Here is a 220,541-nt window from a genome sequence, read left to right on the forward strand (position 1 = left end):
AGTCGCCGGAGGGGACCTCGAACTCCTCGGCGAGGCCGAGTTCCTCGAGTTCCTCGGCGCAGTGCTCCTGCACGGCCTCGTAGCCCGCCTTCGTCACCGCCTCGGCGACGTCCATCGCCTCGGTGTGGTCGCAGAAGGCGCCCTCGAAGTCGATGGAGGTGGCCTCGTTGAGGTGCCGCGGCGTGTTGTGCTCCTCGGCGCGGAAGATCGGGCCGATCTCGAAGACGCGCTCGAGGTTGGAACCGGCCAGCAGCTGCTTGAACAGCTGCGGGCTCTGGTTCATGAACGCCTCCTCGCCGAAGTAGGAGATGGGGAACAGCTCCGTGCCGCCCTCGGTTCCCGTGGCGACGATCTTCGGCGTGTTGATCTCGGTGGCGTCGTGGCTCCGGAAGGCGTCGCGGACGGCGCGCAGCAGCTCCGCGCGGATCTCGAAGACCGCCTGCACCTCGGCCTTGCGGAGGTCGAGCGTGCGGTTGTCCAGCCGGGTCGGAAGCTCGGCGTCGACCTTCCCCGAGGGGTCCAGCGGAAGCTCGGGGTCGGCCGGCGCGACGACCTCGATGTCGGTCGGGACGACCTCGACGCCGGTGGGCGCGCGGGGCTCTTCTTTCACATCGCCCTCGACCTTGAGGACGGACTCGCGGTGGGCGTCGAGGCCGGTCTCGACCATCGCCTCGTCCATCTCGTCCTTCTCGAGTTTGACCTGGATCTTCCCCGACTTGTCGCGGAGGATCAGGAACGCGATACCGCCGAGGTCGCGGGTCTCGTGGACCCAGCCGGCGACGGTGACCGCCTCGCCGGGGGTCGCGTCAGCCGTGTAGGTTCGACCGTGCATACGGATCGGTTCCGGCGCGAGGCTTTAAACTCGGTCGATCCCCGCGCTCATCCCTCGTGAAGGTGTATCACGGGGGAGCCGGCCGACAGGGAAGCGACCCCCGATTGCGCGCGATGATAGTGAGGAAGGTACGCTTATCATTGCGGACTCGAATCGACGCGCAGTGACAGACGCGGGCGGCCTCAGGGGGGAGCGTAGCCGCGGCGACAGCGACGCGACCGAGGGCGGCGCGACCGCCGACAGCGTCGGAGCGACCGCAACGGAGGGGGCGACCGACGGCGACGACGACGACACCGGCGGACCGGCGTGGTTCTCCCGAGCGTTGGCCGCCAGCGGGGCGTTCACCGGCGCGCTCGCCGTCGGGACCGTCGCGCTGGCGTTCACTTCGGCCGGGCGGAGTCCGGGATCGATCGTGTTGGGGCTCGTGGGGCCGCTGTGTGCCGTGGCAGCCTACGGAGTGGTGCTCGTGTGGGTCGAGCGAACGCGGCCGCCGATACGCCACCACTCCCGCCTCGCGGGCTGGCTCGTCGTCGGGGTTATCCCGTTGGTCGTGGGCGCGGTGGTGATGCAGGCGTACAGCGCCGCCGTCGGGGCGCTCGGCTCGTTCTCGCCGGCGGCCGCCGGCGGCTGGGCCTGCGGGGGCGTCGTGTTCGGCGCCGCCGTCGGTATCGGCGACGTGCGCGTCCGGATACGGACCGCCGAGGCCGAGGAGGCGACCGCCCGCTACGAGCGGCTCGTCGAGGTGCTCACGGTGCTCAACCGAGTGCTTCGCCACGACGTTCGCAACGACCTCACGGTGATCGCGGGATACCTCGACCGCGCGCGCCGCGAGGGCGACGCCGACATCGCCGAGTACCTCGACGGCATCGAGGCGCGCGCCGAGCGGATCGAACGGCTGAGCGACCACGCCCGCCTCGCGGAGAACGCGGTACTGGGGGACGACGCCGTCGAGGGGACCACCGACCTCATGCTGGTCGCCGAGCGCGTCGTCGGTACCATCGCCCGCGACTTCCCGGCGGCGTCGGTGTCGGTCCACGCGGAAGTCGACGACGCGCAGGCGCTCGTTCCGGGTCACGACCTCCTGGAGTCGGCGCTCCACAACGTCGTCGAGAACGCCGTCGAGCACGCCGGCCACGAGGCGCCGACCGTCGATGTGACTGTCCGTATGCGCCCCGCCGACGCCGTCGACGGCCCGCGCCCGCGACTAGCGGGCGGTATGGCAGCCGATTCGGTGGTCGAGGTCGTCGTCGCCGACGACGGACCGGGGTTCCCCGAGCGCGAGCGGGCCGTGTTGGAGGAGGGCGGCGAGGACGCCCTGGAATCGAGTTCGGGAATGGGGCTGTGGGTGGTCCACTGGATCGTCGACGCCGTCGGCGGGGTCACGACCGTCGAGGACCGTGCGGGCGGCGGCAGCGTCGTCACGCTCCGGTTCCCCCGCGTCGACGGGTGAGCCGCTGCCCCGGACGGGAACGCGGTCGCTCGCGGGGCGAGACGACGGGAGGAGTGAGATGGCGGAGGAGGGTGATCGCGCGGAGCGACGGCCGCGGTCGCGCGGGTCCGGTCGGTCCGTTCAGGCGTCGGCGACCTCGGCGTGCGCGTCCTTGACGCCCTCGACGGTCTCGCGGACGGCGTCGGCGCCCTCGTCGTGGAGCAGGTCGCCGACGACGACGGCGTCGGCCACCTTCCCCATCTCGTGGGCGTCGTCGTAGTCGTGGATGCCGCCGCCGTAGAAGAGGGTGGAGTCCTCGAGCGCGTCGTGGGCGGCCTGCACCGTCTCGCGGTCGCCGAGCATGCCCGAGTACTCGATGTAGACGATGTCCTGTCCGAACATCTTCTCGGCGACGCGGGCGTACGCGCCGACCTCGTCGGGGGTGAGGTCGCAGTCGGCGCCGGTGAGCTCCGCGGCGGACGCGTCGGGGTTGAGCACGATGTACGCCTCGGTGTGGGTACGGTCCCAGTCGAGGTCGTCGGCGATGCGCACCCACTCCTTGTGGGCGCCGGTGATCCAGAACGGGTCGTCGGCGTTGAACACGGTCGGGATGAGGTAGCCGTCGAGCGCCTCGTCGTCAACGACGACCGCCGGGTTCGACGGCTCCTGATACAGCGGGACGTTGTGTTCCTTGCACGCCTCGATGACGCGGGTGGCCTTCTCGGAGGTCACGTCCAGCGTGCCGCCGATCTCGATGGCGTCCGTGCCGGTCTCGCAGGCGTCCGCGAACGTCTCGTCGCCGTACAGTTCCTTGTCCGGGTCGATCTTCAGGATGTGATCCCACTCCGCCCAGGGGGTGCTCATGTTGGTGGGGATGGTGTACAGAGTGCTAAAAAGGGCGCGGATACGTGTAGTTCCGTGAGGACTCGGATCTCACACGGACATCCGCACCGCGATCGTGCACGTCCACGGACACCCCGACTCGTTCACCGACGTGGGAATACCCAAGTTGTAACCGTCGTCCGCGTCTCGTCGCAGACGACATGGGATTCTTAGACTCCTTCGGTGCGTTAGTCAGTAGTGTGATCGCGTCGCTCGTCCTGCTGGTGTTCGCCATCCTGAGCTTCTTCATCACGGTGTTCATCGTGCAGGTCGGCGCCAGCCTCGCGGGCTACTCGCCCAGCGGCGACTTCATCGTGCTGTCGGCCGCGATCCTCGCGACCGGCGCCATCGTCGCCGGCGCGACCCCGCTGTCGGGGCTCAGCGGCATCACCGAGTGACGGCTGTCGTTCGCGTTTCCGCCGTCAGTTCGCGGTAGTACGCCACCGAGAGCGTCCCGAAGAAGCCGCCGAACAGCGTCCCGAGCACGACCAGCACCGCGGAGGTCGCGACCGTCCCCAGCGACGGCAGCCCGACCGCGGACGGATCGACCGCGGCCTGCATCGACGGCGACGTGAGCACGGACCCGAGGCCGACGACCAGCCCGAACGCGCCCGCGAGCACGCCGACGAGGACGGTGTACCCGAGCACGCTCACCACGTTGCGGCGGACGACGCCGACGCTGTGTGTGACCGAGTCGATCGCGCCGTAGTCGTCGATCACGATCGCCTGCCCGTAGAACTGGATCAGGAACGCGACGACGAGGTACGCGAGCACCGCCGCGAGCACGACCAGCGCGACGACCGCCAGCAGCGCGGTGTTCGGCCCTCCGGTGCCGGCCGCGCCGCCGGGGTAGAGGCTCACGACGCCGACGATGCCCGCGATGAACGCGATCACGCCGAGCGCGATGTTCACCGCGAGGACGATCAGGTACACCACGAACACGGAGACGAAGTGCTCCTTTCCGGCGGCGACGAACGTCGCGAGCGACGTGGGGCCGTCGAACGCCTCGTCGGCCATGCCGATGAATCCCGCCTGAACGAACGGAACGAACACGAGATACAGCGCCGACAGCGCGAGCGAGACGAGACTCGCGAGGATCGGCGCACTCGATTGCAGGAGCAACTGGGGTACCTGCAGCAGAGTCAACACGAGAACGGGCACGAACAGGACGGGGTTGGACGCCAGCGCCGACGGCGTCCGGCGGAGGGCTGTCTGAAGGGCCACGACTGAACACTCGTTCAGCTACTGATAAATGTACTGACTGTTCCGCGGCGGTGAAGCTGTGGATGGCACTCCTCTCGGCCCATCCGCGAGAGAGCTTCGCCCTCTCGAACCACTAAAGGCGGATGTTAGTTCGCCTTCGCCTGCCAGTCGCGTACCCTATCCGCCCCGACGCCATCGACCTTCTCGGCGAGCGCGTCCGGCTCCATCTCCTTGAGCGAGGACACGTCGTCGACGCCGGCGTCCTTCAGCTTCTCGGCGGTCTTCTCGCCGATCCCGTCGATCGCCTCCAGCTCCGAGTCCGCCTGGCGGGACTGGTACTCTCGGTAGTTGCAGATCGGACAGCCCAACTCCCACGGCTCGTCGCCCGAGTGGACCACCAGATGCGGGAGGTCGTGCTCCTCGCAGCGCTCGTCGGTCACCTCGATCTCCCCTCTGCGCGGCAGCGGCAGCGAGTAGTCGCAGTCGGGGTATCGGGTGCAGCCGACGAGCCGCGAGCCGGAGCGGAGGCGCTTGATCGCGAGGTCGCCGTCGTGCTCCTCGCCGCATTCCGGACACACACCGATCACCTCATCCTCCTCCTCGTCGGCCTCGTCGGCCTGACACTGCGGACAGCCGTGGACGAACGTCTTGCGCCCGGCGAGCATCTTCACGTGGTTCAGGCCGTGGTCGTCACACACCTCGTCGAGGATGAGCGGCTTCCCCGTCGACGGCAGCGGAAGGGTGTACTCGCAGTCCGGGTAGCCGTCACAGCCCACGAAATACGAGCCGGCACGAGATTTCCTAACGAGCAGGGTGTCGCCGCACTCGGGGCACGGTCCGAGCTGTTTGTCCGCCTTCAGCGACTTCTGGAGGTGGTCGCCGACCTCCTCGCGCGACTCGACGAGTTCCTCGAACACCCGTGAGAGCATCTCCCGTGACTCGTCGGCGACCTCCTCGAACTCCTTTTCCCCCGAGGAGATCGCCTGCATGTCCGCCTCGAGTTGGGCGGTCATCTCGTCGCTCACGATCCGGTCGGCGAACTCCTCGGAGGCCTCGACGACCGCCTTCGCGAGCCCGGTCGGGCGCGGCGGGTCGCTCTCGATGTAGCCGCGGTCGTACAGCTTCTGGATCACGTCGTGGCGCGTCGCCTTCGTCCCGATGCCCATGTCCTCCATCGTCTCGATGAGCCGTGACTGGCCGTAGCGGCGGGGCGGCTGGGTCTGCTTGGCCTCCAGCGCGGTGTCCACGACCGCCAGCGCCTCGCCCTCCGACACGTCGGGAACGTAGCTCTCGTTGGTCGAGAAGTACGGGTACACCGCGTGGTAGCCCTCCTCGGTGAGCCGCTTGCCGTTGGACTTCAGCCGCAGGGGGCCGTCGTCGACGCCGACGGCGTCGTCGCCCTCCTCGATCTCGGTGACGACGCGGAGGTGCTCCCACTCGGCGTCGGGCGCGCACGTCGCGAGGAACCGGCGCACGACCAGCTCGTACACCTCCCACTCGTCGTCGGACAGCTCCGAGGCCGCCGGCAGCTCGCCCGTCGGGTGGATCGGCGGGTGGTCGGTGGTCTCCTCGTCGCCCTCGGTCGGCTCGATGTCGTCCAGTTCCAGCACCGACTCGGCGTCGTCGCCGAACTGCCGGCCCATCGAAAGATCCGCCAGCAACTCGCGCTCGTCGAGGTCCTCGGGGTAGACGGTGTTGTCCGTGCGCGGGTAGGTGATGAACCCGGCCGTGTACAGATCCTCGGCGATGCTCATCGAGCGCTGGGCCGAGTAGCCGATCGAGGAGGCCGCGCGAATGAACTGCGTCGTGTTGAACGGCGCGGGCGGCTCGTCGGTCCGCCGGCGGCGACGCACGGAGGAGACCGTCGCCGTCCCCGCCTCGCGTAGGCGGTCGTAGACGGCGTCTGCGGTCGCTTCGTCCCAGACGCGCTCGGCCTCGGTACCGTCGTCGTCCTCGTAGAAGTACTGCGCGTCGAACGCGTCGTCCTCGGCGTCCGACTCCTCGCCCTCTCGCTTCAGCAGGTCCGCGAACAGCTCCCAGTAGTCCTCGGGGTCGAACGCCTCGATCTCGCGCTCGCGGTCGACGATGAGCTTCAGCGTCGGCCCCTGCACCCGGCCCACCGAGATGAAGTCCTCGCCCAGTTGCCGGGCCGACAGCGAGAGGAACCGCGTCAGCGACGCCCCCCAGATGAGGTCGATGATCTGGCGGGCCTCGCCGGCCGCGGCCAGATCGAAGTCGATCTCGTCGCGGTCCTCGAACGCCTCGGTCACCTCGCGCTCGGTGATAGAGGAGAAGCGCACGCGGTCGACGGGCACGTCCTCGTTGACCTCGCGGATCAGCTCGTACGCCTCCTTGCCGATCAGTTCGCCCTCGCGGTCGTAGTCCGTCGCGATGACGACCCGGTCGGCCTCCCGCGACAGCAGGCGCACCGCGCGGACGATCCCCTCCTTCGTCGGCCGCTTGCGGACGGGTGCGTCGATGAGTTCGACGGGCTCCACGTCCCGCCAGTCGTCGTACTCCGGGGGGAAGTCCACCGCGACGACGTGGCCCGACAGCCCGATACAGCGGGTGCCGCCCCAGCGGTAGACGTTGACGCCGGCGCGCCGCTCGGTGTCGAAGTCCTCGTTCGAGAGGATCTCCGAGAGGCGCCGCGCGGCGTTGTCCTTCTCGGTGACGATCAGTTCCATCAGTTGCCGGAGAGTATGCCGAATCCCTTTGTAACCCTTTCGCGGGTCGCTGTCACACGGTCCGGCCGGCGGTCGGCGGCGCCGTGCGAGGGTCGACACCGCCCACGCGGTGGGAACGGGGGTACAACGGGCGGCTACTTCGGCACGTCAGGGGCGTCGGCGACCTTGTGGAGATGCCAGCGGTCGTACAGGAGATCGACGCCGAACTGACCCCTCGTCCCCTCGTTGCCTCCGTTGCCGTCGTCGACGCGGAACTCGACGGGCACCCGCTCGCCCGCCTCGTTAGGCGTGAAGAACGCGTAGGGGTCGTCGCCGTCGTCGGCTGTCAACGGCAGCGACTCGGTGCCGAGCGGGCCCGCCAACTCGAGCCGCAGGCCGCCGCCGTCGCGGGCGACGACCGCGCGTTTCACCCCCCGATACGAGGCGTACTCGCCGGTCAGGCGGTCGAAGCGCCGACGACGCGCGAAGAACGGCACCGCCTCCGACGGCACCTCCCCGAGCGCACACGCGAACACGCCCTCGCCGAGCCGGACCAGCGGGTACCCCGGCGTGGCGTTCGCGGCCACCGCGATCCCCAGCCCGGCCTCCGGACTGAAGCCGACGTACGCCGTGGAGACGGCGATAGAGCCGGAGTGACCGACCAGTTCCCGGCCGCACGATTCGCGGGTTCGCCACCCGAAGCCGTACGGCCCGCCGGGCGTGTCGACGCGCCCCTCGGTGAGCGTCGCGACCGATTCGGAGGAGACGACCTCGCGGCCGTCGAGGCTCCCGTCGTTCAACAGCAGGCGGGCGTACCGCGCGAGCTCCGAGACCGAGGCGAACAGCCCGCCCGCCGGCCGCGACAGTTCGCGGACTGGAACCGACGCCGCCACGAGGTCGTCCCGTCCCCCGGCGCCGTCCCGGTCGCGGGCGGGGTGCGGCCCGACTCCCCGGTCCTCGCGCAGGTACATGGTGGCGTGGTCGTCGTCCATCGCGAACGTCGCGTCGTCGAAGGTGGCGCGGTCCAGTCCCAACGGGTCGAGGACGTGCTCGGCGACGTAGCGATCGTACGGTCGACCGGTACACGCCTCGATCACGTCGCCGAGGAGGACGTACCCCTCGTTGCTGTAGGCGAACCGCTCGCCGGGGGCGCCGATCTGCTCGTTGCCCGCGGTCGCCGGCCCGCCGGCCGCGCCGCCGACTGTTCCGGGGCCGGAGCCACCGACGCCGTCAGCGCCGCCGGTGCGGTCGTCGACGCCATCGCCGCCGACGGCTCCCTCGACGTGCGCGCGGAAGTCCGCCGCCGTCGACAGCGGGAGCGTGTCCGTGTCGCGGCGGAGCCGGCGGCCGATGAGCGCCTCGCTCGTCGCCAGCGACGGGATCCCGGAGGCGTGCGACAGGAGGTGCCGCAGTCGGATCGGGTCGTCGGGGTCGCTTCCCAGATCCACGTCGAGGTGGTCCGACACCGGGTCGTCGAAGTCGAGCATCCCCGCCTCCGACAGTTGCGCGAGCGCCAGCGCCGTCACGGACTTGGTGACCGATCCGACGCCGTACAGCGTCTCGGGCGTCGCCGGCCGGTTCCCCGCCAGATCGCGGGCGCCGAAGCCCTCGGCGTAGCGGACGCCGTCGCGGTCGACGACGGCGACGCTGACGCCGGGGAGCCGGTCGCGCCGCATCGTCCGCCGGATCAGGTCGGCCGCCGCTGCGCGTGCCTCGTCGTTCATGCTCACGGATCGCGCCGGCGCGACTTCAAGCCGCAGGGCCTCGGGCACCGCCAGGGCCTCGCACGCCGTCACGGTCCTCGCGTGCCGGTTCCCGAAGGAGTAACATCCGGGCCGCCCGGCGGGACGGTATGCCCGAGACCGAACACGACCTCGCGACGATGACGTGGGAGGACGCCGGCGACGCCTTCCTGAGCGCCGACGCCGTCGTCGTCCCCACCGGGAGCACCGAACAGCACTCCGTCCACCTCCCGCTCTCCACCGACAGCCTCCGTGCCGAGCACCTCTCGGCGGAACTCGTCGAGGCGGCGCCCGACCACGACCTCGACCTGCTGCGCGCGCCGACGCTCCCGTACGGCTACAGCGAGCATCACATGCCGTTCCCCGGGACGATCACGCTCTCGCAGGACACGTACAAGCAGGCCCTGATCGACGTGGGCGCGTCGCTGGCGGAACACGGCGCCGAGCGCGTCCTCTTTCTCAACTGCCACGGCGGCAACAAGCAGGCGCTCGCGCTCGCCGCCGACCGCCTGAACCGCGACCACGACATCGGCGCCCACTTCGTCCACTGGACGGACTTCGGGCGCGACGAGTTGGAGGATCACTTCGGCGAGGGATGGGGCCACGCCGGCGACCACGAGACGAGTTTCGTCGAACTCGTCCGCGACGACCTCGTGAAGTCGGACCGGAAGGAGCCACAGGAGGCCGACGACCTCCCGGAGACGCGCTCGTGGACGTACTTCTCGGACGTAACCGAGTTGGGCGGGATGGGCGACCCGACGAACTCGGATCCCGAGTTCATGGAGCAGGTGGTCGCGAACACGACCGAGCGGATCCTGGAGGCGTTGGCGGAGGACATCGGGAACGGGTGGTAAGGACGGTCGGCGGTCAGGCCGTTGCGTCGCCGGTGCCGGCCCCCTCCGGCTCGGACGGCCCCTCCTCGCGGCGCCCGGTTCGACGGGCGTTGAGCGCGAGGACCACCGCGCCCGCGCCGACGACCGTGAGCGCGAGTCGGAACAGGCCGCCGCCCGGGACGAACTGCGAGAGGCCGACGAGGAGCACGCCGACCACGAGCGCGACCCACCGTGCGGCGGATCCCGCATCGCGGTCGAGCACCCGCAGCGCCGCCGTCCCGAGGACGTACGCGCCGAGCACCAATCCGATCCAGACGAACAGCCCGTAGCCGGCCGCTCCCAAGAGCGCGAGGGGGATGCCGACGATAGTGATCGCAAACAGGACCAGCAGGACGGGCACGAGCACGAGCGCCGCGATGCCGACGCCGCCGCTGTGAACGGCCCGTTCGATGCCCGCCGCCTCGACATCGCCCACGAACCGCGGCACGGCGAGCAGCAGGACCGCACCCAACGCGAGGTGCGCGAGCACGGCGTACAGGGCAGTGAGCCACGTGGGAACCGTGAACTGCAGGCCGGTGAACTCCGTGTTTCCGAGGTCGACCGCGCGCACCTCTCCGGCGACCTGGCCGTCGTTGACGAACGACTGGACGTCGTGCCGGAGGTCGCCCTCGATCGACGCCGACGAGCCCACGCGGAGCGTCTCCGCGGCGACCGTGGCGGTGCCGCCGACGACGCCGTCGAGCAGAACCTCCCCGGCGGCCACGTCGAGGTCACCGCCGACCTCGCCCGACTCGCGAAGCGTGAACGATCCGGTCGCGAGTTCGATCGCTCCCTCGACCGTACCCTCCACGGTCACCGCGCCGGCGCTCCCGGTGAGATCGCCGGTGACGACGCCCGACTCGGCGATCACGACCGTCCCGGCAACGGCGTTCACGTCGCCGTCGACGGTCCCGCGGACGATCACGGTGCCGCCGAACGCGTCGAGGTCGTCGCTGATCGTCTCGCCCTCGACGACGACGACGGTTCCACCGAACTGCGATTCCGCGGCCGCGACGGGCGCGCTCGCCGTCACGATGACCAGGAGCACAACCGCCAGCGACCGCACCGCCGCGCTGTTCATGATAGACCACTGTTTTAAATGTGAGCTCATAAACACGTATGGCGATTGCACAGCACGGCACACGCCGGGCGGGAGGAGAACGCCGACGGGATAGCGAGGGGCGACAGCCGATCAGACGTGTGCGTCGAGGAACTCGGCGATCGTCTCGAACTCCTCGATCAGGTTCTCGCGGCTCGTCGTGTGGTGTCCCTCGTCGTCGAAGATCAGCGTCTCGACGGGGACGCCCCGCTCGCGGACCGCCTCGGCCACCTGCTCGGCCTCGCCGACGGGCACTCGGGGGTCGTTGGCGCCGTGCTGGACGAACAGCGGGCACCGAACGTCGTCGATGTGCGACAGCGGCGAGATCGACTTCAGGAACTCGTAGTCGTCCGCGAGGCTACCGTACTCGGCCTCGCGGTGGCTGCGGCGCCACTCGCCGGTGTTCTCGAGGAAGGTCGTGAAGTCGGCGATGCCGACGAAATCGACAGCGGCCGCCCACAGGTCGGGGTACTCGGTGATCGCCGCCAGTACCATGAAGCCGCCGTAGGAGCGCCCGTACGCGACGATGCGGTCGTCGTCGACCGCGGGCCGTCCGTGGAGCCACTCGACGCCGGCGGCGACGTCCGCCACCGAGTCCATCCGCTTCTCCACGTCGTCGAGGTGTGAGTACGCCGTCCCGTACCCCGAGGAGCCGCGGACGTTCGGCTCCAGCACCGCGTAGCCGCGGTTCAGGAAGTACTGCTTCGTCGGGTAGAACCAGGGCCGGCGCTGGTGCTCGGGGCCGCCGTGGATGTCGACGATCGCGGGCACGGACTCGTCGGGGTCGGCGGCGTCCACGCCCGGCGGGAGGGTCCAGTAGGCCGGGATCTCGCGCCCGTCGAACGTCTCGTAGTGGACCGTCTCCGGCGCGTGGAACGCCGCGTCGGGGAGCCCGTTGCGGCCGACGGGGGTCCAGTCGGTGACCGAGTCGTCGCCGTCGCCGAACTCGCAGGCGCGAACCCCGTACGGCGTCGTCGGTGACGTAGACGTGTACGCGAGCCGCTCGGCGTGGGGGCCGAACGTGAGCCCCTGGACGATACCGTCGACCGCGGGCGTCTCGACCGGATCGAACTCCGGTTGATCCACGTCGCCGGCGAGCGTTCCCGCGTGCAACGACGAGTAGCCGCCCTCGTTAACCGCATACGCGAGGCGGCCGGTGTCGCGGTCGAACGCGAGCGCGTCCACGTCCCAGGCGTCCGTCCCGGGCTCCCCCGGCTCCTCGTCGTAGCCAGCGACGGGTGTCACGGCGCCTGAATCGAGCGAAAGGCGGCCGACGTAGGCGGTGTCGCTGTCGCGGTTCGTCACACAGAGCAGGCCCCCCTCGCCGTCGAAGTGGACGTGCGAGTACGTCGCCTCGTCGCCGTCGGAGAGCGTCCGCGTCTCCCCGGTGTCGAGGTCGAGGACGAACAGGTCCTCGTCGTAGCTGGAGTGGGGCTTCGAGAGGACGAGCCGGTCGCCCTCGGGACCGAACGCGGCGACGTTGAGCCAGCCGCCGGGGCCCTCGTACACCCGCTCGGGGTTGCCCGCCTGCTCTTCCGGGCCCCCGACCTCCTGCACAAACACGTCGAACCGGCCGTCGTCCTCACGGTTGGCCGTGTAGGCGACCCGGTCGCCGTCGGGCCCCCACGCACCCCACGCGTGCTTCGACTCGGGGTCGTCAGTGAGCGGGCGCTCGACGCCCGTGGCGAGGTCGTAGTGGATGAGTTGGTCGCGCTCGTCGCTCCCGCGGTCCATCGCGTACACGAACGACTCGTCGGCGGGCGAGGCCGCGAGCGCGGAGACGCGCTCCTCGTGCGGCGTGAGCCGCGACGGCCACGCGCCGGGGTCGTCGGCGGTCCACACCTGGGGCGTGCCGGACGTGTCCGCGAGAACGAGGAGGCGGCCCTCCGGGGTGAGCGTGGGCGAGTCGACGTGTTCGATCGCGAGGAAGCGGGCGACGCCGTAGCCGGCGGCGACTGTGTCGGGCATACGCTCACGGCGTGCGCCTCGCGGCTAAAGCGTTCGGCAGGCGGCGAGCGAGGCGGGCCGGCGCCGACTACAGATCCGCGTCCGCGACCCGCTCCAGGAACGCGGCGGTCGTCCGGATCCCGTTCTCGAAGCAGTTCAGGTCGAGATGCTCGTTCGGCGAGTGGTTCCCCTGGTCGGGGTTCGCGTACGGCACCACGAGCACCGGCACGTCCGCCAGCGCGTCGACGCGACGGAAGAAGGCCGCCGGGAGCGACCCGCCCAACACCGGCAGCTCCACCGGGTCCTCTCCCCACACGGCCGACAGCGCGTCGAGCACGGGCGGCGTGGCCGGCGACCCGACGGGCGTCTTCATCGGCGGGAAGCCGGTACCCTCGGTGACCTCCACGTCCGGGTGGACGCCGGCGACGTGCTCCTCGATACGCTCGAAGACGGTATCGGGATCCTGTCCGGGGACGAGCCGGGAGTCGAGCTTCGCGGTCGCGGTCCGCGGAACGATGGTCTTGCTGCCCGCTCCCTGATAGCCCGCATCGAGGCCGTTCACGGTGACCGTCGGCTCCAGCAGCAGGCGCTCGTAGTAGTCGCGCTCGGTCGCGAAGTGGGTGAGGTCCAACTCCTCGCGCACCTCGTCGGCGTCGTCCGGGAGCCGGTCGACCAGTTCGCGGTCGGCGTCGGTCACCTCGATGCCGTCGTGGAAGCCGTCGACCGCGACGCGGTCGCCGCCGCTGGGATAGCCGCGTTCGGGGTCCGTCCCCTCGCCATACTCGGTCAGCGACGCGACCACCTCCGCCAGTTCCGTTGCCGCGTTCGGAACCGGACCGCCGAAGTTGCCCGAGTGGAGGTCCGCGTTCGCGGTTTCGAGGTCCAACTGGAACGTGATGATGCCGCGGTTGCCGTAGATGAGCGTCGGCCGGCCCGAGCGGTGTTGCGGACCGTCCGCGACGTAGATGAGGTCCGCGTCGCGAATGGCAGCGGCGGGGGCGTCAGAGTCGATTCCGGGGTCCTCGATCCCGTCCGCTCCGTCCAAGTACGCCTTCAGCCCGAGACTCCCGCTCTCCTCGCCGCCCTCGACGAGCAGCTTGACCGTCACCTCCGGCATCGCGTCGGCGGCCGAGAGCGCGTCCAGCGCGAACGCGTGGACGACGAACTGGCCCTTGTTGTCGCCGGCGCCCCGGCAGTAGACGCTCCCGTCGCGCACCGTCGGCTCGAACGGCGGCGACTCCCACTGCTCGGGGTGCTCGGCCGGCTGCACGTCGTAGTGCCCGTAGAACACGACCGTCGGCGCGTCGGGGTCGTCGGCGACGCGCTCGCCGTAGACGAGGGGGTAGCGGTCCGTCTCGATCCGCCGGGCGTCGAGCCCGTGATCGGCGAGCAGGTCCCGGACGGCGTCGGCGCCGGCGTCCATCCCCTCGCCCGTGGCGCTCACCGTCGGGAGGCGCAGGAGGTCGAACAGCGACTCGCGGTAGTCGTCGAGGCGCTCCGCGATCGCCGGGTCGGCGGCGCTTGCGGGCGCATCTGTGCCGGACATACCCGCTACTGTGTGACCGGAGCCTTCGCCCTTTGCCCGCCGGCGCGGCGTGCCGGAATCCCGAATCGGGCGGCGTTTTACTAATTCAGGCACGCCCTCAATGCCAAAGTTAATATTATGGGCGTTCGATTTAACAATCAGAGATGGAACACACGCGACGAGCCGTCCTCGGATCCGTGGGTGCGGTCGGCGCGGGCGCAGTAGCCGGCTGTCTGGGTTCGCGCGCGGACGGCGGTGCGACCACCGGCGACGACGCGGGAGCGGGCGACGCGGCGGCACAGGCGACGTTCTTCGTCTTCGGCGACCTCGCGAGCGCGGTCGCCGGCGACGCGACGACAACGGATCTGTTGGTCCCGGTCGGACAGCACGGTCACGGCTGGGAGCCCGGACCGCGTATCCGCGAGTCGATCCGAGCGGCCGACCTCCTCGTCCACGGGATGGACGGGTTTCAGCCGTGGGTCGACGACATCGCCGGCGACCTCGCGGCCGACGACGCCGGCGTCCGGACCGTCGACGCTAGCGCCGACGTGGACCTGCTGGTGCCCGGCGAGGAGGGCGGGCACGCCGAGGACGACCACCACGGCGAACACGAGACCGAGACCGACGACCACCACGAGGAGAACGGGGGCGACGACGACCACGACCACGGGGCCGGAACGGATCCCCACTTCTGGATGGATCCGCTGCGCGTCCGCACCGCGGTCGGGACCGTCCGTGAGGCGCTCTCGTCGGTCGACCCCGACGGGGCCGACGCCCACGAGGCGAACGCCGCGACGTTCCGGGCGGAACTCGACGCGCTCCACGAGCGTCTCGACTCGACGATCGCCGAGGCCGACCGCGACGTGCTCCTCGTCGCGGGCCACAACTCCTTCCGATATCTGGGCGAGCGGTACGGCCTCCACGTCGAGACGCTGACAGGGCTGGCGCCGGACGACCGCCCGACGACGCGCGATATCGAGCGCGCGCAGGAAGTCATCGCCGAGCACGACCTCCGGCACGTCTGTGCGGACCCGATCGAGTCGCAGCGGGCGGCCGACCAGCTCGTCGCCGAGACGGACGCCGAGGCGGTGCTCCCGCTGACGGCGATGCCCGGCCTGACCGACGAGTGGGCCGAGAACGACCGGGGCTACCTCGACGTGATGCGGGAGGTGAACGTCCCGACGCTGGAGCGGGCGCTGCGGCGATGACGGCGGCCGTCGACGTGCGCGAGGCGACGTTCGCCTACGGCGACCGACCGGTGATCGAGGACGTGACGCTCGCGGTCGAGGCCGGCGAGTTCCTCGGCCTCGTGGGCCCGAACGGGTCGGGCAAGACGACCCTCCTCGAACTGCTGATCGGCCTGCGCCGTCCGGACAGCGGAACCGTCTCGCTGTTCGGCGAACCCCCCCACGAGTTCGCCGACGGCGAGCGCGTCGGCTACGTCCCGCAGGACGTCGGTGAGGCCGCCGGCGGGATGCCCGTCACCGTCGAGGAGGTCGTCCGAATGGGGCGGTACCCGCACAGGCTCTTCCGTCGGTTCCGCGGGGAGGACCGCCGGGCGGTCGCGGCCGCGCTGGAGCGCGTCGGGATCGCCGACATCGCCGACCGGCGGATCGGCCGCCTGTCGGGCGGCCAACGCCAGCGGGCGTTCATCGCGCGGGCGCTCGCCGCCGAGGCGGACCTCCTCGCGCTCGACGAGCCGACCGTCGGCGTCGACGCCGAGTCGCGGGAGGCGTTCTACGACCTCCTGCACGAACTGAACGACGAGGGGATGACGGTCGTGCTCATCGAGCACGACATCGGGGTCGTCACGACCCACGCCTCCGAGATCGCCTGTCTCAACCGGGAGCTGTTCTTTCACGGCGACCCCGAGACGTTCGTCGAGACGGACGCCCTCGCGGCGGCGTACGGGAACGCACAGCACGTCGTGGCCCACAACCACTGATGACGGCGACGACCATACCGCTCACGACCGTCGAAGGAAGTGTCGTCGACCGCGTGCTTGCGGTCCTGTTGGACGACCTGTGGGGCGGCCTCCTCGACGGTCTCGCGGGCGCGGCCGGCGTTGACCTGCTCTCGCTGCCGTTCATGCAGCGGGCGTACCTCGCGGCGGTGTGCGTCGCGATCGTCGGCCCGCTCGTCGGGAGCTTCCTCGTCCACCGCGAGATGGCGATGATCGGCGACACGCTGGCGCACGCCGCCTTCGCGGGCGTCGCCGCCGGCCTGTTCGTCAACGCGGTCTTCGCGGTCGCGGTGCCGCCGCTTGCGACCGCGCTGGTCGTCGCCGCCCTCGCCGCGCTGGTCGTGCAGACGCTCGTCGACTACGCCGGCGCCTACCGCGACACGTCGCTGGCGATCGTGCTCACCGGCTCGTTCGCGGTCGGGAGCGTGCTGATCACCGCCGCCGACGGCGGCATCGCCGTCGGGATCAACGCGTACCTGTTCGGGTCGCTGGCGACCGTCTCGCGCGCGAACGCCGGGATCCTGCTGGCGATGACGACCCTCGTCGGCCTCGCGGTCGGCGCCGCCTACCGCCCGCTGGTGTACGTCACCTTCGACGAGGTCGGCGCCCGCGCCGCCGGCATCGACGTGACGCGGTACAACCGCCTGCTGGCGGTGCTCACCGCGGTCGTCGTCGTCGGCGCGATGCAGATCATGGGCGTCATCCTCGTCGCCGCGATGCTCGTGATCCCCGTCGCCGCCGCGGCCCCGGTGACCGGCTTCAGGCGGTCGATCGCCGCGAGCGTCGCCGCCGGCCTGCTCGCCACGGTCGCGGGCGTCACGCTGTCGTACTGGTACGACGTCGCCGCCGGCGGGACGATCGTGCTCACCGCGATCGCCGTCTACGTCGCCGTTATCGCGGCGGCGCGCCTGCGCGGTCGCCTCGTGTCCAGTCGTCGCGAACGGGTCGCGCGGGCCAACGCGGACGCGACCGACGCCGACGCGGGGACCGGAGCCGGGACGGGTACGCCGGACGGCGGCGACGGCGCCGAGTGACCCGGTCGGGGGATCGCCCCTTTCATGTCGGTTCCGGAACTGGCCAGCGCTATGGACACCCGTTCGCGCGCCCGTCTCGCGCTCGCCCTCCTCCTCGTGACCGCGCCCCTGTGGGGGCCGCCGTTGGACCTCACCGGCACGGACTACGCCTACCGCACCGCCGAGATCGATGTCGACGGCGGCGAGGTCTCGATGTCGGAACGAGACTACTGGCGGGGACCGACCGATCGGATCGCCTGTTTCTCGACGCTCGCTGCCATCGATCGCGACCGCGGCTGCTATCTCGAGTCGCGCCTCCGCGACGGGAACGTCAGCGTCGACTATCCCGGAATGGGGAGTTACGGCGGTGACCCGCAGGTCTTCGGCCCGGACTACGTCGTCTTCGGGACCGCCGGCCCCGTCTACGAGCGGACCGTCTCCCACGACGCGGCGAACGGGTCGTTCGTGCTCGGAGTCGACCGGGTCGACCCCGAAGTGGCCCTCGGCGACGTGGCGAGCGATCCCGAGGGTGCGCCCCCTGTCGTCCGTGAGGCGCTCGACACGGGCGAGGCTCGCCGCAACGACCCGATCCGGGGACACGATCCCGGGCGGATCTATCGCGACGACGGCGGGTTCGTCGTCGTCTACGAGGAGGAGATCCACGACGGGTACTCGGAGCAGCCGGGCGTCGAGCGCGCGTTCGAGGCGATCGCGGTCCTGTTCGGCGCGCTCACCCTGTATCAGGTCGGGCGCGACAGCGTCCGGAAGTCGTAACGCCGGGTTCCGGCCGGAGGGGTCGACGGGCGCCGGCTCCCGGCCGCGACGACCGCCTCCACAATCCTTAGGCCGCGACGCCACGCCCGGACGGTAGAGACCCCTTTCATGCCGAACACCGACGCGCGCGTCGACATGACCGAGGGCGCGGTGGCCCCCCGGTTGTTCAGCCTCGCCTGGCCGCTCGTGCTCGGAAATCTCCTCCAGACCCTCTACAACCTCGCGGACCTGTTCTGGGTCGGCCGGGTCAGTCCCGAGGCCGTCGCGGCGGTGTCGCTCATGTTCCCGCTCTCGTGGATGTTCGTTTCCACCGCGATGGGGCTCACCGCCGCGACCATCGCGCTCGTCTCCCAGCACGTCGGCGCCGGCGAGGACCGCCGGGCCGACGAGGTCGTCGGCCAGACGACGCTGTTGGCGGTCGGTGTCTCGGTCGTACTGGCCGCCGTCGGGCTGCTCGCGCGCCGCCCGCTCCTGAACTGGATCGGCGCCGAGGGCGTCGTGTTCACCGAGGCGCTGGCGTACATCGAGGTGATCTTCCTCACCCTCCCGCTCACGTTCCTCTTTTTCGCCTTTCGCGCGTCGCTACAGGGCGCCGGCGACACCAGGACCGCGATGTGGCTCGTGGCCGCCTCCGCCGGCGTCAACATCGTCATCGACCCCGTGTTCATCCTCGGGTTCGGACCGATCCCCGCGATGGGGACGCGGGGAGCCGCGGTGGCGACGTTCATCTCCCGCGCGCTCGCCGCCGCGGCCGGGATCTACGTCCTCGTGAGGGGCGACTGGGGGATCCAACTCCACCTCGGCGACCTCCGGCCCAAGCCCGCGGTGCTGCGCAAACTCGTCGATATCGGGTATCCGGGCACGCTGGACGGCTGGGCCCGCTCCTTTGCTGCGGTGGCGATGGCCGCGCTCGTCGCCAGATTCGGCCCGGCCGCCACGGCCGCCTACGGTGTCGGCGTCCGCCTGATGTCCGTCTCCTGGACCGTCGCCGGCGCGGTCGGACAGGCGACGGCGACGGGCGTCGGACAGAACCTCGGCGCCGACACGCCCGACCGCGCGAGCCGGGTGGCGTGGACCGGCACCGGCGGCACGATGGTCGTCCTCGCGCTCGCGGGCGCCGTCGTCTGGTTCGTCCCCGCCCTCGCGATCCGTGTGTTCGTCAACGACGCCGCCGTCATCGAGGAGGGCGTCTCCTTCCTCCGGATCACCGCACCCGCGTGGGCCGCCTTCGGCGGGCTGATGGTGCTACAGGGAGCGTTCCGCGGCGCCGGCGACACCCGCACCGCGATGGGGCTGTCGCTTTTGTCGCGGTGGGGGCTGCGCATTCCCGCGGCCGTCGTGCTGGCGTACTCGTTCACCGTCGTCGTCCCGGGGATCGGCCCGGTGTCGGGGCTCGGCCTCGGCCCGGACGGGCTCTGGTGGGCGTGGACGTTCGGCGCGGTCGGGTCGCTGATCGTGGGGGCGCTGTGGTTCCTCCGCGGAACGTGGACCGAGGGCGTGGTCGAGCGCGACGAGGGTCCGGAACCCGGTCTCGACGCGTCAGGAGCATCCGACCGCGACGGCGAAACGAGATCCGACCGCGACGGCGACGACGGCGAGAGCGATCCCACGACCGACGACTGACTCGGTATCAACGTGGTCGCGGCCGGTGTATCCAAGCGGGTGGCACCCGAACCCGAGGACATGAACGGGTCGACGACGCGGCTGTACGGCGCGGCGATCGCGATCACATCCGGCGTGTACTCGCTGGTGTCCGCGACCGTCGGCGGGACGATGACGGGGGCCGGTGGAGCGATGGGATCGGGCGGGATGACGGGATCCGGCGGAATGGCGGGGACGACCGGACTCGGGCTCGCGGGCTGGGTGATGCTCGCGCTCGGCGTCGTCGTCGTGGTGCACGGCGTGGTCCTGCTGACGCCGGCGGTCGAGCGGCTCGGGAGCGCGAGCGGCCCCCTGATGATCGCCTACTCGCTCGTGATGCTGCTGCTTCAGGCGCTCGGGGGAGCCGGGATGACCGGCATGGGGATGACCGGCGGCACGAGCGGCGGAACGGGGACCATGGGCGGCATGGGCTCGACCGCGACCGCCGGGATGGGCTGGGACCTCGGCATGGTCGCGCTCGCGGTGCTGATGCTGTTCAGCGGGATCGTCATAACGACACGCGACGCCGACGACGGCGGAATGTAGTCGGAAGCTACTCGTCGCGAAGGACCGCCGCGCCGGGGGCGTTGCGCATCACGCTTTGCATCCCGCGGCGGGCGGCGCGGTCGGAGCTGTACCCCTCGCCGCTCGTGGCGACGATGTTGCCGTTGCGGTGGACGAGCCGCCAGCGCCACTCGTCGGCCCGGTCGCGGTACAGTTCGAAGCGCGCGAGCGAGACGGGCGCCGGGGCCTCCGGCGCCGGAACCGCCTCCGACGGGAGGTCGGTCGGGTCCGTCGCGGCGACCCCGGGCGCCCCACCGTCGTCGGTCGACTCGGATGCCTCCACGGGGGCGGCCTCGTCGCGCTCGTTCGTGGCGGTCGTCTCGCCGTCCGTCACGTCGCTTCCCGGCCACTCGAACTCGATCTCCAGTTCCGTCTCGTCCTCGTCTCCATCGACCTCGAGTTCCACCTCGACGCCGAGGGAGTCGGGGAGCGGGACGCTCGTGGCCTCGTCGCCCTCGCCGAGCCGGAGGTCGTCGCCGGCGGCGAGGTCGGCGGCGATCCCCCGCAGGAGCGCCGCGGCGGTCGCTCTGTCCATCCGTTCGTCCATCGAGTACACCGTGCGTTCGGACATACGGTCACAGTCGCGAGCCAGCGGCTTGAGTACGCGGGCGAGAAGGGGGAGGACGATCCTGAGCGGGACCGCGTCATCGAGACGGCGAACCCGTCGTCGGTTACCCGTCTAACTGCTCGCGCAACATCGCGTTCACGTCGTCCGGCGCCGCCGAGCCGCCGGTCTTGGCCATCACCTGCCCGACGAGGAAGTTGATCGCGCCGCCCTCGCCGGCGTGGTAGTCGTCGACCGCGTCGGGGTTCTCCTCGATCGCCTCCGCGACCGCCGTCGCGACCTCGTCGTCGTCGGCGGTACCGAGCCCCTCGCGTTCGATGACCTCGTCGGGGCCGAGTTCCTCATCGAGCATCGCGCGGAGGACGACTTCCTCGGCGTTCTTCGTCGTCACCTTGCCGGCGTCGACGAGTTCGATCAGACGCGTGAACTCGTCGAGGCGGTCGGTCACGTCCTCGATCGCCATGTCGCGGTAGTTCAGCTCCCCGAGGAGCGTGTCGGCGACCCATGCGGCCGCCAGGTCCGGGTCGAACTGTTCGGCGACGTCCTCGTAGAAGTCGGCGACCGCCTTGCGGGAGGTGAGCTTCGAGGCCGCCTCCGTGTCGAGGCCGTACTCCGCCCGGAAGCGCTCGCGGCGGGCGTCCGGAAGCTCCGGGATGGCGATGCGCTCCTTCCAGTCGGACACCTGCAGGGCGGGCAGGTCCGCCTCGCCGAAGTAGCGGTAGTCCTTCTCCTCCTCCTTCGAGCGCATCGAGACGGTGTTGCCGTGCGTCTCGTTGAAGTGGCGCGTCTCCTGTTCGACGGCCTTCCCGCGCTTGATGAGGTTCTCCTGGCGGTTTCGCTCGTAGCTCAGCGCCTGCTCGGCGCCCTTGTGGCTGGAGATGTTCTTGACCTCCGTGCGGTTGGCGGACTCGAGCACCGCCTCGTCGATGGCGCCGTCGTCGTCGACCTCGTTCGCCTCGATCATCGAGAGGTTCGCGTCGATGCGGAGGCTGCCGTCACGGCCGGCGTCGAACACGCCGAGGTATTCGAGGACTTCCTCCAGCTTCTCCAGGAAGGCGCGCACCTCCTTCGGGTCGCGGAAGTCGGGCTCGGTGACGACCTCCATCAGCGGCGTGCCCGCACGGTTGTAGTCGACCAGCGAGTAATCCGCGCGGTCGACCGACGTGGTGCGCACGTCGAGGTCCGCGGGGCCCTCGCGGACGTGGCGCAGGCTCCCGGGGTCCTCCTCGAGGTGGGCGCGGCGGACGCTGACGGTGCGACGCTCGCCCTCGTGGGAGAACTCCAGTTCCCCGTCGGCACACAGCGGCGCGTCGTACTGGGTGATCTGGAAGTTCTTGGGGAGGTCGGGGTAGTAGTAGTTCTTCCGGTGGAACCGGGTCTCCTCGGGGATGTCGGCGTCGAGCGCCTTCCCCACCTTGACGGCGGCCTCGACGGCCGCCTCGTTGAGCACCGGGAGGGCTCCGGGGAGCCCGAGACAGGTGGGACAGACGCGCGTGTTGGGCTCCTCCTCCTCGACGGGGTCGGTGGAACACCCGCAGAAGATCTTGGTGTCCGTCTCGAGCTGGACGTGGACCTCCAGCCCGATGACGGGCACTAACTCGGCCCGTTCGGCTGCTCGTGCCATCGTTGAACCGGGGTTTGCGACGCCGCAGGTAAAGCCTGACGGGACGGCCGCCGCGGATACCGGGTTCGGGGCCGCGGCGGGCGCGATCGCGACGCGTCGGGCGTGCCGGGACCGCGGTCACCACAGCGACGGGCCGCGGTCAGTCGCTGCGGTCGGCGCCCCCGCGCATGAGGTTCAACACCTCGTCGCTCACGTCGGGTTCGGCGGCGACAATGTACGATCGGCCGGGTTCGAGCACCATCTCCGAGCCGGCGATACGCTCGCCGTCGGCGTCGGAGACGACGAGGCTCCCGCGGGGCAGCGCCACGTCGGTCAGCGAGCGGCCCGAGACGGGCGCCCCGTCGACGACCTCGATCTCCATGATCTCGAGGTTCCCCGTGACGTCCTCCAGAGAACGGACGCCGTGCTCGAGGGAGTTGACCGCCGCGCGAGCGCCGGCGCGCTCGGGGAACACCACGGCGTCGACGAAGCGGTGGTACTCGTCTCCGAGCGCGTGGTCGGTGCGCATCACCGTCCACACCTCCGGCGCGAGTTGGGAGACGGCCATACACACCGCGAGGTTCGTCCCGGTGTTGCCGGTCAGCGCCGTGACGACGTCGATCCGGTCGAGTCCGACCTGTTCGAGGATGCTGGGGCGTGTCGCGTCGCCCTGGATGATGGTGGCGACGTACTCGTCGGAGAGTTCGTCCACGATGTCGGGGTCCCGCTCGATGACGACGATGTCGTGACCCCGATCGTCCAGCAGGCGGGCCACGTGAGCACCGACGCGGCCGCCGCCGACGACGAGGACGCGCAGTGGTCCTGCCATACTCACCCGTCCCTCTCGTCAGTGTTAGGCGCGTCGGCTGCGCCGGCGGCCGCACCCTCCGAGTCGGGAGTGGTGTCGGCCGACCGACCGCGGTACCGCTCCAGCGCGTAGTAGACGACGAGGCCGACGGCGATCCAGCCGGCGCTCAACGCGAGCGCGAGACGGTCGGTGCGGAGGAGGTACTCCACGAGCACCCCCGCCAGGATCGTGTTCAACGCGATCCCCAACAGCGGCGGGATCGGATAGTAGGGGATCTCGTAGGGGCGTGCCATGTCGGGACGGCGCCGGCGGAGCCGGATGACCGCGACGTTGACGACGATGAACGAGAGGAGGAAGAAGAGACTCGACATGTTGCCCGCGCTCGCGGTGGGCAGCGAGACGGACGCGAGCATCACGACCGCGCTGGCGAGGATGGCGACGAACGGCGTCCCGTAGCGGTGGTGGATGTCGCCGAAGGAGGGCAGCAGTTGCCCCTCCCGGCCCATCGAGAACGCCACGCGCGAGGAGGCGATGACGACGGCGTTCAGCGCCGTGACCGTGGAGAACACCGCGCCGAAGACGATGACCGCGCCGCCGTTGCGGATGATCGGCAGGTCCGTCGGCATGAACGAGGTGGCCGCACGGGCGATCCCGGCCTCCCCCGCCGCCGCCAGCCCCTCTGCGCCGAGCGTCCCGACGGCGACGGTGACGACCGCGAGGTAGACGACGACCGTCGCCGCGAGGCTGACGAAGATGGCCTTCGGAATGTTCTCGCGGGGGTTTTCGACCTCCTCGGTGACGGTCGTGATGAGGTCGTACCCCTCGAAGGCGATGAACGTCAGCCCCATCGCCGGGAGGATGCTCGCGGCCCCTGCCGCGTCCGGGAACAGCGGGTCGAAGTTCTGGAGCGTGAAGCTCGTCTCCCCGCCACCCCCGGCCGATGCCAGCCCGAAGGCGACGAACACGACCAAGATGGACACCTTCACGATCGTGAAGACGGTCTCGACGCTCCCGCTGGCGGCCGTCGACACCGCGTTGACGACGACGAGCAGGCCGACCGCGGTCATCGCGAGCGCGACTGCCGCGGGGATATCGACGGGAACGACCGGGAGCGCGACCGCGCCGACGGACTCGGGCGGGGGGACGAACCCGTAGACGTGGAGCAGTTCGAGAAAGTTCGGCGCGAACCCCAGCGCGTACAGGCCGCCCGCGATCATGTATGCGAACCACAGCATCCACCCCATCACGAACGAACCCACGTCGTCGAACACCTCCCGAACGAAGGCGTAGCCGCCCCCCGACTTCGGGATGGCGGCCGCGAGCTCGGCGTACGAGAGCCCGGTGAACGCGGTCACGACGCCGTTGAGTGCGAACACGAGTACCGCGGCGGGGCCGGATATCTCGGCGGCGAGACCGGTCAACACGAAGATCCCGGCACCGATCATCGCGCCCATACCGATCATGGTCGCGTCGAGAAGCCCCAGTTCGGCCGCCGGTTGGCGGGTGCCTTCTCCGGACATGTGTTGGCGTGAGAAGTCGATACCCATCCGGACGATAAAGTCCGGCGACTGCCGCGCGTCGGAGCGGCCGCCCCGACGCGGTCACCTCACCGCGCGTACAGCTTCGCGCCGAGCAGCCCGGTCAACCGCGAGCGGTCGGTCGGCGACACCGCGACGTAGGGGCGCTCGACCGGACCGAACACGTCGACGACGCGGCCGACCGTCGAGAGCGACTCGTCGACGACCTCGCTGCCGACGCGTGCGGGCTCGGCGTCCTCGGGGACGCGCACGACCGCGAGCCCCTGGGCGGTTCGAACGACCTCGCCGACGCGCTTCATGGGACCACCACGGCGCCGCGTCAGTCCCCGCGGATGACGCCGAGGTAGGCGCCCACCGCCTGCACGAGGTCGTTCTTCGCGGTCTCCTCGGTGCCCGTGGCGACCACGCGCCCGCGAGGCTCGTACTCTCGGCTGTACGTCGTGTCGCGCTCGATCTTCGCGTCGTAGCCGACCTGCTGGACGGCCTGCGCGATCTCGTCGACCGTCGGCTCCGCCACCGCGAGGTCCTCGGGGACGCGTCGCCCCTCGGCGCGGGTGAGCGCCGCATCGAAGTACGCGGGGTAGAGGACGTTCTCGACCATACGGGAGGGGCGGCGCCCGCGCGGAAAAAGGGTGCTATCGGCGGGCGGTGACCGCGGTCGCGGCCGCGACGGCCGCGCTACTCCCGTTCGACCTCGCGCCGCTCCCGATCGCTCGCCCGGCGCTCGCGCTCGAATCGGTCCTCCACGTCCTCCAGCGACTCCGACTCCAGCAGCCGCTCCAGTTTCCGCTCGAACTGCTCGTCGGTGAGTTCGCCGCGAGCGTACCGGTCGCGGAGGGTGTCGAGAGCGTCGCGCGTGTCGGGGTCGGTCGGCGGCTTCTCGTGGCGAGTGTCGGTCTCCCCGTCGGAGCTGTCGAGTCCCTCGATCCCCTTCACCTCCTCGTCCCACCACTTCTCGATGTCGTCCTCGTCGCCGAACAGCATCGCCGTGACCGGGACGACCACGATGTACCCGAACAACAGCGCCGCGAGCCACCAGTCCTGGCCGGTGAACATGGCTGCGAGCCACACGCCGGTGACGATAGTGCTCACGACGCCGGTGGCGTTCTCGCGGAGGCGCTCGGCGGGGCTCGCGCTCATGAGGGAGCGGTCCCGGTAAGACGAAATAAAACTCGTGGAGGGTTACCGCTCGCGCCGCGCGAGCAGGGCCGAGCCGAGCACGGCTAGCACCGCGAGCGCGACGCCGAACCCGGGTCCGGAGATTTCGGTCGCCCCGGCGCTGGTCGTACGCGTCTCGGGCGTCGTGTCGGTGATCGGCTGACTCTCGGTCGCGGTCGGGGTCTCGGTCTCCATGGCGGCGACCGCATCCGCACGCGTCGCGAAGTCGGCCTCGGCGGCCGCCTCGGGGTGGAACCCCTCGGCCAGCGTCCGCACGCCCATGACGACCGACCGCGGCGCGGGCTGGTTCATCCAGTTTCGGTTCACCCGAACCGTGTTGTTGTTCTGCACCGCGGGCGTGCTCGCGTACGGCTCCTCCCCGACGAGATACGACGAGTAACCCGTGACGACGAGGTACTCGGGCGCCAGTTCGAGGACGACCTCGTCGTTGATCTGCGGGTAGCCGGTGAGGTCGCGCTCGGCGGCGACGTTCGTGCCGCCGGCGGTGTCGATCATCGCGGAGATGAACGTCCCGCTGCCGGCGATGTAGCCGCCGCCGAGCGGGTACAGCACGCGCTTGTCCTCGGCGTCGGCGGTCGCCTCGGTCGCCGTCTCGACGTTCGCGTCCATCCACGCGTTCGCCTCGGCGGCGCCCTCGCAGTTGCCGGTGAGCCGGCCGGTGAGCGCCGTCTTCTCGCGCACGTCCTCGATCGTCGTCGACCCGGAGAAGTGGAACACCGTCAGTCCCGCATCGCGCAGCGACTGCACAGTGTCGGGGGAACTGGCGTTCGGCGCGAGCACGAGGTCGGGGTTCGTGCCCACGACCTTCTCCACGCTCACGCCGAAGCCGGCCGCCGAGACGTTCGTCCGGGAGTCGGCGCCATCGAGGTACAGCGCGAACTGGCTCACGCCGACGACCTGCGACTCGCCGCCGATCTCCCACATCGTCTGTGCCGCGCTGGGGTTCAGCGTCGTGATCCGCTCGGGGCGTTCGTCGATCGTCACGTCGGTCCCGGTCGCGTCCGTCACGGTGACCGGGAACTCGCAGGCCGCCCCCGTCTGTGCGCTCGCCGCGTCGTCCGCGCCGAGTGCGGCCGTCGACTCCCCGACGCCGGCGTATCCGTCGTCCGGTGCCGTCTGTGCGGCCGTCCCCGCGGCCCCGACCGCCGGGACCGCCGCGGCGACGACCAACAGCGTCGCGATCAACAGCGTCCGTGTCCGTCGTGTCACGTTCCCAGCGTCCCGATAAGACAATAAATATTTATCTAATGCAAGCGGCCTTGCAATCGTGACACGCGTCTGGCGCCGCACCGCCAGCTACTCGACCGCCCTGTTGGCGCTCCTCGTCGGCGTCGTGACGGTGAGCGCCGGCATCGGTCCGGTGTCGGTTCCCGCCGGAACCGTGGCGGCCGTCGTCGCCAACGCCGTCGCGGTCCCGGTGAGCGTCGAGTGGGCTGCAAACGCCGCCGGGGGCGGCGGACCGGTGACTGCCGGCCTCCCCCTCCGCGTCGAGTTCGCGCATCCGTTCGCGTTCCCGGTGTCGAGCACGCACGAGGCGATCGTCATGCGGGTGCGGCTCCCGCGGATCCTGCTGGCGGCGTTCGTCGGCGTCGGCCTCGCGTCCGCCGGCACGGTGATGCAGGGGTTCTTCCGCAACCCGATGGCCGATCCGGGGATCATCGGCGTCTCCTCGGGGGCGGCCGTCGGCGCCGTCTCGTGGATCGTCGCCCCCGCCGGGGTGCTGACGCTGCTCGGGCCGCTCCGGCCGCTCTTGGCCGACGGCGCCGGGCTCCAGATCGCCGCCTTCTGCGGCGCGCTCGGCGCCGGCTTCGGCGTGTACCTGATCGCCAGTCGTGACGGCCGCACGCCCGTGGCGACGCTGCTGCTCGCGGGCGTCGCCGTGCAGACGTTTCTCGGGGCCGTCGTCTCGTATCTCCTGCTCCACTCCGGGGAGTCGATCCGGCGGGTGACGTACTGGCTGATGGGCCACCTCAGCGGCGCGAGCTGGTCGGAGGTGACCGCCGCCGCCGTGGTGGTCCCCGCACTCACGCTCGTGTTGTTCGCGTACGCCCGGGACCTGAACGTGCTCCTGCTCGGCGAGACGGACGCCGTCGCGCTCGGCGTCGACGCCGAGCGGAGCAAGCGTGTCCTGCTGGCCGTCTCGTCGGTGTTGACCGGCGCCGCGGTCGCCGTCTCGGGCGTCATCGGCTTCGTCGGGCTCATCGTCCCCCACGGCGTCCGCCTGCTCGTCGGTCCGGACCACCGGGTGCTCCTGCCGACGAGCGCGCTCGCCGGCGGGAGCTTCCTCGTCGCCGCCGACACCTTCGCTCGCTCGGGCGTCGCGGAGCTGCCGGTCGGGATCGTCACCGCCGCCGTGGGCGCTCCCTTCTTCCTGTATCTGCTGCGGACCCGGGAGGTGTACGACCTGTGAGCGAGCGGCGCGACGAGGTCGCCGCCGGCGACGACGCCGATGAGACCCCGGGAGGAACCGACGGCGACACCGCCGGCGAGACCCCGATGATCGCCGTCCGCGACCTCGTCGTCTCCCGCGGCGGCGAGCGCGTCCTCGACGGCGTCTCGCTGTCGGTCGACCGCGGGGAGCTCGTGGGGCTCGTCGGGCCCAACGGCGCCGGCAAGACCACGCTCATCGCCGCCGTGAACGGCACGCTCGGGATCGACGGGGGCACCGTCGAACTCGACGGCCGCGACCGCCGGGAGCTGTCCCAACGCGAGGTCGCCCGTCACGTCGCCACCGTCCCACAGGAGACGAACACGGCGTTCGAGTTCCCCGTCGAGGCGATCGTCGAGATGGGACGCACCGCCTACGTCTCCCGGTTCGGGACGACGACCGAGGCCGACCGCGAGGCCGTCGAACGGGCGATGGAGCGTGCGGAGGTGACGGAGTTCGCCGACCGCTCGGTGACGACGCTGTCGGGCGGCGAGCGTCAGCGCGTGCTGTTCGCCCGGGCGCTGGCCGCCGAGACGCCCGCGCTCCTGCTCGACGAGCCGACCGCCAGCCTCGACATCAACCACCAGGTCCGAACGCTCGAACTCGTCCGGGAGAGCGTCGACGACGGCAAGGCCGCCCTCGCGGCGATCCACGACCTGAACCTCGCGGCGCGGGTGTGCGACCGGCTCGTGTTGCTCGCGGGCGGGTCGGTCCGCGCGACCGGAACCCCGCGGGAGGTCCTCTCCGACGACGCGCTCGCGGACGCGTTCGGCGTCCGCACGGTCGTCAACGACGACCCCGCGGTCGGCTCGCCGATGGTGACGGCGCTGCGAGAGAGCGACCGAGGCGCGGAAGAGCCGGAGCGACGGAGTCAATCGGATTTGTCCTAACACACTCATAATTGTTATACCGGGCGCCGTGTCTCCTACTGGCATGCAGAAGTCATCGGCGACCCAACACCGACCGGACTCACCCGAGCAGTCGGAGGTCCGGGTGTGAGGCTCGTCCTTGTCGGCGGGACGACCGAGACCGCGGCGGAACCGGGGATCAGCGCGGCCGGCGCCGACCCGGAACTGATGCGGCACACCCCCGGGGCCGACCTCGACGTGGTCGTTCACGGCGAGCCGACGCTCGCGCCGGTCGTGCCGGTGAGCCCGACGGGCTGCCCGACTCCCGCGGTGGTGACGCGCGCCGCGCGGGAGCTGCTCGGGTTCGACGTGATCGGCGTCGACGCCGGGATCGCCGGCCGGACGGGAGCGCCGACCATCGACGTGGGCGAGGGGCCCGGTGTGGACGTGCGGGAGCCGACGGCGGTCCCCGATGCCGAGAGGACGTACGAGCGGGCGCGCGAACTCGGAGCGGCGCTCCCCGACGACCGGCTCGTGATCGGGGAGACGATCCCGGGCGGCACGACCACCGCGCTCGGCGTGTTGGCCGCGCTGGGCGAGGAGCCGGCGGTGTCGTCGTCGTTGCCGGAGAACCCCCTCGAGTTGAAGCGGCGGGTCGTCGCCGAGGGACTCGACACCAGCGGACTCGCGCCCGGCGACGCCGCCGACGACCCGCTTCGGGCGGTTTCGGCCGTCGGCGACCCGGTGCTCGCGGCGGTCGCGGGACTGACGACGGGCGCCGTGGAGTCGGGCACGGAGGTGACGCTCGCCGGCGGGACGCAACTCGCCGCCGCCGCGGCGCTGGTCCGCCACGCGGGCGTCGACGCGCCGCTGACGCTCGCGACCACGTCGTTCGTCGCCGATGACGGCTCCGCCGGGATCGCCGGGCTCGCCGACTCGCTGGGCGTCGATCTGACCGTCACGGACCCCGAGTTCGACGGGGTCGAGCACCCCGCGATGGAGGCGTACGTCGCCGGCGAGGCGAAGGAGGGCGTCGGCATGGGTGGCGCGCTCCACCTCGTCGACGAGTCGGCCGCCTCGATGGCCGACCTCCGCGAGCGGATCGTCGACGTGTACGACCGGCTGCTCGCGGGAGCCGACGCCTCCGAGGAGGTCGTCGAGGGGCCGCCCGAAGACTCGGCGGCGGCGCCGGAGGGGGAGCCGTGAGGGGGTTCGTTCTCGGGGGAACCGCCTCAGGGGTGGGAAAGACCGTCGCGACGCTCGCGGCTATCCGGGCGCTCGACGCCGCCGGCTACGCGGTCCAGCCGGCGAAGGCCGGCCCGGACTTCATCGACCCGAGCCACCACGAGCGCGTCGCGGGCGTCCCCTCCCGGACGCTCGACATCTGGATGCAGGGTGAGGAGGGGCTCCGGCGAAACTACCACCGCGGCGGCTCCGACGGGTGCGACCCGTCTTCGCGGGGGACGTCGTCCCCCGCCCTCTGCGTCGTCGAGGGCGTGATGGGCCTGTACGACGGCGACGGGTCCAGCACGGCTCGGGTCGCCGAGGTGCTCGACCTCCCGGTCGTGCTCGTCGTCGACGCGAAGGCGGGGATGGAGAGCGTCGCCGCGACGGCGCTGGGGTTTCGCGAGTACGCCGCCCACGCCGGCCGCGAAATCGACGTTGCAGGCGTGATCGCCCAGCGCGCACACGGCGGCCGCCACGAACAGGGGATCCGCGACGCGCTGCCCGAGGGGATCGCCTACTTCGGACGGGTCCCCCCGGATCCGGATCTGGAGATCCCCGACCGGCACCTCGGCCTCCACATGGGCGAGGAATCGCCGCTTCCAGACGAGGCGCTCGATGCGGCCGCCGACCACCTCGACGCCGAGGCGCTTGCCGACCTCGCGCGCGAGCCGCCGCGACCGCCCGAGCGCGACCCGCGACTGCCGACCGAAAAACGCGTCGCCGTCGCCGACGACGCCGCCTTCGCGTTCCGCTACCCGGCGACGCTGGAGCGCCTCCGCGAGCGCGCCGAGGTCGCGACGTTCGCGCCGACCCGCGGCGACGCGCTCCCCGACTGCGACGCCGTCTACCTCCCCGGCGGCTACCCCGAACTCCACGCGCCCGCGCTCGCAGACAGCGACGCGCTCGACGACCTCGCGGACCGAGCGGCCGAGGGACTTCCGGTGCTCGGGGAGTGCGGCGGGCTGATGGCGCTCGCGGAGACGCTGACGACCGCCGACGGCGACACCCACGAAATGGCCGGCGTCCTCCCGGCGGACGTGCGGATGCACGACCGGTATCAGGCGCTCGATCACGTCGAGCTTCGCTCCCGCGGCGACACGCTCACCGCCCGGGCGGGCGAGACCCGTCGCGGCCACGAGTTCCACTACTCCTCGGCCGAGGTGGCCGAGGACGCCCGATTCGCCTTCGAGGTGGTCCGCGGCGACGGCATCGTCGACGGAATGGACGGCCTGACCGAGCACCGGACGCTCGGCACGTACGCGCACGTCCACCCCGAGAGCGGCGGGTTCGACTCGTTTTTGGAGGCGATCTGAAGTGGGGTCGGGCGGCGCCGTTGAGGACGACGCGGGCGACCACGGCGGCGTCGCCGCCGTCTCGTTCGACCTGTTCGGCACGCTCGTCGACGTGGACGCGCCCGCAGACCCCGCCGCGGCCGTCGCCGCCGAACTCCGCGAACGGGGCGTCACCGTCCCCGACGACTGGACCGACGCGTACGCCGAGCCACACCTGGAGTACGCGGCGGGCGTCGAACGACCGCTCCACCACCACGTCGCGGCGGCGCTGGCGAGCCGCGACCCGGAGTGCGAGCCACGTGCGTTCGTCGACGACGCCGCGGTGGCCGTCCGCGCGGCGTTCGACCGACCGATTGAGACCAGGTACGGCGCCGCCGAGGCGGTCGCGACGCTGGCCGAGGAGTACCCCGTCGGCGTCCTGTCGAACTGTAGCGTTCCCGGGCTCGTCGGGCGGGCGCTGGAGCGGTCGACCGTCGACGCCGAGGACCTCGACGCCGTAGTCGCCAGCGTCGAGTGCGGGTGGCGAAAGCCCGACGCGCGGGCGTTCGAGGCCGTCGCCACCGACATCGGTGTCCCGGTCGAGCGGCTCCTCCACGTCGGCGACGACCCGGAGACTGACGGCGGGGCCGCCGACGCGGGCGCGCGGTTCGTCCCGGTCGAGGAGGTGTCGCTTCCGGAACTGCCGTCGGTCGTTGCGGAGCGATGGGGCTGACCGCCCTCGCCGCCGTCGGGCTGGCGGCAGTGCTCGACGCGGCGTTCGCGGAGCCGCCGAGTCGCGCACACCCGATCCCGCTGTTCGGACGGGTCGTCGGCGCGGTCGACCGCGAGTGGACTCGCCCGCAGGTCGTCGGTGTCGCCGTCGCGGCCGTCCTCCCGCTGGCGTTCGCGGCAGTCGCGTGGGCCGTCGTCGCGGGCAGCGTAGGTACTGCCGTCCGGACCGGAAGCGTCGCCGCCGGATACGGGAGCACCATCGCTCCCGTCGTCACCACGGCCGTCGCGGGCCTCGCGTTGTTCTCGCTCACGAGCCTGCGGATGCTCGTCGCCGTCGCGGGCGAGGTGATCGAGGCGGCCGACCGCGACGCCGACGCCGCCCGCGAGTCGGCGATCGCGCTCGTCGGCCGGGACACGTCGTCGCTGTCGGCCGCGGGGATCCGGAGCGCCGCCGTCGAGAGCGCCGCCGAGAACCTCGCGGACGGGCTCGTCGCCCCCCTGCTGGCGTTCGCGCTCGGCGCGCAGGTCTCGGTCGCCGTCGGCGTCGCGGCCGCCGCCTGGGTGAAGGGCGTGAACACGCTCGACTCCATGCTCGGTTATCCGGACAAGCCGGTCGGCACCGCGAGCGCCCGCCTCGACGACGCGGTTATGTGGGTGCCCGCCCGCGTCTCGGCCGTGTTGCTCGCCGTCGCCGCCGGGTCGCCGCGATCGCTCGCCGACGCCCGACGCTGGGCGCGCGTCCCCGCCTCGCCCAACTCCGGGTGGCCGATGGCGACCGCGGCCGCCGCCCTCGGCGTCCGACTGGAGAAGCCCGACTCGTACACGCTGAACCCCGACGCCGCGCTTCCCTCGCTCGCCGAGGCGCGGCGAGGCGTCCGCGCGGTCGCGGTTGCGGGGGCGCTGGCGTTCCTGCTCGCCGGAGCGGCCGCGGCGATGGCGGGGGTGGGGTCGTGACTCCGACCCCCATCGCCGCCGTCGCCGGCGCGCTCGGGTTCCTGTCTCGCGTTCCGGTCGGGCACGGCGAGGCGAGCTGGGAGGCGTTCCGGCGAACGCCCGTGGCGATCCCGGCCGCCGGCTACCCCATCGGCGCGCTCGTCGCGCTCCCGATCGCGGCGGTCGCGCTGGCGGCCGGCGGGATCGGGGCCGTCCTCCCGACCGAGACGATCGCGGTGCTGTTCGTCGCGTGGCTGTACACGGTCACCGGGATCACCCACCTCGACGGCGTCGCGGACCTGGGCGACGCGGCGGTCGTCCACGGCGACGCCGACCGCCGACGCGAGGTGCTGAAGGACAGCTCTCTCGGCGTCGGCGGCGCGCTGGCGCTCGGACTGGTCGTCCTCGGGCTCGCGGCCGCGGCCGCGCTGCTCGCCGACCTCACACGGTTCGCCCCGCGGGCCGCCGTCGGTCTCGTGATCGGCGCGGAGGTCGCCGCGAAGGCGGCGACGGCGGCGCTCGTGTGCGTCGGTGAGGCGCCCCACGAAGGGCTCGGGTCGGCGCTGACGGCCGAGTCCGGGCCCCGATCGCTCGTGGGGGTCGCGCTCGTGGCCGGCCCCGTCGCGCTCGTCGGCTGGCCCGCGATCGCGCCTGGGGTCGCCGTCCTCGGCGCCGCCGCCGTCGTCGCCGCCGCGGCGCTGTGGTGGGCGAGGAGCCGACTCGGCGGCGTCAGCGGCGACGTGCTCGGCGCGACGAACGAGTTGGCCCGCGTCGTCGGGCTCCACGTGGGGGTGATCGCGTGGACGCTCTCGTGATGTGCGGCGGCCGAGGCACCCGCCTCGGGGCGGTCGGCGACGGGACCGAGAAGCCGCTGGTCGAGGTGGGCGGCGTTCCGATGGTCGACCGCGTGCTCGACGCGCTCGCCGGAAGCCAGGTCGAGGGCGTCCACGCGGTCGTCTCCCCACACACGCCCGCGACCGCGGCACATCTCGTCGTGCGCGGTGACCTGACGGTCATCGAGGCCCCCGGCGACGGCTACGTCGCCGACCTCGGATACGCGCTGGAGCGGGTCGACCGACCCGTGCTCACCGTCGCGAGCGACCTTCCGCTGCTCACGGCTGAGGCGGTCGACCGCGCGGTCGACGCCGCCGCCGGCGGCGGTGCTGGCGCTTCTGGATCCGACGGCGCGGGTGAATCGCTGGCGGTGTACGTCCCGGTCAGCCTGAAGCGCGAGGTCGGCGCCAGCGTCGACGAGGGGACGACGACAGTCGACGGCCGCGAGGGGGCGCCCACCGGACTGAACGTCGTCGGCGACGACGACCGAGCGGATGCGGAGGAGAACACGCTCGTCGTTGCCGACGAGCGCCTCGCGGTGAACGTGAACCGCCCGCGCGACCTGCGCGTCGCCGGGGCGCTCCTGCGTCACCGACGCGAGAGAACCGAGACGGTGCCCGACCACGACGACCATGGAGATCACGGAGACCACGCATGAACTTCGACACCGCACGCGACACGCCCCGAACTCCGCACGGCAGCAGCGACGACGCCGACGTGCTCGACTTCAGCGCGAACACGAACCCGCACGTCCCCGACGGCGCGGAGGGGGCCTACCGCGACGCCTTCGAGGCCGCGCGAACGTACCCGCGGGAGCCGCCGGTCGAGTACCGCCGCACGGCCGCCGAGTACGTCGACTGCGACGCCGAGGAGGTGATCCCGACCCCCGGCGGGCTGGCGGCGATCCGACTGACGATCGAACTCGCCGTGGAGCCGGGCGACTCGGTCGCGGTGCCGTTCCCGAGCTTCGGGGAGTACGCCCGCGAGGTGCGCCTGCAGGGCGGCGAGCCGTCGTTCGTTCCGCAGGCCGAAATACTGGAGATCGACCCCGCCGAGCACGCCCTCGCGATCGTGTGCACCCCGAACAACCCGACCGGGAACGCCTATCCCGACGACGACCTCCGGGCGTTCGCTGTGCGGTGTCGCGACGCCGAAACGCCGCTGCTGGTCGACGAGGCGTTCCTCGGGTTCACCGACCGCCCGTCGCTGTCGGGGATGGACGGCGTGATCGTCGCCCGCTCGCTGACGAAGCTGTTCGGCCTGCCCGGCATCCGCGCGGGGTTCGCCGTCGCGACCGGCGAGTGGGGGGAGGCGCTGGCGAACGCCCGCCGTACCTGGAACCTCGGGGCGCCAGCGCTCGCGACCGGCACCCACTGCATGCGCCAACCGGAGTTCGTCGAGCGTACCCGCGAGCGCGTCGCTGCCGAGCGCGAGCGGATGCGCGCGGCGCTTTCCGAGGCGGGGTACGGCGTCCACCCCTCGGACGCGCCGTATCTCCTGCTCGACGCCGGCGACCGCGGAGTCGACGCGGTCGTCGACGGCGCCGCCGAGGCCGGGATCGCGATCCGCGACGCGCGAACGTTCCGCGGGCTCGACAGCCACGTTCGAGTAGCGGTCCGGGCGTCCGCCGAGAACGACCGCCTGTTAGAGGTGCTTCGTGGGATTTGAGACCGCGGTCGCCGACGGCGTCCTCCGCCTGCGCCGCCCCGACACGCGCTGGCTCTCGACCGGCTGGGACGGCGGCTTCGCGGACGCCCCGGCGGCGTACAACGTCTCGGTCCCCGAGGGCTGGGAACGGACCGACCTCGACACGTACGCCGCCGACAGGCTCGCGGACGCCGGGTTCGCGGGCGGCGGACGAGCCCCGGTGCTCCTGACGGGCGTCGATATGCCACACGCGCGGGTCGCGCGCTCGGGTTCGGTCATCGCGGTCGCGACCGCGGGGGTGTCGAACCCCGCGGCGTTGCCGATGGAGGCGAACCCGGATGACGCCGCCGCTTCCGCGCCGGAGACGGACGCCGAACGCGACGGCGTCGGCCGAGGCACCGTGAACGTCCTCGTCGCGACGACCCGGCGCCTCGACGACGGCGCGCTCGCGAACCTCGTCGCCGTCACCGCGGAGGCGAAGGCCGCGACCCTGCTCGCGGCGACGGGCTTCCCGGGCACGACGACCGACGCGGTCGTCGTCGGCAGCGCGCGCGACGGCGAGCCCACGACGTTCTCGGGGAGCGCGACGCCGGTCGGGAGCGCCGCCCGGGCGTGCGTCCGCGACGCCGTCCGCGCGAGCCTCGAGTCGCGATACGCCGCCGGCGACGTGGCGCTTCCCGACTCCGTCGCCGACGCCGAGCACGGCGTCGTCACCGACCGCGAGACCGAGGTGACGCGACTGTGAGCCGCCGAAGGACCGACCCCCTCCGAATCGACCCGAGATCGTTTGCCGATCCACACCGTACGAAACACTCATGACCGACACGAATCCCGCAGTCGACGACGAGGAACGCACCGCCGACCGCTCCGAAGAACCCGCCGAGACCTCCCGCGCCCGGACGCCCGGAAAGGGGGTCACCCCCGCCGCACGCGACATCGACGCGAGCGCGCCCGAGGAGTTCGGCCTCGTGCAGACGTGGTGGGGCGACGGGAAGGGGAAGACGACGGCCGCGCTGGGGATGGCGTTCCGGGCGGCCGGCCACGGCTATCGCGTGCACCTCCTCCAGTTCATGAAGGGCGGCGCCGACAGCGTCGAGGACGTCCGCGGCGAGTACAACGCCATCGCCGCGATCCCGGGGATCACCTACGAGAACTCCGGCCACTACGGCTGGCATGCGATGGCCGACGGCACCGACGAGGACGACCACGCCGCCCGCGCGGCGGCGGGGTTCGAGCGCGCCCGCGAGCTGGTCGACGGGTGGGCCGACGCCGACCTGACCGCGCCGCTGGCGCTCGACGGCGACGCCGAGGCGGGCGCGCACATGCTCGTCCTCGACGAGGTGGTGTACGCCGCCAACCGCGGGCTGGTCGATGCGGACGATCTGCTCGAACTGGTCGAGTCGAAGCCCGACGCCCTCGAGCTCGTCCTCACGGGCGGTCACGAGGAGCCCGAGTACCTCGCCGACGCCTCGGACCTGATCACGAACGTCCGCAAGGTGAAACACCCCTTCGACGAGGGCCACCGCGCCCGCAAGGGTACCGAGTACTGATGGCCGAACGCGAGCGCGGGAGCGCGAGGGACGACGACGAGGTGTCCGCGCTCGCGGACGGTCGCCGCGACGGTGGCGACGATGACGCCGACGACGCCGCCACGCTCCTCGTCGCCGGCACGGCGAGCCACGTCGGCAAGAGCACCGTCGTGGCGGGACTGTGCCGCCGCCTCGCCGACGCCGGCGTGTCGGTCGCGCCGTTCAAGGCGCAGAACATGAGCAACAACGCCCGGGCGGCGCTCACGGCCGACGGCGACTGGGGGGAGATCGGCGTCTCGCAGTTCGTGCAGGCGCGTGCGGCGGGGATCACGCCGACGACGGACACCAATCCCGTCCTGCTCAAGCCCCGCGGCGAGGGCGAGAGCCAGTTCGTGATCGACGGCGAGGCGGTCGGTCACTACGAGGCCGGCACCTACTACGACGAGCACTGGGAGGCGGCGCGAACTGCCGCGCGCGAGGCGTACGAGCGACTCGCGGCCGAGCACGACGTGATCGTCGCAGAGGGCGCCGGCTCCATCGCGGAGATCAACCTCCACGACCGCGACCTCGCGAACGTCGAGACCGCCCGGTTCGGAGACGCGTCGATCCTCCTGTTGGGGGACATCGAGCGCGGCGGCGTGTTCGCCAGCCTCTACGGCACGCTCGAACTGATGCCCGACGACCTCGGCGGGCGCGTCGCGGCGACGGCGATCACGAAGTTTCGCGGCGACGCCTCCCTCCTCGATTCGGGGATCGAGGAGCTGGAGTCACGGACGGGCGTCCCCGTCGCGGCCGTACTCCCGTACGACGACCCCGGACTTCCGGAGGAGGACAGCGTCGCCCTCCCGGACGGGAACACCCGAGCGGTCGTCGGCGCCGACGACGGCGTCGCCGACGCGGCCGCGGTGACGGTCGTGGTGCCCCGGCTCCCCCGTGTGTCGAACTTCTCCGATCTGGATCCCCTTGCGCGCACACCCGGCGTGCGCGTCGCGTACGTCCCCCTCGACGCCGACCTCGCGGGCGCCGACGCGGTGGTGCTCCCGGGGACGAAGAACACCGTCGACGACCTGCTGGCGCTGCGGGATGCGGGCTTCGACGAGCGACTCCGGGCGTTTGAGGGCCCGGTCGTCGGGATCTGTGGCGGCTACCAGATGCTCGGCGAGCGTATCACGAACGCGGCCGTGGAGGGCACCGGCGACGCCGACGAGGTCGCCGGGATCGGGCTGCTCCCGGTCGAGACGCGCTTTCACGAGGACAAACGCGTTCGGGAGACGACCGTCACGGTCGACGGCGCCGGCCCGCTCGCGGGCGTAGCGGGGACGGTGTCGGGATACGAGATCCACATGGGACGGACTGAGCCAGTGGAGCCGGCGGACGAGGACGTGGTCGAGACGCCGCTGGAGCCGGGGAGCGCCGCCGTCGGCGACGTGCTCGGCACGTACCTCCACGACGTGTTCGCCGTCGAGGCCGTCCGGGGGGCGTTCGTCGACGCCGTCTTCGAGCACGCGGGGCGCGAGCGTCCCGCCGAACCCGGACCGGCGCGCGACCCGTACGAGGCGGCCGCGGCGCTCGTCGCCGACCTCGACGTGTCGGCCCTGCTCGGTGGCGACGTGCACACCGAATCGACGCCGAACGCGGACCGGTAGCCCTTTTCGCGCGGCCGGCCGAGGCCGGGTATGACCACGCCGTGCGTCCGCGCCCCCGTCCGCGAGGGCGAGGCGACGAGGGCAGCGCTCGCCGAGCGCGACCTGCTCGACGGCGACCGCGAGATCGACGTCGAGGACGGCGATATCTTCGTTCCCGTCGTCGACGCGGCCGCCGCGCGCGAGGCGGGCTACGAGGTCGTCGAACGCGAGACCGCCCAGCGCGACGGGCCGACGCCCCCCGCGGAGGTCCTCGGGTTCGAGCCCTCCTACGAGCGCCTCGGCGACATCGTGATCCTCGACGAGGACGACCCCGAGCGCGCACGGCAGATCGCAGACGCGATCATCGAGTCGGACGTGCCCTGCGAGACGGTGGTGAACCGCGCCTCGAAGGTCGCCGGCGAGTACCGCGTCCGCGAATGGGACGTGCTCCACGGCGACAGTACCGAGACGGTCCACCGCGAGTACGGCCACGAGTTCGCGCTCGACGTCGCAGAGGTGTACTTCTCGCCGCGGCTCGCCACCGAACGCCACCGCGTCACCGAGCAGGTCGAGTCGGGCGAGCACGTCGTCGACATGTTCGCGGGCGTCGGCCCGTTCGCGGTGCCGATGGCCGCCCGCGGCGCCGAGGTGCTCGCCTGTGACGTGAACCCCGCCGCGATCGAGTACCTCCGCGAGAACGTCGAGCGCAACGGCGTCGCCGACCGCGTCACCGCGCTGGAGGGCGACGTGCGCGAGACGACCGCCGACTACGAGGGATGGGCCGACCGGGTCGTGATGAACCTCCCGCACAGCGCCGACGAGTTCCTCGACACCGCGGTTCGGCTCGCGGGCGACGACTGCGTGCTCCACCTCTACGACATCGCCCACGAGGACGACCCCTTCGGCCCCGGCGAGCGCGCGATCCGGGCGGTCGCCGAGCCCGCGGGCTACGAGGTGGAGGTGCTGACGCGTCGAGAGGTGCGGTCGTACGCGCCCCACGAGGAGAACGTCTGTGTGGACGTGCGGATTCTTCGAAACTGAGGAGTAGTGAAGCTGAAACGAGAGTGGTCTGCTATCGGAATTCGTCGACAAGCGCAGCCACCGCCTCATCGACGAGGTCGTTGTCGAGCCGGCCCTGCCAGAAATCGATATCCTCGTGGTCGATCGATTGAACAGCCCACGGAGCGATTCGACTCTTCTCAGGAGTTCCGCCACGAAGCCAACTCTCCGCAGGGATATCGATGAGGCCGTCCATCCAAGGTTTCGACGTCAACGTCAGCGCGATGTACTGATCGCCATGGAACGGCCGTCCCTCGTGGTTCGAGAGAACGAGCCACGGTCGGGCATCCGCCTCTCCTTTGAACGGGTCGTCGCCGTAGATGACATCCCCTCGCTCGAAGATCGGCAGCGATCCCTCGCCCGTCACCGTTCGTTCTCCGCACTCGGGTGGGGGTCGCTGGGGGCGTGTTCGCGCCAGGATTCCTTCTCTTCTGCACCGAGTTGATCGTTGAACAGGGCAGTCGCTCGCTCGTAGCCACTGTATCGTTCGAGTCGCCCAGTGTCGTCAGTTACCGCCCAGTACGTCGCTTTGTGTTCGACTACGTCCCGATCCTTCAGCCGCGAGAGCGCGGTGCTGACTGCCCCCTCGTCGACACCGATCTGGGAGGCGATTTCACGGGCCTTGAACGCCCGTTCGTCATTAGCGGCGAGAAACCCGAGGACCTGCTCCGGGACCGAAAGGTCAGCGAGTTCTTCCTCGCTCGTGTTCTCGAAGGTGTCTCGGTCGATAGACATTGCTGGACGAGGGTATGGGTTCAACTGTGAAGAGCGTTATTAGTGAAACTTATGTAAATGATGAAATGTAGTCTCGACCAAGTAGTTCGGGAACGATACGCATCAAGACAACTAGTCTCAACTCCTGACCAAGTGAGTCCGGGACACGGCGACGCACATTCGCAACCCTTATTCCCATCATGGCAGTACGACTGATTGCACGCGCCGGTGTAGCTCAGCTGGCAGAGCGATTCCTTCGTAAGGAATAGGCCGAGGGTTCAAATCCCTCCACCGGCTTCCGGAATAAGGGTTCAAAGCTTCTAGACGCTTTTCTCGACGTTTCAGGAGCGACTGCTCGCTCAATATCGGCCGTATTAGGAGACCTGCTGACTTACCGCGTAGAGTGCGGCCAAAGTGAAGTGTAGTAATGAAACTATGACAACACCACCACTGAGAGTGAACACGCCGTCGCTTCTCACGACCTCAAGTCGCTCGTGACTGACTCTCTCAGTCACATAGACGAGGTTCCCAGCGGACAATGTGAACCAGATCCATGGAATACCGATGAGCAGAGCATAGAGGATGGTCTCATTCCCAGAGCTGCTGGCATCGTATTAAATTCGCCATCTAAGCATTGATGCGCTCCGAGAATCTCAGCACGATCTAGAGTCGCGTGAGGAAACTCAGGGCTGTGGCTGCTCTTGTTCATTCTCAATGTCAACGCTCGTCACTAGCAGCTCTGAGCAGCCCCATACGCTCCCATACCGTTATCTCATCAACGAGTGATCGGTCGATATTCCGCCGAATCGAAAGTTCTGTGGCGAGATCACCGTGGTCGTGAGCAGCATCTGCAAGTCGATGCAGGTGCTGGCGATTCCTTCGAATTTCTAGTATGCGAGAGGCTGCCTGGAACCGTAATTCGTCGTCAAGTGAATCGACCCACTGTGGAAGGCGACTGATGTCCGTCTCTATTGTAGATCGGGGGGTATCGAAAGTATCGGTGGTTTCGTTCACGGCGGTCGTATAGCGAGTTCCGTCCACAACCAATCGCTGGTAGACGTACTCCCTCCTGCTGGACAATGCAGCGTGGGCCATATAGGAACCCATGACGCGATTCCTGATAGTTGTTTAAACTACTGGAACCGCCGTCAGATCGATCGGTCCACTGTATGGTGATCCACATCGAGATTTGGGAGTAGATGGCTCTGTTGAAATCCTCAACTGCCAACAGATTCTGGGAGGGGCAGGGTAAGTACAGACGAACGACTTAGCATTTGGTTCCGTTTGTATCGGGTGGTTTACCTTGGAGAAATGGGGAAGTTCGCACAGATGAGAGTAGATGAGTTCGAGAATTGGTTCAATTTCTTCCCATTGAGGACCTTTCTGTATTGTCTTCTCGACTTCGTTCCACTTGATGTACCCAAATTTTTCTAGTTTGGGGAGGTGAGTGTGATAAAGTAATATACGTTTCTTCTCAGGACTGAGCGAATGTATTTCAGTGTAATTGATACGTTCTCCTTCTCCCGAGTTCAGTTCCTTATAGAGTGTGAACAGTAATCGGCGGCGACTTGCATGGGATAAGGTATTCAGCACACGGTCCGTCTCTTCTGCATCAAGCCTTTGGCCCAACATATCAATCATATAGTGTCATAGTACTTATCTGTAATTATCTGGCTAACAGGTGATAACTTCGCAGCCCTACTTATCGGCTGTTTCACCGAGAATAGTGCCTAACTAATAGGAGTTCAACACAGCCGGCATCCGGCAACGTCGCCAACCTCGCCGTGAGCTACCCACGGTTCCGGATTTTTGCGGTGCGACCAACCGGAATCAAGATCATCATCACAACGACACCGACCTGTCCTGCAATTCTCGCGCGCGCTATATCCCAGTGAATTGCGCCAAATTAAGGAGTGCTGATTTATCACCGCCAGACCTCGGTTTGATATATATGGTTGGGAAGTCAGAAATCTTTGGAATATTAGGCTATTTCCTGTCTATACTTTCTGTTTTGGGAGGCACACACATGCGACCAGAGTATACTATGTGTCCGAAAGACACGCAGAACTATCGATCGAAGAATCGCGCACTAACCAATTAGGCCAAGCAGCCGTTGCCAGAAGCCACCGCCTCGGTCACCTGGGGGTGCGAGTCTGATGTTCCGTCACTGTCCGGACTGCGGCAGTCGACTGACTCGGACAGTCTCCCGCGGCGGCATACCGTACGAGTACTGTCCCGAGTGTGCGGACACAAGTCCGTTCCACGCGACCGACGGAGGGTACGAACGAATCTCGAACCTCACAGACCTGCGGGAAGGCGACCGAGTTCTCTGGAATCGGCGCAAGATTCCGCTGACGGTGGTCCGAACCACCTTCGGGAGTCGGGTCGTAGTCGAGGGATTCGGCGATACGACCCACCATATCATTCCGGCTCCGGACGCGGGAGAGACGACGTTCCGCCTGCTGGGTGATGGTCGTATCGACGACCTCCGCCGGGTCGAATGGGCTCCGAAGACCGCTGCTAGCCGGTCGAGCTACGAGGCCGACTGGGGGGTCGACGGATGAGCGACGATGGATTGGATGTCGTCAGCGAGCGGCGAGAGGCGATCGAACGCGTCGCCAACAGCGACCTCCCGGCGGCATGGATAGCGGAGACACTCCTCGAAGTCGCTGACGCTGAGGGGGAGCGATGAGCCGGGCAGTCCACGCACCGAACGCGCTTGGCCGGGCCAGCGAATCCGCGTTTCGTTTTCGAGGAAACGAACACGAACGTCCCACCCAAGAGGGAACTGCCCCTTGGAAGCGACGGAACCGCACGACTTCACGGACCCAGCCGACAACGAATCGTGAGGTTCCTCAGGAAACGGAGACTGCTACTACTACTACTACTTGTACTTATAACAAGTATGTGTGTGGTGCGGTTACAGTTTCTTGTAAACTCGACGTGCAGCGGCTGGCGGGGTGGTCGCCGTGAGTGGCGTCCAACTGGGCTGGATCGTGGCCGAGGACGAGTGGGACGAGTTCAAACGCGAGGTCGAGGAGCGATGCTACACGGAGGATAGGGTTGGCCCAGAGCTAGAACGGGCGTGGCGCGAGTGGCGCGAGATACACTCGATGGAGGAGTACGTGAAACAGCTTCTCAGAGCAGTAGGGCTCCCACTCGCACATCCCGAGAAAACGAAAGGGACCCGCAAACAGCTCAGCGAGAAATCAACGACGCAGGCCTGGGTGACTGTCCACCCGCGTGTGAAACAGGAGATGAAACAGTACGCGAAGGGGAATGACGTGCAGGAGCACGAGGTTCTCCGGTCGGTCATTGCCCAGTACATCGATGGCGGCCTCGTCGGCTACGTGACGGAGAAACTGGAGCGTGCGGTGCCGGAAGTCGAAGCGGCCGTTGCAGAACTCGACGAGTCGCCTGCGAACTCTGATGAGGCTGACGCTGGGCTCAGCAAGGTCGAGAAGAAACGCCGGTGGCTGGCCCGCTACCTCATGGACGAGTCCGAGACGCCGAAACCATTCACAAGCGACGACTTCGGACAGGCGTTAGAGGCGATGCCGTACAGGGGTAGCGACTCAGAGCACATGCGAGAGACGCACCGCGAACCGGTCCTGGATCGGCTCGGGTTCATCGAGCACCCCAACAACTCGAACCTGTTCGTTCCGGTGGACAAGGCTCGCGAATACGCCGATGAACTAGAAATTCCTGGCCCTGACGCCCCCGCGTTTGAGCGGAAGGGGTTCGACGACCTCGATACCGACCAGCGGACGCGCGCCATCCGTGTGGCCGCCATCCGCGAAGCTCACCGCCGAGGTGGGAAAGGGCGGCTCACCGTGGGGGATGTCTGTGGGGATGGTGTGTTCCGTGAGGGCAGCCCTTCGGACAGCGGTGCCCGGAGTATGATGGAGCGCGCGGCTAGCACGAAGGGGTTCACATATAGGACAACGCGGGACACGATGCTCCTATGCAATCTCGACAACGTGGCAGACGACCTGCTCGCCGAAGCTGACGTATCTCCGACTGATGGTGCGACCAGTACGGAGGCGAAGTCGTGAGTACTACGGTCAGCTTTGGGACGGCAACGCTCCACGTCTGCGAGACGGTCTACACGTACGGAGACCGCAGAGTCGTCCACATGGTGCTCCCTCCACGGCAGCTCGGGGCAACTCCTGTCGCCGACTTACGCGACGCCGGTCACGACGTGGTAACGGTAGGTGTGCTCCCTGGGGAGCTTCCGGAGTGCCCTCATGCGGACGCCTATCCCGGCTGCGAGCACGTGATAGTCCGCTCTTCGGGTGTGAAATAATTGGAGCGCATACCCTCCGATGAGGTGAGGGTCGTGCAGTAGTACTACTCGACATGGACGACCACACCCGAGACGAATCCGTGGGGCCGCCGACTCACGGCGCGCCGACTGGGTGGATCGCCGAGCGTGCAGAGTCGGATGGGTGCTGGATGCGCTGTATGGTGCCCGCGAGCCGGAGGTGGATGTGGGCGCAGACGAACTCAGAGATGAGGATAGGGATGACTCCATGTCCGGGGAAAAGGCGGTGGCAGGCGTTTCAGGCCCACACACCGAGGATATGGAAATGAGCATCGACCCCACAGCAATGCCCACCTACGAGCGCGAGGACGGGACCACCGTCTCGACGTTCGGGCTCTACCGGATGGATGCGGCTGGGCTGTGGGATGTGAGCACCACCGGCGACGGTTCGGTGGTGCAGGTGACCGACACCCGCACGGGCGAGTCGTTCGTGCTGCGTCGTTCGGCAGAACCTACAACCCCCGAATAAGCCCCACATTGGGGCGAGACGTTTGCACAGGCCGCACAGAGCCATCCATCTTGGGGGGAGGGTCACACATCCGTCCATACCCCAACGTGGATGAATCTCAAAAGTACCCAACGAGGTGGTGGCGTCGGGGTCGTAACGCCGTCGTCCGGCTCATCGTCTCTGGGACCGACTTCGACTGATGGGGCGCGCGAAGACCGCCGCCTCGTTGACGTAGAGTCGCTACTGCACGCGCGCCTAACATCACTCAAGCCATACGACTCCATCTCATTCTCCGAGATTTTCTCGGAGATGGCGGACGAGTGGGAGGCCAGTTCGACTGGGAAGGGCGGATACCAGCCCGATTTGAGTGGGGATGGGGAATGAACTCCTCGCGGACCGAGGTCACTGAGAAGGTACGCGACAACCAGGACATCCTCGAAGCTCTCGCTGCGAGCGACCTTCGTTGTAGCAAGTACGCTGAGGAGCTGCTTGCACTGGCCGAAGACAACGGGGATGGTTACTGAGCGGAATTGGACGGCGTGGACGGGACGGGGAGATCCCACGGACGAGATACAGAGATACGCTGAGACGCGAAGTCTGCGTCGCCTGTGTTCTCGGTGGGTCCGCTTCCACGGTCCCGGTACCCCACGCCGATTCCGCATTGTCATGACCCCCTGTGCTTCCTTTGGAGGTGCGTCTGCGTGAACCTCCGATCTGCCCGAAGTGCGCTACACGCCTATCCCGAGGAGCGACCCGTGGCGGAATCCCGATAACCTACTGCCCGGAGTGCGGCGACGGCAGCCCGTACTTCGCTACCGACGGTGGTCACGAACCAGTCTCGGATCTGCTGGACCTCAACGAGGGTGACCGCGTATTGTGGGATGAACGCGATGAACCGCTGACCGTGGTGCGAACCACCTTTGGGTCTCACATCTTCGCTGAGGGGCCCGACGAAACACAGTACCAGGTCTTCCCCGATCACCGCGAGAACCGTCCAGAATACCGGCTCGCAGGAGTTGGCTCGATCTACCACTTCCGCCGGGTGGAACGCGCTCCATCGGGTGATGACGACCCCGAGTTCGGACGACCGGAGAGCTTCCTATGAATCGGCCGTGCTTCCTCGACCTTGCGCCGCACGAAGCTGAGGGGTGGTTGAACTACGAGACTGGCAATCTCAAAGCGTTCGTGACACTTGCGGAGTTGATATCTCGTGAAGGGGGCTGTGAGGTGACGACGGCCTTCGAGATAGATAGTCGAGTCTATCAGGCGTACATAACGCCGAAGCAGAGTGGGCTACAGCCGCCGAAGGGCAACGCACACGGGATCGATTCCGACGCCAGTACAGTTTCCGAGTACGTGCTGACTCTCCAGCCCGGGGACGGAGTTGGCGGCGAGGACGACGATACGCGGTCGTTCACCCTCCACCCTCGCTGGCCAAATATGGGGACGGCCTTCGATCCGGAGTATGTGGGCATAAGCGCGGAGTTCCACGGCGTAAACGAACATCTCGATGTCTACCTCGAGCTGTTGTTGCAGGCCCTCTCGACGTTCGGTGTCGAGGTCGAAAGGTTCGATCTTCGGTCGGGCGTTGTCACGACCTTCGAACAGTACGCGAGGGTCAATGCGGACTACAGCGCACCGCTCGTCCGCCGAGGTGGTGTACTGGATAGGGCCGACGGCGTGACGACAAGCGAGATGGGTACAGATCGCCCGATCCGTGATAACCGAGAAGTGGTCGGTCGTCACCGCGAGGTACACATTCCGACAGTGGATGCGAGCAATCTCTTCGACGGACACAGCGTGGGAGCGACGATCAAGCACTACTTCGGTAAGTTCCTGCGCTCGCCTGAGACGGCTCGGAAAGGCAAGGACCCATTGGCTCACCCGAAGCTCGGCGTTTGCTTCAAGAAGGGGCTGACTGATGGCGATAGTCCGATGCTCACTACAAACGGTGCGGTCCGCTGGAGTGAGCGAGACCAGCTCGTCCGCGAGCTGGAAGAACGAGTCCTCTCCATCCTTGGGTGGGCCGGGCTTCCAACACGGGCGAAAGACCATGCAGACGTGTTCGTGTCAGATCACTACTTCGAGGCTGCCGACAGCGAGAGAGACCGGACGCTCTTCGCAGACTCTACGGACTCGCTGACCGATGATCAGCGTGCGTGGGTAGACGCCGCACTCCTCGACCGTGAGGAACGTCCGACCGACAGTGAAGTGGCTGTCATCGACACCCTCGTCGAAAGCGGGTCGGCGTCAGTCGGAATCGTCGCTGAGCGAGCGGGTGTCTCCGAGCGAACGGTGTACCGTGCAGCCGATAATAACCCCCGTCTCTTCCAGATACACGACCGCGAAATAGGGTTCATCACCGATGTAGTACGACAAGCAATCGGGAGCATCCGCGAGCGAGCTGGCGGTGGCCTCACCCAACTGGATACTTCCGAGAGCGATAGTTCCGATGGGAAGAGCCCCGCTGACGAGAACTCCCGTCGACCCACGTTCATCGAGGAGATGAATGACTGGGGAGTGATGTGGAACGACAGTTACCCCAATAAGCCGAAGTTCGACCTCGGTCGCGTTCCCAAAGACGTGGACCCAGATTACATAATGGATGACCTCTACCGTGCGTGGTGTCGATCCGGACGGGACCGTGAGGTGTTCCACCGGGCATCATTCAAGTGGGAGAAGGACGACAGCGACTGTTACAAACCGACGTACAAACTCCCTCCGTGACAACCGAAGGCTGAGTGGCGCGATCTCCGGCGAGCGAGATCTCGACCACCAAGTGACGATCTACACGCTCGCCCACACCAGGATGCGGGCCGAGGAACTCGCGCGCCTTCGCGACGACTGGATCGACTGACAGCCGAACGGTTGCGAGTGCCGCCTGCCGAAGGCGACTGGTCGCCGAAGACCGAGCACTCCCGTCCCAAGTTGCACGGTCATGCCACCGACGAGCTTTCCGTATTTTCGTGATTTCGATTGATGTCCCCGAGTTGTGTTATTCTGCAAGAGCGGTGTTGTCAAACTCAGTACTCTGACGATAGTACGCGATCACCTGCGACGTGTCACCCTCGACGCCGGCCTCGCGAAGCGTTGACGGTGTGATCGTCGGCTCTAGGTCCTCGTACAGTTCCTGCAGCGGGCGGTTAACCCGCGCGACACCGTCACTCCGGCCGTTGGTCCGATAGCGCTGCCCGCCGCGAGAGATATACACGTCTTCCTCGAACACCCACGTCGTGCCATCGCGCCGGCGTTCGACGACCAGTTCGTCGGTCCACTCCAGTTCCCGCTCACCGTGTGCATCGAGAATGAGGTCGTAAATCGGACGCTCGGTCGATGTCTGGACGATGTTCGATTCCGAGAAATCCACTGCATCGAGAAGCTCGGCGTTTTCCTCGGCGAACAGGTGGGCGGCTGCCTGCTGGTCGCCCTCGAGGTAGACGACGTTCGTGAACTGCCCCGAGGAGTTCTTCCTAGACTGCCCCGGCGTACCGTGCACTTCGATCTTCCGAGCCATCGCTCGCAGTTCGAACGGTAGGGAGCCGATATCGATTCCAATCTCGGGACCGCCGCGCAGGCGATCTGCGTCGGACATGTCTAGCGCTACTGCTCGGAAGATGTGAATCGTCCGCCTTTGCCTAGCGTCGAGTGTGACAGCTGTCGCTGGTCGGCGTGAGCGCGTCGAAAGAATGGGTCCGCGTGAAGCGGACGTGACCGGGTTACGGCCGGTCAGTCGTGATTAGTTAGTTGTTGCGACGGGCTGCCAGCAGCGCAGCGCCCATGAGGGCGATGACTGCGAGCACGGCGCCGAAGCCGGGCGTAGACGTGGAGGTCTCCTCCGTCGGCGTGCCGTCGTCAGCCTCGGTGGCCGTCGCAGTAGCCGTCGCGGTTGCCGTGCCCTCGTCAGGCGTGGCCGTCGCGGTTGCCGTGCCCTCGTCAGGCGTGGCCGTCGCGGTGCCGGTGGCCGGCGTCTCCGTCGAGAGCGTCTCGACGACGACGCCGTCCTCGCTCAGCGAGAAGCCGGCCTGCCGGACGCTCGCGGTGAACTCGTCGCCCGCGGACTGGTCGCTCAGGTCGTAGGTCGCGTTGAAGCTCCCGTCAGCCTGAACGGTGACAGTCTGGGTCTCGAAGAACCGCGGCTCCGTGTCGCCGCTCGACTGGATGCGCACGGTGAACTCCGTTCCGGGCGCGATGTTCGTCGTGCCCGTGATTTCAGCGTCCTCAGATACCGTGACCGCAACGAGGTCGTCCTCGTTCAGGTCGAAGCTACCCTCGGCCTCCTCGACCGAGAAGTTCGCCGAAGCGGTCTGGTAGTAGTCCTCAGAGGCCTCGTCAGCATCGACATCACTCGTGTCGATGTTGAGCAGACGCGTGTCCTGCACCGAGACATCTGCGGTGACCTCGTCACCGTCCTCGAAGGTGATGTCCGAGTCCTCGTAGTCAGCGTCCTCGACCGAACTGTAGTCGACGAAGACGTAGTAGTTACCCTGGCCGTCAGCGATGACGGTCAGAGCGTCACTGACGGAGGCGGCGCTCAGGTCGAGCGTCGCGGGATCCTGGTTTGCACCAGGGTTCTCCTCCTCGAGCACGACGCTCAGGTTCGCGTCGCCGTAGGTGTTGCTCCCGTCGAGAGCATTTGCGAACTCAGTGGTGACTTCACCAGACTCGGGCGCACCCAGGATACCGGACAGACCGGGGGCGGTGAGCTGGTGGACCATCACGTCGTCCTGGGACCCGTCGGGGTCGAGGGCGAGCGTGTCGGTCTGCGTCACCTGGTCGTTCTCGACTGCGGTCGTGATAGCGGCCGCAGCGTCTTCGTCGTCGTCGCCAGCGGCGGTCTCAACATCGTCGAGCGTGTCCGTGCTCGTGCGCCAGAGCTGCTGCTCGGGCGTCTCGCGGTCGGTGATCACGAGCGTGCCGACGTTGTCCGGGCTGTCAAGCACATCAGCCGGGTCGGTGTCCGTTCCGACCGAGACGATGTAGTCGCCCGAGTCGAGGATGTCGCCCAGGTTGGACTGGCCGTCGAAGCTGATCTCGTCTTCGCCAGCACTGTCGCCGACGAGAGACACCATCTGCTCGTCGGTAGCGCTGATGTTTCCAGCCTTGTACGTGTTGAAGGCGAAGGTAACCTCGCCGTCGTCGTCGTCGTCAGTGACGGTGATGTTCGCCTGGTAGCCGTCCTCATCTTGGTCACCGATGAGAACCGTTGCGTCGCCGCCCTCTGCGGCGTCGTTCATCGTGACCGTGAAGGTACCGAAGTCGCCCTGCTGGACGGACGTGGTACTCTGCGAGAGGTCAGCCTCACCCTCGCCGACACTGTTGACGTTGATGGACGCGTCGTCTTCAACGCCGGTGTCAGCAACCGTGAAGGTGAAGTTGTACTCGCCCTCGTCGATGTCCGAGAAGTTCGTCGCGAAGTCGCCGTCGACGCCCTCAATAACGAACTCGTCGTCAGAGTTCTCGGTCGTCGTGACGCTCGAGTCCTCGCCGAAGATATCGTCAAGCTCCGAGTCGTCGTAGTCGAAGTCCTCAGACTCGACGATAACGTCGAAGTCGTTACGGTTGGAGTCGACGTTCAGGTCGACCGTGGTCGACCCCTCGTTGTCGACAGAGTTGTCGTCGAAGTCAGTCGCGAACGACTGCTCGATGATCTCGATGGTGTTGTTAGTCGTTGCGGTCACACCGTCGCCCGAGACGAAGTAATCGCCAGTCGGGAGGTCACTGGTGGAGATCCCAGTGATGTCACCGTTGGAGTCTGCCGTGAGCGGCTTCTCGAAGGTGCTGTCGGTGATCTGGTTACCGTCAGTCTCATCGACCGAGCGAAGCTGGTACTCCCTGCCCGGGTACAGCGTGGTCGCGTTGAAGTCCTGACCAGCGTAGATCAGGTCAACGTTGTTCTGGTCCTCGGTGTTGTATTCGACTGCATCGTCGCCGGCATTATTCGGAACGGTGATGTCGAACGTAGGCGTAAGCGCAGGCGAAGCGTCGGTCGCGCCACCAGCGTCGTCAATGGTGACGGTTACGCCCGTTGCGGCACTGGTCACACTCGAGAGGTCGTGAGTGACCTCAACCGTTACCGTACCGGTGTCACTAGGGGCAGTGCCGTTAACATCGAGATTGACAGTGGTCGCATCGGGGCTACTCGCGTTGTCGGCGGTGATAGGGCCCGAAGCGCTAACACTGTCAACGGAGTCAATGTTACCGCTGGCAAAGTCGATTGTAATCTGTTCGTCTGTTGCATTAGATGTCACGTCGAAGGTGATCGTCTGCGAGGCAGACGCGTCACCAGCCGCGACATTGGTTACGGACCCACCGGATAGGGCAGTAACCTCTGCGGCGGCTGCTCCGGAGAACGCGACAGTCCCAGCGAAGACGCTGAAGACCATCAGCGCTGTCAGGAACAGCGCGCGAATTGTGTTGTTGTTGTCTGTCATGGTTTGCTAGATCGCAACTGCATCGCACCGCACTGCAACCGACTGCCCATACAATCGACTCCTTTCGAGACGCGTGCCACGACCGATCCCGTACCGGCGTGACTCGGAGTGATTCGCATGTGCAGCCATGGGTAGGGGTACAGACATCCATTCCAACGGGGCTCATAAATACTTTGTGTGGATATAGGGTGTGTGTTACTCCTTCACAGCCCCCGTATCTGCCGAAATCAGCCGATTCGGGATCGCGGGGGTCTGAGTGAGATCCAATATAAACATCAGTCCGGGCGATCCAAACCGATAATTACCCCGATCGAGTATGTATTGACGGGCCCACACGGGCACGGCGTGGCCAGGGTAGGGCCCGCCGGCGCCCTCGTTTTGGTGGCTAACCACATACGATACGCGCACCGGCAGTGGAGTTACGGCTACGCGTCCTCGGTTGGCTCGTCGTCGAACGCGGCCGCCAGCGCCGCCGACCACGAGCCGAACCGTTGTTGGTACGTGCGGAGGGCGTGCTCACCGTGCTCGCGGAGGTCGGCGGCGACGGGGCGGTCGCCGATTTCGTCGGCGAGGCGGTGCAACTCGTCGATGAGTGCCTCGGTCGTCACCGTCTCGGTGCCGACCTCGGTGTTCGGCTCGAACCCGGCTGCTGTGACGGCGTCGTTCCACGAGCCGAAGCGCCGGATGTAGGTGTTCGGGCTGTGCTCACCGCGTTCTTCCATCGCGCGCGTGGTCGGCGTGCCGTCGACGCGCTCGGCGACACGTTCGAGTTCCTCGAGGAGCGCCTCGTCGGAGACAGGCTGGCGGTCCTGACTGGGCGAGGAGTCGATCCCTGCGGCCTCGAGAGCGTTGTTCCACGACCCGAACGCGCGACGGTACGTCGACGCCCAGTACGCGCCGTGGTCGTTCATGTCGGTGGCCGTCGGTCGCTCGCCCAGATCGTCGGCGACCCGGTCAAGTTCTTCGAGCAATTCCTCGTCGGTGACTGCCGAATCAGGCTCGCGCGGCTCGTAGCCCGCTGCGTCGAGCGCGTCCTGCCACGAGCCGAAGCGATCGTAGATTGTCGTCACCGCGGCGGTGCCGTGCTCGCGATAGTCGTTCAATGTCGGTTTCTCGCCGACTTCGGCGGCGACGGCGCGGATGTCCTCGATGAGGTCGGCGTCGCTGTAGGGCATACCGGAGTGATTGTCGGATGGTGGTTTGAGCGTTTGGACACTGAACTGTCGGGAGGACGAAGTGAGAGTCCCCGCGTACGCGACAGAGGCTGCCATGCAGTGACTGTGAGGCCGACTGGAAGCAACTGGAAGGTATGCGTGTTTAGATAACGATCCGGTGACTCTCATTCCTCGCCGAATGTCACGCCGAAAACCACACTCAACGCCGTCCCCGATCCCAGCCCCATGGAAATGCCCATCGCAATTCCGAGCGCGATATTGTCGAGTGCGACACCGAGCGCGATATTGTCGAGTGCGACACCGAGCGCGGATCCGAGGGCGATTCCGAACGCGATCCCCATTACGATCCATATTGCCAGTTAACCGGCACTAACTCCCATAGAATCCTCGCCAAACATTGCTGTCTGATCGTGTTCGTGTCGGAGATCTGCTTCTCCTGTACATACCAACCTTCGCCAGAATCTAGTAACTGCTGAGGATTTCAACAGAGCCACAGGATTGTATCTCTATCCCGTTTCCGCTCTTGGCGAGGGAACGTGTGGGCCCCACCCCCAACGTTCGGTCTTACGTACACTCCCTAAGGAGATATTGACAGGCGATGTCAGTAGCCCGGACTCGGAGTGACCGCTGGCGACAGTTGGACTGTGGTTACTCGGCCGTACTCATCCGTTCGAGAAGCGCGGTCTTGACCTCTGGATCATCGAGAAGGCTGTCGATAGCGTCGATCATCTCCTTGGTGCTGGCGTCCTCGGGATCCGTTTCGGCGTAGTCCTGCTTCACATCGTTCTCCGCCTCGGCCTCGAAATCGGCGGCCGACATACCCTTCAACGCGTAGCCACAGCGCATACAGTACGCTGCCTCCGGCTCATTGATCTCCTGACAGCGCCCGCATTTCCGAACCTGTGGCTCGTCGGTATCCTCCTCGGGATCCACCAGCCCGTGCATGGCGTCGTACGCGTTGTCGATGTCCCGCCCCGAGAGATGGACGTACCGTGCGGGTACATCCGATCCCTGGACCCATCCGAACCACGTATTGAGCTGTGCCTCTTTGAGGTGGTTCGCGAGATACGATGCCCGTGAGTGGCGGTAGTGGTGCGGGTTCGATGGCTTGTCGATACCAGCGTCTTCCATCGTCTTCTGGAGGATCTTGCCGCGCATGTAGCGGTAGCTAAGTTTGTCGTCGGGGCCGCCTTGCTGTATCTTGCACCACAGGGGGGCGTCCTTCGTGGGGTTCGGGTGCGCGTTCAACCACTTGTTTAGGTGTGGGACCGACTCTACCAGCGGTATACGGCGTGCACCTGTCTTGCCGTCAATGACAACCTTCTTGCCCTGCTTTCGGTCTTCGATGTCTCCGACGGTCAGGTCGATGAGTTCGCCGATACGAGCACCACTTTCGTACAACAGCCAGATAAATGCCTTGTCGCGAGGATTCTTCGCCGCATCGGCCTGCGCTTTGATATCCTCCATCGTGAGCAGATCCTTCGGGAGCTTGTCGCTCCCCGTGGAGTTGCTGAGCTTTATCCAAGAGACCGTCTCCGGTGCGTCCCCATCGTCGGCAGGGTCCATCCACTTCCAAAAGCCCCGAATGACGTTCTTGTAGGTATCGACGGTCTCGTCGCTATCGTACTTGTTCGTCACCCACTCAACGAGATCTTTCACGTCGGCCTTCTCCATCTCATCGAGGGGGTGGTCCTCGATGTGCTCCGCCACGATCTTCATGCGAGTCAGGTTCCGGAGGATCGTTGCCTCACTGAGACCGTCGAGAGTCTTATCGCGCTCGTACTCGCGGAGCAACGCCTTGTTCCGCTCGTTGATGACCTCGGAGTCCTGGATGTTCTCGGAGGTCTGCTTCCGACGTTTCTCGTAGTCGTCTGTGGGCATGTGCGATATATGACGTGAGGTACCAAAAAGGTTTGTAACCCTTTTTCTGTAAGCTCTCCACCGGCTTTCGCGTTACTTCGTTCCGCGAGGGTGTACAGTCACCCGATAGCGGCAGTGGTGCAGGCATTTTCGGGGTTTTTCGACACTCTCCACCGGCGGCATTCGGATCGGGTTCGGGGCCGCTAAACGGATCAGACCCCGTCCGCTTTCCGGAACTGGTCGGCGTGATCCTCGACGAACGTCCGTATGCTCCGCGGGCGTCGACCGAGGACCAGCTGACTGTCCTCGGTAACGCGAGCAGCCAGTCCGAGCCGTGCAGTGGTGTAGATGCCACACATGAGGGCGACGAACACGAGGGGCTCCCCGCGCCGGCGCATCCGTCTCCCGAACGTCAACAGGGACGGAGCCGGATACGAAATGGGCCGACCCAGAACGTCGCTGAAGACCGCGGCGACCTCCCCGTACTCCAGCGCCGCCGGTCCCGTGAGGTCGTACGCTCGATTCGCGTGGCCGGACTCGGTCAGCACGACCGCCGCCGCCTCGCCGATATCGCGCGCGTCCACGAAGCTGGTCCGCCCGCTCCCGGCCGGGACGAACACCTCGTCGCGTTCGACGATGTCGGGGCGGTGGACCTCGAGGAGGTTCTGCATGAAAAAGGACGCCCGCAACAGCGTGTCGTCGACGTCCGCCGCGGCGACGCGCTTCTCGATCCTGTGGTGGGGGATGAGCACGTTCTTCTCCGCGTCGAGTGTCGACAGGTAGGCGACGCGGTCGACGCCGACGCGGCCCGCGGCCTCGGCGAACGCTCCGACATCCGAGCCGTCCACGGTCGGCGGCCGGACGAGAAAGACGCCGTCGACGTCCGCCAGCGCGCGACCCCAGGTCTCTGGCTTCGTGAAGTCGAACGCGACCGGGTCGCCGGCGTCCGCGATCTGCCTCGGGACGGTTTCGGGATCGCGAACTCCGGCCCTGACGGCGACGTCGCGGTCCGCGAGCGCGGCGACCACGTGCCGACCGACGGTCCCGGTCGCCCCGGTGACGAGTATCGCCTCCGTCATCGGTCGGCCCTCCGAGGGGCGGGGACGACCGCGGATCCGGCCCGAACCGGGACTGAGCAGGACCCGGGACCGGCGTGTGCGAGACCGGTCATGCGTCCGCGATCTTCGGCATCTCGTGGACGTACAGGTCGTCCTCGAGACACTCGAGGACGAACTCGGCGACGTTCGCCCGCGCGGCGGCGTCGCGCATACCGAGCGCGAGGTCCGTCCCGTGGCGAAACTCGCCCGTGTGCGGGCCCTCGGTGAGCCGCGGACCGCGGACGACCGTCCACCGGGCGTCGCTGGCCCTGACGGACTCGACGTGGTCGACGGCGTCCTCGAGCGTCGATCGCGCCAGCAGCTTCAACAGCGACCCCATCACCTTCCCGCCGAGGCTCACCGACTCGCCCTCCTCGCGGACACCCGCGCCGACGAGCGTCACGAGCCGATCGACGCCGTGGCGATCCATGGCCGCGAGCACGTGTCGACCTGCCTCGGTCAGGAGGTCGTCCGGCCCATCGGAGCTCTGGCCGAGGACGCTGACGACGGCGTCGACCGGGTCGTCGCCGCCGATGGCGCGGTCGATGCCGTCGCCACGGTAGGCATCGCCCTCGATCACGCTGACCCGGTCATCGTCCCGGATCGCCGACGGGAGGCTCGTCGCGTCCCGGACGAAGGCGACAACCTCGTGGCCGCGGTCGAGCGCCTGGTCGACGAGCGGGCGGCCGGTTCGCCCGGTCGCGCCGAATACTGCGATTCGCATGCGCGCCATAGGTCCCCCGAGCGGTTATACTTGCAACTTCGAAGTTTCGAAGTATTGGATTGTTAGTCCGATTTCGACCAAAGATACAAATCGGCAAGTCACGATCCGAGTTCATGACCGAACCGAGCGACCCGCCGGAGGTGCCCGACCTGAGCGTGGGGCTGTCTCGCGAGGACGCCGTCGCGCTCCGCGAATCGTTCGACGCCGTGGAGCAGGACCGCATCAGTCGGACGGTCGCGGACCTCCTCGATCTCCTCGGGAAGACCCACACGATGGCGGTGCTGAGCGCGTTCGCGTTCGCCGAGGGGTCGCTCCGATTCAGCGACATAGAGGCCGAGCTCGACATCGCACCGAACACGCTGTCGACGCGACTGCGAGAACTGACGGACGCGGGGTTGCTCGACCGTCGGGCCTACGACGAGGTCCCGCCCCGCGTGGAGTACACGCCGACAGAGAAGGCCGAATCGCTGTTCCCCGTGTTCGCGCACCTTCACCACTGGGCGATCGAGCACGACCTCTGACGTCGAATTCTGTCGCGGCGTCCGGACTTCGAAGTCGGGAGTCTGCCGTGCCACTCCGGGATCGGTGTGCTCGCTGCCGTGTCCCGCACGGACAGCCGCGCCGGAGTCGACGCTCAGTCACCGGGTGTCGCGGTCGCTCAGCCCGAGCGTCCAGCCGTCGAGTGTCGAGAGGTCGGGAGTATCGAGCGCGTCGTCGAGCGGATACGCCACGAGCGTGCTCGGCGAAGAGACCCACGACAGCGGCGGCGCCGTATCCGGGAGGAATCCGAGCCGCAGGAGCGTCGAGCGCGCGAACGAGTCCTCGGCCGCCGCGAACACGTCCACGTCGTAGGCGGCGACGATCCGATCGAGCAGCGCACGCTCGGCCGCGAGTCGCGCGCGATCGGAGGCACCGTCCGTGTCGCCGCGGTCGTCCCCGGAGGTCCGCAACGGGAGCACGTCGACGACGGACGCGACCGCCGGGTCGGCTGCCTCGTCGTCGCCGACGACGGCTCCGAGCACCGTCCGCCCACCGCGGTCGACGGTGAAGGCGGTGTACTCCCACTGCGGGTTCCCGTATCGCCAGCCCAGGTACGCCTCGTCGCGGACGACGTGGAACTCGTCGGGGATCGAGCGCCGATACAGCTCCGAGAGCGTGTCGACGGGGATGTCGTGGTGGCGGCGAACAGTCAGATCTTCCGGCTCCCGGGAGATGAGCCCGGGGAGCCGGAGGAGCCCGTCGGTGACCGCCCGCCCGGCACGCGAGAGGGCTCCGTCGAGCCGGCCCGCGTCCACCCCGGCGAAGGCCACCGGGTCGGCGATCCGGTAACGGGTCGTGACACGACCGACCTCGCGCCAGCCGTGTTTGCGGCTCCCACGAAGGGTCGCGTGGTTAGGGTAGTTGAAGAACAGCGCCTGAGGTGCGTCGGCGTACGTCGACTTCATGTACTCGGTCATCCGCGAGAAGAGACCGCGGCGACGGTGGTCGGGGTGGACCATCGTGTCAGCCGGCTGGAGCGCCAAGAACCGCCGGCCGTTCCAACCGACCTCGAACGGCATCCCCGACTTCGTGCCCACGATGCGGTTCCCGTCGGTCGCGACGACGACCGCGACGTGGTCCGTGTAGGGGTCGTCCACGTACTTCCAGTCGAACCACGCTTCGCTTCCGCCATCGAGCACCTCACGGTGGAGCGCGAGATAGTCGTCGCGGTCGCCCGGCTCGAACAGCCGCACGGTGTACCCGTCGGAGTCGTGGCGAGCCGCGCGGGTCACGTGACGCTCCCCGATCCGGTGTCTTCGGTGATCGCGGACTCCCCCGTCGGCGGAGGCGGGCCCAGCCTCACTGTCGCCCGATCCGTCGGGTTCGGCGCGCGTGTCCGGTTCTGCGGCGACAGTCGCACTCTCTTCGTTAAACACCGCCTCCCGGTGTTCATCGAGCAGTGGGGCGCGCCCCCGCGGCTTCGTCGGGGTCGCCGTCATCTTGATCGGCGAGCCGGCGACGGTCGCGCGCTCGCCGCTCCCGGGATGTGGGAGATCGACGAGCATGTCCCGGCGGTCGGCGATTCCGCCCTCGAACACGTCAGCCACGTCCTGTACCGGGGCACACGGCACGACGGTGTCGAGCACGTCGAGCACCTCCTCGACGGTACGCTCGCGCGTCCACGCGGCGATCTCGGCGCGCAACCGCTCGCGGTTCGCGAGGCGGACCGACTGTTCGCGGTACTCGATCAAGTCCGGACGGTCGATAGCACGACACAACGCGTCCCACTGGCTCGGGCCGATGGCGGCGATGACGACGAGTCCGTCGTGCGCCTCGAAGGCGTCGTACGGGAACAGAACCGGATGGGCATTGCCGACGCGGCCGGGAACCTTGCCCGTGTAGGAGTACTGGTAGACGGTGCGCTCGCACATCGACAGCATGGCGTCGTACATCGAGGTGTCGACGAACTGTCCCTCGCCGGTGCGCTCACGGTGGTGGATCGCCGAAAGGATTCCCACGGCGCTGAGGACACCGGTGAACAGGTCGCCGATGCCGACGCCCACCTTCGTCGGCGGGTCGTCGGACTGGCCGTTGATCTGCATCACGCCGGCCATCGCCTGTACGATCAGGTCGTACGCCGGGCGAGCCTGTTCGGAGGTCGAGCCGGTTCGAGGGTCGCCGAACCCCCGGATGGCCGCGTACACGAGCCCCGGGTTGCGCTCGTGGAGGCGCTCGTACGAGAGGTCGAACCCCTCCATCGTCCCCGCGCGGTAGTTCTCGACGAGCACGTCCGCGCGGTCGACGAGCGTGAGGAAGTCTTCGCGGTCGTCGGAGTCCGTCAGATCGAGCTCGATGCTCGATTTCCCGCGGTTGACGCTTTGAAAGTAGCCGCCGTACGGCTCTTCCTCGCTGTCGAGGAACGGCGGCGTGCGGCGGACCCAGTCTCCGCCGGGCGGTTCGACTTTCAACACGTCCGCCCCCATGTCCGCGAGCAGCATCGTACAGTACGGCCCCCCGAGAACGCGTGTGAGATCGAGCACCGTGAGGTCGTCGAGGGAACCCATGGTACAGGTGATCCGGTCCCTGTGTATTGTTAGGAGGAACCCGATCAGGTCCGTGTCGCTTGTTAGGAGGGGAGGAACCCCGAGTACGTGGGTGATATCTCCCGCGGGCGTTCACGTGCGAACGAATCGTCCGGAACTGACGAGCGTGCCCTCACCGTTAGTCGACCGGTACGTGCCCGGAGAACCGGCCTGAATCGAGCCCACGCGGCACCGTTCTGGAGTCGGTCGCCGCGGAGCGAAACCCCGAAGCCGTCGACCCGTCAGATCCGGGTATGCTCACTTTCATCGGCCTGGGGCTGTGGGACGAACGCTCCGTCACCGTCGAGGGGCGGGAGGCGCTCCGAACGGCCGACCGCGTGTTCGCGGAGTTCTACACCAGCCGGCTCGCGGGCACCACCGTCGAGGATCTCGAAGCCCACCACGGCGTCGGCATCGAGGTCCGCGATCGCGCGGGCGTCGAGCAGGACCCGACGCCGATCCTCGATGCGGCCGCCGAGGGGGACGTCGCCTTCTGCACCGCCGGCGACACGATGATCTCGACGACGCACGTCGACCTCCGTGTCCGCGCGGCAGAACGCGGCATCGATACCCGGGTGATCCACGGGATCACCGCCCAATCGGCCGCCTCGTCGCTGACGGGGCTGCAGAACTACCGCTTCGGCAAGGCCGTAACTCTGCCGTTCGAGTACGCCCACGGCGCCGATGGAACCCCCCGGAGCGTGATCGATGGAATCGAGGCGAACCGCGAGCGCGGGCTTCACACGCTGGTGTATCTGGACATCAAGGTCGCCGGCTCCTCCCCTGCCGGGCCCGCGGAGGGCGAACCGGACGAGTACATGACCGCCGACCACGCCGCCGCCGCGCTGGCCCGCGACTGGGACGAGGACGTCGTCGGGGTGGCAGTCGCGCGAGCCGGGAGCCCCGAGCCGGTCGTCGCCGCCGACACGCTCGCGGCGCTGAGCGAGCGCGACTTCGGCGACCCGCTGCACATGCTCGTGATCCCGGGGGAGTTGCACCACCTGGAGGCGGAGGCGCTCGCGGAGTTGGCCGGGTGTCCGCGTGACGTGTTGCCCGGGTCGGAGTGAAGGCGAGTCAGCACCGCGGATTGTGGCTTAGTTTAGTAGGGTTCGACCGGAACGCCGAGCGCCTCGAAGTCATCGAGGTTGTCCGTGAGAACCGCTTCGTCGAGCACCTCCGCGATCGCAGCGATGTACGCGTCGTTCGGGCCCACACCGGCGTTCCCACCCGAGCGATCGTCGGCGGTTGCAAGTAGTTCCCCGGCCGTCCGAGCGATCTCTTCGTCGATATCGACACGAGGATACCCCAGAAGTCGGTTTCGGACCTCCTGTTCGGTCGTGTCACTTCCAGCGGTCTTGACACCGTAGTACGTCTCGGCGACGACCGGCGTCGGCAACCACTGCATCTCACCGTTCTCTGCGAGTTCCGCGCCCTTCTCGAAGGCGTCGGGGTCGTTCGCCATCAGGTCGAATAGGTACGACGAGTCGATGATCATTCCGGTGAGCCCTCGCGCTCGAACGCGTCTCGCGCGGCGTCGAGGCGGTCCCGGTCGTTACCCCGTAACCGGTCGACAGCCTTCTTTGCGTCCGCAGCCTCCGCTTCGGTCAGGAGCCCGGCGACATCGTCCGGGTTCGGACCGCGTGTCATTCGCCGTAGCGTCTCCTCCATCGTTTCGTCATCCCGCTTGTGGGCGTGCAGCCACTCGTGGTACTCCTCCGAGACACGGATCGTCTTCACCATGCAATATATTCGGATATATGCGTCTAAGAGCGTTTCGCCAGGGTCGACAACGGCCTTCATCCACGTACAGGCAAATCGAGATCTCATCGACGAGGTGCTCTCGGAGTTTCGGCGGTTTGTCCAGTGGGCCGGACGAATTCGTCGCTGAGGCCGTTACAGTTCGTCGGAGTCACTGCACCCGCCGTCAGTCTGCACCGGCTCTCTCGGCAGGTCCAGCGACTCCAGCAGGTCGTACTCCTCTTTGGTGACCATGTACAGCACGTCCTCGATCACGGTGACGAGTTCGGGCAGTTCGCGGACGACGAGGTAGGTGACGCCGACGAGCGCGACCACCGCGAGCACCTGCGAGATGACCCGGTCCGAGAGAAAGAACGAGACCATGTACGGGTCCGAGGAGCCGAACAGGAACAGCACCTCGTCGACGAACAGCTGGAGGTACTGGTTGCCGAAGGTTATCCCGATGAACGTGGTTCGAGCGATGTTGAGCAGCCAGATGATCGGGATGGAGACGGCCAACGCGCGGATCTTCCGTCCGAGGGGGGCACGCACCGCGGCGATGAGTCCCGCGAAAATAGCCATGCTCCCCAGCCCGGTGCACGCGAGGACGATCTCGAACAGGAGCCCGTGGCCGTCGGCGGTGACGAACCGGTAGGCGTTCTGATAGCCGAGGATCGGTCCCTCGACCAGCGCGGGTTCGTAGCCGAACTGCGCCATCGCCCAGCCGGTCTGGTCGGTGACGACAAGGATGAGGGTGCGCTTGAGCGGCTCGATCGACTCGAACGGGAAGTAGACGATCCCCATCGCGGCGACCGCCCGCGAGAGCACCAGCAGCGAGTCGCGGCCGTTCCACAGCAGCCAGCCGGCGTACAGACAGGCAGGGACCGCGAACAGGGAGAGCACGCCCTCGACGTAGCTCTTCTGCGTGAACGCGAAGTGCGGGAACAGCGCCAGCCAGAAGGCGGCGAACAGCACCCAACCGGCGGTCGCGAGCGTTCGCTCGGGGGGCGTCTCGAACGCGTCGAGGCGCTCGCGGAGGGTCGCGAACGCGCCCGTGTCGCCGCCGACGCGACGCCGACGGACGTACTCGACGCCCGCGCCGGCGAGGAACGTCGCGATCACCACCCACCCGAGCAGGTCGGTGTAGATGCTCGCCATTCGTTCGGAGAACGGTGCTGTCGGGTAAAGCCCTTGTCGTCTCGTGTGTCGCGGACGTGGAGGCGACGTGATCGACGGCACCGTCGCTGGTCGGTGTGAGCGCGTCGAAAGAATGGGTCCGCGTGAAGCGGAAGTGACCGGGTTACGGCCGGTCAGTCGTGGTTAGTTAGTTGTCGCGGCGGAGTGCCAGCAGCGCAGCGCCCATGAGGGCGATGACTGCGAGCACGGCGCCGAAGCCGGGCGTCGACGTGGACGTTTCCTCGTCGCCGCCGTCGTCAGCCTCGGTGGCCGTCGGCGTGCTGTCGTCAGCCTCGGTGGCCGTCGCAGTCGCCGTCGCCGTCGCGGTTGCCGTCTCCGTACCGTCGTCGGACGCGGTGGCCGTTGCGGTGCCGGTGGCCGGCGTCTCCGTCGAGATGCTCTCGACGAGCACACCGTCAGCCGACACGGAGACTGCTGCCTGCTGCGTGGACGCCTCGAACGTGTCGCCCGCAGCGTTGTCGCTCAGATCGTACGAGCCGTTGAACGTGCCGTCCGCCTGGACGGTCACGGTCTGCGTCTCGATGAAGCGCGGCTCGGTGTCACCAGTGGACTGGACGCGGAGCGTGAACTCCGTCCCGGGCGCGACGTTCGTCGTGCCCGAGACCGTGGCGTCCTCACCGGCGACAGCTTCGACCTCGTCGTCAGCGTTCGTGTCGAAGTCGAACTCAGCGTCCTCGACGCTGAAGTTCGCCGAGGCCGTCTGGAACTCGTCTGCGCGCTCGTCCGCATCAGCGTCCTCGTCGATGTCGAGGAGACGCTGGTCCTGGACGGAGATGTCGACGTTGACATCGTCACCGTCCTCGAAGCCGTTGGCTTCGAGCGCGGCCGTGTCGACGAAGACGAAGTACTGCTCACTCGACTCGTCGTAGACGACGGTCATGGAGTTCGCAGCATCACTGGCGTCAGTGAATGCTTCGGAGAGGTCGAGCGTGGTCGGATCCTGGTTCGCGCCAGGGTTCTCCTCCTCGAAGACGACGTTCAGTGCCTGCTCGTCGTCACCGAATCCGTTGTCCTGCTGGGTCGCCTCGTAGAAGGCAACCGTCGTCGAGTCGCCGGAAGCGCTGGCGTTCTCGATGAGACCCTGCAGGCCGCCTGCTGCGCTGACCTGGTGGACCAGGATGTCGTCGCGCGGTCCGTCGGCAATCGCGACGGAGTCAGTCTGCACAACCTGGTCGTTCTCGATGGCGTCGAGGATCGCCTGCTGCTCGTCGACGTCGTCGTCGGCGATGGCGTCCTCAACGTTATCATACGTGGTCTGGCTCGTGCGCCAGAGCGTCTGCTCGGGCGCGGTCCGCTCGTTCACGATGAGCGTGCCGACGTTGTCCGGGTTGTCGGCAACGGACTCGTTGTCACCGACACCCACAGACACGAGGTAGTCGCCCGTGTCGAGGATGTCGCCGAGGCGCTCGTAGTCCTCAGAGGCCGGGTTGGTCAGCTCGACCTCGTCGTCAGTGTCGTCGCTGTCACCAGCGAGCGTGACGACGGTCTTGTCGGTCGAGTTCAGACCAGCCGTGTAGGTGTTGAAGCTGAACGTAACTTCGCCGTCATCGTTACCGTCGGTGACGGAGACGTTGGCCTGGTAGCCGTCTTCTTCGATGTCACCAACGAGCACGGTTGCGTCGCCGCCCTCTGCGGCGTCGTTCATCGTGACGGTGAACGTCGCGATACCGCCCTGATTGGCGCTGACGGAGCTCTCGTCGAGGTCTGCCTCACCCTCGCCGACGTCCGCCACATTGATCGAGGCGTCACTCGTGACGCCCGTGTCGACAACCTCGAAGGTGAAGTTGTACTGACCCTCGTCGACGTCCGCGAAGTCAACCTCGAAGTCGCCGTCCTCGACACCCTCAATGATGAACTCCTCGTCGTCCTCGCGGACGGTGAAGGAGTCACCGAAGATGTCGTCAAGCTCGTCATCGTCGTAGTCGAGTTCCTCGGACTCGACGATGACTTCGTAGCCGTCGCGGTTCCCGTCGATTTCGAGGTCGGTCGTCGTCTCTCCCTCGTTATCGACCGAGTCGTCCGCGAACTCGGCGGAGAACTGCTGTTCGACGATCTCGAGGGTGTTGTTCGTCGTATCCGTGACGCCCGGACCGCTGATGAAGTAATCACCGGTCTCGAGGCCCTCGGAGCTGATCTCGACGAGCTCACCGTCCGCGTTCGTGGTGTAGTCGTTCTCGAACGTGCTGGAGGTGATGTCGTCACCGCTGGTCTCGTCGACCGAGCGCAGCTGGTACTCGGTGTTCGGCTGGAGCGTAGTCGCGTTGAACGCCTGGCCGGAGTAGATCAGCGAGACATCGGTCTCGCCGTCAGCCTCGTAGACGACCGCGTCGTCGTTGGCGTTAGCCGGAGAGGTGATGTCGAACGTCGGCGTGATGGCAGTGGCATCAGTGCCACCAGCGTCGTCAATGGTGACGGTTACGCCGTCATTGGGAGCGACGTTCTCGAGGTCGTGAGTGACCTCAACCGTGACCGTACCGGTGTCACCGGCAGTAGTACCGTTGACATCAAGCGTGACCGTGTCAGCGTCGACACGGGTCAAGTTGTCAGCGGTGAGGCTGGCATTAGCACTGACACTATCAACACTGTCAATGTTGCCGGTGGCAAAGTCAATCGTAATCTCTTCGTCTGTTCCGTCAGATGTCGCGTTGAACGTGATCGTCTGCGAAGCAGACGCGTCACCAGCCGCGACGTCGGTTACGTCGCCATTGGATAGGCTAGTAACATCTGCGGCGGCTGCTCCGGAGAACGCGACAGTGCCAGCGAAGACGCTGAACACCATCAGCGCTGTCAGGAACAGCGCGCGGATTGTATTGTTGTTGTCTGTCATGATTTGCTTAGGTCGCACCGCAAGCGGCGACAACACCGTTCGCCCACACCTGCCGCAGAACGCCCGCGACGCGGACTCGGCGAGGGATACTTCCTGCTGTCACCATGGGTAGGGGTACGGGCATAACCACCACCGGACCTTATAAATGTCTTGTGGTAAATACGGGAGCGCGTTAACTTCTCACACACCCGATTTCGGGGGGTAGCGGCCCGCTCGTCCAAACCGGCATAAGTACTTTGTGGAGGATCGTGTGAGGTGTCGCCACGGCGTTGCGGCGGATCCGGGCCGAGTTCGGCTCGCGCGCACCCCCGCAGGCTCCGAGAACCGACAGACACTCTGCGAGGAGGGTAGGATCAGGCAAAGTCAGTATCCCGAGACTGATCTCGCTGCTCTCTGTCGACACGATCCGGGCGAATCACGAACGGCCTGCCTACAGAGTCACAGTCACTCGCCTTCTAGCGCCCGCGCCACCGCGGCGCTGGCGTCGCCGACCGACCGCGCGACCGCCTCGATCCGGACGTAATCGCGCAGTTCCCAGTTCAGCCGCGAGAGCGCGACCTCATCGTCGCCATCGAAGTGCGACAGTTCGTCGTCGACGTACCCTAACACGGCCGCGAGGCGGTGCGTCTGCAGCCGGTCGAGCCGCGGATACTCCCCGTCGGCGTGGACCGCGACGATCGCCTCCCGGGCACGAGTACGGATCGTGTCGACGTCCTCGGCCGACGCGGGGTCGATCGCCTCCCCGGCGTCGATCCGCGCCCGGAGTGTCTCGACGGCGCCGATCGTCGCGAGCGCGTTGTGTGCCCCGACGATCGCCTGCGGGAACGCGCCGGCGTCCCGTGTCTCTCCGATGTCGCCGCGGCGGATGCCGTCGCGGAGATCCCGAAGTGCTCGTTCGGCCGGAAGCGCGTCGCCGTCGGCTTCGGCGGTGAACGCGCCCTCGTCGAGCCCCGCCGCGGCGCGGCGCTCGTCCACGCGGTCGACAAGCGCGTCGGCCGCAGTCGCGAGTGCATCCCGACGATCCCGTACCCCGTCGCGTCCGCGGAGGCGGTCGAAGATGTGGACCGCATCTCCCAGCTCTCCGCGGACGGACGCCAACTGCTCGTCGGCTTCGGCGACATCGAGTGCGGTCGTCGACTCGCGTTCGCGGGCCGACAACACGCGGTTCAAGTCCCCGATGCACGCCCGAACGAGTCCCGCGATCGCGGCGTTGACGACCGTCGCCTCGATCGCGTCCGTGCCGAGGTACGTCCACCTGCGGCGGAACGCGTCGAGTTCCCCGCGGAGCCTTTCCCCTCCCGCACGCACGTCGGCTATCGTCCGACCGTCGTCGACCGCCGCCCAGCCGCCGGCAACGTATCCCGTCTCCTGACGCGCACGGCGGAGGCTGCCGGCGCGTTCCCAGGGTGTCGACTCCTCGTCCGCACTGGCGAGCGTCTCGCGAGCGGTCTCCGACTCCCGGTTGAGCTGGTCACGGATCACGCCGTTGGGAACCTGCGCGGCGTCGAACGGCGCCGGAACCGACGCCAGCGCCGACTCCAGTTCGTTCGCGACCCCGTCGAGGTACGATCGACCCATCCCGACCGGAATTCGGTCGGGGATCGACGGCGGCGACTCCTCGATGACCCTCGAGAGTTGTTCGCCCGTGACCGTCGCCTCGTCGTCGCCGAACGGGAGCCCCGAACAGCCCGCGAGCGACGCCGCGACGGCCGCACCCGCGCCCGCGAGGATCCCACGACGCGTCCGCCCGGGCGACTCACGCATCGTCGCCCTCCGCGGTCGCGTTCGGCGCCGGGACCGCGTCGGCGGTGATCGGTTGCTCGCGCTCGGGCGGGCGGCGTCGCTCGCCACACGAGCTCCCGCTCACGCCCGAGCCGTAGCTCGTGATCCGGTCGGTATCGAGCGCCTCGGGGATGCGGACGAGCCACGCCGTCGAATCGCGGGCGTCGGGCTCGCAGGCGACGTCCGCGTCACGAAGCACCCGGCCGAACTGCGTATCGATGTCCGTCGCCGACCACGACACGTCGCACAACTGGAGCTCGTAGCAGCGCCGAACGGGAAACCGTTCGAGGAAGATCGTCTCCGAGTCGAACGCCGTTTCCTCGAGGAACGTTCGGGTAGCCTCAACGCTCTCGACGTCGGCAAATCGGAGGCGGTCGACTTGGTCGCGGGACGTGAGAAACGTCGGCCCGCGACGGCGCGGCTCCCCGTCCGTCCCGGTTTGCGTCTCGTCGGGCAGCCACACCAGCGGCCCGTCGATCGTCCCACGGAGGCGCCGGTGCGGAGGCACCGACTCGGGGTCGAACGGTCCGCGTGCAGGCTCGGTCGGCGTCACGCGGCCACCGCTGCTGTCGCTCCCGCTGCAGCCCGCAAGCGCCGCGAGCGCCCCGGCGGCGCCGAGGAGGGTTCGTCGTCGGGTGGGTTCGGAGGGGACCATCGCCCGGAACTGCACGCGAGCGTACCAAGTGTCTTGTTTTTCGGTAGCCCGCGTGCCCACCCCGGCGACAGTCGTTCGTGGCGGCTACCTGGTCGGGTCGGGATCGACACCGGCACCCTCGTCGACGTCTGCGCCGGCACCTTCATCCACGCGAGGTCCCGAATCATCGTCGCGCTCGCGGTCGCCCTCGGCGTCGTCGGACGCCGACAGCGTCGTCTGGGCGTCGTCGGCGCCGAGCAGCCGCGGGAGAGCGGTGTTCGCGAACGTGAGCCCGATCACGAGCACGATCGGCGCGAAGAACAGCCCGTAGAAGCCGAGCACGACCGGCCCGAGCGTGTACGCCAGCATCAGCAGGCCGACGTGGGTCTCGTCGCCGCTCAACAGCGGCCGGAGCACCAGATCCGGGACCGTGTCGACGACGACGACCGCGACGACGAGGAACCCGAGGACGTACCCCAGCTCCGCGAGCGACCCGCCGAGCAACGGCGGGACCGCCATCGCCGCGGTGACGGGGAGGTAGACGATCTTCATCCCGACGATCGGAACCAAGCTGGCGATCCCGGTGAGCGCACCCGCGAGCGCAGGGTACGGCACGCGGACGCCCGCGGGGACGAGCGCGTTGTACACGCTGAACGTCGCGATCGCGATGAGCGAGATGGCGACCACGTTGAGGAGGTTGCCGAACAACACCGCCTCGAGTTCGCGGTCGACCGCCTCCAGGTACTCGCGGACGATGGCGTCGTCGTCGAACCGGAGCAGCCAGTCGCTGATTCGGTCGCCGTCGACGAGGAGGTAGTAGGTGACGATGGTGACGACGAAGAGGTTGAGCAGGAACTCCGAGACGACCGTCGTGAGGAAGGCGGCGTTCTCGGTCGCGAACTCGACGAACGGCTCCAGGTCGCCCGAGCGATACGCCCCGTAGATCCCCTGCACGGTGAACTCGGGGATGCGCTCGATCGCGGCGAACCACGCGATGTTCGACGCCGCCGCGCTCACCAACGCGGTGTCGGCGACGAACTGCCGCGCCTCGACGACGAGCAGGACGCCCGCGTAGCTGATGAGCAAGATCAACGGGATCGCCAGCGACGCGAGGACGACTCCCGCCCGCACCCGCGGCGGGAGCCGGAACCGCGCCAGGAATCGGTGGTACCGCCGCGTCGAGTAGTAGAGGAACACCGAGACGGTGAACGCCGCGATGAACCGGTACGCGAGCGCCCCGATGACGACCGCGACCGCGAGCCCGAACAGCGCGACGACGAGCCGCTTCTCGTTCACGTCATACGAAGGTCAGCAATCTGACTTAACTGATCCGGAGGCGAGCGCGAAGACCACTACAGCGTCGCCGGGTCGAACCGCTCGACGAGTCCGTCGAAGTCGTCGTCGAAGCTCACCACACCGTCGAGGTCGTGGCGTTGTACAGCCGCGATCGTCGCCGCGTCGGTGAAGCTGAGCCCTTGGTCGTCGTACCGCTCGAACACGTCGACAGCCTCCTCGAAGGTCGACTCCGAGAGGTGAAGGAGTTCGTACGCCTGCGGGAACGGATCGACGCCGCGAAGTCGTTCGCCGAGTCGCTTCGCCGCCGAAAACGACCCCCGTCGAAGCGTGAGCGTGATCGCTTCGTCGTACACGTAATCGCTCACGTACGGCTGTCCGACCGTCCCGTCGTATACTGCCTCGAGGGCGTCAGCCGCGACTTCGTGTCTGGCGGCGTCGGTGTCGTGGTCGGCGTAGAGTACGCCGGTGTCCACGATCGCGCTCATCCGTAGAGGATCTCGTCGATATCGTCCTCGTCCGTCTCGACGCCCGAGGAGAACCGACCCTTCGTCATGGCCTCCTTCTCCGCCGCTGAAAGCGGGACGGTCGTGTCCCTGAACGAGTCGATCACCTCCTCTCGGGACCCGTACGCGTCGTCGATGATCCGCGAGAGCAGTTCCTGTTGGGTGACACGCGTTCCCGTTTCGAGTCTGATCTCCGCCTGTAACTCCTCCAGCCGCGATTTCGTGTCCTCGTCCACTTTGACCGCGGTCGTCATTACCGGTAGTATCGGTTGCAACCGAGTAAACGTTTCTACGGGAAGGACGGTCGACCCGGATCGCTATCGATCACGAACTGGCGGCGTCGGAAGTCGAACGGGACGCCGTCGTCCTACCGCTCCAGCAGTTCGATCTCGTGCCCGTCCGGGTCCTTCGTGAACCCGTAGGTGTAGTCACACGACTCGGGGTCGCGGTAGTCCGCAGTCTCGCGCGTCATCAGGGTCTCCCAGTCGTCCGCCAAGTCGTCCGCGCGTACGCACACGTGGCCCCACGCGTCGCCCATCGTGTACTCGCGGCCGTCGTAGTTGTACGTGAGCTCGATCGCCATCGCCTCCTCGGCGGCGTCCTCGGGCTTCATGAAGTAGTTCGCGAACGTGTCGGCCTCCCAGCGGCCGGTGTGTTCGTACTCGAAGGTGCGCATCCAGTAGCCCAGCGCCTCGGTGGCGTCCTCGACGCGAATCATCGTGTGGTCGATCGACCAGGGGGCGCCGTAGTCGCGCTCGACGATCTCGATCTCGTGGCCGTCGGGGTCCTTGACGAACGCGTAGCCGGGGTTCTCCTCGGGCGGGCGGTAGTCCTCGACGCCCTCGTCCATCAGCTCGTAGTAGGCCTCCTCGACGTCCTCGACGCGGACGGCGATATGCCCCCACGCGTCGCCCATCTCGTAGCTGTGGTCGCCGTGGTTGTAGGTGAGCTCCAGCAGCGCGCCGTCCTCGTGCACGTCCTCGGGCCCGAGGTAGTAGTTCGTAAAGTCGCCACCCTCCATCTCGCCTTTGATCTCGTAGTCGAGGTGCTCGGTGTACCAGTCGAGGGACTCCTCCTCGTCCTCGATCCGCATCATCACGTGGTCGAGCGTGTACGCCATACACGACACACCGGCCGCGCGCTCGAAAAGGATACCGACCGTGGATGCGGGTGTGTCACAGTCCCGATCGGCGTAGCGTTTCGTCGGGGCCTCGCAGGCGGCCTTGCTCGTGCCGTAGGATTGGTTCGGACATGTCGGCGCCGAGCTCGGATCTCGAACGGTGGGGGAGCGGTGAGGTCAGATCCCCGTCGGCGCCACGTCGCACACGTCGCGGAAGGCGCCCTGCACGACCTCCGAGAGCGCGGGGTGGACGTGAATCGTCTCCGCGATCGTCGTCGCGTCGGCGCCGGCCGCGACCGCCGTGCTCACCTCGTGGACCAGCGTCGACGCCTCCGGGCCGACGACGTGACAGCCCAGCACCTCGCCGTCCGGGGCGACGAGGACCTTCGCGAACCCGTCCTTGTGGTCGAGCGCCGAGCCGAGCGCCGTCTCGTCGTACGCGAAGGTTCCCACCTCGTAGGCGTCGTCCTCGAGTTCCTCCTCCCTCCTCCCGAGGCTCGCCACCTGCGGGGAGCCGAAGACCGCGTGGGCCATCCCGGGGTACTCGACCGGCGACTCGCCGCCCAGGACGGCGTTCTCGACGACGTACTTCGCCTCCGTGTCGCCGGAGTGTTTGAACATGTAGTTGCCCGCGATGTCGCCGATCGCGTACACCCCCTCCGCGGAGGTGCGCAGGTACTCGTCGGTCTCGACGAACCCCGCCTCCGTCGTCTCGATCCCGGCGGCCGAGACGTTCCACGTGTCCGAGTTGGGTCGTCGGCCGGTCGCCAGGAGGAGGCGGTCGCCGGACACCCGGATCTCCTCGCTGTCCTCGTCCTCGGCCGTGACCTGCTTGCGGCCGTCGACCTCCTCGATCGCCGTCGCGCTGTAGCCGAGTCGGAGGTCGTGGTCGCGCCGATACGCCTCGGTGAGCCGCTCCGCGACGGCACGGTCCTCGCGGTCGACGAGGACGTCCCTGCGGCCGACGATGACGACCTCGGTGCCCATCTGCGAGAAGAAGTGGCTCAGTTCCGCCGCGATGTAGCCGCCCCCGACGATCACGAGGCGGTCGGGACGCTCGGTCAGCCACAGGGCGTCGTCGCTCGTGAGGTACTCCGTCTCGTCGGTGCCGTCGATGGAGTCCGGGATCATCGGCCGGGAGCCGCCCGCGAGGACGACCGTCTCGGCCGTGAGACGGTCCCCACCGGGCCCCCCGCCGTCCGATCGCTCGTCGGTGTCGATCTCGACGGTCCGCTCGTCGACGAACCGACCCTCGCACTGGTAGAACGTGACGTTCTCTGATTCGCGTGCGCGCTCGGCCTTCGCCTCCGCGACCTCCCGTATCGTCGTCCGAACGTCGTCGACGATGCGCTCGAAGTCGATATCCTCGACCGAGGCCTCGATGCCGAGGGAGTCGGCCCCTCGGACCGTCTCGGCGACGTTCGCCCGGTGGATGAGCTTCTTCGAGGGGTTGCACCCGCGGTTGAGGCAGGTTCCGCCCAGTCGACCGCGCTCGACGAGCGCGACCTCCTTCCCCGCCTCGGCCGCCGCCGCGGCGACGATGTTGCCTGTGCCACCGCCCAGGACGACGATATCGAAGTCGGACATCTGCGGTCTCAACGGCTACGACGCGTGGTCGTTTGGCTGTTCCGCGCGTTCCCGGCCACCTGTTTTTCGCCTCGACGGTGGTTCGCGGAGGGACGCGAACTGCCCGGGCCGAGGCCGACGGGCGTCCGCCTCGGCGACCCGGTCGTGCCGGAGTGAGTCCTCTCCCTGAATACGCAAGCAGTCCGAATAAGCCCCGTCGGCGCGCCTCTTGTCACACATGGACACAGTAGTTCACCTGGTCTCCGGAGACGAGTCCGAGCACGAGACGGCGCTCAATATCGCCGAGAACCTGCTGGCCGACGAGAGCGGCAGCATCGACGACGTCGCGATCGTCGCCCAGGCGAAGGGGATCGAGGCCGTCTCCTCGGCCGGCGATCACACGGAGCAGGTGGCGTCGCTGCTCGACGACGGCGTCGCGATCAGCGGGTGCAGCAACACGCTGGAGGCGATGGGCATGGCGGAGTCCGACCTCATCGACGGGGTCGAGACCGTTCCGGAGGGTGCCGTCGAGGTGACTCGACTCGAGAGCGAGGAGGGGTACGCGTACCTTCGACCCTGACGACACACGGGGCCACACGGTCGGCGGACGGTCGAACACGGTCGCCAGCTGCCCGAAGCCGACTGGCGTCGAAGCGCCCTCAGAACCGCTTCTTGCGTTTCTCCGGCACGTACCCCGGATCGACTCGGTCCATGATCTCGGCTGCCGAGTCGTGAGTGAACGACGGCTCCTCGGTGAGCGAGAAGGTGTCCGCGCGCGTGCCCGTCTCGTACCGGAGCGCCGCGCCAGCGACGCCGGTCGAGAACGGCGTCAGCGACGCGCCGTATTCGTCGGCCAGCGCCTCGAGGAACTCCCCGCGCGTGGCCGCCACCTCGTCCGCGTACTCCGGCTCGGTCTCGTTGCGCGCGATCGCGGCGAACCGCTCGTCCGTTTCGCCGTGGCGGACGTGCCAGAGGTGGCTCGCGTACTGCCACCGGAGCCGGGCGGTGTCGCGCAACGCGAGCGTGAGCGACTCGTCCAGCGACCGAGCCCCGTCCTCGGGAGGCGCGTAGTCGAGAAACAGCAGATCGCGGTCGATACGCTTGAGCGCGCCGGTGTCGAGCAGATCCAGACACAGCACGCCGTCGCCGTCGCGGACGCGCATCGTCGGGTTGTCGCCGTCCGTATCAACGACGCCGGTCCGGGGACCGACCGCCAGCCGGTAGGCGGCCTGCAGCGCGAACAGGTGGAACCATTCGATCCGACCACCGGCGGCCGCCTCCCCGGACAGCGGCGGGTCGAACGCGTCGGCGTCGACGACGCGGGTCGGCGTCGCGTCGGAAACGGGAGCAAGTGTCGGGTCGGTTCCCTCGATGTCGCAGTCGCTCGCGGCGTACTCCCGGGTTCGAAGCCCCTCCGCGAGGACGGGCACGATCTCGATCGCCATCGGCACGACCAGCAGCGGTCGGACCGTCTTGTGGGTGACCACGAACACGTCGGGCGTCGAGAACGGGACGAACTTCTCCCCCAGATCCGCGAGGCGGCACTTCACCGCCGGGCCGTCACCCGTGTCGAACCAGTGGGGCGCCGTGACGGGGCCGTCGAAGTGCGTCCGACGGACGTACTCTTCCATGCGGTCGACGAAGCCGTCGGGGGAGTCGACGCCGACGCGGTACACCTTGTACCACCGCTCGCCGGTACCCCGGCGAGTCTGCTGGAAACACACGAGCGCGTCGGACTCCATTCGATCTGAGGGAGCCGGGCGGGCGGGGATAACGCTTCGGCGCTGAATATCAAGATCGATTCTCCGGGGACCGAAGTGACGCCGGCTTCAGCGTCTCCTGACCCGTCAAGACATCCAGCCGTCGACCGGAACATGTCGCGGACTCGATCGGAGATGTTGTTGCCCGATCGGCCCAAAAGGCCTTACTCGCGGGGCGAACAGCCGCGAACGAGATGGTCCCCAGACGAGTCCTCCTCCAAACGTTGGCTGCGTCGCCACCCGGATGCCGAGTTCGGGGCGGACATCGCCCTCGCCGGCGGCGCCGCACTCCTCGGCGCGCCCGTGTACGACGACGCGAGCGGCGCCTATCTGTATGACCTGACCTCCCTCCCGAACAGCGACAAATAGTCCGGTCCGAGGTCACGCAGACCGGTGGAACCCGACTGTTTTGTGGACCCGACCCGTCGCCATCGCCGTGTACTCCCGACACCACGCGGCGATCTCGGCCGTCGTCGCCGCCGGACTGGTCCTCGCGTTGCCGCTCGGGGCGACGCCCGCCGTCGCGGCTGGCTGGTGGGCGTTACTCACCGCCGCCGGCGTCGCGATCGACCTCGATCACTTCCTGATGGCGCGACTCGTCCGCGGCGACTGGGCGAACGCGCGACGAGCACTCACGAACCCTCGCGCGGCCGTCCTCGACCAGTCGGAGCTGTTCGATCCGGGCGACCTGTGGCCGCTCCACCGCCTGCTCAGCCACGCGGTGCTCGCCCCGATCGCGATGCTCGCTGCGTGGCTCCTCGGCGGCGCGCTCGGCGACGCCGGCTTCGGCGTGACCGCGACCGCGGCCGCCCTGTCGACGGCGGTGGTGCTGTACGTACACGTGCTCACGGACCTGATCTGGGACGTGTGGCGCCATGACCGGTACCACGAGAACGTTCGGTCGATGGCCGAATGAGACGGTTACTCCCGCGCCCAGGCCCGGTACCGCCACGCCGCGACCGCCCACAGCGCGAGCGTCCCCACGGGGTAGCCCGTCCGCAGCGGCTGGAGTCCAAAGCGGACGGCGACGGAGGCGTTCACCGTCCCCGCGAGCACGAGCAGGCCGACGGTGACCCGCGGGTCCTCGCGGTCGACGAATCCGAGTGCGGCCGACGCGACCGCGAGGAGCCAACACGCCGCGGCGACGACCCACGGAATCACCAGCGGCGACCCCGACAGCGCGAGGTACTCGGGGAGTGTCCGTGCGTACAGGACGGGCGTGAACGACAGACCGCCCCACACGAACCGGAGGAACGGAACGCCGCTATCGGCGAACGTCTGGACCGACCACGGGACGAATCCACACGACAGGACGGCCGCGAGGACACGCCACGGCGTCGCTCGCGGGAGCCGCGGAGCCGTGCCGGCCACGCTACTTGCGCGCGACGATCCGGAGCACGTCCTCGTCGGCGAGTTCGTGTCCCTGACCGACCTGCTGTTCGTCGTGTTTGGCGGAGGGGCCGGAGACGCGCGCGAACTTGAACCGCTCGTCGAAGCTCCCGCCGAGCTTCGCGCAGGCATCGCCGACGGTGTCGCCCTCGCGGAGCACGAGCGGCTCCTCGTAGTCGACGCCGCGGCTCGGCTTGTCCATGTAGATGCGGATGAGCCCCAGCGCGTCGAAGATGCGCTCTCGCAGCACGTCGAGGCCTTTCTCCTCCACCGCGGAGATGAAGATCGCGTCGTCGGGGTCGATGTCGTGCTCGCGGAGGTCCTCGTTGACCGTCGGGAGATAGTCCTCGTCGATGAGGTCCGCCTTGTTCACCGTGACGATGGAGGGGAGGTACTCGCGGTTGTCCATCACGCCGTCGATGAGTTCGTCGATGGTGAGGTCGTGCGGGATGGTCACGTCGGCGTTGACGAAGCCGTGGGCTCGGAGGACGTCCTTCACCGTCGCCTCGTCCAGCGAGACGGTGTCGCGCATCGTCACCTGGATACCGTCCTTGTGCGTTTTCCGGACGGAGATGTTCGGCGGGTCCGTGTCGAGGCGGACCTTGTTCTCGTACAGTTCGTGGCGGAGGCGCTCGTACTGGTCGATCTCGAACACCGAGAGGACGAATACGACGAGGTCTGCCGTGCGGACGACCGAGAGCACCTCCTTGCCGCCGCCGCGGCCGCCGGCGGCGCCCTCGATCAGCCCCGGAACGTCGAGGATCTGGATGTTCGCGCCTCGATACTTCAGCATCCCGGGGTTGACGTTCAGCGTGGTGAACTCGTACTCGCCGATCTCGCTGTCGGCGTTGGTGAGCGCGTTGATCAGCGTGGACTTGCCGACGGAGGGGAACCCGACGAGGGCGACGGTCGCATCGCCGGTCTTCTCGACGGCGTATCCCTGGCCGCCGCCCGAGGAGGACTGGTTCTCCAGTTTCTCCTTCTTCTGAGCGAGCTTCGACTTCAGCCGCCCGATGTGGGCCTCGGTGGACTTGTTGTACGGGGTTTCGGCGATCTCCTCGCGGAGTTCCTCGATCTCGTCCTCCAGTCCCATCACTAGCTGGTGGGCCGTCCGCGCGCCTAAACGCTTCCCTTCGACGGGCAACTGCCTTCGATAGGCGCCCCGTGACGGGGAGCACCCACCGACGGACACTCGACGGCTGGACGCGTCCGCTCGCGGCGGCGATGCCGGGACGGCCGGTCTAACAGGCGGACGGACACGGCCGCGAAACCCCTCCGTGGGAGGCCGCTCCGCCCGCGAGACGGACTTCGATACCACTATGTCGTGGCGGACGCGACACCGCTTCAAGGACGGCATGCCGGACCCCTCCAGCCTCCGAGACAGCACGCAGATCGTTCTCCCGAAGCAGGAACTGGACGGGATCCGGTCTACGATCGAGTCGGAGTTCACCGTCTCGGTGTTCACAACGGACGATCAGTACCGGATCATCGGCAGTCCTGTCGAGATCAAGGCGGTGTCGAAGTTCCTCGCCCGTCACGGCGTCACCATTCCCTGAGCGAGGCCATCGGGGGCGACCGACAGCCTTTGGACGTGCAGGCCCGTCGATGTGATATGGACGAGAATCCGGGGTTGAGCGAGGAGTACCGGATGGTCAGCCCGTGGCCGCTGTTCGTCGCGTTGGGGCTCCCGATCGCCGAGGTCGGGATCCTGTTCGGTCTGGTTCCGCTGGCCGTGGGCGGCCTGCTCCTGTTTTGCGGGTCGATCGCCGGGATCCTCCGCGAGAACGGATACGTGTCCTCGACCTGGCGCGGGCTCGCCGGGCTGTCGGTGCTCGTCATTGCCGGAGGGCTGGCGCTGTGGTACGCGGACATGACGACCGCCTCCGACCTGCTGATCCGGGCGTACTCGATGATCGGTACCGGCGTGTTGATGCTGCTCGCCGGGGTTGGCGGCGACCTGTTCGCCCGCGACGTCGAGCCGAGCGTGTGAACGCCTGCAGACCGACGCGAGCCGGCCGCCGCGAGCGCTGTCGCAACGGACCGACCGGGAGTCCCCCGCGAGCGCCGAAATGGGCAAGGTATTAGGTCGCGACGGTGTACGTTCCGCGCATGGCAGAGATCTTCGACAGGGACACCCTGCTGGATCTGACGGTCAACGTCATCCCGCTGGGCATCATCCTGTTCTTCGTCGCGGCGTTCGTCCTCATCGACCCGTTCGGCGGACTGGATTTCTACGGCCGCGTGCTCCAGATGGGGCTGTTGGCGTTCCCGTTCGTCGCGCTCGCCATCCTGACGTACGTCTCCGGGAAGGCGATCGCCGGCGACGAGAAGCGCTCGGCGGTGTTCTTTCAGGGACAGGCGACGCTCGGCGACGCGCCGGAGAAACACGAGGTCGAGGAGGCGATCGAAGCGGAGGCGACCGGCGAGGCCGACGTCGAGGACCCGTACGGCGGATCCGATGACGACGGGGCCGATGCTGGCGCCGAGGACGAAGGCGACGTTGACGCCGACGACGGAGCCGACGCGAACGTCGCCGACGAGACCAGCGCTGACGACGAAGGCGATATTGACGACGCCGACAAGACCGACGCTGACAACGACGCCGACGAGACCGACGCGAACGACGACGCCGACGAGACCGACGCGAACGACGACGAAGCGTAGTCGAATCTGACCTCCGAACGACCCCGGAACCGGGGGCCCGCGCCCGGGGGCGACCCGAATCTTTCTTGTGCATTCGCTGCTGAAGCGTGTCCATGGAGACTTCCGGCCAACTACTGCTGACGGTGCTCATGGGGGCGTTCCTCCTGGGCGTGGCCGCCTTCCTCGCGCGGGTCGAGGACTGGCGGTCCTACACGCCCCTGGGTGCCGGCGGCGGCGCAGTCGGTGAGTCCGGCTACGGGCACTCGGAGAAGCCCGCAGGGCTCATCCGCTGGTTCACGACGGTCGATCACAAGGACATCGGGCTGCTGTACGGCGCGTACGCGACGGTCGCGTTCGTCGTCGGCGGGCTGATGGTAGTGCTGATGCGCGCGGAGCTTACCACCCCGGACACGGCGGTGCTCGGCTCGGCGACGTTCTACAACTCGCTGCTCACCAGCCACGGCATCACGATGCTGTTCCTGTTCGGGACGCCGATCATCGCGGCGTTCTCGAACTACCTCATCCCGCTGGTCATCGGGGCCGACGACATGGCGTTCCCGCGGATCAACGCCATCGCGTTCTGGCTGCTGCCGCCGGGCGCGCTGCTCATCTGGGCCGGATTCTTCCCGCTGCCGGACGTCATCCCCGCCCAGACCGCCTGGACGATGTACACGCCGCTGTCGGCGGGCGTCGGCAACGGTAACCAGATGAACGTCGGGGTCGACTTGATGCTGCTGGGCCTGCACCTCACCGGCGTCTCGGCGACGATGGGGGCGATCAACTTCATCGCGACCATCTTCACCGAGCGCGCCGAGGAGGTCACCTGGGCCAACCTCGATATCTTCTCGTGGACGATCCTGACGCAGTCGGGGCTCATCCTCTTCGCGTTCCCCCTGCTGGGCTCGGCGCTCGTCATGCTCCTGCTCGACCGTAACTTCGCGACGACGTTCTTCGCCGTCGACGGCGGCGGCCCCATCCTGTGGCAGCACCTGTTCTGGTTCTTCGGCCACCCCGAAGTGTACATCCTCGTGCTCCCGCCGATGGGGATCGTGAGCTACGTGCTCCCGCGTTTTGCCGGGCGGAAGCTGTTCGGGTTCAAGTTCGTCGTCTACTCCACGCTCGCGATCGGCGTGCTCTCCTTCGGCGTCTGGGCACACCACATGTTCACGACCGGCATCGACCCACGCCTGCGCGCCTCGTTCATGGCGGTCTCATTGGCCATCGCGATACCCTCCGCGGTGAAGACGTTCAACTGGATCACGACGATGTGGAACGGGAAGATCCGCCTCACGACGCCGATGCTGTTCTGTATCGGCTTCGTGAGCAACTTCATCATCGGCGGCGTGACCGGCGTGTTCCTCGCGTCCATCCCCGTCGACCTCGTGCTCCACGACACCTACTACGTCGTCGGCCACTTCCACTACATCGTGATGGGCGCCATCACCTTCGCCGGGATGGCGGGCATCTACTACTGGTTCCCGCTGGTGACGGGCCGCTGGTACCAGCGCCGGCTCGCGAAGGCGCACTTCTGGCTGTGGATGATCGGCACCAACATCACGTTCTTCGCGATGGTGCTGCTCGGCTACGGCGGCATGCCGCGCCGGTACGCGACGTACCTCCCGCAGTTCGCGACGCTGCATCAGATCGCATCGCTCGGGGCGTTCCTGCTCCTCGTGGGCGGCGTCATCTGGGTGTACAACGTCTTCGTCTCGTGGATGGAGGGGCCGCGCGTCGAGTCGGGCGACCCGTGGAACCTCGACGAGACGAACCTCAACACCGCCGAGTGGGACTGGTTCGAGGCGAAACGTGAGACCTCGCTGGCGGCCACTGACGGCGGGGAGGAGGTCAAGGCCGACGGCGGGCAGGAGATCGACGGCGAGGACGACGACGCGGCGGAGTAACGCGGCGGTTCGGCGGTTTTTCAGCGTTTTTATCCACAACAAGCGACGCGTCCGTGCCGGCCGCGACGGCCGGGCTTTTGTTCGCGCGGCCCCGAGCGGGGGTATGAGCGACAAGGACCTCCTCGGACTCGTGCTCGGCGGCATCGCCCTGCTCATGTTCGTGACCGGCCTGATCCTCGTGCTACAGTGACCGCGTCCAGCGACTCCGCGGCCGAAGCCGACCGAAGCCGGAACGGGCGGTTCGACGGCCCGCGACTGGTGATCGCCCTCTATGTCCTCCTTACGGCAGTCGGCGGCGTCGCGGGCGTGCTCGTCGCCACCTTCGTCGACGGTCTCAGCGCGCCCGCGCTGTACGCGGTGATCCCGCTTCCCCCGACCCCGCTCGGGTTCGGCGTGTACGGTGCCGTCACGATCGCGACGGTTCTCGGGATCCCGCTCGCGCTCGTGGTGTACGTCTCCCGGCGGATCGACGACCCGGACGCGATCGACGAGTGAGGGGACCACACTCGAACGGCTGACGACGGACGCCGGCGACGCTGCGGGGCCCCGTCGCCGACGGCGAAAGGACTAATCCCTACCCGGGAGTGGTGCGGTGTATGTATCACGTAGTACTCGGCGTCGATGAAGACGAGGAGCACGCACGCGCCACCGCGAAGGAAGTCGCAAACCTGCCGGGCGACGGAAGCGAAACCGAGGTCACGATCGTCCACGTCTTTCAGGACAACCCCAGCGGCGCCTCCGCGACGCAGGTCGCGTCGGTCCGCGGGGCCAAGAAGGTGCTGGAGAACGCGGGGATCGCCGTCGACGTGACCGAGTCCAGCGGCGACCCCGCGGACGCGATCATCGAGACGAGCGAGGAGACGGACGCGGACCTGATCGTCGTCGGCGGGCGCAAGCGCTCGCCGGCGGGCAAGGCGCTGTTCGGCTCGGTGACCCAGACGGTCATCCTCAACGGCGGGCGTCCCGTGATGGTCACCGGCGTCGTCGACGACGAATAACGGGGGGAGACGCTCCAGTCGTGGTCGACGGGGCGTATCTACTACCCACCCGTACACGTATGGTCATGCACTCAGTAGCGACTGCTGTGCGATGCGGGCCAGGCTGATCGCGTTCGTCGCCATCGTCGTGTTCGCCCTCTTGGCCAGCGTCGCGGTCAATCCGTCGGCGCCCGGAACGGGACAGAATCCGGCCGCCGAACTCCTGTATGCGCCTGAAGGAACCGGGAACCACCTCTGGCCGTACACCAGTCGCACGCGGTCGATCGAGGGGCGAACGCTTGCGATCAACGTCGTCGTTCGGGCAGACCCCGAGGAGCTCGAGGCGGCGTTCCTCGATCGATCGGATCAAAACTGGACAACAGTCGAGAGCGACGACGAATTCGTGGCTGCGTCGTCGCCGTGGCAACCGGCACGCGGCGCGGCGCGGTACACGTACGTCGCGCCGGACCGGAACGCCACGGGAACGTGGGTCCGCGCGGAACACCAGCTCGGAACCGGCACGTACCTCGGGCGCCGCGTCCACATCCGGGTGTATCCGGCCCCGTCGGGGAACTGGAGCGCGATCCAGGCGCACGTGGAGTACTGGGACTGGTTCCGGATGCGTCACACGGTAACCGGGATCCGCCCCGGCGCGCGGTTCATCGAGCGCGATCTCAGGGACGAACCGTTCGTCGAGCGCGTCGCCCGCGAGTATCACGGCTTCCCCGGCGGCGGCAGCGACGGGTGGGTGACGACTATCGAGTTCGCCGCCCCCGTCGCCCTTGTGGGCGCAGTCGCCGTCGGGCACAGGCGCGAGTGGCTCGACGGGAACTGGTCGCCCGTCGACCTTGCGTTGCCGATCGCGCTCGCGGGCGTGTTGCTCGGCGTCCGTTCGCTCGGGCTGGCCGTCGAGAGCACCGTCCCCGCGGCAGACCCACGGATCTTCGCCGCCGGGCTGTATCCGGTGCTCGCGTTCGGGCCGCCGGCGCTCGTGGCGTGGCTCGCGGGCGATCGGCCGCCCGAGCGGACGGCGCTGCTCGCGGGCGGCGGGCTCGGCACCGGGGTCGTGCTCGATCTCGTCGGCGTCGGCGTCCGTGAGATCCCGATCCGACTGACGGTGCACCGGTTCGCGCTGTGTTGTGCGCTCGGGCTGTTCGCGCTGGGGATCGCCCGCGGCGACCGGCGGACCGCCGCTGCGGGCGCGCTCGCGTGGCTGCTCGCGCTCGCGACGCCGCTCGCGGGCTACGTGTGACTGGGGACCCGAATGCGCCCGCCTCCGGGCTGTCGCTGTTCCCGTCCGCCGACCCGTCCACGGACGCCGACCGGCCGTCACCGATCAGTCGGCCGTCGTCCGCACCGAGCGGTAGACGACGACGCCGTCGTTCTCGTAGACGCGCGTCCAGCCGTCGGCGGCCGCGAACGACCGGTCGAGTGTGCCGAAGGTAACGGTCGACTCCCCGCGGACGGTGTACTGCCCCTTCGGGAGGTACACGTGCGTCGGGGCCGCGCCGACGGTCGCGGCCGTCGACTCGACGCAAGCGGCGCTGTGACACGTAGACAGCGTCTCGAACGCCTCCAAGTGGCGCTCGTACTCGCCGGCGTCCCGCCACTCCACCCCCCACGGGCCGACCAGCAGCGTGCGGTCGGTCAACGCGGGGAGCCACTCGGCGGCGTCGCCGACGGCGACGAACGTCGCGTCGGGCGGCGTCTCGCTCGCGATCCACGTCATCGCCTCGCGGTCGTCGCCGTCGAGGAACTCCGGAGTCGACGGGTCGCTCACGAGCGTCATCTCCGCCGCGAGGGCGGCCCCGCCCGCGGCCGCGGTGGCGACGAGCAGCGCCGCCGCGAGCGCAGCACGTGCGCGCCGGCGGTCCGTCTCGCGCGCGGACCCGAGAGTCGACGGCCACAGCGACGACGGCAGCGACCGTCGGATCGACCGCTCCGGGACGCGACCCGCGAGGTCGACGGCGACCGCGGCGAGCGCGACGGCGCCGACTGCGTAGGCGAACCGCGGCTGTTTGAACAGGAGCTCGGAGACCACGACCCACGCCGGGAGCAGCCGGTCGCCTCGCGCGAGGAGATACGTAGCCGCGGCCAGCGGCACCAGCGTGAACGGGGACAGCTCCCCGGCCAGCAGCGCCGCGCCGCCGCCGACGCCGCCGTGGGTGCCCGCGGCCGCGGTGAACACCGCGGGGCCGTGGGTGGCGACCGCCCACGCCAGCCACGGCGCGGCGATCGCCGTCCCGCCGAGTCCGACGGCCAGCCCGCGGACGACCCCCGCCGGCGACGGGTCGAGCGTGGCCCACAGGACGACGTAGCTCGCGACGACGAACAGCGTGTACGTCGGATGCGACAGCGCCGTCAGTCCGAACAGGACCGCCCCGGCGACGAGCGCTCGACGCGATCCCGTCGCGTACGCCCGGTACCCGGCGTAGACCGAGGCGAGCGCGTACAGGAAGGCGAACGCGCGGACGACGCCACCGGCGGAGACGTGCCACTCCAGGATCTGCGGGTTCACGGCGATCAGCGTCGCCGCCGCGGCGCCCGCCGGCCGTGACCCCGTGATATCGCGTCCGAGGAGGTACGCGGGGACGGCGAGGGCGACGACCGCGACGCTCGGGAGGAACCGGGCGACCGTGACGGGGTCGACGCCCAGATCCAGCAGGACCGCGAACACATAGAACTGCAGCGGCGGATACGCGAACGGGACACCCTCGGCGGTGTAGCCGGGGATCGTCGCCGGCGGGTGGTACCCGTTGGCGACGATCTCGGCGGCGATCTGGGCGTACAGGCCGGCGCCGTACGCCGGGTACGGGTTCGTCGCGAGGTAGACCGCGACGGCGACACAGGCGGGGAGGAACGCCAGCGCGAGCCACGGGCGGTCGCGGGCGTCGACCGGAAGCGTGTCGAACGCGTCGAGTGCGACGGTTCTCGCCGTCATTTGCGCTCGAACGTGAGGGGCCATCGAAGCGACGCAGAGACGCCCAGACGGCGGTACTCGGTCCACGCGAGCGTGGGAAGCGACACGAGCAACGCGAGGATCGCCGCGCCCTCGACGAGTCCGACCCAGCGCGGCCGGACGTACGCGATCGCGTTGACGAGCGTCGGCGGCGCCGCGGCCGCGACCCGGTCGAGCGCGGAGCCCGTCTCGGGGTCGAACGTCCGTGAGTCGAGCCCCAACGACGCCGCGGACTCGCCGCCGGCGCTCTCGTCGCCCGTACCGAGGCGCTCGGACTCGTACGGGAAGCCGATATCGGCAGTCCAGACGACCTCCCCTTCGGTGTCGACCTCGACGACGCGGTCGCCGTTCGAGTCGGTGATCAACGTGTGGCCGTTCGGGAGGCGGTCGGCGTCGCGAGGCCACTGCACGCGCTCGTCGCTCCAGGTCCACGAGCGCTCCCACGCGCCGTCCTCGCGCTGGTATTCGACGACGCGACCGTTCTCGGAGTCGGCGACGAGGAGGGCGGGGCCGCCGCGTTCGGGCGGGATGTAGTCGGGGTTGTGCTGCTCGTACAGCGTGTCGTGGTCGCCGTCGCTCCCGAGCGACCAGTCCTCGCGGATTCCCCGTTCCACGTCGACGAACACGACCTGGTCGTGGTTGCGGACGCTCACCATGACCGTCTCGCGCCCGTCGATCTCGACGTACTCCACGTCGTTGATGTGCGTCCAGTCGTCGGGGAACGGGCCGCCGCTGTCGGTCGGGTCGAAGGCGGACTGGGCGTCCCACTCCCACCCGGTCAGTCCGGTGGTCGTGTTCACGATGAACGCGCGGTCGCGGTGGATGTCCGCGACGAGCAGGCGCTCGTCGTCGATCCGGTCCACGTCGTGCCAGCGGGTGGAGTGTTTCCCGGGCGTGATCCGACTGAAGACGTCGGTCGACTCGCCGGTGGTGAGGTTGACGCGCTCGACGCCGTTTCGCGTACAGACGCTCCCGCCGCACTCGTCGGCGTCGAGGTGGTCGGCGTACACGAACTCGACGGTCGCGTCGGTTCCCTCGACGGGGTCGACGTCCCAGTAGCGGGTGTGCTCGTTCTGGTGGTAGCGGATCGTGCCGTCGGGCGCGAACGCGATCAGCTCCGCCTGGGCTCTCGGGCCGTCGTTCTCGTCGGCGACGAACGCGTTCGAGTCGGTCGCGACGACGGTGATCTCGTCGCGGGGCCCGACGACCGCGGAGTCGTCGCCGGTACGCAGCGCCCGCTCGACGGCGGGGTCCCCGGTGACGTCCTCGCTCGCGCGCTCGGCCTCGACGTAGCCGACGACGAGCGTCGCTGCCGCGACGACGACGACCGCGACGAGGAGGACGCGGGCCGACGGTATCGACGGTCCCGGGGACATGTTCGACGCTCCGACTGGGTCCCACATATAGCCATCGTGACGCCTCCCCTCCGTGACGCGGCTCGGTCCCCCGACGCGTCGGGGACCGATCGTTCCCCGATCTTGGAAACTCCAAAGGCATATTCGACCAGGTATCCAAACAGACAGCAGATGGATCACCGTCCGTCCCCCGGGCTGCCGCGCCGGCGTGCGCTCGCGACGATCGCGAGCGGTGCCGCCGTCGCCGCGAGCGGGTGCGTCGGCCGGATTCGCGCGATGTCAGGATGGGAGTCACAGAACCAGGTAACGCTCACTATCAAGGCCGCCCCGGCGGACGAGGACCCGTACGCCCTCCGAATTGGACGGCAGATCGCCGAGTGGCTTCGAACCGCCGGGATCGACGCGCAGGTCACCCCGGTGTCCGAGCAGGAGCTGTTCAGACAGGTGCTGTTGAACCGAGAGTTCGACCTGTTCGTCGCGCAGACGCCGACGCGGTTCGAGCGACCGGACAGCCTCTACTCGCTGTTGCACTCCCGGTTCGTCGAGACGCCCGGGTGGCAGAACCCGTTCGGGTACAGCGACCTCAGTACCAACGAACACCTCGAGACGCAGCGCCGAGCGACCGGACGGGAGCGCGAGGAGGCGATCGAACGGCTCCAGTACGCGATCGCGCGGACCCAGCCGTTCACCGTCGTCGCGTTTCCCGACGACATCCGCGCGGCCCGTTCCGACAGGTTCGACGGCTGGCGGGAGGCGGACCTCCGGTCGTCGGCCGGCTACCTCTCGCTGGACCGGACGACAGCCGAGGAAGCCGAAGGGAGCCCGCGAACGACGACGACGGGGGCGGCCACGGAGTCCGACTCGGGGGACGACTCCTCGGCGTCGACGCTTCGGCTGGCCGTGACGGACCGGCGCGGAACGTCGAATCTGAATCCCCTCGCCGTCGAGTTCCGTCGCAGCGGCGTGTTGACCGGGCTCGTATACGACACCCTCGGGCACGTCGCCGACGACGGAACCGTCGAGCCGTGGCTCGCGGCGTCGTGGTCGTTCGACGACACAGAGCCGCCGGTCGCTCGCGTGACGCTGCGAGCGAACGCCACGTGGCACGACGGAACGCCACTCACGGCCGAGGACGTGGCGTTCACATACGACCTGCTCGCGGACACGTCGCTCGACTCCGACGACGATGACGACGGCGGGAACGGTGAGGGCGACAGAGGGACCACCGGCGACAGGTCCGAGGCCGACGACACGGAAGGGTTCCCGGACGACGAGGCGGTCCCGTCGCCGCGGTTCCAGGGACGGAGCAGTCTCGTCGACGAGGCGCGGGCGATCGACGACCGACGGGTCGAGATCCGGTTCGTGGAGTGCACCCCCGAGATCGCCGTGCACGCGTTCACGGTTCCCGTCCTCCCGAAACACGTCTGGCGCGACCGAACCGATCCCGCCGCGTTGGCGGGGATCGAGATCGGGTCGGTGACGGACGCGCTGGTGACGAACAACATCCCGCCGGTCGGGAGCGGACCGCTGCAGTTCGTCCGGAACACCCCGCGGGAGTCACTCACGCTCGAACGGTTCGACGACCACTTCCTGGTCGGCGCCGAGGGGACGACGCTGCCCGACGGTGTCGACGGTCCGCCCGCGTTCGACCGCCTCTCGGTGCGCGTCGTCGGCTCCGACGTGAGCGCCGTCGGCGTCGTCACCGACGGCGACGCCGACGTGACCGGTACCGCCGTCGGCGCCGACACGGTGCCGCGTATCGGCCGGTCCGACGAGACCGACCTGGTCGTCGACAGCCGCACGCCGCCGTACGTCGTCGGCTACAACGCGCTCGCGGCGCCGCTGTCCAATCCGCAGTTTCGCCACACGCTCGCGCGCCTGATCGACCGCTCGACGCTCGTCGCCGACGTGTTCGACGGCTACGCGCGAGCGGCGGTGACTCCGCTGGCGAACACCGAGTGGGTCCCCGACGAGCTCCGATGGGACGGCGTCGATCCCGTGGCGCCGTTCCTGGGCAGCGACGGCGAGGTCGACGCGACGAACGCGATGGAGGCGTTCACGACGGCGGGGTACAGCTACGACGAGGGACGGCTCGTCCGGACGGACTGACCGCCATGAGCCTGCTCGATGTCGTTCTCGAGGTCGTCGCCGTCGTCGGGGTACTTCACCTCGCGTCGGTCCTCGTGTTCGTCGGCCCCGACCGACTCCTGACGGCTCCGCGATCGGTGCGGTCGACCGTTCGCGCCGCGATCACGCCGCTGGCTGTACTGTTAGCGGTGTTGGCTGCCAACGGCATCGTCCGACGGATCGGCGTCGAGCTGTCGTGGCTGGTCGGCGTAAACATCACCGCCGCGATCTACGCGCTGGAGGGTACGTTCGTGGCCGTCGTCCAGTCGTACGCGACGCCCACCGCGACGGCGTACTTCGGGTTCGTCTACGTGTTCGGATACGTGTACCTCCTCACGTTCCCGGCGATCGCGTACGCGCTCCGGGAGGATGCCGGCGGGCTACGGACGCTCCTGATCGCGTACGGGGTCAACTACGGGATCGGATTGGGCTGTTACGTCCTCTTCGTCGCGTACGGGCCCCGTAACCTCATGCCCGAGCTGGTCGACTCGCTGCTGTTCGAGAGCTGGCCGCGGTCGCAGCTGCTCACCAGCCAGGTGAACGAGAACACCAACGTCTTCCCGTCGCTGCACACGTCGCTGGCGGTGACGGTCGCGCTCCTGACGTGGCGAGGGGATTCGTTGACCCGATGGACGCCGGTCGCGGTCGTGCTCGCGGCGTCGGTCGTCGTCTCGACGATGTATCTCGGCATTCACTGGGCGACCGACGTGGTCGCCGGGATCGCGCTGGCGGTCGTGAGTGTCGTCGCCGCAGAGCGGATCGAAGCCCAACGTGACCGCTCCGTCGAGGGCGGTGCCGACCGCCCCGACGGTGGCTGCGACTGTCCGGACGATCGGGACCCACGTGACGGACGGATGCCGGAGTGACCCGTCGTCCGCGTCGGGCGACTGACCTGCCGGCTCAGGCGACCGGTCCGCCGACGTCCGGACGGGTCGTTCCGTCGGCCTCGGTGCGAGCGTCGACGTAGCCGCCGGCCCACAGGCGCGCGGCCACGACCTGCGCGTAGAAGAACACGAACGCGCCGATGACCGCGCCGAGGATCGGGATACCGTTCAACACGCCGACCAACACGCTCGCCCCGATGAAGACGGCGACCGAGAACGCCCACGCGGTCGCGTACGCCCCGCTGAGGACGACCGGTTTGAGGACATCGAGGTCGAACGCCGCGCCGACGCGCTGTTCGTCGGCGAAGGCGACGACCGCGGCCACCGCCACATAGCCGAAGAGAAGCGAGAGAACGGCCGTGAGCAGTCCGCCGACGACAAGCCCGGCGATCCCCGTGGCGGCGCCACCTCTCGTGCCCGTCGCGATGGCAACCATCGAGCCGCCGACGGTCACCACACCCACGATCCCGGGAATCAGCATGTACACCGCGCCGACGAGAATCGCCTTCGCCCCGTCGACGACGAGCTCCTCCCAGTCGCCGAACGTCGGCGGCCGTGGATCGTCCTCCAGCGAGTGTCTGATGACGCGAACGACGTACCCGTACACCGGCAGCAACGGGAGCAGCAGGAATCCGAAGGTCGACAGGACCCCACCGATGAGAATCGTGGTCACCCAGTCGTCGTGCTCGGTCGGGTACGTGACCGCGTCGCTGATCTGTGGCATGATCGGCCGACAGATCGGCTTGAAAAGCCTTAGTAAGGCGTGAAATACGGGAAGTACGCGGGCGCGAACGCGCCCCGAACACGGCGACCGGGTCAGTCGTCGCCGAGCGCGCCCGCCACCAGATCGGCGACGGCGGCCGGCGACTGGTACCCGGTCTCGATCCCTACCTGCCGACCGTCGGCGACGCACACCACCGCGGGCGCCACGTCGATCTCGAACCGTTCGCGAACGGTCGGTGCTGCCTCGCCGTCGACGCCCGCGACGGCCACGTCGTCGGGGAGCAGATCGAGGGTTTCCTCGAGTTCGGCTTTCATCGAATCGCACGGGTCACACCGGAGGCGCCAGACGAACACGACCGCGCGGTCGTTCGCGTCGAGGAACGACTCGACCTCGTCGTCCTCGAGTGCGCGCATCCCCTGCGGAACGGGCGTCGCGGGCGCGATATCGACGACGAGGGATGCCATCGTCGCGCGTTCGAGGGAGTCGGGCACCGGCTCGTCCTCGTCCTCGAAGTGCGCGCGAAGCGAGAGGTACGCGACGAACTCCTCGCGAGTGACGCCCTCCTCGTCGATCCTGCGGACCGCCTCAGAGTAGTCGAGGCCGAACGCGTCGGCGACGGCCTCGGTGAAGTCCTGCTCGGACAGGTCACCGTAGCTTTGCTCGTACAGGTCGAGGATGTCGTGAAGCGCCGCGGAGATCCGGAGCGTGCCGTCGTCGTCCTCGCGGATCGCGCCGACCTCGATGAGCCGATCGAGCATGGCTTCGGGGTCGGGCTGGTCGACCGGCGGACCGGGATTGGAGTTGGCGTTCATTCTCAGACACCCAGATATCGCTCGCGTGTTTTCTCGTCGTCGCGCAGTTCCTCGGAACTGCCGGCGAACACGATGCTTCCCTGGTCGATGACGTACGCGCGGTCGGCGATGTTCATCGCCGCCACGGCGTTTTGCTCGACGAGCAGGATCGTCGTTCCGGCCTCGGCGATCCGCTCGATCGCCGCCGCGACCGTCTCGATGATCTGCGGGGCGAGCCCCTCGTACGGCTCGTCGAGCATTAACAGGTCCGTGTCCTGCTTCAGCGCGCGCGCGATCGCGAGCATCTGCTGTTCGCCGCCCGAGAGCGTTCCCGCCTTCTGTGATTCGCGCTCCTCCAACCGTGGGAACACCTCGAACACCTCCTCGGTGGTCATGCCCGGGTGGTCCATCGAGACGTCGCGCCCGAACGTGTTCGACCAGTTGCGCGCCACGTCGGACAGATGAAGGTTCTCTCCGACCGTGAGGTTCGGGAAGACGCGGCGCTCTTCGGGTACCAGCGAGATACCGAGCGAGGAGATGTCCTCGGTCGTTCGGTCGGTGATCTCGTCGCCCTTGAACCGGACGAGGCCGTCGCGGACGTCCGGCGGGCGAGCGCCGGCGACCGACCGCAGCGTCGTCGTCTTACCCGCGCCGTTGCGTCCGAGCAGCGCACACACCTCGCCCTCCTCGACGTGCAACGAGAGGTCGCGGAGGATGTGACTCTGGCCGTAGTAGGCGTCGACGTCCTCGACGGAGAGGATGTGGTCGCCCTCGGCGGCCGCGGCGGTCGCCCGCGCGGCGTGATCGTCGGCGACCTCGGTGGCGGCGGCGGCCTCCGCAGCTTCCTCGGGCGTGTCCTCGGCCGGCCCGGAGGCGTCGGAGCTCACAGCTCCACCCCCCCGAGGTACGCCTCTTGAACTTCCTCGCTTTCTTGCACCTGTTCGGGAGTGCCGTCGGCGATGACTTGCCCACGATTCAACACGAGGATTCGGTCGGCGATCTGGAAGATGATCTCCATGTCGTGTTCGACGATGAGGATGGTGAGGTCGAGGGTATCCTGAAGCTCCTCCACGAGTTCCACGGTCGCGGCGGTCTCGTCCGGCGACATACCGGCGGTCGGTTCGTCCATCAGCAACAGCTCCGGCTCGGAGGCCAACGCGATCGCGATCTCCAGGCGGCGCTTGTCGCCGTACGGGAGGCTCGCCGCCTCGACGTCGCCGTCTCCGAGCAGCTCGACGGACTCGAGCATCCGGTCGGTGGTGTCGTGGACCGCGTCGAACCCGGACAGTCGCTTGAGGAAGTCGACGCTGAACGAGCCGTGTTCGGACGCCAGCGCCGCGATCTCGACGTTCTCCCGGACGGTCATTTCGGGGAAGATCGACGCCGTCTGGAACGACTTCGAGATCCCCGCCTGCACCGTCTCGTGGGGCGAGAGGCCGGTGATGTCCTCCCCGTCGAACTCGACGGTGCCGGCCGTCGGTTCGAGCGCGCCGGTGATGCAGTTGATGAGCGTCGACTTGCCGGCCCCGTTGGGGCCGATGACCGCGCGGGTCTCCCCGGAGTCGACCTCGAAGCTCACCTCGTCGACGGCGACGAGGCCGCCGAACTGTTTCGTGAGCCCGTCGGTACGAAGGAGACTCATTCGCGTTCACCCCCGTCGGCCGCGGCCGGCTTGTCGCCGTCGCCGCCGCTCCCACCGTTCAGCATCGCCGCGAGGTCCGCGAACGCCCCGTAGATGCCCCGCGGGAACACCCACACGATGAACACGAACACCGCGCCGAGCACGAACCGCCACATCGACCCGATCGAGCCGACCACCGGCAGGCTGACGCCGGAGACGACGTTCGCGACGTACTCGAACACGAGCGCGCCGAGCACCGGCCCGACGAGGCTGCCGGTACCGCCGAGGACCGTCATGATGACGAAGTCGCCGGACTGGATCCAGTACAGCGCCGTCGTCGGGTGGATGTACTGCTCGTGGATGACGAACATCGCTCCCCCCACGCCCGCGAAGACGGCGGAGATGATGAACGCCATCAGCTTGTAGCGGAACACGTTGAGCCCGACGAACTCGACGCGCTCCTCGTTCTCGCCGAGCGCCTCGAAGATGAGGCCGTACGGCGAGTTGATGATCCGGTTGCCGACCCAGACGGCGATAAGCATCACGACCGCCGTGAACGCGTACATCACCGTGTAGGAGTCGAAGACCGGAACCAACTGGGCGTCCAGCGGGATCGCCCCGAGGAACAGCCCGTGTGCCTCGATCCCGGAGAAGCCGTTGTCGCCGTTGGTGAGCCACGACCCGGGACCGAGTGCCCAGAAGTACAGCGCCTGTCCGAACGTCAGCGTCAGGACGGCGAAGTAGACGCCCGACCGCCGGATCGACACGAACCCGATCGGCCACGCGAGCAGCGTCGCCACGATCGTTCCGACGACCACCATGAGGAGCGGGCTCGGAACGACCTGGCTGAACAGCGCCGCGGAGTACGCCGCCGAGCCGAAGAAGGCCGCGTGGCCGAACGACAGCAGGCCGGTGTACCCCAGCAGGAGGTTGAACCCGATGACGATGATGCCGTAGATCAGCACCAGCGACGGCAGGCCGGTGTAGCCGCCGATCGAGGTGCCGATGACTTCCCCGACCGCCCCGAGGACGTCGATCAGCAGGAACGGGAACACGACCAGCGCGGCCGCCATGCCGATGACGACGAAGTCGTCGCGGTCGCGCAATCCCGCCAGCGCGGAGCCGCCGGAGCCGCCGGCAGTCTCCTCGGTCACGGTACCGCCGTCGGTGACCGGCTCGGTCGCGTCGCCGCGGCGGTCATCGCTCATTCGCCCACCTCCGCGGAGCCGAACAGCCCCTCGGGCTTGAAGACGAGCATGAGCGCGACGAACAGGTAGAGGACGATCTGCGCCCACTGGCTGTACGTCTGCGTCATCGCCGAGATGATGAGCCCCAACACCAGGCCGCCGGCGATGGCCCCGCGAACGGAGCCGGCGCCGCCGACGACGATGGTGAGGAACGCCGGCACCAGCGCCTGTTGGGTGCCGATCTGGGGGCTGACCGTCTGGATCGACGCGCCGATGAGGCCCGCGAACGCCGCGAGCGCCGCGCCGAGGGCGAACACGAGGCTGTACGAGCGGTTGATCGGGATCCCGAGGATCCGGACCATCTCGGAGTCGTGGGTACCCGCCTGGACGACGAGCCCGAAGTCCGTCCGCTCGATCGCGAGGTACGTCAGGCCGATGACGAGGAACGCGATGCCGATGATGAACAGCCGCCACGAGGGGAACAGTCCCACGAGCGGCAGGCTGATCGGCTGGGAGACGTTGACGCCGAAGATCGTCGAGGGGGCGATCGACTGGAACGTGTTCCCGCCGATGACGTTCTTGACGGTCTCCTCGACGATCAGCGCGAGGCCGAACGTCACGAGGAGTTGGTCCGTCTCCGGACGGTCGTAGAACGGTTCCGCGACGAACCGTTCCATGAGCAGCCCGACGGCGAACCCGACGATGGGAACGATGACGAGCGCCGCGAGGAATCCTCCCTCGAAGCCGAGCGTCGTGATTCCGGAACTGTACAACAGCCCGTTCGAGAGGGCCGTCTCCTGAAACACGATCAGTCCCGTGTACGCGCCGACGAGATAGAGCGCGCCGTGCGCGAGGTTCAGGAACTCCATCGTCCCCAGGATGATGGTGAGGCCGATACCCAGCAACGCGTATATCGCGCCCTGCTGGAGGCCGTTGAGGAGTATCGATGCGATCTCGGACTGTAGGAGCAACATTATCGTTCGTGTAGGTGCGGTGTGGTCCGCTTGCTAGTACTTGTCGGTGTTGACATTCGTTGACGTGGTTCCGCGGATCGAATAAGAACGTGCCGGTACGGACCGGGAGGACCTAGCCGTCGGTCACTCCTCGTCGCCGTAGTCGCCCAGCTCACACTCCGCGGCCGGGCCGGCATCGCACGCGTAGCCGAGGTTATCGCGCGAGGTCGTCGAGACGATGTTCAGCAGCTTGTCCTCCGTCTGCTCCTCCTCGCTCGCGCCCTGCATGACGAGCACGTCACGCTGAGCCTGGTGGTCGCAGCCGCGCATGGTCTCGTCGCCGAGTCCGGCGCCGCTGTACTCGTGACCCTCCATCTCCCTGATGACCTCCGGCGGGTAGAACGTCTCCGCGCGTTCGACTGCCGCGGCGTACTGGAGCGTCTGGGTGTACGCGATGCGGGCCCCGTAGCTGGGCGCGCGGTCGTGCTCCTCACGGTAGAACTCGACGAACGACTGGGTCGCGTCGTCCTCGAGCTGCCAGTTCCAGTCGGCCGTCCCGAAGATCCCGTCGATGGATCCGCTGGCCGCCTCGGCCATCAGCCGGTTGTACAGCGGGACGACGATCTCCATGTCCTCGTCGAGTCCCGCCTCGATCGCCTGCGGGAGCGAGTTCGCCGCGTCCAGCCCGTAGTGGTTGAGCACGAGCACGTCCGTCTCGTCGCGGGGGACGTCCGAGAGGTACGACGAGTAGTCGGAGGTACCGAGCGGCGTCGGCACCGACTCGATCTGGTTCCAGCCGCCGACATCCGTGAAGAACTGCTCCATCGACGCCTGCTGGGTCTGTCCCCACGAGTAGTCGGCGTACAGCTGGTAGAAGTTCAGGTCCTCCCCGTACTCCTCGGCGAGGACGGGCGCGAGCGCCTGCCCCGTCATGTACGCGTTGAACATCTCCCGGAAGGAGTAGCGCACACACTCCGAGCCCGTCGTGTCGTTCGAGTGAGTGATACAACACTGGAACTGGACCTTCTCCTCCTGACACAGCCCCTGCACCGCGATCGCGACACCGGAGGACGACCCGCCGGTGATCATGATCGCGTTGTCCCGGTTGATCATCCGCGTCGCGGACTGGCGCGCCGTGTCGGGGTCGGTCGCGGTGTCACCTTCCACGGACGCGACGGTCTTGCCGAGGACGCCGTCCCCGGAGAGGCCGTCCCAGTCGTCGACCCAGCCGCCGCCGTTGTTCAGGTGTTCCTTCGCGAGGTTGTAGCCGCGAAGCTCGTCGGCGCCCTCCTGGGAGTACGACCCCGACTGCGGAACGTTGAAGCCGAAGACGACCTCGTCGCCCTCGACCGGGTAGTTCCCGATCGCGGGGTACTCCGAATCGCCGCCGCCGCCGCCGGCGCAGCCGGCCAGTCCCGTCAATCCTGCGGCGCCGGCCGCCCCGGACGCCTTAAGCACATCACGTCTGCTGAGTGCGGTGGTGTCTCGTGCCATGCTCCGATCGCCGGAAGCAACCTTAATGAACGTTCCGCCATATCTCCTTAAATCATGTTAATATTGATAATATGGGAAGCCGACATTCCCTATGATAATGGTTATCACACGTAGGATGTTTCAGTCGGTCGATCAGGGAAGAAACAACGGTAACGTTCGACGAGTTAGTCCCCGCCGACCGTGTCAATCAGGCGAGTTCGTCGGCGACGCCGGCGAGACCCGTTACCTCGAGTGAGGGATCGACGCCGATCTCCTCGAACGGGTCGTTCGCGCGGTTCACCCACGCGGTCCGCATCCCCGCGCTCCCGGCGCCCGCGACGTCCCAGGCGTTGCCGGAAACCAGCCGACAGTGGTCGATCGGCGTGTCGGTGCGGCCGGCGGCGTTTTCGTACACCGCGGGGTTCGGCTTGAACGTCGACACTTCGTCGGCACTGATCACGTCGTCGAGATGTGGGGCGAGCCCCGCGTTGTCCGCGAGCGTCTCCAACATCTCCGGGTTCCCGTTCGACAGCACCGTCACCGTGTGGCCGGCCTCCGAGAGCCGGGTCAGCGTCTCGATCGCGTCGGGGTACGGGTCGAGGTGCTCGTAGGCGGCGAGGAGCCGCTCGCGGGTCGCCTCGTCGGCGTCGACGCCCCACTGGTCGAGCGCGTACGCGAGCGCGTCGCCCGTCACGTCCCAGAACGGCTGGTACTCCTCCATCAGCGCCGACTGGTAGGAGTACTGGAGCTGCTTCGCCCGCCAGGTCGCGTCCAGTTCCGACACGAGCGCCTCGGGCGCATCAAGCTCGTCCGCGAGCGTCCTCGTCACGCTACTCGTGTCACACAGCGTTCCGTACATGTCGAAACAGAGCGTCTCGGGCATACACCACCGATCCGCATCGTGCGTCATAGTACCACGGGAGGCGGCGGTTCGTGACGGTGGCGCCCGTGTCTGTAACGGCGGAGTCCGGTTCCCCGTCCGCGGCGGGTGGTATGTGAAGCATACCCGGTAGACGGGGGAGTAAGCGCCCGGGTGATTAAGTGCCATCCGTGTTACTCATCCACATGGACCTCAGAGACGCGACGACCGAGGACGTTGACGACATCCGCGAGACCGCACGCGCGTCGCTGTCGGCCTCCTACGGCCACGCGCTTTCGGCGGATCTCATCGCCGACGCGGTCGAGTCGTGGTACGACGCCGAGACGCTCGCCGACTCGCTCACCGACGAGGGTGCGGTGTTCGTCGTCGCCGTCGAGGACGGCGATGTCGTCGGGTTCGCACAGAGTCAACTCGCAAAGCGTCGTGAGCCGGTCGGGGAGTTGGACTGGCTCCACGTCCACCCGGACCACCGCGGGAAAGGGATCGGCGACGACCTGCTCCGCCGGGCGGAAACCGAGCTGCTGGAGTTGGGCGCGGAGCGGCTCGAGGGGCGCGTGCTGGCGGCCAACGAGGCGGGAGGCGAGTTCTACGAGGGCGAGGGGTTCTCCGAGATCGGCGAGCGAACCGTCGAGATCGGCGGCGAGGAGTTCCTCGAGCGCGTGTTCGCCCGCTTCCCGGGCGGCGACGGCGAGCAGGTGCTCACGGAGGCGCGCGTCACCGACGACGGCGAGCAGGTGTACGTCGCCTACGACGAGGCCGATCGCGCGTCGATCGCTCCCTTCTACGCGACGTACGGCGACCGCGAGCGAAGCGAGCGGATGGGCTACGTCTGCGGCAACTGCGGCGGGTTCGCGGTGAGCGTCGACACCATGGACCGCGTGCAGTGCAGCGAGTGTGGGAACAAGCGGAAAGCGAGCCGCTGGGACGCGGGGTGGTGAACGCGGACACCGTGGACATCGGGCCGGGAGCAGAAGCATCGGCTGGCGGCACCCGGCGACCGCACCGACAGTCTCACGCGCGATACTTCGGGGGCGGCAGTTAAGTTGCGTCGTCGTCGTCGGAGACACATGGACGGACGCGTGCTCGCCGTCGTCGGCGCGAAGGGGGGCGTCGGCAAGACGACGACGAGCCTCAACCTCGCGGCCGCGCTCGCGGAGGACGGGCGCGCCGTCGCGGTCGTCGAGGCGGACCTCGCGATGGCGAACGCGGTCGACTTCCTCGACATCCGCGTCAACGGCGGGCGGACCCTCCACGACGTGCTCGCCGGCGGCGCCGGCGTCACCGACGCCACCTACCCCGCACCGGGCGGCTTCGATGTGGTCCCCAGCGGCGTCACCCTCGACGGCTTCGTCGAGTCCGACCTCGGCCGCTTCCCGTCGGCGATGGCCGCGCTGAAGGCCCGCTACGACGCCGTGCTCGTCGACACCGCCGCCGGCGTCAGCAGCGAGACGGTCGTTCCCATGTCGGGCGCGGACGCCTCGGTGCTGGTGTCGACGCCGCGGGTCGCCTCCATCCGCGACGCCGACAAGACGATCACCGTCGCCGAGCGCGCCGACGCTCCCGTGGGCGGCGTCGTGCTCACGAAGTCCGGCACCGGCCGCTCCCCGCCGGCCGACCGCATCGCGGCGTTTCTCGACACCGAACTACTCGGACACGTCCCTCACGACGAGTCGATCCCGGAGGCGCAGGACGCCGGCCAGCCCGCCGTCACCTACCGCCCGCACAGCGACGCCGCGGCGGCGTACCGCGAGGTGGCGGCCGCCCTCCGAAAGCGCCCGGACATGCTCGGCATGACGGTGACGACGAACGCCGGCGGGTTCCGCTTCGGCGACGACGGCAACGGCGGCGGCAGCGACGGCGACCCGAGCGGTCGCGACGACGGCTTCACGAACCCGTTCGGGTAGCCGAGGCGACGCGTTCGCGGCTCGGGTACCGGGTGTCGGCGTCGGAAAAACGGGGTGCGGGGCGGGCGTCGGTCGGTGTGACCGTCGATCGATGCGGCGGCAGTCACCGGGGAGCGACTATCCTTCCCCGACCATCCGGTCTTCTTCCTCCCACTCCTCCTGCCGGAGCTCGTACTTCTGGACCTTCCCGGTGGAGGTCTTCGGGAGCTGTTTCACGAAGTCGATCCGCGTCGGCGCCTTGTAGTGGGCCATGTTGTCGCGGGCGTACTGGATCAGCTCGTCGGCGGTGACGCCGGGATTGTCCGGGTCGCCGCTGGTCGGGACGATATACGCCTTCGGCGTCTCTCCCCAGTCGTCGTGCGGCGAGGGGATAACCGCCACGTCGTCGACCTTGTCGTGGCTGAAGAGGGTGTCCTCGACCTCGATCGACGAGATGTTCTCGCCGCCGGAGATGATGATGTCCTTCTTCCGGTCCTGGATCGAGATCATCCCGTTCCCGTCGACGACCGCGAGGTCGCCCATGTGGTAGTACCCCTCGACGCGGTCGGTGAACGCCTCCTCGGTCGCCTCGGGCTTGTTCCAGTAGCGGTCCATCACCTGGTTGCCGCGGACGACGACCTCGCCGATGGTCTCGCCGTCCTCGGCGACGTCGTTGCCGTCGTCGTCGACGACGCGGATCTCCGTGCCGATGTAGCCCATCCCCTGGGTCTTCTTCACCGCGAAGCGGTCGTCGGAGTCGTCGTCGAAGTACCGGCGAGCGTCGCTGGTGGTGATGAGCGGCCCAGTCTCGGTGGCCCCGTACACGTGCTTGAGATACCAGTCGAACTCGTCTTCGATCGTCCGGATCGTCGCCTCCGGCGGCGCCGCGCCCGCGGTGGCGACGCGCACGTCCTGGCCGGCGTCGGGCTCGCCGCCGTGCTCCTCGAGGTGGTCGCCGAGCATCTTCAGGACCGTGGGCGCCGCACAGAAGTACGTCACGTCCTCGTTCCGAAGCTTGTCGAACACGTACGCCTGGTCGACGCCGCGTGTGCAGACGTGTCGTGCGCCCATCCCGGTGACGGCGTAGATGTGCCCCCAGCCGTTCACGTGGAACATCGGGAGCGTCCAGAGGTACGTGTCGTCGTCGCGGATCTCCTGGTGGATCGTGATGATGTACGCGTGCAGCGTCTCCGTCCGGTGGGTCCGGCAGACGCCCTTCGGGTCTCCGGTGGTACCCGAGGTGTAGTTGATCGTGATCACGTCGTCCTCGGCCATCTCGGGGCGGTCGTAGTCGGTCGACTCGGCGATCACCTCGTCGAACTCCTCCCAGTCGCCCTCGACGGCGTCGGCGTCGTTCGTGATGAACGTCTCCGTGGGCACGTCCTCGCGGATCCCCTCGATCTTGTCGGCGTACGCGTGGTCGGCGTAGATCGCGTCGACGCCGGCGTCGCTCAGAATGTACTCGAAGTCCGACTCGACGAGCCGATAGTTCAGCGGCGTGTGGACCGCGCCCGCCTGGAAGTTCCCGTAGGCGGCCGCCAGATGGTAGTGCGTGTTCGGGTCCAGTACCGCCACGCGGTCACCCTTCTCGATGCCGCGCGCCTGCAGCGCCGCCGCGAACCCGTCGGCGCGCTCGCCCAGTTCGTCGTACGTGAATCGGTCCCCGTCGACCCCGATGACCGCCTCGTGGCCCCCGTAGTTGCGGCGAGCGCGGTCGAGGAAGTCGGTTACTAACAGCGGTTTTTCCATAGACATGAGAAATTCAGGCACGTTCGTGATAATCGTTGCGGGGACGGTACCACCTGCCACGAGTGGGTTTTCACAGCGTCCGGCCGGTTTACCCACGGCCGAGAGCGATACCGGGCGCTCCCGAGCGATAGCGAGCCCCGGGTACCCACACGAACCACTACCCAGATAATCGATAAGTAGTGCGCGGCGGACAGTATGACGCTCAGGGAGTACGTCGGGCGACGCCACCCGAACGGAGCGACCGTCGCCCACGCCGCGACCCAGTACCGCTGGTCGCCGGGAAATCGCACGCACAGCGAGTGTTCGAACTGCGATGCCGAGCTGGAGCTGTCCGAGCGGCACGCCCTCATCACCCTCTCGGTGGAGATCGGCGGCGACGAGCGCCACCACCTCTGCGATAAGCGGTGCGTGGCGGCGTGGCTTACGGACGAGTAGCCGACACAAAGAGAGATCAACGGCGGATCGGCGCGGCGGTGCGATCCGGCGCGGTCAGTCGCCCTGGACGACCTGCCGGATGTCCTCGACGATCTCGGGGTTACGAAGCGTCGAGGTGTTGCCGAGTTCTTCCCCGTTGGCGATGTCCTCCAGCAGGCGGCGCATGATCTTCCCGGAGCGCGTCTTCGGGAGCTCCGGCGTGAAGATCACCTGCTCGGGGCGGGCGATCGGCCCGATGGCGTCCTCGACGGCCTCGACGATCTCGGCGCGGAACGCCTCGGACTCCTCCTGCCCGTCCTCGACGATGACGTACGCGTAGACGGCCTCGCCTTTCACCGGGTGGTCGCCGCCGACGACGGCGGCCTCGGCGACGCCCTCGACGCCGACGATCGCCGACTCGATCTCCATCGTGCCGAGGCGGTGGCCGGAGACGTTGAGCACGTCGTCGACGCGGCCGAGCACGGTGATGTAGCCGTCCTCGTCGATCTTCGCGCCGTCCTCGGGGAAGTACACCCAGTCGTCGGAGTCCGAGGAGTCGGTGTCGGAGTACTCGGCCCAGTACTCCTCGATGAAGCGTTCGTCGTTCTTGTACAGCGTCCGGAGCATCCCGGGCCACGGCTTGTTCACCGTGAGATAGCCCGCGCGGCCGGGTTCGACCTCCTCGCCGTTCGTATCGACGATCTGCACGTCGAGCCCCGGCAGCGGCGGCCCCGCGGAACCGGGCTTCATGTCCTTCACGCCCGGCAGCGTCGTCACCATCATGCCGCCCGTCTCGGTCTGCCACCACGTGTCGACGACGGGGCACTCCTCGTTGCCGATGTGCTTGTAGTACCACTTCCACGCGCGCGGGTTGATCGGCTCGCCGACCGTCCCGAGCAGCCGAAGACTGGAGAGGTCGTGCTCGTCGGGGTACTGCGACCCCCACTTCATGAACGCGCGGATCGCGGTGGGCGCGGTGTACAGCTGCGTCGCCTCGTAGTCCTCGACGATCTCCCACAGCCGGTCGCGGTCCGGGTGATCGGGCGTTCCCTCGTACATCATCGTCGTCGTGCCGAGCGCGAGCGGGCCGTAGACGATGTAGCTGTGGCCGGTGATCCAGCCGATATCCGCCGAGCAGAAGTACGTGTCTTCGGGCTTGATGTCGAGCACCGCTTGGGAGGTCCACGCGGTCCACGCGAGGTAGCCGCCGGTGGTGTGTTTCACCCCCTTCGGCTGGCCGGTGGTGCCGGAGGTGTACATGAGGAACAGCATGTCCTCTGCGTCGCGATCGACCGGCTCCACCTCGGCGCCCTCGTGGGCGGCCATCAGCTCGCCCCAGTCGTGCTGGTCGTCCGCGAGATCGTGGCCGAAGTCGTCGCCGTTCGGGCCGAGGCGGTCGACGACGACCGTGTCGGTGTCGTGCTCGACGCCCGCGAGGCCCTCGTTGGCCTTGTCGAGGTGGTCGAGCGGGTCGCCGCGGCGGTAGTAGCCGTCACACGTGACCAGATACTCGGAGTCGGCCGAGTTCATCCGGGTCGCCAGCGCGTCCGCCGAGAAGCCGGCGAACACGACCGAGTGGGGAGCGCCGATGCGCGCGCACGCCAGCATCGCGATCGGCAGCTCCGGGATCATCGGCATGTACATCGTCACGACGTCGTCCTCGCCGACGCCCAGCTCCCGCAGCGCCGCGGCCGCCTCGTTCACCTTCTCGTGGAGGTCGTTGTAGGTGAGCGTGACGTTGTCCTCGTCGACGGGTTCGCCGACCCACTCGATCGCCGCCTCGTCGCCGCGCTCCTCGAGGTGCCGGTCGATGCAGTTCGTCGAGGCGTTCAGCGTGCCGTCGGTGAACCACTCGTAGAACGGCGGGTTCGAGTCGTCGAGCACCTGGTCGTACGGATCCTCCCAGTCAAGGAGATCGGCCGCCTGCTCCCAACATCCCGGCCAGTTCTCATCGAACTCGTCGTAGATGGCGGCGTCCGAGACGTTCGCCTGCTCGACGAACGAGTCGGACGGCTCGAACACCTCCTGTTCCTCGAGCCGAGCCTCCAGTTCCACGTCTTCGTCAGACATACTCACGCGATACGTCGCAATCGACCGTGATAAAACTGCCTTACTCCGTCAACATCCACGTGTCGTCGGACGGTTTCGTGGTCTCGAGCCGGGCGGATGCGGGCGACGCAACCCCGCCGAGTCCCGTGGCGACTCGGACGACTCCGCGGTGTCGACCTCGCCCCGGCGGCGACTACGACGCGAGCCCGATCGTCTCGCGGTAGGCGCCGTAGTGCGTCTCGAACACGTCCATGATCTCGCCCATCGTCGCGTACGTCTTCACGGCGTCGACGACGTACGGCATCACGTTCTCGTCGTTCTCGATGGCCGAATCCAGCGCCGCGAGCGTTTCCTCGACGGCGTCGTTATCGCGCTCCTCTTTCACCTCGGCGAGCCGCGCAAGCTGCCGGTCTTGCACTTCCTCGTCGACGTGGAGCAGATCCGGTTCGGGGTCGTCCTCGACAGTGTACTTGTTGACGCCGACGACGACCTCCTCGCCGTCGTCCACGCGTTCCTGGTACTCGTAGCTGGCCTCCTGGATCTCGCGGTGGAAGTACCCCTGCTCGATTCCCTCGAGGACCCCGTCGCGGACGGAGCCGTCGCCCATCTCCTTGAGTTCCTCCAGGTACGCCATCGTCTTCTCCTCGACCTCGTCGGTGAGGCTCTCGACCATGAACGACCCCGCGAGCGGGTCCGTCGAGTCGGCCGCGCCGGACTCCTCGGCGATGATCTGCTGGGTCCGCAGCGCCACGCGGACCGCCTGCTCGGAGGGCAGCGCCAGCGCCTCGTCGAAGGAGTTCGTGTGCAGACTCTGGGTCCCCCCGAGCACGCCCGCCAGCGCCTGGATCGTCACGCGGACGATGTTGTTCAGCGGCTGCTGGGCCGTCAGCGACTGCCCGGCCGTCTGCGTGTGGAACTTCAGGCGCTTGGACGCCTCCGTCTCGGCGCCGTACCACTCGTCCATGATCCGCGCGTAGATGCGCCGGCCGGCGCGGAACTTGGCGACCTCCTCGAAGATGGAGTTGTGAGAGTTGAAGAAGAAGGACAGCTGGGGCGCCACGTCGTCCACGTCCATGCCGCGCTCGACGGCGTCCTCGACGTACGCGAAGCCGTCCGCGAGGGTGAACGCGAGCTCCTGAATCGCCGTCGATCCGGCCTCGCGGATGTGGTACCCCGACACGGAGATCGGGTAGATGCCGGGCGTCTCGTCGATCGCGAACTCGACGGTGTCGGTGACCAGATCCAGCGACGGCTCGGGGGGAATCACCCACTCCTTCTGCGCGATGAACTCCTTGAGCATGTCGTTTTGGAAGGTACCCCGAAGCTCCTCGCGCGGGACGCCCTTCCGGTCGGCGAGCGCGACGTACATCGCGAAGATCACGGGCGCGCTGGGGTTGATCGTGAACGAGGTCGAGACCTCGCTGATGTCGATGCCGTCGAAGAGGATCTCCATGTCACGCAGGGTGTCGACGGCGACGCCCTCCTTGCCGACTTCGCCGTCCGAGAGCGGGTCGTCGGAGTCTTTCCCCATCAGCGACGGCATGTCGAACGCCGTCGAGAGGCCGGTCTGCCCGTTGTCGGTGAGGTAGTGGAAGCGCTCGTTGGTCTCCTCTGCGGTACCGAAGCCGGCGAACTGCCGCATCGTCCACGTCTGTCCGCGGAACATCGTCGGGTACGGCCCGCGCGTGTACGGTTCCTCGCCGGGGAAGCCGATGTCTTCCTCGAAGTCGATGTCGGCCACGTCCTCGGGCGTGTACAGATCGTCGATCTCGAGGTTCGAGACCGTCGCGAACCGGTCCTTGCGCTCGCCGCGCGCGTCCAGAACCGGGTCACGAGTCTCCTCCTCCCACTCCTCGCGGGATTCGCGGATCTCCGCGAGGTCATCCTCATTGTACATGTACGCAACAACTGCCGGAAGGACCATTAACGATTCGGGTGGCGGGGAACGCTGCGAGCCGCACGACTTGAGCTACCCGGGCGAAACATGCGACTCGATTCACTCCGAGCGAAACACGAAACACACCGGCGACCCAATCCCCGATGACAACCCGTGCAGGAGTACCAACGTAAGCAGCTCCTCGAACGCGTCAACAAGGAGAGCGCGACCATCGGCGCGGACATCCCGGACCGTATCGAGGTACAGGGCGAGGAGCTTGACCTCCGGACGTTCGTCTTCGAGATCAAGCGCAGAGACACGATCCCCGACGGCGAGCGCGAGCGCGTCGAGGAGGCGAAGCGCAACCTCCGACGCGAACGCCTCGAACGCCTCGAACGGATCGAGGAGAACCGCGTCGACTTCGAGACGGGCGAGGAGCTCGCGGCGTCGATCATCGGGATCGACCGCGCGCTGGAGGCGCTCGATACCCTCCAGCCGGCCGACGTGAACACGGAGGCCGAGCGTCAGGAGGCGATGGACCAGAAGCGCTGGATGAGCTTCCTCAAGAAGGCGCTCGGGCGGGACGACGCCAGCGGGAGCAAGCGCGGAGGGTACTGACCCGTCGGCGCCGGCTCCGAAGAAGTGCTCCGATCGACGACCCGAACCGACCGTTCAGCCGTAGCTTGCGGTCGCTTCGACCGAGTAGTAGTCGATCTCAAACTCGGGCTCGTCGAACGTCGTCGCCCACTGCCACGTCCTGCCGGTGCCGAGGCTCCCGTGTGTTGTCTCCTTGCTCGCCGAGTCGAGGATGCCGTCCTCCGTCGGGTTCTCGTCGTAGAGGGTCACCTCGACGGCCACGGTCCCGAACGGGCGGTCGCTGGTGTTGTTCACGTCGCCGGCCACCACGATCCCCCTGTCTCCCGCCCGCTGGAAGATGACCCCGTCGAGGCCGATCGCGTCGGACTCCTGCGGGACCACGGTGCCCGAGGGGTCCTCGTAGGGCTCCGGGTCCTCGGAGGCGTTGCGTACGACGGCCACCGAGACGTCGGGAGCGTTGCTTTCGGCTTCGTCGGCTCCGTCGGTCGTATCCGTCGTATCGTCCGCTTCCGGCGCTCCGCTACAGCCCGCGAGGCCGATACCTGCCGAGGCGATACCAGTCATCCGGATGAGATTTCGTCGGTTCATTGTGGCCTGCTGATCCCGCCTCGTGACCCGTCCGGGAGGTACCCCGCCACGGTCGATCGTTCCGTCCCCTTCCATGCAGTTCTCGATGCTCGATGCGTTCGGGCGGTTCGTCACCCGACTATGGGAGTGGAGACGGAGTCCGTCAAGGGACGGTCCATGCTAGTGATAGCCGAGCAGACTGAAAAGGAGTATCCCTGTTATCGCAAGGTGGTAGACCCCGTCCGTCACGGGCGCGATTCCGGCTGACCGACCCCCGTCTCGACTGCGGTGCTCGTCGGGAGCGCTCGCATGGCCGACGCGGCGACGGACGGATCCCACGGCCGTTCCCGTCGACGATCCGGCCACTCGTTCTAAGTCCCAGCCGCCCGGACGAACACCCATATGCGAAACGCCGAGGTCGCCGGGCTACTGGAGGAGTTCGCGGACCTGCTGGAGGCGCAGGACGTCGAGTACAAACCAAACGCCTACCGCCGCGCCGCCGAGAACGTCCGCGACCACCCGCGCGCGATCGAGGACCTCGCGGACGAGGGCGGCGAGGACGCCGTCGCCGAGATCGACCGCGTCGGCGACGCCATCGCCGCGAAGATCGTGGAGTATCTCGAAACCGACGAGATGCGGGAACTCGAGGATCTCCGCGAGGAACTCCCGGTCGAGATGGCCGCCCTGACGCGGGTGGAGGGCGTCGGCCCGAAGACCGTCGGGACGCTGTACGAGGAGCTCGATATCACGACGCTCGATGAGCTAGAGGCAGCGGCGGAGGCCGGCGAGATACGCGAGATAAAGGGGTTCGGCGCGAAGACCGAGGGGAACATCCTCGACAACGTCGCGTTCGCGAAGGAGGCCGGGCAACGCCAGCGCCTCGGCGACGCACGCCCGCTCGCGGAGGACGTGATCGGCCATCTCGATCACGAGGCGGCCGTCGAGCGGATCGACGTGGCCGGGTCGATCCGGCGATGGAAGGATACTATCGGCGACGTTGACGTGCTCGTCGCCAGCGGCGACAGCGATGTGGTCGTCGACCTGTTCACCGACTGGCCCGACGCCGACGACGTGATCGAGGCGGGCGAACAGAAGGCGAGCGTCCGCGTCGACGGGATCCGGGTCGACCTCCGCGTCGTCGTCCCGGAGGAGTTCGGGTCGGCGCTTCAGTACTTCACCGGCTCGAAGGCGCACAACGTCACCCTCCGCAGCCTCGCGATCGATCGCGGGCTGAAGCTCAACGAGTACGGCGTGTTCGAGGTGAGCGACGTGGACGATCCGGATTCGGGCCAGCGCGTCGGCGAGCGCCTCGGCGGCGGCGACGAGTCGGAGATGTACGGCGCCCTTGATCTCCCGGTGATCCCCCCCGAGATACGCGAGGACACCGGCGAGATCCAGGCGGCGCTCGACGGCGACCTGCCGGACCTGCTCACCGAGGGCGAGATCCGCGGCGACCTCCACACCCACACCGCGTGGTCCGACGGGGCCAACACGATCGCGGAGATGGTCGAGGCCGCCGCCGATCGCGGCTACGAGTACCACTGCGTCACGGATCACGCGGAGGGACCGGGGGTCTTCGGCGACACCGGACTGACGGACGAAGCGGCCAGGGAGCAGGCCGAGGAGGTCGCGACGGTCCGCGAGGACGCCGAGATCGACGTACATCACGGCCTCGAAGCGAATATCGATGCCGACGGTGACGTGACGACGAGCGACGACGTGCTGGCCGACCTCGACATCGTCATCGCCTCCCCACATGCCGCGTTGGATCAAGGCGAGGCGACGGACAGACTGATCCGCGCGGTCGAACACCCGCACGTCGACGTTCTGGGCCATCCGACCGGCCGACTGATCAACCAGCGGCCGGGCCTGGACGTCGATTTCGAGCGCCTCGCGGAGGCCGCCGCGGCGGCCGGGACGGCGCTGGAGGTCAACTCGAATCCCTCCCGCCTGGACTGCAACGGCGACGCCGTGCGGGCGGCCGTCGAGGCCGGCGCGCCGATCGCGGTGAACACCGACGCGCACTCGCCGCCCGAACTCGACAACGTTCGCTACGGCATCCACACCGCCCGACGAGGATGGGCCGAGACGGCGGACGTGGTGAACGCACGCGACGCCGACGGGCTGCGCGCGTTCCTAGAGTGACGGACGGCCTCGTGTAATGGACGACGCGACAGACGACACCAACGACGGCGCGCCCGCAACGATCACCCCGGAGCACGACGCGCTACTGCTCGACGTGATGCTCGGGAGGCTCGCGACGTACCTCCGCGTGTGTGGCTACGACGCGTTGTACGCGCTGGACGAGGGGATCGAGCACGACGACGCGGTCCGCGAGCGCGCCGTGGCCGACGGACGCCGCCTGATCACGCGTGATCGCGACCTGGCTGCCGCGACTCCCGGCTCGGTCCTCCTTACGGCGCGCGACGTGGTCGACCAGCTCCGCGAACTGCGTGCCGCGGGAGTCGAGCTAACGCCGACGGAGCGTCCGACGCGGTGCGGCACGTGCAACGGCCAGCTCGAATCGGCCGAGGACGACGGATTCCGGCCCGAGTACGCGCCCGAAACCGGACTCGTGTGGCGCTGTGTCGACTGTGGACAGTACTTCTGGAAAGGGAGCCACTGGGACGACCTGACCGAAGCGATCGAACGGCTGTAAGCACGAGGCAACAACAACGGGAAGAGTACCGTTCGCGCCGGTCAGCGCGGGTGCCAGTCGTCGCAGGCCTCCATGTCCTCCATCAGATCGTCGTGGAGGCCACAGTACGGCTGCATCCCCTGATCGGTTCGGACGTACTGGAAGTGGCTGCAGGAACCGCAGTAGGAGTCGCCCGGCGATCGAGACCGTGCCGTTTCCCGCTCCGGAGCGGCCGACGACTCGACGGCGGGACGCTCGGCCGACGGACCGATACGATCGACCCCCGGCGCCGATTCGGGCTGTTGCCGCTCCGCCAGCGGAGTGATGTCGGACGACGACGCCCCGCCGTCGCTCGCCGCGCTCGCGGCTGCCCCGGTATCCGATCGGGAGCTGCCAACGCGGCCGTCGCCGGACCCGGCGGCGGCCGACGCCGACTGCGCCGTCCGATCGCGGCGCTCGTTGAGATCAGGACGGTTCGTCTGCGTCTCGACGTTCCCGTCCGGGGTGGTGCCGAGCAGGCCGACGCCGCCGACGCTTCCGGTGGTCCCCTTGGCGCCGCGCAGTTCCTCGGCCGTCGATTTCGGCACCTCGATCACCTTGGTCTCTCCTTCGCGGGTGATCTCCAACGTCACCGTCCCACCGGGGTTGTTGCGTGCCTTGAAGTTCGCGACGCCGGTGAACAGACACCAGAACGTCGTGAACGCCCCGAGGAAGTACACGCCCGCCGTCGGGAGCGTGAGGTCGGCGTACTCACCGACACAGCGCGCACCCGACCAGTGACACGGGTACGCGTGGGCGAACATCGCCACGCCGAGGACGGCGACGCCCGCGCCGACCACCGCGGCCGCCTGCGTCCGACGGCTCGTCGGCATCACCACCAGCACGCCGAGGAACGTCGCGGGGAGCCCGAGTCCGGCGAGGATCCCGGCGGTCTCGCGCGCCTGACCGAGGTTCCAACCGAGCGTCGCCGTCGTCAGGTCCGTTGCCGCGATGACGATGCCGACGACGACGAGGAGCGCACCCAGCGAGAACAGTCCGACGCCGAGATACAGTCGTCGGAGGCTGGCGTACTCGCCGACCTGCCCCTCATACACCTCGGCGAGGCTACTCATACACCCCTGTTATAGCACGATCAGTTAAAAGGGTACGTCAGACATCGGCATGACGGCCGTCCAGTCCACTGATTCGGCTGCGATCGTCGGCGGTCAAGCCAGCGTCGACCGCGCGGCGCGAGAGACGACCCGCAGCGGCGCTCCGAAAGGATTAGGCGGACCCTGGGCGAACCCGGAGACATGGCTGACGACGACGAACCCGAGGAGGAGGAGCCCGCCGTCGAACTCGGCGAGGGTCCGACCGTCGAGGGCGCGCCGCTGGCGCGCGTCGCCTCGCGACTCACGTGGCCCCAAGAGAAATCGAAGGTACTCGACAAGGAAGGAGACGCGACTATCCGCACACCTGACGGCCCGCAGGAACTCTCGGAGGTGCTGAGCGAGATCGGCGTCACCTACTTCGACCGCCGCCAGACGTTCGTCGACGCCGTCGAGGACGTGATCGGTCGCGGCTCCGTCCGGACGGCCGAGTAACTCGCCGCGACGAGACCACCGAGTACGGGCCCAGATCGACAGACTACGTGCGGGCGTGCCGCACGCACTGGCGCCAGTTTTTCCACTGTCCCCGTCGAACCGTGAACCATGAGTCTACCAATCGATCCGGCTGCGGTCAAGGCCGGCGACATCGGTGAAAAGCGCGCGACCCTCGAGATGGACCACGAGGAGGCTATCGAGCACGTCCGCGAGGTGTTCACCGAGAACGGCTTCGGGATCCCCGTCGAGTTCTCCATCTCGGACATGCTCAACGAGAAGGTCGACGCCGGTCGCGACCCGTACCACGTGCTCGGCGCGTGCAACCCTTCGGTGGCCGACCGCGCGCTCGAGGCGACCGATAACAGGCTCGGCGCGCTCATGCCGTGCAACGTCGTCGTGTGGCAGGAGGAGCCCGGCGTTCAGACCGTGTACCACGTCTCGATCATGCGGCTCGCGCGGCTGCTCGGGCTCGACGCCGACAGCGACGCGATGGAGGAGATCATCGGCGAGACCGGCGAGCTCGTCGAGGCCGCTTACGCCGACCTCGACTCGTCGTAGTCGTCTCCGCGGTCATCGGCGTCGACTGCGTGCTCGGCTGCGGTCCGCTCCTCGGATTCGGCGTCATGATCGTCACGAAGTTCCGCGAGCTCGGCACGGGTCTCGGCGAGCTCGCGTTCGAGTGCGGCGACACGCTCGTCGTCGCCTCGACCGGCGCCGTCGTCTTCGCCGCCCAAGAGCCTGAGCCCCCCGAGGCCGAGAACGAGTACCAGCACGGCGGTTCCCCCGAACAGCAACAGGAGGATCAGGAGGATGATCAACAGCTCGGGACCGCCCGGAACGCCGCCGAACAGCGGGACCATGTGTGACAGGTCGCTGTAGGGGATGGTAAGACTGTGGTTCGCTCTACCGACGCGGATACCGCTTCCGGGGTGTGAACGTGGCGACGACAGCTACGTCGTGAAGTCCGCAAGGCTCGATTGGAGCCCCGCGACCATCGTCGACTTCTTTCGGAGCCGCGCGAGCGACACCGGGAGCTGTTCGCTCACGCCGCGGACGGCGTCCTCGAACGTCTCGGCTTCCCCGTGTTCGCCCTGGAACGCGTTTCGGACGCTCTCGCGCACCTGCCAGACGCCGACGGGACCCCAGTAGTCGTCGGAGACGTGCCGGAGGACGATCACTTTCGCCTGTCGGCCGCGCTCGGAGAGGTGCTCCAGCACGCCGAACCGGGAGGCGTAGTACGCGCCGGCGGTCTCGTCGACGTACCGCGTGCGCCCCTCGCGGTTCTCGTGGGCAGACGAGAGGTACGTGTCGCCCTCGGGATCGGGATGCCAGATGCTCCCCGGCGACTTGATCTCGACCAGCTCGAACTCCCAGTCGCCCGGCGCGAGGATCACCCAGAAGGCGTTGCCGAGGTACTCGTTGCGCCACACCTGCACGGTGTCGACGCTCCGCCGGTCGCGGATCGTCCCCCGCAGGTACTTCCCGATCGTGTCGTCGACGGCGGTGATCGACCACCGCGTCGGTACGAGCCGTCGCCGGTCGCCCCGCCCCAGCGCGCCCGCCGAGAGGACAGTGTTGATGTCGTACACGTCGAACCCGCGTCGATAGAGGTAGTTCATCGCTCCCTCCGCGCGCCAGTCGTCGTCCTCCAGCGTCTTCTTCACCGGTCGCGGGACGTGGGGGTTCTCCGTCAGGTCAGCGTCGGCGGCGCGAGCTCGCGGGCCCGTCGGCGTCGCGATGTCGTCGGGCGAGACGTCGTAGTCGATGTCGGGGCCGTCGTCGAGGAACACCTCCACGTCGACCGGGCGGTCGGCGATGGCGACCTCGCGCTGGACGCCGAGGAAGCCGTCCCACGCGTCGTGGACGGAGCCGACGTCCCGAGCGTCGACGCCCTGCGTCGAGTTCAACAGCGAGGTGCGCCGCTCGAAGACGTCCGAGATGGAGACGCCCTCCTCGTACCACGCGCCGCTGGTCTCATAGGTCGCGGCGTCGTCCTCGTGGCCGACCGGCGAGAGCAGCCCCGTCGAGAGGTTCGGGTAGTTCGACGAGCCGACGAAGATCGACGGCGAGACGGAGCCGAACACGGAGTCGCCGCCGGTGGCCTCGTCGAAGCGGTGCTGGAACGACTCGAGGTGGTCCATCAGTTCGTAGGACTTCTCCTGGGCGAGCCGTCGGCGCTCGGCCCGCTCGTTCTCCTCGAAGTCGACGTAGTCGTCCAGCTTCACGGTCGGTTCGGCGTAGCCGCTCCGCGGACATGAACGTTCCCCGCGCGGACCCAGCGGTGGCGACCGCATCGCTCAAAAAGTGGCTGACAGGCGGTCTGTGACTCCCGGAAACGCCGGCGATCCGGCCTGGAGGATCGCGCGACGGGCGACCGCACGCGCTCACGGCTCGCGCCGTTCGCATCGAGGGCTCCGTTTCGTCGCCCTCGCACCCGCTGGCCGCCGCGCGGCGGTCGTCAGGTCACGCGTGGTGTGGCCTCGCCATCGGATTTGAACCTACGTCGCGTCGGTGGCGACGAGCACATGGGAGGCGACGGCCGCCGAGTGGACGGCCGCCTTATCCGTGGATCCCCATCGCTTCGATCTGTTCCTGGTAGCGGTTGCGGATGGTGACCTCGGTGACCTGCGCCACGTCGGCGACCTCGCGCTGGGTCTTCTTCTCGTTACACAGCAACGAGGCCGCGTAGATCGCGGCGGCCGCGAAGCCGGTGGGCGACTTCCCCGACAGCAGTCCCTGCTCGGCGGTCGTCTCGATGATCTCGTTGGCCTTCGATTTGACCTCCTCGCTGAGGTCGAGCTCCGAGCTGAACCGGGGAACGTACTGCTTGGGGTCGACCGGCTTCATCTCAAGCCCGAGTTCCTGCGAAACATAGCGGTACGTCCGGCCGATCTCCTTGCGCTCGACGCGCGAGACCTCGGATATCTCTTCCAACGAGCGAGGGATACCCTCCTTTCGACAGGCCGCGTACAGCGTCGCCGTGGCGACGCCCTCGATGGAGCGGCCGCGGATGAGGTCCTCCTTGAGCGCGCGGCGATAGATGACCGAGGCGACTTCCCGGACCGAACGGGGGACACCGAGGGCGGAGGCCATCCGGTCGATCTCCGAGAGCGCGAACTGGAGGTTGCGCTCCCCGGCGTCCTTCGTTCGGATCCGCTCCTGCCACTTCCGGAGGCGGTGCATCTGCGAGCGCTTCTCCGAGGAGAGGCTGCGACCGTAGGCGTCCTTGTCCTTCCAGTCGATAGTCGTAGTCAGCCCCTTGTCGTGCATTGTCTCAGTTACGGGCGCCCCGACCCGCGACTTCGACTGCCGCTCGGAGTGATTGAACGCCCGCCATTCCGGCCCGCGGTCGACGTGATCCTCCTCGACGATGAGCCCCGTCGGCTCGTGCATCAGTTCGCCGTCGGCCGTGCGAACCAGGTCCTCCTCGTCGAGGTCGTCGACGTCGATCTCGTCGCCGTCCTCGGTTCGCTCGTCCGCGTCGGTCGACTCGGACTCCCCGGTGCGTGCGTCGTCGGTCCACTGCCGGTGCTCGCGTTCGTCCCGCTGCCGAGTGGGCCCTGTCATCGTGTTTACAAGCTGTCGCAATGAAGACAGATAAGGCTTCGTGGCGATGGCAACCCTTTCTCCCCGTCGCCCGCCATGGATGGGTATGCCGGTCATCGACTGCGACCCCGAGGCGGCCCGCCGACGGTTGACGGACGCGGGCGTCGAGGTGCTCGCGGGGAACACCGACCACGAACGCTGGCGCGCCGAACGCGACGGCGCCGTCGCGGTGGCGTACGACGACAAGGTCGTCGTGCAGGGCGGCGACCCCCAGCGGCTCGCCGCGCTCGTCCGCGAGGGAGGCGGGCGGGGGCACGTCTACTTCGACGGCGCCTCCAGGGGAAACCCCGGCCCCGCGGCCATCGGCTGGGCGATCGTCACGGGCGACGGCATTGTGGCCGAGGGAAGCGAGCGGATCGACGATACCACCAACAACAAAGCGGAGTACGAGGCGCTGGTCCGGGCGTTGGAGGCGGCCGTCGACTACGGACTCGACGACGCCGACGTGCGCGGCGACTCACAGTTGATCGTCAAGCAGGTCCGGGGAGAGTGGAACGTGAACGACCCCGGCCTCCGCGAGCGGCGCGTTCGGGCGTTGGAATTGCTGGAGCGGTTCGATCGCTGGAGCATCGAGCACGTCCCGAGAGAGATAAACGAGCGCGCCGACGAGTTAGCGAACGAGGCGTTCGAGGGCTGAAATGAACCACGCAGAGGACACTACCGACGCGACGCGAGCGGCATCGACCGACGAGAACACGGACGGCGCCGAACCCGACGACGCCGAAGCCGACGGTGTCGAACCGGACGAGATGGAGGCGGGCGAGGACGGATGGGACGAGGAGCTCCCGGAGCCGACCGTCGACGCCGCCGAGCGGCTCACCCGGCTGGCCCGGGAAGTCGTCGACGAGGCGGAAGCGGACGCCTACCGTGAGGACCGCGCCGAACGGCTCGCCGAGCACGGCTTCACCGCCCGCGTTCGTGAGGACGACGACACACTCGTGTGTTACCCTGACGAGTGGATCGAGGACGGGACCGTACAGATCGACCGCATCGAGGATACCGACCGCGCCGTCGAGGTGTCGCTATCGGGACCGGGCGATCCGGATGACTGGAGCGAGATCGAAGCGCACAACGCCGCACTCGTCGAGCGGGTCGCCGAGGATCACACCGAGGTTCACGCCGCGAACGCGCGGGCGTTCGCCGACTTCATGGGCAATCACTACGCGCGGCCGATGGACTCGGCCGACGCCGACGAAGTACAGGAGTTCCTCGACGAGTACTTCCCGCGCAACGCGTGGCCGTCGGAAGAACAGCGCGACGCCGTTCGAGCGTCGCTGCGGTACGTCTTCGATGCCGCGGACGAACGGACTCCCTTGTAAGCTCGTCCGGGCGATGACGTCCCGCGAGGGTCGGTTCGGCGAACCGTTTTCGTGATCTGTGCGTCTCTCTCCGTCTACGCGTCGAGCGCGTCGTCGACGAGCGTACGGAGATCGCCCGCGCGCGACTCGTCGGTGACGTACTTGCCAACGGCCCAGTTCAGCCGGTCGAGTACAGCCTTGCGGCCCCTCTCGGTCAGCTCGTACTGGTTCGTCCGCTTGTCGAGCTCGCTCTTTTCGACCAGATCGAGCTCGACGAGGTCGTCGAGGTTGGGGTAGAGTCGCCCGTGGTTGACCTCGGCGTCGTAGTAGCTCTCGAGCTCACGCTTGATCGCGAGCCCGTACATCGCCTCCTCAGAGAGGATGACGAGGATGTTCTGCTGGAACGCGGTGAGATCGCGCGCGATGTCGACCACTTCGGTTTTCGATTGTGCCTCTGACATGGTCAGCCGATGAGAGGTCACGGGAGTATTTAATTGTTGCCAACTAAACGAAAGATTCGGCACGTACAAGGGCTGAGAAGCAACTATTCGGGCGATCCGTGATCGGCCATCCCCCAGACTACCAACCGTTCGTTATTTCAGAAGACGGGTAACAAACATAAGCATCTTGCCGTCTATATTCGGGTATTCGGATTCACGTCCTCTCGAGGGACTATCTCGGCCACCCTGACTGCAGCCCGTCAGACCCGCATCGCCGCCGAGAGGGACCGCCAGCAGACGGTGCCATCGCGTGCCGAAAGGCCTTTGCTCGCGTTGGCGGAACCGTCGGGCGCATGACGAACCTCTGGGAAGATCTCGAGACGGGACCGAACGCTCCCGAAGAGATCTACGCCGTCGTGGAATGTCTGAAGGGCGAGCGCAACAAGTACGAGTACGACAAGGACATCCCGGGCGTGATGCTCGACCGCGTTCTCCACTCGAACGTCCACTACCCATCGGACTACGGCTTCATCCCGCAGTCGTACTACGACGACGAGGACCCCTTCGACGTACTGGTCCTCGTCGAGGATCGGACGTTCCCCGGCTGCGTCATCGAGGCCCGCCCGGTCGCGCTCATGAAGATGGACGACGACGGCGAGCAGGACGACAAGGTCATCGCCGTCCCGTCCGAGGACCCGCGGTACGACCACATCGAGGACTTGGAGGACATCCCGCAGCAGCAACTCGACGAGATAAACGAGTTCTTCGAGACGTACAAAAATCTCGAGGAGGGTAAGGAAGTCGAGACGCTGGGCTGGGAGGACAAACAGGCCGCGATGGACGCGATCGAGCACGCGCAGGACCTCTACGACGAGAAGTTCGCGTAACGCGTCGAACCGCCCGTTTTCGCGCTCTCGATGCTCCCGGATTAGCCGTGAGCATCGCCCCGTTCGCACGCATACATTATGCGCATGGGTAATCTTTAGTGGCACAACCGGCAATGTGTACCTGAACATGGCCGCGAAACAGCCCGCCGTCGGCATCGACCACGTCACCGTCGTCCCGACGAACGCCGACACCGACGACGAGCGGCCGACCGCCGACAGCGACGAGGAGGGAACCGCCGAGCGCGACGACGACGGCGACGACTCTGCCCACGACGACACGTGATCGAGCACGCCTGAGAGGGCAACGACGGGTCCGAGAACACCTGAGTGGGCGGGATGGGCGTCGGAGTTCTAACCGCGATCGCCGGCTTCCGGACATGCGCTCGCGTTCCCGAGAGGGGCAGACATATACCCCGCCCGCGGCTAGGGCGGGTAATGGCGAAGTGCGCGGAGTGCGGCGAGTACGAGAACCTCCCGTACCAGTGCAGACGCTGCGGGCAGACCTTCTGTTCGGAACATCGCCTCCCGGAGAACCACCAGTGTCCGGGGCTGAGCGAGTGGAACGATCCCGGCGGCGTCTTCGACTCGGGCTTCGACGACGGCGTCGAGGGCGGCGACTCCGGCGGCGTCGGCGCACGGGTGAAGTCGAGAATCGATCGCGAGACGGGTACCGGCGGTATCATGGGCGCGTTCCGCGGGAACATGACGTACGTGTTCCTCGCGCTGATGTGGGTCACGTTCGCCGCCCAGTGGGCGGTGATCCTCACCGGGGGGCCGTGGCGCGATATCTTCGTGCTCAGCGAGACCGCCCTCCTGCAGGGGTACGTCTGGACGGTCGTGACGTCGATCTTCTCGCACTCCCCGACCGTCTTCTTCCACATCGCTGGCAACTCGATCGCGTTGTACTTCTTCGGTCCGCTGGTCGAGCGCTACCTCGGGTCGAAACGCTTCACCGTGATGTTCCTCGTGACCGGCGCGGTCGCCGGACTCTCACAGATCGGCGTGGGCGCGCTGTTGGGGGCGTCGCCCTCCGGCGGGGTCCTCGGCGCCTCGGGCGCGATCATGGCCGTCATGGGCTTTCTCTCGGTCGTGAATCCGAACCTGAAGGTGATGCTGCTCATCCCGCCGATCCCCCTGAAGATCCGGACGATCACACTGTTGTACGCCGGCTTCTCGCTGTTCGGCGTCGTCTCCAGCGGGAGCATCCTCGGCGGCGCCGGCGGCATCGCCCACGCCGCCCACCTCTCGGGACTCGTGCTCGGCGTCCTCTACGCGACCGTCGCCGACGGTCGACGGGGCGTTCCCGACCAGATCGGCAGTGGCGGCGGCGGACTCGGCGGCGGCCGCGGGCCGTTCTGACCCGATGCCCGAGCCCGTCCGCCCGGAGTTCCTCCCGGATCCCGAACTCGACCGCGAGGCGATGGAGACGCTCCAGCGTGACATCGCCGACGCCGCCCGATTCGTCGACGAGTTCCCGTTCGACCCCGCGAGCGTGAAGGTCGATGACGCCGCGAGCGCAGACTCTCCGCGGACGCCGACGCTGACGGAAGCGGCGAGCCCCGAGGAACGTCCGGGCGAACCGCCGCTCGTCGCCGGCGTCGATCAGGCGTTCCTCGACGACCGCGCGGTGTCGGCGGTCGTCGTAACTCGCGGCGGCGAGGTCGTCGAGCGCACGTACGCGGTGACGGACCTGTCTATCCCGTACATTCCCGGCCTGCTCGCGTTCCGAGAGGGCGGTCCGATCGTGGACGCGCTGGCGACGCTGGAGTCCGATCCGGACCTGTACGTGCTGGACGGAAGCGGTCGGATCCACTTCCGGCAGGCCGGCATCGCCACCCACGTCGGCGTGCTGTTCGACGTGCCCGCGATCGGCGTCGCCAAGAGCCTCCTGTGCGGAACGCCGGATGCGGACGTCGACGGTCGTCCCGCTGGGTGGCGAACGCCGATCCTCGCCGACGAACGCGTCGACGCGCCCGCGGGGACGACGCTCGGGTACGCGTACCAGTCGCGTCAGTACGACTCCTCGCCGGTGATCAATCCGCTGTACGTGAGCCCCGGTCATCGTGTGAGCGCCGGGACCGCGGTCGACCTCGTGGCGGCACTGTGTGACGGATACAAGCTGCCCGAGCCGACCAGGCTGGCGGACGCGTACGCCGACGAGGCGAAATCGGAGGTCGACGACGACTGCTGACCGCTCATCGACGACCCCGGACCGCTCGCCGACGACCGCGACCGGCGGCGATGGAAGCGATCGACGACGACGAGGCCACGACGACAAGAGGACGGGAGTTAACTTCGGGGCCCCCGACGACGTTGACATGACCAGAACCGTGCTCATCACGGGGTGTTCGTCCGGCATCGGCCGAGCGAGCGCCGAGGCGTTCCTCGAGGAGGAGTGGACGGTGTACGCGACCGCGCGCAACCCGGCCGACATCCAGACGCTCGGCGACCACGACGACTGCGAGATCGCGACCCTCGATGTGACCGACGAGGAGGACATCGAGCGCGTCGTGGACCGGATACTCGACGAGGAGGGTCGCATCGACGCGCTCGTCAACAACGCCGGCTACGGCCAGATGGGCCCCATCGAGGACGTGCCGACCGAGGCCGTCCGCGACCAGTTCGAGGTGAACGTGTACGGCCCCCATCGCCTGATCCGCGAGGTGTTGCCGGCGATGCGCCGCCGAGAGGACGGCGCCATCGTGAACGTCTCCTCGGTGGCAGGTCGGATCGCGTTCCCCGGCGGCGGCGTCTACTGCGGCTCGAAGCACGCCCTGGAGGCCATGAGCGACGCCCTCCGCAACGAGGTTCGCGAGTACGGCATCACCGTCTCGCTGATCGAGCCCGGCCCCGTCGAGACCGGGTTCGATGACCGCGTGGAATCCGAGATCGACGGTCTCGACCGCTCGGGCGCCTACGAATCCTTCTACGATCTGGTCGAGGACTACGACGCCATCGGCGGCGGCGGGTTCGCGGCCGTCGAGCCCGAGCGTGTCGCCGAGGACGTCGTCGACGCCGCGAGCTCGACGAAGCCGCCCGCGCGCTACCCGGTCGGCCCGCTCGCGACCGTCGCGGAGATCGGTCGATTCGTCCCGACGCGGATCGCGGACTCGCTGTGGTCGTTCGCGTCGAAGCTGTCGTGAGCCCGTGAGCGACGGCGACGATCCGACCGTCGACAACCGGCTCGACGCGCTCCACGAACACCTCGCCGCGACCGCCGAGCGACCGGTCGCGCGGGCCGCGAGCGCCCACCTCGGGGAGGCCGAGGCCGTCGCACGCGACCTCGCGGAACGACCCGCGGACCCGGACACCGTCCACGAGCGCGTGGGCCACGTCAGCCGGCTCCTTCGTGAGGCCGGCGATACCGAGGACGAGGCGGCCGAGGAACACGTCGCCGCGGCGTTGGAGATCGCCGAGGGGCTGATCGCGGAACCGACCGACCGCGACGACGAATCGACGTAGTCGGCCCGCTCAGGCCAGACAGGCGGCGACGACACGCAGGGCGTCCTCGCCGCGCACCTCATCTGCAAGCAGGGGGACGCGCTTCACGTCGCGACCGCGGTAGAGGTCGGTCGCCTTCGAGAGGCTGTTCTGCTGGACTTCCCAGCGTCGCTGGCAGAACTCACAGTCCTCCAGATTCGGCGTCACGATCCACGAGGGGTCGACGCCGTCGCCGAACGCCGCGACCTCGCGCGGGTCCTCCATCACGCGATTCACCACGAGCGTGTTCACCGGGATGGAGAACTCGTCGAGCCGAGAGACGAGCCGCTCGGATTCGACGACGCTCATCTCCTCGGGAACCATCACGACGCGGAAGTCCGTCTTCGAGGGGTCCTGTAACGTCTCTCGCAGCCGGGTGATGCGCGCCTTCAGCTCGTCGAGGTCCGGCTCCTCGCCCGCGCCGTCGCCCATCCCAAACATGCCCTTCATCCCCTCCATCATCCCGGAGAACTGCTGCTTGAGCTTCATGATCCGCCCGATCATCGAATCGAGCGTCTCGGGCAGTTGCAGCAGGCGGAGCGTGTGCCCCGTCGGGGCGGTGTCGACGACGACGCGGTCGAACCGGGGGTCGTCGAGGTGTTCGAGCAGCTGGCGCATCGCCGCGGCCTCGTCTGCGCCGGGCATCGTCCCGCCGAGCATTCCGCCCATCGGCGAGTCGGCCATCGCCTCGCCCATGCCGCCGAGACCGCCGAGGGGGCTCTCGTCGGGAGCCGCGTCGCCGGTTCCAGCCCCAGTGTCGTCGCCTTCGCCGCCGGTCGCCATCCCGGCGCCGAACAGCCCCTCCTCCATCGCGGCGTCGGGGTCGATCTCGGCGGCGTACAGCGGGACGTCCTCGCGGATGCGGGAAGGCTGCGCCGGAATATCGGTGTCGAGCGTGTCCGATAGCGAGTGCGCCGGGTCGGTCGACACCACGAGCGTCGAGACGCCGTCATGCGCGCTCGCGAGCGCGGTCGCGGCCGCGCACGTGGTCTTCCCGACGCCGCCCTTCCCGCCGTAGAGGACGTACTTCGGATCGTCCGGGCCGGCGAGTCCCGCCGAATCGCTCATGTCGATCTCGGCGCCCATCCGTGAGGCGTCCGGCTCGGGCGCCTGGCCGTCTCCCCCGTCGTCGTCGTCGATCTCGTCGACCGGCTCCACGTCGATATCGCTCATTGCCGGGATGGAGGAGACGAGAACTTGTCTATCCGTTGGTCGCGGGGCGACCGAAACGTGGCCGTCGGAACAGCCGACGGTTGAAGTACGATGACGGCACCACCCCATCTCGGACGTTCAGGGCTGCCCCCGCGACCCACAGTCCGCGTAGCCCCTCGCGTGCCGTCGGAGCGCCCGGGGCCGAGCAACGAGAGCGAGCGACCGGTTCCGCCGTCCGTTACGCGAAATAGTCGGCCAGCCGCGCGGCCGCCTCCTCGGCACGCGGAGTCACGAGCGCGAACCGGAGCCACTCGTCGCGCGCCGAGCCGAAGGTCTCGCCCGGCATCCCCGCCACGCCGGCCTCGTCGATCAGCCGCTTGGCGTTCGCCATCGTGCCCGGGAAGTCATCGAAGCGGGCGAGCACGTAGAACGCGCCCTCGGGCGTCGTGTACTCGGCGCCCGCGGCGTCGAGCGCGTCGGTGAACGTCGTCACGCGCTCGCGCAGCATCGCGCGCACGTCGGCGTAGTAGTCGGCGTCCGTTTCGCGGAGCGCGCGCAGTACCGCCGCCTGGGGCGGGCGCGAGGTGGCGACGTTGACGAGCATGTGCCGGGTCTTGGCCCCGTCGACGAGATGCTCGGGGAGCACCGCGTAGCCGACGCGAAACCCGGTGATCGCCATCGACTTCGAGTAGCCGGTCGTCACGATCACCCGGTCGCTGTCGAGCGTCAGCGCCGACTCGAACTCGCCGGTGAAGTCGAAGTGGTCGTACACCTCGTCGACGACGAGCGTCGCGTCGACCTCCTCGGCGATCGCCGCGAGCTCCGCCATCGTCTCTCGCGAGTACACCGCGCCGGTCGGGTTGTTCGGCATGTTCACCAAGATCAGCGCCGTCTCCTCGCCGGCTGCTTCGCGGAAACGCTCCGGGTCGATGGAGCCGTCGCGCTCGGTCGGCACGAGCGTCGCGTCGGCGTCGAGCATCTCCGCTTTCCCCGGGTAGTACGGGTACACCGGATCAGCCAGAAGCACTTCCGAACCGACGTCGCGATCCAGCGCGGCGGCCATCGCGAGGTAGTTCGCCTCGCCGGTGCCGTTGGTGACGACGATCCGGTCGGTGTCGACGTTCCGGCGGGCGGCGATCTCCTCGCGCAGGTCGCGCAGCCCCTCGCTGGGTGGGTACTGGAACTCGTCCGGGCTCGCGTCGGCGTACTCGCGCAGCCCGTCGCGCAGCGCGGCGGGCGGCTCCCAGTCGGGGTTACCCGACACCATGTCGACCACGTCGCGGTCGGCGGACGCGGCGTACTGCATCACGTGGAAGAATTTCGGGCGCTGATAGTGCACGGCTTGTCGGCGGTACTGTGAGCCGTCGCTCCTTGACTCCCGCGGTCTTAAGCCGCAGCCGGGACATCGACGGGTATGTCCGAGTCCGATACGCGTGAATCCGAATCCGATCCGCCCATCGAGGAGCGCGTCGGCGACGCGCTCCGGACCGCAGACCGGACCGTCGCGACCGCCGAGTCGTGTACCGGCGGCCTGATCGGGTCGGTGCTGACGGACGTTCCCGGGTCCAGCGACTACTTCGACCGCTCGGTCGTCACCTACAGCTACGACGCGAAGTTGGAGGAGCTGGCGGTCCCGCGCGAATATCTCGACGAAGAGGGTGCCGTCTCCGAGCCGGTCGCTCGCGCGATGGCTCAGGGGGTCCGCGACACCGCCGGCACCGACTGGGGCGTCTCCACGACCGGGATCGCCGGTCCCGACGGCGGCAGCGACGAGAAGCCGGTTGGAACGGTGTACATCGGCATCGCGTACGCCGGCGCGTGGGGAACCGGCGAGAGCGACGCCGCCGTTGACCGCTACGAGTTCGACGGAACACGAACGGAGATCAAAGCACAGATCGCGCGGCAGGCGCTCGCGGACCTCCTCGCGGCTATCGACGGACGCGAACGGAGCGGCTACAGGTAAGACTGTCCTACCGCACGACACCGACGTGATCGATTCGGGAGAGCCGAAACTGTTTGGTCGCTCGCGGCGCCACGGGGAAACGTGAACAAGAAGGGCCACGTGCTGAACGCGATCCTCCTCTCGATCGGACTGGGGTACGTTCTCCAGCCGTCGGGCGACGTGGAGACGTTTCGCACCATCGCCGAGCTGTTCGTCCCTATCGTGCTCGGCGCGCTGTTTCCGGACGTCGACACGGCCTTCGGCAAACACCGAAAGACGCTGCATAATCTCCTCGTCCTCGGGGTGCTCCTCGCGTACCCGATCTACTTCGGGAACCTCCAGTTCGTCTGGATCGGCGTCGCCACCCACTACCTCCTCGACGTGGTCGGGAGCAAGCGCGGTATCGCGCTGTTTTACCCGCTCTCGTCGACGGAGTACGGCCTTCCGGTCGGCGTAACGACCTCCAGCAAGTGGGCAGACACGTTCACGGTCGTCATCACGCTCGGTGAACTCGCGGCGCTGACAGCTGTCCAGTTCTACCTCGTTGACCTCAACACAGGGACGCCGAGAGCGGTGGTCGCGACCGCCATCGCCAGTCTTCCGGTGTGATCGCCCTCGAGATCGTCGATCGGTAGCACCGATCCCGACCGCCGGTCAGTACACGGCCACGTCGTCGAAGCGTCCGTCGTAGGCGATATGCCGGGGGTGTGTCGCCTCCATCCCCGAGAGCAGGAGACGGTCGAACTTCCCCCACGAGTTCTCGTAGCCGAGGTGGGCGAACTCCACCAGCCGTCGCAGCCGCGTCGCCGGGTCGCGTCGCCTGACGACCGTGCGGGGCCTCCGTTCTTTCAGCGCCGTCACGAGTGCTTCCTCCCCGCGAACGTCGCCCTCGAACTCCGTCCACGCCGTGCCGACAGTGCCGTGGAGGTGTGCATACGAGGAACCGAACGTCGGCAGGTCGAACGCCTCGGCGATCCGACGGCCGCGGTCGTTCTGTCGGCCGAACAGCTTCGCGTTGTACGCCTCGACGGCGTCGATCCGGTCGCGATAGGCGCCCGCCTCCGCCCGAGTGAGGCTCACGTTCATGAACTCCGGGTGCGGAACGAGCACGGCCGCGCTCTGGCGTTCGAACTCCGCCAACGCCGCCTCGAACGTGATGAAGTCGGGGACCGGCTCATCCAGTCCGACAGCGAGGAGATGGCGTCGGTTCCCCCAGTCGCCGGTGAACACCTCCCGCGCCGGCACCACCGTCACGTCCTCGGTCGAGAAGCGCTCGGCGCGCCCGCGGATCTCCGGGAGCCGCGTGAAGTGTGGGGCGTACACGAGCGCGTCGACGCCCGACTGTCGCGCCCGCTCTACGACGCGCTCGTCGAGCACTTTCACGTGAGGGTCGACCCGCGTCGGTCCTGCGGTCACACGCGGAGGTACGTCGGGTCGACGTTAGTGATTCCGCTTTGGGATCGAGTGCGAGCGCGGGGACCGACGGCCGTGGACGGTGATGGAGACGGAGAAGAAGACGCGGTCTCACGGGAACGTTTAAGCGAGCCTGTCGTCTGCATCCGGGTATGTCCCGGTGGGCCTGTGGCCTCAAAGGGTGCGACGCGGCGTTCGACGCGGTCGAGGACGCCGTCGTCCACCAGACGACCGCACACGAGCGACACGAGTGTCAGGTGTGCGGCGCCGTCGTCCCCGACGGCTATTTCGCCATCCGTCACGCCTTCGACGAACACACCCGCGCCGAGTTCGTTCGCGCGTACGACGCCGACTCCGATGACGTCCGCGAGCGCGAGCGGATCAAAGCCGACATCGAGGAGATCGCCGATCTTGACCGGATCGTCGAGCGCGTCGACGGCGACGTGTGAATCGGCCGGGGTCTGTCGGACACAGATCACACTGGCGTCCGGAGAACAGCTCTGACAGAGAACTCGAGAGCGTCCGTTCGACTACCGTTCGTCGGGGGCTGCTCGCGGGCCGAAGGCCCGCTCGCATGGTACGACGAACTACCGTTCGTCGGAGTCGAGCACGCGGATCTGGTCGCCGCGAACCGTCACCGGGATCGGGACGGTCGCCTCGTACAGCTCGACAGTCACCTGGTCTTTGCCCTCGTCGATCCGCTGCACCTGTGCCTTCTCACCTTTGAACGGGCCGGCGATCAGCTCGACGATGTCGCCCTCGGCGATACCCTCCACGTCGGGCGTCGGCGAGAGGAAATGCTCGACCTCCGACATCGACGACCGGCCGGCCTCGCCGCCGGGGCCCTCGACGAGCCCGCGGGCGTGCGGGACCTCCTCCAGCACACGCCGGATGACGGCGTCGTCGTCGGCCTCGACCATCACGTAGCTGGTGAGCTGGTCGGGCGCGAGCACGGCGTGGATCTCAGCCATCTCCTTGCTGGCGATCATGTCGGCGACCGTGCGCTCCTGGCTGGCCGTCGTCTTCACTGAGTAGATCGGCACCGTCAGATCCCTCCGGTGAGGACGGACATGACCGCGAAGATGATGAATCCGAGGAACCCGACGAGGAAGATGCCTGCACCGGCGATCTTGGAGATCTGGGAGAACTCCTCCCAAGAGGGCGTGCTCGCCAGTTTGAGCACCCTGACGTAGCTTGTCAGGTCGTACTTGACATCCATGGTTACCGGGCGTACTTCGCCGCACCTTCTATATCTGTTGCTCTGACCCCGAAGCGCCCGTCACGGCGACGCACGCGCCGGGGAGGAGAACTGCGTGCGCTGCGTGGCGTGCGGGAAACCGAACCGAGGAGGGCGCCGCGAACGGGGTACCGCCGCGGGACTCCGTCGTCGGCGACGAGCGGCCGCGTTAGTCGACGTAGTCGATGTCCTCGAGGTTGTCGCCGGCGGCGACCTGCGCGGCCTCGTTGCGGCCGTAAATCTGCGGGGAGTCGACGCCGGTGACGACGATCATCGTGCGCATCTGGCCCTCGAGTTCCTCGTCGATCGAGGTTCCCCAGATGATCCGCGCGTCGGGGTCGATCCGGTCGTAGATCTCCTCGACGACGCCCTCGGCCTCCTCGATGGACATGTCGGAGCCGCCGGTGACGTTGACGAGCGCGGAGTTGGCGCCGGAGATGTCCACGTCGAGCAGCGGCGAGCGCAGCGCCGACTGAACGGACTCCTGTGCCTTCGTGTCGGAGTCGGACTCCCCGAGCCCGATCATCGCGACGCCGCCCTTCTCCATCACGGTGCGAACGTCGGCGAAGTCGAGGTTGACGAGACCGGGTTTGGTGATCAGTTCGGTGATCCCCTTCACGCTCCGCATCAGCACCTCGTCGGAGATCTTGAACGCCTGGCGCACCGGGAGCTTCCCGACGGCGTCGAGCAGGCGGTCGTTGGGGACGACGATCACGGTGTCTGCAACGTCGCGGAGACGTTCGAGGCCCGCCTCGGCGTTCGTCCGTCGAACCTCGCCCTCGGCCGTGAACGGAGTCGTGACGATGGCGATGGTGAGCGCGCCGATCTCGCGGGCCGCCTTCGCGACGACGGGCGCCGAGCCGGTGCCGGTGCCGCCGCCCAGTCCGGCGGTGACGAACACCATGTCCGAGCCCTCCAGCGACTCGCGGATCTCCGACTGCGACTCGATGGCCGCCTCCTCGCCGACCTGCGGGAGCGACCCGGCGCCGCGGCCCTGGGTCTTCTCCTGGCCCATGAGGATCTTCGTGTCGGCCTCGATGTTGACGAGGTGCTGCACGTCGGTGTTGGCCGCCACGAGCGTCGCGCCGTGGATGCCCTCCTCGTGCATTCGGTTCACCGTGTTGCCGCCGGCCCCGCCGCACCCGACGACGGTGATGTTCGTCTGGAGGTCCTTCAGGACGTCCTGAAGCTCCTCGTCGGTCATCTTGCCTGTGCGCGAAGCGCCGTCCCCCGATCCGGACGACTCCGCCGCGGTGTCGCCACCCGCTTCGCCGGACGCCGGGTCAGCGGAGGTGCCGTTTTCCCCCGCTTCCCCGGCCTCCTCGGCCTCGTTGATCGCGTCCTCAACGATGGAGTCCATAGGTATGGGCAGCCGTTGCCGACGGAGAGTTATTATCCTTCCCCTCGCGTCTTGCCTCCGTCAGACGCCGTTCGCCGGGCCTCCGACGGCGCCGAAGGCGGGGACGGCGGCGACTCCGATGCACCGACGACCGTCCGGTACTTGCGTTGGTCAGACGGAGAACACTTCCTCGCGCTCGCGAGCGACCGTCTCCGGCCGGATCGTCTTCCCGTCGACCTCGACCGGTTCGCCGGCCGAGAGCGCGCCGAACTTCGGTCCCTCGGGAACGCCCAACGTCGCCGCCCGCCCGGGGTCGAACGACTCGACGCGCGCGAGAACGGCGTCGTCCTCGCGGACGACCTCGTCGTACTTCTCGGCCAACACCGCCGCGAGGTCGGCGACGAGCGCGTCGTACGGATCCGCCCCCGCGTCGGCGCCCGCCGGCAGCTCGTCGCCTCGGGCCGTCGGGAGCGCCGCGCGGCCGGCCGCACGCGTTCCAGCCTGCTCGGTCCCGAACGCGACGGTGTGGCGCTCGACTGCCGCGCGGGCGGCGTCGGCGTCGATTCCCTGCGCCTCCGTGAGCAGGTCGGCCGGGAGGTCGACGACGCGGTAGCCGTCCGCTGTGTCGCGCTCACACACCTCGACGCCGCCGGCGCGCTCGCCGAACCGGAGTCCGTCCTCGACCGGACGGAGGTCCGCTTCCAGCGCGTCGACGAGGGCGAGCGGCCGGTCGCCGACCGCGCGGACCCATGACTCCCCGACGATCCGCACGTCGCGTTCGACGAGCGCCTCGCGGAGGACGGGGGACTCGCCCTCGACCAGCGCGAAGTCGGCGTCGCTGGCGCGGATGACCGCATCGAGCACGTCGGGGTGCTCCTCGGGGTGGCCGAGCTCCTCCAACTGCCAGTCCGAGGCGATGTGTCCCACGCCCCACGCAGTCTCGCGGACCACCCGCTCGAACCGTGGGGCGTAGTGGCCGCCGCCGAAGCCGACGACGTGGCGCGGGCGGTCGGGGTCGCCGACGGCGACGCTCGCGCAACGAGCGGGGAGATCAAGCACCGCCCGGGCGACCGCGTCGGCGCCGTCGGGGTCGTCCCACTGCTCGTCGTCGCTGCCGAGTTCGGCGAACACCGCGGGCGTCGCGAGGTCGGTGGGGCCGTGGTGGGTTCCCTCGATGGCGACGCCGTACCCCTCGGGGGCGTGCTCGTCGAACCCGGCAACGAGCGCGCGCTGGACGCCCGGACACGCGGGTGCGAACGACCCCGGCTCCCCCCCGTACTCCGCGTCGCCGAAGTTCCCCGTGAAGTGGCACGTCAGGAGCGGGCCGGTGTCGCCGGAGTGCCGGGAAACGAACACGAGGTACTCGGGATCCTCCGAGAAGGCGGGGGTCGGGTCGTCGAGTCGGATGTGCAGGTCGTCGAAGCTGCGGAGTTCGAAGCGCACCGAGGCGTCGGCGGCGACATCCCCGTCGCCGTTCCCGCCCGCGTCGCCGCCGTCGAGCGTGTAGAACGTGCCGCCGCCGTCGGCGTCGTCGCGGGCGGGGTCCGTCCGCTCGGTCCACTCCGCATGCGCGAGCAATCGCTCGGCGATGTGGGTCGAGGCGCGGTCAGCTCTGGAAACGACGATACCGATCACTGAGGGGACGTAGCGGCGTGGCGCTGGAATACGCGTCGGTTCCGGACGAGCGGGCTGGAACGGACAGATGGTGGAACGGACGAACGCTGGAACGGACGAAGACGCCGGTCCGTCAGTCGGCCGGTTGTTCGGACTCGCCGCCGACAGCCTCGCGGATGGTCGTCCCCGTGAGCGATGCGACCGCCCGCATCTCGTCGCGGCGGGTCGCCAGGAGCCCGACCGTGAGCACGAGGTAGAGGACGGTGTACGCCTCGAGCAGGAGGATCGAGCTGGCCTCGGCGGCCGCCTCCGTCATCGTCCGGATGAAGTAGAACTCGGTCACCACCTGCGAGAGGAACAGCACCAGCAACACCAACGCCTCACGCACGGAGATCTGGAAGTTGACCAGGATTGCGAGCGCGAAGAAGCTCTGTGCGGCGGTGATCCAGATCTCCGCCGCCTGCTTCTCGTCGAACATGAGCACGCCGTACTGTCCCGCGGAGATGCTGTACACGACCGCGAGCGTCCCGATGAGCAGCGTCCACTGGTTCAGCTTCGAGGAGATGAGCGCGTTGAACGCCGCCGTCGCGCGCGCCTTGTTGACGAGATACGCGGTGACGATGAGCTCCGGGCTCTCGGAGGCCAGCGGCGCGATCCACTGGATCATGAAGAACTCGGGGATCCCGTACTGGAGGCCGAGGGCTTCGAGCCCGTGGGCGAACGGCTCGACGGCAGTGAAGATAAGCATCCCCGAGTAGCCGAACAGCGTGAGCACCGAGGTCGCGCGGACCGCGAACGGCTTCGACTGGAGGTACGCGGGAACGCCGACCTGCTCTTCGACCTCCTCGACGTCACCGCGGATGATGACGAGGATGTACGCGGCGTACAGCCCGACGAGGACCAGCGTGTCGATCCCGCCGATCCCGCCGCCCAGCGGAACGAAGAACGCGAACACGGTCGCGGCGAACAGGAACGCGATCTCGAGCGAGATGTCGCGGTCGAGCGAGACGTAGTCGCCGAGGAGGTTGTCGGTCGTGACGACGTTGGGGTCGTCGCCGCGGGCGTACGCCTGATAGATGGAGAACAGCGCGATGCCGGACCAGCCGATGCCGATGAGGATCCGGTTCGCGCCGGTCATGTTCGCGACCGCGAGGTTCGCCGCCTGCGCGTCGCCCTGTCCCGCCTGCCAGGCGTACAGCGCGTCGACGGCGTACTCGGGCGCGACCGCCAGCACCGCCAGCACGGCGATCGCGAACGCGCGCGGCACGTCCTTCTCGGCGGTTTCGGCGCCCCACGCGAGCAGGAACGACGCCCCGAGCACGGCGACGCCGCTCACGGCGACCGTTCCGAGCGTCGAAAAGCCCGCGGCTCGCCCGGTCGCCCACGAGAGGATCCAGGGGAGTGTCAGCGCCAGCCCGCCGAACAGCGCGACGAGCGGACTTCGAAGACGTGAACTCATTATCGCCACGGAGCCAGCGGCTCTCCCTTACTCTTGCGCTTCGCGCTGATCCGTCGAATATCGGATGATATCACCCGATCAGCCCGTTTAGTGTACCGTTTGGAGGCGATGGCTCATGGCAGGAGCAGATGGAAGAACACGAGATACCCGTCGATCAGCGCGACCACTCGGACCGGCCCACCTCGTCCCCGGGACGCTTTTCCGGCCGCTCCGGGAGGAACTCGTATGGACGTGTACGGACTCATCGGGACGCCGGTCGAGCACTCGCTGTCGCCGCCGATGCACGAGGCGGCGTACGACGCGCTCGGGATGGACGCCCGCTACGTCACCTTCGAGCCGGACGCCGACGACGGGGCCGCCGCCGTCGAGGCCGCGGCCACGCTCGGCGTCGCGGGACTGAACGTGACGGTGCCGTTCAAACAGGACGTGCTGTCGGCGGTCGAGCCCGACGGTCTCGCGGCCGAGGTCGGCGCGGTGAACACCGTCGACTACGCCGCGGATCCGCCGCGGGGGTACAACACCGACGTGGCCGGCGTCCGCCGAGCGTTCGATCACCACGGCGTCGAGCACGAGGACGCCGCCGCCGTCGTCGTTGGCGCCGGCGGGGCGGGACGGGCAGCGGCGTTCGCGCTCGCGGAGGACGCGGTCTCGCTCCACATCGCCAACCGCACCGCCTCGCGCGCGGAATCGCTCGCGGCGGAGGTCCGTTCGGCGCTTCCCGACGACCGCGACACGCCGACCGCCGTCTCCGCGGGCGGACTCGACTCGCTGGCCGAGCGCATCCCGGACGCGGACCTGCTGGTGAACGCGACAACTGTCGGGATGGAGGCCGACGAAACACCCGTTCCCGCGGAGTATCTGCACGACGGCCTAGCGGTGCTGGACGCCGTGTACGCCCCGCTGGAGACGCGCCTGTTGCGGGAGGCGGCCGACGCCGGAGCGACGACGATCGACGGCGCGTGGATGCTGTTGTATCAGGGCGTCGAGGCGTTCGAGCGCTGGACCGGCGAGGACGCGCCTGTCGACGTAATGAACGAGGCGCTCCGCGCGAAACTCCGGTGACACCGGGGTGTCACCGCTCCTCCCCGGTGTTTTCTCTGAGATCTGCGCTGGATTTTTAAAAAGCGGCGGCGTGGGTTCGCCAAATGGGACTCCTTCAGCAGATCAAACGACTGCTTGGTATCGGGCGCGATCAGTCGGACAGTCACTCGACCGAGACAGCGGTGACGGTGGAGCGCGAACGCGACGAGCCGGAGACGGAGCCGGAAACGACGACCGAAGACGCCGTCAAGGGGACCGACGGGGACACCGAGGCCGACGACGACAGCGAAGACGGCGACGAGGACGCGGCCGCCGCCGGCACCGACGCCGCCGCCAGCCCCGGGACGGAGTCGGTCGACGACGACGAAACCGCCGACGAAGTCGCGGAGGCGGACGAGCCGGCGGACGACGACGAGCCCGTCGCCACGGAGACGGAGGCCGCCGCCTCCACGGACTCGCTGGTCGACGAGGCGGAAGCGAGCGACGACGCCGCCACGAAGGCCGAGCCCGCGGAGGCCGCCGGTCCCGACTCGGAGGACGTCACGACCGACGTCGACGAGATGGAAGCGGAGACCGACGAGAGTGAGCCAGCGGCCGACAAAGTGGCGGACGACAACGGCGAGCCCGACGGCGCAGACAGCGCCGAAGAGGAGCCGGACGAAGTGGCAGACGACGGCGACGACGGCGACGACGGCGATGCCGATGTCCCGGTCGACCGGATAAAGGGGATCGGCCCGGCGTACGCCGAGCGCCTCACGGAGATCGGGATCGAGACGGTCGCGGATCTCGCGGCCGCCGACGCCGGGGAAGTCGCAGACCAGACCAGCGTCTCTGAAAAGCGCGTCGGGCGGTGGATCGACCGCGCGGTCGACTTCGAGTCGTAGCGATCCAAGCCGTCGGGACGAGCGTCCCGGTCGGAACCGAACCCGCTTTTTCGGAGCCGCGACACCACCACCCATGGAGACGGTTACGGACCGCGATGAGTTCCGTCGCCTCGCGGCCGACGCCCCCGCTGACGCCCGGATCCCCGTGGAGCGTCGGGTCGCGATCGACGATCCGTTCGACGCCTACCGTCGCGCCCGACACGGCGGTCGGCCGGGCGTGTTCTACGAGACCACCGGCGGCCAGCCCGGCTGGGGATACTTCGGCGTCGACCCCGCGGAGACGCTGACAGTCGGTCCTGGTGCGGTCGTCCGCGACCCGAACCACTCCGGCCACGGCGACTATGCGGCCCCGTCGCCGACGCTGTCGGCGCTCGAGGGGCTGCTCGATTCCGGGACGCTCGTGCGCGGCGGCTGCGACGTGCCGTACCCCTGCGGCGCCTTCGGCTGGCTCTCGTACGACGTCGCCCGCGAGCTGGAGTCGTTTCCCGCCGACGGCGCGGTCGACGATCGCGGCCTACCGCGGCTTCAGGCCGCCGTGTACGCGACGCTCGCGTCGTGGGAGGAGCCGCGAACTGACGGGGAGGTCTCCCTCCGGGTCACGTCCTGCCCCCGGCTCGACGACCACCCGAACGGCGACGCGGCCTACGAGGCCGGCCTCGCCGCCGCCGGCGACCTGATCGACCGGATACGCGACGGCGACCCCGAGGTCGGCCCCGCGCCCGCCGCCGGCGGCGACGCCGCGTCCGCGACGTTCGAGAGCGACTGCGGCCGCGAGGCGTACGCCGAGCGCGTCCGCCGCGTCAAGGAGTCGGTCCGCGCGGGCGACACCTTCCAGGCGAACGTGAGTCAGCGCCTGGCGGCGCCGGCGGCGGTCCACCCAGTCACGGCCTATGCGGCGCTGCGGGCGCGCAACCCCGCGCCCTATTCCGGGCTGGCGGAGTTCCCCGGCGTCGACCTCGTGAGCGCGAGCCCGGAACTCCTGTTGCGTCGGGTTCCCGGGGCGGAACCGGACAGCGCCGGCGATGTGGACAAGGACGACCGGGAGGACAGTCGGGAGGACGGCGCTCGACTCGAAACGGAGCCCATCGCCGGGACCCGGCCGCGCGGTCCCGACCCGGAGACCGACGCCGGGCTCGAAACCGAACTCACCGGCGACGAGAAGGAGCGCGCCGAGCACGCGATGCTGGTCGACCTGGAGCGCAACGACCTCGGGAAGGTCAGCGAGTACGGGAGCGTCTCGGTGCCGGAGTACCGCCGCGTCGACCGCTACTCGGAGGTGATGCACCTCGTCTCGCTCGTCGAGGGAACCGAGCGGCCCGATCGCTCGCTGGCGGACACGCTCGCGGCGGTGTTCCCCGGCGGCACCATCACGGGCGCGCCGAAGCCGAAGACGATGGCGATCATCGACGCCCTCGAGGGCACCCAGCGCGGGCCGTACACGGGCTCGATGTTCGCCGCCGGCTTCGACGGCCGCCTGGTCGCCAACATCGTCATCCGAACGCTCGTGTGCACGGGCGAGGAGTATCACCTCCGTGTGGGCGCGGGCGTCGTCCACGACTCCGACCCGGAGGCCGAGTACGAGGAGACGCTCGCGAAGGCCCGCGCGCTGGTCAGGTCCGTTGACGACGCGCTTGAGTCGGGCATGGCGGTCGAGGAGGGCGGCATGGGCGGAGAGGAGCGCGACGCGGAGGGGCGCGGCACGGCGGAGCGTGGCACGGAGGTGGACGAGTGACCCGCGTCCTCGTCGTCGACAACTACGACTCGTTCGCGTACAACCTCGTCCAGTACGTCGGCGAGTTGGCCGCCGAGGTGGTCGTTCGGCGCAACGACCGCGTCGACGTGGACGACATCCGCGCCCTCGACCCGGACGGCATCGTCGTCTCCCCCGGTCCCGGAACCCCCGAGGAGGCGGGTGTCTCGATCCCGGTGTTCGAGGACCTGACGTACCCGACGCTCGGCGTCTGCCTGGGGCACCAAGCGCTGTGTGCGGCCAACGGCGCCGCGGTCACGCTCGCGCCGGAGGTCGTCCACGGGAAACCCTCCGACGTGCGCCACGACGAGCGCGGCGTGTTCGCAGGGCTGCCCGACCGCGTCGAGGTCGGACGATACCACTCGCTGTGCGTCGAACACGACGCGATCCCGCCTGAGCTGGCCGAGACCGCCTGGACCGACGACGAGCGCGGGGTGGTGATGGGAGTGCGCCACACCGAACGGCCCCACATCGGCGTACAGTTCCACCCCGAGAGCATCCTCACCCCGGACGGCAAGCGCATGATCCGAAACTTCCTCGGGGTCTGCGAGCGAGGTGGGTTCGAATGAGCGACGACCGCGACGATGACCGCGTGGCCGCCACCGACCGCGCCTACCACGTCGACGGCGAGTTGGTTCCCGCGAGCGAGGCGTCGGTGTCGGTGACGGACCGCGGGTTCCAGTACGGCGACGCCGCCTTCGAGACGGTCCGGGCGTACGGCGGGACGCTGTGGCGGTGGGACGCCCACGTCGAGCGCCTGTTCGGAAGCCTCGACGCCCTCGGGATGCCGGCGGACGAACTCGGCCTGTCGGCGCTGGATCTGGAGGCCCGCGTCCGCGACACGGTTCGCGCGAACGACCTCGCGGACGCATACGTCCGCCTGTCGGTGACGCGCGGGGAGACGCCGGGATTCGCGCCGCCCGCCGCCGACGAGACTGATCCCACGGTCGTCGTCCTCGTGAAGCCGCTCCCGCGGGGCGGCAGCCCCGACGCCGGCGGCGAGTCCGTCTGGGACGGGCCGGCGACGATCCAGACGGTGAAGGCCCGCCGAGTGTCCGACCGTGCGATCCCGAGCGACGCGAAGACGCACAACTACCTGAACAACGTCCTCGCTCGCGTGGAGACGCGCGTAACTGGCGCCGACGAGGCCGTCATGCTCGACGACGACGGCCACGTCGCCGAGTGCGCGACAGCAAATCTGTTCTTCGTCGCCGACGACGCCATCCACACCCCCTCGCTCGACGGACCGGTCCTCCCGGGCGTCACCCGCGCCGAGGTGCTCGATATCGCCCGCGAGGAGGGGTTCCCCGTCGAGGCGGGCGCCTACACGCCCGACGACGTGCGCGGCGCCGACGAGGCGTTCATCGCCTCCTCGATACGGGAGATCCGGCCGGTCGGAACCTACGACGGCGTCGACGTGGGAGGCGGACCGGTGACGACGCTCCTATCGCGGCTGTACGACGAGCGCGTGGAGGCCGCCTGCTACGCGGATAACTCGAACGAGCAAGCCGACGGCGACGGAGACCACGGTCCGGAATAGGGAGGCATACAAGCGCGCCGCCCTACCCCCACCGCATGGACGAGGCCGCGCGCGTCGCCGACGCCGACGACGTGCCCGAGGGCGAGACGCTGCTGTTCACCGTCCGCGACGAGGAAGGCGAGCTGGCGGAGGCGTTCTGCACCCGCCTGGCGGACGGGACGGTCGTCGCGTACCGCAACTACTGCCAGCACTGGACGGACGTGCGCCTCGACAAGGGCGACGGCGCGCGCGTCACGAACGGCGAGGTGTGGTGTCAGAAACACGGCGCCACCTTCCAGCTCGACACCGGCTACTGCGACTTCGGCCCCTGTGAGGGCTCGGTGATGGAGGAGGTCGACGTGACCGTCGCCGACGGCGGCGTGTACGTCGACGACGAGGAGTACACCTTCGAGCAGCTCGGCCCCAGCGGCGTCGACAGGGGCGACGGCGGCGACAGTCGGATCGACTTCACCGGGAACTGATCCGTCGGCCGGGCCGAGAGACGAAATTCCCTTCAGACGTCCGACGACGAGAGCGCGTCGCCCGTCGCGCCCAGATCCGGGTCGATGGCGTCCCGGACTGCCTCCACGGCCGTCGTCACGTTCGCGTCGGGATCGAGCGTGAGCAACAGGCCCTCGCGCCCGGAGTACACGCGGACGACCGTGAGGTGCTCCATCCCGGTGGCGATGGACTCGACGCCGCCGGCGACGGGGAACAGCTCGTCGACGAACAGCCCGATCTCAGAGAAATCGATCCCCGCGTACTGGTGGACCCGGTCGAAGTGTTCCGTCATCTCCTCGGCGTCGGCGTATAACGATCGTGTGAACTCGTCGCAGTAGACGATCTCGTACGTGTCCGGCGTGAACGCGGCGACGACGTGGAGGTCCGAGCCGTCGTCGAGCGCGTCTCGGATGGCCGCCGTCGCGGCGTCGACGTCGAACGAGACGACCGCGTCACCCCCTGGCATGGCATCGGATTTCGGCAGGTGCGTGAAAACACCGTCGGTCAGTCATCGAGCGTCTGAGCGAGGAGTTGTGTCGGTGTGGTCGAGCGACGTACCACGGCCCCAGGTCTCCTCGGGACTCGGGGCGGCGTGGGTCGAACATAGCGGGAGGTGAACCGCTCCGGATTGAGACCCAGAGCTTCCCGTGGGTTAGTCTGAAACCCCCACGCTACCGTCGGTCTGATGACCTCGGGCGGTAGGGTGGGTCACGGACGGGGCGTCCACAGCCCCCGATGCCCGCCGTCGCACCTTCCGGACCTGTGGAAGGCTGTTGAGAGCAGGCACATTCCAAGACTGGTGTTGCTTGACCTCTTTCAGCGCGATGTTGACGCTTGCATTCCGATCGGCGTGGTCCTGTCGTCCACACGAGCAGCATTTGAACCGCTTCCTGTTGCGGTTCGCTCGTTTGATATGGCCACACAATGAACATCGCTGACTCGTATATTCCGGGTCGATCCAGACAGTAGGTATATTCTCGAATGCCGCCTTGTACGACATGTAGAACTGCAACGCACGGAACGGTAGTCGATGCAAGCGACGATTCATGCGCGCTCCGTAATCGATCCGGTCGGGCATCTCTTTGAGGTCTTCAAAGACGATGCACGGTCTTTCAAATCGGGTGGTCCACTCGACGACAGATCGGCTGACCTTATGCAGTCGGTCCCGGACGAACCGTTCTTCACGTCCCGTCAATGCGTCGTGCATACTCCACTTCCCCGCTTTCTGGATTCGCTTACGCATAGTGAAGTATCGGTGACGCTCGAATTTGATCTCGGGGAAATCGATGATCACCGTGTCCTCAACGCCGTTTTTCGAGACTGCCGTGAGAGCGACATTGTCTTCGTTCACGTCGACTCCAACAACGGTTCGTGAGCCCTGCTTGTCCCGAACCCGCTGTTCGGTGTTGGTAACAGTAACGTGTAATTCCGGGGTGCCGTTGTGGAACATCGCTTCCGCCGTCCCGATGCTCCAACAGTCGCCTGTGAGTGCGGTTTTCAGGATATCGAAATGCGCCCCGCTACCGTCGAGTAAACCGGTGACGTGTTTGTACGGTTTCGCGCTGATCCGAAATGCAACGTCTCCTGTGTCAGTCATGGAGAGAGTGTATCCCTCGCCGTAATTGGCACGGAGCGGATACGGACCAGATTTGGTGTGACTCGGGAGGCCGATGTCGTCGTGCTCATGGAAGCTATCCATCGCGGTGAGCGCTTTTGCGACGATACGCTGCGTGGTGTTCTTTACGAGATCGACACCATCGGCAACCCGATCCGGTATCTTCCTCCGATCGATACCGGCTTTTGCGAGTCGAATAGCCTCGTTGTACGCTGTCCGCGACTCGTGAGTAGCGTCGTATAACAGACTCTCGTTGTCGCTCTCAATATCGATCTGGAAGTCCAGTGTTTTGACGAGAGTCTGTGATTCCACCACCGCGATAGCCAGTATGTCGGCATTGTGTATGTATTTGATCTAACCACAGTGAAAGTGAATCACCAAGTCGATTAGATATTCGGCCACGAAGGGAACAGACAAACACCCAATACGGTAGTTCGTTGCTCAACACATGTTTCGTGTTGTCAACGAATGAAAACTAGCGGGAGGTAGATTTGAACTACCGATCTCCGGGTTATGAGCCCGGCGGAATCTCCTGGCTATCCCATCCCGCTACCAGAGCCAAAACGACCTGCACTTGTAAGAGTTGTGTTTCACATCCCGCCGCCGTGTGGGAGTTTGACCCACGATATCGGCCGCACCGGGACGCGAGCACGTCGCCGAACGTCACTCCAGCACGCGCCAGGTGAACAGGCTCTCGGCGACGTAGTTGACGACCATCCCGACGCCGATGCCGCCGGCCCGGGAGACGACGAACCAGAGGTCGATCCCGGCGACCGACAGCGGGAGCGCGATCCCGCGGAACAGCGCCGTGAACACGAGCAATTGGACGGCGATCCCGCCGGCGCGCACGAGGTTCGACTTCACAAGCCGGCGAAGGGTCGGAGCGAGCCCACCGAGTCCCTCCTCGGCGAACGTCACACGGTCGTTGAGCAGGAACATCACGACCACTGCCACCTCGATCCCGACGAACGCGGCGAGTTCCGGGAACACGCCGAGTTCGCGCAGCGCCGTCGAGGTCGCGATATCGAAGGCGAAGCCGACGACGCCGACGGAGACGAACTGGCCGATACGCGTTCCGGAGGCCAGGGCCGCGAGCGCACCGTCGTCGGTCATCGCGACTTGGTCCCGTTGGTGTCGCGATCGTCACCGACGGTATCCCCGTCGGCGTCGCGTTCGGCTGTGGTTCTCGGGGTCGCGCCCCCGTCGCTCACGGCGCCGCTGTCGTCGGATCGGTCGATCAACGCGACGCCCTCCGCGCGGTCGATCAGGCGGTGGAGCCGGTCGTCGCGGATGAGCCGGGCGCGGTGGCGCGCCACCAACAGTCCGCGGCCCATGTCGAGCGTGTCGCCGACGGGCGAGACGGTCGATCCGGGCTGGTCCTCCCACGCGATCGGTACCTCCGCGATCCGGTAGTCCAGCGCCGCCGCGACCGCGACGAGTTCGATGTCCCACGCGAACCCCGGCTCGTACAGGTGGTCGCGGACGCGCTCCCACGCCGCCGCCGTGATCGCCTTCGCGCCGCACTGGTAGTCGTACAGCTCCGCGTCGAGCAGGCGACGGGCGATCCACGCGAACCCGTCGCCGAGGAACCGCCGGGCGAACGTCTGATGGGAGCGGACCACGGAATCCGGGTGGCGTCGCGACCCCGCCGCGAGGTCGGCCTCGCCGTCGCACACGGGGGCGATCACGTCCGCCAGCGACGGCGCCGGGGTGGCACCGTCGGCGTCGGCGAAGGCGTACACGTCCGTCGAGAGCGCCTCGAATCCGGCGGTGACGGCCGCACCCTTCCCGCGGCGGCGGCGGACGACGCGGCAGTCCACGCCGTCCGGGAGGTCGAAGGGCGCTGCGGCATCGGAGGCTGCGGCGTCGGAGGCTGCGGAGTCGGCGTCCACACTGTCGGCGCCGTCCGGGAGGTCGAGTTCGACGCGGAGCTCGTCGGGGTCGATCGTCTCGCGGATCGCGTGGAGGTAGGTCCGGAGCCGACCGGGGTCCGGGTGGTAGGCGGGGACGACGACGCCGACGGTCGGCTGCATACCGGTGGCTTCCGCGTCGTCGGATAAAAACCGTGTGAAACGGGCGCACTCACGACGACACCGCGACGGAGGGAAAGGAACTTACCCCGGCGGCTACCCGTGGGAAGCGATGGAGTACGGTCTCGTCGTCCGCTGGCTCGTGGTCCTCCTCGCGCTCGGCGCCGTCGGCGTCCCGATCGCCGCCCGACTGTTCCCACGGTCGGCGACGCGGGGCGCGGGGTTCGCGCTGCCCATCGCCGCGCTGACGCTCGGTCTCGGTTCCTTCTGGGTCGGCCGCGTCACGTTCGGACCGATCGCGCTCGCCGTCGCCCTGCTGATCCTGCTCGCGCTCGCCGCGCTCGCGATGGTCGATCGCGGGGCGCTCCGCGACGGGACCGTCGCGTTCGACGACGACGCGGTCGACCGGCTGCCCGACCGGAGTGTCGTCGCCGAGACGGCCGCGGTGTTCGCGGTCGCGTTCCTGTTCGTCGTCCTGATCCGCGCGTTCGACCCCGGCGTCGACCCGAGCGCGGGCGAGAAGTTCCTCGATTACGGCATCCTCAAGTCGCTGCTGCGGGCCGGGACCCTCCCGCCGGAGGACATGTGGTTCGCCGGCGAACCCGTCCGCTACTACTACGGCGGTCACCTGCTGGCGGCGCTGTTCACGACGCTGACGGCGACATCAGCGCGCTTCGGATACAACCTCGCGCTCGCGGGCTTCTTCGGGATGCTCGTCGCCGCCGTCTACGACCTCGCGGGGTCAGTCGCCGCGAGTCGCGGGCGCTCGCGGCGAACCGCCGGCCTGCTCGGGGCATTCCTCGTCGGGATCGCCGGGAACCTCCACACGGCGGGCTGGGTGTTCCTTCGGGCGCTCCCGCCGGGGCTCCGGGGGTCCGTCGCCGGCCTCATCGGATTCGACGCGAGCGAACTCGTCACGCGGGAGTTCTCCTACTGGACCGCCAGCCGCGTCATCCCCCGCACGATCAACGAGTTTCCGCTGTTCGCGTGGCTCAACGGCGACCTCCACGCGCACATGACGATGACGCCGTTCCTCCTGCTCGGAGCGGCGCTCGCGTTCGCGCTGTATCGCACGCCCGAATCGGAGCCGCGCCGCCGGCGACTCCTCCTGTTCGGCGCCGTCCCGCTCGTGGGCGGCTTCCATGTCGTGCTCGACACCTGGAGCTTCCCGAGCGTGTTCGGACTCGCGTGGCTCGCGCTCGCGGCCGCGCCGCCGGCGCCACGGACGCTGCTCCCCGCCTCGATCCGGCGGCGCCTCGACGCGCGGCTCGGCGCCGGCGATGACTCGGCACGCTTGCCCGCGGAGCTCGGCCGCCCGGTCGTCGCGGCCGCGCTCGTCGCCGGCGCCGGACTGCTCGCGGTCGCCGTGGCCGCGCCGTTCCTGCTCGTCGCCGTCGCCGGCGGCGGGAGCGAGCGCGAGCTCGCGGTGCTTCCCCTCGAGATGCGCTCGTCGCTGGGCGATCTGCTCGTCGTCCACGGCGCCTTCCTCGCGACGTTCCTCGCGGGGCTGCTCGGCGCGGTCGGCCGGGAGCGGCCGCTGACGGTGGTCGCCGGCATGGGCGCGCTCACGCTGGCCGGCGTGGCCGTCGGGCTGCCGGCGCTCGGGCTCTTCGGCGTCCTACTGGTCGCCGGCTGGGTCGCGCTCCGGACCGACCGCGCGGGCTTCGAGACGGTGTTGATCGTCGGCGGCGCGGGGCTGGCGCTCGTGGTCGAAGTCGTCTATCTGAACGAGCAGGCCGGACCCGGCCGAATGAACACCGTGTTCAAGACGTACGCGCAGGTGTGGCCGCTGTGGGCCGCCGCCGCCGGCGTCGTCCTCGCGGGGATGCTGGAGGCCGTGCCGCGCCCGGACGCCTCGGTGCTGTGGCCGGGGGAGGGCACGCGCGACGTGGCGGCGGCGGTGTTCGTCGCCGGCCTGCTCGTGTCGACGGGGATGTACGCCGCCTTCGCCGTCCCGGCGCACGTGAACGAGGGGTATCCCGACAAGCCGACGCTCGACGGCACCCACTTCGTCGGCGCGTTCCATCCCAGCGAGGAGCGCGCGATCGACTGGCTGGACGCCCGCGAGGGGCAGCCCGCGATCCTCTCGGCTCCCGCGACGGGCGTGTACCCCGGCGCAGACTCCAGGTACGGCCACTCACCGACGATGTACCAGTGGGACGCGAGCCCCGCCGCGAGCCTCACCGGGCTGCCGACGGTCGCCGGCTGGCACCACGAGGTCGGCTACCGCGGTCCCGAGGCGTACTTCGCGCGGGTCCGCGCGGTCGACGACGCGTACACGTCCGAGGCGGCCGCCGTCGAGGCGTTCCGAGAGTACGACGTGCGCTACGTCTGGGTCGGCCCCGCCGAGCGCGAGCGCTACGACGGCCGCGGCATGATCGACTTCGCGTCCATCGACGGCGTCGAGGTGGTCGAGGAGGCGTCGACGCCGTCGGCGACGGTGTTCCGGGTGACGGAGTCGGAGCTGCCGGCGGCGTCGTCGCTGCGGGACGAAGAGAACTGACGGACGGGAGATCGGGGGCGGCGGCGGGCGTTCAGACGTTGAGGTCGCCGCCGGACTTCACGATGTCCAGGGCCTCGGCGTCGATCGTGTCGACCTCCAGCCAGTGCGGGACGTACGTTTTCGTCTCGAAGTCCTCGCGCTCGTCGTCGGTACCGATGGTGCACCACAGCTGCGGCTCGTCGGGACCGTGGTAGTCGCCCTGCCGCTGAATGGAGAAGACGCGCAGCTCCTGGCCGTCGTAGTCGATGACGCCGTCCTTGCGGAGTCCCGGGTCGCCGTGGACGATGAGCTTCTTCATGCGCCCGGCTTGGCGGGTTCATACACTAAGGGTTTCGATGGCGCGCGTCTCCGGGCGACGCGGCAGCGACGACGCGGCAGCGACGCGGCAGCGACGATGTGACGACTGCGACGCCGTGACGACGCGGCAGCGACGACGCCTACCCGCCGAGATACAGGCGCGACACGTCGGGGTTGTCGAGCAGCGCGTCCGCCTCGTCGGCGTACGCGACGGTCCCCTGGTCGAGCACGTACCCCGAGTCGGAGATGGACAGCCCCTTGCGGGCGTTCTGCTCGACCATCAGGATCGCCGTCCCGAGGTCGTTGACCGCGAGCACGTCGTCGAACACCTCGTCGGCCGTGTTGGGCGCCAGCCCCGCCGACGGCTCGTCGATCAGCAGCACGTCCGGCTCCATCACGAGCGCGCGAGCGAACGCCAGCACCTGCCGCTGGCCGCCCGAGAGCGTCCGGGCCTTCGCGTTCCGCTTCTCCGTGAGGATCGGGAACCGGTCGTATAATTGGTCGATCACCGGCCCGAGGTCGTCGTCGCGGGCGACCCCGCCCATGCGGAGGTTCTCCTCGATCGTGAGGCTCCCGAACACGTTCTCGGTCTGGGGAACGTAGCCGATCCCCTCGCGGACGATGTCCTCGGGGGCCAGCCCGCCGATGTCGTCGCCGCGGTAGCGGACGTGCCCCGACCACGGCGTCAACAGCCCGAACACCGTCTTCAACACCGTCGACTTGCCGGCGCCGTTCGGCCCGATGAGACACGCGATCTCGCCGGCGGACAGCGACAGCGAGAGGTCGTCGAGCACCTGCACGTCGCCGTAGCCGCTGTCGACGTGCTCCACCGAGAGCACGGTCTCCTCGGTGGTGGTGTCGTCGACGCCGGCAGTGTCGTTGACGGCGGTAGTGTCGTTGGCGGCGGTAGTGTCGTCGACGCCGGCAGTGTCGTTGACGGTAGCGGTGTCGTCGACGGCGGCGGTGTCGTCGTTGTCTTCGGCGCTGTCCTCGGCGTTGCCGTCGGTCCCGGACGGAGTCGCTCGGTCGCTCATTCGCCCGGCCCTCCGAGGTAGGCGTCGATGACGCGGTCGTCGTTGCGGACGGCGTCGGGTGTTCCCTCGACGAGGACGCTTCCCTGGTCGAGAACGACGATCGGGTCGGCGAGGTTCATGATGAACTCCATGTCGTGTTCGATGATACACAGCGTGACGCCCTCCTCGTTGAGTCGGGCGATGTGGTCGCGCAGTTTGTTCGCGAGCGTCGGGTTGACACCCGCGACCGGTTCGTCCAGCATGAGCAGTTCGGGCTCGGCGAGCATCGCCCGCGCGAGCTCCACCAGCTTCAGCTGACCGCCCGAGAGGTCGGTCGCGGGCTGGGTCGCGAGGTGGTCGATCTCGAACCGCTCCAGCATGCGCTGGGCGTCCTCGATGTTGCGCGTCTCCGCGGCTTCGACCGCCCCGGGGCTGGTGAACAGCTTCACGAACGACTCGCCGGGCTGGCGCTGCGGCCCGACGAGCATCGCCTCGCGGACGGTCATCCCTTCCAGCGTTCGGGGCGTCTGGAACGTCCGGATAAGTCCCTCGTCGGCGACCTCGTGGGGTTCGGCGCCGGTCACGTCGACCCCGTTGACCGTGACGGTGCCCCCGTCGGGCTCGTAGAAGCCCGAGACGAGGTTGAAGATCGTCGACTTTCCGGCGCCGTTCGGACCGATGAGGCCCGTGACGGTCCCTCGCTCGACGGCGAAGGAGGCGTCGTCGGTGGCGACGAGCCCGCCGAACGTCTTCCGGAGCCCGTCGACGCGCAGGACGACGTCCTCCTTGTCGAGGTTCGGGCCGTCGGTCAGCGCGGGTGTCTCGCTCTCACTCATGGTCCTCACCTCCGTTGCGGGTCGCAGGATCATTCAGCTCCGCGTCGGGATCGGAACCGGCCTCGGACGCGCCCGCGGCGGCGTCCTCCGTGACCGTCTCCCGGGGGTTCGTCTCTCCCGGTCCCGCCGAGCCGGCGACCGACGCCGGCCAGATGAGTTCCCGCTGGGGCGGGAGCACGCCCTGGGGGCGGAACCGCATTACCAGAACGATGAGTAGGCCGACCGCGAGCAGCCGCGTCGACGCGAAGTTGTTCACGATCCTCGCGTACGCACTCGTCACGAGTGGCAGGTCGAGCGGGAACGACGCCGGCAGTACCTCCCCGAGGAAGCGAGTTCCCTCGCGGATGGCAATGACGACGAAGCCGCCGAAGATCGCCCCGCGATTCGAGCCGCTCCCGCCGAGGATCACCGCGATCCACACGTAGAACGTGTTGATCGGCTCCAGGTCGCCCGGGCTGACGAAGAGGTTCAGGTGCGCGTAGAACACGCCCGCCAGCGCCATGATCACGCTCCCGAGCACGAACGCCTGCATCTTGAACGCGTAGGTGTCTTTCCCCAGTGCCTCCGCGAGGTCCTCGTCCGAGCGGATCGTCCGGAGCACGCGACCCCACGGCGAGCGGTGGACTCGGCGGAGGACGGCGAAGACGACGGCGACCATCGCGAGCACGAGCGCGACGTTCAACAGCGCCTGCCAGAACGGCGCCCCGAGCGTGAACCCGAGCAGCCGCGTGGATCCGAGTCCCGGGACCGCCACTTCGTGAACCTGGATCCCGGGCAGCGTCTGCGGGAGCGTTCCCAGCACCGGCCAGCCGTCGAAGAACCCCGGGAGGCCCCGCAGGCCGGCGCTCCCGTTGGTCACGCCGCGCTGGTTCAAGAACAGCAGGCGGACGACCTCCGCGAGCCCGAGCGACGCGATCGCGAGGTAGTCCGCACGCAGGCGTAGCGTCGGGATCCCGATGGCGACGGCGACGACCGCCGCGAGTGCCACCGCGGCCAACAGGCCGACGACGGTGAGCGGGACGACGCCGTAGAGCCGCGCTCCCGAGACCCACACCAACTCCACGCCGGCGAGGCTGAATCGCCACCCCTCGGCCCCGATCGGGGAGTTTCTGGCGGTCAACAGCGCCGTGCCGTACGCGCCGATCCCGAAGAACGCCGCGACCGAGAAGTTGATCAGCCCGGTGTACCCCCACTGCACGTTCAGCCCGAACGACAGCAGGACGTACATCCCGACGAGGCCGACGAGATACAGGAAGTACGTCGGCGCGAGCCCGCCGGTGACGAGCCCGAACAACAGTAGCGCCGCCAGCACGACGATGAAGCCGACGACGCCCTGTTCCGCACGGGTGAGGTCCCCGAACCGTCCACGTGCGTCGTCTGCGACGCTCACGTCGCCTCCTCCCCGGCGATGCCGGACGGTCGCACGAGCAGCACGGCGACCATGATGAGGAACACGATGGCGTTCGCGTACTCGATACCGATGGGAATGCCGAAGCTCTCGGGGACGAACGGGATCTCCTGTCCGAGCCGCGGGAGGATCGGCGTCAGTTGGTTGATCATCCCGATGAGGAAGCCGCCGACCATCGCGCCGTAGACGGAGCCGATCCCGCCGAGGATGACGGCCGCGAACACGACCAGGAGGATGTTGAACCCCATCCGGGGCGAGATGTTGTTATAGAGCCCGAGGAAGACGCCGCCGGCACCGGCGAGTCCGGCGCCGATGACCCACGTCCAGATCTCGATCCGATCGGTCCGGATCCCCGAAACGCGCGCGAGCGAGGGGTTGTCCGCCGTCGCGCGCATCTTCCGGCCGAGATCAGTGTACTGGAGCAGGGCGTGGAGGCCGGCGACCAGCACGGCGGCGCTGGCGACGATCGCCACGTCGTGGAGCGTCATCCGGATCCCGTACGGGATCAGCGCCTCGATCGGTCGCAACAGCGGTATCTGAAACTCGACGAACCCGGTTCCGAAGCCGAGTTGAACGATCGCGCGATACACGAACGCGACCCCGATCGACGTGATGAGCAGCCCGATCGAGCCGACCTCGAGCGGCTCGTAGACGATCTTGTGGGTGACCACCGCGACCGCCGCGGCGACCGCGACGCCGACGACCAGCGCGAGGAAGAACCCGAGCGGCAGTCCGAGCACCTCCGCACCGAGCGTGCCCACGAAGCCGAACGTCACCAACGCGCTGTAGGCGCCGACGGTCATCGTGTCGCCGTGGGCGAAGTTGGCGAAGTTGGCGATCGAGTACACCAGCGAGAGCCCGATACTGGACAACACGACGATGCTGCTGAACACGAGCCCGTTCGCCAGGTATTCGAGAACCGACATCGAGGGTTAGCCCTCGATCGTGCCCGAGGAGACGTACTCGTGGTTCTCCACGGTGAGGACCTGCAGGAACCCGACCGGATCGCCGTTCTCGTCGAAGTCGATCGGGCCGGAGACGCCCTGGTAATCGATGTCGGAGGGGGAGCCGTCGTCGCCGAGCACCTCCATCGCCTCCTCGAAGGTGAACACCTCCTCACCCTCCGGACGCGTCACGTCGCGGACGGTCTCTTGGAGCGCCGCGCCGGTGAACTCGTCGGCCGTCGCGATCGACAGCGCCGCCGTGACCACGCAGTCGTAGGCGAACGCCGACCACGAGGACGGGGTTTCGCCGTACTCGGACTCGAACTCCGAGGCGAACGTCTGGTAGTTGTCCTGGTCGACGGCCGCGGAGGGAACGACGACTTTCATGCCGTCGAGGCTCCCCTCGGGCGTGTTGCCGAGCACGTCCGACCCCTGGACGGAGTCGGCGCCGTAGAACTGCGCCTCGTAGCCGTTGGAGTACGCCTCCTGTGCCATCGAGGTGAACTCGGGCTGGTAGGTGATGAACAGCCACGCGTCCGCGTCGGAGTTGGCCATCCCGGACACCGTCGAGGAGTACGACGACTGCCCCTGGTCGTGGGGCTCGTCGTAGGCGATGTCGCCGCCCCACTCCTCGCGGAACGTCTCGGCCAGTCCCTGCCCGTAGTCGTTGTTCACCCACGCGAGCGCGACCGAGTCGTAGCCGTCCTCCTCGATGATGCGCGCCAGCGCCGCCGACTGCGTGCTCCCCGTCGGCGACATCCTCAGGAGCCCGGGGAAGTTCGTCAGGTCCGGGCTCGTGGAGTTCTGGCTCAACTGCACCACGTCGGTTCCCTCAATCACCGACTCGTAGATCGCCAGCGACACCCCGGAGCCGACGGCGCCGATGACGAACGGGACGCCGTCCTGGTTGACGAGCTTCTGGGCGGCCGAGACGCCGGACTGCGACTGGCTCTCGGAGTCCTCGACGATTATCTCCAGGTCGCGCCCGCCGATACCGACCTCATTCACGTCGGCGAGCGCGAGGTCCTTCCCGCGCTGGTTGCGCTGGCCGAACGCCGACAGCGACCCGGTGAGCGAGTCGACCATCCCGATGGAATACGGTCCGGTCTCCCCGCCGTCGTCGGCGGTCGTCTCCTCGTCGCCGCCACCGTCGCCACCGCCGCCGCCCGATTCCTCGGTGGGGGTGTCGGTCGCCGCGTCGTCGGTTGTGCTGCAGCCGGCGAGTCCCGCCAGCCCTGCGAGGCCCGCGGCCCCGGACGCTTTCAGTACGTCCCGCCGGTTCGGTCCGATGTCATCCGATACCATGACTAACGGTATCTGTCTCCACAAGCTTATCCCTATATCCCTCCCCGACCATGGTCGGAGCCGCGACGGCGACGCCGGCGGTCGCGCCGAACTGGTCCGTCGATGTCGTTGTATTCATACTAACCGACGCGGATTATTTGGTCGGGTTTCGATTGATGGGGAAGCCGGTCCGATGGCGACACATGATACCGCCTATCGCGAACAACTTCGTCGCCGGGGAGACGCCGGAGGCGGCCCTGTCCCACGTCGAGGACCTGAACGGGCAGGGGGTCGGCGCCATCCTGAACCTCCTCGGCGAGCACTACCACGAGCGGGACGCCGCCGACGCGGACGCCGACGCGTACGTCGCGCTGGTCGAGGCGCTCGCCGAGCGCGACCTCGACGGCTGCGTCTCGGTGAAGCCCTCGCAGATCGGGCTCGGCGTCTCGCCGGCGGCGTTCGAGGAGAACCTCGCGCGCATCGTCGACAGCGCGTCGGGTGGCGACGCGAACCGGTCGACCGGGCGAAGCCCGGGAGACGCCGCCGACTGCTTCGTCTGGATCGACATGGAGGACCACGACACCACCGACGTGACGCTCGACGCCTTCGAGCGCCACGCCGTCGAGACGGACGGGAACGTGGGCGTCTGCGTGCAGGCGAACCTGCAACGGACCCCGGAGGACCTCGAACGGCTGGCGTCGCTCCCGGGGAAGGTCCGACTCGTGAAGGGCGCCTACGACGAGCCCGCGGCGATCGCCCACCGGAAGAAGTCGCGGGTCGACGAGGCCTACCGGGACTGTCTGGCGTTCATGTTCCGCGAGTTCGACGCCGGCGTCGCGGTCGGGAGCCACGATCCGGCGATGATCGACCACGCCCGCGACCTCCACGCCGAACACGGGACGCCCTACGAGGTGCAGATGCTGATGGGCGTCCGCGAGGAGGCGCAGGTCGACCTCGCCGCCGAGGGGATCGAGGTGAACCAGTACGTGCCGTACGGCGGCAAGTGGTTCCAGTACTTCTCGCGGCGGGTGCGCGAGCGCAAGGAGAACGCGCTGTTCGCGCTGCGGGCGGTCCTCGGGTGATTCAGGGGTCCAGCAGCTTCGACTCGGCCTTTCGCAGGTGTTCGAGCAGCGTCGTCTTCGACCGGCCCACTCGGTCGGCCAACTCTCGCGTCGAGCAGCCGCGGGGCCACTCGTAGTAGCCGGCCGCGCGAGCCGCCTCGAACACCTCCCGCTGGGTCGGCGTGAGCGTGTCGAGGCGCTGTTCGCGCTCCGTGCGGTCGGCCGCGCCGTCTGCGGCCGTGATCGAGACGACGGATACCTCCGCGCCGGCGTCCTCGCGGACGTCGTCGAGGGCCGCCTCGATGTCCGACCGCTCGCCGGTGAAACACAGCTGCCACTCCTCGCGACCGTCCTCGATGCGGACCGGCGCGCTGTGGACGAAACCGTGGCGCAGCAGCGTCGGGCAGACCATGTCGTTCGGGTCGTACTCGAGGAAGAACTCCCGGACGACGTTGCCCGGGGCGTCACGGGCGCGGCCGAATCGCTCCTGGAGTTCGAGCACCTCCCCCGCGTAGTCCGACGCCCGGATCTCCTCGAGGAGCGCCTCCACCTCCCGGTTCGTGTCGCCGAAGGCCGTAAACAGTCCGTTGACCGACTCGGGCGCCATCTTCGGCGTGTCGTAGATGGCGTGGGCCAACACGCCGCCCCCGGCCCGTTCGGTCGCCTCGATGGCCCAGCAGTTCGGATGCCAGAGATCGAGCGTGAGCCGAGTTCCGGCGTTCATCTCCTGCCGCATCATAACGTAAGTACCACGTGGAGATATATATGTGAGCGGTTACCAACCCCAACCCGACCATAGTCGGGTGTCAGTCGGCCCGACCATGGACGGCTCGGGAGTTACCACCGCCGGTGGCGGTGTCAGATCCATGCCGGCAGCTTACCAGCACTACATCGACGGCGAGTGGACCGACGGGGCGGGCGAGGAGACGTTTACCAGCGAGAACCCCGCCAACGGCGATGAACTCGGCGAGTTCCGCCGCGGCACCGAGGCCGACGTCGACCACGCGGTCGCGGCCGCCGACGACGCGTTCGAAGACTGGAAGGAACTCTCCCACATTGACCGCGCGGAGTACCTCTGGGACATCTATCACGAACTCAAGGAGCGCCACGACGAACTCGGCGAGATCGTCACCAAGGAGTGCGGCAAAGAGATCTCCGAGGGGAAGGCAGACGTGACCGAGGCGTGGCACATGGTCGAGTGGGCCGCCGGTGACGCCCGCCATCCGAAAGGCGATGTCGTGCCCTCCGAGATCCCCAGCAAGGACGCGTACATGCGGCGGAAACCGCGGGGTGTCGTCGGCTGCATTACGCCCTGGAACTTCCCCGTCGCCATCCCGTTCTGGCACATGGCTGTCGCGCTCGTCGAGGGCAACACGGTCGTGTTCAAGCCCGCCGAACAGACGCCATGGTGCGCGCAGATCCTCGCGGAGATGTTCGAGGACGCGGGCGTTCCCGACGGCGTGTTCAACCTCGTGCAAGGCTTCGGCGACGCGGGCAACGCCATCGTCGAGGACGACCGCGTCGACACCGTTCTGTTCACTGGCTCGGCCGAGGTCGGCCACAAGATCGCGAGCAAGGTCGGCGGCGAACCCGGCAAGCTCGCCGCCTGCGAGATGGGCGGTAAGAACAATATCGTTGTCACCGAGAAGGCAGACTTGGATACGGCAGTGCACTCCGCGGTCATGTCGAGCTTCAAAACCACGGGCCAGCGCTGTGTCTCCTCCGAGCGCTTGGTCGTCCACGAGGACGTATACGACGAGTTCAAGGAACGGTTCGTCGAGAACGCCCAGAACGTCGCCGTGGGCGACCCGTTGGACGAAAACACGTTCATGGGGCCGCTCATCGAACCCGAGCACAAAGAGAAGGTCTCCGAGTACAACCAGCTCGCCAAAGACGAGGGCGTGAACGTGCTCGTCGACCGCGAGGAACTGGAGGATTCAGAGATCCCCGACGGGCACGAGGAGGGCCACTGGACGGGGCCGTTCGTGTACGAGGCCGACCCCCACGAGGACCTGCGGTGCACCCATGAGGAAGTGTTCGGGCCGCATGTGGCGCTGCTGAAGTACAGCGGGGACATCGAGGAAGCGGTCGAGATCCACAACGACACGGACTATGGGCTCGCGGGAGCGATCATTTCCGAGGACTACCGACAGATCAACTACTTCCGGGACAACGCGGAGATCGGACTGGCGTACGGCAACCTGCCGTGCATCGGTGCGGAGGTTCACCTCCCGTTCGGAGGCGTGAAGAAGTCCGGCAACGGCTACCCGTCAGCTCGAGAGGTCATCGAGGCCGTCACCGAGCGCACCGCGTGGACGCTCAACAACTCCAAGGAGATCGAGATGGCCCAGGGCCTCTCGGCCGACATCAAGACCAAGGACGACTGAGTGGGTCGGCGCTCGCCCTTCGGGGCGCTTATTCACCCGGCCGACGGACGCCCGCGTATGCCAACTATCGCCGAGAAGCGCGTGTTCACGAAGCGCGACGACGTGGTTCGGGCGCTCGTGGCGAGTTCGATGGGCGTCGTCGGGGTGTCCCTCTCTGGCGACATCGTCGGCGAGTTCGGGATCGAACACCGCTGTGACGCCCGCGACGTGGCCGCCCGCGGCGACGCCGTCGCCGTCGCGACCGACGAGGACGTGCTCGTCGGCGACTTCGAGCCGACGGGCCACGGCCCCGCTGTCACCGTGAGCGTCGCGGACGCGGGCGTCATCGCGACGGCGCCCGACGGTGCCGTCTCGGTGCTCGCCAGCGACGCGGACGCCGACGGTTCGAACGCCGACAACGCGGTCGACGACGACGCGTGGACCGTCGTCGGCTCGGTCGACGACCCCCGCCGGCTCGACGGCCGGCTCGTCGCCGCCGCCGACGGCGTCCACCGCCTGACCGGCGGGAGCCTGGAGTACGCCGGGCTGGACGACGCGAGGGACGTGAGCGACCGGGGCGTACCGCTGGCGGTGACCGCCGAGGCGCTGTACACCCTCGGCAACGGCTGGATGCGCGACCTCGAACCGAACGAGGAGGAGCCCGCCGACCCGACCCGTCGGACGGGGGACGGGTTCCGCTGTGTCGCCGCCGACCCCGAGGGGGAGCGCGCGGTCGCCGCGACGGGCGCGGCGCTGTACGAGCGCGCCGACGCGACGGCGACCGACTGGGTCCGACACGACGAGTCGGGCGTGGTCGACGCCGCGTTCGCGGGCCGCCATCTCGTCGCGGTTACCGACAGCGGCGAGGCCCGGGTGTACGCCGACGGAGGGTGGCGCGGACGGACGCTCGGGCTGCCCGACGTGCGGGCGGTCGCGGTGCCGGGCGAACACTGATCCCTGATCGGCTGGGGAAGTCGCCGTCGGCTTGCTCGCTGGTCCGTCGTCATCGCCGCTTCCGCCGGCTGTGACGCCGCCACACGCGTCGTCCGAGTAGGAACGCGTTTGTATCCGGCCGCGGGAACGACGTGTATGATCGTACCCGGGTCCGCGTCGCAGGCGCTCGCGGCCGCGCTCGCCGAACACACCGGGCGTCCGCTCGCCACGCCGGAGTACCGCTGGTTCCCGGACGGCGAGGAGTGCGCCTCGGTACCCGACTTCGCCGGCGAGGAGGCCGTCGTCGTCGCCGCGACCGACTCCAACGACGCGCTCGTCGAACTGCTCCAGCTGCAGGACGCCGTCCGCGAGGCCGGCGCCGAGACCGTCACGACCGTCCTGCCGTACATGGGCTACGCCCGCCAGGACCGCGCGTTCGAGGAGGGACAGCCGGTCTCCGCGCGGGCGGTCGCCCGCGCCGTCTCGACCGGAACCGACCGCGTCGTCCTCGTGACACCCCACGAGGCCGGCGTGGCCGACTACTTCGACGTGCCCGTCGAGGTGCTCGAGGCCGCGTCGCTGCTGGCGGAGCCGCTCCCCGCGGACCTCTCGGAACCGCTGTTTCTCGGCCCCGACGCCTCCGCCGAGGAGTTGGCCGTCGCCGTCCGCGACGCCTACGGCGGCGGCGAGACGGACTTCTTCGAGAAGGTGCGCGACTACGACACCGGCGAGGTGACCGTCACGCCCAGCGACGCCGACGTTGCCGGCCGCGACGTGGTCGTCGTCGACGACATCATCGCGACCGGGTCGACGATGAGCGAGGCCGTCGCCGCCCTTCACGAACGCGACTCCGACGACGTGTACACCGTCTGCGTCCACGGGATGCTCGCGGGCAACGCCCGCACGAAGCTCGCCGCCGCCGGCGTCACGCGCGTCGTGGCGAGCGACACGCTCGAACGCGCCGAAAGCGACGTGTCGGTGGCGCCGCTGGTGGCGGAGGCGCTGTAGTCGCGGACGCGACGAACGCGGCCGACCGGAGGGGGGCGTCGCTACCGAGATGCAAACGCGCGATGCATTCGGGGAAGAACCTGCTTGTAGCCGACGAGGTACATACCCCAGAAGGGGCGAGCGCGCCGATCACGGCGTCGACTGCCGCGATCTCGGGCGCCGTTGCCATCGTCCCCACAGCCGCCGTCCCGCAGCGGCCGTCCCGTGTCCGGGTACTGATCGGTTGTCTCCCGTATATTTCGTGTATCGTATTCGATATTCAACCAGTATACTTATCAGAGTTCCTGAAAGGTTTGAAACGAAGATGAGTAATGCAACACCCGGCGCGGACGAGCAGTTCTGCAGTAGTTGCGGCGAAGTGATCAAGAAGGAGGCGGAGATCTGCACCGAGTGCGGCGTCCGCCAGTCGAGCGCGCCGTCCTCCAGTTCGAAGGACAAAACGAGCGCGGCGCTGCTCGCCATCTTCCTGGGCGGACTGGGTGCACACCACTTCTATCTCGGAAACACGGGTCGCGGGATCATCTACCTCGTCTTCTCGTGGACGTTCATCCCGCTCCTCGTCGCCCTCATCGAGGGGATCATCTACCTCACGAAGTCCGAAGAGGAGTTCCAGCAGAAGTACGTCAACTGACTGTCCGATCCGCCGGAGTTTTTCGATGTACGCCGATCCATCAAGCCTCAAGACCGCCGATCGCCGATCACAGCACTGACCAACCGATGACCAAACAGAAGGCAGCCGACGAGGTGTTCTGTCGCTCCTGCGGCGAGCCGATCAAACGGGCGTCCGAGCTGTGTCCCAACTGCGGGGTCCGCAACGACAACTACAGTTCCGCCGGAGGTGGCTCCGGGGACGGCGGCCACGACCTCACGCAGCACGAGACGTCGGTGTCCGACACGTGGTGGTACGGCGTCGCCGCGGGGACGGGTATCTGGGTACTGCTCGTGCTCGCCTCGGCCACGAACGGTAACCTGGGCGCCGCCGGTGGGCTCCTCGTCCTGATCGGCTGGGTCGGACTCCCGCTATCGGTGTACTTCGACAGCCAGTACGTCCGGGCGAACTCCGAGTGGGAACCGAACGTCGTGCTTTGGGTGATTCTGACGGCGGTGTGGTTCATCAACATCGCCGCCGGCGCGGCCTATCTCTACCGGCGCCACCAGGTGCTCGGCGAGCCCTGACACCCCCGTGGCGGGCGATTAAACGGCCGGCTCGCAGGATCCAGCGGACGTCGGCTGTCGCCGAGCCGTGATGTGCGTGCGCTGTACCGCTCGAAGGCGATGCCTCTCCATCACGAGCGAACGGGGCGGGACCGCGCGGACGGGATGGCAACGGATAACTAGGCGTCCGACGGACTTCGCTCATGCCCCCCGCCGACCCCTATATCACCAACCGGATCAACGGGAACACCGATGGGTTCTTCGACGTCTCCGACCGCTACGGTCCCGACGAGATCGAGGAGCTGTTCGCCGTCTCCGAGGTCGAGTTCGTGGTCGGCGGGGCCGGCGCGGCGATCCCGTACGAAGCACACGACGGGATGCGAACGTCGTTCAAGACGAACGTGGTGACCCACCGGTACTCGCAAAACGGGATGTGTGTGATCACCGAGTCCCGCGTCGACATCGTCTCCGAGGAGGGGTACTCGTGGTCGGTTCCGTTCGGGTCGATCGACGCCGTCGGCCACAACGGCGTCTGGGACACCACGACGTACGGGATCATCCGGACGAAGACCGAGGATCGATTCCGGTACAGTCTGTCCCTCGTCGTCGGTGGGACGGTCGTCGAGATCAACTCGACAGAGTACGAGTTGGAACCGAACAGGCCCGACATCGAGGCCGTGGCCGAGTCCATCACCGAGTTCATTTCGACGTAGCGGACACGACGCGGCGGGGTCGACAGGTTCGTCGACGAACCGTGTGTCCGACGGCGTGGCCGCCGAGAGAGCGTTGCGCGAGAACAACCGGCACCCGCGGAGGTGGACGTGCCCGTCGGAACGAGCGGCCCCTATATTGAAGCGTGACGCCGACGCACCGATCGGACATGAGCGACGACTGCATCTTCTGCTCGATCGTCGCGGGCGACATCCCCGCCCGCGTGGTCGCCGAAACCGACGACGCGCTCGCGTTCCTCGACGCGAACCCGATGGCACGCGGACACACCCTCGTGATCCCGAAGGCGCACCACCAACGCGTCGCGGACCTCTCGCACGAGGAGTCGCGCGCCGTCTTCGACCTCGTACACGAGCTCGCCCCCGTGATCGAGGACGCGGTCGACGCCGACGCCCACACGATCGGCGTCAACGACGGCCCGGACGCCGGCCAGGAGGTTCCTCACGCGCACGTGCACATCATCCCGCGCTTCGAGAACGACGGGGGCGGACCGATCCATGTCGCCACCGGCGACCGGCCGGAGGTCGGGGACGACGAGTTGGACGAGATCGCCGACGCGATCGCCGAGTAGTTCAGCTTGTTCCACGCCTGAACACACGCAACTATTTATCTGGTGCGGGCACAGCAGCCGCATGGCCAGCATCCGATCGCTCGCGATCGTCGGCGCCGTCGGCGGCGCCGGCACGACTCGAACGGCCGTCGAGTGCGCCGCCGCGCTCGCTCGCGACGGCCGCGAGGTCGCCGTTCTCGACGCCGCCTACGCCACGCAGGGACTCAGCGAACTCGTCCGGGGCCGTATCGATCCCGACGTGACCGCGCTGTGTCTCGATCCCCGGCGTCCGCTCGCCGACGGACTGTACGACCTCGATGCGGCGGTCGACGGCCGGGTCGTGCTCGCGCCGGCACACGCGCCCTTCGAACGCGTCGCCCGCGCGAGCGACGACGACGCGGCACAGGCGCTCGCCGACAGAGTGGCGGAGGCCGTCGCCCGCTTCGATCACGTCCTCGTCGACGTGCCGCCGGTCGCCGCCAACCCGGCGATCGCCGCGGTCCACGCCGTCGACCGGGTCGCGATCGTCGCACCCGACACCGAACACGGCGCCGACGGCCGACGACGACAGTACGACGTGCTTCGGGACATCGACGCGCCCGACGGCGACCCTGCGGGCGTTGCGGTCGCCGCCCCCGGGTCTGCGAATCGAAGCGACGGGAACGGAAGCGGCGAGAACGGGAACGGCAAGGCCGACGCGGATGCGACGATCCCGCGCGGTCCCGTCGAGTTCACCGCCGCGCCCGCGTGTCTCGGGACGGACGCGTTCGCCGCCGGCGTCGTCGCCGCGACGGAAACGCTGTTCGAGACGGAGCTGGGTGTCGAGTTCGAAGAGAGCGGAGTGATCGGCCGTCTCAGCGCCGGCGTCGACCGCGTCCGCGGTGAGGAGTGAGACGGACTGAGCATCAATTGACGACCGACATCAGCGCCGCTGTGAAGGCCGGTGACTGACGACAGCGGAGATCGACGTCAGCGCAGGTCCGAGACGGAACTCATTGCCCGATGCCGCGAACGGGCGCGCTGACCGACATCAGCGCAGGTCCGCGGCATCAGTCATCGTCTCCCCGAGCGCGTCCCGTTTCTCCACGCTCGCGTTTCCGCCGTCAGCGAGCGCGCCGCGGGCGACATCGGCCAGTTCTGGAACCGGCTCGTGTGACTCGACGTAGCTCGCGAGCGCGAACGCCGCCTCGTCGCCGCCGGTCAGTTCGAGCGCGTCCGCACGCGGGATGTCGCCGGAGAGCCAGTCGCGGACCACGCGACGGGCCGTCGGCGCGAACGGAGAAACGCCCTGAACGCCACATCGGTGAAGCACCTTCGCGGCGGTCATCGCGGCGACGCCGGCCTCGCGCGCGCTCGCACCCACACGCTCGCCACGGGCGTGGTGCTCGAGCACGACCGCAGCCGCCTCGGGCGTACACGCCAGTGCGTCGGCGTGTGGGGCGAGCCGGGACGCGAGGTCGCCGCCGGTGTCGTCCACCGAGGCGACGCCGCGCACCTCCTGGCGGGCGGTCACCTCGATACCGGCGGCGATGTCGGAGAGCGCCATAGCTACTCTCGATCGGCATGCGATATAAATTCGATCTTCTATCGAACTATGATAACAGGTACTGAGTGCGCAACGTACCGGTTATCGGTACGTTCGAGCGCGCTCGAACGGTCGGAGTGCTCCCGATCCCCCCACACATAAGTATGGGTTCGGGACCGACGTTCGAGTATGGCAACGAGCACGACGGTGTGTCCGGAATGCGACGGTCGAGTGCATGCGGACGGCGACGAGGCGGTGTGCAGCGAGTGCGGGCTCGTCGTTTCGGCGGACCGTATCGACCGCGGTCCCGAGTGGCGCAGCTTCGCGGACGACGACCGCGATCCCAGACGGACGGGCGCGCCGCTGACGCGCTCGCGTCACGACCGCGGGCTCTCGACCGAGATCGGTCACACGCGCGTGAAGGGTCGAAAGCGTCGCCAGTGGGCACGGATGCGCAGACAGCACACGCGCGCGCAGATCTCCTCGAAGCGGGACCGCAACAAGGTGTACGGCTTCACCGAGATCCGACGGATCGTCTCGTGTACCGGGCTTCCCGATTCGCTGCGCGATCAGGCGTGTTCGCTGTTCACGTCGGCGCAAGACGCGGACCTGCTTCGAGGACGGTCGCTGGAGGGGTTCGCGGCCGCAGCGGTGTACGTCGCCTGCCGGGTCGCCGGCGTCTCGCGCACCCGAGGCGAACTTGTCGCCGACGCCAAAGCTGACGCCGACGAGCTTCGCGCCGCCTTCGACGCGATGAACCGCGAGCTCGGTCTCCCCGTCGGCCCGATCGACCCGGTCGAGTATCTCCCGCGGTTCGCCACGGAGCTGGGACTCGACACCGGGATCGAGCGCGCCGCCCGCGAGTACCTGAGCCTCGCCCGCAACGAGGGACTCACGAACGGGCGGAACCCCTGCGGCGTCGCCGCGGCGTGTCTGTATGCCGCCGCGCGCGACGCCGGCGCCGACTGCACACAGGCGGCCGCGGCCGACGTCGCCGACGTGACGCCCGTCACGCTCCGCTCGTCGTACGTCGAGCTACGTGAGGAGTGACCGGCCGGACGATCAGCGCCTCGAAGGTAAACGAGTCGTCGTTCTCACCTACCTGAGCGCACAGCGACGGACGGCCCCGGCGAGGTCATCGACCGCCCGTGCCGCGGCCGATCCCGGAGCCGTCGTCCCCACCGGTTCCTCGACGGCGATCGACTGCCCGAGCCGCGGGTCGGCCGGCACCGCCGTCGTCGGCGCGCCGAGCGCGCGTCCGACCGCCTCGGCGGGTGGGTCATCGACGACGCGATTGAGCGCGACGGCCGCGAGCCCGCAGTCGAGTTCCCGGGCCAGTTCGCGGGCCGAGATCGCGTCCGCCAGCGCCCACCGCGTCGATGATGCGACGAGGAGACACGCCTCGGCGACGGCCAGCGGCGCACCCGCGTCGACGCGAAGCCCGGCGGGCGAGTCGACGACGACGTGCTCGTACCCGGTGACCGCGACCGCCTCCCGAAGCCGGCGCACGTCGGCCAGTCGCGCACCCGCGAGGGTCCGGCCGCACGGGAGCACGTCCACAGGGCCCGGCCGAACGGCCTCCGCGGGCGTCGCCCGGTCGGCGAGCACGTCGTGGAGGTCCGGGCCGCGCTCGCGACCACCCGGCAGGTCCGCCATCGCGAGGTCCGCGTCGACGACGAGCGCGTCGAGCGCGCCCGCGACGTTGTACGCCAGCGTCGACTTGCCGACACCGCCTTTCCCGCCGGCGACTGCGACGATCACGCGAGCCGCTCCAGCGCGCTCGTCGACACGTCGACGGCCTCCGCCCTCGAGGCGAGCGACTCGGCTCGCTCCGCGATCTGTGTCAACGCCCGGGCGTCGAGGGCGATCAGTTCCTCCAGTCCGACTGGAGCGACCCCTCCCTCGAGCACCGCCGTCGCGTCCGACACCGATCCGCTGGCGAGCGTCTCGGCCCGCGCGATCCGACCGTCCACCTCCTCGAGGTATCGCATCACCCCCGGTGGGAGCGTCGCCGGAGCCGAACGCGGCTCACGGGGCGTCGATCCGCCGGGACTCGCTCCACCCGAGTTCGACTCACCGGCCGCCGTTCCGTCAGAATCCGATCCATCGGCTGGCGATCCCCCGGATACGACGCCGCTGGATTCCGACGGGCCGCGCGCGGTACCGACCGCGGGACCGACCGCGTCCGGCGGCGGCCTGTGATCCGGCAGCGCGGCGAGCGCGTCGTCCAGCGGGTCCGTCTCACCGGTCGAGGGGGCCGAAACGGCGACGAGTTCGACCGGGTCCTCCGTCTCCGAAGCGTCCTGAGCGTCCGAAGCATCTGATGCGTTCCGTGGAAGCCCCTTACCGTCGGAACTGGCGTCGCTCCCGGCGACTCGACAGGCGTAGCCGAGCGCGAGTTCGTCGTGCGCGTCAATGACGCCAGTGTATCCGTCGGCCGACCAGCCCGGTTCGGGCACGCCATGTCGCCGCGGTGGGAGCACCGAGCCAGGAAGACGGTTCTCGACGGTAATCTGGCGGGCGACCGGCTCCGTGTTCCGTACGCGGACGGCGACGAGCGCGACGCCCGCTGCGGTCGTGACCGTGGAGTCGAGCGAGACCGGCATACACCGGGTGGTTCCGTCATCGGCGATAAACGTCCGCCCGGCGCGACGCTCGTCACTCGGGTCCGACGAACACGACCGGCGCACGGAGCCACTCGCGTGCCCCCTCCGGGGACGAAAACCGATCGACAGCGACGACGACGGGATCGGTCCGACGGGCGATTCGTACCGCGGCCGCGTGTGCGACGACAGCGTCGCCATCGAAATTCTCCGGGCCGTCATCCGATCGAACGGCGAGAGGGTCGCCAGTGAGCGAGTCGTCGGCAGCCACGGAGTCCCCGGAGACAACGCGCTCTGCGTCCGAGCGGAACGCCTCGACCGCGTCCGCGAAGGCCGGATACAGTTCGCCAGCGAGATCACGACGCGCCTCACGGCGGCGGTTGGCGAGCGCGTCGCGCAGACGGAGGCGGCGCTCGCGTGCGTCACGAACCGACCGCGAGCGCTCGGCGGCGCGGGCGAGCGCCTGGTCGGCCGCGACGCGCTCGGTCTCCGCCTCGCTCAGCGCCCGCGTCGCCGCCGCGAACTCCGCTCGCAGCGCGTCGACTGTCGCTTCCGTGGCGCTCGTATCGGCGTCAGCGTCTACGTCGGCGTCAGCGTCTACGTCAGCGTCTACGTCGGCGTCAGCGCCCGTGTCGGTATCCGTCCGCTCGCGCGCTTGGGCGAGCCGGCCGCGGAGCGTCGCCGCCCGCTCGCGCAGCCGCTCCACGTCCGCGCCGGCCGCCGCCGCACGGCGACGCGCTGCGGCCAGCGCGTCGCTCGCGTCGCCCGCGGCCTCGACATCCGCGACGACAGCGTCGAGTTCAGCCCGAAGCCGACGGCGCTCGTCGTCCCGTGGATGCTCCAGTCCGCGCTCGCGAGCCGCGGCGGCGAGCGCACGCCACAGCGACGGCGGCCGATCCGTCAGCGTCGCCAGCGGGTCATCCGGGTCGAGGTCGAGCGTAGCGCACGCGCCGTCAACGGTCCCCTCGGCGGCGGCACGCCGAAGCGCCGCTGACCCCGCCGGAGCGAACCAGTCCTCGAGGCGCTCGGTCACAGCTCGGCGTCGCGCATCGCCGCCGGGTCCGGGTGGTCGTCGCCGACGGCGAACTTCGCGTACGGCGTGCTCGGCGTCTCGCGGCCCTCGTAGGCGACGGCGGCCTCGTACACCGCCGGTCGAACCGCTTCGAACTCGTTGAACGGTTCCGTTCGCTCGACCTGAACGTCGGCGCCGTGTTTCGCCCGGAGGCGACACGCGAGAAACGCGCCCAGCTCCGTCTCCGCGAACAGCGCCGCCCGACCGAACCGCCGGACGACGGTGTCGCCGTGGCTGCGACAGGCGTTTCGGAGCGTCGTCCGCGCCCCGCGCGAGTACGTCACGACGAGTAGCATATGCTCACAGATTCGAGATGAAATATAAATATTCGGAGCCGCGTATCGAAGTCGAGACCGTCGCGCCCTACAACGGTTCGACCGTCACGTCTGCTGGGTCCACTTCGTCGTCGATGGCGGCGAGCGAGGCGATCTGTTCGCGGGCCTCGAGGGGGTCGGCGGCGACGACGACACGCCCCTCACCGGGACCGTCGACGGCGCGGTACGCTCGGCGGTTCTCGACCTCGAACTCAGTGGCGTACGTCCGTAGGACAGTCGCGACGCGACGCTCGGTGTCGGCGAGGTCGGCGTCGCCGTCCTCGAACGCGCGGATGGCGTCCTCGACGTTTCGGAGGGCGGAGATGCGATCCATCGGCGATTACGTCGTCCGGACGTACCCCGGCTTCGGCTCGTAGATCTCGCCTTTCGTCCGGAACTTCTCGATCTGCTTTTCGGCCTTGTCCGTATCCATACCGGCTTCCTCGGCGCGTTCGAGGATCGTGTCCACCGGTGCGCCGGGCTCGTCGTCGTACTCCTGGGCGATAGTCTGGATCAGGTCCTTGACACTCTTGATCCGGTCGCGCTGGCTCTTGCTGGTCCCGGTCTCGACCACGTCGGCGTCGAACTGCCCCGTCTCCGGGTCGACGCCGATGTCCTGCAGACACGAGCGGACGATCTCGATGATGCGCGTGGCGTCCTCCTCCTCGACAGTGTCCGAGAGGCGCACGCGGGCGCTCGCCTCCGAGAGGCGCACGAGCGCCTCCAGCTTCCGGGCGGTGACGGGGACGGGCGCGTCCTCGTCGGCGCCCTTCGCGCGCAAGTCGACGTAGAACTCGCGGATCGCCGCCCGCGCCTCGTCGGTCATCGTCGGGTAGCAGTTCCGCTTGGCGTACGCGATGTACTTACGGAGGAGTTCGGCCTCGATCACGGGCGCGACCTCCTGGGTCACCTCGTCGACCTGCTCCTGGGTGAAGTTCGAGGTCGCCATCTCCGTGCGCTGGGTGTTCAACTCGCCCGCGTAGTTCGTCGTCAGGATGTGGTCGGCCAGCTTGGCGTCGTGCTCGGGGTCGGGGCTGTCGGTGACGGTGAAGATGAGGTCGAACCGGGAGATGAGGGCGGGTTCGAGGTCGATCTGCTCGCCGATCGGCTCGTACTGGTCGAAGCGGCCGTACTTGGGATTGGCCGCGCCGAGGAGCGAACAGCGGCTCTTGAGCGTCGCGTTGATACCGGCCTTGGAGACGCTGATCTGCTGTTGCTCCAGCGCCTCGTGCATGGCTGAACGGTCCTCCGGGCGCATCTTGTCCAGCTCGTCGACCGCCGCGATCCCCTTGTCCGCGAGGACGAGCGCCCCCGCCTCCAGGGTCCACTGCTGGCCGTCGCCGAAGTCGTCGCGGACCGCCGCCGCGGTGAGGCCGGCCGAACTGGAACCCTTCCCGGAGGTGTAGACGGAACGTGGGGCAATATTTCGTATATATGACAGCATTTGCGATTTTCCGGTACCCGGGTCCCCGATCAACAGCATGTGGAGGTCCCCTCGAATCCGCGACCCGTCCGGAAGGTGCTTCGTCACGCCCGAGAACAGTTGGAGGATCATCGAGAGCTTCTCCTGCTCGTAGCCGTAGATGGAGGGCGCGACCGAGGCGACCATCTCGTCGTAGATGTTCTCGTGCGTGGAGAGTTCGAGGATCTCCTGTTTGTCCTCGTCGGTGATGTCCATGTCCTCGAACTCCTCGTCCTCGATGACGACCGAGACCCCCTCCATGTACGGGTCGAACACCGTCGTCTTCTCCTGCCCGCTCGTCACCTGCTCCATCTCCAAGCGGCCGACAACGGTGACGTGGTCGCCCGGCGTCACCTTCCCACAGATGTCGTCCTCCAGATTCACGTCGATGCTCTGGGGCGTCTCACCGCCGCGCAGGCCCTCCGGCGACTCCTGTACCCGGAGCTGCTGGGAGTCGATGAACTTCGACTCGTTGTTGTTGACGCGGAACGGTCCCTGCCGCTCACAGCCCTGGCACTCGTGGGGTTCCTGGAACCCGGAGTCGTTCTGCGGGATGTACGTCATCGTCCCGCAGCGCTGACACTCGAAGGCGGCCTCGACGATCTTCGGGCGCACGTCCGTCGCCTTGCGGACGATCCCCATCACCGCGACCATCGCCCCGATGTGGTCGTCGCTGACGCGGATGCCGCGGATATCGAGGGTGTTCTCGCGGGGGAGATTTCGGAGGCGCACGTGCGCCTGTCCCAACGAGATGTCGACCGGGAGGTCGTACGTGCGTAGCGCTTCCTCGGCGACCTTCTGCATCTCGCCGGGGCGGTTGAGGTAGCGTTCCGCGAGGTCGGGGTCGAACGTGTACAGGTCGTCGTACTCGACGTACAGCGACCGCTGCTCCTTCGGGTAGTTCTGGGCGAGGCGCGCGATGTCGTCGGCGTAGTAGGTCCGATAGAAACTCAGGAAGGCGTCGACATCTTGGCCCTCGGAGACCTGACTCATTACACTGAGGTAGCCACCTCATCGGGTAAGAACTGTCGCCTCCGGGTGGAAGTAGTGGCGCGCCGAGAGATCTCTCCGCAGCGAGGCCCAACGGTAGAAGAACGACGGAATCGGAAGTGGGACCGCCCGGATTTGAACCGGGGTCACGGGCACCCAAGGCCCGAAGTATACCAGGCTAACCCACGGTCCCGTGCTGTCCTCTCTCCGCCGGCCGAACTAAACCGTTCCGTTCGCATTATCTCCGGGAGCGACTCACAGCCCCAGTCCGAACACGATCGGGATGCCCAGCGTCGTCACGACAGCAAAAATCGCCTGTAGCGGCGCCCCCACCCGCAGGTAGTCGGTGAAGCGGTATCCGCCGGGGCCGTACACGAACAGGTTCGTCTGGTAGCCGATGGGAGTCATGAACGCCGTCGATGCCGCGAACGTGACCGCCATCGCGAACGCGAGTGGGTTCGCGCCGAGGGTCGCAGCCACCTGCAAGGCGACGGGGATCATGAGCACGACGCTCGCGTTGTTCGAGATGACGTTCGTGAGCAACGCGGTCACCACGTAGAACGCTCCCAAAAGCGCCAACGGCGGGAGGAGATCCGCACTCGCGACGATCGCCTCCGCCAGCAGGCCCGCGGTGCCGGACGTCTGCATCGCGATCCCCAACGGGATGACACCGGCAAGCAGGAAGATGACGTCCCACTCGACGGCATCGTACACCTCTCCGGGCTTCAGACAGCCCGTGACGACCATCGCGAGCGACCCCGCGAGCGCGGAGACGACGATCGGGACCGCATCGACCGCGGCGAGCCCGATCGCGAGCGCGACGATCCCCACGGCGACGAGCGTCTTCGACTGGCGGTAGTCGTGGCGCTCGATCTCCCGCGCGAGGATGAAGTTCCGGTTCGTGTCTAGTCGGTCGACGGACGCCTCGCTCGCCTGCACGAGCAGGGTATCGCCCACCCGCAGCGGGACGCGGTCCATGCGCTGGCGGAACAACTCCCCGCCACGGCGGAGCGCAAGCACCGTCGCGTCGTAACGCTGGCGGAAGCTTGTGGAGGCGAGCGACTCGCCGACCAGCGACGACCCCGGAGCGACAACGACCTCCACGAGGTTCTGCGCCTCCTCGGCGGTCTCCAGTTCCGCCCCGTCGACGACCTCGGGGATGAGGTCGAGCCCCTCGACGTCGAGCAACTCGACGAGCGTCGTCCGGTCGGTTCGCACGGCGAACACGTCGCCCGCGCGGATCTCCTTCTGGCCGAGGGGTTCGAGGAACGTCCGGTTGTCACGGACGAGTTGAACAAGGTCGACGTCGAACTCCGTCTCCGAGAGCGCCGTCTCGACGCGCTGGCCAACCAGCGGAGAGCCCTCGCGCACGACGACCTCCGTCAGGTACTCCGCCATCTGGAACTCCTCGGTGAGGTCCCCACGCGGGGGGATCCGGGCCGGCGTGAGCCACCGCCCGATCGTGAGCAGGTACAGCGAGCCGACGACCAACAGCACCGCGCCCAGCGGGAGGAACTCGAACATCCGGAACGGGCGGGCCACCGCGGCCGGCGCGAGCGTCGCATACAGATCCGACGCGAGGATGTTCGTCGACGTGCCGATGAGGGTGAGCGTCCCGCCGAACATCGACGCGTAGCTCAGCGGGAGCAGCAGCTTCGACGGCGAGGTCTTCCCGCGCTCGGCCAGGTCGATCACCATCGGGAGCAGAATTGCGACCGCGGCGGTGTTGTTGATCAGCCCGGAAACCGGACCGACGACGCCGATCGTCGCGCCCAGTTGCTTGGTCTCGTCGCCTTTGGTGATCCGGGCGATGTACGAGCCGAGCCGCTGGACGATGCCGGTCATGCGGATTCCCTCCGAGAGGACGAACATCGCCAGCACCGTCAGGGTGGCCGGGTTCGCGAACCCCGACAGCCCCTCCTCAACGGACACCAGCGCGAACGACTCCGCGAGCACGCCGGCGCCGGCGAGCGCGGTCGTGACCGGTCCGGAGAGCAACAGTGCCACGAGGATGCCGAGCGCGGTGATGTCCACCGGAACCGGCTCGGTGACGAATAACACGAGCGCCGCGAGGATCACCGCAAGGACGAACAAGATCTCGGGCGCGAGCACGCCGAGTGCGACGCCCGGGGTGAGGAAAAAGGGTGAGGGAACGGAGCGACGGAGCAACGAAGCGACGGACCGCATCCACGAGCGGTCCGCGTTCGTACGGCCCGACAATCGGACGCGGAGTTATCCGGACCGGGCGCCAACGTGAGGCGAATGGCAGATGATAAACAGGGACGCGACAAGCAGGCGCACGACGCCGAGAAGCGCCGGCAGGAGCGAGCCATCGCCACGTATCTGGAGCGGTACGACGAGGAGGAGCCGCCGGTCCACGAGGACGTCCTCGCCGCGATCGAACGGGATCTCGAGTCGGTGGAATTCCCCGCGACCGGAGCCCAGGTCGTCGAGGTGGTCGGTGAGCGCGAGATCCCGACGGACGCCGAGACGTACGCCGCCGAGGCGCTGCTCCCCGACACCGACGAGGAGCTGTTCGACTCCCCTGCAGCTGTCCGTGTCCGGATACAGCGACCGACGGTCGCCGCGGCGATGAAGCGGGTCGTCGAGGCGGTCGGGACGCTCCGGGACACGGACTTCACCGGGTCGCAGCGCGACGGCTACGAGCGAACGTTTCGCGAACTCGTGGAGATCGATCCGGTCGACGAGAACGAGGGGATCCCGGTCGTCGCCGACTGGATCGTCGAGCAGATCCGCGAGAAGGACAAACTTCCCGGGTCACGGTCGGTCCGTCGAAGGGCGGCAAAGTTCTGTCGGGCGAACGGCTACGAGGTCCGGAACGACGAGTGGCTCGGCGTCTGACGGGAGCGCCGCGTCCCGTGTGACCGAAGCCGAATCCGTCCCCGTGGCTGCGGGTCAGTCCCGATCGAGATACTCGTCGAGCCGTTCCTCGATGAGTTCCGTGACGCGCTCGGCGTACGTCCACAGCGCCGCGTTGATCTGTTCTTCGGTCTCGTCGTCGAGGTCGTCGAGGCCGCGAAGAACCGAGTCGCTCGTCACCTGCGGATGGTACACACAGACGACCCTGAGCGCGTCGGTCGACCCCCGGCCGTCGGCCGAGTGGACGCCGTACTGGTCGGTTCCCCAGACGCCGTCACCGCCGTGGCGCTCCAAGCGCGAGTCGATCGCATCGAGCAGACGGAGTTCCTCTTCCGAGAGGATCGGATCGTCGCCCTCGAACAGTTCGGCGTACGCCTCGGCGCGGGCGCGGGCCGTCCATCCGTCAAGCTGGGATCGAACCTCGAGAACGAGCTGTCTGCGGTCGGAAGCATCGGCCATACCGAGACGACGACAGCGACGGCAATCAACCTTGGTACGATCTTCGGCAGGTTCTGAACGTGATGGGCCGCGTCCGATCCGACGATCGAACGGCCGGGCCGCTGTGCGGGTCGCGCCCGGCTACAGCTCTTGGTCCGCGAGTTCCATGTCCGCGACGATCTCGTAGGGGTGGTGATCCTTCCGGATCCCGTCGAGGATGCGGAACGCGTCGTCGGGGGCGAGGAAGTGCTCGGTGACCGCCCGACCCAGCGGTGTCGGCGACAGGCCGTCGATGAACTCCCACTCCAGCAGTTTGCCGATGGCGTGGGTGGTGGGGACCTCGCCGATCATGCGGTCGTTTAGCTTCTTGGCGTGCTTGCCCGCGACGACGACGTTCGCGAGCGTCTCTTCGGCCGCGGAGGTCGTGTCGTACACCGTCGTCACGTCCTCCATCTCTCCTTTCAGGAGCTTGAACGCGGTCTCGTCCTCGGTTCCCTCCATCGAGGAGTGGTAGCTGGCGTCGGGTTCGACGAGCACGTACACCTTCCCCTCGTCGTGGTAGTCGGGGCGGCCCGCCCGGCCGAGCATCTGCTCGAACTCCTGCACGGAGAGCCACTCGATCCCCATCGCGAGCGTGTCGAAGATCACCTGCGAGGCGGGGAAGTCGACGCCGGCGGCGAGCGCGGCGGTGGTGACCACGGCCGCCAGCTCCTGGTCCCCGAACTTGCGCTCGACGGTCTTGCGACGCTTGTAGTCGAGACCCGCGTGATACGGCGCGGAATCGTACTCCAGCTTCCGGGAGATCTCGTGGCAGCGTCTGCGGGAGTTGGTGAAGATGATCGTCTGCCCGCGGTACCCCTTCGAGGACTTCGTGTCGAACTCGCGTCTGACGAGCTTCTTCTCGATGTCGATCTTCTCGCGCTCGGTGGCGAAGGTGACGTGGCGCTCGATGGGGACCGGGCGCTCCTCGAACTCGATGAGCCGCGCGCCGAGTCGCCCCGCGAGGAACTCGGGGTTGCCGACGGTCGCCGAGAGGTACACCCACTGCGCCGAGGAGTTCCGGTTCTCGGAGTAGTATTTGAGCCGCGAGATCATCCCGTCGAGGCGGTGGCCGCGGCCCTCCTCTTTCAGGGTGTGGACCTCGTCGATGACGACGGTGCCGATGTCGCCCATGTCCTTGCCGGTGCGCAGCGCGTGGTCGATCCCCTCGTAGGTGCCGACGATCACGTCCGCGTTCGGGTCGAAGCGGGTGCCGTCGTCGTTGATCCGCGAGGCGCCCACGCGGATGGTCACGTCGAGCACGTCGCCGTAGCGCTCCTCGAAGTCCTCGTGTTTCTGGTTGGCGAGCGCGACCAGCGGGACGAGAAACAGCAACTTCCCCTTCCCGTTGAGCGCGTTGTTGACGCCGGCGAGTTCGCCCACGAGCGTCTTCCCGGTCGCCGTCGCGCTCACGACGAGCTGGTCGTCGCCGTCGAACAGGCCGTTCTCGACCGAGAGGCTCTGCACCGGCAGCAGATCGTCGAACCGACCCTCGACGCGCTCCTGGAGCGCGGGGTGGAGGTTCAGCGAGTCCGTGGGGACGGGGTCGATCTCGTCGGTCGTCGCCGAGATAGTGTCGAACTTCGTGAGGTCGGGGTCGAGGTTCCCCTGCAGGAGGTTCGTGATGCGCTCCAGGTCCTGCACCTCGAAGAGGAGGTCCTCGAGGCGCTCCTGTGCGTTACCGGTGAACTGTCCCTTGTAGGAGAGTTCCCGTTCGAGCTCCCGTTTCGCGCAGTCGGGGCAGATCCAGTCGCGGTCGGCCTTCACCGCGGTGTCGGAGGTGACCGGCGAGTAGCGCCCGGCGTTGGCGCAGTAGCGGCAGGTGCGGACCTGCTTTGCGTCGAGTTGATAGGCGTCGAGCATCTCGACGAGTCGGTCGCGGGCGCCCGCGGCAGTCTGCTCGGAGATACGGATGCGGCGCGCGTTGCGCGCCAGATCGACGAACTGGTCGGGTTGGCGTGGCTCCTCGCCGCCCTTCTGCTTGACGCGGAAGCGACGCGGGCGCGGGCCGGCGTCGGCCTCCTTGAGTTCGAGGACGCCCTGGAGGACGCGCGAGCCGTCGCGCTCGACGACGACGGTGAACTCGTCGGCGTCGCTGCGCTCGTGGAGGAACAGGGTCTCGACCTGCGGGAGTTGCTCGGACACGGTGATCGCTTGGTGTGGGGTAGGCGGATGCGGTATTTCAGGGATTCGGCTCTCGTGTGTGGGTGTGTATCGTGATCACTGCCGGGGTCGTTGTCGAGCCGTCGTTGTCACTGCCGGGGTCGTTGTCGAGCCGTCTCGCCGAGTGCAACGGCATCGTTCAGTCCCTCCCCCGCGACCGCACCACAGCCGCAATTACGTCGGAGCGGGCTCCGACGAACTCACGCTCGCTACGCTCGCGTGAACCTCGCGCGCGTCCGCCGGGCACGCAGGCCCGGCGGCGCGCGCCACCGCGGACGCTGTCGTAGTCGTAGAAGCGGCCTACTCCTCGTCGATGACGCGGATCGTGTCGTCGCCGTGGGGGACAACACAGATGAACGCGGCCGGTTCGTCGCCGTCGTTGCGGTACCAGTGCCGGACGCCCGCAGGGATGAGCAGCGCGTCGCCCTCGGCCACCGTGTACTCCTCGCCGTCGAGACCCACGGTGTACTCACCCGCGAGCACGTACTGCTCGTGTTCGACCTCGTTGGTGTGGTTCGGGACGTGCGCGTCGGGCGCGAGCTCGAACCGCCGCATCGCGAAGTGCGGAGCGTCATCGGCGTCGTCGATGAGCACGCCCTTCGACATCCCCTCGCCCGCGTCGACCTCGCTCATCGCGAGGTCGTCGCCGCGCTTCACCACGGGGGGCGTCGTCGATCCATCCGTCGTCGGGTCGTCCGTCGTCGCCTCGGGTTCGCTCATGGCTGTCGCTTTCGCGCGATAGGAGATAAATCTCGGCGGCCGGGTTTATACACCGTGAGGAACTACCCCGGAGTATGCGAGGAATCCGTATCGGGCGGGTCGCCGGTATCCCGATCCAACTGAACTGGACGTTTCTCCTGATCCTCCCGCTGTTCGCGTATCTCATCGGGAGTCAGGTCGGGGAGTTCGCCGGAATCGTCGGCGACACGTTCGGCGTCGCCATCCCTGCGGCCGCCCTGACCGGCGGGAGTCTCCCGTGGGTGCTCGGTACCGCCGCGGCACTGGGGCTGTTCGTCTCCGTCTTGCTTCACGAGTTCGGCCACTCGCTGACGGCGATGCACTACGGCTACGAGATCGAGTCGATCACGCTGTGGCTGTTCGGCGGCGTGGCCTCCTTCGAGGAGATGCCCGAGGACTGGAAACAGGAGTTCACCGTCGCGATCATGGGCCCGGTGGTCTCCGTCGCGCTCGGGGTCGTCACCTACGTCGTGCTCATCAGCGTGGCGCTCCCACCGACGGTCGCGTTCGTCGTCGGCTATCTCGCGCTGATGAATCTCGTGCTCGCGGCGTTCAACATGCTGCCCGGCTTCCCGATGGACGGGGGACGGGTGCTCCGGGCGCTGCTGGCTCGGAACCGCCCCCACGCCCGCGCCACCCAGATCGCCGCCGAGGTCGGGAAGGTGTTCGCGTTCCTGCTTGGCCTGTTCGGCCTGTTGGGCGGCAACTGGCTCACCGTCGGGCTCGCGTTCTTCATCTACATCGCCGCCTCCAGCGAGGCACAGCAGACGACGATGCGCGCCGCCTTCGAAGGGGTCAGCGTCGACGACATCATGACACCGCGCGAGGAACTGAACGTCGTCCATCCGAACGACAGCGTCGCGAAGTTGATGGAGCGGATGTTTCGCGAGCGCCACACCGGCTACCCCGTGGTGAAAAGCGGCACCCTCCTGGGGATGGTGACGCTGGAGGACGCCCAAGGCGTCCGCGAGGTCGAGCGTGACGCCTACACGGTACAGGACGTGATGGAGACGGACCTCGCGAGCGTGACGCCCGACGCGGACGCGGTGACGGCGCTGGAGACGATGCAACGGCACAGTGTCGGTCGCCTCGTCGTCGTCGACGGCGACGGGGAGCTGGTCGGCCTCATCTCGAGGACCGACCTCATGACCGCCTTCAACATCATTCAGCAGGGCGGTCGAGAGTCGATCGGTATCAGTACCGACACGGGCGTTCTGCCGGATATTGGCGGTCGGAGCGTCTGACCGCGACGGTCGCGACAACGTCGACGCCGAAAGAGAATCAGTCCAGGTGCGAGAATTGAACCCGCGTCTCAGCCTCCACAAGGCTGAAGGATAGTCCACTACCCCAACCCGGACACGCACCCGTAGGTAGCCCGGTGCGATTCAAATACGTTACGACTCGGCCGGGTGTCCGCGACGGCAACGGCGACGGATGACCGTCGCGCTTTTCTCGCCCGCTCGAGTAGATCAGGTAGCAGTGGCCATCACGGACAAGATCTACCTGAAGAACCACCGGCAGATCGCCTCACAGCTCGACGCCAACGTTCCGAAAGGCGCGTTCTCGGGGGCGACGCTGGATCTGGTGTTCTCGGGCGACGGACTCGCCGAACTCGACGAGACGACCCGGGACCGGGTGCTGGAGTTCGCCGAGGACTTCCTCGACTGCGCCTGCGACGACGCGCCGTACTGCGGACACCCCGAGCGGAAGTTCATTCGGTACCTGCTGGAGCTGCGCGCGCAGGGACTCGGCCCCGACGCCATCGTCGACGTGATGGGCGACGACTACATGCTGTACGCCTACCCCGGCGACGTGCTTTCGTTCCTCGACTCGGCGGTGCGCACGCTGGAGGCGACCGAGTCGCTCGCGGCCGTCGACGGTGACGAGGAAGCGAGACAGCGAGCACGGAATGCGCGGAACGAACTGGCTCGGTAGGCGCCGGCTATCTCCCTTCGACGACGGACTATGGGCTTAATACGGGTAAACCCGAGTTTGTAACGCTCGGTGTTTACCGTTCTTCACGGAGGAGTCGTAGACATGTCGAGGCAGGAAGCGAGACTGAGAGCGGGTTCCGGGCGTCGTCCGAGCGAGCGCGTCGTCGAGCACGTCGCGGCCGCTGAAGGGGTATCGCCGGCCGCCCTCGAGGATCGCCTGTACGACGCCATCGACTCGGAGGCGCTCGATAGCATCGTCGGAAGCGGGTCGCCGGACGTGGAAGTGACGTTTCGGTTCGGCGAGTACCTCGTGACCGTCAGCGAGGGCCGGACGCTCGAGGTGTCGGTCCGGTCGATCGACTAGACGTTCGTCCCGCGGGGGGCGGCGACGCGTCCCCGAGAGACGAAGAGCCACGAGTCGGAGTCGGCCGGCTCCCGGGAGTCGTCGGTCGATCGACCGACGCGCGCTTATCCGAGTTGGTACGGCTCGTCGTCGTCGCGGTCGCCGTCGAGTTCCTCGAGGAACACGACCTCCTCGCCGTCGTCGGCCTCCTCGAGTCTGTCCTGCAGGTACGTGACGAACGCCTTGTACTCGTCCAGTTGCTCGCGGAGGTGCTCGGCCTCCAACTCCAGCCGCTCGTGTTCGCGCACGAAGCTCTTGGGCACCTCGACGGTCGGCGGGAACGACTCGCCGTCGGCGTCGGTCTCCTCGACGCGGTTCTCCGGGACGACCTCCACCTGCCCGTCGTGGGCGACGAGAGTGTCGACGTAGTCGCGGAACACCGCCGACAGCGAGAGGTCGCGCTCGTCGGCGATCTCGCGCAGCGCCTCGAAGGCGTCCTCGTTGACGCGGAACGAGACCGTCTTGTTCTTGCTCCCCATTGCCGAATGCTCGTTCGCGTCGCCACTTAACGGTTCGTCAGACGCTCACACGCCGCTCTCCGGTTAAGCGCGAAAAACGAAGGAACCGGCTACCGGCTTACGCGGGCGCTTCGTCCTCGAGTTCGTCGGCGTCGTCGAGCGACTGCAGCGCCGCGACGGCGGCGTCGCGGTACTCCTCGACGGGCAGGTCGTACTGCTCGCGGGCCATCCGCGCGTACTCGTTGCCCTCGTCGTCGAACGCCTCGATCCGGTCGAGCGTCCGCGCAGCCGTCTCGGCGACCCAGCGGTCGCGCGTGGCGGCGTCGACGGTCGTGATCGACTCGGGACGCACGGAGACGTTCACGTTGCCGTCGTCCGTCTCGTAGGTGCGGGGCTTGCCGACGACGGCGACGTACGCGGGTGGCTCCAGTTCCCGGAGAGCGCTGGCGGCCTCGGGCTGGTACTGCCCGGCGTAGGTGAAGAACGTCCCCGTTGGGTCGACGATGCGCCCGCGCCAGTACTCGCTGTCCTCGCCGACGTCCTCCTTCTCGGTGAGAGTTCCGACGATGAACACGCGGTTGGCGCGCTCGCCCGTCGGGAGCAGCAGGTACAGCGGCGCCCGCTCGTCGTCGGACTCCTTGAACGTGTAGCTGGCGTCGTTGTACTCGGCCGCGAAGACGCGGCGTGCGACCTCTCGGGATGGAACGGATTGGCTCATTACAGGGACCTCGCGCGGATCAGCAGCGACTCGGCATCGACGGTGTCGTCGGTGCCGGACAGTTCCTCGAAGTCGTCGGCGAGCACGTACCGGCCCAGCGTCGGGCCGCGCACGCGGTAGTAGCGGCCGACGATGCGGTCGGACATCTCCTCGCCCACGACGGTCGTGTCCAGGGCGTCCTGGGCCATCTCCTTGGCCTCGTCGAGGCCGATACCGGTCAACTCGGCGGTCGCCTCCTCGTTGAAGATGACCTCCTGGACGGCGTCGCCGTCGTCCAGCACCGCCTTGATGCGGAGGTCGAACTCGCCGTCGGCCTGGCCGTGTTCGCTGCAGCGCCCGTTCTGGAGCACGCGCGTGCAGTCGTCCTCGGGACAGCGCTTGATGAGGCCCGAGCCGGACTGGATGTCCACCAGCGCGCCCTCGACCTCGTCGCTGTCGTCGCCGACCTCGATCTCCTCGTCGAGTTCGGTGATCGTGGTCGTCCGGTTGAGTTTCACCGAGTAGTTGCCCTGATACTCGTCGGTGACGACGTTCGAGAGCGCGTAGCTTTTGCCCTCCTCGAGTTCCTCCAGTTCGCTCGTGGAGAAGGAGACGAACTTGATCGTGCCGGACTCGTCGCCGAGCAGGCCCACCTGCGCGATGGAGTCGTGGTTGGGGTCCCACAGGTCGGCCACCGTCACGCGAAGGTCGACCCACTGCTCGTCCTGGTCGATATCGCCGACGAGCGCCTGTTCTGCGCCGCCGGAGCCGATCTCGTCTCGCTCCAGCCCCGCCTCGTCGAGGTAGGAGTTGACGACGCTCCGGCGTGCCTCGTCGACGGGGACGCTGTACTCGTTCACCAGCGAGGCGAGGCGCTCCTCGATCTCCCCGACGGTGAGGTCCAAGTGGTCTGAAAACTGCTCGTGTATCTCTTCCGCGTGGGTTTGCAGGTCTGCCATGGTTTTCCTGCCTCCGGGTATGTGTTCAGTGGGAGGCGTACGGTGGTTGGTTCGGGATCCTATTTAGTATTCCGTGACCGGGGTGAAAGTGGAGATCGGGGACAGCGTGGAGCCGCCGCCGCGACTGTTCGCGCGTGGGCAACGGACTGATAGTCGGGGCGCTCCCACGGGTGGACATGGGACTGGGCGACAGGCTCCGGCGCGTCCTCCAACAGCAGGCGCGCAAGGCCGGCCGCGAGTACGCGCGCAGCAAGCGCGCCTACCAGGAGGGCCGCGAGTGGGGTGAGAACCACGCCGGCGACTTCGACCTCCCGACGGACGGGGAGGACCGCGCTCGCATCGTCTGTCGCCGCCACGCCGAGAAGCGCCACGTCGCCGTGAACGCCGACGGAGAGCCGGCGTGTTTCGAGTCGGACCACCCGGACTGTGAGGGGTGCGCCGAGGACGTGCGGGAGGGGCGTGTGCAGACGTGGTAGGCGAGGCCGAGTGAGCGAAGCGAACGAGGCCTCGACGAACGGCGGCGCGCTTGCGGGCGCGCCGCCCACGGAATGAGCGCGGTCGAGCGGAGCGAGACCGCGGATGCGAACGGCGAACGGAGTGAGCCGTGAGCGAGGCGGGATGGACGACAGCGTAGGATCGGCTCGGTCCCCACCGTCCTTATCAGCACCCCCACCCACACGACGACAATGGATCGACCCGTCGTCGCCGTGATCCTCGCCGGCGGTACCGGCTCCCGGCTGTACCCCGCCTCCAGGAGCGACCGACCGAAGCAGTTCCTCGCGCTGGGTGACGCAGACGACGACCGGAGCCTCCTCGCCAGAACCGCCGCCCGCACGGGCTTCGCGGACGCGACGCTGGTCGCCACCCGCCCGGAATTCGCCGACGAAGTGCCCGAACACGCCCGGGACGCCGAGGTCGTCGTCGAGCCGGCGGGCAAGGACACCGGCCCCGCGATACTGTACGCGACTCACCGCGCACGCGAGGCCGTCGACGGCGACCCGGTCGTGGTCGTCCTCCCCGCGGACCACCACGTCCCCGACGGCGACGCCTTCGAGGCGACGATGGCGCGAGGGGCCCGCGTCGCCGCCGATAGCGGCCGGTTGGTCGCCTTCGGCGTCGAGCCGACCCGGGCCGCCACGGGGTACGGCTACATCGAACCCGGCGAGGAACGCAGCAGCGACGGCACCGCAGCCGACTACCTCGACCTCGCCGCGTTCCACGAGAAGCCCGACGCCGACACCGCCGCGGAGTACGTCGCCTCGGGCTACTACTGGAACGCCGGCATCTTCGCGTGGACGCCCGCGGCGCTGTTCAGCGAGGCACGGGACACGCCGCTCGGGCCGCTCGTGGACGCGCTCGACGGCGACGACCCGGATCCGGAAGCCGGCTTCGCGGCGGTCGATCCCGTCAGCATCGATTACGCGGTGATGGAGCGGGCCGAGCGCGCGGCGGTCGTGCCGGCGGACTTCGCGTGGGACGACCTCGGGGCGTGGGACGCGCTCGACCGCGTGCTCGACGCGGACGCCGACGGGAACGTCGTCGCGGGCGGCGCCGAGGCGCTGGCGGTCGACGCCGGGGACAACGTCGTCGCCGCGGACGACGCGCACGTCTCGCTGGTCGGCGTGGAGGGACTGTGCGTCGTCGCCTACGACGACCGCGTGCTCGTCGTCCCGAAGGAGCAGGCCCAGCGCGTCCGCGACGCGGTCGATCGGCTGAAGGACGCGGGGCGGTTCTGAGCGCGGGCGCGACCCCGAGTCATCGGGACGGCAACGACGACCGCGACGGCAGCGACGACCGCGACGGCGACGACTTACGACCGCAGGCGACCGCCGTCGACGGGGAGGGCCGCGCCGTTGACGAACGACGCGCGCTCGGAGGAGAGGAACGCGACCACGTCGCCCAGCTCGCGCGGGTCGCCGATGCGGTCCAGCGGGATGTCGCTGGCCCAGTCGGCGACCCCCTCCTCGTAGCTGTCGTACTCGCCACGGTCGAGCGCGTCCTCGACGAGTTCCTCGATGCGGGCCGTCTCGTGTGCGCCCGGGAGCACCGCGTTCGCGCGCACGTCGGGCGCCCACTCCCGCGAGACGGTCTTCACGAGCCCGATCACCGTCCGGCGGACGGCGTTCGAAAGCACCAGTCCGTCGATGGCCTCCCGAACCGAAGTCGAGGTGATACACGTGACCGTTCCCGCGTCGCTGTCGGTGAGGTGCGGGCGCGCCTCCCGGAGCGTCCAGACGGCACTCATCACGAGCGTGTCGAAGGCGCCGCGCCACTGCTCGTCGGTCATCTCGTCGAAGGTGCCCGGCGGGACCCCGCCCGCGCTCGTGACGACGTGGTCGAGGCCGCCGAACTCGCCGACGGTCGCCTCCACCAGCGCGGCCACGTCGTCGCGGTCGGTCACGTCGGCCTCGACCGCGAGCACCTCGCCCGGTTCCTCCGCCAGCGCCGCCTCGGCCTCGTCGAGGCGATCGGGCGTTCGCCCGCAGATCACCACGTTCGCGCCTTCGGCCGCCAGCGACGCCGCCGAAGCGAAGCCGAGGCCGCTCGAACTGGCCGTCACCAGCGCCGTGTTTCCGTCGAGTCGTAGGTCCATACCCTCGATTTCGACCGTTGCATCAAAAAGCCGCCAGAGGCGGCAGGACGTGCGGTTACTCGGTGTTCGGCTGCTCCGAGCGTCGGACCCGGACGGTTCCACCGCCGGTGATACCGACGAGGATCGGCGCGACGACCTCTCGGCCCTGGACCGCGTCGCCGGCGTCGTCGCTCACGAGCTTCATCAGATCGGGCGCGGTGTGGTTGACCTTCACGTCGGCCTCGTCACAGGCGTCGTACACGCGGTCGGGCACGTCGTAGAGGTCGGTTCCCGCGGCGATCTCGATCCGGACGGGCGCCGACAGCGCCTCCGCGAACGCGACCGTCTCGCGTGCCTTCTCGACGTTGTCGCGGGCTGACGACTCGACGCTCGACACGTTCGCGCGCGACGTCCCCAGCAGGTCGGCGATGTCGGCCTGCCTGACGTTGCGCTCGCGCAGCGCGAGTACCTCCGCCTGCCGACGGGTGAGGACGCTGTGCTCGGCGTCGAAGCCGGCGCGGTCGAGCAGTTCGGCGACGTCGACCGCGTCGACGCTCCCCTCGGTAGTCATACGAAGGCCTCGAACCCCGGCACACAAAAAGGATAGCACGGACTGTCCAGCCGCGACCTTCCGGGGCGAGTCGACGCTACGATCCCCAGAAGTTGTCGCGCGATCCGAGCCGTTCGCCTCGCTTCGCTTCGGTCTCCTCGTCGATCTCTGCGTTCTCGTGCTCGCCGTCGGCGGCGTCTTCGCCGTCCTCCGGCTCGTCCGGAAGCCGCTCGACGACGCGATTCGCCTTCGCGTGGTTCTGCTTCACTCGGTCGATGCGGACGACCGCCCGCGCGGGGGGGAGCAGCCCGTCGACCATGACGATGAAGCCGTCGTCGGTGCGCCCGACGCCCGCCCCGCTCTCGTGGATGTCGTCGACCTCGACGACGACCTCCTCGCCGGGTTTTACCGGCTGCTGCTTCAGATCCGAGATCGGCATGTTGTAGTCGTTGCACCACTCGGCGCCGCCGCGGTCGCCGTAGTGCTGACAGCCCATGCCCTGGATCCGTTCGGAGAACCGGGGGCAGTCATCCGCAAGTGGACAGTCCGCCATGCGGGAGAATACCTCCGGCATCGTCTAAACGCTTCCGTCTGAACGAGTCGACCGCACGCGAGGACCGGCGAGCGGACGGCGATCCGGCGGAGAAACGGCGACGAGGAGCTTTTGCTCGCTCCGCCCGTACCGCGACCGTGAACCGCCGCGCTCCAGAGCTCGCGCTGTTGACCGGGGTGCTCCTCGCCGCCCCCATCGGCGCGTTCGCGCTGTGGGCGACGGGCGACCTGTCCCGGTCGCTGCTCACCGGAGTGGGTCTCCTGTACCCGTTCGCGGTGTACGCGATCTATCACGACGACGACCCGACGGGCGTGCTGCCGCCGCGGGCCGTGGCGGTCGCCGGCACGATAGCCGGTGCCGTACTCGTCGCCGACGCGGCAGCGACCGTCGGAGTCGCCGACGCGACGCTGCGCGGCACCTTCCTCGGGCTGCTCGTCGCCGCGCCGGCGTGGACGTATGCAGTCATGTACACACCGGCCCGTGCGCTCCCCCCCGGCCGAGTGCTCTTGCTCGCCGGCGCCGTCAGCGGTGCGGCGCTGCTGCTGGCCGGGTTCTACGTCGAGACGCCGTTCGGCGCGGCGGCGGCGCTGGTGCTGTGGATCACGGGCGCGATCGCCGCCCGAGCCGCCGGGTTCACCGCGACGCCGACCGCCCGACTCGGCGCCGTCGCCGGCGGCGTCGTCCTCGGCGTCGCCGTCCTGTTCGCCGCGCTGTTCGCCGGTTCGGTGTCCCCCGCGGCGGTCCTTTCGGCGGTGGCACTGGCGCTCGCTCCGGCGGTGTACTACGGGCTCACGGTCGAAACGGCGTCGTTCGAGTGACGAACTGCTCGGCGTCGTTCGAGTGGTGCGCGCAGTCGCGTCGCTGTCGACGGGAACTGACAGGCGGCCCCGCTCACGGCATACCGGTTGCCCGGCGTGAGCGCATCGGGGGCACTGGCCGCGTGATCGGATATGAACGTTCGGCTGGCCTCGCTGCGCCGCGGTTCGATTAGAGAAATTCGGCGACCTCGGAGTACCACATGTCGTGGCGGTCGACGCGGTCGACACGGTCGGCGATGTCGACGGCGAGCGCGTGCCAGCAGCGCTCGCTCGGGTCGGAGGTGTCGAGGTTGTAGGTGGCGTCCCGGCAGTCACAGCCGCCGTCCTCGACGATGTGCTCGTCTCGATAGCCAACGACGACGGTGAAGTCCCGGTACCGTTTCACTCGGCCCTCCGCGACGGCTTCGATCGCCCGGCGACCGCGGTCGCCGTGGAGGGTGATTATCTCGGCGACGACGGGGGGACGAAGCTCGCCGGCGGCCGCCAGCGCCGCGCGCCAGTCGTCCGCCGCGAGGTCAGCGAGTTCGCCCGGGTCGAGATCGGTCGCGTCCGCTGCGGCGGGTTCCTCGTCGGCGGCAGGGTCCCCGCCGGTCGTGGCGGGTCCCTCGTCGGTGGCGGCGGCCTCGGGTGCCGCGTCCGGGTCGGCGTCGCCGTCGCCTCGGGTCACGTCGCGTCGGTTCGCGTGGCCGCGGCAAAACGCTTCGGACCCGGCAGAAGCGGGCGGGCGGAGTCGCCGTCGGCTCGGGGCTCGCGCCGATTCCACGCCAGTTAACCCCGCGGGCGGCGCACGTCCGCCAACGATGGAGGTCACGGAGGGCGGCGTCACCGTCGAGATCGAGGGTGCGCGCGACGGCGCGAGCGAGGGCCGCGCCGACGAGGTGTTCTACAACCCCGAGATGGAACTGAACCGCGACATCACCGTCGCCGTGTTGCGAGCCTACGCGGACCGCGAGTCGCGCGCGCAGACATACCTCGATGCGATGGCCGCCTCGGGCGTCCGCGCCACCCGTGCGGCCGCCGAGGGATGGGACGCGACCGCCGCCGACATGGACGACGACGCCGTCACACTCGCGAAGCGGAACCTCGCGCCCTACGGCGGGGAGGCAGTCCACCGCGACGCGAACGCGCTCCTGCACGAGGGCTTCTTCGACGTGGTCGATATCGACCCGTACGGCTCGCCGATGCCGTTCGTCGACGCCGCCGTCGCCGGCACGCGGAACCTCCTGTGTGTCACCGCGACCGACACCGCGCCGCTGTGCGGCGCCCACTTCGAGTCGGGTGTCCGCCGCTACGACACGGTCCCCCGAAACACCGAGTACCACCCCGAGATGGGGCTTCGCGTGCTGATCGGCGCGCTGGTTCGCCGGGCCGCCAGCCGGGACAAAGCCGCGGTCCCGATCTGCTCGCACGTCTCCCGGCACTACGCGCGAACCTATCTCGAGTTGGAGGCCAACGCGACCGACGCGACGGCGACCCTCGGCTCGCTGGGGTTCGTCCACCACTGCGAGGACTGCCTCGAACGCGATCACGAGTTCGGCCGACTACCGGACGTACCCGACGAGTGTCCGCACTGCGGGTCGAACAGGATCCTCACCGCGGGGCCGATCTGGCTGGGACCGATCGCCGACGCCGAGTTCACCGAGCGGGTCGACGCCGAGGTGACCGACGACATGGGCGAGGCGAAGCGCGCGCGGAAGCTGCTCCCGACGGTCGCCGGGGAGTTGGACACGCCGACGCACTACGACCAGCACCGCCTGTGCAAGCAGTGGGGCCGTCCGGCGGTCGGCATGGACGAGTTCGTCGACGTCCTTCGGGAGGCCGGCTTCGACGCCTCCCACGCCCACTACTCCGGGACGGCGTTCAAAAGCGACGCCACGGTCGCCGAGATGCGTGAGGCGACCGCCGACCTCGCGTGAGCCGCCGAGCGTCAGTTACCGCGCGTTAGTTACCGCACCTCAACCATCGCGTGCGGGCCACCACAACGCTGTCCGAGGGTCCGACGGCGATCATCGTGACCCTCACCGTCGCCCTCTTTGACTTCGGCCGCCAACGCGGCCGGTATGTCGAACGACGCTCGTGATCCCGGGCCGTCCGGCGACGGGGGATCACAGGCCGACGCCGACGGTCCGATAGCGGTCGCGGGCGCCGTCGTCCGTGCCCTCCGCGCCGCGGACGCCACGTTCGTGGCGGGGAGCCTCGCGTACTACAGCGGCGTCGCGACCCTTCCGGTCGCGGTGCTGATCGTCGCGTTCCTCACCCGGACCGGGGAAGGGGTCGTCGCCCCCGGAGCCGTCACCGCGGGGGGAGAGTTGCTGACGCCCCGAGGGCGAGCGTTCCTCCGGGCCTCGCTCGCCGACGTGTCGGAGCGACGTGGGATCGTCGTCGTCGCGGGAACGTTGGCGTGCTTCTCGGTCGTGCAGCTGTTTCGGGGGTTCGATCGCGCCTTCGCCGCCGTCTACGGGGTCGAGAAGCGGGGCATCCGTTCGCGCGTCCACGACACGGCGTTCGCGATCGGCGTCGGCGGGCTCGGCGTTCTCGCGGTGCTGCTCGCGGCGGGGACCCTGTCGCTGTACACCAACGAGTCGATAGCGCGCGGGGGCGTCCCCGTCGCGGTGTTGCTGCTGTCGACCGTGGCGCTGTTCCCGCTGTTCTACTCGCTGCCGGCGACGCCGGTGTCGCGCACGGAGGTGATCCCGGGGACGCTCGTCGCCGCGGTCGGATGGACGGTCACGGGAGCCGTGCTCGGCGCGTACGCCTCCGCCGGCAGCGACGTCGGGATCTACGGCGTCCTCGGGGGGCTCATCGTGCTCGTCGCGTGGTTATACGTGGCGAACCTGCTCGTGCTCGTCGGCGCAGCGACGAACGCCGTGTTGGCCGGGCACGTCTGAGTTGATCGGTGTGTCGTGCTACGATCCCGTCGAGTCGAGCGAGAACGGACCGCTGATCCGCCGATCCGCCGACCCTCCCGCCTGCGCAGTTCTCATCATGTCAACACGAACCGTGCGCTTTTCTCGCGGTCGCGTGAACACCGTGACGTGCAGGCTGAATCCGAATCGGCTGGGGCGACGGGAGCGCTCCGGCGGGCACTGTCGTTCGCCCGCGAGATCGCCACCCGGACGAGCGAGGAGAACGTCACGTTCCTGGCGGCGGGCGTGGCGTACTACGCGTTCGTCTCGCTGTTGCCGGCGGCGGTCCTAGCGTTGGTCATCGCGGTGACCATCGGGGGACAGCAGCTCGCGGCCGTGGTCGTCGACGCGAGCGCGAACGTCCTCACCGCCAGCGGGCAGGAACTACTCGTCACCGCGCTCGTCGACGGTCCCGGACAGGGGTCGGTGACGCTCATCAGTCTCCCGCTGACGCTGTGGGGGGCGTTGAAGGTGTTTCGCGGCCTCGACATCGCCTTCTCGCAGGTGTACGAGGTCGAGGGCGACGACGGGCTCGTGGACCAACTTCGCGACTCGCTGGTGGTCGCCGCGAGCGTCGGCGGGAGCCTCGGTGCGATGATCCTGCTCGGGGCGGTCGTCGCCGTCGTCGACGTCGTCGCTGTGACCGTCGTCGCGAACGCCCTCGCGCTGCCGGCGCTCCTCTCGGCCGCGTTTCTCCCGATGTACTACGTGTTCCCCGACACGGACGTGACCCTCCGCGACGTGCTCCCCGGCGCCGTCTTCGCGGGCGTCGGCTGGACCGTCCTCCGGGTGGCGTTTCAGGTGTACGTCGAGTTCGCCGGGGGGGGCGGTGGCGGCGAGGGAACCGTATACGGCGTGCTCGGCGCCGTGCTGCTGTTCGTGACGTTCCTCTACTTCGGCGCGACACTCGTGCTCGTCGGCGCCGTCGTCAACGTCGTACTCGGTGCCGACAGCCGGGGGAGCCGGGGCAGTGGCGGTGACGACCCGGCCGTGTCGACGAGAGAGACCGGCAGGATAAAGGGACAGACACGCGTGCGGAGTGACGAATGAGCGGCGAGACCTCGAGCGCCGAAACGGAAGTCGACGGCGAGGAGGACGACGGCCGTCCGGCGCCGGACATCGGGGAGTTGGACGAGCGCGTCGCCGAGCTCCGCGCGGACCTCGACGCGATCGACGACCGGACCGTAGAGAAGCCGGCGCTGGAGGCCGAGCTGAAGCGGTACGTCCGCCGGCGGATGCGCCGCGGCCACGCTCGCGGGTGGGGACCGTACCTCGTGTTGCTGTACGGCACCGTGATGACGCTCGGCGCGTTCTACTTCCTGGAGGGGTGGGTCGCGATCGCCGCGATGCTCGTGTTGTTCCTCTCGACGCTCGGGCTGTACACGCTGTTCGTCCTCGTCGGCGTCGGGCTGAACCTCGTGGAGGTGCCCGGACGCGCGGTCGACGCCGTCCGGGACCGGCGGTGAGGTGGGCGGATGTTCCGCACTATCACCGCCGGCGCGGCCGCGCTACCCGACTGGCTGGTCGTGATCGCTGCTCTCCTCACGCAGCTGGGCGACGCGTGGTTCCTCTATCTCGGCCTTGCGCTTCTGTACTGGCTCGCCGACGATCGGCTGGCCGCCAACCCCCGACGCGTCGGCGCGACCGTCGTCGCCGTCGGCCTCGGCGCGCTCGCGGTGACCGTCGGCTTCAAGAGCTTGTTCGCGTTCCCGCGGCCGCCGGGCGCCGGGGAGGCGACCGTCCCACTGTGGCTCCCTGAACTGCTCCACGGCGTCTACGTCAACACCGCCACCGGCGACGGGTTCGGCTTCCCCTCCGGCCACGCGATCGGCGCGACGATGGTGTACGGCGCGCTCGCGACGTTCCTCGACGTGGGAACACGGCGAACCCGTCGCCGCGTCGCCGCGGTCCTGATCGGCGTCATCGCGCTCACGCGGGTCGCGCTCGGCGTCCACTACCTCGCCGACGTCGTCGTCGGCATCGCCGTCGGACTCGCGGGGCTGTGGCTGTTCCACCGAGTCGCCCGGAAGGGATTCCGGCCGAACCCGGACCGGGCGTTCTTCCTGTCGGCCGTACTCGGCGTGGCGGCGCTGATCCTCGCCGCGGCTGGCGGCCACGGCGGCGAGGTCCTCGAGGCGGGGATCGTCGTCGGCGGCGGGCTCGGCGGATACGCCGTCTGGCGGGTTCGCGGTACGGACCCGACGACCGTCGGTGTCGTCGGTACGATCGTGGGAGTGGCGGTTATCGCCGTCGTGTTCGGCTCGGCGTACGCCGTCGCCTCGATCGGGCTCCCGTACGTGTTCGGGGTCGTCCCCGACACTACCCCGTTCCGTCTGCTGGCGGCCGTTCCCCTGTCGTTCGCGGGCGTCGCGCTCGTGATCGCGTGGCCGACGATCGTTGCCCGGGTTCGGGCGTCACGAGCCGACAACGGGGACGCGGAGTCCGTCGATGACCTCATCACCGAGGCCGAACCCGACGGAGTCGGACCGGACCGGTCCGAGTAAGCGGCCGCAAGCGTCGATCAGCAGAGAAAAAACGAGCGACCGATGACCGACCGGCGAAGCCTCAGAACGTCTCGAGGTAGCGATCGAGCTCCCACTGGGAGACGTCGACGCGGAACTCGTCGTACTCGGCCGACTTCGCCTCGATGAACTTCTCGGTGACGTGCTCGCCGAGCGCGTCCTGCACGACCTCGTCCTCCTCGAGCTCGGCGACGGCCTCGCCGAGGTTCGACGGGAGCGTGGTGATGCCGTACTCCTCGCGCTTCTGCTCGTCGAACTCGTAGATGTTCTCGCGGACGGGGTCGTCGCACTCCAGTTCGTCCTCGATGCCGTCGAGGCCTGCGTGGATGAGCGCCGCGAACGCGAGGTACGGGTTACACGAGGGGTCGGGGAAGCGCGCCTCGATGCGGGAGGCGGCCGGCACGCGCGCGGCCGGCTTGCGGATGAGCGCCGAGCGGTTGCGGTCGGACCACGCGACGTAGACGGGCGCCTCGTAGCCGGGGACGAGCCGCTTGTAGCTGTTCACCGTCGGGTTCGTAACGGCCGCAATCGCGGGCGCGTGCTCCAGAATACCGGCGGTGAACTGCTTGGCCGTCTCCGAGAGGTCGAACTCGTCGTCGCCGTCGTGGAAGGCGTTCTCGCCGTCCTCGGTGAACAGTGAGATGTGGGTGTGCATCCCCGAGCCGTTGATCTTCGGGATCGGCTTGGGCATGAACGTCGCGTGGAGGTCGTGCTGGGCGGCGATGGCGCGCACGACGGTGCGGAAGGTGCCGACGTTGTCGGCGGTGGTGAGGGCGTCGTCGTACTCGAAGTTGATCTCGTGTTGGCCCTCGGCGACCTCGTGGTGGGACGCCTCGATCTCGAAGCCCATGTCCTCGAGGCCGTAGATGATGTCGCGGCGCACGTCGCTCGCGAGGTCCTTCGGCGCGAGGTCGAAGTAGCCGCCGGCGTCGTTGGTCTTCGTCGTCGCGCGACCGTCCTCGTCCTCCTCGAACAGGAAGAACTCCGGCTCGGGGGCGGCGTTGACTTCGTACCCCATCTCCTCGGCGCGCTTCAGCGCGTCCTTCAGGACGCGACGGGGGTCGCCCTCGAACGGCTCGCCCGTCGAGGTGTTGATCACGTCGCAGATGAGGCGGGCGGCGCCGCCGCCGTTGCCGCCGTCGCGGGTCCGCCACGGGAGCACCGCGAACGTCTCGGGGTCGGGCTTGAGACGCATGTCCGACTCCTGGATCCGTACGAAGCCGTCGATCGAGGACCCGTCGAAGTAGATGCCCTCGGTGAACGCCTTCTCGACCTGCGTCGCCGGAACGGAGACGTTCTTCACCGTCCCCAGGATGTCCGTGAACTGGAGGCGGAGGAAGTCGATCCCTTTCTCGTCGATCTCGTCGATGACGTCCTGTTCGACGGCGCTGAGCCCGCCGTCCGGCTTGGTGTTTCCGTCCGTCATGTTGTGACGTTTGCCTTCATACACTCCCGGTATATAGGAGTTGACGGTCAGTGCAATTTCCCCTTCCGCTCGCTCGTAGTGGACATCCGTCAAATTCTAAAGGGAGGCACCCGTCGACGAGTGTAATGACGTACGAAAATCTCGATGCCAAGCTCGTCAACGCCCTCTTAGGAAACGGTCGCGCCAGTCTCCGCTCGCTGGGTGAGGATCTCGACGTGTCGGTGACGACCGTCTCGAACCACCTCCGCGATCTCGAAGACGAGGGCGTGATCGAGGGGTACACCCCGCGGGTGAACTACGACCGGCTCGGCTACGACGTGACGGCGATCGTCCAGCTGAAAGTGGAGGGGAGCGCGCTGCCGGACATCGTCGACCGCCTGCGCGATCAAAAACAGATGGTCTCCGTCTACGAGGTGACCGGCGACTACGACGTTATCGCGATCGGCAAGTTCCACGACACCGACGAGATGAACGAGGGGATCAAGGGCCTGCTCGCCGACCAGGACATCCGCGAGACGAACACCTCGGTCGTGCTCAACAGCGTCGTCGAGAACGCGCAGTTCGACCTCGACGTCAGGGAGTGAGCCGTCGCTCGCGGCGGGCCGCGGACGCAAACAGGTGAGAACGGTCGAGCCGATCGAACGCCGAGTTCAGACCATGAACTCGGTCACGTCTTCCATGTCCGTCTGACAGAACGGACAGCGGTACCGGGTCGAGAAGCCACCGGACTGGGCCGTCGTCTTCGCCTCGAGTTCGTGCATTCCGATCTGACGGCCGCAGTCGGGACAGTTCACCTTGGGCACGTCCGAGTGACACGGTCACACACGCATAAATCCCGGCACCGGACTACAGAGAGAAATCTATTAGTACACGCACTTCCGTGAACGTTGTCGATACCCGTGTTTTGCGGCGTTTGAGACGACAAAATCGACACCGGCTGTGAGTTGTTCTCACAGTAACCGACTGATGGATCCCGAACAGTCCCCATGACTTCGACTGGAGCGTCAGGCCGGTTCGAGGGCTCTTTCGCGCTACGCGCTCACTCCTCCTCGCGTTCCTCGCGAGGCGTTCAGTCGCTACCGCTCCCTCACGCCTCGCTGCTCACGGCTCCCGCTGGTCGCCGTTCGCTCTCCGAGGTCCTCACTCGCTACCGCTCGTTCAGACCTCGCGCTCCTCGAACGTGAACGTCCCGTCCCGCTGGACGACCTCGCCGTCCAACTCGATCACGGAGTCCTCGCTCATGTCGACGATCATGTCGACGTGCTCGGCGGACTCGTTGACCTCGTTGCCCTCGCCGACCGTCTCGGGGTACGCCGAACCGACGGCCATGTGAACGGTGTCGCCCATCTTCTCGTCGAACAGCATGTTGTACGTGAACCGGTCGATCGCGCGGTTCATCCCGATCCCGAGTTCGCCGAGGTAGCGGGCGTTCTCGTCGGTGTTGAACACGCCCTCCAAGACGTCCTCGTTGCGCTCGGCGGAGAACTCCTCGACGCGGCCGTCCTCGAAGGTGAGCCGGACGCCCTCGATCTCGCGACCCTGGCGGTACAGCGGCAGGTCGAAGTACACCTCGCCGTTCACGCTGTCCTTGACCGGCGCGGTGAACACCTCGCCGCCGGGGAGGTTCGCCTTCCCGTCGTCGTTGAGCGCGGTGTTGCCCGCGACCGACATCGTGAGATCGGTCTCCTCGCCGGATTTGATGCGGACTTCCTCCGCGTCGTCGATCAACTCGACCATCTGCCGTTGGAACTCCGCTTGCGCCCCCCAGTCGAGGCTGACCGCGTCGTAGACGAAGTTCTCGTACTCCTCGCTGCTCATGCCCGCGAGCTGGGCGTGCCCGCTCGTCGGGAACTGCGTGAGACACCACGTCTTCGAGAGCCGCTCCTTCTGGACGGGCCGCCGCGCTCGGTTGTAGTCGGCGGTCGTCTCCGGGTCCACGTCGACTTTCTCGGAGACGTTGCCGCCGCTGCGGGCGATGACGAACGCGTCAGCTTCCTCGTAGAGGGCCAGCTCGTGCTCGGGTAGCTCGAAGTCGTCCTCGCGGGCGCGGAGGTACGCGCGGGCGGCGCGCTGGGAGTTGTTCAGGTAGACGGGGTTCGCGCCGATGTCGCCGGCGTACTCGTGGAGCGCGACGGCCAGGTCCTCGGCCTCGGCGGGGAGCTGGATGACGAGGTCGTCGCCCTCCTCGAGTTCGATGGAGTGGTCGACGATGATCTCGGCGTGTTCGCGGATGCGCGGGTCCATGTCACGCGCTTGCCGTCCGGCGGAGTAGGGGTTTCGGTCGCGGGCCGGCGAAGGGGTCGGGACCCGAACCGGGCGTGCCGGCTACGGCCCGCCGTACCCCTGCTCGGTCGCCCACTCGCGAAGCTCGGCGTACACCGACTCGCGGTCGTCGCGGTCGCCCGACGCCAGCACACGATAGCGCTCGGCCTCACGGTCCTCGACGACGGCGAACGACTTCGCCTCGGTCGTGATCAGGAGGGCGGGAACGACCTCGGTCCCGGAGCGCTGGGCGATCACCTCGTGGTGGGCCTCGACGATCCGGTCGGAGTCGGTGAGGCCCCGCACCGCCGCGGCCGACAGCGGGTACGGGAGCGCGTCGATCAGCGACATCGGAGGCGGGGACTCACGCCTCCAGCTTCTGCCGGAGGATATCCTCGGCCGCGTCGAGCGCGTCGTCGAGCGCGTCGACGTTCGGGCCACCTCCCTGCGCGAAGTCCGGCGGGCCGCCGCCCCCGCCGCCGACGCGGCCGGCGAGCTCGCCCACGACCTCGCCGGCGTTGACGCCGACGCCGTCGGGGACGCCGACGACGAACGTCGCCGCGCCGCCGCCGGAGCCGAGCACGGCGATGCGGCCGTCCTCGACGTGGGCGTTGGCCGCCGCCCGGAGTTCGTCGCTGTCGGCGTCCATCCGCTGGACGACCGCGACGGCGTCGCCGACCTCGACCTCCTCGCCGCCCGCGGCGGCGCGAAGCTCCGCCAGCTCCTCCTTCAGGCGGTCGATCGTCTTCCCGCGCTCCTTCCACTCGGTGAAGAAGCGCTCGGCGGTCTCGGGAACCTCCTGTGGGTCGATCGAGAGCACGTCCGCGGCGTCGTACAGCGCGTCCTCGGTGCGGTGGGTCGCATCCAGCGCGGCTTCGCCGGCGGCGAACACCAGCCGTTCGACGCCGTCCTGCACGGGTTCGGTCTTCAGCAGCTTGATCGCGCCGATGTCGCCCGTCCGGGAGACGTGGGTCCCACCGCACGCCTGCACGTCGTCGCCGACGCGGATGAGTCGGATCTGCTCGCCCGGCGGGATCCCGCCCTGGTAGAGGTCGAAGCCGTGCTCGGACTCCGCCTCGTGGCGGTCGGGCCACTCCTGTTTCACCGGGAGGTTCCGGCACACGATGTCGTTGGCGACCTGCTCCATCGCCTTGACCTGCTCGCGCGTCACGCGATCGTAGTGCGTCACGTCGAGCCGCGAGGAGTTGAGCCCCTTCTGGGCGCCCGCCTGGCGGACGTGCTCGCCGAGCACCTGCCGGGCGGCGTAGCCGACGATGTGGGTCGCGGTGTGGTGGCGCATCAGCCGCCGGCGACGCTCCCCGTCGACCTGCCCGGTCACGAACTCGCCCTTCCCCGGATCGGCGTCAGTGCGGTGGAGCACCACGTCGCCGCGGATCTGGACGTCCTCGACCTCGACGGTGGTGTCGTCGGTGGAGAGCGTCCCGCGGTCGCCGGGCTGGCCCCCGCCCTCGGGGTAGAACATCGTCTGGTCGAGCACCACGTCGTAGCCGTCCTCGCGCTCGAACACGTCGAGCACGACCGCCTCGAATTCCGTGCGCTCCTGGTCGTCGTAGTAGAGGCGCTCCGTCACCGGGAGGTCATCGAGCCGTTCGTCGGCGTCGGCCTCGGGGTCGAACGCCTGCGCGGAGTCGTGTCGGGAGGCGACGAGCCCGTAGAAGTCGTCGGGCACCTCGACGGTCGCGCCGCGCTCGGCGGCGATCTCCTCGACCATGTCCGGCTGGATGCCGTGGGAGTCGTACAGCTCGATCAGCTCCTCGACCGGGATCGCCTCGCCGGTGCCCGCGTACTCGTCCGCCAGCGCTTCGACCTTGCGTCCGCCGCGTTCGAGCGTCTCACGGTACTTCTCGACCTCGGTGCGCACCATGTCGCGGATCGTGTCGCGGTTCTCGTAGCCGAGGCGGTCGGCCTGCATGTCGACCAGTTCGTCGAGCGGGGCGTCGACGCCGACCTCGTCGACGAGGCGCTTCGTCCGTCGGAGCACCATCCGCGCGAGGTAGCCCGTCCCGACGTTCGACGGGACGATCTCGTCGCCGAACATGTACGCGAGCGTCCGGCAGTGGTCGGCGATGGCGTAGATGTCCTCCAGCGGTTCGAGCAGGGCCGTCAGCTCGGCGGTGTCGACGTCGAGCTTGTCCGCGATGTTGTCGCGGGCGGCCTCGATGTCCTCCGCCTCGTCGATGTCGAGGTGGCCCGCCAGCGTGGAGGCGCGGCGCACCAGCTCTTCCTCCTCGTCCGTGAGGTCGATCCCGGCGTTGTCCTTCAGGAACGCGATCGTGTCCGGATAGATGGCCTCGTAGACGGTCGGGGTGCCCTGGCTCATCCAGGTCCACCGCTCGAGCCCGTACCCCGTGTCCACGATGTACGTGTCCATCTCGGAGTAGGTGTTGCCGTCCTTCAGCTCGTAGTCGCCCTCGGGGTCCTGCTCCAGCGACATGAAGACGAGCGTCGCCAGCTCGGCGCCCTTGTAGATGACCTCGATGGCGGGACCGGCGTTGCCGCCGCCGACCCACGGGTCCTCGATGTAGGTGATCTCCGAGAGGTCGGCGCCCATTTCCTCGAACAGGCCGTCGCACAGGCGGACGGTCTCGTCCTTCCAGTAGACCTCCCCGGAGTAGGCGTACTTGTCGCCGACCTCCTCTTTCGCGTTGAACGCGTGGTGGGCCATCATCTCGAACGCCATCGTGTGGCGGCCGGTCTTGCCCACGTTGTCGATGTCCTGCATCCGGATGCACGGCTGGCTGATCGTGAGGGGGTTCGCCGGCGGCGGCGTCTCCCCGGAGGTGACCAGCGGCTGGAAGTCGTAGATGGACGCCTGTGTCAACAGCACGTCGTCGCGCCAGCGGTTCGCCGCGACCGGGTACGGCTCGATCCGCTCGTGGTCGTGTGCCTCGAAGTACGAGAGGAACGCCTCGCGCATCTCCTCGAGCGTGTACGGCTCGTCGAATCCGGGGTCGCCGATAAACGAGTAGTCCTCGCAGGGCGGCTCGCCGCACAGCTCCCGCTCGTCGTCGCGGGTCCAGAAGTGGTCCCCGCAGGAGGAACACTCCCCTCGGGAGAACCCCTCCTCCTCGAAGTAGTCGAGGCGATACTCCGCGGTAAGGTCGCTCATTACCACGTTGTGCCCCGTCGCCGCGCAAAAGGGTTCCGGGCCGCGTTCGTCGGTCGGAGCGTCCCCGTTACTGTTAAATGAGGAACCGACAACATCGAGTAACTATGGCGGATTCTGTCGCGGAGCCGTCGATCGTCGTCCTCGTCGTGGCGGCGGCCGACGCGACGGTTCCCGACGGATTAGTCGACGCGCTCGCGGACCGCGTCGGCGGTGATGTCGAAACGGTCGATCCTGCTACGCTCGTCGGGCGACTCAGTGGAGAGCGGTGTCCGAAGGCGGTCGTGTTGGTCGGCGACCCGCCGCTTTCGGCGGACGTGTTGGACGCGCTGTCGACGACGACCGCGCTGGTCGTCGCGTACGCGGAGCGCGAGCCGGATCCGGACACGTCGTACGTCGACGGGTACGTCACGCGGGCGGCCGACGCCGACCGGGTCGTCGAGGAGATCGACCGTGCGCGCGCCGGCGAGACGCGCCGACAGCTGCGAGCGGCGCGGCGACGAATGACCGAGCTACACGCCGGAACCGCCGACATCGCCGCCGCCGAGACCGTCTCGGAGCTGTTCGACCGGACGATCGCGGTGGCACGGCGCGTACTCGAGTTCGACCACTGCGCGATCGCCGTCCACGAGGACGGCGAGATGGTGGTTCACGCCCGGTCACAGGACGCCGACTGGCTCCGCTCCCGGGTCAACGCGGACGAGTCGGTCGGCGGACGGGCGTTCCAGTGCGGCGAGACCATGCACGTCGACGACATCTCGACGTGGGACATCTACGACCCCGACGCGACCGGGTCGGGGATCTCCGTCCCGTTCGGCAGCGATGCCGTCTTTCAGGCGATCTCGACGACGCCGTACGCGTTCGACGAGACCGACCGCGAGCTGGCGGAGCTGTTGGCGACGCACGTCGGGCAGGCGTACGGGCGCCTGCGTGCCCAGGCCGACCTGACGCGACGCGAACGGGTGATGACGGAGCTCCACGAGGCGGCCCCGCGGCTCGTCGACGCCGACGGCGAGGACGCCCTGTACGAGCTGGTCGTCGAGATCGCCCAGCGGGTGCTCGCGTTCGATCGCTCGTGCGTGTACACGGTCGACAGCGAACGGTTCACGATGCGGGCGACGACCGACACCGACCTCCCGAAAGAGTTCCCGCGGGGGTTCGGCGCGATGGAGGTGAGCCATACCGAGAACCGCTCGTTCGTCATCGACGACGTCACCGACAGCGAGTTCGCGGAGTCGCACGACGGAACGCCGCGTGCGCTCATCTCGGTGCCGTTCGCCGGCGACGCCGTCTTTCAGGCCGTCACCGAGCCCGTCGGTGCGTTCGACGACGGCGATCTGGAGTTCGCGGAGCTGCTCACGTCGTACGCGACCGCGACCCGCGAGCGGATCCGCTCGGAGACGGCGCTCCGTGATGCACGTCGCGTGACCGAGCAGCTCCACGGGGCGACCGCGGACCTCGCGGCCGCCGACGACGAGGAGACCCTGATCGAGCGCGCGATCCGGGCCTCCGAGGAGGTGCTCTCGTTCGACAAGTCGACGATCACGCTCAAGGAGGGCGACAAGCTCGTTCCCAAGGCCGACTCCACGGGCAGCCCACCCGACAGCTCCCGGCCGATGGACCTCGACGAGGGAGTCGCCGGGCGGACGTTTCGGACCGGCGAGTCGCTGCTCGTGGACGATGTCGCGGACGACGACGATGCGGTCCCGGTACGGGCAGAGTATCGCTCCGGGCTGTCGGTCCCGATCGGCGATCTCGGCGTGTTTCAGGCCGTGGCAACCGTCCCCAGTTCGTTCACCCGCGACGACCTCAACCACGCGGAGTTGCTGATGGCACACGTGGCAGTGTCACTGCAGCGGGTTCGCGCACAGGCGGACCTTCGCGCCGAACACGACCGTCTCTCGGCGCTGTTCGAGAACGTCCCCGACGCGGCGCTGTCGTTCGAGTTGGTCGACGGCGATCCCGTCGTCCGCGATATCAACTCGGCGTTCGTCGACACGTTCGGCTACGGGGAGGAGGTGATCGGCGAATCGCTCGACGAGTACATCGTCCCCGAGAACTCCGAAGCGGAAACACAGGCGACCGAGTTCAACGAACGGCTCCGCAACGGCGAGAGCCTCCGAACCGAGTGTCGTCGCGAGACGGCGGACGGCATGCGCGATTTCCTGATGTACGTCGTCCCATTGGAGTTGGGCACCGAGAACGTGGGGGGCTACGCCATCTATTCGGACATCACCGAGCGAAAGGAGCGTGAGCGGGCGCTTCGCCGACAGAACGAGCGGCTCGACGAGTTCGCGAGCGTCGTCTCACACGACCTGCGCAACCCGCTATCCGTCGCCGAGGGGTACCTCGAACTCGTCAGGGAGACGGGGGATATCAACCACCTCACCACCGTTTCGGACGCCGTCGAGCGCATGCGTGAACTGGTCGACGACCTGCTTCGGCTCGCCCGCGAGGGCCGCGTCGTCGGTGACACCGATCCGGTGGAGGTGTCGGTCGCCGCCCGCGCGGCGTGGGGAAGCGTCGACACCGGCGACGCGACGCTCGCCGTCGACGACGGCCTCGTCGTCGAGGCCGACGAGGACCGCCTGCGCGAGCTGTTCGAGAACCTGTTCCGCAACAGTATCGAGCACGGCGGGGACGCGCCGGCCGTCCGCGTGGAAGCGACGCCCGCGGGGTTCGCCGTCAGCGATGACGGGTCGGGAGTCCCTGCGGGACGCCGAGAGGAGATATTCGAGGTCGGCGTCTCCACGGTCGAGGACGGCACAGGCTTCGGGCTCGCGATCGTCCGCCGCATCGCCGAGGCCCACGGCTGGTCGGTGACGGTGGCGAACGGGGAGAACGGGGGGGCGCGATTCGAGTTCGCAACCGACGCCGGGTCGGCGGCGGCGAATCCGTGACTCGCGGTCCGTGACGCGACCGAGGCGAACGCTCGGGGACGTGAGGGGGCCGCAGCTCAGTTCAGCGCGAGGAAGCGGTAGTTCAACACCGCGGCGAAGCAGACCCACGCGAGATACGGCACTAAGAGCGCCGCCGCGCGGCGGTCGACGCGGGCGAACGCGACGATCGTGCCCGCGAGCGCGAGCGCGAGGACGACGATGATCGCCAGCGCCGCCGCGATCCGTTGAAACGCGAAGAACGTCGGCGTCCACGCGACGTTGAACGCGAACTGGAAAACGAACGCGCCGAGCGCGAGGCGGCGCGCACGCGACGGCTCCGCGCGGACGAGAAGCCACACCGCCACGCCCGACAGGGTGAACAGTGCCGTCCAGACGACGCCGAACAGCCACGACGGCGGATAGATCGCGGGCTTCGTCAGCGCCGCGAACCACGTCGAGTCGGGTCCGCCGACGACGGCGGGGACCGCGCCGGCGACGTTGACCGCGAGGACCAGCGCGGCGAGTCCGGCGACCCCGTCGAGTCGGTCGTCGAGGGCCGAGATCGGACCGCCGGGACCGCTAGGACCGCCGGAGCCGCGGGTCGTCGATGTGTCGGTCATGGACGCTCGTACGTCGCCAGACGGCATAAAACGGAGAGCCGGCAGCTCAGTGGTCGTCGGAATCGACATCCCAGAGAACGCGGTGGAGACGGGGGCTGACTCAGGCCTCGGCGACGACCGATTCGATGCGGTCGAGCGCCTCGTCCACGTCGTCCTCGTCCACGTCGAGGTGGGTACACAGCCGGCAGGTGTACTCGCCGAAGGCGCTGAAGGAGACGTCGGCGTCCTTGCAGGCCGCGGACAGTTCCTCGCCGGTCAGGCCGGCGGCCTCGCTGTCGACCATCACGATGTTCGTGTCGGGGACGGGCGCCGACAGCCCCTCGATGCCGTTCAGCCCCTCCGCGAGGCGGGCGGCGTTGGCGTGATCCTCCCCGAGCCGGTCGACGTTCTCCAGCGCGAGCAGGCCGGGCGCGGCGATCATCCCCGCCTGCCGCATGGCGCCGCCGAACAGCTTCCGGGTCCGGCGGGCGCGCTGGATGAACTCCGCGGAGCCAGCGAGCACGGAGCCGACCGGGGCGCCGAGTCCCTTGGAGAGGCAGAACATCACGGAGTCGACCGACTCGGTCATCTCCTCGGGGGCGACGTCGAGCGCGACGCAGGCGTTGAGGAAGCGCGCGCCGTCGAGGTGGACCGGAACGTCCAGATCGTGGGCGGCCTCGGCCGCCTCGTCGAGGTGCGCCTTCGGGACGGCGACGCCGCCGCGGGAGTTGTGAGTGTTCTCCAGACACAGCAGGCCCGTGCCGGGGCGGTGGAGGTCCTCCTCGACGTACCCCTCGCGTACCTGCTCGGGCGTCGGAACGCAGCGGTCGCCGCAGTCGAGAATGCGCGGCTGGACCTGCGAGAGCTGCGGGATGCCGCCCAGCTCCCACTTGTAGACGTGCGCCTGCTCGTCGCACAGCAGCTCCTGCCCGCGGTCGGTGTGCGTGCGGATGGCGATCTGGTTACCCATCGTGCCGGAGGGGACGTACAGCGCGTCCTCGAAGCCGGCGAGATCTGCCGCGCGCGCCTCCAACTCGTTGACCGTCGGGTCGTCGGCGTACACGTCGTCGCCGACGGCGGCGTCGCGGGCGGCGTCGCGCATCTCGTCGCTGGGGCGGGTCACCGTGTCCGACCGGAAGTCGATCATGTGCGTCGGGTGGCTCTCGTCGCGGAAATACGGTCCGGTCACGGGGCGGACGCGGCACCGCGGCGCCGCCCGGGACGACCGCCGGCCGCGACCGACCACCGGGATTGACACTCCGCGGCGACGAACGCCCGAGCGTGCCCAACGCAGCGAACGGAGACGTGAACCTGTACTACGAAGTCGACGGCAAGGGCGACGACCGCGACGTTGACGCCGTCGTGTTCTGCGGCGAGATCGGGTACGGACCGTGGCAGTGGGGCTGGCAACACGCCGCCGTCGCCGGGCCGTACCGCGCGGTCGTCCCCGCGACCCGCGGCACCGCCGACTCCGACGCGCCGCCGGGACCGTACACGGTCGGCCAACTCGCCGCGGATCTGGACGCCGTGCTCGCCGGCGCGGGGGTCCGCGCGGCCCACGTCGTCGGCGTCGGCCTCGGGGGGATGGTCGCGCTGCACGCGGCGCTACACTCCGGGCGCGTGCGGAAGCTCGCGCTCGTCGGTACGCCCGCGTACGGCGATGGGATGAACCCTGACTCGCTGTGGGCCGATCCCGCCGACCCGGAGGCGTTGGAGTCGTCGCTTCGGGCGGCCGTGACCGGCGAGTTCCTCGAGTACCAGCCGTCGGTCGTCTCGCGGATCGTCGAGTGGCGCGCCGTCGAGGATGCCGACCGCGGGGCGTGGGAGGCCGCGCGGTCGGCCGTTCGCGAGTTCAACGTCGCCGACCGGCTGTACGAGGTGTCGAACGAGACGCTCGTGCTCCACGGGAGCGAGGACGCGGTGTGTCCGCCGGCGAAGGGAGAGGAACTCGCCGAGGGGCTGCCCCGCGGGGAGTTCGTCGCGGTCGACGGCGCGGGCCACCTCGCCAACGTGGAGGCGAGCCGCGAGGTGAACGACCGCGTCCTGGCGTTCTTCGAGGACGAGGAGTGACGCGCTCCCGCCCGCCACGGCTCCGCTCGGCAGGTCCCCGGCCGCGTCTACCGCGTCCGCGACGCCGGCGGAACTCGGCGGGGGCGCAAACCCTTTGCCCGCGAGCGACACAGCATCGCCAATGACACGTCTCCGGCTCGCGCTGCTCAACGCGGCCCACGACGGCGCGAACACCGCCCGGAACTTCCGCCGGGAGCTCGACGCCGACCTCGTCGAGTTCGACGCGAACGCACAGCAGCTGCCCGATCTCTTCGACTTCGACAACGACGAGGGAACCTCGTCGAGCCGAACGGCGTCGCCGTTCGACGGGGTGGTCATCACCGGCTCGCGCTCCTCGGTGTACTGGGACGAGGAGTGGATCCCGCCGCTGGTCGAGTGGACCGCCGAAGCGGCCGAGCGCGGCCTGCCGATCCTCGGCGTCTGCTACGGCCATCAGGTGCTCGCCGAGGCGCTCGGCGGCCGCGTCGGCGGCATGGACGACTTCGAGATCGGCTACAACGAGATCACCCACCGCGGCGACGACGAGCTGTTCGCCGGCATCGACCGCGAGTTCACCGTCTTCACCACCCACGGCGACGCCGTCGTCGAGCTTCCGCCGGGCGCGGAGCTGCTCGCGGAAAACGAGTTCGGCGTGCACGCGTTCCGGAAGGGCGACTGCTGGGGCGTGCAGTTCCATCCCGAGTACGATATCGAGACCGCCGAAACCGTGACCGACGGGAAACGCGAGCGCATCGGCGACGAACGGGTCGACGAGGTGCTCGCGGAGATCACTCCCGAGCGCTACGACGCCGCCTGCGAGGCGAAGACGCTCTTCGACAACTTCACCGCGCACTGCCGCCGCGTCCGCGATGCGGCGTCGGGCGACGGCGTCGAGGCGTGAGGCCGCGCCGGTCCGCGGTCACCCTGTCGAAACCCCTATGGCCCGCAGCGTCGCATCGGCGGGCATGGCAGTTGTCGACACGCTGATCGACGCCGTCGCCGCGAACCCCGGGTTGACGATCATCCTCGTGGTGCTGCTCGCGCTGGTGTTCGGCGCGTACCTGTTCATCCGCCGGATCGTCGTCAACGTCGCCGAGGGCTACGATCAGGGGCGACAGTGAACGCTCCCGCGTCGGCCCGGAGTCCGACCGCCCGACACCGGACCCAACAACGACTTACCCGCGGGGCCTGACGCCCGGGTATGGTCGCAGCCGGCACCCTCGCTACGCTCCTCGTCGCCGCGCTCGCATCGCTGTTCATGGCGTGGGCTATCGGCGCCGGATCGTCGGGATCGACGCCGTTCGCCCCCGCCGTCGGCGCCAACGCCATCTCGGTGATGCGCGCCGGTCTGATCGTCGGGATACTCGGATTTCTCGGGGCCGTGCTCCAGGGCGCGAACGTCACGGAGGCGGTCGGGAACGACCTCGTCGTCGGGGTGTCGATCACCGCCACCGCCGCCATCGTCGGGCTGATCACCGCCGCAGTGCTCGTCGCGATCGGCGTGTTCGCGGGCTACCCCATCGCCACCGCGTTCACCGTCACCGGCGCCGTCGTCGGCGTCGGTCTCGCGCTCGGGGGCGACCCCGCGTGGGAGAAGTACCGCGAGATCGTTGCGCTGTGGGTCGCGACGCCGTTCATCGGCGGCGGCATCGCCTACGCCACGGCGCGACTCCTGCGCGCGGAACGCGTTCCGGAACGCGTCGCCGTGCCGACGCTCGCCGCCCTCGTCGCCGCCCTCGTCGCCAACATCGGCTTCACCGTGCTCGGCCCGCCGGGGGTACAGCGCTCGCTTGCGGGCGCCGCTGCCGCCGCACTCCCCGCCGTCGGCGTCGCCGGCGTCGATCTCGGGAGGATCGTCGTCACGGTGGCGTTCGCGGTCCTCGTCGCGCTCGCGCTGTTTCGCGACATGACGCTCGACGAGGCGCGCGGCCAGCGGCACTTCCTGCTCGCGCTCGGCGGGCTCGTCGCCTTCTCGGCCGGCGGGTCGCAGGTCGGCCTCGCGATCGGCCCGCTCGTCCCGCTGATCGGCGGGGAGGGCGCGGCCGTGCAGATCCCACTGATCGCCGTGCTCGTCGGCGGGGGGATCGGGCTGCTCGCGGGGTCGTGGACGGGCGCCCCGCGGATGATCAAGGCGCTCGCGCAGGACTACTCATCGCTGGGGCCGCGCCGCTCGATCGCCGCGCTTATTCCCAGTTTCGCCATCGCCCAGACCGCCGTCGCGTTCGGCATCCCCGTCTCGTTCAACGAGATCATCGTCTCCGCGATCATCGGATCGGGGTACGCCGCCGGCGGCTCCGGCGTGAGTACACGGAAAATGGCCTACACCGTGCTTGCGTGGGTCGGATCGCTGGCGCTCGCGCTCGGGATCGGCTACGGCGCGTTCACCGCGGTCGACGCGGTGCTGTAGGAGACGTCGGAGCGCGACGCTGGACAGGGAGAGAGACAGGACGCGCCGGTGCTTAGCCGGAGTGGCCGAGGACGACGCCGACGGCGAGCCCGCACGCGACGGCCTGGACTGCCGCGCTCGGAAGGTCACGTCGAGAAGCGTCAGTTCGATACCTATCCAGATCACCGCCGAGAGCACCGTGGCGAGTCCGAGGAACACCACCCGTCGATCCGGCGGGATCGAGCGCACCGGTCAGTTCTCGACTTCCGCCTCGTCGCCCTCGTGCTCGTCCGTCTGGAAGTACTCGTCGGTGACGGTGACGCGGGCGCGCATGATACGGGTGTTGTCGACTTCCTCGATGCGGATCTTCACGCCCTCGTAGTCGATCTCTTCGCCCTCCTCGACGAGGCGACCCGCGCGGTTGAACACGAACCCGGCGAGCGTCTCGAACTCCTGCCCCTCCGGAAGGTCGATGTCGAGCACCTCGTTCACCTCGTCGATGTTCACCTCGCCGCGCACGAGAACGGTGTTGTCCTCGACGAACTCGAACGGCTCCTCCTCGTCGCCCTCGAGGATCTCGCCGACGATCTCCTCGACCATGTCTTCCAGGGTGAGGATTCCCTCGGTTGTCCCGAACTCGTCGATGACGACGACCATCTGCATCCGGGTGTCCTGCATCTCCTCGAGCAGTTCGTCGGCGTTCTTCGACTCGGGGACGTGCAGCGTCGGCTGCACGACGCTCGCGAGGTCGTTCTCTCCCTCGCCGTAGTAGCGCGCGCGGACCAAGTCGCGAATGTTCACGACGCCGATGATGTTGTCGAGGTTCCCCTCGTACACCGGGACGCGCTCGTGGTCGGCCTGCACACACGTCTCGATCGCCTCGTCGATGGAGGCGTCCTTCGGCACCGCGTTCACGTCGAGCCGGGGCGTCATCACCTCCTTCGCGATCGTCTGGTTGAACCGGAAGATGCGGTCGAGCATCTCCCGCTCCTCCTCCTCGATGACGCCCTCGCGCTCCCCGGTCTGGATCATGTTCTGGATCTCGTCGCGGGTGACGTACGAGGTCTCGATGGCCGACCGGCCGCCGGTGACCTTGTTGACGAGGCGGGTGAGGTAATCGAAGGTGACGACGAGCGGGAGGAGGAGGTACTCCGAGAGCTGGAGCGGGCGAGCGATCCGGAGCGCCCACGACTCGGTGTTCTCGACGGCATAGCTCTTGGGTGCGGATTCCCCGAACAGGAGCACCAGCGTGGTGATCCCGAACGTGGAGATGAGGACGGCGGCGCCGGCGCTCTCGACGTAGATCCCGACGAGTGCCGTCGCCAGCGACGACATCGCGATGTTGACGAGGTTGTTCCCGACGAGGATCGTCACCAGCAGCCGGTGCGGGTCGGACTTCAGCTCCGCGACCGCGTTGGCGCCGCGGCGGCCCTCCTCGACGAGGAGGTCGATCCGGTGGGCTGCGAGCGAGAACATCGCGATCTCCGAGGAGGAGAAGAACGCCGAGAGTGCGATGAGAACGGCGATGGCGACGACGCCACCGATCGTGACGGTCGCGTCGTTGATCGGCACCACGTTCGTGAGCCCGGCGAACTGCGCGGGCGCGACTACTGGAGCGTGTACCGGCGACAAACCCATGCGATACGATGGCTTGACGGCCCCCCGAATTAAGCGTTGTCCTCGGGTGGCGCGGCGCCGTCGTCTGTTCTCGGCCGGACCGTCCGCCTCATGGGGACGCCGCCGCGTCGTGAACGCACTACGGCACGGCGCGCCGAGTGCCGCGGGCGAAGACGTTACCAGACTCGCCGTCGTAGCCGTGGCCATGACAACGCCCGATATCACGCTGTACCGGCTCCAGGCGTGTCCCTACTGCGAGCGAGTCGTTCGCAAGCTCAAGCAGTACGAACTGGACTACGAGTCCCGGTTCGTCGAGCCGATGCACTCCGACCGGAACGCGGTCGCACGACTCACCGGCAAGCGCTCGGTGCCCGCGATCCGCGACGAGAACACCGGCGTGACGATGTCCGAGTCCGGCAACATCGTGGAGTACCTCGACAACACCTACGGCGACGGCGCAACGGGGGGTGCCTGAATGGTCGAGTTCGACGTCGTCGAGCTCCCGGAGACGGACCACGTCGCTGTCGGCGAGGAGGCGCCCGACTTCACCCGCCCGCTTGTCGGCGACGAGTACTGGAGCGACACCGCGCTGTCGGATCTCGACGGGCCGGTAGCGCTCGTGTTCTTCCCGATGGACGGCGCGTTCCCCGCGACGTACGTCTGGAACGAGATCCGGGACCGCGAGTGGGGGAGTTCGAGCGATCTCACCGTTGTGGGTGTCTCCGTTTCGACCCCGTACGAGCACAAGACGTTCATTGCGGAGCGCGGGATGGACTACGAGTTATTCTCGGACCCCTCGGCCGAGGTCGGCGAGCGGTACGGCGTCGTCCATGACCTCGACGGGATGACGGGGATCCGCGAGCACCGTCCCGCGGTGTTCCTCCTCGACGAGGACCACGTCGTCGAGTACGCGTGGGTCGCCGCCGAATGGCCGGAGTTCCCGGACTACGACGAGGTCGAAGCGCACATCGAACGTCTGTAAGACGCTCCCATGAACGCCGACGGATCGAATCATGAGCCTGACGACAAGCCGACTCCCGAGCAGACGGACGACGATATCGAGCGCGCGGCCGAGGCGGTCCGCGCGGGGGAGGCCGTGGTCTACCCGACGGAGACCGTGTACGGGCTCGGCGCCGACGCGACGGACTCGGCCGCCGTCGAGCGCGTGTTCGCGCTGAAGGACCGCCCGCGGGACAAGCCGCTGTCGGTCGCGTTCGGGAGCGTCGAGGCGGCGCTGTCGCTGGTGCCCGCGAGCGACCGCGCCGCCCGCTTCGCGCGGGCGTTCCTTCCCGGCCCCGTGACCGTCGTCACCGACCGCGGCGGCGCGTTGGCGGCGGAGCTCACCGACGGCGAGCCGCGGGTCGGGATCCGCGTGCCGGATCACCGGACTGCGCGGGCGCTCGCGGACGCCGCCGGCCCGATCACCGCGACGAGCGCGAACCGTTCGGGCGCCGGGAGCGTCCGCCGGGTCGCCGACCTCGATCCCCGAATTCGCGACGGCTGTGCGGTCGTGCTCGACGGCGGCGAGACGCCGGGCGGCGAGAGCACCGTCGTCGACCCCGATCGCGGCGTCATCCACCGTGCGGGCCCGCTGGCCGACGAGATCCGCGAGTGGCTGGCGAGCCAGCCTTGAGCCGGATGGCTCGCCGCTCCGGACCTACAACCCGATCATACTCCGCAGGCTCCGCGTTTTTACCCCGCAGTTCGTCCGATGACGGCACTCCCGACACTTCGGGCTACCGGACAGCCGTGCCGGCGGGCCGTCCATGTCCCGAACCGACCGGAGCACCCGCCGGTAGGTTCCGGAGCGGCGTACGGACAGCGACACGTCCCTGACGACGCCGTGGGTCGGGTATTCGACGAGCGCCCGCCGGACCCGTCGCCCCTCCTGCCACGAGAGCGCGTGCATCGCGGCGACCGCCTTCACCGACTGTGGTTCCCACACGCCCCGCTCGGGAGGGTCGCCCGGCGAGACGATCACCGGAACCGGCGGATCCCCAGTCGGGTTCCCCTCGTCGTCTCGCGGCGCGTCCGCACCGATAGCGCCGAGCACCTTGTGCGCGACACCGCGAGCGTCCTTCCCGTCGAGAAGGACGCGAGTGTCGGTTGGCCTCGACAGCGATCTCCAGTCCGACCGCTCGGCCAGTCGATCGAGCGCCGCGCGGTACTCGGCCGGCGATCGATCGATCGGCTCGGCCGCCAGCGCCGCATCGTCCAGTTCGCGCAGCTCGGGGTACCGAAAGGCGAGGTCGATCCGGGCGGTCGCCTCCGGCGGCGGCTCGCGGTCGTCCTCGCGGCGGTCGTAGTACAGTTGGCGCGGGCAGTACGTCGCCGTTGCGAGATCCGTGAACGTCGCCTTCTCCCGGGGCACGTGGGTGGTGGTTCCGGGTTCGTATTTGAACGTTCGCCATGGAAAGGAGAACGAGGCGAGTGCGTGCGGAGGCGGTGCGGTCGCCGCCGCGGCACGGAGTCACCAGCGGTTGTACCGCGAGCGAGCCGGCCTCTGGCCGGCGAGCGAGCGGCCTTTTGTCATCGACGGGTTTTGGCGGGGGTCGAGCGCGCCGAAGGCGCGTGAGGCCCCCGCGAAAAGCGGTCGGTCAGAAGGAAACGTTCGTCTCGATGTCCTCGGCGGCCTCCCTGAGCCCGTCCTCGCGGGCGTCCTCGGTGTGGCCGCCCCTGAGGTCCTGCTCCGCGAGCAGTTCGGCGAACTCGTCGCGGAAGCGGTCGTTCGCCCGTGTCGAGCGAACGTCCGCAGCGACGACCGCCGAGTAGTGGGCGACGAGTTCCTCGTCGGCGCCCAGCGCGGCCGCGCGCTCCGCGAGCGGGACCTCGTCGACGACCAGCGAGCGGAGACGCGAGAAATCGAACGGCGCCTCGCGGTCCGACTCGCGCACGAGGTGGAGGTCCATCCGGGCGTCGAACACCGCGTCCTCGGAGACACCCAGATCGTCGGCGATCGCGGCGTCGTCAGCGTCGTCGAAGTACAGCCTGACGACCCGAACGAGGTCGTCCTCGGAGCAGCCGGAGTCGAACTCGTAGCGCTCGCGCATCCGCGCGACGAGGTCCGAGACCCGCTCGGCGGCGTCGCTCTCGCCCGCGAGCGAGCCGTGCCCCTCCTCCTGACGCTCGGTGACGGTGTCGCCGCCCGTCGTGTCGAGGAAGATGTCGCGGAGTTCCTCCGTCTTCTCGTCCATAGACTGAAACGATGACTGTCGTCGGACAAAAGGCTGTTGCCGGCGACGACGACCGTCGTCGCGGACCTTCACGCGGATGGTGTGGGAAGATTTAATCGGGGCCGGCGACGGGCTATCGACATGCAAGCCGACGTGACGCGCGAGACCTTCTGGACGATCGGTCCCGTCGGGAAGGCCGCGTTCTACTACCTCGCGGCGGTCGCGATCGCGGTGTTCCTCTACGGGACGTACGCGCGGTTCGCGCGCTACGCCGCCGGCGAGGACGACTGGTTCGACCGCCTCGACGACCTGCCGGGGCGGGTCCTGCGGGCCGCCCGGATCGTGGCATCGAACCGGGGACAGTTCGACCGCGACCTGTACGCGGGCGTGATGCACGCGTTCATTCTGTGGGGCTTTCTCACCCTCCTCATCGGGACGACCATCCTCGGCATCGACCTCGACTTCTGGCGCCCCGTCACCGGCGAGTCGTTCTTCGTCGGCGACTTCTACCTCTCGTACTCGTTCGTGATGGACGCGATGGGGCTGCTGTTCGTCGTCGGCGTCGGCATGGCCATCTACCGGCGCTACACCGAGCGCGAGGGTCGCCTGTGGGGCAAGCACACTTCCCTGGAGGACGATGCGTTCGTTTGGACCCTGTTGGCGCTCGGGGTCGGCGGCTACGTGCTGGAGGCGTTCCGCATCATCGGCTCCGCCGAGTTCGTCGCGTTCGAGCGCGTGTCGTTCGTCGGCTTCTTCCTCGCCGGCGTGTTCGCGGAGGCGGGCGTCACGGTCGGGATGGCCGAGACGCTGTACACCGTCACGTGGTGGAGTCACGCCCTGCTGGCGTTCGTGTTCATCGCGCTCATTCCGTACGCGAAACCGTTCCACATGATCTCCTCGTTCGCGAACGTCGTTACCCGCGACGAGAAGGCGGGCGTCCGGCTCCCCGGCGTGCCCGAGGACGCCGGCCCCGACGAGATCGGCTACGCCTCCATCGACGATTTCTCCTGGCGCCACATCCTCGACCACGACGCGTGCACGAAGTGCGGCCGCTGTTCCTCCGTGTGTCCCGCGAAGGCCTCCGGCCGCCCTCTCGACCCGCGCGACGTGATCCTCGATCTCAAGAGCTATCGCGAGTCGCTGGATGCCGGCGAGACCGAGGAGGTCGAGATCGTCGCGGACGGCGGTGACTCCGTGATCGCCGCCGAGTCGATGGAGTCGTGCATGTCCTGCATGGCCTGCATGGACGCCTGCCCCGTCGATATCGAACACGTCTCGGAGTTCACGCAGATGAACCGTCGGCTCACCGAGACGGGGCAGATGGACGAGATGGTGCAGGACGCGATGATGAACGTGTTCCAGAACGGCAACACGTTCGGCGACCCCGCCCGTAAGCGGCCGGACTGGGCCGACGACCTCGACTTCGAGGTGCCCGACGCCCGCGAGGAGGACGTGGAGTTCCTCTGGTACGTCGGCGAGTACCCGAGCTACGACGAGCGCAACCAGCGAGTCGCTCGATCGTTGGCGACGCTGTTCGAGCGCGCGAACGTCTCCTACGGCATCCTCTACGAGGACGAACAGCACGACGGCAACGACGTGCGCCGCGTCGGCGAGGAGGGGCTCTTCGAGATGCTCGTCGAGGACAACACCGAGGCGTTCGAGTCGGCGACCTTCGAGAAGGTCGTCACCACCGACCCGCACTCGATGAACACCTTCCGCAACGAGTACCCGGAGGTGTCGGAGTTCGACGACCCCGTCTTCCACTACACCGAGGTCGTCGAGACCCTCGTCGAGCAGGGTCGCCTCGGACTGGACGGCACGGAACTCGACTACACCGCGACGTACCACGACCCGTGTCACCTCGGCCGGATGAACGACGTGTACGAGGCGCCGCGGGACCTGATCCGCGCGACGGGCGTCGAGCTGTCCGAGATGCCGCGCAACCGCGCGGACTCGTTCTGCTGTGGCGGCGGCGGCGGCGGCCTCTGGATGGACCACGAGGAGGAGACCAAACCCAGCGAGGAGCGCCTGCGCGAGGCGCTGGAGGACACCGACGCGGGCGACGCCGTCGAGAAGTTCGTCGTCGCCTGTCCGATGTGCGGGACGATGTACGAGGACGGCCGCAAGACGGGGAACTTCGAGGACGACATCGAGATCGTCGACATCGCGGAACTGCTGTGTGAGGCGCTCGCGGCGAAGGACGGCGTCGCCGTCGACGCGCCGGCGGACGCTGACGCCGACGGGGATACGTCGCCAGCGGCGGCCGACTGACGGATCCGAGTCCGATCTCCGGGAACATCGGGTGGCGGAAACGTTGAACCTTCCTCCGATCGTGAGTCAGGGTATGAGCGACGATTCGCTCGCCGCGCTGCGTGAGGAGTTCGACGACGTAGACGCGACGGCGGAAGAACTTGCGGACGGTGCGCTCGAAGAGGCACTCAACGAAGTCAGCGAGTGATCGACCCCGGGAAACTCGACCCACAGTGCGAAAGCAACGGAAGCACCAGGCAATGCTTCTGGCTCTCTGGGAGCGAATCCAACTTCTCGCTCACGATCGCGAGGCGTCCACGTCGATCGCGTCGACCGGGCAGATATCCACACAGAGCATACAGTCGATACACTGGTCCTCGCGGGTCGGCTCGACCTTCCGCTCGCTTTCGGGGTGGTCGGGCGTGTCGACCCAGTCGAACACGTCGACCGGGCAGTTCTCCAGACACGCGCCGTCGGCGATACAGATGTCGTAGTCGACGGCGACGTGGGCGCCGTGGATGCCGAGCTTCTCCGGCGGGTCGACCGGCCCCCACACGTCGAGGCCGTTCTCCTCGCCGACGTGCTCGCGGTTGTCGTCGAAGTTCGGATCGATTCCCATTACCGGTGTTTACCGCGACACGTACAAAAACGCCGGCATCCGGGTGCTCCGGAAGCGACGGCGAACGCGTGCGCGACGGGCGATACGATTACGGTCGACGCGGGAGACTTCAGGGGCGTGAACCGCGTCAACGCCGACGACCTCGACTGGGAGGAGACCGACCGCGGCGAGTCGGTCGGCTGGCGGCGCAAGAAGCTGGCCGCGGCAGCCGGCGGCGAGGATCTGGGCTGTAGCCTCTACGAACTCCCGGCGGGCAAGCGCGCGTGGCCGTACCACTACCACGCAGGCAACGAGGAGGCGCTGTACGTCCTCGCGGGCGAGGGAACGCTGCGCCACGCTGACGGCACGAGCGCCCTCCGCGCCGGCGACTACGTCGCGCTCCCGGCGGGCGAGGACGGCGCCCACCGCGTGATCAACGACTCCGAGGGCGCGCTCCGGTACCTGACGGTCTCGACGATGCGTGACCCGGAGGTGCTCGTGTACCCCGACTCCGACAAGGTGGGCGCGATGGCGGGCGCGGCGCCGGGCGGCGAGAACGAGCGCGACGTGGACGCGTACTTCCACCGCGGCGATGCCGTCGACTACTGGGACGGCGAGGAAGAATAGCGAGACGGGCTGGTCAGGCCGCCCGAAGCCACATATTTACCGAGCCCGTAGATCGGGTATGTCCGTCCCCCGCCTCGTGTACGACGACGACTGCGGGTTCTGCACGTTCGTCGTCTCGCACGCGCTGGAACTGGGCGAGTTCGAGGCCGTCGGCTTCTCGGAGTTGGCCGAGGACGACGACCTCCGCGCGCGTCTTCCCGACGACTACGAGGAGTGCATGCACCTCGTCACCGATACCGCGGTGTACTCCTGCGGCGAGGCGCTCGAACAGGTTACAAAGCGCACCGGCGCAGCCGGCTGGTGGCTCACCGCGGCCGCGAAGGGGCTGCCGAAGTACCCGGAGGCCCGCGAGACGCTCTATCACTGGGCCGCCGATCGGCGGGCGCTGTGGGGGACGTTCGCGCGGCATGACTCGCTGTCGAACGGGAACGGCTCGACGTAGCGGTCACGCGTCGGGGGCGGCCGGAGCGGCGGTCCGTCGCAGCGCCGCCTGCCCGGGCGCCAGGTCCCGCGGGGGTGCGTGCTGGAGGTACGCCTCGAGCGCCCGACGAATGACCGTGAGCTCCTCGGGATCGAACCGCTCGCGCCCGCACTCGATCGCCGTCAGCGCGTCGAGTTCGGGATATCCCTCCGAGGAATCCCCCGCTTCGACCGCCGTGCGAACCCGGTCGAGGAGCGCGACGTGGACCACCCACGCCTCCTCGCGGGAGAACGTGAGCGTCCACCATCCGTCCTCGACTGGTTTGGCCATCTCGGTTGGCGCCTCAGAGTCTACCTACTTAGCTATGATCATGGTTATCACGCCGTTAGCACGGCGGGTACGGGATCGAGTCCCCTCGACGACGTGGCGGCGCCGCGGACCGGATCGACACGATCGAACGACGTGAGCGGTAAGCCGGTGACTATCGGCGTACGAGCGCGATCTGCGGGTCGCGCGCGACGATGCGTCGTCGGTCGTTCGAGGCGACTGTGTCGCCTCGCTACGAGAAGGCCGAAATCCCGGTCGCTGACCGGCCTGTAAGCACAGCTCGTGCCGCCTACGACGTCACGAGAAGGCCGACAGACCGGTCAGATCCTCCCCGAGGATGAGCGAGTGGATGTCGTGGGTTCCCTCGTAGGTGTACACCGTCTCCAGGTTGCTCATGTGTCGCATCGGCGAGTAGTCGGTCGTGATCCCGTTGCCGCCGAGCATCTCGCGGGCCACGCGCGCCTGATCGCGGGCCATTCGGACGTTGTTGCGCTTGGCCATCGACACCTGCTGGGGCCGCAGGTCGCCGCGCTCCTTCAGGTCCGCGAGTCGATACGCGAGCAGTTGTGCGAGGGTGATCTGCGTCGCCATCTCCGCGAGCTTCTCCTGTTGGATCTGGAAGCGGGCGATCGGGCCGCCGAACTGGTCGCGCTCCGTCTGGTACTCGCGGGCCGTCTCGAAGCAGTCGCGGGCGGCGCCGACGGCGCCCCAGGCGATGCCGAACCGGGCCTGCGTGAGACACGACAGCGGCCCCTTCATCCCCTCGACTTCCGGGAGGACGTTCTCCTCGGGGACGCGCACGTCGTCGAGAACGATCCCGCCGGTGACGGAGGCGCGCATCGAGAGCTTCTCGTCGATCTTCGGCGTCCCCACCCCGTCGCGGTCCGTCTCGACGAGGAAGCCGCGCACGGGCGAGCCCTCCTCCGAGGTGAGCTTCGCCCACACGACCGCCACGTCGGCGATGGGGGAGTTGGTGATCCACGTCTTCTCCCCGTTCAGGACGAACCCGTCGGAGTCGCGCTCGGCGCGCGTCTCCATTCCCGAGGGGTTCGAGCCGTGCTCCGGCTCGGTCAGCCCGAAGCAGCCGACGGCCTCCCCCTGTCCGAGCGCGGGGAGCCACTCCTCCTTCTGGGCCTCGCTGCCGAACGCGTGGATCGGGTACATCACGAGCGCGCCCTGCACGCTCGCCATCGAGCGCAGGCCGGAGTCACACGCCTCCAGCTCCTGCATGAGCAGCCCGTACGCGCGCTCGGAGACGTTCGGGGAGCCGTACCCCTCCAGGTTCGGGGCGTAGAATCCCAGCTCTCCCATCCCGGGGATAAGCTCCGTGGGGAAGGTTCCGGCCTCGTAATGGTCGGCGATGCCGGGGGCGACCTCCTCGGCGACGAACTCCCGGGCCGTGTCCCGGATCAGTTTCTCCTCGGCCGAGAGGTCCGCTTCCAGACCGACGTAATCGAGCATACGAGGACTCGGTGACACGTCGACAAAGGGATGTCGGGATCTGCCGGATCCTTCGTGAGGGACGCGCTCGATCGCCCGGGATCCTCCGGGCGGGATCGGCCCCGTGAGCACGTCGCACGGAAGGCTTACCAACTCCACCGCGAAAGAGGAACGACGAATGGCCGACATGCCCTCCTCCATCCCGGGGATCGGCGGGCCGTGGTCCCGCGGCGACGACGACGGCGACCGCGACCCGCGGGTGATCGGCGTCGACGGCGACGACGCCGACGCCGTCCTCGCGGCGCTGTCGTCGGACACCGCCCGCGCGATCCTCTCCGCCCTCCACGACAGCCCCGGCCCCGCCAGCGACGTGGCCGACCGCGTCGACACGTCGCTGCAGAACACCCAGTACCACCTGAAGCGCCTGCGCGAGGCGGGCGTCGTCGAGGTGGTCGACACCGTCTACTCCCAGAAGGGCCGCGAGATGGACGTGTACGCCCCCGCCGACGGGCCGCTCGTGCTCGTGGCCGGCCCCGAGTCCGAGGCGTCGGGCATCCGCGCGACGCTCAGTCGCCTGCTCGGCGGGATCGGCGCCGTCGGACTCGGCGCCGTCGTCGTCGAGACCGTCCTCGACGGTCCGTTCGCGCCCACGGTCGGGTTCGGCTCGGCCGGCGGCGCGGACGGCGCCGGCGGGGCCTCGGGCGGCGATGGCACCGACGTGAGCGTCGAGTCGACGAACACGACGGTCACCGAGGCAGCCGCCGACGACGCGGCGACGCCGACGCCCACCGAGTCCGCGGACGATGGCGGAATGGGTATCCAGGAGGCGACCGAAACCGCCGCGGAGACGGCGACGCCCGCTCCGACGGCGTCGCCGGCGCCCGAGTCGACCGCGACCGAGTTGGCGCGCGAGACGACGTACGCCGTCGCCGGCGACGCCGGACCGACGCTGATCGACCAGCTCGCCGCCTCGCCGGGATTCTTGTTCCTGTGCGGGGGGTTGCTCGCGCTCGCGGTCGTCGCGGTTGTCGCCCGCCGTCGCGGCGGCGCGTGAGCCGCGGCCTCCGTTCGTCAGTTTGTCCGTTCGTCTGTTCGTCCGTTCGTCCGTTCGTTCGTCCGGGCCGCCGGCGCGGTGACTAAAAACGGCGTTTGACCATAGAGAAAGTACTTGACACGAGGGTTGTTATGAACTGGTACCGGTTCCCGGTGGCGCGCCGGCCCTCCGTTCGCGGTTCCCGCATCGGCCCTCCAACCGCCGCGCCCGAGTCGCCACCAGCTACCGTCTCCCCCGACACCCCCGAACGGGTGCGCGGGCGGCCGGCGGCCCGGGAACCCGGTCCCCGTTGACGCGACTGACACGAGCGAGACGGTTCCGTCACGCGCTTCTCGACCGTCACGACGCATGTTTCGACTCCCCCGGCACACGTCTCGACCGGCCCGGTCCGAGCGATCTCACGGCGACCGTATCGGGACGGAGAACCGCTCGAACACCTCGCCGTCGGGGGTCACGAGTTCCCCGGAGAGTCCCTCCTCGGTCCGTGTCACCTCGGCGTGTGCCGGGCGATTTCCTCTCGGTTGGGCGTAACTTCCCGGGTTGAGCAGCGGTATCTCCCCGGAATCATCGAACTCGGGACGGTGACTGTGGCCGAAGACGACGAGGTCCGCGTCGCGCTCGCGACCGAACATGACGAGGCCGGTCGCGCCGCTTCGCGACCGGTGCCGCACCGCGACGGTCGCGCCCTCGTAGCCGACGACGCGCTCGCGGGGCAGCCGCTTGCGCAGCGCGTCGTCGTCGTTGTTGCCGGTGACGCCGTACACCGTCGATGCCTCGCGCTGGAGGTCGTCGAGCACCGCCTCGCGAGAGAAGTCGCCCGCGTGGATCACGGCGTCGGCCTCCCGGACCGCGTCGAGGGTCCGTCCGCGGAGCTGATGGCCGTCGGTAGCGTGCGTGTCGGAGATGACCACGAGCATACCGATGCGGTCGGGACGGCCGATACTAACGGTTCGGGAGCCCACCGTCGCCGGCGGCGTCGACAAGGCGGTGTCGACGCCGACGACGGCGATGCGGTGCGCTCGGAAGAAGTTGTCCGCCGTGCTCCATGGGGTTGATTACGGTCGACGGAGACATATCGGCAATGGCTGGAGGAAGCAGATCCGTCGTCATCGCCGCGCTGATCGCCAACGGCGCCATCGCGGTGCTGAAGTTCTTCGGCTTCCTGCTCACCGGGTCGCCGTCGATGCTCTCGGAGACGTATCACTCGATCTCCGACACCGGAAACCAGGTGTTCCTCCTCATCGGCATCCGCTACTCGAGCAGGAAGGCGAACCGGGCGCACCCGTTCGGCTACGGCAAGGCGCAGTTCTTCTACGCGTTTCTCGTCTCCGTGCTCCTGTTCGGCATCGCCGGGTGGGAGTCGCTGAACCACGGATACGAGGCGATCATGCACCCCGCCCACGGCGGCGAGCGGGCGGACGTGATCCTCGCCGGGATCAACTTCACCGAGCTGATGCCGGTCGACCCGTTCTGGATCAACGTCACCGTCCTCCTCGGCGCCATCCTGTTCGAGGTCTACGCGTTCGAGAAGGCGCGCGCGGAGTTGAACCGACAGATCGAGACCTACGGCTGGTCCGGGCTCCGTGAGGCGTTCTCGAAGACCAGCGACGTGACCACGCTCACCGCGTTCACCGAGGACGCCATCGCGCTCGCCGGCGCCGTCATCGCGCTCGTCGGTATCTCGCTCGCGCGGTTCCTGGAGATGCCGATCTTCGACGCGATCGCCTCGGTGGTCATCGGCGCGCTCCTGATGTTCTTCGCGGTCGCGCTGGCGTGGGAGAACAAACGGCTCATCCTCGGCGAGTCGCTGCCGGCGGACGTGGAGGAGGATCTGAGGACGGCGATCGCCGAGCACGACGGCGTCGTCCACATCGACGGGTTCCGGACGGTGTTCGTCGGCCCCGGCGAGGCGCTCGTCACCGCCGACGTGAGCTTCGACGGCGACGCGGCCGCCCGCGGCGTCGACGAGGACATCACACAGATCGAGGCGACGCTCCGGGAGATGGACGACCGCGTCGGGATCGTCTACATCGAACCGGAGGTGTGAGTCGCCGCTCGCGGGCGGAGTCGAACCCGATACGAACGCGAAAACCCCTCGCAGCCTATTCGTTCGCCAGTGCCAACGACGCCAACAGCGCCTCTAACTGCACCTGCTCGTTGGCGCCCTCGGTGATGCGAAAGTCGGTCTCCCCGATGCGCTCCATCAGCCGCACCGCCTCCCGGTCCGAGAGCCCGAACTCCCACACCGACCGGTGGAGCTGGTCGATGATGTCGCCGCCGGCCATCCCGGTCTCGGTGAGCAGCGTGTCGAGCGTCGCCCGCGACTTCGAGAAGTCGCCCGCGAGCGCGTCCTCGACCATCGCCTCGATCTCTTCCGGTCGGGCTGTCGCGGTGATCTCGTAGACGGCCTGCTCGTCGACGATCTCGCCGGTCGTCGCGGCCGCCTGTAGGGAGTTGATCGCGCGGCGCATGTCGCCGTTGGCGGCGTACACCAGCGCGTCGAGCCCGGCGTCGGTTATCTCGATGTCCTGATCGGCGGCGATGTCACGCACCTGCGCCTCGACGGCTTCGTCGGAGAGCGGCGAGAAGCGGAACACCGCACACCGCGACTGGATCGGGTCGATGATCTTCGAGGAGTAGTTACACGAGAGGATGAACCGCGTGTTGTCGGAGAACTGCTCCATCGTGCGCCGCAGCGCCGACTGCGCGTCGTCGGTGAGGGAGTCGGCCTCGTCGAGGAAGATGATCCGGTAGTCGTGGCCGCCGAACGACGTGCGCGCGAAGTTCTTGATTCTGTCCCTGACCACGTCGATGCCGCGCTGGTCGGAGGCGTTGAGTTCGAGGAAGTTCGTCCGCCAGTCGTCGCCGTAGATCGTCTTGGCGATGGCGACCGCCGACGTTGTTTTTCCCACCCCAGCAGGACCTGCAAATAATAGGTGCGGCAGGTCGTCCTGCTCGATGTAACTGCGGAGTCGGGAGACGATCTGCTCGTGTCCGTACACGTCCTCCAGCGTCTGCGGGCGGTACTTCTCGATCCAGACCTCCCGCCCGGGGGAGGACTCGGCCTCGCCGTCGTCGGCCTCGCTCATGGACGGTGGTCGGCGGCCCGGGGGGATAAACGCCCCGAGATATCGACCCGGCGATCCACGACCGGGGGCTGGCGTCGACCGCCTCGTCCACACGCGACGGCAACGCTGAAAACCGCGCGGCGGCGACTGCGGACATGGACGTGACCTGCGAGGTCGTCGGCGAGGGGACCCAGACCCTCTCGCTCGCGGCCGACGCGACCTACGCCGACGTGTGCCGGGCGACCGGCTACTCCCCCCACGAGGTGACCGTGCTCGTCGACGGGAACCCGGTCCCGGAGGACGCCCCAGTCGAGGCAAGCGAGGTCAAGGTGCTCAGGCTGATCAAGGGCGGATGACCGACGGCGACGATGGCACGTCGAACCGAGGTGCGGACGTCGGCACCAGTCCCGACGGCGACACCATCCCCGATACCGACGTGTCGATCCGGACCGCCCGCGGGGACGAGATGGAAGCCATCAGGCACCTCCTCGACGCGGCGATGTTGACCGTTCCGGCGAACCTCCCCGACCGCGTCGCCGGCGGCGACGCGCTGGTCGCAGTGGACGAAGGGATCGGAGCCGAATCGCCCGACGTGGTCGGCGCGCTCGTGCTCGACGACACCCGCATCGAGGCGGTCGCGGTGCGCAAACACCGGCGGGCCGACGGCGTCGGCGCCGCGCTCGTCGCGGCGGCGGCCGAGCGAACCGACGCGCCGCTGACGGCGACGTTCCGACCGCAGGTTCGGCCGTTCTACGAGGCGCTCGGGTTCGAGGTGGAGGAGCGCGACGACCGACTGTTCGGGACGCTCCCGGCCGACCCGGACGTGACGCGGTGACCGCCGCGGTCAGATCAGATCACGTCCGACAGCGGCGCGGCCGCGAACGGCGTCACCATCTCCTCGGGCGTCAGTCCGCCGTGCCAACCGACGTAGCCGAGCTTCTCCGGCTCGTCGCCGCGCCAGACCGCCTTCCGACGGTGGACGAACACCACGTCGCCGCAGCGGCGGCGGAACCGATCGGAGACGCCGCGGTCGCCGAACAGCTCCCGATCGAGGGCCTCCTCTCGGGTGAACGCCCGTCCGTCGAAGGTCCGATCGAGGTACTCGATCACCTCCTCGGTCGTCCCGGGCCGCAGGTGGAGGTGGACGTTGCGCGCGCCGCCGACCGGCGGGAGCGGGTCGCCGGTCCCGTAGCGGCGCATGCGGTCGGTGAGGAAGTCGTGCTCCCAGATGTCGACGTTGGTCTCGGGATCGGTGTCGACGTGGCCGTGGTCCGCAGTGAGCACGAACAGTGTCGAGTCGGCGACCTCGTCGGGAACGCCCGCCAGCGCCGTCGCGACGGCGTCCGCGACGGCGCTCAGCGTCTCCCGGTAGTGGTCGGAGTCGGTGCCGGCCTCGTGGGCCGCGCCGTCCACGTTCGAGAGGTACGCGTAGCAGTAGGTACCGGGGTCGGACTCGGCGAGCGCCTCGGTCAGTAGCGACCGGAAGCCGTCGAGGTCCTCGTACCCGCGGGAGTCGGCGCCGGCGAGCGCGTGCGCGGAATAGGCGCCCGTCGCCGCCTTCGTCGGCTGGACGGTGACCGAATCGACGCCCTCCGCCGCCAGGGTCTCGTATATCGATCCGCCCGCGAAGATGTCGCCGGCGTCGACGCCGTACGCCTCGTCGGCCGGTTTGCCGGACTTGGCGGTGAACGGCAGCGTCTGGATCACGTGGTCGACCTCGGGGAGGTACATGTCCCAGCCGATCACGCCGTGTTCAGCGGGCGTTCGGCCGGTGTGGACGGTCGTGATCGCCGCCGCGGTCTCCGAGGGATACACGGACGTGAGCGGCGTCACCCCGGCGGTCTCGGCGAGGTCGGATATCCAGTCGGGCGCGCGTCCGGCGGCGACCTCGCGGCGCCACTGCTCGTAGCCGAAGCCGTCGACGAGCACGTGACAGACGCGGTCGTAATCGGCGTCGTCGCCGGGGGCGGTGCCGGCGAGACCGGGAACGTCGGCGACGACGTCGTCCGGGAGCGGGTCGCCCGGGAGGTCGACGCCGAGCACCCCGCCGAGGGTCGCGGGGACGCCGGCGAAGCAGTACCGGCCGTAGTCGGGGAAGAGGGAGCCGTCGCGCTCGCGGTCGTCGCGGATGCGGGCGGCGACCTCGTTGTCGAACATGTCGGCCGTAGCGACGACTTCGCCGTCAAACCCAGGGATCCGACGATCGGTCGAGGAAGCGACGACGACCCGCGGCCGGGCGGCAGGCTCCGGACGAGCGCCGCGCTCTCAGACCAGCGGCTCGACCAGTTCGCGACCGTCCGCAAGGATAGCCGCCGTGTCCGCTTCGGACCCCGACTCGGCGTACACGCGCATCTTCGGCTCGGTTCCGGACGGGCGCACGAGCAGCCACGAACCGTCCGCGAGCAGGAGCTTGAAGCCGTCCACCGTCACCACGTCGGCCACCGCCTCGCCGGCGACCTCGTCGGGGATGTGATCGGCGAGGTCGTCGATGACGCGCGCCTTCTCGCTGTCGGGGCAGTCGACGCTCACCTTGTCGGCGACGATGCGGCCGTGTTCGGCCGCCAGTCGGTCGACACGGTCGTCGTACGACTCCTCGCCGGCGGCGACCGCCGCGAGCAGCGCCATCAACACGCCGTCCTTCTCACGGACGTGCCCGCGGACGGAGAAGCCGCCGGACTCCTCGCCGCCAATCAGCGCGTCGTGCTCGCCCATCGCCTGCGCGACCCACTTGAACCCGACCGCGGTCTCGTACACCTCCTCGCCGTGCGCCTCGGCGATGCGGTCGATCAGGAAGGTCGTGGAGACGGTGCGGATCGCGGGTCCGGAGTCGTCCTCGAGGAGGTGGTCGTACGTCGCCGCGAAGAAGAGGTTCTCGTCGAGGTGGCCGCGCTCGGGCGTTACGACCGCCAGACGGTCGGCGTCGCCGTCGTTGGCGATCCCCAGATCCGCGTCGCCCTCCCGGACGTGCGCGGCGAGTTCCTTCAGGTTCTCCGCCGAGGGCTCCGGCGACCCGCCGCCGAACTCGGGGTCGCGCTCACAGCGGATGCGCTCGATCTCCGCGCCCGCGGATTCCAGGAGCGCGTCGGTGACGCCGCGGCCGCTACCGTGCATCGCGTCGTACGCGACCGTCAGCCCCGAGAGGTCGAGCGTCCCCCCCTCGCCGGCGACGAGGTCGCGTGCGTGCTCGGCGTGGGGCGTCACGAGGTCGACGCGTCGGATGTCGCCCTCGTCGGCGGTCCCGGCGGCGTCGAGGGCGGGTTCGCGAAGGTTCGCCTCGATGCGCTCGGTGACCTCAGGCAGCGCGGGCGCGCCGTCGTCCGGGATGAACTTCACGCCATTGTACTCCGGCGGGTTGTGCGAGGCAGTCACCATCATCGCGCCCGCGGCGTCGCGTTCGACGATGGCGTGTGCGACGAGCGGCGTCGGGCAGTCGCGCTCGGGAAGGAGCACGTCGAAACCGTTGCCCGCGAGCACCTCGGCGAGCGACTCGGCGAACCCCTCGGAGGTCGGGCGGGCGTCGTAGCCGACGATCACGGGGCGCTCGGAGCCGTCGGCCTCCGACTCGGCGAGCGTGTCGGCGACGGCCTGGCCGACGACCCGGACGCGTCGGTCGGTGAACGTGTCGAGGGTGGCGCGCCACCCGTCGGTTCCGAAGGAGATCTCGTCCATGCGCGAGGCGTCGGCGCCGGACGGCAAAAACCCGGGTGCCGGCGATCGGACCGCGGGAGAGCCTCCCGGCCGTCGAACCGCCGCCGCGACCGCCCCGGACCGCCGCCGCGACCCGACGGGCTTTTGCGCGCGCCCGGGAACCCTTGGGCATGTCGCAGACGCCCACCGTCCTCGCCGTGAACGGCTCGCGGCGCGACGGGAGCTACGGCCGGGCGACGCTGCAGTACGCCCTCGACGCGGCCACCGAGTACGGCGCCGAGCCGGACTTCATCGACCTCGGCGACCCCGAACTCGACGTTCCGCTGTATCACCCGGACGTGGACGCCGCCGACGCCGGCGACGTACCCGACCTGCTCGCGCGGATGCGCCGCGCCGACGGCGTGCTGCTGTGCTCCCCGGTGTACCACGACTCGTACTCCTCGGCGTTCCGCTCGTTTCACGACTGGTGCAGCTTCGACGAGTACGAGGACACCGTCGTCGGCCTGTTCGCCGTCGCCGGCGGCGGCTCCTACGGCGGCACGCTCGAACACATGCGCGCGACGATCCGCGGCGTCCACGGCTGGGTCGCGCCGCTCCAAGTCGGGATCCGCAACGCACGCAATCGTTTCGAGCGGTGGGACGACGGGGAGCACCCGCCGGCAGGGGCAGCGGGGTCGGAGACGCGTTACGAGTTCGTCGACGACGACTTGCGCGAGCGCACCGAGAAGCTTGGCCGCCGGATCGCCCACTACGCCGGCCACAAGGACGAGTTCCTCGACGTTCCCGAGTAGGGAACGGTCGACTTATTTCCCCGTCGTGTGGAGGCGGACGCATGTGGCGCAGGAGAGCGGTCTCGGCTGCGGTCGCCTCCGTAGTCGCGACCCTCGCCGGCTGTAGCCGCGGTATCGGCGGCCAGCCCGACTCGGTCCCCGTCGAGGTCACGAACGCGAGCGACGCCGTCCGCGAGTACGGCCTGACGGTGACGACGGACGGTTCCCGAGATCCGCTGCTCTCGATGGAGGAGTCGCTGGAACCGGGAGCCCGGAGTACCGGGGAGTTTGAGGTCGCGGAACCGAACGCGACGTACACCGTCCGGATCACGATGGCCGGCGAGGAGTGGTCGGAGTCGATCGACGGGAGCGGGCTTCGGGCTGTCGACGTCGAGATCGAGGGGGAGGCGACGGTGGCAATCGTCGCGAGCGCGACGTAGCGGGGCCGACGCGAGCGCGGTCAGTCGACCAACGACTCCTTCTCCCGGCGCGACCGCTGTTTGATCGCGTACTCCCGGCTCATCGCCTCGGACTTCGAGTCGAACGCCTCGACGTGGACCAACTCGACGGGCGTCCGCCCGCGGGTGTACTTCGCGCCCTCGCCGGCGTCGTGCTCGGCGACTCGGCGGACCACGTCGGTCGTGTAGCCGGTGTACAGCGAACTGTCCGCACACTCGAGGACGTACACGTAGTGGTCGGCCGTCGGGACGGCGACGCCGTCGACGCTGTCGGGCCCCTCGACGCGTTCGGAGTCGTCGCCGACGCCGTCGCCGGTCGGATCTCGATCGCTCACGGGACGGGATTCGAGGCACGGGTGAAAAACTGACGCGGTGCGGCACGGCGCCGCCGGTCCCGAGTCCGCGGGGGAACGGGGGACGGATGGGTGGTGGCCGTCGCGGCGCGGTGAGGTGGTCGCGGCGCGGTTCAGTCGTCTGCGCGGGTCCGCTCTCGTGCCGCTTCGGCGATGCCCGCGTTCGCGGAGCAGGACGGGCACGCGTTCAGGTTCCCGCGTTCGTCGCTGAACACGCGGGCGAAGCGGTCGGATACGTGCGACCCGCAGTGGTCGCAGCGTGGCATGTGATCGACCGGCATCCACCGCTGCCGGTAACAGTCATACGGGAGCATGACACATATACCCTTTCACGGCTCACACGGCGGGCAGCGGCGTGCAGCGGCGCCGAATCGGCCGGTCAACGATCCGACTCGTTGGAGGAACCGTCGACGCCGAGCGCGATCAGGCCGGCCTGCGTCCCGGCGACGAAGCCGGCGTCGACGTTCACCACCGACAGCACGGTACACGACTGGAGCAGTCCCAACAGCGCCGCGACGCCGTCGCCGCCGACGCCGTACCCCGTCGACGTGGGCAGACCGATCACGGGCGCGCCGACCAGTCCGGCGACGAGCGTCGGGAGCGTCGCCTCCCGCCCGGCGGCGACGACGAGCACGTCGGCCGACCGGAGCGTGTCGATCTCGTCGAGGACGCGCGTGAGGTTCGCGACGCCCACGTCCTCGATCGTCTCGACGCGGGGGCCGGCCTCGCCGGCGACGACGGCCGCCTCGCGCGCGGCGTGGGCGTCGGCGGTGCCGCCGGAGACGACGACCACGTCGGCGTCGACGCCGGGCGGCTCGTAGTCGGCCGCGTGAACGACGACGGTGCGCGCACGGGCGTCCCGTTCGACCGTCGCCTCGGGGTGCTCCTGGTCCATGTAGGTGCGCACCTGCTCGGCGGCGTCGTCGTCCGCGCGCGTGACGAGCGCGCGCCCCGTCGAGTCGACGGCGGCGTCGGCCATCGCCGCCACCTCGGCGGGCGTCTTCCCCTCCGCGAGTATCCCCTCGGGGATCCCGCGGCGATGCTCACGTGCGGCGTCGAACCGGCCGGCCTCCGTGGTCGCGTAGCCGCGCAGCGCCGCCTCCGCCTGTGCGGGTGTGAGCTCGCCTGCGGCGACCGCCTCCAGCGTTTCGCGCATGCCCGCACCTGCGCGACGGAGCGACTCGAACCCTCCGACCGGGGACAGTATATAAACTCGGAGTCGGAAACCCCCGTGAGCGGCCGCGAGGGGCCCCGCCTCGCGGGTTAACTTGGGAAACCTTATAAGGAGGCATCGGGAAAACCCGGTTGCATGGCAGACCTCATCGTCAAGGCAGCCGTTAAGGAGTACCTCGAGGAGAAGAACGTCGCGTCCGATTTCTACGACGCACTCGACGGGGAAGTCGAGGAGCTGCTCGAGGACGCCGCCCGCCGCGCCGAGGAGAACGACCGGAAGACGGTCCAGCCGCGCGACCTGTAAACTCGGCCGACGTTCCTCCACTTCTTTCAGCGACCGCGTAGCCGCGGCGCCGTCGTGATCGGCCGCTCGTCGAGTCCCCCCTGACTGTCACAGCGACCGCCGAGTCACATCGCCGTCGTCGTCGCCGACGAACACCGCGTCGCCCATCCCGACGAACAGCCCGTGTTCGACGACGCCCGCGACCCCCGACAGCGTCCGTGCCAGCGACGCGGGCTCCTCGACGGCGCCGAAGTCGCAGTCGAACACGAGGTTTCCGTTGTCGGTGATCACCGGGCCGTCCTTGCGCTCTGCGGCCCGGAGCGAGGGGTCGCCGCCGGCGTCGCGGACCGCCCGCTCGACGCGGGCGAGCGCGTCCGGCAGCACCTCGACGGGCACCGGATATTCGAGCGGATCCGCGAGCTTCGAGTCGTCGGCGACGACGAGGAAGCGGTCGGCGGCCGACGCGACCACCTTCTCGCGGGCGTGGGCGGCGCCCCCGCCCTTCACGAGCGCGTTCGCCCCGAGGGCGACCTGATCGGCGCCGTCGATCGCGAGGTCGACTCGGGCCACGTCCGACAGCGACAGCAACGGGATCCCGACCTCCTTGGCGAGCGCCCGCGACTGGTAGGACGTGGCGACGCTCTCGATGTCGAGCCCCTCGGTCACCCGCTCCCCGAGGTCGCGGATCGCGTGTGCGGCCGTCGAGCCGGTACCGAGGCCGACCACGTCGCCGTCGCGAACCTCGGCGGCGGCCGCCTCACCGGCCGCACGCTTCGCCGCCTCCGTCCCCGCGGTGTTCTTCATGTCCGGGTGCTCCACCGGGGCGCGCAAAACGCTTGCCCGTCGAGACGGGCGCACGGCGCGTCCGCCCCGACGCGTGGCGCGCCGGGACGAAGACGTTAGGAGCGCCGGCGACGAGGGCAGGGTATGCACGTCGAGTTCGACCGCGACGTCTGCGTCGGGATGTACCAGTGTGTGGCCGAGTGGGACGCCTTCGAGACGGACAGGGACGCCGGGAAGGCGGCGCTCGTCGGCAGCGAGGAGACCGACGAGGACGTGTTCTCGCTGGAGGTACCGGATGGCGAGGAGCTGGACGCGAAGTTCGCCGCACGCACCTGTCCGGTCGACGCGATCCGACTGTACGACGACGACGGCGAGCAGCTGATCTGACGGGGACGGCGGCCGCAACCGCTCGACTGCGGACGGCA

General features: G+C 68.5%; 225 protein-coding genes, 4 tRNA genes and 4 pseudogenes (1 of these 233 cut by a window edge). 109 read left to right on the forward strand and 124 right to left on the reverse strand.

Annotated elements, in window-relative coordinates; genetic code table 11:
* A protein-coding gene (aspS, locus tag ABJD39_RS05605) for an aspartate--tRNA(Asn) ligase (protein ID WP_348612919.1) crosses the window boundary here: on the reverse strand, positions 1-832 show its 5' portion. The gene continues 473 nt to the left of window position 1, outside the view; only the first 832 of its 1,305 coding nucleotides appear in the window; its start codon is at positions 830-832; its stop codon lies off the left edge, out of view.
* A 163-nt stretch (positions 833-995) separates the two neighbouring features.
* Between aspS and ABJD39_RS05610 the strand changes: the two genes are divergently transcribed.
* Positions 996-2,282, forward strand: coding sequence for a sensor histidine kinase (locus ABJD39_RS05610; protein ID WP_348612921.1), 1,287 nt, complete (start codon positions 996-998; stop codon positions 2,280-2,282).
* Positions 2,283-2,402: 120 nt separating this feature from the next.
* Here the strand turns inward: ABJD39_RS05610 and ABJD39_RS05615 are convergent, their stop codons facing one another.
* Entirely contained in the window at positions 2,403-3,125 is a 723-nt protein-coding gene (locus tag ABJD39_RS05615) for a phosphoglycerol geranylgeranyltransferase (protein WP_348612923.1), read from the reverse strand.
* 179 nt (positions 3,126-3,304) lie between these two features.
* Between ABJD39_RS05615 and ABJD39_RS05620 the strand changes: the two genes are divergently transcribed.
* Entirely contained in the window at positions 3,305-3,541 is a 237-nt protein-coding gene (locus ABJD39_RS05620) for a hypothetical protein (RefSeq protein WP_348612925.1), read from the forward strand.
* Here ABJD39_RS05620 and ABJD39_RS05625 read toward each other — a convergent pair.
* The 3 genes from ABJD39_RS05625 to ABJD39_RS05635 all read right to left on the reverse strand — a co-directional run bounded on the left by ABJD39_RS05625 (position 3,531) and on the right by ABJD39_RS05635 (position 8,736).
* Positions 3,531-4,367: a hypothetical protein gene (locus ABJD39_RS05625; protein ID WP_348612927.1), complete on the reverse strand. Its 837-nt coding sequence runs from the start codon at positions 4,365-4,367 to the stop codon at positions 3,531-3,533. The genes ABJD39_RS05620 and ABJD39_RS05625 overlap by 11 nt on opposite strands.
* 125 nt (positions 4,368-4,492) lie before the next feature.
* A complete protein-coding gene (locus tag ABJD39_RS05630; protein ID WP_348612929.1) occupies positions 4,493-7,033 on the reverse strand; it encodes a DNA topoisomerase I in 2,541 nt (846 codons plus the stop codon).
* Between the two features lie 134 nt (positions 7,034-7,167).
* Positions 7,168-8,736 (reverse strand): serine hydrolase, encoded by a 1,569-nt coding sequence (locus ABJD39_RS05635; RefSeq protein ID WP_348612931.1) that lies wholly within the window; start codon positions 8,734-8,736, stop codon positions 7,168-7,170.
* 128 nt (positions 8,737-8,864) lie between these two features.
* Here ABJD39_RS05635 and ABJD39_RS05640 point away from each other — a divergent pair, with 128 nt between their 5' ends.
* On the forward strand, positions 8,865-9,608 hold the full coding sequence (locus ABJD39_RS05640; protein ID WP_348612932.1) for a creatininase family protein: 744 nt from the start codon (positions 8,865-8,867) through the stop codon (positions 9,606-9,608).
* 13 nt (positions 9,609-9,621) lie between these two features.
* On the opposite strand, the gene ABJD39_RS05645 is transcribed toward ABJD39_RS05640, so the two are convergent.
* From ABJD39_RS05645 to ABJD39_RS05655, 3 genes are all read right to left on the reverse strand, one after another.
* Positions 9,622-10,707, reverse strand: coding sequence for a bactofilin family protein (locus ABJD39_RS05645; protein WP_348612934.1), 1,086 nt, complete (start codon positions 10,705-10,707; stop codon positions 9,622-9,624).
* Positions 10,708-10,818: 111 nt separating this feature from the next.
* Positions 10,819-12,693, reverse strand: coding sequence for a S9 family peptidase (locus ABJD39_RS05650; protein WP_348612936.1), 1,875 nt, complete (start codon positions 12,691-12,693; stop codon positions 10,819-10,821).
* A gap of 67 nt (positions 12,694-12,760) precedes the next feature.
* On the reverse strand, positions 12,761-14,218 hold the full coding sequence (locus ABJD39_RS05655) for a M20/M25/M40 family metallo-hydrolase (protein ID WP_348612938.1): 1,458 nt from the start codon (positions 14,216-14,218) through the stop codon (positions 12,761-12,763).
* A 143-nt stretch (positions 14,219-14,361) separates the two neighbouring features.
* Between ABJD39_RS05655 and ABJD39_RS05660 the strand changes: the two genes are divergently transcribed.
* The 6 genes from ABJD39_RS05660 (at position 14,362) to ABJD39_RS05685 (ending at position 20,134) form a co-directional block, all read left to right on the forward strand.
* Positions 14,362-15,405, forward strand: a complete 1,044-nt coding sequence (locus ABJD39_RS05660) for a metal ABC transporter substrate-binding protein (protein ID WP_348612940.1) — start codon at positions 14,362-14,364, stop codon at positions 15,403-15,405.
* Positions 15,402-16,142, forward strand: coding sequence for a metal ABC transporter ATP-binding protein (locus ABJD39_RS05665; RefSeq protein WP_348612942.1), 741 nt, complete (start codon positions 15,402-15,404; stop codon positions 16,140-16,142). Before ABJD39_RS05660 ends, ABJD39_RS05665 begins: the two co-directional genes overlap by 4 nt.
* Positions 16,142-17,194, forward strand: coding sequence for a metal ABC transporter permease (locus tag ABJD39_RS05670; protein ID WP_348612944.1), 1,053 nt, complete (start codon positions 16,142-16,144; stop codon positions 17,192-17,194). Before ABJD39_RS05665 ends, ABJD39_RS05670 begins: the two co-directional genes overlap by 1 nt.
* A 51-nt stretch (positions 17,195-17,245) precedes the next feature.
* On the forward strand, positions 17,246-17,947 hold the full coding sequence (locus ABJD39_RS05675) for a hypothetical protein (protein ID WP_348612946.1): 702 nt from the start codon (positions 17,246-17,248) through the stop codon (positions 17,945-17,947).
* Between the two features lie 108 nt (positions 17,948-18,055).
* Positions 18,056-19,570, forward strand: a complete 1,515-nt coding sequence (locus ABJD39_RS05680) for an MATE family efflux transporter (RefSeq protein WP_348612948.1) — start codon at positions 18,056-18,058, stop codon at positions 19,568-19,570.
* A 39-nt stretch (positions 19,571-19,609) separates the two neighbouring features.
* Positions 19,610-20,134 carry a hypothetical protein gene (locus tag ABJD39_RS05685; RefSeq protein ID WP_348612949.1) on the forward strand — a complete coding sequence of 175 codons (525 nt, stop codon included), beginning with the start codon at positions 19,610-19,612 and terminating at the stop codon, positions 20,132-20,134.
* 7 nt (positions 20,135-20,141) lie between these two features.
* Here the strand turns inward: ABJD39_RS05685 and ABJD39_RS05690 are convergent, their stop codons facing one another.
* The 8 genes from ABJD39_RS05690 to ABJD39_RS05725 form a co-directional block, all read right to left on the reverse strand.
* Positions 20,142-20,723, reverse strand: a complete 582-nt coding sequence (locus ABJD39_RS05690) for an HVO_2922 family protein (protein WP_348612950.1) — start codon at positions 20,721-20,723, stop codon at positions 20,142-20,144.
* Between the two features lie 100 nt (positions 20,724-20,823).
* The gene (gene gatB, locus ABJD39_RS05695; protein ID WP_348612952.1) at positions 20,824-22,341 is read right to left on the reverse strand and encodes an Asp-tRNA(Asn)/Glu-tRNA(Gln) amidotransferase subunit GatB; all 1,518 of its coding nucleotides are present in this window, start codon (positions 22,339-22,341) and stop codon (positions 20,824-20,826) included.
* Between the two features lie 139 nt (positions 22,342-22,480).
* Complete coding sequence (locus tag ABJD39_RS05700) at positions 22,481-23,149, reverse strand: potassium channel family protein (RefSeq protein ID WP_348612954.1); 669 nt, start codon at positions 23,147-23,149, stop codon at positions 22,481-22,483.
* Between the two features lie 2 nt (positions 23,150-23,151).
* The gene (locus ABJD39_RS05705) at positions 23,152-24,648 is read right to left on the reverse strand and encodes an APC family permease (protein WP_348612956.1); all 1,497 of its coding nucleotides are present in this window, start codon (positions 24,646-24,648) and stop codon (positions 23,152-23,154) included.
* 86 nt (positions 24,649-24,734) lie between these two features.
* Entirely contained in the window at positions 24,735-24,965 is a 231-nt protein-coding gene (locus tag ABJD39_RS05710; RefSeq protein ID WP_348612958.1) for an H/ACA ribonucleoprotein complex subunit GAR1, read from the reverse strand.
* Between the two features lie 20 nt (positions 24,966-24,985).
* Complete coding sequence (srp19, locus tag ABJD39_RS05715; protein WP_348612960.1) at positions 24,986-25,267, reverse strand: signal recognition particle subunit SRP19; 282 nt, start codon at positions 25,265-25,267, stop codon at positions 24,986-24,988.
* A 77-nt stretch (positions 25,268-25,344) separates the two neighbouring features.
* Positions 25,345-25,806 carry an SHOCT domain-containing protein gene (locus tag ABJD39_RS05720; RefSeq protein WP_348612962.1) on the reverse strand — a complete coding sequence of 154 codons (462 nt, stop codon included), beginning with the start codon at positions 25,804-25,806 and terminating at the stop codon, positions 25,345-25,347.
* A gap of 42 nt (positions 25,807-25,848) precedes the next feature.
* Entirely contained in the window at positions 25,849-27,054 is a 1,206-nt protein-coding gene (locus ABJD39_RS05725) for a PGF-CTERM-anchored ABC transporter substrate-binding protein (protein WP_348612964.1), read from the reverse strand.
* 58 nt (positions 27,055-27,112) lie between these two features.
* Between ABJD39_RS05725 and btuC the strand changes: the two genes are divergently transcribed.
* The 13 genes from btuC (at position 27,113) to ABJD39_RS05790 (ending at position 39,960) form a co-directional block, all read left to right on the forward strand.
* Positions 27,113-28,255: a vitamin B12 ABC transporter permease BtuC gene (gene btuC, locus ABJD39_RS05730; protein WP_348612966.1), complete on the forward strand. Its 1,143-nt coding sequence runs from the start codon at positions 27,113-27,115 to the stop codon at positions 28,253-28,255.
* Positions 28,252-29,163 carry a heme ABC transporter ATP-binding protein gene (locus tag ABJD39_RS05735; RefSeq protein ID WP_348612967.1) on the forward strand — a complete coding sequence of 304 codons (912 nt, stop codon included), beginning with the start codon at positions 28,252-28,254 and terminating at the stop codon, positions 29,161-29,163. The genes btuC and ABJD39_RS05735 overlap by 4 nt, the downstream gene beginning before the upstream one ends.
* 105 nt (positions 29,164-29,268) lie before the next feature.
* Positions 29,269-30,327: a nicotinate mononucleotide-dependent phosphoribosyltransferase CobT gene (gene cobT / locus ABJD39_RS05740; RefSeq protein WP_348612968.1), complete on the forward strand. Its 1,059-nt coding sequence runs from the start codon at positions 29,269-29,271 to the stop codon at positions 30,325-30,327.
* Positions 30,324-31,661 carry a cobyrinic acid a,c-diamide synthase gene (locus tag ABJD39_RS05745; RefSeq protein WP_348612970.1) on the forward strand — a complete coding sequence of 446 codons (1,338 nt, stop codon included), beginning with the start codon at positions 30,324-30,326 and terminating at the stop codon, positions 31,659-31,661. Before cobT ends, ABJD39_RS05745 begins: the two co-directional genes overlap by 4 nt.
* Position 31,662: 1 nt before the next feature.
* Positions 31,663-32,352, forward strand: coding sequence for an HAD family hydrolase (locus ABJD39_RS05750; protein ID WP_348612972.1), 690 nt, complete (start codon positions 31,663-31,665; stop codon positions 32,350-32,352).
* The gene (locus tag ABJD39_RS05755) at positions 32,343-33,305 is read left to right on the forward strand and encodes a CobD/CbiB family cobalamin biosynthesis protein (RefSeq protein WP_348612974.1); all 963 of its coding nucleotides are present in this window, start codon (positions 32,343-32,345) and stop codon (positions 33,303-33,305) included. Before ABJD39_RS05750 ends, ABJD39_RS05755 begins: the two co-directional genes overlap by 10 nt.
* Entirely contained in the window at positions 33,302-34,099 is a 798-nt protein-coding gene (cobS, locus tag ABJD39_RS05760; protein ID WP_348612976.1) for an adenosylcobinamide-GDP ribazoletransferase, read from the forward strand. Before ABJD39_RS05755 ends, cobS begins: the two co-directional genes overlap by 4 nt.
* Complete coding sequence (locus ABJD39_RS05765; protein WP_348613710.1) at positions 34,099-34,776, forward strand: NTP transferase domain-containing protein; 678 nt, start codon at positions 34,099-34,101, stop codon at positions 34,774-34,776. Before cobS ends, ABJD39_RS05765 begins: the two co-directional genes overlap by 1 nt.
* Complete coding sequence (locus tag ABJD39_RS05770) at positions 34,773-35,786, forward strand: threonine-phosphate decarboxylase (RefSeq protein ID WP_348612978.1); 1,014 nt, start codon at positions 34,773-34,775, stop codon at positions 35,784-35,786. The genes ABJD39_RS05765 and ABJD39_RS05770 overlap by 4 nt, the downstream gene beginning before the upstream one ends.
* Positions 35,776-36,510 carry an adenosylcobinamide amidohydrolase gene (locus tag ABJD39_RS05775; protein WP_348612980.1) on the forward strand — a complete coding sequence of 245 codons (735 nt, stop codon included), beginning with the start codon at positions 35,776-35,778 and terminating at the stop codon, positions 36,508-36,510. The genes ABJD39_RS05770 and ABJD39_RS05775 overlap by 11 nt, the downstream gene beginning before the upstream one ends.
* Before the next feature lie 70 nt (positions 36,511-36,580).
* A complete protein-coding gene (locus tag ABJD39_RS05780; protein WP_348612982.1) occupies positions 36,581-37,315 on the forward strand; it encodes a cob(I)yrinic acid a,c-diamide adenosyltransferase in 735 nt (244 codons plus the stop codon).
* A complete protein-coding gene (locus ABJD39_RS05785; RefSeq protein WP_348612984.1) occupies positions 37,315-38,940 on the forward strand; it encodes a cobyric acid synthase in 1,626 nt (541 codons plus the stop codon). The genes ABJD39_RS05780 and ABJD39_RS05785 overlap by 1 nt, the downstream gene beginning before the upstream one ends.
* Before the next feature lie 30 nt (positions 38,941-38,970).
* Positions 38,971-39,960, forward strand: a complete 990-nt coding sequence (locus ABJD39_RS05790; protein ID WP_348612986.1) for a class I SAM-dependent methyltransferase — start codon at positions 38,971-38,973, stop codon at positions 39,958-39,960.
* Between the two features lie 31 nt (positions 39,961-39,991).
* On the opposite strand, the gene ABJD39_RS05795 is transcribed toward ABJD39_RS05790, so the two are convergent.
* Together ABJD39_RS05795 and ABJD39_RS05800 are read right to left on the reverse strand one after the other, a co-directional pair.
* A complete protein-coding gene (locus ABJD39_RS05795) occupies positions 39,992-40,345 on the reverse strand; it encodes a type II toxin-antitoxin system PemK/MazF family toxin (protein ID WP_348612988.1) in 354 nt (117 codons plus the stop codon).
* A complete protein-coding gene (locus ABJD39_RS05800; RefSeq protein WP_348612990.1) occupies positions 40,342-40,713 on the reverse strand; it encodes a MarR family transcriptional regulator in 372 nt (123 codons plus the stop codon). Before ABJD39_RS05800 ends, ABJD39_RS05795 begins: the two co-directional genes overlap by 4 nt.
* 203 nt (positions 40,714-40,916) lie before the next feature.
* Between ABJD39_RS05800 and ABJD39_RS05805 the strand changes: the two genes are divergently transcribed.
* Positions 40,917-40,989, forward strand: a tRNA-Thr gene (locus tag ABJD39_RS05805).
* Between the two features lie 420 nt (positions 40,990-41,409).
* Here the strand turns inward: ABJD39_RS05805 and ABJD39_RS05810 are convergent.
* Positions 41,410-41,787 carry a hypothetical protein gene (locus tag ABJD39_RS05810; RefSeq protein WP_348612992.1) on the reverse strand — a complete coding sequence of 126 codons (378 nt, stop codon included), beginning with the start codon at positions 41,785-41,787 and terminating at the stop codon, positions 41,410-41,412.
* Positions 41,788-42,848: 1,061 nt separating this feature from the next.
* On the opposite strand from ABJD39_RS05810, the gene ABJD39_RS05815 reads away from it, so the two are divergent.
* The 6 genes from ABJD39_RS05815 (at position 42,849) to ABJD39_RS05840 (ending at position 48,191) form a co-directional block, all read left to right on the forward strand.
* Entirely contained in the window at positions 42,849-43,256 is a 408-nt protein-coding gene (locus ABJD39_RS05815; RefSeq protein WP_348612994.1) for a zf-TFIIB domain-containing protein, read from the forward strand.
* A complete protein-coding gene (locus ABJD39_RS05820) occupies positions 43,253-43,384 on the forward strand; it encodes a hypothetical protein (protein WP_348612996.1) in 132 nt (43 codons plus the stop codon). Before ABJD39_RS05815 ends, ABJD39_RS05820 begins: the two co-directional genes overlap by 4 nt.
* Before the next feature lie 277 nt (positions 43,385-43,661).
* Positions 43,662-44,747: a hypothetical protein gene (locus ABJD39_RS05825; protein WP_348612998.1), complete on the forward strand. Its 1,086-nt coding sequence runs from the start codon at positions 43,662-43,664 to the stop codon at positions 44,745-44,747.
* A 435-nt stretch (positions 44,748-45,182) separates the two neighbouring features.
* The gene (locus ABJD39_RS05830; protein WP_348613000.1) at positions 45,183-45,485 is read left to right on the forward strand and encodes a hypothetical protein; all 303 of its coding nucleotides are present in this window, start codon (positions 45,183-45,185) and stop codon (positions 45,483-45,485) included.
* Positions 45,486-45,784: 299 nt separating this feature from the next.
* Complete coding sequence (locus ABJD39_RS05835; protein WP_348613002.1) at positions 45,785-45,988, forward strand: hypothetical protein; 204 nt, start codon at positions 45,785-45,787, stop codon at positions 45,986-45,988.
* A 577-nt stretch (positions 45,989-46,565) separates the two neighbouring features.
* Positions 46,566-48,191: a hypothetical protein gene (locus ABJD39_RS05840; RefSeq protein ID WP_348613004.1), complete on the forward strand. Its 1,626-nt coding sequence runs from the start codon at positions 46,566-46,568 to the stop codon at positions 48,189-48,191.
* A gap of 268 nt (positions 48,192-48,459) precedes the next feature.
* On the opposite strand, the gene ABJD39_RS05845 is transcribed toward ABJD39_RS05840, so the two are convergent.
* From ABJD39_RS05845 to ABJD39_RS05875, 8 genes and pseudogenes are all read right to left on the reverse strand, one after another.
* Entirely contained in the window at positions 48,460-49,056 is a 597-nt protein-coding gene (locus tag ABJD39_RS05845) for a hypothetical protein (RefSeq protein WP_348613006.1), read from the reverse strand.
* Between the two features lie 148 nt (positions 49,057-49,204).
* The gene (locus ABJD39_RS05850; RefSeq protein WP_348613008.1) at positions 49,205-51,505 is read right to left on the reverse strand and encodes a BGTF surface domain-containing protein; all 2,301 of its coding nucleotides are present in this window, start codon (positions 51,503-51,505) and stop codon (positions 49,205-49,207) included.
* A gap of 324 nt (positions 51,506-51,829) precedes the next feature.
* Positions 51,830-51,895, reverse strand: a pseudogene (locus tag ABJD39_RS15010) (surface glycoprotein); the annotation flags it as partial.
* Positions 51,896-52,320: 425 nt separating this feature from the next.
* Positions 52,321-53,070 (reverse strand): homing endonuclease associated repeat-containing protein, encoded by a 750-nt coding sequence (locus ABJD39_RS05855; protein ID WP_348613010.1) that lies wholly within the window; start codon positions 53,068-53,070, stop codon positions 52,321-52,323.
* Between the two features lie 164 nt (positions 53,071-53,234).
* Entirely contained in the window at positions 53,235-53,411 is a 177-nt protein-coding gene (locus tag ABJD39_RS05860; protein ID WP_348613012.1) for a hypothetical protein, read from the reverse strand.
* 307 nt (positions 53,412-53,718) lie between these two features.
* Positions 53,719-54,951, reverse strand: a complete 1,233-nt coding sequence (locus ABJD39_RS05865; protein WP_348613014.1) for a tyrosine-type recombinase/integrase — start codon at positions 54,949-54,951, stop codon at positions 53,719-53,721.
* A 191-nt stretch (positions 54,952-55,142) separates the two neighbouring features.
* The gene (locus tag ABJD39_RS05870; protein WP_348613016.1) at positions 55,143-56,009 is read right to left on the reverse strand and encodes an SDR family oxidoreductase; all 867 of its coding nucleotides are present in this window, start codon (positions 56,007-56,009) and stop codon (positions 55,143-55,145) included.
* Between the two features lie 88 nt (positions 56,010-56,097).
* Positions 56,098-56,751: an NAD(P)-dependent oxidoreductase gene (locus tag ABJD39_RS05875; RefSeq protein ID WP_348613017.1), complete on the reverse strand. Its 654-nt coding sequence runs from the start codon at positions 56,749-56,751 to the stop codon at positions 56,098-56,100.
* A 113-nt stretch (positions 56,752-56,864) separates the two neighbouring features.
* On the opposite strand from ABJD39_RS05875, the gene ABJD39_RS05880 reads away from it, so the two are divergent.
* Positions 56,865-57,272 (forward strand): winged helix-turn-helix transcriptional regulator, encoded by a 408-nt coding sequence (locus tag ABJD39_RS05880; protein WP_348613019.1) that lies wholly within the window; start codon positions 56,865-56,867, stop codon positions 57,270-57,272.
* Between the two features lie 117 nt (positions 57,273-57,389).
* Here ABJD39_RS05880 and ABJD39_RS05885 read toward each other — a convergent pair whose 3' ends face one another.
* Positions 57,390-58,523, reverse strand: a complete 1,134-nt coding sequence (locus tag ABJD39_RS05885; RefSeq protein ID WP_431357895.1) for a GNAT family N-acetyltransferase — start codon at positions 58,521-58,523, stop codon at positions 57,390-57,392.
* A 114-nt stretch (positions 58,524-58,637) separates the two neighbouring features.
* Positions 58,638-59,795 (reverse strand): annotated as a pseudogene (locus ABJD39_RS05890) (CoA transferase); the annotation flags it as partial.
* 272 nt (positions 59,796-60,067) lie between these two features.
* On the opposite strand from ABJD39_RS05890, the gene dph5 reads away from it, so the two are divergent.
* A complete protein-coding gene (dph5, locus tag ABJD39_RS05895) occupies positions 60,068-60,880 on the forward strand; it encodes a diphthine synthase (RefSeq protein ID WP_348613021.1) in 813 nt (270 codons plus the stop codon).
* A gap of 32 nt (positions 60,881-60,912) precedes the next feature.
* On the opposite strand, the gene ABJD39_RS05900 is transcribed toward dph5, so the two are convergent.
* The 12 genes and pseudogenes from ABJD39_RS05900 to ABJD39_RS05950 all read right to left on the reverse strand — a co-directional run bounded on the left by ABJD39_RS05900 (position 60,913) and on the right by ABJD39_RS05950 (position 72,496).
* On the reverse strand, positions 60,913-61,308 hold the full coding sequence (locus ABJD39_RS05900) for a PIN domain-containing protein (protein ID WP_348613023.1): 396 nt from the start codon (positions 61,306-61,308) through the stop codon (positions 60,913-60,915).
* A complete protein-coding gene (locus ABJD39_RS05905) occupies positions 61,305-61,553 on the reverse strand; it encodes a hypothetical protein (RefSeq protein WP_348613025.1) in 249 nt (82 codons plus the stop codon). The genes ABJD39_RS05900 and ABJD39_RS05905 overlap by 4 nt, the downstream gene beginning before the upstream one ends.
* A 153-nt stretch (positions 61,554-61,706) precedes the next feature.
* Positions 61,707-62,708 (reverse strand): archaeosortase A, encoded by a 1,002-nt coding sequence (artA, locus tag ABJD39_RS05910; protein WP_348613027.1) that lies wholly within the window; start codon positions 62,706-62,708, stop codon positions 61,707-61,709.
* Positions 62,709-62,874: 166 nt separating this feature from the next.
* Positions 62,875-65,286, reverse strand: coding sequence for a BGTF surface domain-containing protein (locus ABJD39_RS05915; protein ID WP_348613029.1), 2,412 nt, complete (start codon positions 65,284-65,286; stop codon positions 62,875-62,877).
* 222 nt (positions 65,287-65,508) lie between these two features.
* A pseudogene (locus ABJD39_RS15015) lies at positions 65,509-65,574 on the reverse strand (surface glycoprotein); the annotation flags it as partial.
* A gap of 444 nt (positions 65,575-66,018) precedes the next feature.
* Positions 66,019-67,338, reverse strand: a complete 1,320-nt coding sequence (locus ABJD39_RS05920) for a hypothetical protein (RefSeq protein ID WP_348613031.1) — start codon at positions 67,336-67,338, stop codon at positions 66,019-66,021.
* Positions 67,331-68,011 (reverse strand): hypothetical protein, encoded by a 681-nt coding sequence (locus ABJD39_RS05925; RefSeq protein WP_348613033.1) that lies wholly within the window; start codon positions 68,009-68,011, stop codon positions 67,331-67,333. Before ABJD39_RS05925 ends, ABJD39_RS05920 begins: the two co-directional genes overlap by 8 nt.
* A gap of 84 nt (positions 68,012-68,095) precedes the next feature.
* Entirely contained in the window at positions 68,096-69,286 is a 1,191-nt protein-coding gene (locus tag ABJD39_RS05930; protein ID WP_348613035.1) for an AI-2E family transporter, read from the reverse strand.
* Between the two features lie 56 nt (positions 69,287-69,342).
* Positions 69,343-69,771, reverse strand: a complete 429-nt coding sequence (locus tag ABJD39_RS05935) for a type II toxin-antitoxin system VapC family toxin (protein ID WP_348613037.1) — start codon at positions 69,769-69,771, stop codon at positions 69,343-69,345.
* Positions 69,768-70,043 carry a hypothetical protein gene (locus ABJD39_RS05940; protein WP_348613039.1) on the reverse strand — a complete coding sequence of 92 codons (276 nt, stop codon included), beginning with the start codon at positions 70,041-70,043 and terminating at the stop codon, positions 69,768-69,770. The genes ABJD39_RS05935 and ABJD39_RS05940 overlap by 4 nt, the downstream gene beginning before the upstream one ends.
* A gap of 113 nt (positions 70,044-70,156) precedes the next feature.
* Entirely contained in the window at positions 70,157-70,909 is a 753-nt protein-coding gene (locus ABJD39_RS05945; protein ID WP_348613041.1) for a VOC family protein, read from the reverse strand.
* Positions 70,910-71,086: 177 nt separating this feature from the next.
* Positions 71,087-72,496, reverse strand: a complete 1,410-nt coding sequence (locus ABJD39_RS05950) for a dihydrolipoyl dehydrogenase family protein (RefSeq protein ID WP_348613043.1) — start codon at positions 72,494-72,496, stop codon at positions 71,087-71,089.
* A gap of 217 nt (positions 72,497-72,713) precedes the next feature.
* On the opposite strand from ABJD39_RS05950, the gene ABJD39_RS05955 reads away from it, so the two are divergent.
* Positions 72,714-73,055, forward strand: coding sequence for a DsrE family protein (locus tag ABJD39_RS05955; protein WP_348613045.1), 342 nt, complete (start codon positions 72,714-72,716; stop codon positions 73,053-73,055).
* Positions 73,056-73,134: 79 nt separating this feature from the next.
* Here the strand turns inward: ABJD39_RS05955 and ABJD39_RS05960 are convergent, their stop codons facing one another.
* A complete protein-coding gene (locus ABJD39_RS05960) occupies positions 73,135-74,217 on the reverse strand; it encodes a hypothetical protein (protein WP_348613047.1) in 1,083 nt (360 codons plus the stop codon).
* 454 nt (positions 74,218-74,671) lie between these two features.
* On the opposite strand from ABJD39_RS05960, the gene ABJD39_RS05965 reads away from it, so the two are divergent.
* Positions 74,672-75,151 carry a hypothetical protein gene (locus tag ABJD39_RS05965; RefSeq protein WP_348613049.1) on the forward strand — a complete coding sequence of 160 codons (480 nt, stop codon included), beginning with the start codon at positions 74,672-74,674 and terminating at the stop codon, positions 75,149-75,151.
* A gap of 5 nt (positions 75,152-75,156) precedes the next feature.
* On the opposite strand, the gene ABJD39_RS05970 is transcribed toward ABJD39_RS05965, so the two are convergent.
* A complete protein-coding gene (locus ABJD39_RS05970; RefSeq protein WP_348613051.1) occupies positions 75,157-75,606 on the reverse strand; it encodes a TIGR04206 family protein in 450 nt (149 codons plus the stop codon).
* Position 75,607: 1 nt separating this feature from the next.
* Positions 75,608-76,717 carry an OBG GTPase family GTP-binding protein gene (locus ABJD39_RS05975; protein ID WP_348613053.1) on the reverse strand — a complete coding sequence of 370 codons (1,110 nt, stop codon included), beginning with the start codon at positions 76,715-76,717 and terminating at the stop codon, positions 75,608-75,610.
* A 262-nt stretch (positions 76,718-76,979) separates the two neighbouring features.
* On the opposite strand from ABJD39_RS05975, the gene ABJD39_RS05980 reads away from it, so the two are divergent.
* From ABJD39_RS05980 to ABJD39_RS06010, 7 genes are all read left to right on the forward strand, one after another.
* Positions 76,980-77,180, forward strand: coding sequence for a hypothetical protein (locus ABJD39_RS05980; protein WP_348613712.1), 201 nt, complete (start codon positions 76,980-76,982; stop codon positions 77,178-77,180).
* Between the two features lie 56 nt (positions 77,181-77,236).
* Positions 77,237-77,614: a DUF7541 family protein gene (locus ABJD39_RS05985; protein WP_348613055.1), complete on the forward strand. Its 378-nt coding sequence runs from the start codon at positions 77,237-77,239 to the stop codon at positions 77,612-77,614.
* A gap of 119 nt (positions 77,615-77,733) precedes the next feature.
* Entirely contained in the window at positions 77,734-78,288 is a 555-nt protein-coding gene (locus ABJD39_RS05990; RefSeq protein WP_348613057.1) for a DUF6684 family protein, read from the forward strand.
* 128 nt (positions 78,289-78,416) lie between these two features.
* Positions 78,417-80,168, forward strand: a complete 1,752-nt coding sequence (locus tag ABJD39_RS05995; RefSeq protein ID WP_348613713.1) for a cbb3-type cytochrome c oxidase subunit I — start codon at positions 78,417-78,419, stop codon at positions 80,166-80,168.
* 186 nt (positions 80,169-80,354) lie between these two features.
* Positions 80,355-80,663 (forward strand): DUF7520 family protein, encoded by a 309-nt coding sequence (locus ABJD39_RS06000; RefSeq protein ID WP_348613059.1) that lies wholly within the window; start codon positions 80,355-80,357, stop codon positions 80,661-80,663.
* 101 nt (positions 80,664-80,764) lie between these two features.
* Entirely contained in the window at positions 80,765-81,166 is a 402-nt protein-coding gene (locus ABJD39_RS06005; protein ID WP_348613061.1) for a universal stress protein, read from the forward strand.
* A gap of 91 nt (positions 81,167-81,257) precedes the next feature.
* Positions 81,258-82,397 carry a hypothetical protein gene (locus tag ABJD39_RS06010; protein ID WP_348613063.1) on the forward strand — a complete coding sequence of 380 codons (1,140 nt, stop codon included), beginning with the start codon at positions 81,258-81,260 and terminating at the stop codon, positions 82,395-82,397.
* An 84-nt stretch (positions 82,398-82,481) separates the two neighbouring features.
* Here the strand turns inward: ABJD39_RS06010 and ABJD39_RS06015 are convergent, their stop codons facing one another.
* Both ABJD39_RS06015 and ABJD39_RS06020 read right to left on the reverse strand, forming a co-directional pair.
* Entirely contained in the window at positions 82,482-84,086 is a 1,605-nt protein-coding gene (locus ABJD39_RS06015; protein WP_348613065.1) for a glycosyltransferase family 39 protein, read from the reverse strand.
* Entirely contained in the window at positions 84,083-85,480 is a 1,398-nt protein-coding gene (locus tag ABJD39_RS06020; RefSeq protein ID WP_348613067.1) for an aryl-sulfate sulfotransferase, read from the reverse strand. The genes ABJD39_RS06015 and ABJD39_RS06020 overlap by 4 nt, the downstream gene beginning before the upstream one ends.
* Positions 85,481-85,630: 150 nt before the next feature.
* On the opposite strand from ABJD39_RS06020, the gene ABJD39_RS06025 reads away from it, so the two are divergent.
* Together ABJD39_RS06025 and ABJD39_RS06030 are read left to right on the forward strand one after the other, a co-directional pair.
* Positions 85,631-87,568 (forward strand): ABC transporter substrate-binding protein, encoded by a 1,938-nt coding sequence (locus ABJD39_RS06025; protein WP_348613069.1) that lies wholly within the window; start codon positions 85,631-85,633, stop codon positions 87,566-87,568.
* A 5-nt stretch (positions 87,569-87,573) separates the two neighbouring features.
* On the forward strand, positions 87,574-88,452 hold the full coding sequence (locus ABJD39_RS06030) for a phosphatase PAP2 family protein (RefSeq protein WP_348613071.1): 879 nt from the start codon (positions 87,574-87,576) through the stop codon (positions 88,450-88,452).
* A gap of 34 nt (positions 88,453-88,486) precedes the next feature.
* Here ABJD39_RS06030 and ABJD39_RS06035 read toward each other — a convergent pair whose 3' ends face one another.
* The 8 genes from ABJD39_RS06035 to ABJD39_RS06070 all read right to left on the reverse strand — a co-directional run bounded on the left by ABJD39_RS06035 (position 88,487) and on the right by ABJD39_RS06070 (position 96,102).
* Positions 88,487-89,194 carry a DUF4013 domain-containing protein gene (locus tag ABJD39_RS06035; RefSeq protein WP_348613072.1) on the reverse strand — a complete coding sequence of 236 codons (708 nt, stop codon included), beginning with the start codon at positions 89,192-89,194 and terminating at the stop codon, positions 88,487-88,489.
* Between the two features lie 92 nt (positions 89,195-89,286).
* Entirely contained in the window at positions 89,287-90,006 is a 720-nt protein-coding gene (locus ABJD39_RS06040; RefSeq protein WP_348613073.1) for a thioredoxin family protein, read from the reverse strand.
* Positions 90,007-90,008: 2 nt separating this feature from the next.
* Positions 90,009-90,746, reverse strand: a complete 738-nt coding sequence (locus ABJD39_RS06045; protein WP_348613714.1) for an ABC transporter ATP-binding protein — start codon at positions 90,744-90,746, stop codon at positions 90,009-90,011.
* A gap of 122 nt (positions 90,747-90,868) precedes the next feature.
* Positions 90,869-91,627 (reverse strand): ABC transporter ATP-binding protein, encoded by a 759-nt coding sequence (locus tag ABJD39_RS06050; protein ID WP_348613074.1) that lies wholly within the window; start codon positions 91,625-91,627, stop codon positions 90,869-90,871.
* Positions 91,624-92,814 (reverse strand): branched-chain amino acid ABC transporter permease, encoded by a 1,191-nt coding sequence (locus ABJD39_RS06055; protein ID WP_348613076.1) that lies wholly within the window; start codon positions 92,812-92,814, stop codon positions 91,624-91,626. The genes ABJD39_RS06050 and ABJD39_RS06055 overlap by 4 nt, the downstream gene beginning before the upstream one ends.
* Positions 92,811-93,764, reverse strand: coding sequence for a branched-chain amino acid ABC transporter permease (locus ABJD39_RS06060; protein ID WP_348613715.1), 954 nt, complete (start codon positions 93,762-93,764; stop codon positions 92,811-92,813). Before ABJD39_RS06060 ends, ABJD39_RS06055 begins: the two co-directional genes overlap by 4 nt.
* 126 nt (positions 93,765-93,890) lie before the next feature.
* Entirely contained in the window at positions 93,891-95,240 is a 1,350-nt protein-coding gene (locus tag ABJD39_RS06065; RefSeq protein WP_348613078.1) for a substrate-binding protein, read from the reverse strand.
* Positions 95,241-95,427: 187 nt separating this feature from the next.
* Complete coding sequence (locus tag ABJD39_RS06070; protein ID WP_348613080.1) at positions 95,428-96,102, reverse strand: haloacid dehalogenase type II; 675 nt, start codon at positions 96,100-96,102, stop codon at positions 95,428-95,430.
* Positions 96,103-96,284: 182 nt separating this feature from the next.
* Between ABJD39_RS06070 and ABJD39_RS06075 the strand changes: the two genes are divergently transcribed.
* Both ABJD39_RS06075 and ABJD39_RS06080 read left to right on the forward strand, forming a co-directional pair.
* Complete coding sequence (locus ABJD39_RS06075) at positions 96,285-97,037, forward strand: GNAT family N-acetyltransferase (RefSeq protein ID WP_348613082.1); 753 nt, start codon at positions 96,285-96,287, stop codon at positions 97,035-97,037.
* Between the two features lie 129 nt (positions 97,038-97,166).
* Complete coding sequence (locus tag ABJD39_RS06080; protein WP_348613084.1) at positions 97,167-98,003, forward strand: P-loop NTPase; 837 nt, start codon at positions 97,167-97,169, stop codon at positions 98,001-98,003.
* 117 nt (positions 98,004-98,120) lie between these two features.
* Here ABJD39_RS06080 and ABJD39_RS06085 read toward each other — a convergent pair whose 3' ends face one another.
* Positions 98,121-99,731: a long-chain-fatty-acid--CoA ligase gene (locus tag ABJD39_RS06085; RefSeq protein WP_348613086.1), complete on the reverse strand. Its 1,611-nt coding sequence runs from the start codon at positions 99,729-99,731 to the stop codon at positions 98,121-98,123.
* Positions 99,732-99,926: 195 nt separating this feature from the next.
* Here ABJD39_RS06085 and ABJD39_RS06090 point away from each other — a divergent pair, with 195 nt between their 5' ends.
* Entirely contained in the window at positions 99,927-100,166 is a 240-nt protein-coding gene (locus ABJD39_RS06090; protein ID WP_348613088.1) for a DUF7576 family protein, read from the forward strand.
* Between the two features lie 54 nt (positions 100,167-100,220).
* Here the strand turns inward: ABJD39_RS06090 and acs are convergent, their stop codons facing one another.
* A complete protein-coding gene (acs, locus tag ABJD39_RS06095; RefSeq protein WP_348613090.1) occupies positions 100,221-102,215 on the reverse strand; it encodes an acetate--CoA ligase in 1,995 nt (664 codons plus the stop codon).
* A 172-nt stretch (positions 102,216-102,387) separates the two neighbouring features.
* The gene (locus ABJD39_RS06100; RefSeq protein ID WP_348613092.1) at positions 102,388-104,091 is read right to left on the reverse strand and encodes an acyl-CoA mutase large subunit family protein; all 1,704 of its coding nucleotides are present in this window, start codon (positions 104,089-104,091) and stop codon (positions 102,388-102,390) included.
* Between the two features lie 153 nt (positions 104,092-104,244).
* On the opposite strand from ABJD39_RS06100, the gene ABJD39_RS06105 reads away from it, so the two are divergent.
* Positions 104,245-104,688 carry a DUF5788 family protein gene (locus ABJD39_RS06105; protein ID WP_348613094.1) on the forward strand — a complete coding sequence of 148 codons (444 nt, stop codon included), beginning with the start codon at positions 104,245-104,247 and terminating at the stop codon, positions 104,686-104,688.
* 54 nt (positions 104,689-104,742) lie between these two features.
* Here ABJD39_RS06105 and ABJD39_RS06110 read toward each other — a convergent pair whose 3' ends face one another.
* Positions 104,743-105,231, reverse strand: a complete 489-nt coding sequence (locus ABJD39_RS06110) for an FxLYD domain-containing protein (RefSeq protein WP_348613096.1) — start codon at positions 105,229-105,231, stop codon at positions 104,743-104,745.
* Between the two features lie 405 nt (positions 105,232-105,636).
* Between ABJD39_RS06110 and polX the strand changes: the two genes are divergently transcribed.
* Together polX and ABJD39_RS06120 are read left to right on the forward strand one after the other, a co-directional pair.
* Entirely contained in the window at positions 105,637-107,379 is a 1,743-nt protein-coding gene (gene polX / locus ABJD39_RS06115; protein WP_348613098.1) for a DNA polymerase/3'-5' exonuclease PolX, read from the forward strand.
* 16 nt (positions 107,380-107,395) lie between these two features.
* Positions 107,396-107,893 (forward strand): Mut7-C RNAse domain-containing protein, encoded by a 498-nt coding sequence (locus ABJD39_RS06120; RefSeq protein ID WP_431357872.1) that lies wholly within the window; start codon positions 107,396-107,398, stop codon positions 107,891-107,893.
* Between the two features lie 41 nt (positions 107,894-107,934).
* Here the strand turns inward: ABJD39_RS06120 and ABJD39_RS06125 are convergent, their stop codons facing one another.
* On the reverse strand, positions 107,935-108,984 hold the full coding sequence (locus ABJD39_RS06125; RefSeq protein WP_348613100.1) for a DUF7139 domain-containing protein: 1,050 nt from the start codon (positions 108,982-108,984) through the stop codon (positions 107,935-107,937).
* A gap of 180 nt (positions 108,985-109,164) precedes the next feature.
* On the opposite strand from ABJD39_RS06125, the gene ABJD39_RS06130 reads away from it, so the two are divergent.
* Positions 109,165-109,455 carry a DUF5789 family protein gene (locus ABJD39_RS06130; RefSeq protein ID WP_348613101.1) on the forward strand — a complete coding sequence of 97 codons (291 nt, stop codon included), beginning with the start codon at positions 109,165-109,167 and terminating at the stop codon, positions 109,453-109,455.
* 108 nt (positions 109,456-109,563) lie between these two features.
* On the forward strand, positions 109,564-110,013 hold the full coding sequence (locus ABJD39_RS06135; RefSeq protein ID WP_348613103.1) for a DUF302 domain-containing protein: 450 nt from the start codon (positions 109,564-109,566) through the stop codon (positions 110,011-110,013).
* Here ABJD39_RS06135 and ABJD39_RS06140 read toward each other — a convergent pair.
* From ABJD39_RS06140 to ABJD39_RS06150, 3 genes are all read right to left on the reverse strand, one after another.
* Complete coding sequence (locus tag ABJD39_RS06140; protein WP_348613105.1) at positions 109,989-110,315, reverse strand: preprotein translocase subunit TatA; 327 nt, start codon at positions 110,313-110,315, stop codon at positions 109,989-109,991. The genes ABJD39_RS06135 and ABJD39_RS06140 overlap by 25 nt on opposite strands.
* A 90-nt stretch (positions 110,316-110,405) precedes the next feature.
* Positions 110,406-111,680, reverse strand: a complete 1,275-nt coding sequence (gene nreA, locus ABJD39_RS06145) for a DNA repair protein NreA (RefSeq protein ID WP_348613107.1) — start codon at positions 111,678-111,680, stop codon at positions 110,406-110,408.
* Positions 111,681-112,014: 334 nt separating this feature from the next.
* Positions 112,015-113,022, reverse strand: coding sequence for a transcription initiation factor IIB (locus ABJD39_RS06150; RefSeq protein ID WP_348613109.1), 1,008 nt, complete (start codon positions 113,020-113,022; stop codon positions 112,015-112,017).
* A gap of 85 nt (positions 113,023-113,107) precedes the next feature.
* Between ABJD39_RS06150 and rnhA the strand changes: the two genes are divergently transcribed.
* Both rnhA and ABJD39_RS06160 read left to right on the forward strand, forming a co-directional pair.
* Entirely contained in the window at positions 113,108-113,698 is a 591-nt protein-coding gene (rnhA, locus tag ABJD39_RS06155) for a ribonuclease HI (protein ID WP_348613111.1), read from the forward strand.
* Between the two features lie 112 nt (positions 113,699-113,810).
* A complete protein-coding gene (locus tag ABJD39_RS06160) occupies positions 113,811-114,380 on the forward strand; it encodes a DUF7108 family protein (protein ID WP_348613717.1) in 570 nt (189 codons plus the stop codon).
* Positions 114,381-114,454: 74 nt separating this feature from the next.
* Here ABJD39_RS06160 and ABJD39_RS06165 read toward each other — a convergent pair whose 3' ends face one another.
* Positions 114,455-114,820: a PadR family transcriptional regulator gene (locus ABJD39_RS06165; RefSeq protein WP_348613113.1), complete on the reverse strand. Its 366-nt coding sequence runs from the start codon at positions 114,818-114,820 to the stop codon at positions 114,455-114,457.
* 332 nt (positions 114,821-115,152) lie between these two features.
* Here ABJD39_RS06165 and ABJD39_RS06170 point away from each other — a divergent pair, with 332 nt between their 5' ends.
* The 6 genes from ABJD39_RS06170 to ABJD39_RS06195 all read left to right on the forward strand — a co-directional run bounded on the left by ABJD39_RS06170 (position 115,153) and on the right by ABJD39_RS06195 (position 119,148).
* Complete coding sequence (locus ABJD39_RS06170; protein WP_348613115.1) at positions 115,153-115,686, forward strand: inorganic diphosphatase; 534 nt, start codon at positions 115,153-115,155, stop codon at positions 115,684-115,686.
* Positions 115,687-115,813: 127 nt separating this feature from the next.
* On the forward strand, positions 115,814-115,969 hold the full coding sequence (locus ABJD39_RS06175) for a hypothetical protein (RefSeq protein WP_348613117.1): 156 nt from the start codon (positions 115,814-115,816) through the stop codon (positions 115,967-115,969).
* A gap of 152 nt (positions 115,970-116,121) precedes the next feature.
* Positions 116,122-117,045 carry a rhomboid family intramembrane serine protease gene (locus ABJD39_RS06180; RefSeq protein WP_348613119.1) on the forward strand — a complete coding sequence of 308 codons (924 nt, stop codon included), beginning with the start codon at positions 116,122-116,124 and terminating at the stop codon, positions 117,043-117,045.
* Between the two features lie 4 nt (positions 117,046-117,049).
* The gene (locus ABJD39_RS06185; RefSeq protein ID WP_348613121.1) at positions 117,050-117,877 is read left to right on the forward strand and encodes an endonuclease V; all 828 of its coding nucleotides are present in this window, start codon (positions 117,050-117,052) and stop codon (positions 117,875-117,877) included.
* A 127-nt stretch (positions 117,878-118,004) separates the two neighbouring features.
* Positions 118,005-118,829 (forward strand): SDR family oxidoreductase, encoded by an 825-nt coding sequence (locus ABJD39_RS06190; protein ID WP_348613123.1) that lies wholly within the window; start codon positions 118,005-118,007, stop codon positions 118,827-118,829.
* Positions 118,830-118,833: 4 nt separating this feature from the next.
* Positions 118,834-119,148: a hypothetical protein gene (locus ABJD39_RS06195; protein ID WP_348613125.1), complete on the forward strand. Its 315-nt coding sequence runs from the start codon at positions 118,834-118,836 to the stop codon at positions 119,146-119,148.
* A 9-nt stretch (positions 119,149-119,157) separates the two neighbouring features.
* Here the strand turns inward: ABJD39_RS06195 and ABJD39_RS06200 are convergent, their stop codons facing one another.
* Together ABJD39_RS06200 and ABJD39_RS06205 are read right to left on the reverse strand one after the other, a co-directional pair.
* A complete protein-coding gene (locus ABJD39_RS06200) occupies positions 119,158-120,339 on the reverse strand; it encodes an ArsA family ATPase (RefSeq protein ID WP_348613127.1) in 1,182 nt (393 codons plus the stop codon).
* A gap of 217 nt (positions 120,340-120,556) precedes the next feature.
* Positions 120,557-121,657 carry a pyridoxal phosphate-dependent aminotransferase gene (locus ABJD39_RS06205; protein WP_348613129.1) on the reverse strand — a complete coding sequence of 367 codons (1,101 nt, stop codon included), beginning with the start codon at positions 121,655-121,657 and terminating at the stop codon, positions 120,557-120,559.
* A gap of 75 nt (positions 121,658-121,732) precedes the next feature.
* On the opposite strand from ABJD39_RS06205, the gene ABJD39_RS06210 reads away from it, so the two are divergent.
* Both ABJD39_RS06210 and ABJD39_RS06215 read left to right on the forward strand, forming a co-directional pair.
* Positions 121,733-122,281, forward strand: a complete 549-nt coding sequence (locus ABJD39_RS06210) for a CinA family protein (RefSeq protein ID WP_348613130.1) — start codon at positions 121,733-121,735, stop codon at positions 122,279-122,281.
* An 81-nt stretch (positions 122,282-122,362) separates the two neighbouring features.
* Positions 122,363-122,869, forward strand: a complete 507-nt coding sequence (locus ABJD39_RS06215) for a metal-dependent hydrolase (RefSeq protein WP_348613132.1) — start codon at positions 122,363-122,365, stop codon at positions 122,867-122,869.
* Between the two features lie 45 nt (positions 122,870-122,914).
* Here ABJD39_RS06215 and ABJD39_RS06220 read toward each other — a convergent pair whose 3' ends face one another.
* Positions 122,915-123,676, reverse strand: a complete 762-nt coding sequence (locus ABJD39_RS06220; protein ID WP_348613134.1) for a PHP-associated domain-containing protein — start codon at positions 123,674-123,676, stop codon at positions 122,915-122,917.
* A 149-nt stretch (positions 123,677-123,825) separates the two neighbouring features.
* Between ABJD39_RS06220 and ABJD39_RS06225 the strand changes: the two genes are divergently transcribed.
* Positions 123,826-124,122 carry a DUF7565 family protein gene (locus ABJD39_RS06225; RefSeq protein ID WP_348613136.1) on the forward strand — a complete coding sequence of 99 codons (297 nt, stop codon included), beginning with the start codon at positions 123,826-123,828 and terminating at the stop codon, positions 124,120-124,122.
* Positions 124,123-124,260: 138 nt separating this feature from the next.
* Here the strand turns inward: ABJD39_RS06225 and ABJD39_RS06230 are convergent, their stop codons facing one another.
* The 5 genes from ABJD39_RS06230 to ABJD39_RS06250 form a co-directional block, all read right to left on the reverse strand.
* Positions 124,261-124,716, reverse strand: coding sequence for a transcription elongation factor Spt5 (locus ABJD39_RS06230; protein ID WP_348613138.1), 456 nt, complete (start codon positions 124,714-124,716; stop codon positions 124,261-124,263).
* 2 nt (positions 124,717-124,718) lie between these two features.
* Positions 124,719-124,892, reverse strand: a complete 174-nt coding sequence (locus ABJD39_RS06235) for a protein translocase SEC61 complex subunit gamma (RefSeq protein ID WP_222917193.1) — start codon at positions 124,890-124,892, stop codon at positions 124,719-124,721.
* Between the two features lie 187 nt (positions 124,893-125,079).
* On the reverse strand, positions 125,080-126,270 hold the full coding sequence (ftsZ, locus tag ABJD39_RS06240) for a cell division protein FtsZ (RefSeq protein ID WP_348613141.1): 1,191 nt from the start codon (positions 126,268-126,270) through the stop codon (positions 125,080-125,082).
* 150 nt (positions 126,271-126,420) lie between these two features.
* Positions 126,421-127,884: a D-aminoacyl-tRNA deacylase gene (locus ABJD39_RS06245; protein WP_348613143.1), complete on the reverse strand. Its 1,464-nt coding sequence runs from the start codon at positions 127,882-127,884 to the stop codon at positions 126,421-126,423.
* Positions 127,885-127,996: 112 nt separating this feature from the next.
* Positions 127,997-129,322 carry a sodium:calcium antiporter gene (locus tag ABJD39_RS06250; RefSeq protein WP_348613145.1) on the reverse strand — a complete coding sequence of 442 codons (1,326 nt, stop codon included), beginning with the start codon at positions 129,320-129,322 and terminating at the stop codon, positions 127,997-127,999.
* Between the two features lie 225 nt (positions 129,323-129,547).
* On the opposite strand from ABJD39_RS06250, the gene ABJD39_RS06255 reads away from it, so the two are divergent.
* The 6 genes from ABJD39_RS06255 to ABJD39_RS06280 all read left to right on the forward strand — a co-directional run bounded on the left by ABJD39_RS06255 (position 129,548) and on the right by ABJD39_RS06280 (position 134,998).
* Positions 129,548-130,384, forward strand: coding sequence for a shikimate dehydrogenase (locus tag ABJD39_RS06255; protein ID WP_348613147.1), 837 nt, complete (start codon positions 129,548-129,550; stop codon positions 130,382-130,384).
* An 83-nt stretch (positions 130,385-130,467) separates the two neighbouring features.
* Positions 130,468-131,247 (forward strand): helix-hairpin-helix domain-containing protein, encoded by a 780-nt coding sequence (locus ABJD39_RS06260; protein ID WP_348613149.1) that lies wholly within the window; start codon positions 130,468-130,470, stop codon positions 131,245-131,247.
* A 73-nt stretch (positions 131,248-131,320) separates the two neighbouring features.
* The gene (locus ABJD39_RS06265; protein ID WP_348613151.1) at positions 131,321-132,979 is read left to right on the forward strand and encodes an anthranilate synthase component I family protein; all 1,659 of its coding nucleotides are present in this window, start codon (positions 131,321-131,323) and stop codon (positions 132,977-132,979) included.
* Positions 132,976-133,566 carry an anthranilate synthase component II gene (locus ABJD39_RS06270; protein WP_348613153.1) on the forward strand — a complete coding sequence of 197 codons (591 nt, stop codon included), beginning with the start codon at positions 132,976-132,978 and terminating at the stop codon, positions 133,564-133,566. Before ABJD39_RS06265 ends, ABJD39_RS06270 begins: the two co-directional genes overlap by 4 nt.
* On the forward strand, positions 133,563-134,537 hold the full coding sequence (locus tag ABJD39_RS06275; protein ID WP_348613155.1) for an aminotransferase class IV: 975 nt from the start codon (positions 133,563-133,565) through the stop codon (positions 134,535-134,537). The genes ABJD39_RS06270 and ABJD39_RS06275 overlap by 4 nt, the downstream gene beginning before the upstream one ends.
* 35 nt (positions 134,538-134,572) lie before the next feature.
* Positions 134,573-134,998, forward strand: coding sequence for a Rieske (2Fe-2S) protein (locus ABJD39_RS06280; RefSeq protein WP_348613157.1), 426 nt, complete (start codon positions 134,573-134,575; stop codon positions 134,996-134,998).
* A gap of 32 nt (positions 134,999-135,030) precedes the next feature.
* Here ABJD39_RS06280 and ABJD39_RS06285 read toward each other — a convergent pair whose 3' ends face one another.
* The 5 genes from ABJD39_RS06285 to ABJD39_RS06305 all read right to left on the reverse strand — a co-directional run bounded on the left by ABJD39_RS06285 (position 135,031) and on the right by ABJD39_RS06305 (position 138,665).
* Positions 135,031-135,483: a hypothetical protein gene (locus ABJD39_RS06285; RefSeq protein WP_348613159.1), complete on the reverse strand. Its 453-nt coding sequence runs from the start codon at positions 135,481-135,483 to the stop codon at positions 135,031-135,033.
* Between the two features lie 186 nt (positions 135,484-135,669).
* The gene (locus ABJD39_RS06290) at positions 135,670-136,947 is read right to left on the reverse strand and encodes an RNA-guided endonuclease InsQ/TnpB family protein (protein WP_348613161.1); all 1,278 of its coding nucleotides are present in this window, start codon (positions 136,945-136,947) and stop codon (positions 135,670-135,672) included.
* Positions 136,948-137,108: 161 nt separating this feature from the next.
* Positions 137,109-137,183, reverse strand: a tRNA-Met gene (locus ABJD39_RS06295).
* A gap of 112 nt (positions 137,184-137,295) precedes the next feature.
* Positions 137,296-137,745: a GtrA family protein gene (locus ABJD39_RS06300; RefSeq protein WP_348613163.1), complete on the reverse strand. Its 450-nt coding sequence runs from the start codon at positions 137,743-137,745 to the stop codon at positions 137,296-137,298.
* On the reverse strand, positions 137,742-138,665 hold the full coding sequence (locus ABJD39_RS06305; RefSeq protein ID WP_348613165.1) for a glycosyltransferase: 924 nt from the start codon (positions 138,663-138,665) through the stop codon (positions 137,742-137,744). The genes ABJD39_RS06300 and ABJD39_RS06305 overlap by 4 nt, the downstream gene beginning before the upstream one ends.
* A gap of 109 nt (positions 138,666-138,774) precedes the next feature.
* Between ABJD39_RS06305 and ABJD39_RS06310 the strand changes: the two genes are divergently transcribed.
* Positions 138,775-141,165, forward strand: a complete 2,391-nt coding sequence (locus tag ABJD39_RS06310; protein ID WP_348613166.1) for a DUF2298 domain-containing protein — start codon at positions 138,775-138,777, stop codon at positions 141,163-141,165.
* A 31-nt stretch (positions 141,166-141,196) separates the two neighbouring features.
* On the opposite strand, the gene ABJD39_RS06315 is transcribed toward ABJD39_RS06310, so the two are convergent.
* The 6 genes from ABJD39_RS06315 to ABJD39_RS06340 form a co-directional block, all read right to left on the reverse strand.
* Positions 141,197-141,463, reverse strand: coding sequence for an HAH_0734 family protein (locus tag ABJD39_RS06315; protein WP_348613168.1), 267 nt, complete (start codon positions 141,461-141,463; stop codon positions 141,197-141,199).
* A 139-nt stretch (positions 141,464-141,602) separates the two neighbouring features.
* Positions 141,603-142,496 (reverse strand): ABC transporter ATP-binding protein, encoded by an 894-nt coding sequence (locus ABJD39_RS06320; protein WP_348613169.1) that lies wholly within the window; start codon positions 142,494-142,496, stop codon positions 141,603-141,605.
* A complete protein-coding gene (locus ABJD39_RS06325; RefSeq protein WP_348613171.1) occupies positions 142,493-143,311 on the reverse strand; it encodes an ABC transporter ATP-binding protein in 819 nt (272 codons plus the stop codon). The genes ABJD39_RS06320 and ABJD39_RS06325 overlap by 4 nt, the downstream gene beginning before the upstream one ends.
* The gene (locus ABJD39_RS06330; protein WP_348613173.1) at positions 143,304-144,701 is read right to left on the reverse strand and encodes a branched-chain amino acid ABC transporter permease; all 1,398 of its coding nucleotides are present in this window, start codon (positions 144,699-144,701) and stop codon (positions 143,304-143,306) included. The genes ABJD39_RS06325 and ABJD39_RS06330 overlap by 8 nt, the downstream gene beginning before the upstream one ends.
* Positions 144,698-145,645: a branched-chain amino acid ABC transporter permease gene (locus tag ABJD39_RS06335; protein WP_348613175.1), complete on the reverse strand. Its 948-nt coding sequence runs from the start codon at positions 145,643-145,645 to the stop codon at positions 144,698-144,700. The genes ABJD39_RS06330 and ABJD39_RS06335 overlap by 4 nt, the downstream gene beginning before the upstream one ends.
* Positions 145,646-145,651: 6 nt before the next feature.
* Positions 145,652-146,968, reverse strand: coding sequence for an ABC transporter substrate-binding protein (locus ABJD39_RS06340; protein ID WP_348613177.1), 1,317 nt, complete (start codon positions 146,966-146,968; stop codon positions 145,652-145,654).
* Between the two features lie 182 nt (positions 146,969-147,150).
* Between ABJD39_RS06340 and ABJD39_RS06345 the strand changes: the two genes are divergently transcribed.
* Positions 147,151-148,029 carry a proline dehydrogenase family protein gene (locus ABJD39_RS06345; protein ID WP_348613179.1) on the forward strand — a complete coding sequence of 293 codons (879 nt, stop codon included), beginning with the start codon at positions 147,151-147,153 and terminating at the stop codon, positions 148,027-148,029.
* 1 nt (position 148,030) lies between these two features.
* Here the strand turns inward: ABJD39_RS06345 and ABJD39_RS06350 are convergent, their stop codons facing one another.
* Entirely contained in the window at positions 148,031-148,744 is a 714-nt protein-coding gene (locus ABJD39_RS06350) for a helix-turn-helix domain-containing protein (protein ID WP_348613180.1), read from the reverse strand.
* Positions 148,745-148,874: 130 nt separating this feature from the next.
* Here ABJD39_RS06350 and ABJD39_RS06355 point away from each other — a divergent pair, with 130 nt between their 5' ends.
* The 8 genes from ABJD39_RS06355 (at position 148,875) to ABJD39_RS06390 (ending at position 155,641) form a co-directional block, all read left to right on the forward strand.
* Positions 148,875-150,395: an aldehyde dehydrogenase family protein gene (locus tag ABJD39_RS06355; protein ID WP_348613182.1), complete on the forward strand. Its 1,521-nt coding sequence runs from the start codon at positions 148,875-148,877 to the stop codon at positions 150,393-150,395.
* 57 nt (positions 150,396-150,452) lie between these two features.
* Positions 150,453-151,328 (forward strand): HVO_0234 family beta-propeller protein, encoded by an 876-nt coding sequence (locus tag ABJD39_RS06360; RefSeq protein ID WP_348613184.1) that lies wholly within the window; start codon positions 150,453-150,455, stop codon positions 151,326-151,328.
* A gap of 135 nt (positions 151,329-151,463) precedes the next feature.
* Positions 151,464-152,315, forward strand: coding sequence for a ribose-phosphate diphosphokinase (prs, locus tag ABJD39_RS06365; RefSeq protein WP_348613186.1), 852 nt, complete (start codon positions 151,464-151,466; stop codon positions 152,313-152,315).
* A gap of 304 nt (positions 152,316-152,619) precedes the next feature.
* Positions 152,620-152,946, forward strand: coding sequence for a TM2 domain-containing protein (locus ABJD39_RS06370; RefSeq protein ID WP_348613188.1), 327 nt, complete (start codon positions 152,620-152,622; stop codon positions 152,944-152,946).
* A gap of 86 nt (positions 152,947-153,032) precedes the next feature.
* Positions 153,033-153,491, forward strand: coding sequence for a hypothetical protein (locus ABJD39_RS06375; RefSeq protein WP_348613190.1), 459 nt, complete (start codon positions 153,033-153,035; stop codon positions 153,489-153,491).
* A gap of 182 nt (positions 153,492-153,673) precedes the next feature.
* The gene (locus ABJD39_RS06380) at positions 153,674-154,183 is read left to right on the forward strand and encodes a hypothetical protein (RefSeq protein WP_348613192.1); all 510 of its coding nucleotides are present in this window, start codon (positions 153,674-153,676) and stop codon (positions 154,181-154,183) included.
* A 167-nt stretch (positions 154,184-154,350) separates the two neighbouring features.
* Positions 154,351-154,770, forward strand: coding sequence for an HIT family protein (locus tag ABJD39_RS06385; RefSeq protein WP_348613194.1), 420 nt, complete (start codon positions 154,351-154,353; stop codon positions 154,768-154,770).
* 61 nt (positions 154,771-154,831) lie between these two features.
* Positions 154,832-155,641 carry a ParA family protein gene (locus ABJD39_RS06390; RefSeq protein ID WP_348613196.1) on the forward strand — a complete coding sequence of 270 codons (810 nt, stop codon included), beginning with the start codon at positions 154,832-154,834 and terminating at the stop codon, positions 155,639-155,641.
* Positions 155,642-155,779: 138 nt separating this feature from the next.
* On the opposite strand, the gene ABJD39_RS06395 is transcribed toward ABJD39_RS06390, so the two are convergent.
* Entirely contained in the window at positions 155,780-156,295 is a 516-nt protein-coding gene (locus ABJD39_RS06395) for a hypothetical protein (protein WP_348613198.1), read from the reverse strand.
* A gap of 168 nt (positions 156,296-156,463) precedes the next feature.
* On the opposite strand from ABJD39_RS06395, the gene ABJD39_RS06400 reads away from it, so the two are divergent.
* Positions 156,464-157,324, forward strand: coding sequence for a transcription initiation factor IIB (locus tag ABJD39_RS06400; RefSeq protein ID WP_348613200.1), 861 nt, complete (start codon positions 156,464-156,466; stop codon positions 157,322-157,324).
* 48 nt (positions 157,325-157,372) lie between these two features.
* Here ABJD39_RS06400 and ABJD39_RS06405 read toward each other — a convergent pair whose 3' ends face one another.
* The 8 genes from ABJD39_RS06405 to ABJD39_RS06440 form a co-directional block, all read right to left on the reverse strand.
* Complete coding sequence (locus ABJD39_RS06405) at positions 157,373-158,035, reverse strand: MinD/ParA family ATP-binding protein (RefSeq protein ID WP_348613202.1); 663 nt, start codon at positions 158,033-158,035, stop codon at positions 157,373-157,375.
* Positions 158,032-158,880 (reverse strand): hypothetical protein, encoded by an 849-nt coding sequence (locus ABJD39_RS06410; RefSeq protein WP_348613204.1) that lies wholly within the window; start codon positions 158,878-158,880, stop codon positions 158,032-158,034. Before ABJD39_RS06410 ends, ABJD39_RS06405 begins: the two co-directional genes overlap by 4 nt.
* Before the next feature lie 52 nt (positions 158,881-158,932).
* Positions 158,933-159,910, reverse strand: coding sequence for a hypothetical protein (locus ABJD39_RS06415; protein ID WP_348613206.1), 978 nt, complete (start codon positions 159,908-159,910; stop codon positions 158,933-158,935).
* Positions 159,907-160,245 carry a hypothetical protein gene (locus tag ABJD39_RS06420; protein ID WP_348613208.1) on the reverse strand — a complete coding sequence of 113 codons (339 nt, stop codon included), beginning with the start codon at positions 160,243-160,245 and terminating at the stop codon, positions 159,907-159,909. The genes ABJD39_RS06415 and ABJD39_RS06420 overlap by 4 nt, the downstream gene beginning before the upstream one ends.
* A 67-nt stretch (positions 160,246-160,312) precedes the next feature.
* Entirely contained in the window at positions 160,313-160,597 is a 285-nt protein-coding gene (locus ABJD39_RS06425) for a hypothetical protein (protein ID WP_348613210.1), read from the reverse strand.
* Between the two features lie 6 nt (positions 160,598-160,603).
* Positions 160,604-162,718, reverse strand: a complete 2,115-nt coding sequence (locus tag ABJD39_RS06430) for a minichromosome maintenance protein MCM (RefSeq protein WP_348613212.1) — start codon at positions 162,716-162,718, stop codon at positions 160,604-160,606.
* 117 nt (positions 162,719-162,835) lie between these two features.
* Positions 162,836-162,908, reverse strand: a tRNA-Pro gene (locus ABJD39_RS06435).
* 62 nt (positions 162,909-162,970) lie between these two features.
* Positions 162,971-164,809, reverse strand: coding sequence for an SLC13 family permease (locus ABJD39_RS06440; RefSeq protein WP_431357896.1), 1,839 nt, complete (start codon positions 164,807-164,809; stop codon positions 162,971-162,973).
* Positions 164,810-164,977: 168 nt separating this feature from the next.
* On the opposite strand from ABJD39_RS06440, the gene ABJD39_RS06445 reads away from it, so the two are divergent.
* The gene (locus tag ABJD39_RS06445) at positions 164,978-165,577 is read left to right on the forward strand and encodes a hypothetical protein (RefSeq protein WP_348613214.1); all 600 of its coding nucleotides are present in this window, start codon (positions 164,978-164,980) and stop codon (positions 165,575-165,577) included.
* A gap of 54 nt (positions 165,578-165,631) precedes the next feature.
* On the opposite strand, the gene ABJD39_RS06450 is transcribed toward ABJD39_RS06445, so the two are convergent.
* The 3 genes from ABJD39_RS06450 to ABJD39_RS06460 all read right to left on the reverse strand — a co-directional run bounded on the left by ABJD39_RS06450 (position 165,632) and on the right by ABJD39_RS06460 (position 168,955).
* Positions 165,632-166,054 (reverse strand): DUF7539 family protein, encoded by a 423-nt coding sequence (locus ABJD39_RS06450; protein WP_348613216.1) that lies wholly within the window; start codon positions 166,052-166,054, stop codon positions 165,632-165,634.
* A 120-nt stretch (positions 166,055-166,174) separates the two neighbouring features.
* Positions 166,175-168,217, reverse strand: a complete 2,043-nt coding sequence (locus ABJD39_RS06455; protein WP_348613218.1) for a DEAD/DEAH box helicase — start codon at positions 168,215-168,217, stop codon at positions 166,175-166,177.
* Positions 168,218-168,535: 318 nt separating this feature from the next.
* Positions 168,536-168,955 carry a cupin domain-containing protein gene (locus ABJD39_RS06460; protein WP_348613220.1) on the reverse strand — a complete coding sequence of 140 codons (420 nt, stop codon included), beginning with the start codon at positions 168,953-168,955 and terminating at the stop codon, positions 168,536-168,538.
* 74 nt (positions 168,956-169,029) lie between these two features.
* Here ABJD39_RS06460 and ABJD39_RS06465 point away from each other — a divergent pair, with 74 nt between their 5' ends.
* Entirely contained in the window at positions 169,030-170,217 is a 1,188-nt protein-coding gene (locus ABJD39_RS06465) for a CBS domain-containing protein (RefSeq protein ID WP_348613222.1), read from the forward strand.
* 40 nt (positions 170,218-170,257) lie between these two features.
* On the opposite strand, the gene ABJD39_RS06470 is transcribed toward ABJD39_RS06465, so the two are convergent.
* Positions 170,258-170,330: transfer RNA gene (locus tag ABJD39_RS06470), tRNA-His, on the reverse strand.
* A gap of 122 nt (positions 170,331-170,452) precedes the next feature.
* Here ABJD39_RS06470 and ABJD39_RS06475 point away from each other — a divergent pair.
* Both ABJD39_RS06475 and ABJD39_RS06480 read left to right on the forward strand, forming a co-directional pair.
* Positions 170,453-170,908, forward strand: a complete 456-nt coding sequence (locus tag ABJD39_RS06475) for a DUF5814 domain-containing protein (protein WP_348613224.1) — start codon at positions 170,453-170,455, stop codon at positions 170,906-170,908.
* A gap of 102 nt (positions 170,909-171,010) precedes the next feature.
* Positions 171,011-171,271, forward strand: coding sequence for a HalOD1 output domain-containing protein (locus ABJD39_RS06480; RefSeq protein ID WP_348613226.1), 261 nt, complete (start codon positions 171,011-171,013; stop codon positions 171,269-171,271).
* Between the two features lie 104 nt (positions 171,272-171,375).
* Here the strand turns inward: ABJD39_RS06480 and ABJD39_RS06485 are convergent, their stop codons facing one another.
* From ABJD39_RS06485 to ABJD39_RS06495, 3 genes are all read right to left on the reverse strand, one after another.
* Positions 171,376-171,789: a ribbon-helix-helix protein, CopG family gene (locus ABJD39_RS06485; protein ID WP_222917277.1), complete on the reverse strand. Its 414-nt coding sequence runs from the start codon at positions 171,787-171,789 to the stop codon at positions 171,376-171,378.
* A 97-nt stretch (positions 171,790-171,886) separates the two neighbouring features.
* Positions 171,887-172,486, reverse strand: a complete 600-nt coding sequence (locus ABJD39_RS06490) for an RPA family protein (RefSeq protein WP_348613228.1) — start codon at positions 172,484-172,486, stop codon at positions 171,887-171,889.
* A complete protein-coding gene (locus ABJD39_RS06495; protein WP_348613230.1) occupies positions 172,486-173,424 on the reverse strand; it encodes a replication factor A in 939 nt (312 codons plus the stop codon). Before ABJD39_RS06495 ends, ABJD39_RS06490 begins: the two co-directional genes overlap by 1 nt.
* A gap of 182 nt (positions 173,425-173,606) precedes the next feature.
* On the opposite strand from ABJD39_RS06495, the gene ABJD39_RS06500 reads away from it, so the two are divergent.
* The gene (locus ABJD39_RS06500; RefSeq protein WP_348613719.1) at positions 173,607-173,900 is read left to right on the forward strand and encodes a DUF7091 family protein; all 294 of its coding nucleotides are present in this window, start codon (positions 173,607-173,609) and stop codon (positions 173,898-173,900) included.
* A 210-nt stretch (positions 173,901-174,110) separates the two neighbouring features.
* Positions 174,111-175,160: a mannose-1-phosphate guanylyltransferase gene (locus ABJD39_RS06505; protein ID WP_348613232.1), complete on the forward strand. Its 1,050-nt coding sequence runs from the start codon at positions 174,111-174,113 to the stop codon at positions 175,158-175,160.
* A gap of 74 nt (positions 175,161-175,234) precedes the next feature.
* Here ABJD39_RS06505 and ABJD39_RS06510 read toward each other — a convergent pair whose 3' ends face one another.
* The 3 genes from ABJD39_RS06510 to ABJD39_RS06520 all read right to left on the reverse strand — a co-directional run bounded on the left by ABJD39_RS06510 (position 175,235) and on the right by ABJD39_RS06520 (position 177,099).
* On the reverse strand, positions 175,235-176,017 hold the full coding sequence (locus ABJD39_RS06510; protein ID WP_348613234.1) for an SDR family oxidoreductase: 783 nt from the start codon (positions 176,015-176,017) through the stop codon (positions 175,235-175,237).
* Between the two features lie 55 nt (positions 176,018-176,072).
* Positions 176,073-176,567 carry a Tfx family DNA-binding protein gene (locus tag ABJD39_RS06515; RefSeq protein ID WP_348613236.1) on the reverse strand — a complete coding sequence of 165 codons (495 nt, stop codon included), beginning with the start codon at positions 176,565-176,567 and terminating at the stop codon, positions 176,073-176,075.
* 76 nt (positions 176,568-176,643) lie between these two features.
* Positions 176,644-177,099 (reverse strand): TRAM domain-containing protein, encoded by a 456-nt coding sequence (locus ABJD39_RS06520; protein WP_348613238.1) that lies wholly within the window; start codon positions 177,097-177,099, stop codon positions 176,644-176,646.
* Between the two features lie 137 nt (positions 177,100-177,236).
* On the opposite strand from ABJD39_RS06520, the gene ABJD39_RS06525 reads away from it, so the two are divergent.
* Positions 177,237-177,917: a hypothetical protein gene (locus tag ABJD39_RS06525; protein WP_348613240.1), complete on the forward strand. Its 681-nt coding sequence runs from the start codon at positions 177,237-177,239 to the stop codon at positions 177,915-177,917.
* A gap of 169 nt (positions 177,918-178,086) precedes the next feature.
* Here ABJD39_RS06525 and ABJD39_RS06530 read toward each other — a convergent pair whose 3' ends face one another.
* Positions 178,087-178,404, reverse strand: coding sequence for a hypothetical protein (locus tag ABJD39_RS06530; protein WP_348613720.1), 318 nt, complete (start codon positions 178,402-178,404; stop codon positions 178,087-178,089).
* Positions 178,405-178,717: 313 nt separating this feature from the next.
* On the opposite strand from ABJD39_RS06530, the gene ABJD39_RS06535 reads away from it, so the two are divergent.
* From ABJD39_RS06535 to ABJD39_RS06555, 4 genes and pseudogenes are all read left to right on the forward strand, one after another.
* Positions 178,718-179,833 (forward strand): tRNA (guanine(26)-N(2))-dimethyltransferase, encoded by a 1,116-nt coding sequence (locus ABJD39_RS06535; protein WP_348613241.1) that lies wholly within the window; start codon positions 178,718-178,720, stop codon positions 179,831-179,833.
* Positions 179,834-179,977: 144 nt separating this feature from the next.
* Positions 179,978-180,805 carry a YihY/virulence factor BrkB family protein gene (locus tag ABJD39_RS06540; protein ID WP_348613243.1) on the forward strand — a complete coding sequence of 276 codons (828 nt, stop codon included), beginning with the start codon at positions 179,978-179,980 and terminating at the stop codon, positions 180,803-180,805.
* Between the two features lie 147 nt (positions 180,806-180,952).
* Positions 180,953-182,289, forward strand: a pseudogene (locus ABJD39_RS06545) (YihY/virulence factor BrkB family protein).
* Positions 182,290-182,298: 9 nt separating this feature from the next.
* Complete coding sequence (locus ABJD39_RS06555; RefSeq protein ID WP_348613249.1) at positions 182,299-183,327, forward strand: phosphatase PAP2 family protein; 1,029 nt, start codon at positions 182,299-182,301, stop codon at positions 183,325-183,327.
* A gap of 61 nt (positions 183,328-183,388) precedes the next feature.
* Here ABJD39_RS06555 and glnA read toward each other — a convergent pair whose 3' ends face one another.
* Entirely contained in the window at positions 183,389-184,771 is a 1,383-nt protein-coding gene (glnA, locus tag ABJD39_RS06560) for a type I glutamate--ammonia ligase (protein ID WP_348613251.1), read from the reverse strand.
* A gap of 125 nt (positions 184,772-184,896) precedes the next feature.
* Here glnA and lrp point away from each other — a divergent pair, with 125 nt between their 5' ends.
* The gene (lrp, locus tag ABJD39_RS06565; protein ID WP_348613253.1) at positions 184,897-185,355 is read left to right on the forward strand and encodes an HTH-type transcriptional regulator Lrp; all 459 of its coding nucleotides are present in this window, start codon (positions 184,897-184,899) and stop codon (positions 185,353-185,355) included.
* A gap of 66 nt (positions 185,356-185,421) precedes the next feature.
* Here lrp and ABJD39_RS06570 read toward each other — a convergent pair whose 3' ends face one another.
* From ABJD39_RS06570 to alaS, 4 genes are all read right to left on the reverse strand, one after another.
* Positions 185,422-185,574 carry a hypothetical protein gene (locus ABJD39_RS06570; RefSeq protein WP_348613255.1) on the reverse strand — a complete coding sequence of 51 codons (153 nt, stop codon included), beginning with the start codon at positions 185,572-185,574 and terminating at the stop codon, positions 185,422-185,424.
* A 355-nt stretch (positions 185,575-185,929) separates the two neighbouring features.
* Positions 185,930-187,015, reverse strand: coding sequence for an aminopeptidase (locus tag ABJD39_RS06575; protein WP_348613257.1), 1,086 nt, complete (start codon positions 187,013-187,015; stop codon positions 185,930-185,932).
* An 81-nt stretch (positions 187,016-187,096) separates the two neighbouring features.
* On the reverse strand, positions 187,097-187,384 hold the full coding sequence (locus tag ABJD39_RS06580) for a hypothetical protein (protein WP_348613259.1): 288 nt from the start codon (positions 187,382-187,384) through the stop codon (positions 187,097-187,099).
* 13 nt (positions 187,385-187,397) lie between these two features.
* The gene (gene alaS / locus ABJD39_RS06585) at positions 187,398-190,163 is read right to left on the reverse strand and encodes an alanine--tRNA ligase (protein WP_348613261.1); all 2,766 of its coding nucleotides are present in this window, start codon (positions 190,161-190,163) and stop codon (positions 187,398-187,400) included.
* Positions 190,164-190,267: 104 nt separating this feature from the next.
* Here alaS and ABJD39_RS06590 point away from each other — a divergent pair, with 104 nt between their 5' ends.
* A complete protein-coding gene (locus ABJD39_RS06590) occupies positions 190,268-193,060 on the forward strand; it encodes a GAF domain-containing protein (protein ID WP_348613263.1) in 2,793 nt (930 codons plus the stop codon).
* A 56-nt stretch (positions 193,061-193,116) separates the two neighbouring features.
* On the opposite strand, the gene ABJD39_RS06595 is transcribed toward ABJD39_RS06590, so the two are convergent.
* Together ABJD39_RS06595 and ABJD39_RS06600 are read right to left on the reverse strand one after the other, a co-directional pair.
* Positions 193,117-193,659: a TspO/MBR family protein gene (locus tag ABJD39_RS06595; RefSeq protein WP_348613265.1), complete on the reverse strand. Its 543-nt coding sequence runs from the start codon at positions 193,657-193,659 to the stop codon at positions 193,117-193,119.
* A 100-nt stretch (positions 193,660-193,759) separates the two neighbouring features.
* A complete protein-coding gene (locus tag ABJD39_RS06600; RefSeq protein WP_348613266.1) occupies positions 193,760-194,785 on the reverse strand; it encodes a threonine aldolase family protein in 1,026 nt (341 codons plus the stop codon).
* 134 nt (positions 194,786-194,919) lie between these two features.
* On the opposite strand from ABJD39_RS06600, the gene ABJD39_RS06605 reads away from it, so the two are divergent.
* The 4 genes from ABJD39_RS06605 to ABJD39_RS06620 all read left to right on the forward strand — a co-directional run bounded on the left by ABJD39_RS06605 (position 194,920) and on the right by ABJD39_RS06620 (position 198,094).
* A complete protein-coding gene (locus tag ABJD39_RS06605; RefSeq protein WP_348613268.1) occupies positions 194,920-195,708 on the forward strand; it encodes an alpha/beta fold hydrolase in 789 nt (262 codons plus the stop codon).
* Positions 195,709-195,829: 121 nt separating this feature from the next.
* Positions 195,830-196,588 carry a type 1 glutamine amidotransferase gene (locus ABJD39_RS06610; protein ID WP_348613269.1) on the forward strand — a complete coding sequence of 253 codons (759 nt, stop codon included), beginning with the start codon at positions 195,830-195,832 and terminating at the stop codon, positions 196,586-196,588.
* Between the two features lie 64 nt (positions 196,589-196,652).
* On the forward strand, positions 196,653-196,808 hold the full coding sequence (locus tag ABJD39_RS06615; RefSeq protein ID WP_201289569.1) for a hypothetical protein: 156 nt from the start codon (positions 196,653-196,655) through the stop codon (positions 196,806-196,808).
* Positions 196,809-196,888: 80 nt separating this feature from the next.
* A complete protein-coding gene (locus tag ABJD39_RS06620; protein WP_348613270.1) occupies positions 196,889-198,094 on the forward strand; it encodes an inorganic phosphate transporter in 1,206 nt (401 codons plus the stop codon).
* A gap of 231 nt (positions 198,095-198,325) precedes the next feature.
* Here ABJD39_RS06620 and ABJD39_RS06625 read toward each other — a convergent pair whose 3' ends face one another.
* Entirely contained in the window at positions 198,326-199,711 is a 1,386-nt protein-coding gene (locus tag ABJD39_RS06625) for a hemolysin family protein (RefSeq protein ID WP_348613271.1), read from the reverse strand.
* A 184-nt stretch (positions 199,712-199,895) separates the two neighbouring features.
* Between ABJD39_RS06625 and ABJD39_RS06630 the strand changes: the two genes are divergently transcribed.
* The 3 genes from ABJD39_RS06630 to ABJD39_RS06640 are packed head-to-tail and all read left to right on the forward strand — an operon-like array spanning position 199,896 to position 201,323.
* Positions 199,896-200,165 carry a glutaredoxin family protein gene (locus ABJD39_RS06630; protein ID WP_348613273.1) on the forward strand — a complete coding sequence of 90 codons (270 nt, stop codon included), beginning with the start codon at positions 199,896-199,898 and terminating at the stop codon, positions 200,163-200,165.
* Positions 200,166-200,672, forward strand: a complete 507-nt coding sequence (locus ABJD39_RS06635; RefSeq protein ID WP_348613275.1) for a redoxin domain-containing protein — start codon at positions 200,166-200,168, stop codon at positions 200,670-200,672.
* Between the two features lie 9 nt (positions 200,673-200,681).
* Positions 200,682-201,323, forward strand: coding sequence for an L-threonylcarbamoyladenylate synthase (locus ABJD39_RS06640; protein WP_348613277.1), 642 nt, complete (start codon positions 200,682-200,684; stop codon positions 201,321-201,323).
* A 24-nt stretch (positions 201,324-201,347) separates the two neighbouring features.
* On the opposite strand, the gene ABJD39_RS06645 is transcribed toward ABJD39_RS06640, so the two are convergent.
* Positions 201,348-202,061, reverse strand: a complete 714-nt coding sequence (locus ABJD39_RS06645) for a CRISPR-associated protein Cas4 (protein ID WP_348613279.1) — start codon at positions 202,059-202,061, stop codon at positions 201,348-201,350.
* 226 nt (positions 202,062-202,287) lie between these two features.
* The gene (locus ABJD39_RS06650; RefSeq protein ID WP_348613281.1) at positions 202,288-202,884 is read right to left on the reverse strand and encodes a conditioned medium-induced protein 4; all 597 of its coding nucleotides are present in this window, start codon (positions 202,882-202,884) and stop codon (positions 202,288-202,290) included.
* A gap of 120 nt (positions 202,885-203,004) precedes the next feature.
* Between ABJD39_RS06650 and ABJD39_RS06655 the strand changes: the two genes are divergently transcribed.
* Entirely contained in the window at positions 203,005-205,134 is a 2,130-nt protein-coding gene (locus ABJD39_RS06655; RefSeq protein ID WP_348613283.1) for a heterodisulfide reductase-related iron-sulfur binding cluster, read from the forward strand.
* A 277-nt stretch (positions 205,135-205,411) separates the two neighbouring features.
* On the opposite strand, the gene ABJD39_RS06660 is transcribed toward ABJD39_RS06655, so the two are convergent.
* Entirely contained in the window at positions 205,412-205,732 is a 321-nt protein-coding gene (locus tag ABJD39_RS06660) for a 4Fe-4S dicluster domain-containing protein (RefSeq protein ID WP_348613285.1), read from the reverse strand.
* Between the two features lie 117 nt (positions 205,733-205,849).
* On the opposite strand from ABJD39_RS06660, the gene ABJD39_RS06665 reads away from it, so the two are divergent.
* Together ABJD39_RS06665 and ABJD39_RS06670 are read left to right on the forward strand one after the other, a co-directional pair.
* Complete coding sequence (locus ABJD39_RS06665) at positions 205,850-206,338, forward strand: cupin domain-containing protein (protein ID WP_348613287.1); 489 nt, start codon at positions 205,850-205,852, stop codon at positions 206,336-206,338.
* Between the two features lie 58 nt (positions 206,339-206,396).
* Positions 206,397-206,780 (forward strand): DCC1-like thiol-disulfide oxidoreductase family protein, encoded by a 384-nt coding sequence (locus tag ABJD39_RS06670; RefSeq protein ID WP_348613289.1) that lies wholly within the window; start codon positions 206,397-206,399, stop codon positions 206,778-206,780.
* Positions 206,781-206,783: 3 nt separating this feature from the next.
* On the opposite strand, the gene ABJD39_RS06675 is transcribed toward ABJD39_RS06670, so the two are convergent.
* Both ABJD39_RS06675 and ABJD39_RS06680 read right to left on the reverse strand, forming a co-directional pair.
* Entirely contained in the window at positions 206,784-207,089 is a 306-nt protein-coding gene (locus tag ABJD39_RS06675; protein WP_348613291.1) for a hypothetical protein, read from the reverse strand.
* Between the two features lie 294 nt (positions 207,090-207,383).
* Positions 207,384-208,547, reverse strand: coding sequence for an acyl-CoA dehydrogenase family protein (locus tag ABJD39_RS06680; protein WP_348613293.1), 1,164 nt, complete (start codon positions 208,545-208,547; stop codon positions 207,384-207,386).
* Between the two features lie 166 nt (positions 208,548-208,713).
* Between ABJD39_RS06680 and ABJD39_RS06685 the strand changes: the two genes are divergently transcribed.
* Entirely contained in the window at positions 208,714-209,580 is an 867-nt protein-coding gene (locus ABJD39_RS06685) for an ArsR/SmtB family transcription factor (protein ID WP_348613295.1), read from the forward strand.
* A gap of 398 nt (positions 209,581-209,978) precedes the next feature.
* On the opposite strand, the gene ABJD39_RS06690 is transcribed toward ABJD39_RS06685, so the two are convergent.
* Positions 209,979-210,497, reverse strand: a complete 519-nt coding sequence (locus tag ABJD39_RS06690; RefSeq protein WP_348613297.1) for a metallophosphoesterase — start codon at positions 210,495-210,497, stop codon at positions 209,979-209,981.
* 164 nt (positions 210,498-210,661) lie between these two features.
* Here ABJD39_RS06690 and ABJD39_RS06695 point away from each other — a divergent pair, with 164 nt between their 5' ends.
* Positions 210,662-211,627: a cation diffusion facilitator family transporter gene (locus ABJD39_RS06695; RefSeq protein ID WP_348613299.1), complete on the forward strand. Its 966-nt coding sequence runs from the start codon at positions 210,662-210,664 to the stop codon at positions 211,625-211,627.
* 55 nt (positions 211,628-211,682) lie between these two features.
* Here ABJD39_RS06695 and ABJD39_RS06700 read toward each other — a convergent pair whose 3' ends face one another.
* Positions 211,683-212,669, reverse strand: a complete 987-nt coding sequence (locus ABJD39_RS06700; protein WP_348613301.1) for a replication factor C small subunit — start codon at positions 212,667-212,669, stop codon at positions 211,683-211,685.
* A 134-nt stretch (positions 212,670-212,803) separates the two neighbouring features.
* Here ABJD39_RS06700 and samp2 point away from each other — a divergent pair, with 134 nt between their 5' ends.
* A complete protein-coding gene (gene samp2, locus ABJD39_RS06705) occupies positions 212,804-213,004 on the forward strand; it encodes a ubiquitin-like small modifier protein SAMP2 (protein ID WP_348613303.1) in 201 nt (66 codons plus the stop codon).
* A complete protein-coding gene (locus ABJD39_RS06710; protein ID WP_348613305.1) occupies positions 213,001-213,483 on the forward strand; it encodes a GNAT family N-acetyltransferase in 483 nt (160 codons plus the stop codon). The genes samp2 and ABJD39_RS06710 overlap by 4 nt, the downstream gene beginning before the upstream one ends.
* A 14-nt stretch (positions 213,484-213,497) precedes the next feature.
* On the opposite strand, the gene ABJD39_RS06715 is transcribed toward ABJD39_RS06710, so the two are convergent.
* Both ABJD39_RS06715 and ABJD39_RS06720 read right to left on the reverse strand, forming a co-directional pair.
* Entirely contained in the window at positions 213,498-214,805 is a 1,308-nt protein-coding gene (locus tag ABJD39_RS06715) for an alkaline phosphatase family protein (protein WP_348613307.1), read from the reverse strand.
* Positions 214,806-214,913: 108 nt separating this feature from the next.
* On the reverse strand, positions 214,914-216,317 hold the full coding sequence (locus tag ABJD39_RS06720) for a phosphoglucomutase/phosphomannomutase family protein (protein ID WP_348613309.1): 1,404 nt from the start codon (positions 216,315-216,317) through the stop codon (positions 214,914-214,916).
* 149 nt (positions 216,318-216,466) lie between these two features.
* Here ABJD39_RS06720 and ABJD39_RS06725 point away from each other — a divergent pair, with 149 nt between their 5' ends.
* On the forward strand, positions 216,467-217,087 hold the full coding sequence (locus tag ABJD39_RS06725; protein WP_348613311.1) for an NADPH-dependent FMN reductase: 621 nt from the start codon (positions 216,467-216,469) through the stop codon (positions 217,085-217,087).
* Positions 217,088-217,128: 41 nt separating this feature from the next.
* Positions 217,129-217,506: a hypothetical protein gene (locus ABJD39_RS06730; protein WP_348613313.1), complete on the forward strand. Its 378-nt coding sequence runs from the start codon at positions 217,129-217,131 to the stop codon at positions 217,504-217,506.
* Between the two features lie 20 nt (positions 217,507-217,526).
* Here ABJD39_RS06730 and ABJD39_RS06735 read toward each other — a convergent pair whose 3' ends face one another.
* The 3 genes from ABJD39_RS06735 to larB all read right to left on the reverse strand — a co-directional run bounded on the left by ABJD39_RS06735 (position 217,527) and on the right by larB (position 219,033).
* Positions 217,527-217,754: a GIY-YIG nuclease family protein gene (locus ABJD39_RS06735; protein WP_348613721.1), complete on the reverse strand. Its 228-nt coding sequence runs from the start codon at positions 217,752-217,754 to the stop codon at positions 217,527-217,529.
* Positions 217,755-217,990: 236 nt separating this feature from the next.
* A complete protein-coding gene (locus tag ABJD39_RS06740) occupies positions 217,991-218,143 on the reverse strand; it encodes a DUF7563 family protein (protein WP_348613315.1) in 153 nt (50 codons plus the stop codon).
* Positions 218,144-218,256: 113 nt separating this feature from the next.
* On the reverse strand, positions 218,257-219,033 hold the full coding sequence (larB, locus tag ABJD39_RS06745; RefSeq protein WP_348613317.1) for a nickel pincer cofactor biosynthesis protein LarB: 777 nt from the start codon (positions 219,031-219,033) through the stop codon (positions 218,257-218,259).
* Positions 219,034-219,186: 153 nt separating this feature from the next.
* On the opposite strand from larB, the gene ABJD39_RS06750 reads away from it, so the two are divergent.
* The gene (locus ABJD39_RS06750; RefSeq protein WP_073308856.1) at positions 219,187-219,354 is read left to right on the forward strand and encodes a DUF1931 domain-containing protein; all 168 of its coding nucleotides are present in this window, start codon (positions 219,187-219,189) and stop codon (positions 219,352-219,354) included.
* A gap of 87 nt (positions 219,355-219,441) precedes the next feature.
* On the opposite strand, the gene rpiA is transcribed toward ABJD39_RS06750, so the two are convergent.
* Positions 219,442-220,137 (reverse strand): ribose-5-phosphate isomerase RpiA, encoded by a 696-nt coding sequence (gene rpiA / locus ABJD39_RS06755; RefSeq protein ID WP_348613320.1) that lies wholly within the window; start codon positions 220,135-220,137, stop codon positions 219,442-219,444.
* A 123-nt stretch (positions 220,138-220,260) separates the two neighbouring features.
* Between rpiA and ABJD39_RS06760 the strand changes: the two genes are divergently transcribed.
* Entirely contained in the window at positions 220,261-220,503 is a 243-nt protein-coding gene (locus ABJD39_RS06760) for a ferredoxin (protein ID WP_348613322.1), read from the forward strand.
* Positions 220,504-220,541: the final 38 nt, after the last annotated feature.

It is taken from the genome of Halobaculum rarum (assembly GCF_040025155.1).
GTDB classification, from domain to species: domain Archaea; phylum Halobacteriota; class Halobacteria; order Halobacteriales; family Haloferacaceae; genus Halobaculum; species Halobaculum rarum.

What these genes read in the sequence shown, in the direction of transcription:
- ABJD39_RS05615 (WP_348612923.1), bottom strand. Translation starts at nt 3,125, where the DNA reads ATGAGCACCCCCTGGGCGGAGTGGGATCACATCCTGAAGATCGACCCG.
- ABJD39_RS05620 (WP_348612925.1), top strand. Translation starts at nt 3,305, where the DNA reads ATGGGATTCTTAGACTCCTTCGGTGCGTTAGTCAGTAGTGTGATCGCG.
- ABJD39_RS05630 (WP_348612929.1), bottom strand. Translation starts at nt 7,033, where the DNA reads ATGGAACTGATCGTCACCGAGAAGGACAACGCCGCGCGGCGCCTCTCG.
- ABJD39_RS05635 (WP_348612931.1), bottom strand. Translation starts at nt 8,736, where the DNA reads ATGAACGACGAGGCACGCGCAGCGGCGGCCGACCTGATCCGGCGGACG.
- ABJD39_RS05640 (WP_348612932.1), top strand. Translation starts at nt 8,865, where the DNA reads ATGCCCGAGACCGAACACGACCTCGCGACGATGACGTGGGAGGACGCC.
- ABJD39_RS05645 (WP_348612934.1), bottom strand. Translation starts at nt 10,707, where the DNA reads ATGAACAGCGCGGCGGTGCGGTCGCTGGCGGTTGTGCTCCTGGTCATC.
- ABJD39_RS05650 (WP_348612936.1), bottom strand. Translation starts at nt 12,693, where the DNA reads ATGCCCGACACAGTCGCCGCCGGCTACGGCGTCGCCCGCTTCCTCGCG.
- ABJD39_RS05655 (WP_348612938.1), bottom strand. Translation starts at nt 14,218, where the DNA reads ATGTCCGGCACAGATGCGCCCGCAAGCGCCGCCGACCCGGCGATCGCG.
- ABJD39_RS05660 (WP_348612940.1), top strand. Translation starts at nt 14,362, where the DNA reads ATGGAACACACGCGACGAGCCGTCCTCGGATCCGTGGGTGCGGTCGGC.
- ABJD39_RS05665 (WP_348612942.1), top strand. Translation starts at nt 15,402, where the DNA reads ATGACGGCGGCCGTCGACGTGCGCGAGGCGACGTTCGCCTACGGCGAC.
- ABJD39_RS05670 (WP_348612944.1), top strand. Translation starts at nt 16,142, where the DNA reads ATGACGGCGACGACCATACCGCTCACGACCGTCGAAGGAAGTGTCGTC.
- ABJD39_RS05675 (WP_348612946.1), top strand. Translation starts at nt 17,246, where the DNA reads ATGGACACCCGTTCGCGCGCCCGTCTCGCGCTCGCCCTCCTCCTCGTG.
- ABJD39_RS05680 (WP_348612948.1), top strand. Translation starts at nt 18,056, where the DNA reads ATGCCGAACACCGACGCGCGCGTCGACATGACCGAGGGCGCGGTGGCC.
- ABJD39_RS05690 (WP_348612950.1), bottom strand. Translation starts at nt 20,723, where the DNA reads ATGTCCGAACGCACGGTGTACTCGATGGACGAACGGATGGACAGAGCG.
- gatB (WP_348612952.1), bottom strand. Translation starts at nt 22,341, where the DNA reads ATGGCACGAGCAGCCGAACGGGCCGAGTTAGTGCCCGTCATCGGGCTG.
- ABJD39_RS05700 (WP_348612954.1), bottom strand. Translation starts at nt 23,149, where the DNA reads ATGGCAGGACCACTGCGCGTCCTCGTCGTCGGCGGCGGCCGCGTCGGT.
- ABJD39_RS05705 (WP_348612956.1), bottom strand. Translation starts at nt 24,648, where the DNA reads ATGTCCGGAGAAGGCACCCGCCAACCGGCGGCCGAACTGGGGCTTCTC.
- ABJD39_RS05710 (WP_348612958.1), bottom strand. Translation starts at nt 24,965, where the DNA reads ATGAAGCGCGTCGGCGAGGTCGTTCGAACCGCCCAGGGGCTCGCGGTC.
- srp19 (WP_348612960.1), bottom strand. Translation starts at nt 25,267, where the DNA reads ATGGTCGAGAACGTCCTCTACCCCGCGTACTTCGATGCGGCGCTCACC.
- ABJD39_RS05720 (WP_348612962.1), bottom strand. Translation starts at nt 25,806, where the DNA reads ATGAGCGCGAGCCCCGCCGAGCGCCTCCGCGAGAACGCCACCGGCGTC.
- ABJD39_RS05755 (WP_348612974.1), top strand. Translation starts at nt 32,343, where the DNA reads ATGGGGCTGACCGCCCTCGCCGCCGTCGGGCTGGCGGCAGTGCTCGAC.
- ABJD39_RS05765 (WP_348613710.1), top strand. Translation starts at nt 34,099, where the DNA reads ATGTGCGGCGGCCGAGGCACCCGCCTCGGGGCGGTCGGCGACGGGACC.
- ABJD39_RS05770 (WP_348612978.1), top strand. Translation starts at nt 34,773, where the DNA reads ATGAACTTCGACACCGCACGCGACACGCCCCGAACTCCGCACGGCAGC.
- ABJD39_RS05780 (WP_348612982.1), top strand. Translation starts at nt 36,581, where the DNA reads ATGACCGACACGAATCCCGCAGTCGACGACGAGGAACGCACCGCCGAC.
- ABJD39_RS05785 (WP_348612984.1), top strand. Translation starts at nt 37,315, where the DNA reads ATGGCCGAACGCGAGCGCGGGAGCGCGAGGGACGACGACGAGGTGTCC.
- ABJD39_RS05790 (WP_348612986.1), top strand. Translation starts at nt 38,971, where the DNA reads ATGACCACGCCGTGCGTCCGCGCCCCCGTCCGCGAGGGCGAGGCGACG.
- ABJD39_RS05800 (WP_348612990.1), bottom strand. Translation starts at nt 40,713, where the DNA reads ATGTCTATCGACCGAGACACCTTCGAGAACACGAGCGAGGAAGAACTC.
- ABJD39_RS05810 (WP_348612992.1), bottom strand. Translation starts at nt 41,787, where the DNA reads ATGGCCCACGCTGCATTGTCCAGCAGGAGGGAGTACGTCTACCAGCGA.
- ABJD39_RS05815 (WP_348612994.1), top strand. Translation starts at nt 42,849, where the DNA reads ATGTTCCGTCACTGTCCGGACTGCGGCAGTCGACTGACTCGGACAGTC.
- ABJD39_RS05820 (WP_348612996.1), top strand. Translation starts at nt 43,253, where the DNA reads ATGAGCGACGATGGATTGGATGTCGTCAGCGAGCGGCGAGAGGCGATC.
- ABJD39_RS05840 (WP_348613004.1), top strand. Translation starts at nt 46,566, where the DNA reads ATGAATCGGCCGTGCTTCCTCGACCTTGCGCCGCACGAAGCTGAGGGG.
- ABJD39_RS05845 (WP_348613006.1), bottom strand. Translation starts at nt 49,056, where the DNA reads ATGTCCGACGCAGATCGCCTGCGCGGCGGTCCCGAGATTGGAATCGAT.
- ABJD39_RS05855 (WP_348613010.1), bottom strand. Translation starts at nt 53,070, where the DNA reads ATGCCCTACAGCGACGCCGACCTCATCGAGGACATCCGCGCCGTCGCC.
- ABJD39_RS05860 (WP_348613012.1), bottom strand. Translation starts at nt 53,411, where the DNA reads ATGGGGATCGCGTTCGGAATCGCCCTCGGATCCGCGCTCGGTGTCGCA.
- ABJD39_RS05865 (WP_348613014.1), bottom strand. Translation starts at nt 54,951, where the DNA reads ATGCCCACAGACGACTACGAGAAACGTCGGAAGCAGACCTCCGAGAAC.
- ABJD39_RS05870 (WP_348613016.1), bottom strand. Translation starts at nt 56,009, where the DNA reads ATGACGGAGGCGATACTCGTCACCGGGGCGACCGGGACCGTCGGTCGG.
- ABJD39_RS05875 (WP_348613017.1), bottom strand. Translation starts at nt 56,751, where the DNA reads ATGCGAATCGCAGTATTCGGCGCGACCGGGCGAACCGGCCGCCCGCTC.
- ABJD39_RS05880 (WP_348613019.1), top strand. Translation starts at nt 56,865, where the DNA reads ATGACCGAACCGAGCGACCCGCCGGAGGTGCCCGACCTGAGCGTGGGG.
- dph5 (WP_348613021.1), top strand. Translation starts at nt 60,068, where the DNA reads ATGCTCACTTTCATCGGCCTGGGGCTGTGGGACGAACGCTCCGTCACC.
- ABJD39_RS05900 (WP_348613023.1), bottom strand. Translation starts at nt 61,308, where the DNA reads ATGATCATCGACTCGTCGTACCTATTCGACCTGATGGCGAACGACCCC.
- ABJD39_RS05905 (WP_348613025.1), bottom strand. Translation starts at nt 61,553, where the DNA reads ATGGTGAAGACGATCCGTGTCTCGGAGGAGTACCACGAGTGGCTGCAC.
- artA (WP_348613027.1), bottom strand. Translation starts at nt 62,708, where the DNA reads ATGGCGAGCATCTACACCGACCTGCTCGGGTGGGTGGTGATCGCGACG.
- ABJD39_RS05920 (WP_348613031.1), bottom strand. Translation starts at nt 67,338, where the DNA reads ATGCGTGAGTCGCCCGGGCGGACGCGTCGTGGGATCCTCGCGGGCGCG.
- ABJD39_RS05925 (WP_348613033.1), bottom strand. Translation starts at nt 68,011, where the DNA reads ATGGTCCCCTCCGAACCCACCCGACGACGAACCCTCCTCGGCGCCGCC.
- ABJD39_RS05935 (WP_348613037.1), bottom strand. Translation starts at nt 69,771, where the DNA reads ATGAGCGCGATCGTGGACACCGGCGTACTCTACGCCGACCACGACACC.
- ABJD39_RS05940 (WP_348613039.1), bottom strand. Translation starts at nt 70,043, where the DNA reads ATGACGACCGCGGTCAAAGTGGACGAGGACACGAAATCGCGGCTGGAG.
- ABJD39_RS05945 (WP_348613041.1), bottom strand. Translation starts at nt 70,909, where the DNA reads ATGGCGTACACGCTCGACCACGTGATGATGCGGATCGAGGACGAGGAG.
- ABJD39_RS05950 (WP_348613043.1), bottom strand. Translation starts at nt 72,496, where the DNA reads ATGTCCGACTTCGATATCGTCGTCCTGGGCGGTGGCACAGGCAACATC.
- ABJD39_RS05955 (WP_348613045.1), top strand. Translation starts at nt 72,714, where the DNA reads ATGGACACAGTAGTTCACCTGGTCTCCGGAGACGAGTCCGAGCACGAG.
- ABJD39_RS05960 (WP_348613047.1), bottom strand. Translation starts at nt 74,217, where the DNA reads ATGGAGTCCGACGCGCTCGTGTGTTTCCAGCAGACTCGCCGGGGTACC.
- ABJD39_RS05975 (WP_348613053.1), bottom strand. Translation starts at nt 76,717, where the DNA reads ATGGGACTGGAGGACGAGATCGAGGAACTCCGCGAGGAGATCGCCGAA.
- ABJD39_RS05980 (WP_348613712.1), top strand. Translation starts at nt 76,980, where the DNA reads ATGCCGGACCCCTCCAGCCTCCGAGACAGCACGCAGATCGTTCTCCCG.
- ABJD39_RS05985 (WP_348613055.1), top strand. Translation starts at nt 77,237, where the DNA reads ATGGACGAGAATCCGGGGTTGAGCGAGGAGTACCGGATGGTCAGCCCG.
- ABJD39_RS05990 (WP_348613057.1), top strand. Translation starts at nt 77,734, where the DNA reads ATGGCAGAGATCTTCGACAGGGACACCCTGCTGGATCTGACGGTCAAC.
- ABJD39_RS05995 (WP_348613713.1), top strand. Translation starts at nt 78,417, where the DNA reads ATGGGGGCGTTCCTCCTGGGCGTGGCCGCCTTCCTCGCGCGGGTCGAG.
- ABJD39_RS06005 (WP_348613061.1), top strand. Translation starts at nt 80,765, where the DNA reads ATGTATCACGTAGTACTCGGCGTCGATGAAGACGAGGAGCACGCACGC.
- ABJD39_RS06010 (WP_348613063.1), top strand. Translation starts at nt 81,258, where the DNA reads ATGCGGGCCAGGCTGATCGCGTTCGTCGCCATCGTCGTGTTCGCCCTC.
- ABJD39_RS06015 (WP_348613065.1), bottom strand. Translation starts at nt 84,086, where the DNA reads ATGACGGCGAGAACCGTCGCACTCGACGCGTTCGACACGCTTCCGGTC.
- ABJD39_RS06020 (WP_348613067.1), bottom strand. Translation starts at nt 85,480, where the DNA reads ATGTCCCCGGGACCGTCGATACCGTCGGCCCGCGTCCTCCTCGTCGCG.
- ABJD39_RS06025 (WP_348613069.1), top strand. Translation starts at nt 85,631, where the DNA reads ATGGATCACCGTCCGTCCCCCGGGCTGCCGCGCCGGCGTGCGCTCGCG.
- ABJD39_RS06030 (WP_348613071.1), top strand. Translation starts at nt 87,574, where the DNA reads ATGAGCCTGCTCGATGTCGTTCTCGAGGTCGTCGCCGTCGTCGGGGTA.
- ABJD39_RS06035 (WP_348613072.1), bottom strand. Translation starts at nt 89,194, where the DNA reads ATGCCACAGATCAGCGACGCGGTCACGTACCCGACCGAGCACGACGAC.
- ABJD39_RS06040 (WP_348613073.1), bottom strand. Translation starts at nt 90,006, where the DNA reads ATGAACGCCAACTCCAATCCCGGTCCGCCGGTCGACCAGCCCGACCCC.
- ABJD39_RS06050 (WP_348613074.1), bottom strand. Translation starts at nt 91,627, where the DNA reads ATGAGTCTCCTTCGTACCGACGGGCTCACGAAACAGTTCGGCGGCCTC.
- ABJD39_RS06055 (WP_348613076.1), bottom strand. Translation starts at nt 92,814, where the DNA reads ATGAGCGATGACCGCCGCGGCGACGCGACCGAGCCGGTCACCGACGGC.
- ABJD39_RS06065 (WP_348613078.1), bottom strand. Translation starts at nt 95,240, where the DNA reads ATGGCACGAGACACCACCGCACTCAGCAGACGTGATGTGCTTAAGGCG.
- ABJD39_RS06070 (WP_348613080.1), bottom strand. Translation starts at nt 96,102, where the DNA reads ATGCCCGAGACGCTCTGTTTCGACATGTACGGAACGCTGTGTGACACG.
- ABJD39_RS06075 (WP_348613082.1), top strand. Translation starts at nt 96,285, where the DNA reads ATGGACCTCAGAGACGCGACGACCGAGGACGTTGACGACATCCGCGAG.
- ABJD39_RS06080 (WP_348613084.1), top strand. Translation starts at nt 97,167, where the DNA reads ATGGACGGACGCGTGCTCGCCGTCGTCGGCGCGAAGGGGGGCGTCGGC.
- ABJD39_RS06085 (WP_348613086.1), bottom strand. Translation starts at nt 99,731, where the DNA reads ATGGAAAAACCGCTGTTAGTAACCGACTTCCTCGACCGCGCTCGCCGC.
- ABJD39_RS06090 (WP_348613088.1), top strand. Translation starts at nt 99,927, where the DNA reads ATGACGCTCAGGGAGTACGTCGGGCGACGCCACCCGAACGGAGCGACC.
- acs (WP_348613090.1), bottom strand. Translation starts at nt 102,215, where the DNA reads ATGTCTGACGAAGACGTGGAACTGGAGGCTCGGCTCGAGGAACAGGAG.
- ABJD39_RS06100 (WP_348613092.1), bottom strand. Translation starts at nt 104,091, where the DNA reads ATGTACAATGAGGATGACCTCGCGGAGATCCGCGAATCCCGCGAGGAG.
- ABJD39_RS06110 (WP_348613096.1), bottom strand. Translation starts at nt 105,231, where the DNA reads ATGACTGGTATCGCCTCGGCAGGTATCGGCCTCGCGGGCTGTAGCGGA.
- polX (WP_348613098.1), top strand. Translation starts at nt 105,637, where the DNA reads ATGCGAAACGCCGAGGTCGCCGGGCTACTGGAGGAGTTCGCGGACCTG.
- ABJD39_RS06120 (WP_431357872.1), top strand. Translation starts at nt 107,396, where the DNA reads ATGGACGACGCGACAGACGACACCAACGACGGCGCGCCCGCAACGATC.
- ABJD39_RS06125 (WP_348613100.1), bottom strand. Translation starts at nt 108,984, where the DNA reads ATGAGTAGCCTCGCCGAGGTGTATGAGGGGCAGGTCGGCGAGTACGCC.
- ABJD39_RS06130 (WP_348613101.1), top strand. Translation starts at nt 109,165, where the DNA reads ATGGCTGACGACGACGAACCCGAGGAGGAGGAGCCCGCCGTCGAACTC.
- ABJD39_RS06135 (WP_348613103.1), top strand. Translation starts at nt 109,564, where the DNA reads ATGAGTCTACCAATCGATCCGGCTGCGGTCAAGGCCGGCGACATCGGT.
- ABJD39_RS06140 (WP_348613105.1), bottom strand. Translation starts at nt 110,315, where the DNA reads ATGGTCCCGCTGTTCGGCGGCGTTCCGGGCGGTCCCGAGCTGTTGATC.
- ABJD39_RS06150 (WP_348613109.1), bottom strand. Translation starts at nt 113,022, where the DNA reads ATGACAGGGCCCACTCGGCAGCGGGACGAACGCGAGCACCGGCAGTGG.
- rnhA (WP_348613111.1), top strand. Translation starts at nt 113,108, where the DNA reads ATGCCGGTCATCGACTGCGACCCCGAGGCGGCCCGCCGACGGTTGACG.
- ABJD39_RS06160 (WP_348613717.1), top strand. Translation starts at nt 113,811, where the DNA reads ATGGAGGCGGGCGAGGACGGATGGGACGAGGAGCTCCCGGAGCCGACC.
- ABJD39_RS06165 (WP_348613113.1), bottom strand. Translation starts at nt 114,820, where the DNA reads ATGTCAGAGGCACAATCGAAAACCGAAGTGGTCGACATCGCGCGCGAT.
- ABJD39_RS06170 (WP_348613115.1), top strand. Translation starts at nt 115,153, where the DNA reads ATGACGAACCTCTGGGAAGATCTCGAGACGGGACCGAACGCTCCCGAA.
- ABJD39_RS06175 (WP_348613117.1), top strand. Translation starts at nt 115,814, where the DNA reads ATGGCCGCGAAACAGCCCGCCGTCGGCATCGACCACGTCACCGTCGTC.
- ABJD39_RS06180 (WP_348613119.1), top strand. Translation starts at nt 116,122, where the DNA reads ATGGCGAAGTGCGCGGAGTGCGGCGAGTACGAGAACCTCCCGTACCAG.
- ABJD39_RS06185 (WP_348613121.1), top strand. Translation starts at nt 117,050, where the DNA reads ATGCCCGAGCCCGTCCGCCCGGAGTTCCTCCCGGATCCCGAACTCGAC.
- ABJD39_RS06190 (WP_348613123.1), top strand. Translation starts at nt 118,005, where the DNA reads ATGACCAGAACCGTGCTCATCACGGGGTGTTCGTCCGGCATCGGCCGA.
- ABJD39_RS06200 (WP_348613127.1), bottom strand. Translation starts at nt 120,339, where the DNA reads ATGAGCGATATCGACGTGGAGCCGGTCGACGAGATCGACGACGACGAC.
- ABJD39_RS06210 (WP_348613130.1), top strand. Translation starts at nt 121,733, where the DNA reads ATGTCCGAGTCCGATACGCGTGAATCCGAATCCGATCCGCCCATCGAG.
- ABJD39_RS06225 (WP_348613136.1), top strand. Translation starts at nt 123,826, where the DNA reads ATGTCCCGGTGGGCCTGTGGCCTCAAAGGGTGCGACGCGGCGTTCGAC.
- ABJD39_RS06235 (WP_222917193.1), bottom strand. Translation starts at nt 124,892, where the DNA reads ATGGATGTCAAGTACGACCTGACAAGCTACGTCAGGGTGCTCAAACTG.
- ftsZ (WP_348613141.1), bottom strand. Translation starts at nt 126,270, where the DNA reads ATGGACTCCATCGTTGAGGACGCGATCAACGAGGCCGAGGAGGCCGGG.
- ABJD39_RS06250 (WP_348613145.1), bottom strand. Translation starts at nt 129,322, where the DNA reads ATGAGTTCACGTCTTCGAAGTCCGCTCGTCGCGCTGTTCGGCGGGCTG.
- ABJD39_RS06255 (WP_348613147.1), top strand. Translation starts at nt 129,548, where the DNA reads ATGGACGTGTACGGACTCATCGGGACGCCGGTCGAGCACTCGCTGTCG.
- ABJD39_RS06260 (WP_348613149.1), top strand. Translation starts at nt 130,468, where the DNA reads ATGGGACTCCTTCAGCAGATCAAACGACTGCTTGGTATCGGGCGCGAT.
- ABJD39_RS06265 (WP_348613151.1), top strand. Translation starts at nt 131,321, where the DNA reads ATGGAGACGGTTACGGACCGCGATGAGTTCCGTCGCCTCGCGGCCGAC.
- ABJD39_RS06275 (WP_348613155.1), top strand. Translation starts at nt 133,563, where the DNA reads ATGAGCGACGACCGCGACGATGACCGCGTGGCCGCCACCGACCGCGCC.
- ABJD39_RS06280 (WP_348613157.1), top strand. Translation starts at nt 134,573, where the DNA reads ATGGACGAGGCCGCGCGCGTCGCCGACGCCGACGACGTGCCCGAGGGC.
- ABJD39_RS06285 (WP_348613159.1), bottom strand. Translation starts at nt 135,483, where the DNA reads ATGCCAGGGGGTGACGCGGTCGTCTCGTTCGACGTCGACGCCGCGACG.
- ABJD39_RS06300 (WP_348613163.1), bottom strand. Translation starts at nt 137,745, where the DNA reads ATGACCGACGACGGTGCGCTCGCGGCCCTGGCCTCCGGAACGCGTATC.
- ABJD39_RS06305 (WP_348613165.1), bottom strand. Translation starts at nt 138,665, where the DNA reads ATGCAGCCGACCGTCGGCGTCGTCGTCCCCGCCTACCACCCGGACCCC.
- ABJD39_RS06310 (WP_348613166.1), top strand. Translation starts at nt 138,775, where the DNA reads ATGGAGTACGGTCTCGTCGTCCGCTGGCTCGTGGTCCTCCTCGCGCTC.
- ABJD39_RS06315 (WP_348613168.1), bottom strand. Translation starts at nt 141,463, where the DNA reads ATGAAGAAGCTCATCGTCCACGGCGACCCGGGACTCCGCAAGGACGGC.
- ABJD39_RS06320 (WP_348613169.1), bottom strand. Translation starts at nt 142,496, where the DNA reads ATGAGCGACCGAGCGACTCCGTCCGGGACCGACGGCAACGCCGAGGAC.
- ABJD39_RS06325 (WP_348613171.1), bottom strand. Translation starts at nt 143,311, where the DNA reads ATGAGTGAGAGCGAGACACCCGCGCTGACCGACGGCCCGAACCTCGAC.
- ABJD39_RS06335 (WP_348613175.1), bottom strand. Translation starts at nt 145,645, where the DNA reads ATGTCGGTTCTCGAATACCTGGCGAACGGGCTCGTGTTCAGCAGCATC.
- ABJD39_RS06340 (WP_348613177.1), bottom strand. Translation starts at nt 146,968, where the DNA reads ATGGTATCGGATGACATCGGACCGAACCGGCGGGACGTACTGAAAGCG.
- ABJD39_RS06345 (WP_348613179.1), top strand. Translation starts at nt 147,151, where the DNA reads ATGATACCGCCTATCGCGAACAACTTCGTCGCCGGGGAGACGCCGGAG.
- ABJD39_RS06350 (WP_348613180.1), bottom strand. Translation starts at nt 148,744, where the DNA reads ATGCGGCAGGAGATGAACGCCGGAACTCGGCTCACGCTCGATCTCTGG.
- ABJD39_RS06355 (WP_348613182.1), top strand. Translation starts at nt 148,875, where the DNA reads ATGCCGGCAGCTTACCAGCACTACATCGACGGCGAGTGGACCGACGGG.
- ABJD39_RS06360 (WP_348613184.1), top strand. Translation starts at nt 150,453, where the DNA reads ATGCCAACTATCGCCGAGAAGCGCGTGTTCACGAAGCGCGACGACGTG.
- prs (WP_348613186.1), top strand. Translation starts at nt 151,464, where the DNA reads ATGATCGTACCCGGGTCCGCGTCGCAGGCGCTCGCGGCCGCGCTCGCC.
- ABJD39_RS06370 (WP_348613188.1), top strand. Translation starts at nt 152,620, where the DNA reads ATGAGTAATGCAACACCCGGCGCGGACGAGCAGTTCTGCAGTAGTTGC.
- ABJD39_RS06375 (WP_348613190.1), top strand. Translation starts at nt 153,033, where the DNA reads ATGACCAAACAGAAGGCAGCCGACGAGGTGTTCTGTCGCTCCTGCGGC.
- ABJD39_RS06380 (WP_348613192.1), top strand. Translation starts at nt 153,674, where the DNA reads ATGCCCCCCGCCGACCCCTATATCACCAACCGGATCAACGGGAACACC.
- ABJD39_RS06385 (WP_348613194.1), top strand. Translation starts at nt 154,351, where the DNA reads ATGAGCGACGACTGCATCTTCTGCTCGATCGTCGCGGGCGACATCCCC.
- ABJD39_RS06390 (WP_348613196.1), top strand. Translation starts at nt 154,832, where the DNA reads ATGGCCAGCATCCGATCGCTCGCGATCGTCGGCGCCGTCGGCGGCGCC.
- ABJD39_RS06395 (WP_348613198.1), bottom strand. Translation starts at nt 156,295, where the DNA reads ATGGCGCTCTCCGACATCGCCGCCGGTATCGAGGTGACCGCCCGCCAG.
- ABJD39_RS06400 (WP_348613200.1), top strand. Translation starts at nt 156,464, where the DNA reads ATGGCAACGAGCACGACGGTGTGTCCGGAATGCGACGGTCGAGTGCAT.
- ABJD39_RS06410 (WP_348613204.1), bottom strand. Translation starts at nt 158,880, where the DNA reads ATGCCGGTCTCGCTCGACTCCACGGTCACGACCGCAGCGGGCGTCGCG.
- ABJD39_RS06420 (WP_348613208.1), bottom strand. Translation starts at nt 160,245, where the DNA reads ATGCTACTCGTCGTGACGTACTCGCGCGGGGCGCGGACGACGCTCCGA.
- ABJD39_RS06425 (WP_348613210.1), bottom strand. Translation starts at nt 160,597, where the DNA reads ATGGATCGCATCTCCGCCCTCCGAAACGTCGAGGACGCCATCCGCGCG.
- ABJD39_RS06430 (WP_348613212.1), bottom strand. Translation starts at nt 162,718, where the DNA reads ATGAGTCAGGTCTCCGAGGGCCAAGATGTCGACGCCTTCCTGAGTTTC.
- ABJD39_RS06445 (WP_348613214.1), top strand. Translation starts at nt 164,978, where the DNA reads ATGGCAGATGATAAACAGGGACGCGACAAGCAGGCGCACGACGCCGAG.
- ABJD39_RS06450 (WP_348613216.1), bottom strand. Translation starts at nt 166,054, where the DNA reads ATGGCCGATGCTTCCGACCGCAGACAGCTCGTTCTCGAGGTTCGATCC.
- ABJD39_RS06460 (WP_348613220.1), bottom strand. Translation starts at nt 168,955, where the DNA reads ATGAGCGAACCCGAGGCGACGACGGACGACCCGACGACGGATGGATCG.
- ABJD39_RS06465 (WP_348613222.1), top strand. Translation starts at nt 169,030, where the DNA reads ATGCGAGGAATCCGTATCGGGCGGGTCGCCGGTATCCCGATCCAACTG.
- ABJD39_RS06480 (WP_348613226.1), top strand. Translation starts at nt 171,011, where the DNA reads ATGTCGAGGCAGGAAGCGAGACTGAGAGCGGGTTCCGGGCGTCGTCCG.
- ABJD39_RS06485 (WP_222917277.1), bottom strand. Translation starts at nt 171,789, where the DNA reads ATGGGGAGCAAGAACAAGACGGTCTCGTTCCGCGTCAACGAGGACGCC.
- ABJD39_RS06490 (WP_348613228.1), bottom strand. Translation starts at nt 172,486, where the DNA reads ATGAGCCAATCCGTTCCATCCCGAGAGGTCGCACGCCGCGTCTTCGCG.
- ABJD39_RS06495 (WP_348613230.1), bottom strand. Translation starts at nt 173,424, where the DNA reads ATGGCAGACCTGCAAACCCACGCGGAAGAGATACACGAGCAGTTTTCA.
- ABJD39_RS06505 (WP_348613232.1), top strand. Translation starts at nt 174,111, where the DNA reads ATGGATCGACCCGTCGTCGCCGTGATCCTCGCCGGCGGTACCGGCTCC.
- ABJD39_RS06510 (WP_348613234.1), bottom strand. Translation starts at nt 176,017, where the DNA reads ATGGACCTACGACTCGACGGAAACACGGCGCTGGTGACGGCCAGTTCG.
- ABJD39_RS06515 (WP_348613236.1), bottom strand. Translation starts at nt 176,567, where the DNA reads ATGACTACCGAGGGGAGCGTCGACGCGGTCGACGTCGCCGAACTGCTC.
- ABJD39_RS06520 (WP_348613238.1), bottom strand. Translation starts at nt 177,099, where the DNA reads ATGGCGGACTGTCCACTTGCGGATGACTGCCCCCGGTTCTCCGAACGG.
- ABJD39_RS06535 (WP_348613241.1), top strand. Translation starts at nt 178,718, where the DNA reads ATGGAGGTCACGGAGGGCGGCGTCACCGTCGAGATCGAGGGTGCGCGC.
- ABJD39_RS06540 (WP_348613243.1), top strand. Translation starts at nt 179,978, where the DNA reads ATGTCGAACGACGCTCGTGATCCCGGGCCGTCCGGCGACGGGGGATCA.
- ABJD39_RS06555 (WP_348613249.1), top strand. Translation starts at nt 182,299, where the DNA reads ATGTTCCGCACTATCACCGCCGGCGCGGCCGCGCTACCCGACTGGCTG.
- glnA (WP_348613251.1), bottom strand. Translation starts at nt 184,771, where the DNA reads ATGACGGACGGAAACACCAAGCCGGACGGCGGGCTCAGCGCCGTCGAA.
- lrp (WP_348613253.1), top strand. Translation starts at nt 184,897, where the DNA reads ATGACGTACGAAAATCTCGATGCCAAGCTCGTCAACGCCCTCTTAGGA.
- ABJD39_RS06575 (WP_348613257.1), bottom strand. Translation starts at nt 187,015, where the DNA reads ATGGACCCGCGCATCCGCGAACACGCCGAGATCATCGTCGACCACTCC.
- ABJD39_RS06580 (WP_348613259.1), bottom strand. Translation starts at nt 187,384, where the DNA reads ATGTCGCTGATCGACGCGCTCCCGTACCCGCTGTCGGCCGCGGCGGTG.
- alaS (WP_348613261.1), bottom strand. Translation starts at nt 190,163, where the DNA reads ATGAGCGACCTTACCGCGGAGTATCGCCTCGACTACTTCGAGGAGGAG.
- ABJD39_RS06590 (WP_348613263.1), top strand. Translation starts at nt 190,268, where the DNA reads ATGGCGGATTCTGTCGCGGAGCCGTCGATCGTCGTCCTCGTCGTGGCG.
- ABJD39_RS06595 (WP_348613265.1), bottom strand. Translation starts at nt 193,659, where the DNA reads ATGACCGACACATCGACGACCCGCGGCTCCGGCGGTCCTAGCGGTCCC.
- ABJD39_RS06600 (WP_348613266.1), bottom strand. Translation starts at nt 194,785, where the DNA reads ATGATCGACTTCCGGTCGGACACGGTGACCCGCCCCAGCGACGAGATG.
- ABJD39_RS06610 (WP_348613269.1), top strand. Translation starts at nt 195,830, where the DNA reads ATGACACGTCTCCGGCTCGCGCTGCTCAACGCGGCCCACGACGGCGCG.
- ABJD39_RS06615 (WP_201289569.1), top strand. Translation starts at nt 196,653, where the DNA reads ATGGCAGTTGTCGACACGCTGATCGACGCCGTCGCCGCGAACCCCGGG.
- ABJD39_RS06620 (WP_348613270.1), top strand. Translation starts at nt 196,889, where the DNA reads ATGGTCGCAGCCGGCACCCTCGCTACGCTCCTCGTCGCCGCGCTCGCA.
- ABJD39_RS06625 (WP_348613271.1), bottom strand. Translation starts at nt 199,711, where the DNA reads ATGGGTTTGTCGCCGGTACACGCTCCAGTAGTCGCGCCCGCGCAGTTC.
- ABJD39_RS06630 (WP_348613273.1), top strand. Translation starts at nt 199,896, where the DNA reads ATGACAACGCCCGATATCACGCTGTACCGGCTCCAGGCGTGTCCCTAC.
- ABJD39_RS06635 (WP_348613275.1), top strand. Translation starts at nt 200,166, where the DNA reads ATGGTCGAGTTCGACGTCGTCGAGCTCCCGGAGACGGACCACGTCGCT.
- ABJD39_RS06640 (WP_348613277.1), top strand. Translation starts at nt 200,682, where the DNA reads ATGAACGCCGACGGATCGAATCATGAGCCTGACGACAAGCCGACTCCC.
- ABJD39_RS06650 (WP_348613281.1), bottom strand. Translation starts at nt 202,884, where the DNA reads ATGGACGAGAAGACGGAGGAACTCCGCGACATCTTCCTCGACACGACG.
- ABJD39_RS06655 (WP_348613283.1), top strand. Translation starts at nt 203,005, where the DNA reads ATGCAAGCCGACGTGACGCGCGAGACCTTCTGGACGATCGGTCCCGTC.
- ABJD39_RS06660 (WP_348613285.1), bottom strand. Translation starts at nt 205,732, where the DNA reads ATGGGAATCGATCCGAACTTCGACGACAACCGCGAGCACGTCGGCGAG.
- ABJD39_RS06670 (WP_348613289.1), top strand. Translation starts at nt 206,397, where the DNA reads ATGTCCGTCCCCCGCCTCGTGTACGACGACGACTGCGGGTTCTGCACG.
- ABJD39_RS06675 (WP_348613291.1), bottom strand. Translation starts at nt 207,089, where the DNA reads ATGGCCAAACCAGTCGAGGACGGATGGTGGACGCTCACGTTCTCCCGC.
- ABJD39_RS06680 (WP_348613293.1), bottom strand. Translation starts at nt 208,547, where the DNA reads ATGCTCGATTACGTCGGTCTGGAAGCGGACCTCTCGGCCGAGGAGAAA.
- ABJD39_RS06685 (WP_348613295.1), top strand. Translation starts at nt 208,714, where the DNA reads ATGCCCTCCTCCATCCCGGGGATCGGCGGGCCGTGGTCCCGCGGCGAC.
- ABJD39_RS06690 (WP_348613297.1), bottom strand. Translation starts at nt 210,497, where the DNA reads ATGCTCGTGGTCATCTCCGACACGCACGCTACCGACGGCCATCAGCTC.
- ABJD39_RS06695 (WP_348613299.1), top strand. Translation starts at nt 210,662, where the DNA reads ATGGCTGGAGGAAGCAGATCCGTCGTCATCGCCGCGCTGATCGCCAAC.
- ABJD39_RS06700 (WP_348613301.1), bottom strand. Translation starts at nt 212,669, where the DNA reads ATGAGCGAGGCCGACGACGGCGAGGCCGAGTCCTCCCCCGGGCGGGAG.
- samp2 (WP_348613303.1), top strand. Translation starts at nt 212,804, where the DNA reads ATGGACGTGACCTGCGAGGTCGTCGGCGAGGGGACCCAGACCCTCTCG.
- ABJD39_RS06710 (WP_348613305.1), top strand. Translation starts at nt 213,001, where the DNA reads ATGACCGACGGCGACGATGGCACGTCGAACCGAGGTGCGGACGTCGGC.
- ABJD39_RS06715 (WP_348613307.1), bottom strand. Translation starts at nt 214,805, where the DNA reads ATGTTCGACAACGAGGTCGCCGCCCGCATCCGCGACGACCGCGAGCGC.
- ABJD39_RS06720 (WP_348613309.1), bottom strand. Translation starts at nt 216,317, where the DNA reads ATGGACGAGATCTCCTTCGGAACCGACGGGTGGCGCGCCACCCTCGAC.
- ABJD39_RS06725 (WP_348613311.1), top strand. Translation starts at nt 216,467, where the DNA reads ATGTCGCAGACGCCCACCGTCCTCGCCGTGAACGGCTCGCGGCGCGAC.
- ABJD39_RS06730 (WP_348613313.1), top strand. Translation starts at nt 217,129, where the DNA reads ATGTGGCGCAGGAGAGCGGTCTCGGCTGCGGTCGCCTCCGTAGTCGCG.
- ABJD39_RS06740 (WP_348613315.1), bottom strand. Translation starts at nt 218,143, where the DNA reads ATGCCACGCTGCGACCACTGCGGGTCGCACGTATCCGACCGCTTCGCC.
- larB (WP_348613317.1), bottom strand. Translation starts at nt 219,033, where the DNA reads ATGCGCGAAACGCTGGAGGCGGTCGCCGCAGGCGAGCTCACACCCGCA.
- ABJD39_RS06750 (WP_073308856.1), top strand. Translation starts at nt 219,187, where the DNA reads ATGGCAGACCTCATCGTCAAGGCAGCCGTTAAGGAGTACCTCGAGGAG.
- rpiA (WP_348613320.1), bottom strand. Translation starts at nt 220,137, where the DNA reads ATGAAGAACACCGCGGGGACGGAGGCGGCGAAGCGTGCGGCCGGTGAG.
- ABJD39_RS06760 (WP_348613322.1), top strand. Translation starts at nt 220,261, where the DNA reads ATGCACGTCGAGTTCGACCGCGACGTCTGCGTCGGGATGTACCAGTGT.